Consider the following 227,535-nt stretch of genomic DNA (forward strand, 5'->3'; position numbering starts at 1 on the left):
CACCTCGGCCGCCGCTGCCTCATAATGGATGCCATCAACCGGCGAGACTTCGATCACCCCCTGCAGATCGAGGAAGGCAGCGCCGGTCCGCGCCGCCATCGCGCCGATCTCAGCCCCGAGCTGCTGCGATTTCGCCGCGCCCCCGGCAAAAACCGGGGCCAGAACCCCGGTCTCCCGGATCGGCGGCGGCGCCACGACCAGCACCTCCGGCGCGCCGCCCATCGGCCCGCAGCCCGAGGCGCGGATCATCCGCACCAGCCGCTCAAGCCCAGAGGCGATATCGCTGGCGGTCACGCCAAAGCGGTGTTTCAGATCATTGGTGCCCAGCATCAGCAGCACGAGGTTAACCGGCCGGTGACTTTCCAGGATCGCCGCCAGCGCCTTGCGGCCATTGCGATGCTCACCCTCGACCGGGTCATCATGCACCGTGGTCCGGCCAGGATGGCCTTCGGCAATCACCTCCCAACCCGGCAACAGCTCCGCCAGCAGCCTGGGCCAGCGGTGGCGATGGGCGAAGCGGCCCAGCGCGCCCAGGCTCTCCATCGGCATGGTGCCATGGGTATTACTGTCGCCATAGCAAAGCAGAGTGCGGCTCATTGCAGGTTTCCCTCAGTTTTCAGACGCAGAAGGATCGTAAATCACCTTGCCCGCCGCATCGGTGACGATGGCCTCCGGCAGACGCGCCAGCAGCGGCAAAAGGCTGAGCGAAGGACGGCAGAGCGCCGTGCCTTTCGCGGTCGCCACAAAGGGCCGCTCGACCAGCACCGGATCCTCCAGCATGGCAGCGATGATCTGATCCTCACCGGCCTCAGGCGCGGTCAGCCCGCGCGCTTCGGCGCTGGTGCCTTTCACCCGCAGCGCCTGACGCGGGCTCAGCCCCGCCGCCTGCAAGAGCTGGCGCAGCCCGGCCTCCTGCCAGCCGGTTTCAAGATACAGGATCACCTCCGGTGCCTCGCCCGCCGCCTGCAGGAGCGCCAGCACATTGCGCGAGGTGCCGCAGCGCGGATTGTGCCAGATGCGGCTGTTCATGGGATCACCTCAAAGCGGTCAACATCCACCAGACCATGATCGGTGATTTTCAGATGCGGGATCACCGGCAAAGCGAGGAAGGCGAGTTGCAGGAAGGGCTCTTCCAGCTCCACCCCGAGGCCCTTTGCGGCGGCGCGCAGCAGCACCAGATCCTCACGCACCTGCTCATAGGAATTCAGGCTCATCAGCCCTGCCACCGGCAAGGGCAGCTCGGCCAGCACCCTCCCGCCCTCGACCACGACAAAACCGCCCTCAATCTCTGAGAGCCGGTTCGCCGCCAGCGCCATATCCTGGTAATCTGCCCCGACCACCGCGATATTATGGTGATCATGACAGACGGTTGAGGCGATGGCACCGCGCTTCAGGCCAAAACCTTTCACAAAGCCCCGCGCCTTATTGCCGTTTTTGCCATGCCGCTCGATCACCGCGATGCGGATCAGATCGCGGGACAGATCCGGGCGCTTATCGCCATCCTCGGGGGTGATGTCATAGCGCAGATATTCGGTGATGATCTTGCCCGGCAGAATGCCGATCACCGGGGTTTCCACCTTATTGCCGGGGCTGCGGAAATCAGCCGCCACCAGCTCTGGCGCTTTGACCGACCGCCGCGCCACCGGCTCCAGGATCTCACGCGCGGCAAAAGCGGCTTCGGTCAGCTCGGTCCCGCCTGCGAAGGTGCGGCTGGCATGGCAGCCCTCGAGACTGTCGATCACCACGATATCGGCGCGCTTTCCGGGGGCGATCAGACCGCGGTCTTTCAGCCCGAAGGCCTCGGCCGCCGACAAAGACGCGGCGCGGTAGACCGCCAGCGGGCTGCAGCCCAGTTCAATCGCCCGACGGATCATGTGATCGAGATGGCCATGTTCGGCAATGTCGAGCGGATTGCGGTCATCGGTGCAAAGGCACAGATAGGGCGAATGCCGCTCGGTCAGGATCGGGGCCAACGCCTCAAGATCTTTCGAGACCGAACCCTCGCGGATCAGCACCCGCATACCCTTGCGCAGCTTCTCCAGCGCCTCCTCAGCGCTGGTCGCCTCATGCTCGGTACGGATCCCGGCGGCGATATAGCCATTCAGATCCTTGCCGCGCAGCAAGGGCGCATGGCCGTCAATATGACGGCCGCGGAAGGCCCCGAGCTTGGCCATGCAGCCCGGATCCTTATGCAGAACCCCGGGGAAATTCATAAATTCGGCCAGACCGATCACCTTCGGATGATCCATCAGCGGCAGCAGATCCGCCGCCTCCAGCACCGCGCCCGCGGTCTCCATATGGGTGGAGGGCACGCAGGAGGACAGCTGCACCCGCAGGTCAATCAGCAGCCGCTCAGCACAGTCGAGAAACCAGCTGATCCCGGTCAGACCGCAGACATTGGCAATTTCATGCGGATCACAGATCGCGGTGGTGACACCGCGCGGGCCGACGCAGCGGTCAAATTCAAAGGGGGTGACCAGCGAGCTTTCGACATGCAGATGGGTGTCGATAAAACCCGGCACCAGGATCTGGCCCGAGACATCAATCTCGCGCCGGCCCTCGTAGCGACCAAAGGTGCCGACCACGGTATCACCGCAGATCGCCACATCGCTTTCAACCAGTTCGCCGGTGATCAGGTCGAAAAAGCGCCCGCCTTTCAGCACCAGATCAGCTCTTGCGACGCCCCGTCCCTGATCAATCAGATCGGCCAGATCCCTGTACATATCATATCCCTCTGCAGAGCCACAGCAAAGCCTGGATGGGCAGGCGCGTCCAGCCTGAACAGATCAGCCCCCGCCCCCGGCGGCGAGAGGCCGCACCGCGCCGGGCGAGACACCCTTGCAAGGCGGCCAGGCTCATGATCTGACTGGGTTATGCAGAAGGATCTGTGATATGCGCCCGCTGCGCGGCATAGCCTATAAAATTTGCTCGGTTCTGGTTTTCATCGTGATGTCGGCGCTGGTGAAGGCCACTTCTGAGCGTGTGCCCGGTGGTGAGGCGGTTTTCTTCCGCTCATTCTTTGCCATTCCGGTGATCGTGATCTGGCTGGCTGTTACCGGCGATCTGCGTACCGGGTTTTATACCAGAAATCCCTTTGGCCATGTCTGGCGCGGTTTTGCCGGCACTATGGCCATGGGGCTGGGCTTTGCCGGTCTGGCCTATCTGCCCTTCCCGGAAGTCACCGCGATTGGCTATGCCGCGCCCTTGCTGACGGTGATCTTCGCAGCGATGTTTCTGGGTGAGAATGTCCGGCTGTTCCGCATCGCCACCGTTATCCTCGGGCTGATCGGGGTGCTGATCGTGATCTCGCCGCGGCTGACCGTTTTACAGGATGGCGCAGGCAATCCGGCCGAAGCTTTCGGAGCGGCGCTGGTGCTCGGCGGCGCGGTCTTTGCCGCCCTCGCCCAGGTTTTTGTGCGCAAGCTGGTGATGGTCGAGCGGACGGCGGCGATTGTGTTCTGGTTCTCGGTCACCTCGACGCTGCTGTCGCTGTTTACCCTGCCCTTCGGCTGGGTCTGGCCGACGCGGTTTGAGCTGTCGCTGCTGATCTGCACCGGCCTTCTTGGCGGGATCGGCCAGATCCTGCTGACCTCGAGCTACCGCGAGGCCGATGCCTCGCTGGTTGCGCCCTTTGACTATGCCTCGATGATCTTCGCGCTGGCGATTGGCTGGTTCGTCTTCTCGGAAGTGCCGAGCGCGACCATGCTCGGCGGCGCGGCGCTGATCATCCTGGCCGGGATCCTGATCATCTGGCGCGAGCGCCGGCTCGGGCTTGAGCGGGCGCGGCAGCGCAAGGCCATGACGCCTCAGGGCTGAGCCCCCGGGCGAAACCAGGGCCGGGGCGGGGCCTCAGCCCTGCCCCATCCGCAGCCCGATATCGAGCATCCGGTTCGAAAAGCCCCATTCATTATCATACCAGCCAAACACCCGCAGCAGCCCCTGCGCCGTCAGCCGGGTCTCGGGCGTTGCCATGACGATCGACTCGGGGCGGGCGCGCAGATCCGACGAGACCAGCGGCCGGTCGGTCGAACCGATGACACCGCCGGCGCTGCGAAACACCTCATTCACCGCCTCGACCGTCACCCGGTCGCGGGTCATCACCGCCAGATCGACGCAGGATACGCTGGCCACCGGCACCCGCACCGCCGAGCCCTGCAGCCGCCCGGCAAGCTGCGGCAGCACCCGGTCAACCAGATGCGAGGCCGAGGTGGTGGTCGGCACCATCGACAGGGCGGCGGCACGCGAGCGCGCGAAATTCGGCCCCGGCGCATCGGTGGTCGGCTGGCTGCCGGTATAGCAATGGACCGTGGTCATCGAGCCGGTGACCAGCCCCCAGGCATCATCAATCAGCCGGGCCAGCGGCGCGAGTGCATTGGTGGTGCAGGAGGCATTGGAGACCACGCGCTGATCCCTCAGCCCCTCATCATTCGCGCCCAGCACAACGGTATAATCCGCAGTATCCGAAGGGCCGGAGAGCAGCACCCGTGCCGCACCGGCCTGCAGCCCGCGCTCGGCCACCGGGCGGTTGCCGCCCATTCCGGTGCATTCCATCACCAGATCAAAGCCACGCAGATCCAGCGAGGACAGATCGGGCGCGCGGAAAAGCGGGATCTGCCGGCCGGCAATGCCCAGCATATCCCCTTCCAGCGTCACACCGCCTGGCCAGGCGCCATAGACCGAGTCATATTCCAGCAGATAGGCACAGATGCCCGGATCAGCGATATCATTGATCGCGGCAATCTCCAGCCCGGGCCAGCGATCAGGATTTTGCGCCCAGGTGCGCAGCACCGAACGTCCGATCCGTCCAAATCCATTGATGAAAACCCGCATCTGTCGCCCCGCCTTCGCTCTGCAGTTACAGCCTGCCATGTTCCGAGAGTGAAACCATTTAGCGCCATAGCTGGCAATGCATCTTTCGGATTGCCAGCTATGCAAAGGCTGCACAGCCGCTTCCCATCTCGGGCCCCGCAGCCCGAAATCCCCTGGCCTCAGCCTGGAAACCGGCTGCAAAGGTTGACATTTGCGCCGCTTCCTGTGCATGGCGGGCGCAACATCATGCCGGGAGAACTGCTCCCGCTCCTCACTCTCCCGGAACACAATGACCACATTCGAAGCCCTTGGCCTTTCGCCCAAGATCCTTAAAGCGCTGGAAAAGACCCAGCTGAAAGTGCCGACGCCGATTCAGGCCCAGGCCATCCCGCATATTATGGCGGGCAAGGATCTGATGGGCCTTGCCCAGACCGGCACCGGCAAAACCGCTGCTTTCGGCCTGCCGCTTCTGCACCGCATCCTCGACCTCGGTCACCCGCCCGGCCCGAAAAACATCCGGGCGCTGATCCTGGTGCCGACCCGCGAACTGGCCACCCAGATCAAGGACAACCTCTTTGCCTATACCCAGGGCACGGCGGTCAAAGTCGTCATGGTGGTCGGCGGAGCCTCGGTGAACAAACAGGCGCAGAGCCTGGTCAAAGGCGCCGATGTGCTGGTCGCCACTCCGGGCCGGCTGATCGATCTGATCGAGCGCGGCGATGTCAGCCTTGAGCGCTGCGGCTATCTCGTGCTCGACGAGGCCGATCACATGCTCGACATGGGCTTTATCCATGCCCTGCGCCGGATCGCAAAACATATCCCGGTGCGGCGTCAGACCCTGATGTTCTCGGCCACTATGCCCAAGGATATCAACGAGATCGCCGAGACTTATCTGCGCGATCCGGTCAAGGTGCAGGTCGCCCCGCCGGGCAAGCCCGCCGAAAAGGTCACCCAGGGCGTGCATTACATCCCCAATGGCGACAAGGCGCGCCTGCTGGAGGAATATCTGAAGAAACATCCGGGCGAGCAGGCCCTGGTGTTCTCGCGCACCAAGCATGGTGCCGATAAACTGGCGAAAGTGCTGAATGGCTGGGGCTTCCGCGTCGGCGCGATTCACGGCAACCGCAGCCAGAACCAGCGCGACCGCATCCTGACCGAGTTCAAACAGGGCGAGGTTGATGTGCTGGTGGCAACCGATGTCGCCGCGCGTGGCATCGACATCCCGACCGTGCGCCATGTCTATAACTATGACATGCCGAATGTGCCGGATAATTATGTGCACCGCATCGGCCGGACCGCACGCGCCGGGGCTTCGGGCTCGTCGATCAGCTTCTGCTCGCCTTCTGAAATGGGCGAGCTGAAAGCGGTTGAGACCCTGCTGAAAAAGCAGCTGCCGGTGATGGGCGGCGCGCCCTGGGCGGCGGATGCAATCGCTGCAGCCCCGTCGAAACCGGGCCAGAATCGCGCCGCGGCGCGGGCTGCTGCAGGTGGTGGCCAGGGTCGCGGCCCGCGCCCGCAGGGCCAGGGCGGCAAGCCCGGCGGTGGCGGCGGTCGCCCCGGTGGCGGTGCTGGTGGTGGTGGCGGTCGCCCGGGTGGCAAACCCCAGGGGGCCCGTCCGGCCCCCCGCCCCGAAGGCGGCACGCAATCGCCCTCGCGTCGTCCGAAACCGCGCGGATAAGGTAAGAAAAGGGGCCAGAACGGCCCCTTTTTTTCTGGCTCAGGGCAATGGCTGCGGCGCAGGCAGCCCGGCTCCGGCCTCTTTCGGGGCAAGCGTGATCAGCCCGCCCGCAATCGCTATCAGCGCGATGCCGACCCAGGCCTGCCAGCCCAGAACCTCCCCCCAGATCGCATAGCCCCAGAAGGCGGCGGCTGGCAGCATCACATATTCCATCACGCTGACCCGGCCGGTATCCGCGATCAGATAGGCCCGGGTACAGAACCAGGTCCCCAAAGCCACCACCCCGGCATGCATGGTCATCCAGGCCAGATAGGTCAGATCCGGCATCACCCAGCCGCGCGCTACAAAGCCTGCCGGGCCAGGCTCCGGCTGTAAGGGCCAGATCTGCAGCACGATAAGACCAATGATGCCAAACAGACCAAGGGCGATGAAGAAAGCCGCGACCAGCGCCCCCGCCTCCTCTTCGGCGCAGAGCCGCCGGGTCGCGATCATCGCGAATGCATAGACCAGCCCTCCGGCCACCGGCAGCAAAGTGGTGACCAGCGACACGCCGGAAAAGGCCGAGGGGCCCAGCACCAGGAGCACGCCCAGAAACCCCATGATCACCGCCAGAATACTGACAGGCCCGATCCGCTCGCCGAAAATCAATGCCGAGATCAGCAGCACGAAAATCGGCGCGGTGAACAGGCCCGCCGCGGCCACCGGCACTGGCAGGACGGCGATGGCCGCAAAATAGATCAGGACGCCAAAGCCCTGCAGACCACCCCGCACCGCCACCGCCCAGAGCCGCTTCGGGCGCAGTTTCATGCCGATCAGCCGCGCCAGAACCAGCATCAGCGCCATTGCAATCAGCCCGCGTGACAGGTGGAACTGCCACAGCCCGCTCTCTGCCGCGACCACGCGCACGTAATTATCGCTGAAACCCAGCATGAAAGCATAGGTGGTCACAAGCCCTGCGGCCGCAAGGGTGCGGTCACGGGCAGCGGGCTGGGGCGCAGGCATAGGCAATCTCCTCTTCCTTCTGGTTGAAGCCTCCTGCTGCCCCCTCGTCTTGCCTGCGAGCGACATCCCAGGCCGCGAATGCTCCAGAGCCGGGGGCCGAGCTCTGCTATGCATTCCTTGCCAGGCGGAAAGCCGGGCGTTGTAGCCCTCGCAGAGGGAGGGTAGAGTTCTGCCATGAAAAGACGGGCAGGCAGGCAGGTGAAATTGGGTTCGGGCACGGTGCTGAGCAAGTATCAGCGCCTCGAAGCCATTGGTTTGTGGCGCGAAACGCCCGAAGAGCAGCGGCGCGAAGTCATCGTCCATCTGGGCGAGGCGACGCTGGTCATGACCGATCCGCGCTCGGAAACCGCGCTGACCCACTGGTCGCTGCCCGCGGTGCAGCGCGTCAATCCGGGCGAGGAACCGGCGGTCTTCTCGCCCGGCTCTGACAGCGGTGAATCGGTCGAGATCGAAGACGAGGCGATGCTGGCTGCTTTGCGCACCGTGCATTCGGCCGTCGCGGCAGCCCGGCCCCATCCCGGCAGATTGCGCGGCGTGCTGATCGGCGGCGGCATTGCCCTGGGTCTGATCCTGACCACCCTGGTGATCCCGGCAGTGCTGTTCTCGCATACCGCCCGCATGGTGCCTTTGCCCAAACGCGCCGATATCGGCATGCGCGCCCTTGATGATGTGATGCGCCTGACTGGTGCGCCCTGTGACAAAGAAATTGCCCTGCCCGCGCTGGCCAGGCTGGCCGAGCGGGTGTTTGGCCCGGAAGACACGCCGATCCTCTATATCCTGCCCGAGGGGCTGACCCGGCCCGCGCATCTGCCCGGCGGGGTTATTTTGCTGCCGAAAAGCCTGATCGAACAGGATTCACCCGATGCCCTTGCCGGGGCAGCGCTGGTCGAGGGCGTTGCGGCCGGCCTGCAGGACCCGCTGCAGCCGATCCTGAAATATGCCGGTGTCTTTGCCAGCTTTGAGCTGCTGACCTCAGGCGATCTGCCGGACAAGGCCCTGTCGGGTTATGGCGAGACCCTCCTCGCCCGGCAGCCTGCGCTGCCGCCGCAGAGTAATCTGATCGCTGCCTTCAGCGAGGCGCAGCTGCCGCTCACGCCATGGGCACGCTGGCTGGACGCGCCGCCAGACGAGACTGAGGCGCTGATCGCGGCCGATCCCTATCGCGAGCTGACGCCCGGCGCGCTGATGCAGGATGAGGACTGGATGGCGCTGCAATCGGTCTGCGCTGGCAGCTGAGGCCGAAAGAGCCCCCCGCAAGGCCGCGCATGCAGTGGCAGCCAAGGCTTTGCTCAGCGCAGGATCGCGTCGCCGAAACCAAGCGCGCGAACCTGGGCCAGGGCCATCCGGGCCTCGTCAGCCGAGGCGAAAGGCCCGGCAAAAACCACCTGCAGCCCCCGCTGGACATTGCGCGCCACGGGCAGACCCGCGCCCCGCAGCCGGCCTTCGGTTCCGGCGGCATTGGCCGGGACCCCGAAAGAGCCCACCTGGATGAAATGGCGCGCGCCGGTCGCCGCAACGGCGGCGGCTTTTGCCGGCGGATGAGCCGCAAGAGCAGCCCCGGCATCGCCCCTGGTCGATTTACGGACATTTTCAGCCGGCAGCAGCCGCACCAGCTTTTTGCCATCCGCGCGGGTCGAGAGGATCACGCCGCTGCGCTCTTCAACACTGCCATCACTGCGGCGGACCACAACCTTCAGCGGCGGGCGCGGCGTGTTCTGATCCTCGCGCAGCTCGGCCGGGGTATGGCGGGTCCAGATCTCATCCTGATCGATCACCCCCTGCGCGGTGCCGCGCGCCCGGTTCGGGTTCAGGCGGTCATCGCTCCAGGCAAGTTTATAGCCAGGCGGAGGCTCGGGGATGAAATCCCCGGCGGCGCGGGCATGCGGGGCGGTGGCGGTTTTCGGGGCGCTGAACGAGCTGGCAGCCCGGCCCGAAGCGAGCGTCAGCGCATCATAGCCGATGGGGCGGCCTGCCAGCGATCCGCCGGCCAGCTGCGGGAAGCTCACCCCTTCCAGACTGCCATCGCCACGGGTGCAGAGCAGGCTGCTGCCGCCGCCCTGCATTTCGATGCGCTGCGGCACCGGGGCAGAAGCCGGGCAGGCAAGCCGCATGCCATCGGCCTGAAGCGGCGCTGAGGCGCTGGCGGTAACAAGCGGCGTGGCGGGCGGCGCTTTCGCAACCTTTGCAGGCGCGGCGGGCTTAACCGCCGGAGCAGCAGCCGCCACGGCGGCAGCGGGAGCCTTCACCGCAGGAGGGACCGGGGGCGGCGCGGCCGGGACAGGGGCGGGCGCCGCCGCTTCGGCGGTTTCAACTGCCTTGCCCGAGGCAGGATAGCCGCAGAGCTGCTTGCGGTCGCGGCTGACCCGGGGCACCCAGGTCTCGCGTCCGCCATAGCCGGCGCGCAGGAAAACGCAGCCCCGGCTGTCAACATATTGCTGACCCTTATAGCTTGCCGGAGGCAGCTCGGCCGGGCCACGCAGATCAGCCCGGGCCGGAGAGACCGCCAGAACAGCGGCAAGAACCGTCGCCGATAAGACTTTGCCAGACATCATCCACCCCCGTGGTCACTGTCCGGACCCTGGCAAACTTCCCCTGTTGAGTAAAGCGAATTGCCCGGATTTTACTCTATCTCGTGCCGAACATCCGGTCGCCCGCATCCCCCAGGCCCGGAACGATATAACCGTGATCATCCAGCCCACGGTCGAGCGCGGCAGTGACCACCGGCACATCGGGATGGGCCGCCTTCATCCGCGCCACGCCCTCGGGGCTGGCCAGCAGGCACAGGAAGCGGATGTTCTTCGCCCCGGCGGCCTTCAGCATATCAATCGCGGCAACCGAGGAATTGCCGGTGGCCAGCATCGGATCGACCACAATTGTATAGCGGTCTTCCATATGTTCGGGCAGCTTCTTGTAATATTCTACCGGCTGCAGGGTCTCGGGGTCGCGGTAGAGACCGATAAAGCCGACCCGCGCCGCCGGGATCAGTTCAAGAATACCATCGAGCAGGCCATTGCCCGCGCGCAGGATCGAAACCAGCGCCAGCTTCCGGCCCTCGATCACCGGGGCCTCCATGGTCTCGATCGGGGTTTCGATGGTTTCGGTGGTCAGCGGCAGTTCGCGGGTGACCTCATAGGCCAGCAGCAGGCTGATCTCGCGCAAGAGCTTGCGGAACCCCGCGGTCGAGGTCTCCTTTTTGCGCATGATCGTAAGCTTATGGCTCACCAGAGGATGGGTGACGATGGTCAGATGTTGCGGCATTCTCAGCCCTCCAGCTTAGCGGTGATCCGCTTTCTGGTATCGGGATCACAGAAAGCGGCGTCAAGCGCCTGCAGTGCAATCCGCCGGAACTGCGGCTCCTCCCAGTCGAAAGCGCGATGCAGAGCGGCGAATTCCTTAGCCAGGCTGGTGCGGAAGAAGGGCGGGTCATCGGTCGAGATGCTGAGCTTCACCCCGCGCCGCTCCAGCTCGGCCACCGGATGGTGGCGGATATCCGGATAGAGGCCGAGGGCGAGATTCGATCCGGGGCAAAGCTCAAGATGAATTTCGCGCTCGGCCAGCAGATCGACAAGCGCCAGATCCTCAATCGCGCGCACCCCATGACCAAGGCGCGACGGCGCCCAGGCGGCAAGGCTGTCGCGGATCCCCTCTGGCCCGCGCCATTCCCCGGCATGGGCGGTCAGGCCCAGCCCGGCCTCGCGGGCACAGTCAAAGCCCCAGCTGAAATCGGCAGGGGAAAGCACCGTCTCATCGCCGCCGATGCCAAAGCCACAGATGAAGTCTCCGGCGGTCTCGGCGGCGCAGAGCGCGGCGCGGCGGGCTTGTTCCGGCCCGAAATGACGCACGGCCGTCACCACGCCGCGCAATGTGATCCCCAGTGTCGCCTCGGCCTCACGCGCCGCCTCGGCCATAGCCCCGAGGTAATCGCGCCAGGCTGCCAGCTCGCCGCCGCCGCAGAAATCGGGCGAGAGGAATATCTCGCCATAGAGGACACCATCGGCGGCGCGCTCTTCGGCCACGGCCAGCAGCAGGCGGCGGTAATCGGCGGGCGTGCGCAGAACCGAGCTTGCCGCCTCATAGACCTTCAGGAAATGCGGGAAATCCTTCCAGGCATAGCCGCCCTCTGCGGCAAAAATACCCGAGATATCCATATGTTTCTCTGCCGCCAGCCCGCGGATGAAAGCGGGCGGCGCCGCCCCTTCCAGATGCAGATGCAGCTCAACCTTGGCGAGACGCCTCATATCCTGCAAAAGTTCTGACGGCCTGTCCTCGCGCTGCACGGCTGATCCTTTCCAAATGGTCTCGCCGGGCGAGCAATAGCCCAGGGTCAGCGCAATTCACAGGAAAGAGCTACCCCTGCCCGGCAGCACCAGCCCGAGATGGCGCGCGACCGAGGCACCGACATCGGCAAAGCCACAAAGGCCGATGCTCTTTGCCCCCGGACCATAGCCCAGCACCGGCACCCGCTCGCGGGTATGTTCGGTGCCATGCCAGGTTGGATCATTGCCATGATCGGCAGTGAAGATCGCCAGATCACCCGGCCGCAACTGCGCAAAGAAACGCGGCAGCGCCGCATCAAAGCGCTCCAGCGCCCGGGCATAGCCCGAAACGTCGCGGGGATGGCCATAGAGCGTGTCGAATTCGACGAAATTCGCGAAGGTCAGCGAGCCCTCCTCAGCCTTCCCCCCGAGCTGCACCAGATGCTCAAACAGATCGGCATCCGAAGCGCCTTTCCATAATCTCCCGATGCCCTGCATCGAGAAAATATCACCGATCTTGCCGATGGCATGGGTGGCACGCCCGGCCTCTGCCACGCAGTCGAGCAGGGTCGGCCCGGGCGGAGCCATGGCAAAATCACGGCGGTTCGGGGTGCGTCTGGTGGCACCGCAGGTGCCGCTGAACGGTCGCGCGATCACCCGCCCGACCCGCTGGCTGTGCAGGATCGGGGCCAGCTCCTCGCAAAGACGGATCAGCCGGTCGAGCCCGAACCATTCCTCATGCGCCGCGATCTGCAGCACCGAATCCGCCGAAGTGTAGCAGATCGGCCAGAGGCTCTGGCGGTGCTCCTCGCAATAGCGGGCGATGACCGGCAGGCCGGCGGCATGGCAATTGCCAAGGATGCCCTCGGTGCCGGCCAGGCGGCAGATCGCTTCGGTCAGCTCTGGCGGGAAAGCCGGTTGCCGGTCGGGAAACAGGGTCCAGTCCCAGGGCACCGGCTGGCCCGCAAGCTCCCAATGGCCCGAGGGCGTGTCTTTGCCCTGTGAGACCTCTGTCGCCGCCCCCCAGAGACCTTCGGGCCGGGCGCCAAGCCCCGGCGCCTGCTCGCCTGAGGCCAGCTCAATCGCCCGCCCCAGCCCCAGCCGGTCGAGATGCGGCAGGAAAAGCGGGCCGGAGCGCCCCTCGCGGGCTTTACCGTCGGCGCAGGCCCTGGCGATATGCAGGAGTGTATTCGCCCCCTCATCGCCAAAGGCCGCCGCATCGGGCGCACCACCGCAGCCGACAGAATCGAGCACGATCAGAAAGGCACGCGCCATGTTCAGCCAATCCTCTGCAGGATAAGAGGGGGTTGCGATGGCATCGCGCTTTGCGGGCCGATGCGACAGGCGCGCTGCACCGCCGCCACCGCCTCGAGCGCCGCCCCGCGGCTGTCAGCATGGACCCGGGCCATCGGCTGGCCCCGGGTCACCGCCTCACCGGGCAGGGCAATATCGCTCAGTCCAACGCCATGATGCAGCCGGTCGCTTTCATGCAGACGGCCACCGCCCAGCCGCACCACGGCATGGCCGAGCTGCTCACCATCGAGGGCAACCAGCCTGCCGGTTTCCGGCGCAGGCACTTCCAGCACCACGGCCGCCGCAGGCAGGCGGTCGCGCCAGTGCTCGACAAAATCACCCGGTCCGCCCTGGGCCCTGACCATACGGCCAAAGATCTCGGCCGCCTGCCCGCCTTCGATCGTCGCGCGCAGGCGCCTTGCACCATCCCCGGCATCGGCAGCCAGACCAGCAAGTGCCAGCACCTCGCCGCCCAGCTGCGCCGTCAGTTCCACCAGCCGTGATCCCGCTGCCGCCCCGGTCAGCGCCAGCATCACCTCTGTCACCTCCAGCGCATTTCCGGCCGAGCGCACCAGCGGCTGCTCCATATCGGTGATCAGCGCCGAGGTCATACAGCCCGCATCCTGGGCGGTGGTCACCAGCGACTGCGCCAGCGCCTCTGCCTCTGCCCGGGTTTTCATGAAAGCCCCCGAGCCGCATTTCACATCGAGCACCAGCGCATCGAGACCAGCCGCCAGTTTCTTTGACAGGATTGAGGCAGTGATCAGATCAAGGCTCTCAACCGTCGCACTGACATCGCGGATTGCGTAGAGACGCCGGTCTGCCGGTGCCAGATCGCGGCTGGCGGCGATGATGGCACAGCCGATCCTGGCCACCTGGGCGCGAAAGCTCGCCTCATCGGGATCGGTATGAAAGCCCGGGATCGATTCAAGCTTGTCGAGCGTGCCGCCGGTATGGCCCAGACCCCGCCCCGAAATCATCGGTACAAAGGCACCGCAGGCCGCCAGGGCCGGAGCCAGCAGCAGAGAGACGCAATCCCCGATCCCGCCGGTCGAATGCTTATCCACCACCGGGCCGGGCAGATCCCAGGCCATGACCCGGCCGCTGTCGCGCATGGCAAGCGTCAGCGCCACCCGGGCGGGTTCTGTCAGGCCTTTCAGCAGCACCGCCATGGCAAAAGCCCCGGCCTGAGCATCGCTGACCCGGCCCGAGGCCAGGCCCTGGGCAAACCAGCTCAGCTCCTCGCGTCGTGGCGATATGCCATTGCGAATTCTGGTGATTATCGCGCGTGCATCCATCTTCGCCCCCTCCTCAGCCCTCATCGCCACCGCGTTGCGGCGGCGCGAAATGCGACCGGCCAAAGGCAGCGGGCAAAAGCGCCTGCAGTGGCAGCTGGCAGATGGCGCCGGATGTGGTCGCCATGGTCACCACCAGATCGGGCGCGGCGAATTCGGCGATTTTCTGGCGGCAGCCACCACAGGGTGCGACCGGCTCGGGCGCATCGGCAATGATGGCAATCGCCCGGATCTGGCGCCCGCCTGCCGCACAAAGCGCCGCAATCGCCCCCGCCTCGGCACAGGTTCCCTCGGGATAGGCGATATTCTCGACATTGACCCCGGTATAGATCTCGCCACTCCCGCCCCGCAGGGCGGCCCCGACCAGAAATCCCGAATAGGGCGCATAGGCCTGCAGGCGGATCTGTGCTGCCCGCGCAATCAACTCGGTATCCGGCACAGATTCGGGCATAAAATCTCTCCGATCAAGGCTGCAATCCTGGCCTGAACCCTGTTTCGCCGCAAGCGCCACCCCGGCGTAAACTGCGGCGAAGGGCCTGAGTGAGGCCGGATTTCATCACAGATTGCAAAGCCTGTGAGAAACTATTCGCCGGCGTCAATGCGGCGGATTGGCATAAATTCCTGGATGATTTAAGGTTAAACAAATTTTTGAGGAGGCACCTATGTCGAGCGGATTCCCCAATGATGCAGCAAAGACTGCGCGTCAGGCGGCGCTGGACTACCACGAGTTTCCAAAACCAGGCAAACTCGAAATCCGCGCCACGAAGCCGCTTGCCAATGGCCGCGACCTGAGCCGGGCCTATAGCCCCGGGGTCGCGGAAGCCTGTCTCGAGATCAAAGCCGATCCCGCCACCGCGCATCGCTATACCTCGCGCGGCAATCTGGTCGCGGTGGTCACCAATGGCACGGCGGTGCTGGGCCTTGGCAATATCGGTGCGCTCGCCTCCAAGCCGGTGATGGAGGGCAAGGCGGTCCTGTTCAAGAAATTCGCCAATATCGACTGTTTCGACATCGAGCTGGATCAGCCCGACCCCGAAAAGCTGGCCGAAATCGTCTGTGCGATGGAACCCTCGTTCGGCGCGATCAATCTTGAGGATATCAAGGCGCCCGATTGCTTTATCGTCGAGAAAATCTGCCGCGAGCGGATGAATATTCCGGTGTTCCACGACGACCAGCACGGCACGGCCATCGTGGTCGGGGCAGCGGCAACCAATGCGCTGATCGTGACCGGCAAAAAGGCCGATGAGATCAAACTGGTCTCGACCGGCGGCGGCGCGGCGGGGATCGCCTGCCTTGAGATGCTGGTGAAACTGGGGGTAAAGCGCGAGAATATCTGGCTTTGCGATATCGACGGCCTCGTCTACCACGGCCGCGAATCCCAGATGACCCCGCAAAAGGCCGCTTTCGCACAAGGCAACAGCCCGGCCAGCCTCGCCGATGTCATCGGCGGTGCGGATATGTTCCTCGGCCTCTCCGGCCCGGGCGTGCTGAGCCCGGAAATGGTGGCGCAGATGGCGCCGCGCCCGATCATTTTCGCTCTGGCCAATCCGACGCCCGAGATCAGCCCCGAAGCGGTGCGCTCGGTCGCCCCGGAGGCAATCATCGCCACCGGCCGCTCAGATTATCCCAATCAGGTCAATAACGTCCTGTGCTTTCCCTTCATCTTCCGCGGTGCGCTGGATGTCGGTGCCACCACGATCAATGACGAGATGAAACTGGCCTGTATCGAGGGGATCGCGGCGCTTGCGCGCCAGACCACCTCGGCCGAAGCCGCCGCCGCCTATCAGGGCGAGAAAATGACCTTTGGCGCCGATTACCTGATCCCAAAACCTTTCGATCCGCGGCTGATGGGGGTTGTCGCCTCGGCAGTGGCGGGTGCCGCCATGGCCTCCGGCGTGGCCAGCCGCCCGCTCGACTGCCTCGAGAGCTATCGCCAGAAGCTCGACAGCTCGGTCTTCAGATCAGCACTGCTGATGCGCCCGGTGTTTGAGGCAGCCCGCACCGCCACCCGCCGCATTGTCTTTGCCGAGGGCGAGGATGAGCGGGTGCTGCGTGCCGCCAATGCCATGCTGGAGGAAACCACCGATGTGCCTATCCTGATCGGTCGCCCTGAAGTGGTCGAGGCACGCTGCGAGCGCGCCGGGCTGAACATCCGCCCCGGCCGTGATTTCCACCTGGTAAACCCCGAAAATGACCCGCGCTACCGCGACTACTGGGGCACCTATCACGAGCTGATGGCGCGCCAGGGCGTCAGCCCCGATCTCGCCCGCGCCATCATGCGCACCAATTCGACCGCCATTGCCGCCGTCATGGTGCATCGCAATGAGGCCGACAGCATGATCTGCGGCATGTTCGGCGAATATCACTGGCATCTGAAATATGTCCGCCAGGTGCTTGCGCGCGGCGGGTTGCATCCGGTCGGCGCGCTGTCTCTGATGATCCTCGAGGATGGCCCGCTGTTCATCGCCGATACCCATGTTCACCCCGAGCCAACCGCGCATCAGATCATGGAAACGGTGATCGGCGCGGCGCGACATGTGCGCCGCTTCGGCCTCGAACCGCAGATTGCGCTCTGCTCGCAAAGCCAGTTCGGCAATATGGATACCCATTCCGGGCGGGTGATGCGCGAGGCCCTGCAGCTGCTCGATGAGCGCGAACCCGATTTTGCCTATGAGGGGGAAATGAACGTCGACAGCGCGCTTGACCTGACGCTGCGCGAGCGCCATCTGCCGGGCGGGCGGCTCAGCGGCCCGGCCAATGTGCTGGTCTTTGCCTCGGCAGATACGGCCTCGGGGGTGCGCAACACCCTGAAAATGAAAGCGGGCGGGCTGGAAGTCGGGCCGATCCTGATGGGGATGGGCAATAAGGCCCATGTCGTCACCCCCTCTATCTCGGCGCGCGGCCTGCTGAATATGTCCGCCATCGCCGGTACACCGGTCTCGGTTTACGGCTGAACAGGGCGGGCGGAGAGAATCAATTTCTCTTCGCCCGCCAGGTTTCCTGCGCCACCCCACAGCAGAGTTTGCAAAGCCTGCTGCAATTTTCGGGCGAGTTTCCTGACGATGTCGATTTGCAAAATTCTACTCTGTGCAATGGCGGAATTATGCAAATCCGCCCGAACTTCGCAGTATTGTTTCCGGTAACAAAGTTGCGACGCCCCGACCTCTCGCGTAACAAATGACGCGAGGAAGAGGAGTTTATGCGATGAGCTACCCTGAGGTCTATGGCAGCTGGAAGTCAGATCCGGAGGCCTTCTGGCTGCGCGAAGCCGGGAAGATAGACTGGGTCCGTCCGCCCACCCGCGCCCTGAATGCCGGAGCAGCCCCCCTCTACGAATGGTTCAGCGATGGCCTGGTGAACACCTGCTGGAATGCCGTCGACCGCCATGTCGAAGCTGGCCGCGGCGCGCAGATCGCCATCATTCATGACAGCCCGGTCACCCGGCTGAAACGCGGCATCACCTATAGCCAGCTGCGCGACCGCGTCGCCTCGCTCGCCGGGGCTCTGCGCGCCCAGGGCGTGCAGAAGGGCGACCGGGTGATCATCTATATGCCGATGATCCCCGAGGCTCTGGAGGCCATGCTGGCCTGCGCCAGGCTGGGCGCGATCCATTCGGTGGTCTTCGGTGGCTTTGCTGCCAGCGAACTTGCGGTCCGGATCGACGACTGCAAGCCCAAAGCGATCATCGCCGCCTCCTGCGGGATCGAGCCCAGCCGGCTGGTGCGCTATAAGCCACTGCTGGACCAGGCCCTGACCCTCTCAGACCATCAGCCCGATTTCTGCGTTATTTTCCAACGCGAGGAAGAGGTCGCCGAACTGATCCCGGGGCGCGATCTCGCCTGGCACACTTTCCAATACGGGGCCGAACCCGCCGAATGCGTGCCGGTCGAGGGCAATCACCCCGCCTATATTCTTTATACCTCGGGCACGACCGGAGCGCCCAAAGGCGTGGTGCGCGCCACCGGCGGCCACCTGGTGGCGCTGAACTGGACCATGAAGGCGATCTACGACATGAACCCCGGCGAGGTGTTCTGGACCGCCTCTGACGTTGGCTGGGTCGTGGGTCACTCCTATATCTGCTATGCGCCGCTGATCGCGGGCTGCACAACGGTTGTCTATGAGGGCAAGCCCGTCGGCACACCCGATGCAGGGGCATTCTGGCGCGTCATCTCTGAAAATAAAGTTAAGGCGTTTTTCACCGCCCCCACGGCCCTGCGTGCCATCAAGCGCGAGGACCCCGAAGGCTTGCTGACCGGGGATTATCCGATGAAGCATCTGAAATATTGCTTCCTCGCCGGCGAGCGCGCCGATCCCGACACCATTGCCTGGGCCGCGAAACATCTGAAAGTGCCGGTGATCGACCATTGGTGGCAGACCGAAACCGGCTGGGCGATTGCCGCCAATCCGATGGGGCTTGGCCCCTTGCCGGTAAAGCCCGGCAGCCCGACCGTGCCGATGCCAGGCTATGATATCGAGGTTCTCGATGAGGCTGGTCAGCCGGTGCCAGCCGGTACGCTGGGCGCGATTGCGGTAAAACTGCCGCTGCCGCCTGGCAATCTGCCCGGGCTGTGGAATGGTGAAGAGCGCTTCCGCAAGAGCTATCTCTCTCATTTCCCTGGATATTATGAGACCGGAGACGCGGGCTATCTCGACGGGGATGGCTATCTCTACATCATGGCCCGCACCGATGATGTGATCAATGTCGCCGGGCACCGGCTCTCGACCGGGGCCATGGAAGAGGTTCTGGCCTCGCATCCCGAAGTGGCCGAATGCGCCGTGATCGGTGTCGCGGATGCGCTGAAAGGCCAGTCGCCGCTGGGGCTTTTGTGCCTGAACAAGGGCTCAGCCCGCCCGCATGACGAGATCCTGCGCGAATGCGTCGCGCTGATGCGCGAGCGGATCGGCCCGGTAGCGGATTTCAAGCGCGCTCTGGTGGTCGAGCGCCTGCCCAAAACCCGCTCGGGAAAAATTCTACGCAGCACTATGGTTAAGATTGCCGACAGCGAGCCGTGGAAAATGCCGGCGACCATCGATGACCCGGCGGTGCTTGGGGAAATCGCGACCGCTCTGCGCACGCTCGGGCTGGCGCTCAGCCCTTCACAGGCCTGAGCGCAGCCGAGATCCTGGCCCCGGAGCTTCCAAGGGCTAGGATCTCGGCCGGATCACCTTTCAGACGAACTGCTCGCGGATCAGCCGTTCTTCCAGCCCGTGGCCCGCGTCAAACAACAGGCGATGGCTGACCGAAGGCTCGGTCCGCACAATAACCGAGGCCACATCCCGGACCGAAGAGCGGCTGTCCGCATCGGCCATGACCGGGCGCTTCTCAGCATCCAGCACATCAAAGCGCACCTCGGCGCTTTTGGGCAATAGCGCCCCGCGCCAGCGCCGTGGCCGGAAGGCGGACATTGCCGTCAGAGCCAGCACTCCGGCCCCGATGGGCAGGATGGGACCATGGGCCGAGTAGTTATAGGCCGTTGATCCGGCAGGGGTTGCAACAAGCGCGCCATCACAGACCAGTTCGGGCAGACGCTCGCGCCCGTCGACCGAGACCCGAAGCCTTGCCGCCTGAGCGCCCTGCCGCAGCAAAGACACTTCATTGATCGCCAGCGCCTCGCTGACCTTGCCACGGGTATTCTCGGCGCGCATCGACAGGGCATTGAGAATTTCTTCCTCAGCCAGCGCGAGTCTTTCAGGAAGCGCCTCTTCCGAAAATTCATTCATCAGAAAGCCGACCGTGCCGCGGTTCATGCCGTAAACCGGCACGCCCCGGCCCGACTGGGCATGCAGCGTCTGCAGCATGAAGCCATCGCCGCCAAGCGCAACGATCACCGTCGCCCGCCGCGCCTCAACCTGGCCATAGCGTGCGATCAGCCGGGCCATCGCCTCCTGCGCAACCTCTGTCCTGGAGGCGGTGAACCTGATCCTGAGCGCCATCGCACCTTTCCTTTGCGCCAGACCCTGTACCCCAAAGGCTGAAAACTCAAGCCCTCACCACCCGTTACCCTGCTGATGCGCCCCGCCGCCCGCATCCCCCCGGCGCCACAAGAAAATGCCGGTCAAAGGGCGGAACAATGGCAAGCGCTTCGCCGGCCAGGTCGAAGCGGTCGCTTTATAACCTTTCCCAATGCCCCCTCCTGCTCTAATGATCGCGGCAACCACAATGACACTGCTGGCCTCACGGAGATCGAGTATGAGTGCTTCAACCCGCGATTCTGGATTTTTCACCGAAAGCCTTTCCTCGCGTGACCCCGAGCTTTTCGGCGCGGTGCGCGCGGAACTTGGCCGTCAGCGTGAAGAGATTGAGCTGATCGCTTCGGAAAACATCGTCTCGCTGGCGGTGCTGGAGGCCCAGGGCTCGGTTCTGACCAATAAATATGCCGAAGGCTATCCGGGCAAACGCTATTACGGCGGCTGCCAGTATGTTGATATTGCCGAGACCCTGGCGATTGAGCGCGCCAAAGAGCTGTTTGGCTGCAAATTCGCCAATGTGCAGCCCAATTCCGGCAGCCAGATGAACCAGGCGGTGTTCCTCGCCCTGCTGCAGCCGGGCGATACTTTCATGGGGCTCGACCTGAATTCGGGCGGCCACCTGACCCATGGCTCGCCGGTGAATATGTCGGGCAAATGGTTCAACGTCATTTCCTATGGCGTGCGCCAGCAGGATCAGATGCTCGATATGGACGAGGTCCGCGCCAAAGCGCTGGAGCATCGCCCGAAGCTGATCCTCGCGGGCGGCACGGCCTATAGCCGTGAATGGGACTGGGCTGCCTTCCGGGCGATTGCTGATGAAATCGGGGCCTACCTCCATGTTGATATGGCGCATATCGCCGGTCTGGTCGCAGGTGGCGTGCATGCCTCGCCGCTGCCGCATGCCCATGTGGTGACCACCACCACCCATAAGAGCCTGCGCGGCCCGCGTGGGGGGATGATCCTCACCAATGATGAAGATATCGCTAAGAAAATGAATTCGGCGGTCTTCCCCGGCCTGCAGGGCGGCCCGCTGATGCATGTGATCGCCGCCAAGGCGGTGGCTTTCGGCGAGGCTCTGCGCCCCGAATTCAAAGCCTATGCGGCTCAGGTGAAGAAAAACGCCGCCGCCATGGCGGATGAGCTGATGAAGGGCGGCATCGATATCGTTTCGGGCGGCACTGATAACCATCTCTGCCTCGCCGATCTGCGCCCCAAGAAGGTGACCGGCAAGGCGGCCGAGGCCGCGCTTGGCCGCGCCCATATCACCTGCAATAAAAACGGCGTGCCGTTTGACCCGGAAAAGCCGTTTGTCACCTCGGGCATCCGTCTCGGCGCCCCGGCCGGCACCACCCGCGGCTTTGGCGAGGAGGAATTCCGCCAGATCGCGCGCTGGATTGTTGAGGTGGTCGATGGCCTTGCCGCCAGTGGCGATGCGGGCAATGCCGCGGTCGAGGCGAAAGTGAAGGCCGAAGTCGAAGCGCTCTGCGCCCGCTTCCCGATGTATCCGACCCTCTGAGACCTTTCAGGATCGAACATCCAGACACCAAAAGCGCCGGGCCCTGCCCCGGCGCTTTTCATTTTGCGACTGCGCGCCACCGCTTTGCCATGAGTAAGGGGCGCCGCAGCAGACGACGCCCCTCCCTGTCTGCCATGTGGGGCCTGGTTCTCCCCGCAAGAGCGCGACCTCTCAGTTTTCGAGATAGCTTTCCATCGTATCGTCCAGCGCATCTTTCCACGGCGTATGATGCCGGGGCGCCATGGTGCCGGTGATCACCGAGCGATAGGAATTGTTACGGAAGCCCATAACGTCTTCCTTCTTGTGATCCTTCCACTGGAAGAAAATCTCACAAGCCCCGTCCACATCGAAGCTGGGATAATCAGTCTCGGCGATCAGCTCCTTGACGTAATCGCCCTGATACTGGATCGCATCATGCGCATCCGCCCCGGCATCCTCGCGCGCAACCCGGTCGGTCACATCCGCAATCATCTCGTCTTTCGACTGCGGCAGAGCGATCCGGCCCAGAATCACATCGCGGGCCCACCAGGCCTGAGCATCGAACATATTGAAGGTGAACCACTGGTCCTGCATGCCGATATAGAACAGCGCCGGATTATGGACGAAAGCCACCCCTTTATAGAGATCGGCCGTTGCCAGACGGTTCGCCGTTTTCAGGCGCAGATCATCGGGCAGGAAGGGGAAATGATGCTTATAGCCGGTGCACAGGATGATCGCGTCGATCTTCTTGGTGCTGCCATCGCCGAAGGTGACGATATTGCCGTCAACCTTTTGCATATTGGGCTTTTCTTCCCAGTTCTCCGGCCATTTAAAGCCCATCGGTGCGCTGCGATAGGTATTGGTCACCGATTTCGCGCCATATTTCCAGCATTGCGAGCCAATGTCCTCGGCGGAATAGCTGGTCCCGACCAGCAGGACATCCTTGCCGGCAAATTCACGCGCATCGCGGAAATCATGGGCATGGACGATACGGCCATTAAAGCGGTCAAAGCCCTGGAATTCCGGCACATTCGGGGTCGAGAAATGGCCCGAGGCGACGATCACATTGTCGAAGACCTCGCTGTAGCAATGATCCTTCGCCAGATCCTGCACGGTGACCGTGAATTTCTGCGTCGCCGCATCCCATTCGACCAGGCGCACGACATTCTCAAAGCGGATCCACGGCCGGACACCGGCTTTCTTCACCCGCCCTTCGATATAATCGAACAGCACCGCGCGCGGCGGATATGAGGCGATCTGCTTGCCGAAATGCTCCTCAAACGAGTAATCGGCAAATTCCAGCCCCTCTTTCGGGCCGTTCGACCAGAGATAGCGATACATCGAACCATGGACCGGCTCGCCATACTGGTCCAGACCAGTTCTCCAGGAGTAGTTCCACAGTCCCCCCCAGTTCGCCTGCTTCTCAAAGCAGACGATTTCGGGAATTTCTGCGCCTTTGGCAGCCGCTGACTGGAAGGCACGCAGCTGTGCGAGGCCCGACGGTCCGGCTCCAATGACGGCTACTCTTTTTTTCATACTTCATCTCCCGTTGGTCTGGACCGCTTTGCGCGACTGGTCCTTAAATTATTGCACCAATTACGCGGCAATACGCACCGGCTGTCAACAAATCTTCATACAGGGAAACCAATCAGATAGAAGATCCCTATGATGTGACGCAAAAGGCATAGGGAAATGGGCGCTTCGGGATTCGCACAAAGACTCGCCGTCACCGGCCAGCTGAAACGCCTCGCTATCGCGGCGCGGCGCAGCGTTCGCATCGGTTTTCTGGCCCCGCTCACCGGCCCGGTCCATTCCTGGGGTCTTCCGGGGCTGAATGGCTGTCAGATCTGGGCCGACTGGCTGAACCAGACCGGTGGTATGCTGATCGGCGGAGAGCGGCACCGGGTCGAGCTGATCGCCGAGGATTGCGGCTTTGATCCCGACCGCGCCTTTGAGGCGGGGCGGCGCCTGGTACAGGAGCGGGAGGTGCGGTTTCTGCTGATGCTGGGCGGTGATTCGATGATCCGCCTCGCCCCCTGGCTGACCGCGCGCAAGCAGCTGACCGCAACCCTGCTGCCCAGCGACCTCTCGCCTGACACGCCCTATCTGATTGCGCCCTCAGAAGTTCATCCGCTGCTCAATGTCACCGGTCCGGCCTGGCTGGCAGAACACCGGCCTGATCTGAAACGGGTGGCGCTCTGCAGTCAGCGCGATCTGCTGGGCCTGCCCTCGCTTGCCTCATACCGGGCCGCTTTCCGGGCGGGTGGCTTCACGCTCTGTCATGAGAGCCTCTATCCTGCCGCAGGGGCGGATGCTGCCGGGATTGTCGCCGCGATGCTGGCCTCTGACCCGCAGATTTTATGCTGGTGTACCAGTCATACGCCCATGGTCCACGCCCTGAGCGAAGCCGCCTGGCGCGCCGGGTTCCGGGGCCAGATCCTGTCCTCGACCCTTGATGATTATCCCCGGCTGATCGCGAAAACCTCGGCCGAATTCATGGAGGGGTTCCTGTTCCAGTTCCCCGATTTCGACGACCCGGCTTTGCAGGATAAATCCTTTTTCTTCAATCGCCCCGCCGCTTTTCACGCCGAATATACCCGGCGTTTCCCGGGCAGCTGGTCCGCGGTCTCCTGGGAATATGCCTCGGCGCTCGACCTCTGGCATGCGGCGGTGCAGAAGGCGGGCACCGTCGCCCCGATGTCGGTGCTGGCGGCGATGAAACAGGGCGGGCGGGGCGAACATGCTTTTGGCCCGGCAGAATGGGGCGGTGGTGCGCTCTACGGCATTGATCATGCGCTGACCGGCGACTGGCCGGTGGTGCAGATCCGCTCGGGCAAAGCACGGATTCAGGGCTTTGGCTCGATCCCCGCCTGGCTCGCCGCACATGGCCCGCTCCTGCTCGAGGAAATGCAGAAACTGGGCCTGACCTGGCAGCAAAGGCGCGGGCCGGTGCAGCCAGGCGGCCCTTTGCCCGCCAGCCTTGGCTGAGGTCTAGTCTTCCTGCATCAGCAGTTTCTGCTCTTCGATCAGCAAAAGCTTCACATGCTCCACGGCCGCCTCGATATCGCGGGCGGCGATGGTGTTGAACAGGGTATTATAGGCGCGCTGGCTGGACTGGATGCGCTGCGGCGTCAGATGGCGGCGCATCATCGCGGCGCGGAAAGACTGGCGCCGGGCCAGTATCACCAGATCATAACAGGCCAGCAGCAGCGGGTTACCGGTCCCGCGCGCCAGCAGACGGTGAAATTCATCCTCCAGCAGCGCGAATTCCACCGCATCGGTTGTCACCGCCTCCATCGCCGAGAGCACTTCGCCAAGTGCCTCAATCGCGCGCGGCGCCATATTGATGATGGCGAGGCGGATCAGATCCGGCTCCAGAATGCCGCGCATCACCTGCAGATCCAGCGGGCTGGTCTCGGCCGCCACATCTGAAACCGGGGTCTCCTCGGGGCGGGTCAGGCCGGTGACAAAACTGCCCGAGCCGGCACGGCGGCGGATCACCCCCTGGCCCTCCAGCACATCGAGCGCCTCGCGGATCGTGTTGCGCGCCACCCCCAGCTCGCCCGCCAGGGTACGCTCTGAGGGCAGCCGCTCATCCACCGCATATTCCTGCGACAGGATGCGGGCGAGCAGGGTTTCGGCCACCACCCGGACCGTGGCGCCCAGAGTGTGATCGGCGAATAAAGCCGCAACCAGATCCTGTCTGCGCATGATCACACTCTCCCTGCCCTGCCCCTGACCTCTGTGCAAATTCACCTGATGCCGGGGACGACGGCAAGGCAACCGCAAAAAAGGCGCGCCTCACAGAGGAGGCACGCCCAGGGGGTGAACGGGCAGAGCAGGCCGCCCGCCAGGGGTCTTCTTGCCTCAGATGTCGAGGGTGTTCTTCATCTCCCAGGCGGTGAAATGCGAGGCATAGTCATTCCATTCCGCCGTTTTCATCCGGATATAGGCATTCGAGAATTCCATCCCGAGGGCCTCTTTCAGCTCGGTCGCCTCATCAAACGCCCGGATCGCATCGAGCAGGTTGAGCGGCAGCTTCGGCGCGCCGGTGATCAGATGACCCTCAGTATAGAAGTTCACATCCGACCGCGGCCCCGGATCGGCATTGGTACGGATGCCGTCCAGACCGGCGGCCAGGATCACCGCCTGCATCAGATAGGGGTTGGTCGCACCATCGGGCAGGCGCAGCTCAAAGCGGCCCGGGCCGGGAACGCGGACCATATGGGTCCGGTTATTGCCGGTCCAGGTCACCGAATTCGGGGCCCAGGTTGCCCCCGATGAGGTGCGCGGCGCATTGATCCGCTTATAGCTGTTGACGGTCGGGCAGCAGATCAGCGCCAGAGCCGAGGCATGTTTCATGATGCCGCCAAGGAAGGCACGCCCCTGATCCGAAAGGCCCAGTTCCTTGCTGTCATCCGAGAAAGCATTCTTCGTGCCGTCGAGCGACCAGACCGAGATATGGGCATGGCAGCCATTGCCGGTTTTGCCCTGCAGCGGCTTTGGCATGAAAGTGGCCCTGAGGCCATATTTCTCGGCCAGGACCCGGGTCATGAACTTGAAGAAGGCGTGTTTATCAGCGGTCGCGAGCACGTCGTCATATTTCCAGTTCATTTCGAACTGGCCATTCGCATCCTCGTGGTCGTTCTGATAGGGTTCCCAGCCCTCTTCCAGCATGCAGTCCGAAATTTCCTTGATCAGATCAAAGCGGCGCAGGATGGCGTTCTGATCATAACAGGGTTTGGTTGAATCGTCGAAACCATCGGCCACGCCGGTGCCATCGGGGTTCAGCAGGAAAAACTCCGGCTCGACGCCGGTTTTGACCCGCAGACCCAGCTCAGCCGCCTCGGCCACCAGCTTGCGCAGCACATTGCGCGGCGCGTGGTTGAGATCTTTATTCTCCATCACACAGTTTGAGGCGAGCCAGGCCACCTCTTTGTTCCAGGGCAGCTGGATCACCGTCGTCGGATCTGGCAGCGCCAGCATATCGGGATGGGCGGGGGTCACATCGAGCCAGGTGGCAAAACCGGCAAAGCCGGCTCCGTCATGGCACATGCCCTCAATTGCCTCTCTGGGGACCAGCTTGGCACGCTGATAGCCGAGCAGATCGGTAAAGGAGATCATGAAAAAACGAACGCCGCGGGCCTCTGCCCAGGCTTTCAGCTCTTTGGCAGTCTGCGGTTTGGCGAGGGCGGCTCCGTTGTCCAAGGCCATTTTTTTTATCCCTGTTGATTGTTTTTGAAAAACCGGCCCCCTGTCAGAGGCCGGTTCCGTTTTATTCAGATCAGAAATTCCCGCGCCCGGGGATCCAGCTGGTGCCAGCGAGCGGTACTCCCGCCATGGCTGCAGCCTCCAGGGTCAGTGCGCAAAGATCCTCCGGTTCAAGGTTATGCACGTGATTTTTACCGCAGGCCCGGGCGATGGTCTGTGCTTCAAGCGTCATAACTTTGAGATAATTCGCCAGTCTGCGCCCTGCCTGAACCGGATCGAGCCGTGCTGCCAGCTCCGGATCCTGGGTGGTGATCCCGGCCGGATCCTTACCCTCATGCCAGTCATCATAGGCGCCGGCCGTGGTGCCGAGCTTCTGATATTCGGCCTCAAGACGCGGATCATTATCCCCGAGCGCGATCAGCGCAGCCGTCCCGATGGCAACCGCATCGGCGCCAAGCGCCAGAGCCTTGGCCACATCGGCGCCGGTGCGGATCCCGCCCGAACAGATCAGCTGCACTTTGCGGTGCATCCCCATATCCTGCAGCGCTTTCACCGCCTGGGGCAGCGCCGCCAGCGTCGGCTGGCCGACATGTTCGATGAAGACGTCCTGGGTTGCGGCAGTGCCGCCCTGCATCCCGTCAATCACCACCACATCGGCCCCGGCTTTCACCGCCAGCGTGGTGTCATAATAGGGACGTGCGCCGCCGATCTTGACATAGATCGGCTTTTCCCAGCCGGTGATCTCACGGATCTCGAGGATCTTGATCTCGAGATCATCCGGGCCGGTCCAGTCAGGGTGACGGCAGGCCGAACGCTGGTCGATCCCCTTGGGCAGGTTGCGCATTTTGGCAACCCGGTCCGAGATTTTCTGGCCCAGCAGCATACCGCCGCCACCCGGTTTTGCGCCCTGCCCCACCACCAGCTCAATCGCATCGGCGCGGCGCAGGTCATCGGGGTTCATGCCGTAGCGCGAGGGCAGATACTGATAGACCAGGGTTTTGGAATGGCCACGCTCTTCGGGCGTCATGCCGCCGTCACCCGTGGTGGTCGAAGTGCCCGAAAGCGTGGCACCGCGGCCCAGAGATTCCTTGGCCGCGCCCGACAGCGCGCCAAAGCTCATCCCGGCGATGGTGATCGGAATATCCAGCGTGATCGGCTTTTTGGCAAAGCGGGTGCCGAGCACGACCTTAGTGTCGCAGCGCTCGCGGTAACCTTCCAGCGGATAGCGCGAGATCGAGGCGCCAAGGAACAGCAGGTCATCGAAATGCGGCAGTTTGCGCTTGGCGCCGCCGCCGCGAATATCATAGATCCCGGTCGCCGCCGCGCGGCGGATCTCGGAGTTGATTTCCTGGCTATAGGTCGCCGACTGACGCGGAACAGTCTGCGGGATCGCCTTCTGGGTCTCGTCTTTCATGGGCGGATCCTCAGTATGCCGACGCATTGTCGATGTTGAAGTTGTAAAGCTGGCGGGCCGAGCCATAGCGTTTGAACTCTTCAGGCTTTGCATCCGAACCGGCGCGGGTCAGCAGATCCTGCAAAATCGCGATATGTTCGGGGCGCATCTCTTTTTGGATGCAATCGGCACCCAGGGATTTCACCGAGCCGCGCACGAAGAGCCGGGCCTCGTAAAGGCTGTCGCCCAGCGCATCGCCGGCATCGCCCATCACCACCAGATTGCCCGATTGTGCCATAAAGGCCGACATATGGCCGATGCTGCCATAGACGACGATATCAATGCCCTTCATCGAAATGCCGCAGCGCGACGAGGCATTGCCCTTGATCACCAGCAAGCCGCCATTGCCGGTGGCCCCGGCATATTGGCTGGCATCACCCTCGATGATCACCGTGCCCGACATCATATTCTCGGCCACGCCCGGACCGGCCGAGCCTTTCACGGTCACCGTCGCCTGCTTGTTCATCCCGGCGGTGTAATAGCCGGTCGAGCCTTTCACGGTGACTTCAATCGGAGCATCCAGGCCGACGGCCAGCGCATGGCTGCCGCGCGGATTGGTGATTTCCCAGGCGGTGGCATTGGTCTGACCATTCTGAGCCTGAAGGGTTGCGTTCAGGTCACGCAGGGTGGTCTGTGCAAGATCAATGGTCTGCATATCAGTGCTTCCAGAAATAAACGGTTGCGGGCTCGGGCTCCCAGACGCGGGCATTCTCGATGCCGGGCAGGTCAACCAGCGCACGATATTCCGAGCCGAAAGCGACATACTGATCGGTCTCGGCCATCACAGCGGGTTTGCAGGCGATCGGGTCGCGCACCACGCCAAAGCCGTCCTTGGTGCCAACGACAAAAGTATAGAAACCGTCGAGCACATCGAGACCGGCGCGCAAAGCATCGCCCAGCTCAACCCCCTGGGCGAGCTTGTGGCTCAGCCAGGCCGCAGCAACCTCGGTGTCGTTCTCCGTGGCGAAGGTCATGCCCTCGCGCTTCAGCTCGCGGCGCAGGGTGTTATGGTTCGACATCGAGCCATTATGCACCAGGCACTGATCCATCCCGGTCGAGAACGGATGCGCACCCATGGTGGTGATCGCCGATTCCGTCGCCATCCGGGTATGGCCGATGCCATGACGCCCCGACATTGCCGAAACCTCAAACCGGGCCGCCACATCCTTCGGCAGACCGACTTCCTTGTAGATTTCGATGCTCTCGCCGGCGCTCATCACCCGGACGCCCGGCCGGACCCTCGCCAAAGCGGCGCGTGCCGCCTCGATCTGATCGGCCTTAACCGTCAAAATCGCATGCGTATCCTTGCGCGACAGCGTGACCGAACTGCCGATAGCGGCACCCAGATCCGCCGCCAGAGTGGCAAAATCCTGATCCGCCTGATCCGATTGCACGGTCAGCTTACCCGAACCCTCCGCATCTGATCCGTAAATCGCGATCCCGGCTGAATCCGGACCGCGATCAGTCATCGTAATAAGCATTGAGGTCAGCATTTCGCCGAGCTTGGGCTCGAGCGAGCGATCCTTCAGGAACAAACCCACAATTCCGCACATCGTGCTTTCTCCTTTCCGAGGCCCGGCAGGTCAAAAAGCCGGAATATGAATTCAGAGTAACAAGGCCGCTTCGTCCGTCAAGAAACATTTTTCCCTATGAGGAAAAAAATGACTTCATTCTTCGTCACCCCCGGGCGGTCCTGAAGATTTCGCAGGAATTGCAAGCAGTCAGGCGAAGCCGCGCTCTGAACCTTTCCTGGGTAACAACCGGTGGCCTCTTTGCCTCACAGGAAATATAGTTCACAGATATGTTGATTTTTAACCAAAGCGCCCGCAACCTGCGCGGGTTCCGCTCTGGTGCGTCGCGCAGGTGATCGCAGTGAGTCGCGGATGAATGGTAAGGCAAGGCCCGTCTGGCCGCCGTCGCCTGCCCGCTGACCTGGCAGCGGAGCAGACCCCGGCTCGCCCTCCGGGCAAAGACCCGGGTGCCCCGGGGATCGGAGGCCGTTTCTCACTGCGACGAAACTGCGCCGGCCGGCGCGGAGCAAGCGGCACACAGGCCGCACGCTTCCCATATGGTCTGCGTCTTTAACCGGGCCCGCGCCACAGCAGGGCGCACTGCCCCGGTCCAATTACCGCAAAAAACCGACACCCGGCCGCGGCCGCAGGTGAACGGAGCACGACAGGGAGTGCATATATGGAACAAGCCACCGCTATATTTGCGGATCAGGTGACGCTTAGTCAGCTTTTGCAGAATCTGGTCTATGCATCAGGCACGGTGGGCGCGATTATGGTCGTTGCCGGTCTGCTGATGATCGATGCCGGAACCACGCGAACTGCCAATCTCTACAACTCCACCATCGAGAAAATGGTCGGGTTCTTTATCGGCTTTACCACTTATTACATGATCGGCTTCGGCTTCTGGGCCGGGCAATATTACATCATGGGCGGTGCAACCATGATGGATTCCCTGAAGGACTGGTGGTTCTTCGGCACCCTCGCCAATGCCCATGCGCAAAATGTTGATCCCGCGGTCTGGCCGGGGCTGAACACCTTCCAGATCTTCATCTTCTTCCTCGCGTGTTTCGCCGGCATCGTGAATGTGCTGCTGCATTTTTCGGTCTCAGAGCGCATGAAGGCCTCGGCCTTCTATATCACCTGCGTGGCAGCGACGATCGGCTCGGCAGTGCTCAGCTGGGCGGTCTGGGGCTCGGTCGGGCCGCTGACCAATGCCGGTTTCCATGATTTCTTCGGCATTGGTTTTGTCTATATCTTCCCCACCGGCATCGCCATGGTTCTGGTGCCGCAGCTGGGGCAGCGCCCGGGCGTCTTCTCGCCCCATCCCAAAGTGCCGGTCTACCAGGCGCCCTCAATCGGGCTCGCCGCCACCGGCGTGATCACCGTTTTTGCGGGTCTGCCAATGGTGATCATGTCCTGTCTGTTCTTCGTGGAACCCGAGGCCTATGCGATTTCAGTCACTATGGCCGATACCTCGGTCGGTATTGCGCTGAACAATTATGCCCTCGCCTGGGCGGGCGGAGCGCTGACCGGGGCCGCGATTTCCTATTACACGAAAAACTATATCTACCTGCTCTTCGGCCCGCTGGCCGGCTATGTCGCCGGGGCCCCCGGCTTTGACATCTGGCTGCCCTGGCAGATGTTCCTGATCGCCCTCGGTGCCCCCTTCGGCTCCTGGCTGGTCTATTCCTGGACCTTCCGGCGCGGGATTGACGAGCATAAACTCTTCCCGCTGTTCATCGGCGCCGGTTTCTACGGCCTTATGATGATCGGCCTGTTCAAATCCGGCACGCCGCGCGGCGGCTACTGGGGCATTACCGAGGGGCCCTATGCCTATCAGCATGGCCAGATCAGCCTGATGATGCAGCTTGCCGGCTTCGCGCTCTGCCTTGGCGCCGGTCTGCTGATGGGCTTCGTGCTCAGCCTCATCCTGAAAGCCACGACCGGCCTGCGGATCCCGACAGAGGATCAGGCCGAAGGTCTCGATAAACTGAAATGGGGCCTCGATAACGAGAGCCGCGGCTGAGCCTGATAGCGCAGGCTTACGACTGAGACAGATCTGTCAGGGCGGGAGCAATCCCGCCCTGTTTTCTTGCAGCCAGAGACAGATCCACTGGGCCGATCCAGGTCTATAAAAATCCTCTCAGGAAACGTTTTTTAATATGGATGTTGATTTTCAAACTGCAGCGCCACAGAGTGCTGGCAACAACACCAGAACTTACGGGAGGAATCATGACCAGTTCCTGGAGATTTTCAGCACTTGCTGACCGCCACCGCGCCCTTGGCTCGGATCTGGAAGACTGGAACGGGATGGGCACGGCCTGGTCCTATACCAAGGGCGATCCGGTTGCTGAATATATGGCGATCCGCACCAAAGCCGGACTGATGGATGTCTCGGGCCTGCGCAAGGTCCATCTGATCGGCGCGGCAGCGGCGCATGTGATCGAGCGCGCCACCACACGTAACGTGGAAAAGCTGATGCCGGGCCGCTCGGTCTATGCCTGCATGCTGAATGACGGCGGCAAATTCGTCGATGACTGCGTGATCTACCGCACCGGCCCGACCGCCTTCCTGGTGGTCCATGGCGCCGGCGCCGGTCATGAGCAGCTGTCCATGTATGCCCAGGGCCGTGACTGCCACATGCATTTTGACGACAATCTGCATGACCTCTCGCTGCAGGGGCCGCTGGCGGTCGATTTCCTTGCCAAACATGTGCCGGGCATCCGCGATCTGGCCTATTTCAGCCATATGCAGACCTCGCTCTTCGGCAAGCCGATCATGATCTCGCGCACCGGCTATACCGGCGAGCGCGGCTATGAGCTTTTCGTGCGTGGCCAGGATGCCGGGCTGATCTGGGACCGCATCCTCGCCGAGGGCGGTGATCAGGGCATTATCCCCTGCCGTTTCACCACGCTCGATCTCTTGCGCACCGAGAGCTATCTGCTGTTCTTCCCCTATGACAACAGCGACATGTATCCGTTCGACAATGAGCCGGGCGGCGATACCCTCTGGGAGCTGGGCCTCGATTTCACCGTCTCGCCGGGCAAACAGGGCTTCCGTGGTGCCTCGGAGCATTACCGCCTGAAAGGCAAAGAGCGCTTCAAAATCTGGGGCCTCAAGCTTGGGGGCGAGAATGCCCCGGGCAATGGTGCACCGGTCTTTAAAGACGGCAAGCAGGTCGGCGTGGTCACCCAGGCCATGCATTCGCCGCTGAACAACCACACCGTCGCCATCGCCCGCCTGCCGGTCGACTGCGCCAATAACGACACCCCTCTGGTGGTGAACTGCGAGACCCATGGCGAAATCGCTGCGGTTTCGCATTCGATGCCCTTCTACGACATCGAGAAAAAGCGCCGCACTGCCAAAGGCTGACGCAAAAGCTGTCAACTGATCCGCCCCCTCTCTGCCGGCCTGCCCCGCAGAGAGGTCCATCGCTTCCTGCAGGGAGGAGCGAGGGCCGACCGGCAAAGTAAAAAGCGAAAGAAGCAATGTCGCAGACACCAACAGAAGAGACTATGGCATCCCGCCCGCTCTACGGCAGATTACAGCCGCAGCCGGGCAGCGCGCATTTTATCATCGCTGACGGCGAAGGCGGTGAGGCCGTGGCCGCGCTGTTCACAGCCGCGCCGGAAATCGCCGCGCTCGCCCATCTGATCTATATCCCAGGGGCCAATGGCACCGATCTGACCGCGCGGATGCAGGCTCTGGGCGCCGCCGTTTTCCGCCCGGCCCCGAGCTACGGCTCTGCCCGCCAGCGCATCCAGAAAGTGCTGGCAGATGCGCATATGGGCCTGCAGGTCTATGTCGCGGGCACCGAAGGGCTGATCGGCCAGGTGCGGCGCGATGCAATCGAAGCCGGACTGCCGCATGATGCCCTGATCACCGAACAGCGTGGCTCGCTGGCGCGCCGGGTGCAGTGTGTCCATTGTAAGGGCACCACCGAAAACGTCACCACCGATCCCTTCACCTGCAGCCATTGCGGACTGAACCTCTTTGTGCGCGACCATTACTCGCGCCGCCTCGCCGCCTTTCAGGGTGTCTGCATCGATGCCGAGGATCCGGGCGAAGTCCCCCCAGCCCTGGAGCGGTTCAGATGAGCAGCACCCGTATTCCGGTCATTGTGACCGAGGTGACCGAGGTCAACAGCCTGATCAAACGCTTCCGCTTCGTGCGTGAGGATGGCGCGCCCATGCCCGGCTTTTCCGGCGGCGCGCATAGCGTGATCGAGATGGATGATGCCGGCACCCGCCGCCTCAACCCCTATTCGCTGATGTCCGATCCGGCTGATCTCTCGGGATTTGAAATCTCGGTGCGCCGTGATGATAGCGGGCGCGGCGGCTCGCTTTATATGCATCAGAAGGTGCGGCCGGGGATGAAAATGGTCATCTCGCAGCCGGTCAATCTGTTCGGCCTCGACCTCAGGGCGAAAAAGCATCTGCTGATTGCGGGCGGGATCGGCATTACCCCCTTCATCGCGCAGATGGCGCAGCTGGAGGCGCTGGGGCAGAAGTTTGAGCTGCATTACGCCGCCCGTGACCGCGCTCTTGGCGCCTATATGGACGAGCTTTCGGCCCGCTATGGCAGCCGGGTGCACCGCTATTATGATGTCGAGGAGCAGTCGATCCAGCTCGCGACCCTGCTGAAAGGCCAGCCCCTCGGCACCCATCTCTATGTCTGCGGCCCCAAAGGCATGATCGCCTGGGTGCTGGCCACCGCCGCCAAAGCCGGCTGGCCGAAGGGTGCGGTGCATTCCGAAGAGTTCCTCGCCCCGCCGGTCGGCGAACCCTTCCGGGTGCAGCTGGCGCAATCCGGCATCGAGGTCCAAGTCGGCGCCACCCAGTCGCTGCTGGAGGCGATCGAGGCTGCGGGGGTCGATGCCCCCTATCTGTGCCGTGGCGGCGCCTGTGGTCAGTGCGAATGCCAGGTGATCGAAGCCGATGGCGATTTTCTGCACAATGATCACTGGCTCAGCCAGGAGCAGAAAGATGCCCGCAGCCATATTATGCCCTGCGTCTCGCGCTTCAAAGGCGCGCGGCTGGTACTCGACCTCTGACAGGAGCGGAACAGCATGAGCCTCGACTTCAAAGACGATTTCTTCCGCGACGAGACCTTTTTCCAGGATTTCACCTATAAGAACTCGCCCGCGGCGGTGAAGCGCTTCCCCTTCCCCTTCCCCGAAGACGATTACATGTATTCGGTGAATATGGAGCCGCATACCTCCGGCCGCCCCGGCTCGGTCTTTGAGCATATGTTCGATGTCGACGAACATTATGTCGCCGAGATGCGGGACCGTGCCCGGGTGCTGGCCGATGATCCTCTGCGCTGCCAGTCGCTGCCGCATATGACCCTGGCGGGCTGGGATCTGCTTGAGCTGATCATGGAGAGCTTCGCGCGCGATTACCCGCAATGGTTCTCGCTGAGCAAAGAGGGGGACAGATGGCACTGGATCAACCGCCCGCTGGGCATTGATCAGAGCTTCACCTTCATGGATGAAAGCACCCTCCCCTGCGGCCCGTTTGAATATATCACCCGTCAGGCCCAGGGCGATTTCACCTTGCAGGATCAGCGCGAGGACAACCTCTGGATTGAGGCCGGGATGGTCACCTCCCAGGCGGACTGGAGCCTCGATTTCGACATCGGCATGAGCTTCCACGAATGGCATGCGCCGGTGCCGCTGGCCGGGAAAATGGGGATCTTTGACCGGGCGCTGAAATTCCTGCTCGCTTTGCAGCATGGCGCACCGGTCCGGCGCTTTAACTGGACAATGACGGTCGATCCTTTGCTCGACACCAGCCCCGAGAATTACCACAAATGGGGCCCGTCAAAGACCACGATGACCCCGGAGACCATCGGTAAACGTCAGCATCTGCGGGTCGAGCTGCAGACGCTGATCCGTTTGCCGCGCTCAAATGCCATCGTCTTCCCGATCCGCTGCTACCTGATTTCCTTTGAGGATCTGGTCAGACAGCCGAAATGGGCCCGCCGTCTGCACCGGGTGATCAAAACCCTGCCCGATGAGCTGGCAACCTATAAGGGCTTTATCCGCAACCGCGAGCTGATGATCGACTATCTGTCGAAATTCGATGATGGCGCCCCCACCTCGCCTGGCTGGTGGGCAGATGAATGAAGGCCTGACAGCTTCGGGGCAATAGGCCCCGGCGCTGTCGCGGCCTCTGGCGGGGAGTTCAGAAAGGGGCAGCGCAAAGCTGCCTGCCCCCGGTTCCCCCTGCTGCACATAGCCCCGGGGAAAGCCGCAGAGCGGGGGGCAGCGCCCCCCTTTTTTCTCAGTCAGCCTGCGGGTAAGAGATCACCGACAGGAAACGCGACGGCAGTTTGTTCAGCTTTTCCGGCCCATGCGGCGCATCCGCATCAAAGAACAGGCTGTCCCCGGGCTGCATCAGAAACACCTGATCGCCATGCCGATATTCCACCTCGCCCTCCAGCATATAGAGCATCTCAATCCCGTCATGCTGGAAGGTCGGGAAGACATCCGAGGATTCGGATAAAGTGATCAGATAGGGTTCGACGATCACGCCGCTGGCATTGGCCCCGATATGGCCCAGCAGGTGATACTGATGCCCGGCCCGGGTCCCGGCGCGCTCTTTCACCACCGCCTCGCCCGATTTGACATGCATGACCTCACGCCTTTCCTCGAAGCGACGGAAGAATGAGGTCAGGGGCACCGACAAAGCATGGGCCAGGGTCTGCAAAGTGGTCAGCGAGGGCGAGGTGATGCCATTCTCAATTTTTGACACCATGCCAATCGACAGCCCGGTCTGCGAAGAGAGGTCAGCAACCGTCATGCCCTTCTGGCGGCGAAAATTGCGCACCGCACGGCCAATCGCCACTTCCAGCACTTTCTCGCGTGCCTCAGAGACGCGGTGCGGATCCTGCATCGGCGAGGCCTGTGGTTTCAGTTTCTCAGGCTTCATTGCAGCTGCAGTCATCGGCACCCTCACATAGGCCCGTCTGAAGAACCACGCGGCAGATCCGGGCTGTCCTCTGCCGCGCGTCAGGATATGCTGTATACTACCGGCAAATGTTTCCTGAAAGAATATGAAACATGCACCAGAATGAAAATGCGTTGCATCTTGGTTTTCTGATTTTCCCTGGCTTTCCCATGGCCTGCCTGACCTCGGCGATCGAGCCGCTGCGCGCCGCCAATGAGATCACCGGCAAACGCGCTTTTCGCTGGAGCGTGGTCGGCGAGGCCGGAAGCCGCGTCGTCTCCTCGGCGGAGGTGGGCTTCGATCCCGATCTGACGCTTGCCGGGCTGGAAGCGCCGGATCACCTCTATCTGCTCTCGGGGCCTGGCGGGAAATTTGCCAATGCGCGCAGTTCCAATGCGGCTTTGCGGCGGCTGGTGCGCCATGGCACCTCAATCGGCGCTTTTTCGGGCGGGATCTTTCCGCTGGCGCGCGCCGGGCTGCTCGATAACCATAAGGCCTCGGTGCACTGGTGCTATGAGGCGGCCTTTAAAAGCGAATTTCCCGAGGTGATCCCCTCGGAAAAGGTGATCACCATTGACCGTGACCGGCTGACGGCGGCGGGTGCGACCGCGGTCTTTGATCTGATGCTGCGTCTGATCGAGGACCATCTCGGGGCCGAGGCGATGATTGAGGTGGCCTGCTGGTTCCAGCACCCCTTCGTGCGCGGCGAGGAGGTCGAGCAGCGCATTCCGGCGCAGCGCCTCGACCGCACCGAGGATATGCTGCCCGAGCCGGTGGCCCGCGCCATCCGCCTCTTTGCCGAACATATCGAGGAACCGATCCAGATCGCCGAAGTCGCCGAAGCGGTGGATCTGTCCTCGCGCCAGTTTGACCGGTCCTTCAAACGCTCAACCGGGCAGAGCCCGCTGAAATATTACCGGCTGCTGCGGCTGAAAAAGGCCCGGCAGATGACGCTTTATTCAAATGACACCATTACCGAGATCGCTCTGGCGGTGGGCTATGCCAGCACCACGCCACTGGTGCGCCATTATCAGCAGGCCTTTGGTGTCACCCCTCAGGAAGACCGCAAACAGGCCAATCGCTTCCGGGTAAAAGAAAACGCCCCCCTGCCAGCGGCCTGAGGGCGTTTCCGCGTCCAGATCAGGAATGGGGTCAGAGCGCTGACCTGGCCGCCGTCACCAGCGCATGATGCAGCGAGGCCGCCGAGGAACGGGGACCATAGACCGAATAATGCCGGCCCTGCTCACGGCAGATCACAAGGCAGCCCAGATGTTCGATCATGCTGCGGCTGGTGCCGCCTGAGGGCAGTTTTCCGAGATCGAGATTGCTCAGAAGTTCGAAAACGGAAATCACGCCTTGACCTTCAAGATCAAAACGGCACCAGCCGTCCGTCTGTTCGGTGACCGAGGCGCTGGCGCCAAAGCCCGCTTTGACCAGCGAGGCAATATCCTCATGGCTGGCAAAAGGGGCCTCGATGAACCATTGCTCAGGCCCGGTCCAGAAGGCGGTATACGCCCCGCCGCCCGAGACCCGTGCCGGAGCGGCCAGCTCAAAGCCAAAGAAGGCCTTTGCGCTGGCGGCAAATTCTGCCGCTTTGCTCTGGCGCGCGGCCAGAGCGGCAAGGGCGGTGTCAACGACCTCGGTGATCGTCACGCCGCTGATACGGTCCTGGCGCGGGGTGTCGCTGCCGAGGGGGGTGATCGGTTTCAGACGATGATCAGCCACGCAGACGCTCTCCTTCAGGGTCGACAAAATGGGCAGAGACGACTTTGACCTCGACCTCCTCACCGGCGAGCGGGTTGACCGCGCGCAGGGTATCGCCCTTACGGGCCGCCCCGTTTTTCAGATAGCCAAGGCCGATGGACGAACCCAGATGCGGCGAGTAGCAGCACGAGGTCATATAGCCCTGATCGTTCTTTTTCACCGCCTCGGCCCCGAGATTGATGAAATGCATCCCCGCCAGCAGCTGTTTTGAGGCATCCACCGGCACAAAGCCCACGAGGTTCAGCGCATCGGCCTGGTTCATCCCCTCGCGCTCTGACAGCACCGAGCCGATCGAGTCTTTTTTCTTATTGACCATACCGGCCATGCCGAGGTTCAGCGCCGAGGTGGTGCCGTTCAGCTCATTCCCGGCCGCATGGCCCTTCTCGATCCGCATCACGCCGAGGGCCTCAGTGCCATAGACCACCGCATCGAATTCGCGGCCCGCCTCCATCATCGCGCGCACCAGACCATCGCCATAGCGGGTCGGCACGGCGATCTCATAGGCCAGTTCGCCCGAGAAGGAGATGCGGAACAGACGCGCGCGCAGCCCGCCGCAGACGGTAATCTCGCCGCAGCCCATATAGGGGAAGGCCTCGTTCGAGATGTCGAATTCCGGATCAACGATCTTTTGCAGCAGTTTACGCGCATTCGGTCCGGCAACCGAGAACTGCGCCCAGGCCTCGGTGGTCGAGATCAGCTGCACATCCAGATCAGGCCAGAGGCATTGCCGCGCGAATTCCATATGGCGGTAGACGCCCACGGCATTGGCGGTGGTGGTGGTGGTGACGAAGTGATCCTCGGCCAGACGCGCCGTGGTGCCGTCATCCATCGCCATGCCGTCTTCGCGCAGCATCAGCCCGTAGCGGACCTTGCCCACCTGAAGTTTGGCAAAGGGGTTGCAATAGATCCGGTTCAGGAATTCAGCCGCATCCGGGCCCTGAACGTCTATCTTGCCGAGCGTCGTCACATCGCAGATGCCGACCGATTTACGGGTCTGCAGCACTTCGCGGTCGACCGACTGGCGCCAGGTGGTCTCACCGGCTTTCGGCAGCCATTGCGCGCGGTACCACATGCCGACCTCGACAAAGACCGCGCCCTGTTCGGCGGCCCAGACATGCGAAGGTGTCAGGCGTTTCGGACGGAAATCCGCACCGGCCGAGCGGCCGGCGAAAGCGGCAATCGGCACCGGGGTATAGGGCGGGCGATAGATCGTGGTGCCGGTTTCGGGGATCGACCTGCCGGTCATCTCGGCCATCACCGCCAGACCGCCAATATTCGAGGTTTTCCCCTGATCGGTTGCCATGCCCATCGTGGTATAGCGCTTGAGATGCTCGACCGAGCGGAAGCCCTCCTGATGCGCCAGCTTGACGTCTTTGACGGTGACGTCATTTTGCTGATCCAGCCAGGCGCGGCCCTTATGCGGCACATACCAGAGCGGCGTGACACGGGTCGGCGCATCTTCGGCCTGGGGCAGATCAGCCGCCACGGCACGGATCCCAAGGCCCTCAAGCGCCTGAGCCGCGACCGAAGCCCCCGAAGCCAGCGCCCCTGCGGTCGAGAAGGCACCACTTGCCGCCCCGGCAACCAGCATCCCCGGCGGCAGTGCGGCCCCTGGCACAAAGGCAGAAAGTGCCTCATTCCACACCGGCAGACCGCGCTGATGGCAGGTCAGATGCACATTCGGATTCCAGCCACCCGAGACGCCAAGCGCCTCGCAGGCGATCTGGCGGCTCTCGCCGCTGGCAAGTCTGACCGTGACCGATTTCAGCCCGAGCCGACCGCTGGCATCCGTGACCACCGCACCGCGGAAATGCTCGGCGCCCTGGAAGGAGGGGCCATCCTGACGGCTGTCGATCACGGCGCTGACTTTCACACCTTTCGCCAGCAGATCCTGCGCCGTGCGCAATCCGTCGTCATTATTGGTGAAGACGGCAACGCTCTGGCCCGGGGTCGCGGCCCAGCGATTGACATAGGCGCGCAATGCGCCTGCCATCATAATGCCGGGGCGGTCATTGTTTTTAAAGGCAATCGGACGCTCGGTGGCCCCCGCCGCCAGAACGGCCCGCTGCGAATAGATCCGCCACAGGATCTGACGCGGCTTGCCCGCCGCCGGCACCGCCACATGGTCCGCGACCCGCTCAAGCGCGCCGTAAATGCCGTGATCAAAAGCACCCAGAACCACGGTCCGGCTCAGAACACGCACATTCGGCATCGAGGCCAGTTCGGCAATTGCCGCCTGCGCCCAGGCCGCGCCTGACTGATCACCAAGGCTGAAAGTCTCGGCATTGAGACGCCCGCCCGGGGTGAAGTCCTCATCCGCCAGAATGACCCGCGCCCCCGAGCGTGCCGCCGTCAGTGCCGCTGCCAGCCCCGAAGGCCCGGCCCCGATCACCAGCAGATCGCAATGCAGGAAGCCTTTGTCATAGCAGTCGGGATCGGTTTCCATCGACAGGCTGCCAAGCCCCGCCGCGCGGCGGATCATCGGCTCGTAGAGTTTTTCCCAGAAGGCCTTCGGCCACATGAAGGTCTTATAATAGAACCCTGCAGCAAAGAAATTCGACAGCCGGTCATTGACCGCCAGCCAGTCCCATTTCAGCGAGCCGACATAATTCTGGCTTTTCGCGCTCAGACCGTCAAACAGCTCCGCAATGGTGGCCCGGGTATTGGGCTCCTGACGGGCGCCGCTGCGCAGTTCCACAATCGCATTCGGCTCTTCCGAGCCAGAAGAGATCGGACCGCGCGGGCGGTGATATTTGAACGAACGCCCCATCAGGCGCTGACCATTGGCCAGCAGCGCCGAGGCAAGCGTATCGCCCTCATAGCCCTGGAAGGACCGGCCATCGAAGGTGAAGTTCAGCAGCTTCGAGCGGTTGATCTGCCCGCCCTGCAGACGATTGATCTGGCTCATTTGCTCCTCCCGCGGGCGCGGGCCACATCACGGGCCAGCTCAACGCGCGTAATCTCATGGGTCAGGGTATTGCGGGTCACCACCAGCCAGGAGCGGTCGCCCTGCTCGTGGAACCACAGTTCCTGATGTTCACCGGCGGGGTTTTCGCGCAGGTAGAGATATTCATACAAAGCCTCGGCAGCGCCTTCGGCCAGGCCATCGGGGCGGTTGATCAGGCTGGCATCGCCCAGATAGACGAATTCCTGCGAATCGCGCGGCCCAAGAAGCGGGTGGTTGATGATCATGTCAGGGCCTCAATGCAGATTCGGTTGGGCGCCCATGCCCTTTTCGTCAATCATCAGCCCCTTGCGGAAGCGATCGAAACGATAGGCCGTGGCAACCTGATGCGGCTTGTCGGTGGCCAGCAGATGCGCGAAGCACCAGCCCGAGGCCGGGGTGGCCTTAAAGCCGCCATAGCACCAGCCGCCGTTGAAATAGAGACCGTCGATATCGGTGCGGTCGATGATCGGCGAGCCATCCATCGACATATCCATAATACCGCCCCAGATCCGCAGCAGCCGCGCCCGGCCGATCATCGGCATCAGGGACATGCCGCCTTCGCAGACATCCTCCACCACCGGCAGATTGCCGCGCTGCGCATAGGTATTATAGCCGTCCGGATCGCCGCCAAAGACCAGACCGCCCTTGTCAGACTGGCTGACGTAGAAATGGCCCGCGCCATAGGTGATCACACCCGGCAGAACCGGCTTCAGCCCCTCGGAGACAAAGGCCTGCAGCACCGTGCTCTCGATTGGCAGCCTGCTGATCCCGGCCTGGGCCATGACTTTCGAGGAATTCCCCGCCACGGCGCAGCCGACTTTACCCGCGCCGATAAAGCCCCGTGTGGTCTCGACGCCCAGCACCTTGCCATTCTCGATCTTAAAGCCGGTGACTTCACAGTTCTGAATGATATCAACGCCGCGCTCATCGGCGCCGCGGGCATAGCCCCAGGCCACCGCATCATGGCGCACGGTGCCGCCCCGGCGCTGCAACAGCCCGCCCTTGATCGGGAAGCGCGCCGAGCTGAAGTTCAGGAACGGCGCCATGGCGCGCACGCCCTCGGTATCGAGCAGCTCAGCATCGACACCATTGAGCCGCATCGCATTGCCGCGGCGGCGATAGGCATCGCGCTGCGCATCGGTATGGCACAGGTTCAGCACGCCGCGCTGCGAGACCATGGCGTTATAATTGAAATCCTGCTCGAGATTTTCCCACAGCTGCATGGAAAACTCATAGAAAGGCTCATTGCCGTCGAGCAGATAGTTCGAGCGCACAATCGTGGTATTACGCCCGACATTGCCGCCACCGATCCAGCCTTTTTCCAGCACTGCGACATTGGCCTTGCCATAGACTTTGGCGAGGTAATAGGCCGTTGCCAGACCATGCCCGCCGCCGCCGATGATGACGATGTCATAATGCTTTTTCGGCTCAGGGTCGCGCCAGACGGGCTTCCAGCCTTTATGGCCGGTCAGGGCCTCTTTGATCACTTTGAATCCCGAATACCGCATCAGTTCCTCGCGCCCGGTTTCCCTCTGTTATCAAGGTTTTCGAAAGGCTTTACTCGCTTGTTTCAGACGGCGACCCTTCCGTTTCGGACATCGTTCGTTTTTCCCTTCAAAAGCCGGTCAGACTGCGCTGAGCCTGTTTCCTGCCGGGCTGAAGCATCTGAAAACAAACTCTTTCCCAACAGCCCAATTCAGGGCATCAGATCCGGGTAAGCGGCCAGAGCCCCCCTTTCCCCGCGTAATCAGTGAGGCAGATGATGTATCTCGGTCTGGATCTTGGCACTTCGGGCATTCGCGCGCTGCTGATGGATGAGGATCAGCGCCTGATCGGCTCGGCCAGTGCCGCAACCCCGGTATCACGCCCCCACCCGGGCTGGTCAGAACAGGATCCCGCGCTGTGGAATGAGGCCTGCTCCAGCGCTGTCGCCAGCCTGCGGGCGCAGTTGCCGCGGGAATTTGCCGCGGTGCGGGCCATCGGCCTGTCAGGCCATATGCATGGCGCAACGCTGTTTGACGCGGCGGATCAGCCGCTGCGCCCCTCGATTTTGTGGAATGACAGCCGGGCCGCGGCAGAGGCGAGCGAACTGGACCAGGATCCGCGCTTCAGGGCGCTGACCGGCAATATTGTTTTCCCCGGCTTCACCGCGCCGAAACTGCTCTGGCTGGCACACCATGAGCCGGAGCTTTTTGCCAGAACCGCGAAAGTACTGTTGCCGAAAGACGCGTTACGGCTCTGGCTGACCGGTTCGCATATTTCGGATATGTCGGATGCCTCAGGCACCTCCTGGCTGAACCCGGCGAAACGCGACTGGGAGGACAGCCTGCTGCAGGCAACCGGTCTGACGCGCGAACATATGCCTGATCTGGTCGAGGGCTCGGCCCCCGGGGGGGAACTGCGCGCGGAGCTTCTGGCCGAATGGGGGCTGAAAGGCCCGGTGCTGGTAGCAGGCGGCGCGGGCGACAATGCCGCCTCGGCCATCGGTATGGGGATCGCGCGCGAGGGTGAGGCCTTTGTCTCGCTGGGCACCTCCGGGGTGATTTTTGCCGCGAATGACGCTTTCCGCCCGCGCCCGGAAAGCGCGGTTCATGCTTTCTGCCATGCGCTGCCCGGCCGCTGGCATCAGATGGGGGTGATCCTGTCCGCCACCGATGCGCTGAACTGGTATGCCAGGATCACCGGCAGCAGTGCCGCCGATCTGTCACGCGCGCTTGGCCCAGATCTCCAGGCCCCGGGCGAGGTCACCTTCCTGCCCTATCTCTCGGGCGAACGGACACCGCATAATGACACGCAGATCCGCGGCGCCTTCTCTGGGCTCTCGCATAGTGCGGACCGCGCCGCCCTGACCCGCGCGGTGATGGAGGGGGTGGCCTTTGCCCTGGCCGATAGCCTTCTGGCGCTGCAGGCAGCCGGGGCCAGCCTGTCGCGGCTGGTCGCGGTCGGCGGCGGCTCAAACTCTGGTTACTGGCTGAAGGTAATCGCCACCACCCTGGGCATTCCGGTCGATCTGCCGGTCGGCGGTGATTTCGGCGCGGCTTTCGGGGCCGCCCGTCTGGCCATGCTCGCCGCGAGCGGCGCCGACCCGGATGCGGTCTGCACCCCCCCGGCCATTGCCAGCAGCTTCACCCCAGACCGCGCCCTCGCCCCGGCTTTCGCCGAGGCGCATGAGCGCTACCGCAGGCTCTATCCGGCGCTGGCAGGCTGAGACCGGCTCAGAGCCCGCCGTGCAAAGCGGCATAGGCGAGACCGCAGGCAAAAGCCCCGGCGAGGGTTGCCGCCACGACCGAGCGCCTGGGCAGAAAGACCAGCACCGTCACCACCACGCCCGCCGCCAGCGGCAAAGGGTCTTTCTGCTCGGGCCAGAGCTGCGGCAACAGTGAGGCCACCACCAGGGTGGCAATCGCCGCCGGGCCGGTCGAGGCGAGGAAGGCCGCGAAAATGCCGCCGGGCCTTGCCTCGCCCCGCATCAGCAGGATCGGCAGGGCGCGAAAGCCCCAGTTGGCAAGCCCCGCCATCAGCGCAACCAGCAGGAGATCAGTGTTCATTGCGCCGCCTCCCCGCGGATCCGGGTTGCGACAACGCCCGCCAGCGCGCCGGTGATCATCCCGGCCAGAATGCCGGTGGTGCCGGACCAGAAAACCGTTCCCAGAACGGTCGCCACCCCGGCGGCAAGAATCGCCGGCAGAGCGGCGCGGCTGAGGATCGACATCAGCAGCGCGAGGAACAGCGCGGTCAGCATGAAATCAAGCCCCGCCCCCACCGCCGGCCAGGCGTCAAGCGCGCCGCCTCCGGCTAAGGCCCCGACCGCCGTGCCCGAGACCCAGGCCGCATAGGCGGCAAAGCCAAGCCCAAACATATAGGCTTCCGAGAAGCGCTGGCCACGGGTGAGCGCACCAAGCGCCTGGCCAAAGACCTCATCGGTCAGCCCCCAGGCCCAGGCCCAGGCCTTGCTGCGCCCGGCCTCAGGCCCCGCCTGTTTCATCAGAGCCGGGCCATAAAGCAGATGGCGCAGATTCATCGCGATCAGGGTAAAGGCCGCCACCAGCACCGGCGCGCCGGAGGCAAACAGCGTCAGCGCCAGAAACTGCGAGGCCCCGGCATAGATCAGCAGGGAGAGAGCCACGGCCTCAATCCCGGTCAGCCCGGTCCTTGTGGCGGCAACGCCAAAGGAAAAGGCGATCGGAAAATATCCGAGCACAATGGGCAGAGCGGCGATCAGGCCGCTGCGAAAGGTCACGGGCGATGCATTTTCGGTCATGATGCGGCAAGCGCTAACCTGCCCCTTTGCCGAAGTCAAAGCCCGGCCGCATATGCGACCGGGCCAACAGAAAACGGGGAGAGGGTTTCCCCTCTCCCCGCCGGTGTCAGATCACCGCTTTACGCTCACTCGGCCGCGTCGAGATAGCTTTCCAGCGGCGGGCAGGTGCAAACAAGGTTGCGGTCGCCATAAACGTTGTCGATCCGGCCGACCGGCGGCCAGTATTTATCGACGCGGAAGGCGGCGGGCGGGAAGCAGCCCTGTTCGCGCGAATATTTGCGATCCCAGTCCTGAACCAGATCCTGGACCGTATGGGGTGCAAAGCGCAGCGGGCTTTCCTCGGCTTTGATCTCGCCATTCTCGACCGCCCGGATCTCCTCGCGGATCGCCTGAAGCGCGGTGATAAAGCGGTCAATCTCGGCCTTGGTCTCGGATTCCGTCGGCTCGACCATCAGCGTACCCGAAACCGGCCAGGACATGGTCGGCGCGTGGAAGCCGTTGTCGATCAGACGCTTGGCGATATCATCCACGGTGACGCCCGCTTCTGCGAAGGGACGGGTATCGAGGATGCATTCATGCGCCACCCGGCCGCGGTTGCCCATATAGAGCACCTCATAGGAGCCCTTCAGCCGCGCCGCGATATAATTCGCATTCAGAATCGCCACGCGGGTCGCCTGGGTCAGACCCTCACCGCCCATCATCAGGCAATAGGCCCAGGAGATCAGCAGGATCGAGGCCGAACCGTACGGGGCCGCCGAGACCGGCCCCTCTGCGCCGCCGGTTTCCGGATGGCCCGGCAGATAGGGGGCAAGATGGGCGCCGACGCCGATCGGACCCATGCCCGGACCGCCGCCGCCATGCGGAATGGCAAAGGTCTTATGCAGGTTGAGATGGCTGACATCGCCGCCGATCTCACCCGGTTTCACCAGCCCGACCATGGCATTCATATTGGCGCCGTCGATATAGACCTGGCCGCCATGCTCATGGGTGATTTTGCAGACCTCGCGCACCGTCTCCTCAAACACGCCATGGGTCGAGGGATAGGTGATCATGCAGGCCGCCAGACGGTCACCGGCTTTCGCGGCTTTGTCGCGGAAATCGTCCAGATCGACATCGCCATTGGGCGAGGATCTGACCACGACCACTTCCATACCCGCCATCTGCGCCGAGGCCGGGTTGGTGCCATGCGCCGAGATCGGGATCAGACAGATCTTGCGCTGCTCATCGCCACGCGCCTTGTGATAGGCGAGGATGGTCAGGAGGCCCGCATATTCGCCCTGTGCCCCCGAATTCGGCTGCATCGAGAAGGCGTCATAGCCGGTGATCTCGCAAAGCTTCGCCGTCAGATCGCTGATCGCCTCATGATAGCCCGCCGCCTGATCGGCCGGGGCAAAGGGATGCAGCGAGCCGAATTCCGGCCAGCTGACCGGCATCATCTCGGCTGCCGCATTCAGTTTCATCGTGCAGGAGCCAAGCGGGATCATCGCCCGGTCCAGCGCCAGATCGCGATCTGAGAGACGGCGCATATAACGCATCATCTCGCTCTCGGCGCGGTTCATATGGAAGATCGGATGGGTCAGATATTCCGTCTCGCGCAGCATCTTGTCGGGGAAGCCCAGCTCGGCGCGATGCGGCGGTACGCCCAGAATGCCAAAGGCCCTCAGCACGCGGGTCAGCACTTCTTCCGAGGTGGTCTCATCCAGCGAGATCCCGATCCGGTCATTGCCGATCTTACGGAAGTTCAGCCCCTCATTGCGGGCCGCGGCCAGGATACCGGCCTGACCAACGCCGACCTCAACGGTGATCGTGTCAAAGAAGGCCTTCGGCGCGACTTTGGCACCGGCGGCTTTCAGGGCATGAGCCAGACGCTGGGTCATCGAATGCACGCGCTCGGCAATGGCGCGCAGGCCTTTCGGCCCATGGAACACCGCATACATCGAGGCCATAACCGCCAGCAAAGCCTGGGCGGTACAGACGTTCGACGTGGCTTTCTCGCGGCGGATATGCTGCTCGCGCGTCTGCAGCGACAGCCGGTAGGCGCGGGTGCCATGGCTGTCGACCGAAACGCCGACAATCCGGCCCGGCATATCGCGCTTGAGACCATCGCGGCAGGCCATGAAAGCAGCATGCGGGCCACCATAGCCCATCGGCACGCCAAAGCGCTGCGCCGAGCCAATGGCAATATCCGCGCCCATCGCGCCCGGCTCTTTCAGCAGGCACAGAGCCAGCAGATCGGTGGCGACAATCGCCAGCGCCTTATGCTCATGCAGCAAAGCAATCTTGGCGGTGAAATCGGTCACATGGCCGTAAGAGCCCGGATACTGGAAGATCGCACCGAGGACTTTCTCCGGCTCAAGCAGCGCCACATCCGCCTCGATGATCTCAATCCCGAGCGGCTCGGCCCGGGTGCGGATCACGGCGATGGTCTGTGGATGGCAGAAGCGGTCGACGAAGAAGGCTTTGGCCTTGGATTTCGACGAGCGCTCGGCCATGGCCATGGCTTCCGCTGCCGCCGTCGCCTCATCGAGCAGCGAGGCATTGGCAATATCAAGCCCGGTCAGGTCGCAGACCATGGTCTGATAATTCAGCAGCGCCTCAAGACGGCCCTGGGCGATCTCGGGCTGATAGGGGGTATAGGCGGTATACCAGGCCGGGTTCTCAAAGATATTGCGCTGGATCGCCGGCGGGGTGACGGTGCCGTAATAGCCCTGGCCGATCAGCGAGGTCATGACGCGGTTCTTCGCGCCGACCTCTTTCATCCTGGCCAGCAGCTCATGCTCGGCCAGCGGCGCCCAGCCCAAAGGCTTTTCCTGACGGATCGAGGCGGGCACGGTCTCGGCAATCAGCTGATCGAGCGTCGGGGCCCCCACCGCTTTCAGCATCTCGCCCATTTCAGCGGGCGAGGGGCCGATATGGCGGCGGTTGGCGAAATCATAGGGGTTGTAGTCGGTCGGCGTGAATTCGGTCATCGCGCAGCTCCTGACAGAGGACTGACGCACCGCGCGCCGCCCCGTTCATCTGTCTGAAAATATCCCAGGGGGTCCGGGGGACGCATCCCCCGGCACTTCGTCTTGCCGCAGAGCGGGCGACAGGCGCCCCCTCTGCAACCGGCCTCAGCCGATCATGTCTTTATATTCGTCTTCGGTCATCAGATCATCGAGCACGCTCAGATCATCAACCTTCATCTTGAAGAACCAGGCCTCGCCCAGCGGATCCGAATTCACCAGGCCGGGATTGTCCGAGAGCTTGTCATTAACCTCGACAATCTCGCCATCGACCGGGGCCAGAATATCCGAGGCCGCTTTCACGCTTTCGATCACCGAGACCTCGTCACCGGCGGCCACCTGGGTTTCACGCTCCGGCAGTTCCACGAAGACCACATCGCCAAGTGCTTCCGCAGCATGTTCGGTGATACCGACGACGACCAGATCCCCCTCGACGCGGAGCCATTCATGTTCTTTGGTAAATTTCATCTCTGATCCCTCGGGTTTCAGCGTTTATAGGAATGGGGGTGGAAAGGCGCCGCGGTGACGGTCAGGGGCGCGCGTTTGCCGCGCAGCTCGCCCTCGATCACCGTGCCCAGCGGCGCGAAAGCCGTGGCGACATAGCCAATGGCCAGCGGTGCCTGAACCGAGGGGCCAAAGCCGCCCGAGCTGATTTTGCCGATCGGCGTGCCATCGGTCGAGTAGAGTCCGACACCTTCGCGCATCGGCGCCCGGCCTTCCGGGCGCAAAGCCACGCGCTGACGCTCGGTGCCTTCGCTCAGCTCGCGCAGGATACGCGCCGCGCCCGGGAAACCGCCCTCGCGCGCGCCGCCGCTGCGGCGGGCCTTCTGGATCGCCCAGCCCAGCCCCGCCTCGACCGGCGAAGTGGTCTCGTCCATATCATTGCCATAAAGGCAAAGCCCGGCCTCAAGCCGCAGGCTGTCGCGCGCGCCAAGGCCGATAGGCATCACCCCCTCAATCGCCAGCAGCGCCCGGGCCAGATCCTCGGCCCCGCCGAAGGGCACCGAAATCTCAAACCCGTCCTCGCCGGTATAGCCCGAGCGCGAAAGCCAGAGCTGACCGAAAACACTATCCACCGACAGCACATCCATGAAGCGCATGCCGGCGGCCTCGGGCACCAAGCTGGCAAAAGCCGCCTCTGCCGCGGGGCCCTGCAACGCGAAGAGTGCGCGCTCATGCTGCACTTCAACCCGCGCCACATCGCCGAGATGGGCAGCCAGATGCGCGAAGTCATGCTCTTTGCGCGAGGCATTCACCACCAGCAGATAATCCGTGCCGCGATTGGCAAACATCAGATCATCCAGGATGCCGCCATCAGCGCTGGTGAACAGGCCATAGCGCTGACGGCCCGGCGGCAGCGACAGCACATCGACCGGCATCAGTTTTTCCAGCCCCAGGGCCAGGGCCTCCATGCCCCTGGTGGGATGCAGCACCACCTGGCCCATATGGCTGACATCGAAAAGCCCGGCCTGCGAACGGGTGTGCAGATGTTCGGCCATTACCCCGGCGGGATATTGCACCGGCATCTCATAGCCCGCGAAAGGCACCATTTTGCCGCCAAGACTGACATGCAGCCCGTGCAGCGGAAGACGCAAAAGGTCGGTCAAACCGGCCCTCCCCTGTTTTCAGTTATGGCCGGTACATATGCCGGCACCGATTACAGCAGTACCCCTGCCGCACGGTGCCCCCTCTGTCCTTGCGCCCGTGGCGCGCCTGAGATCGTTATCCCTTCGGCGGGCGCGGTTGCGCCTCTCTCCAGAGTCTTCCTTGCAGAAACGGTCCCTTGCGCCTGAGAGTTTACCGGGGCGGTTGCTCCTTCGGCACCGGACCCGGAAGACCTGCCTCCCTGCCCGGATTCTCCCGATCCTGCGCTCTCTGCATAGCCGATCTGCCAGAGGAGCAGCAAGGGCAATTTGCCAGTCAAATATCTCAATAGATAAAAGCTATGGAACCGATAGGCGCGACCAGTGCAACCCGGTTCAGGCCCGGCGCTCGCCCGGGGCGGCGGGCTCGGCCTCGGGCTGGCTCAGCGCGGCCGGTGCGACGGGCCGGACGCCGATCGGCACATTTGGGCGGCGGATCGCCAGGGCGGCAAAACCCCAGGCCAGCAGCGCAAAGGCAACGCCGCCAACCGCCTGACCGATCAGCACTCCCTGGGCCCCCCAGAGCTGGCCAAACCACCAGGCAAAGGGAATGGTGCCAAGGGTATGGCGGCCCCAGTTGACCACCGTCGACCAGAAAGGACGGCCCAGATTATTGCAGACCGCATTGCCGGCAAAGATGACCCCGTTGAAAAACCATAATAATGCCAGAGGTCCGCAAAAGAGATAGACGATCTCACGGGTCAGGCCTTCGGCGCGGAACAGATCGGCAATCGGGGCCCGCAGCAGCCAGAGCAGGCCCGATACCACCAGGATGATCACCGCGATAAAGATCAGCGCATCGCGGAAAGCCTGGCGCACCCGGTCCATCCGTCCGGCGCCGAGATTCTGGCCGATGATCGGCCCCAGAGCCCCGGCCAGGGCGAAGATCACCCCGAAGGCCACCGGGGTCAGACGCCCGGCAATCGCCATGCCCGCCACCGCCGCCTCGCCAAAGCCCGAGGCCATGCGGGTGACGAAAGCCTGGCCCACCGGGGTGGCAATCTGGGTCAGAATGGCCGGAATACCGATGGCCCAGACTGGCGCCATATCGCGCAGAACGCCGCGCAGCGTCGGCCGGTTAAAGCCGCCATGTTTCCTGATCACCGGCCGGACCGCCATGAACAGGATCAGCGCCCGGCTGATGATGCCGGTCAGCGCCGCCCCGGTCAGGTCAAGCCCGAGGCCAAAGATCAGCAGCGGATCCAGCACCGCCGTCACCACCGCCCCCCAGACCGTGGCCATCATCGCCGCCTGAGCATCGCCATGGCTGCGCAAAATTGCCGTTCCGATCATGCCCAGCATCAGCAGCGGCTGGCCGAGGGTCACGATCTGCAGATAATGCTCGGCCAGATCATGCGCCTCGCCTTCCGCCCCCAGGAGCTGCAGCATCGGCGAGAGCATGAACCAGACCAGGGCGGCGAAAGGCACTCCAAAGATCAGGCCGAGCATCATCCCGGTCGTCGCCTTCTCACGCGCCAGCGCCATGTCGCGCTGCCCGATGGCGCGACTGACGAGCGCCGAGACGGCAATCGACAATCCGATCCCCAGCGAGGTGGTGAAAAACAGCACCGCCCCGGCATAGCCGATCGCCGCCGCCAGCTCGGCCCGGCCCAGCCAGGAGATATAGGCCATATTGATCAGATCGACGACAAACACCGCCATCAGCCCGACCGAGGCGGTCAGCGACATCACCGTGATATGGCGAAACAGATTGCCCTCGACAAAGCGGGCCTGGGATTGGGTGCTGGACAAAAGCGGTCTCCCGGTCGGAAATCAGGCGGATATGCGGGTTTTGGCGCGCATCCCGAAATGCAAAAGGCGCAGCGGCTTAACGCCGCTGCGCCTTGTTTGTTGCACGGATCGCGCGCCTCTGCGCGAAAATCAGACCTGCGGCAGCTTCTTCAGCAGCGGCATGACATCGGCCATTTCCGGGCCATTACCACGGCCGGTCAGCGCCTTGCGCAAAGGCATGAACAGATCTTTGCCCTTACGGCCGGTTGCCGCTTTCACCGCCGCCGTCCATTCGCCCCAGGTGGCTTTGGTGAAGGGGCCTTGCGGCAGCAAAGCGAAAGCCTCGCGGATGAAATCACGGTCCTGATCCTCGATCAGCGGCTCCGCCCCTTCCGAGAACAGCTTCCACCAGCCCTCAAGATCGGCGAGAACGGTGATATTGCCCCGCGCCACGGCCCAGAAATCCTCGGCCTCGGCTGCCGGCACCCCCAGCGCCTCAATGCGCTCCTGGACCTTGCTGAAGGGCATGTTCTGCACCCAGGCGCGGGTCAGCGGGAACAGATCTTCCGGATCGAATTTGGTCGCGCTGCCACCGAAGCTTTCAATATCAAAGCCCTCGGCCAGTTCCTCGAGGTTCGAGACCAGCTCAATCGGTTTCGACGAGCCCAGCCGCGCCATCATCGACAAAAGCGCCATCGGCTCAACACCCTGGGCGCGCAGATCGCGCAAAGACAAAGCGCCAAGACGTTTCGACAGCTCTTCGCCTTTCGGGCCCGAAAGCAGCGAATGATGCGCGAAAGCGGGCGGCGTGCCGCCCAGGGCTTCCATGATCTGGATCTGGGTGGCGGTATTGGTCACATGGTCAGCGCCGCGCACGATATGGGTCACGCCCATTTCCACGTCATCGACCGAGGAGGCGAAGGTGTAAAGCACCTGGCCATCGGCGCGGATCAGCACCGGATCCGAGACGCTGGCCGCATCGATCGAAATATCGCCGATGATACCGTCTTTCCATTCGATGCGGCTCTGGTTCAGGCGGAAACGCCAGTAACCGGCCCGGCCCTCGGCGCGGAAAGCCGCCTTCTGCTCTTCGGTCAGGCTCAGCGAGGCGCGGTCATAGACCGGCGGGCGGCCCATATTCAGCTGCTTCTTGCGCTTCAGATCCAGCTCGGCCGGGGTTTCAAAGCTTTCATAGAAACGGCCATTGGCGCGCAGCTGCGCCGCCGCCTCTTCATAGCGGTCATAGCGGGCCGACTGGCGCTCGATCCGGTCCCAGGTCAGGCCCAGCCATTCGAGATCCTGCTGCAGCGCGTCGATATATTCCTGTTTCGAGCGCTCCTGGTCGGTATCGTCCAGACGCAGGATGAAGGTCCCGCCGGCCTTGCGGGCGATCAGGTAGTTCATCAGCGCGGTGCGCAGATTGCCGACATGGATATAACCGGTCGGCGAAGGGGCGAAGCGGGTAACGACGGGCTTGGACATCAGCAGATCCTCGGGCAGGCAGACAGTCCTGCAAAGCCCTCCCTCTGTCACAGCTCTGGCGGATTGTCCAGAATTGCGAGGAAAAGACGGGGGCGCTGCCCCCTTGCCCCTGCGGGGCTCAGCCCCCGGGATATTTTCCGACAGATGAGGTTCGAGGCGCGTGGCGCCCCCCTCACCTGTCCTGAAATATCCCCGCCGGAGGCTCTGTATTACTCGACGAAGGACAGCTGATAGCTGTGGGGCACATAGCGGAAGCCCTCTCCCTTCGGCTCGACATAGCCCAGGCCGGGGAAGGGCATGTGATAGCCGATGAAAGGCAGCCGGTCGGCGGCAATCATGCCAAAGATGCGTTTGCGCGTCGCAGCCGCTGCGGCTTTATCGACATCGAAACGCACCTCCCAGTCGGGATGTTCCAGCGACCAGACGAAGTGATTGGCGCAATCCGCGGTCAGCACCATCAGCTTGCCATCGCTCTCGAGCATCCAGGCCATATGGCCGGGGGTATGGCCAAAGGCCTCAAGCGCGGTGATGCCCGGGGCCGCCTCATCGCCATCGGCGACAAAGCGGGTCTGGGCCGCCAGCGGGCGGACCTTTTTGTCAAAACCCTCATTCTCCTGACCCGACCAGTAGTCGAACTCGGCCCGTCCGGTGACATAGCGCGCACGCGGAAAGACCGGCGTTGCGCCATCGGGCATGGTCAGCCCGCCGATGTGATCGCCATGCATATGGGTCAGCACCACCACATCCACCGCCTGGGGCGAGACCCCGGCCTGGGTCAGGGCGGCGAGGATGCCTTCCGGCGCGAGGCCGGTGTCAAACAGCACCAGCTCGCTGCCGGTATTGACCAGAACCGGGCAGAAATTGCTGCCGGCGCGGTCGGTGGGCAGGAAGGCGGCCTGCGACACGGCTGCAAATTCCGCATCGCTGACATTCAGGCCAAAGCTGCGCCTGGGTTCGGCATTCTCGCCCGATCCGGCCAGCAAAGTGGTGATCTCAAACCCGCCGAGGCGAAAACGGCGATAGAGCCCCTCGCCCGGCCCCTGACGCTCGATCTTTGCCGCCGCCGGTGTCACCAGCCCGCCGGTTAACCCAGCCGCAAGCGGCAAAGCAGCTGCGGCGAAAAGGGCGTGACGGCGGGACAGACCGGGCATGATATTCTCCAGAATTCTTAAGGCGGATCGCAGCGGGCCCGGCATTGCTGAGCCGGGCTTTCTGATCAGAACACCCCGGCTACACAGGCAGGCCTGACAGCTCCTTAGCCCTGCCAGATCACATCAGCACATCACACTCGCGTCAGAGTTTCGCCATCGGCGGCATCATTCCCACCAGCGGTCCACCCCGGCGATCTCTTCATCGGACCAGCCGAAATGATGCGCCAGTTCGTGAATGGTGACATGGCTGACCAGCTCGCCGATGCTGACATTGCCGCGCTCAACCCATTCATCCAGGATCGGGCGGCGGAACAGCCAGACCATATCCGGCTGCAGCACCTGCTCACTCACCGATTTTTCGGTCAGCGGGATGCCCTCATAGAGCCCGGTCAGCTCAAAGGGATCATTCAGATCCATCGCCTCCAGCATCGCTTCTGACGGAAAATCCTCGACCCGCAGCACCACCTGGCTGGCGGGGTCGCGCCAGGGGGCAGGCAGGCTGGCCATGGCCTCGCGCGCGAGGCTTTCGATCAGTTCGAGAGAGGGGGCGAGGGCATCGGCGGCTGGGTCTGACATAGGCCCAAGCCTGGCATAACCCTGCCCGGCAGGAAAGGGGGGGCATCCCCTGCCCCCGCCATCAGATCATCCGGCGCTTTGCGCCAGCGGATAGCGGTTTTTATGCCAGACCAGCAGAGCCAGCATCGCAATACCCGCCAGAGCAAAGCCGATCGCCACAATCCCCGAGGAGCGATAGCCCCAGCCCGCCGCCAGCGCCGCACCGGCGACCAGCGGGCCGATGCCATTGGCGGCATTAAAGGCGGCATGATTCATCGCGGCCGCCATGCTCTGGGCATTGCCTGCCACATCCATCAGCCGGGTCTGCAGCGGCACGAAAACCCCCGAGGCCAGGCCCAGCAGCAAAGCCGAAAGCCCCATCAGCCAGGCATTGCCAACCGCATAAGAGCAGAAAGCCTGGGCAAAGATCGAGAAGATCAGCAGATAGAGGCAGGAACGGATCACGCCAAAGCGGATGGTCATGCGTGCGGCGAGGATGGATCCAAGGGTGATCCCGACACCAAAGACCGAGGCCAGCACCGGCACCACCCATTCCGGCGCATCCGTGGTGGCGCGCAAAGCCGCCGAAAGGAAGGCATAGACCGCGAAAAGGCCGCCGCAGCCGATCAGCCCGACACCAAGCGTCAGCAGCACATGCGGATTGCGCAGAGCGCGCAGCTCCTGCATCGGCCTGGCATCGGGATCGACCCCAACCCGCGGCACCAGCCTCAGGATCAGCAGGGCCGAGAGCAGCGCCAGCACGCCCGGCAGCGCGAAACCGGCGCGCCAGCCCAGCTCCTGGCCCAGCCAGCCGGCAAAGGGCACACCGATGATATTGGCAATGGTCAGGCCCAGCATGATCTGGGTCACCCCTTTGGCGCGCTGATCATGCGGCAGCGCATCCGCCGCAACCAGCATCGCCACTCCGAGAAAGCCGCCATGCGGCAGCCCGGCAAGAAAACGCATCCCGACCAGGGTGCTGTAGCCTGGCAGGGCTGCGGCCAGCAGGTTGAGCAGACCATAGGCGGCGATCAGCGCCGCAAGATAGCGGCGGCGCGGCAGCCTTGCGCCGAGAATGGTGGTGATCGGCGCGCCGACCACCACGCCAAAAGCATAGGCGCTGACCACATGCCCGGCCTGGGATTCACTGACCGCCAGGTCTTCAGCATACCAGGGCAAGAGCCCCATCGCCGCGAATTCCGATGTGCCGATGGCAAAAGATCCAAGCGCAAGGGCCAGAATCGCCAGTCCCAGATTTGGGCGCGGCTCGGGATGAGAGAACATAGGGCACCTGTCACGACAAAATTTCAGCAATGGGGGTCAGATCCGCGCCTTCCTCCCCGGATCCGGAGGGAGACGCGCTTTGCGCCTGTTTGCGATAACAAGACCGGCCTGTCCATGCCCCTCACCCGCCCTGTCACAGAGTTGCAACATTGCCCCTGCCCCTCTTTGCCAGGCTCCGTGGCGGTGACGTGGCGTTGAGCGTGACTTGACGCGCGCGTCAGGTCACCTTCCTTCTGCACCCGCCCGCACGCCCCGCCTCGGGCAGCGGCGCGGCCGAGGGAGGTAAGCCATGTCAGAGTACAGCCACCTGTTGCAGCCGATCCGGCTGGGATCCCTGCAGCTGCGCAACCGCAGCCTGATGGGCTCGATGCATACCGGGCTGGAGGAATACGGGGATGTAAGCCGCGTGGCGGCGTTTTATGCCGCCCGGGCGCGCGGCGGGGCCGGGCTGATCGTCACCGGCGGCATGGCGCCGAACCGCGAGGGCGGGGTGCTGCCCGGGGCCTCGGGCCTGTTCAGCGTCCAGGATATTGCCGCGCACCGACAGGTGACCGATGCGGTCCATGCCGAGGGCGGCCATATCGCCATGCAGATCCTGCATGCGGGCCGCTATGCCTATAGCCCGGACTGCGTCGCCCCCTCGGCGATCAAATCGCCGATCTCGCCCTTTGCCCCGCGCGAACTGGATGAGGCGGGGATCGAAAAACAGATCGCCGATATCGCCACCGCCGCCGCCCGCGCCGCCGAGGCGGGGTATGATGGCGTCGAGATCATGGGATCCGAGGGCTATCTGCTCAACCAGTTCCTCGTTACCCATACCAACCGGCGCGAGGATCGCTGGGGCGGATCATATGAAAACCGCATGCGTCTGCCGCTTGAGGTGGTCAGGCGGGTCCGCGCCGCACTCGGCCCGGACAGGCTGCTGATCTTCCGCCTGTCGCTGATCGACCTGATCCCCGGGGGCTCAGCCTGGGAAGAGGTGGTGCAGCTGGCAAAAGCGGTAGAGGCCGCAGGGGCGGATGTGCTCAACACCGGCATCGGCTGGCATGAGGCGCGGGTGCCGACCATTGCCACTTCGGTGCCGCGCGCCGCCTTTGCCGATCTGACCGCGAAACTGCGCCCCGAGACCGGCCTGCCGGTCATCGCCTCAAACCGCATCAACAGCCCTGACCTGGCCGAGGCTCTGCTGGCTTCCGGTGCGGCGGATATGGTGTCGATGGCGCGGCCCTGGCTGGCGGATGCCGATTTCATCGTGAAGGCCGCCTCAGGCCGGGCGGCCGAAATCGCGCCCTGCATCGCCTGCAATCAGGCCTGTCTGGACCACACTTTCTCGGGAAAGCTGACCAGCTGCCTCGTCAATCCGCGGGCCTGCCATGAGACCGAACTGGTGCTCAACCCCGCCGCCACGCCTAAGCATATCGCGGTGATCGGGGCCGGACCTGCCGGGATGACCGCCGCGCGCGGCCTCGCGGAGCGCGGGCATCAGGTCACGCTTTTCGACAAATCAGACAGCCTCGGCGGACAACTGAACCTGGCGAAACAGGTGCCCGGCAAGGAAGAGTTCCACGGGCTGCTGCGCTGGTTCGCCCGGCAGATGCAGCATCCGAATATCACCCTGCGTCTCGGCGCTGAGCCACGGCCCGATGATCTGGCGCGGTTTGAGGAGCGCATCATCGCCACCGGCGTCACGCCGCGCGATCCGGGCATTGCCACCGAGGCGGGGGCGCCGGTCCTGAGCTATATCGAGGTGCTGCAAGGCGCGCCGGTCGGCAAACGGGTTGTCGTGATCGGCGCGGGCGGGATCGGCTTTGATGTGGCGGGCTATCTGGCCGAAAGCGGCCCGAGCCCGACCGAAGATATCAGTATCTGGCGGCGGGAATGGGGGGTGGCCCCGCCCTGGCAGGCCCAGGGCGGGCTGGTGCCCCCGGCGCCGCAGCCCGCTGAGCGGCAGATCTGGCTCTTGCAGCGCAGCCCCGGCAAACCGGGCCGCAGACTGGGCAAGACCACCGGCTGGATCCACCGCGCCAGCCTCGCCGCCAAAGGCGTGCAGATGTCCGGCGGGGTGAATTATGAGGCGATCCGGCGCGAGGGGCTGGAGATCAGCCGGGGCGAGACCCGCACCGAACCGCAGCTGCTTGAGGCGGACACGGTGGTGCTCTGCACCGGGCAGGAGCCCGAGCGCAGCCTTGCCCGCCAGCTTGAGGCCCGGGGTCTGTCGTTCCATCTGATCGGCGGGGCTGATGTCGCCGCCGAGCTGGATGCAAAACGGGCGATAGATCAGGCCATGCGCCTCGCCGCGCAGCTCTGAGCGACACGCCATCGCGATGGAGCGGGGCCGATGGCCCCGCTTCCGGTGCTTCAGTAAACCAGTATTTCATCAGACCGGTGTGTCCTCCCACCGGTGCTGCATCACAAAGGCAGGACCGCCCCGCTCAGGGCGCAGCCGTGCCGCTGGCCGGAGCTGCAGGCATCTGTACCAGATTATTGTCAACGGCGGTCTGCAGCTCTTCTGCGGTCACCGCCCCATTACCATCACTGTCGATCGCGGCAAAACCTTCGGCTGTCATCTCCGGCCAGCCTGCCTGCAATTCCCCGAGCGACCAGTCGCCGCTGCCATCGCTATCTGCGATCTGCGGCGGGCTGGTCTGCGCCAGGGCTGCCCCGGTGATCAGCAGGGCGGGAAGGGTGAGAAGGGCTTTAAAGCGCATCAGTCAGTCCTTTCGGATTTCTGTTTCGTCTCGCTCCGGCCAGGGTTCTGCCCGTTTCAGAATCAGCCTGACACCATACAGCCTGTTCGGGCAGCCTGACCGGCAGGGTCACGATTGTGGCAACCCTGTCGTCAGTCTGAGGCATTTCACGCCCCGATCCAGCCCCGGGGAAGAACCGGCTGATATCCCCCGCCGGTTACGCTGATTTCAGCGGGAAAACCCCGCCTGGCGGGTCGGATCGGGGTTTTCCCGCCGGTTTATTTGCCGCAGACCGGCAGGGCAGCGCCCGGGGCCGGTGTTTCCCTGCCTTGAACGATCCCCGGGAATTCCCCGGATCGGTCGCGCCTCTGCCCCGATCCCGCCTGAATTCACCGCCAGAACAGTCGTCAGAGCGCCACGTCTGGCGCAGCATCTGGTGTGTGGCTGTTTTACCTGAGGATTTCCGATGGATCGTCTGACCGAAATGGAAGCTTTTGCCACCGTTGTGGATCAGGGTGGATTCACCGATGCGGCCAAGAAGATGGGCATCTCAAAATCTGCAGTCTCCAAACATGTCTCCTCGCTTGAGGCCCGTTTGGGTGCGCGGCTCCTGAACCGCACCACCCGCCGGGTCAGCCCCACCGAGATTGGCCTCGCCTATTACGACCGGGCGCGGCGCGTGCTCAATGATGCGGGCGAGGCGGATGCGCTGGTCACCTCGATGCAATCCGCACCCTCGGGTCTGCTGCGGATCTCGGTTGCCACTGATTTCGGGGTCAATCTGCTCTCGCCAATCCTTGGTGATTTCCTGCTCGAATATCCCGATATCACCGTCAATATGGTGCTGAACAACCGCTATGTTGAGCTGATCTCAGAAGGTTTTGACATGGCGATCCGGGTGGGCGAGCTTGAGGACAGCTCGCTGCGCGCCCGCAAACTGACCGAAACCACGCGGCGGATGATCGGTGCGCCCTCTTACTTCCAGCGCTATGGCCGCCCGCTGAAGATCGACGATCTGAACGAGCATAAGCTGCTGCATTACTCGAACCAGGCCAATGGCAATGTCTGGAAGATCACCGCGCCTTCGGGCGAGAAACGCCAGGTGCGCTCGAACGGCTGGCTGACGGTGAATGACGGGCAAAGCCTGCTGAACGCCGCCCTGGCCGGGCTGGGCATCGCCTATCTGCCCTCATTTCTCTATGCCGATGCCATGCGCGACGGCCAGATCGAAGAGGCGATTCAGGGCCTGCCGACCGAGGTTCTGGGCATTTACGCCGTCTATCCCCCGGGCCGTTTCACCCAGCCGAAAGTGCGCGCTTTCATCGATTTCCTCGCGCGTCGCTTCCTTGATAAAGGCCCGGACAACTGGTGAGAGAAGGCCGGGCCAGATCCCCGGCCCGCTTCGCCCCCCGCTTCGCGAAGCCGGCCGGCAGCTGCACCTTCCGCCTCAGCCCGGGGCGGGAATAGCCTCGACCCTGCGGTTTTTCTGCCGCCCCGCCTCGCTGTAATTTTCGCTGCGCGGCGCCAGCGGGCCCGCCCCCTCGGCCTCCAGCCGGGCCGGAGCGATCTTATAGCCTCTGATCAGCGCTTCGCGCACCGCCTCGGCCCGGCGCTTCGACAAAGTGATATTGGCCTGAAGCGAGCCGGAAAGATCGGTATGACCCACCAGGATCAGCCGCCGCTCTGCCCCATCCCCCAGCCAGTCCGCCAGCAGCTGCAGCGAGGCATAATCGCCGTCGCGCAGCCGCGCCGAACCGGATTCGAAGACCAGATCCTCCATCACCAGCGGCAGGCCAGCCGCCAGCCTCGCATCGCCCTCGCCCTGCGGCACCGGTTCAGGAAGGGGAGCAGGCCTGGCCTCACTCTGTGGCGGCGTGTCCGATCCGCCCGGGCGCAGCGGGGCCAGCGCCTCGGGGCCGACCGCCACCTGCTGCACGAAGGCCGCATCGCCCGAGCGGCTGATCAGCAGGCTGAGCGCCTCCTCGCCGCGCCTGGCGGAGAGAAACCGGAACTGGTTCAGATCGACATGCATATCCGGCTCGGGCAGCACCTCGGTGCTGAAGCGAAAGTCGAAACCACCGCAATCGCGGGTTTCGCATTCAAACAGGATCTGCCAGCCTGCCGCCTGCAATTGCTCGCGCAGCGGCAGCAGAACCGCAAAAAGCGTGGCCCCGGGCGCATTCAGCCGCCAGGCCCGCCGGCTGACCTGGCCCTCGACCCTCTGAACCGGCAGACCGGTGGCCTTTTGCCAGGGGCCGACGGGCATGGCATAGCTGTCAAGCCCCGCCGCAAGCTCGGTCACGCTGCTGATCTGCTGGGTGAAAGAGGGCTCAAAGGCCGCCGCCGGAGCACTCAGGGCCAGCAGCAGGGCAGGAATTTTCAGCCCGAACCAGGCGCTGCGCCCGGCGCTCAGGATCAGGCCGTTTCGCGGCTTTGTCACATTTCGCGGCAAACCATCGCCTCTTTTCCATGCCCCATCGCCGATCTGTCGACCTGGCAGAACCCGCGTTCACCGGCCCGGATCGGCCCCGGGATCGTGCTTTTTCAGGCGGTAATGATATTTTCCGGCCATCACCATGCCCGCCCGCTCGTAAAGCGCTCGGGCGGCAAGGTTCCGCTCTGTCACCACGAGGGACAGGGTCTCAGCCCCCTGAGCCGCGGCCCAGTCGGCAGCAGCGGCCAGAAGATTGCCTGCCGCCCCGCGCCGACGCTGCGCCGGAGTGACTTCCAGCGCATGCAGCATTGCCTCGCCCCCGTGACAGGCCACGAAAACCGCCCCCGCGCTGCGGATGCCCAGCCGGGCCAGGATAGCAGTATGCGGCCCGGCCACGCGCTCCATCACCCGCACCCGCGCCGGACCGATGCCGCCCTCGGCCCAGAGATCGCGGACCATTTCCAGCGGCGGCCAGTGGGCAAAGGTGGCGAGTGGCGCAAGATCACGGCGCAGCACAGCGACCGGGGCGCGATAGGCGACCACCGGATCGATCATGTCATAGCCCCGGGATGCGAGCAGGGCGTCAAAGGCCTCACCCCCCGGGAAAACGACAAAAAGCGGCTCTTCCATCGCCGTTTCCGCGGCGCGCAGATCCGCGGCATCGGGCAGATCCGCCCCCTCCAGCGAAGCGGCTGAGACCCGCTTACCGCCGCCCGCCCCGTCGCGCAGCAAAAACCGCCCCAGCCGCCGAGTCGCAGCCGGGGGCCAGGTCGCCTCCATCAGCCCGGCCAGCGCAGCAGGGGTCATCCGAACAGGCTGACCAGACGCAGCATCGCCGCATCAAGCTGCGCGGGATCAGTGCCACGGATCACCAGATTGGTGCCGAAAGCCCCATTTTGCTGGAAGGGGTAAGAGCCCATGCTCAGATCAGGGAATTCCGCCGCAAGCCTGCCAAAGTCATCGGCAATCTCACCCTCGCCCCGCATCACCCGCAGGCTCTGCGACAAGAGCGGTGCGCCGCCGGTCAGACGTGGCAGCACCGAAGACAGCATGGCCTCAAAAATCGTCGGTACCCCGGCCATGACATGGACGTTTTTCAGAATGAACCCGGGCGCGACCGAGATCGGATTGTCGATCAGCTCGGCCCCGTCGGGAATGCGCGCCATGCGCTGGCGCGCCTCATTAAACGGCAGGCCCTGGCGCTGATAATGGGTGCCGAGCAGGTCCATCGCATCCGCGCGCAGCGAGATCCCGACGCCGAGCGCCTCGGCCACGGCATCAGCGGTAATATCATCATGGGTCGGCCCGATGCCGCCCGAGGTAAAGACGTAATCACAGGCCGCCGAAAGCGCCCGCACCGCCGCGACAATAGCGGCGGTGTCATCGCCTACCACCCGCGCCTCGGTCAGGCTGATCCCGGCCCGGGTCAGCTCTCCCGCCAGATACCAGAGATTGGAATCGCGGGTGCGGCCTGAGAGAATTTCATCGCCGATCACCAGCATGGCTGCGGTGGGATTGCGCATCGGGGGCCGCTCCTGATCTGCCAAAGGCTGGCCGGACTATAGCGCTGATGCGCGGAGTTTCTACCCCACCCCGCCAGAGGATATCTGCCGAAGCCCGGGGCCAGGCCCTGGCTCTGGCATTTTCTCTGCCCCGGGCCTATGTAATCGCGCAGAAAGCGAGGGGCTATGGATACGAGCGGCAGGATCACCAAAGATGGCATCCGCATCTACCAGGATGCAGATTTCGCAGGAATGCGGGTGGCGGGACGCCAGGTGGCCGAGATCCTCGATCTCTGTGGCCCTCTCGTCAAACCCGGCGTCTCTACCGCAGAAATCGATGATTTCATTCGGGAAGAGGTTGAGCGTCGCGGCCTGAAATCGGCCACGATCGGCTATAAAGGCTATCAGCACGCTTCCTGCATCTCGATTAACCATGTGGTGTGCCACGGCATTCCCGGCCCGAAAGTGCTGACCGAAGGCGATATTGCCAATATCGACGTCACCATTATCGCCGATGGCTGGTATGGCGATTCGAGCCGGATGTTTGTTGCAGGCAAACCGCCGCGCAAAGCCGAGCGGCTGATGGAAGTGACCCATGAGGCACTGATGCGCGGTATTGCGGCGGTCAGGCCAGGCAATACCTTCGGCGATATCGGCTTTGCCATTCAGAGCTATGTCGAGGCACAGCGCATGTCGGTGGTGCGCGATTTTTGTGGCCATGGTCTGGGCCTTGTCTTCCATGCGCCGCCGAATGTGCTGCATTACGGCCGTGCCGGCAAAGGCCCGGTGCTCGAAGAGGGCATGTTCTTCACCATCGAGCCGATGGTGAACCTCGGCCGCCCGGAAACCAAGGTTCTGGCCGATGACTGGACCGCCGTGACCCGCGATAAATCGCTCTCTGCCCAGTATGAACATACGCTCGGCGTGACCGCCGATGGCTGCGAGATCTTCACCCTCTCGCCAGGCGAGAAGTTCTTCAAAACCTGGGAATAAAATGGCTGCGACCCGGGGCACCCAGGCACTGACGAAGGCGGGTATCGCTTTTACCCTCCATCCCTATGCCTATGATCCCGGGGCCGAGAAGATCGGATTGCAGGCCTCGCAGGCGCTTGGCCTTGATCCGGATCTGACACTGAAATCCCTGATGGTTGAGGTGGAGGGGAAACCCTGTTTCTGCCTCATCCCCGCCGGGGCCAGCCTGTCGATGAAACGGGTGGCACAGGCCTTTGGTGGCAAGGCAGCCGCGATGATGCTGCCGGCAAAAGCCGAAAAGCTGACCGGCTATCATGTCGGCGGCATCTCGCCCTTCGGATCGATGAAACGCTGCCCGGTGGCGCTGGAAGAGGCGCCCTGCCGCGCGGAGAAGATCTGGATCAATGCCGGACAGCGCGGCCTCTTGCTGGGCATCGCCCCGGGCGATGCTTTGCACTTTCTGGGCGCGAAGGCGGTTTTGCTCAGCAGTTAAGCTATGCAAATTATGACGCAGGGTTGCACTTCCGTCATGGCAAATTGTCGCATATCCTGATTTCGAAGGCCGCAAGACCCGATTTGCGGCGAGGGAGAGCAGAATGAACGACCGCATCCGCTGTGAAAGCCTGAAATCCAGGGTAACAAGCGCCGAGCAGGCCGCGCGCCTGATTGCCGATGGCATGGTGGTGGGCATGTCGGGCTTCACCCGCGCGGGTGAGGCCATGGCAGTGCCGCTGGCGCTGGCTGAGCGGGCAAAGACCGAACCGCTGAAAATCACCCTGCTGACCGGGGCAAGCCTTGGCCATGACCTCGACAAGATCCTGGCCGAGGCGAAAGTCACGGCGCGGCGTATGCCCTTCCAGTCCGATCCGGGCCTGCGCCGGGCGATCAATCAGGGCGAGGTGATGTTCATTGATCAGCATCTCTCGGAAACGGTCGAGCAGCTGCGCCGTGGCCAGATTCCGGGCGTGGATGTGGCGGTGATTGAGGCGGCGGCGATCACCGCTGATGGCGGCATCATTCCCACCACTTCGGTCGGCAATTCCGCCAGCTTCGCCATTCTTGCCAAAAAGGTCATTATCGAGATCAACCTCTCGCAGCCGCTGAGTTTTGAGGGGCTGCATGATATTTTTATCCCGAGCTATTACCCCAACCGGATGCCGATCCCGGTGGTGACGCCGGACAGCCGGATCGGCACCCCCTCGATCCCGATTGATCCCGACAAAATCGCCGCGATTGTCATCACCGAAAAGCACGACAGCGCGGCCACCGTGGCCGAACCCGATGACGAGACCCGCGCGATTGCCGGCCATCTGGTCCGGTTCTTTGAGGGAGAGGTGGCGGCAGGCCGGATGACCAGCCGCCTCGCGCCGCTCCAGGCCGGGATCGGCTCGATTGCCAATGCGGTGATGCATGGGCTGATCGACAGCCCGTTTGAGGGGCTGCAGATGTATTCCGAAGTGCTGCAGGACAGCACGTTCGATCTGATCGATGCCGGCAAGCTGAGCTTTGCCTCGGGCTCGTCCATCACTTTGTCGGAAAAACGAAATGCCGAGGTGATGGCACATTTCGGGCGCTATAAATCAAAGCTGATCCTGCGCCCCCAGGAGATTTCAAACCATCCCGAAGTGGTGCGGCGCCTGGGGCTGATTGCCATCAATACCGCGCTGGAATTCGACATTTATGGCAATGTGAATTCGACCCATGTCATGGGCACGCATATGATGAACGGTATCGGCGGCTCGGGTGATTTTGCCCGCAATGCCATGCTCTCGGTCTTTGTCACCAAATCCGTCGCCAAAGGCGGGGCGATCTCTTCGGTGGTGCCCATGGTCAGCCATGTCGATCATACCGAGCATGATGTCGATATTCTGGTGACCGAACAGGGGCTGGCCGATCTGCGCGGGCTTGCGCCCCGCGAACGCGCGGTGCGCATCATCGCCCAATGCGCCCATCCCGAGCGCCGCGCCGCGCTTGCCGATTACTATGAGCGCGCGCTCAGCCGGGGCGGCCAGACACCGCATCTGCTGGAAGAGGCCTTCTCCTGGCATAATCGCCTGCGCGAAACCGGCCGGATGTAAGATCCGCAGCCCGGCCCTGCGGGGCCGGGCCTGGCCTCAGCCGGTTGCGCCGGTCTCCAGACAATGGCGGCGGAAGGCGCGTTTGAGCAGATCCAGTTCGGCCCGCAGCAGATCCAGCTCGGCGCGCAGATCCGCCGCGCTGTCAATGCCAGTGAGGATGGTGAAATGCGCCAGCGCAGTGCCAGGCTCAGCGCCGCTGCCGCCTTGCAGGATCAGAAAGGTCTGCGCCCCCTCTGACAAAGCCGTCGCCGGTATAGCAAAGCGCAAAGCGTAACTGCCCGGCTGGCCCGGCAGCGCTGTGACCTCTGGTGCCCCGATCGCCTGCCCGGCGAGGCTGACCTCGAGCCCGGGCGGCTGCGGCCCAGAGCCGCTCAGCACCCCCTCCCAGATCCCGGCCCGGATCCGGCTTTGCGTCACCTGCAGCTGTTCAGACATGCCCCGCCCCTCTCTACCGGTTCTCGCCGCTTATAATGCGGCGCGCGGCCGACGGCTGACCGTCAGGTCGCGCAGAGTGATCTGCGACATGGCCGGATCATCAAAGATCAGGTCGATCCACAGTTTTTCGATCCGTTTTTCGTTCACACCGCTATAGGCCATGTCGAAATCGACGCTCATCAGCCCGTCTTGCAGCTCCAGCTGGCGCGAGATCTGTTCGACATTCGGCCCGTGTTTAATGTTCAGCCTGACATAGACCGGGCGCGGCTTATCGCTGTCGATCTGCGCCTCAAGCCGGATCAGATGCCGCAGTTTCAGCCCTTCGGCCGCGCTTGCCGGCAGGTCCAGCACCAGCGACAGGAAGCTGCCGTCAAAGCGAAACACCTCGAGCCGCAATGCACAGGGCGCGGCATCGCCGGCCCCGCTATTGCTGAGCTGACGCAGGCAGATTTCGGGCTGACGACAATCGTGAAACAGCGTCGTCCCCTCTGACAGATCACTGCGCCCCGCGCTGACCGTGAGACCCGGCCGCGGCAGGGGACCACGCCAGGGATCGGGTCGCCAGTGCCAGTCGGTCCCGGCCTGATGGCGGCGCATCGCCTCGCCCTGCAGCGGCTGGGCGAGACGGAAGCCTGCCTCCAGCGCCATCTGGTCGAGCGCCTGCCGCGTCTGCTGCGCCATGGCCCTCAGCCCGCGCAATTCCCGCAGGCTCATTTCCGGCACCCGCGCGGCATTGCCCCGCCAGCGTGCCAGGGCGCGTTCGAGGATTATCCGGTTCAGCCAGAGCTGCAGCCGTGAGGCCATATTCCCGCCCTTGTTCCTGTCCGGCCCCAAGGCCGCCAGAGTAAATCACTGCATTAAAATCGCCACGATATCACAACAAAATCATCTAAATGCCAACCGCCCCGGGGCTGCAGCCCTGCGATTTTACCCGGCCTGGGCCGCAGCAGCCGTGCCGCCCTGATTGGCCCTTTGCATCGCGGCAATCGTGGCATCAAGGATCCGGCGTCCCGCAGCCTCGCTCAGCACCGCGCCCTCGGGCGCCATCACCGAGACCGAAACCAGCCGCCCTTTCAGCCCGAGCACCGCCCGCCAATAGGCCCCGGCATTGCGATCCTCGACCCGCAGCACCAGCGCCCCCTCTGAGAGCAGCGTTTTCGCCACCCGGACCGAGCCCGGCCGCCCGTCGCGCGCCAGCGCCGCCCGTCCCGGCGGGGACAGGAAATAATCCGACAAAGCCTTCGCGCCTGATTTCAGCACCGCCGACGAGCCCGGCGCCCCGACCGCAACAGAGATCAGGGCCGGATCAGCCGCAGATCCCGGACAGCGGCCCATCAGGATCACCGCGCTGTTGCCATTGTCATGGCTCGAGGCCTTATCCGCACAATAACCGCGCGGTGCGGTGGCGAGAATTTCCCCCTTCAGCAGGCTGAGTGTGGTCGGCTTCCCGCTGACACCCGGGCCCGAAGGGGCCACGCAGGCCGCCAGCAGCCACAGAAGCGGCAGCACCAGAAGACCACGACCCCACCCCCTGCCCGAGGCACGCGCCATCGCTGCAAAAGTCTCTGGATTTGCGGATTTCTGAACCATGCACCCTCTCGACCGGCATTAAAGAAGGCTTAAAGCCGCCAGGATCACAGGGCAAGCCCTGGCGGCGCACCCGGCCTGCAAGGCGAAGAGCCCACGACGAGGGCAGGGCTTCGGGCCACAGGCGCTTTCCCTTTGCCCCCCTTTGCGTTAATCCGGGCGCAACACGCCTTTCGCAAGCGGATAAAGCCGATGAAATTCACCCTGTCCTGGCTCAAAGATCACCTCGAGACCGAGGCTTCGGTCGAAGAGATCGCAGATACGCTGACTGACCTCGGCCTTGAGGTTGAGGGGATCGAGGATCCCGCTGCCACTCTCGGCGCCTTCCGCATCTGTAAGGTGATCGAGGCCAGCCAGCATCCGAATGCCGACCGTCTGCGGGTCTGCCGTGTTGCCACCTGGCCCGATGGCCCGGAAGGCGTGATGGAAGAGGTTCAGGTGGTCTGCGGCGCGCCGAATGCCCGCACCGGCCTGATCGGGGTTTTCGCTCCTGTCGGAACCTACGTGCCCGGCACCGGCGTTGATCTGAAGCCCGGCAATCTGCGCGGCGTCGATTCCAACGGCATGCTCTGCTCAGAGCGCGAGCTGGAACTGTCGGAAGATCACGACGGCATTATCGAACTGCCCGAAGATGCGCCGCTCGGCATGCGCTTCATTGATTACAAGGGGCTGAATGACCCGGTGATCGAGATCAAGATCACCCCGAACCGCCCCGATGCGCTTGGGGTGCGCGGCGTTGCACGCGACCTGGCCGCGCGCGGTTTGGGCCGGCTGAAGCCGCTGGACATCACCCCGGTCAAAGGCAGCTTCCCCTGCCCGATCAGCGTCGAAATCGACCCGGGCCTGAAGGTCAAAGGCGCACCGCATTTCGCCGGCCGCATGATCCGTGGCGTGAAAAACGGCCCCTCGCCGGCATGGATGCAGGCCCGCCTCAAAGCCATTGGCCTGCGCCCGATCTCGACCCTTGTCGATATCACCAACTATTTCACCTTCGCGCTGAACCGCCCGCTGCATGTGTTTGACACCGACCGGCTGGAGGGCAGCACGCTCAGGATCCGCCCGGCAGAAGAGGGTGAGACTCTGCTGGCGCTCGATGGCAAGACCTATGCCCTGCGCGCCGGCGATATGGTAATCGCCGATGCCCGCGGCCCGGAAAGCCTGGCCGGTATTATGGGCGGCGAGGAAACCGGCTGCACCGAAGAGACCGTCAATGTCTTCATCGAAAGCGCTTACTGGGATGCGATCACCGTCGCGGCCACCGGCCGTGCGCTGAAGGTCAATTCTGATGCGCGCTACCGCTTTGAGCGCGGTGCCGATCCGGCCTTCACCCTGCCGGGGCTGGAACTGGCGACGCAGATGATTCTCGATCTCTGCGGTGGCGAGGCCTCCGAAGTCGTTGCCGATGGTGCCGCGCCTGACACCAGCCGGGCCTATAAACTGAACCCGGCGCGGCTGATCAGCCTTGTTGGCATGGATATTCCCGAGGCCGAGCAGATCCGCAGCCTTGAGGCGCTTGGTTTCACCATGACCGGCCTGATGGCCGCGCCGCCCTCCTGGCGCCCGGATGTGCTGGGTGAGGCGGATCTGGTTGAGGAAGTCGCCCGGATCGCCTCGCTGACCCGGCTGAAAGGCGCGCCGCTGCCGCGCGTTGACGCCGGTGTGGCCCGCCCGATCCTGACCCCATTGCAGCAGCGCGAGAAGATCGCCCGCCGCCAGATCGCCGCGCTCGGTTATAATGAATGCGTCAGCTACAGCTTCATCGACCAGGCCTCGGCGGCTTTGTTCGGCGGGGGCAGTGATGCGGTGAAGGTCGAAAACCCGATTTCGTCGGAGATGAGCCACCTGCGCCCCGATCTGCTGCCGGGCCTGCTGGCAGCCGCGGCCCGCAACCAGGCGCGCGGCTTCATGGATCTGGCTTTGTTCGAGGTCGGCCCGGCCTTCCAGGGCGGTGAGCCGGGCGAGCAGCATGTTCAGGCCGCAGGCCTGCTGATCGGCCAGTCAGCACCGCGCGATCCTTTCGCCTCGCGCCGTCCGGTCGATGTGTTTGACGCCAAGGCCGATGCTGAGGCGGTGCTCGCCGCACTCGGCGCGCCTGCGCGGGTGCAGATCACCCGCAAGACCGCCTCCTGGTGGCATCCGGGCCGTTCCGGCCTGATCGGTCTCGGGCCGAATATGCTGGCCAGCTTTGGCGAAGTGCATCCGCGTGTGCTGAATGCGTTTGGCCTCAAGGGGCCAGCGGTGGCCTTCACCATTCTGCTGGCCAATATCCCGGCTCCCAAGGTGAAAACTCCGACCCGCCCAGCGCTGGTGAACAGCGATCTCCAGCCGGTTGAGCGCGATTTTGCCTTCGTGGTGGATGCCAGAACCGAGGCCCTGACGGCGGTGAATGCTGCCCAGGGCGCGGATAAAATGCTGATCGCGGGCGTGCGGGTCTTTGACCAGTTCACCGGCGAAAAGGCCGAGGCGCAGATGGGTGAGGGGAAAAAATCGATCGGCCTGACCGTGCGTCTGCAGCCGAGCGACAAGACCCTGACCGAGGCTGATATTGAGGCGGTCTCGAAAAAGATCATCGAGAAAGTCACCAAGGCAACCGGCGGCACGCTGCGCAGCTGAATGGCGTAAAAAGGGGGGCGTTGCCCCCTGCCCCCCGTCAGCGAGGGGCAACAAAAAAGGGCAGACAGGCCAGCCGCCTGTCTGCCCTTTTTTACATATCGCCCTCAGGGACCGGCGCGGCTCAGGCTTTCGGCTTGCCGCCGAACCAGCCCCGGACCCTTGCCCCAAAGCCGCGCGCGCCGGAGCGCATATCCTCGACGCTTTCGCTCACGCCATTTCTGGCACGCCCGGCCCGCACCATAGCCGGATCGACGATCCGCTCGCGGAAGCGGATAAACATGCGCCGGATCATCAGGATCAGCACGACCAGCAGCACCAGGACAATGATCGGCACCCAGGGGATGATGGTGACATCCGGCCCCTCGACCCGCTTCACCCCGACCGCATTGGGGAAGATGGTAAAGAAGGCATTGCGCCAGCCGTAATGCGTCACCGAGACCCAGACCGGGGCCTCAGAGGTTGAGGAGAGATCCTTTGCCTTTGTCTGCAGGCCAAAACTGTCGATCTTGAAATAGGGCGGCCAGCCCCAGCCGGTATCCTCATTGCGATATTCATGCGGACGGCCGCGTGCATCGACCGCATTGATGAAGAACACATCGCGCGAGGTGGAATTGACCATGCCCGCCTCAGAACGGGCCCAGAAGATCGAATTGCCGCCGATATCAACCCGGCGGTTTTCGGTGCCGACAATCCTGACGATGTCATGCTGCGGCAGGGTGTAATGCAGGAAACCACCAACGAGCAGCACCAGCATCAGCCAGAATGTCCATTTTACATAGCGCATCAGATCAGGACCAGTTCACTGTGAAGAAGATAAGGTTAAAGACGATCATCGGAACAATATAGATAAGCCAGAGCAGGCGGCGCTTCAGCCCCCGTTCATAGGCCTGCATCCCACGGTCTATAAAAGCCGCGCGGTCGCCCGTCAGTTCCCCGCTGCGCCAGTCTTTCTCAAGCTTTTCGCGGTGCAGCGCGCGCGCATAGACCGAGGCCAGCAGATAGCAGAGCGAAAGCCCGACCAGGGTGAAAAAGGCCAGCCGGATCCAGCCAATGATCATATCCCGCCCCCTTCAGCTGCTGCGCCGGGGATCTGCGATCCCGCGCCCTGCCCCCTTAGCCGCAGCGGTTTTGCCCTTCCCCGCGCGCCGAGGGGCAAAATCGTGCCGCCTGGCTGCATGATACCAGTTATACCCCGGCTTTGGGAAAATCCGCGACGAAATTGTCAGGTTGCACTTTCACGCCCTGTGCCAGCCCCCTCAGACTGCTCAGACCGGAATATTATCGATCAGCCGCACGCCGTCGAGCCAGGCCGCCGCCAGCATCCGGCGCGGGCGGCGCGGATCATCCGAGGGCATCAGCGTCGCGGCATCGCGCAGCTCGATATATTCGACTCGCTCAAAGCCAACCTCACGCAGCTTTTCTGCCGCCTCGCGGATTGCCATCCGGTCGGACTGTCCGGCGCGAATTTCCTCGGCCGCATGGGTCAGCGCCGCATAGAGCACCGGTGCCCTGGCCCGCCCCTCTGGCGTCAGCTGCAGATTGCGCGATGACATGGCAAGGCCATCTGCCTCGCGCACGGTTTCACAGCCCACCACTTCCACCGGCAGGTTAAGATCGGCCACCAGGCGCAGCACCACCTGCAGCTGCTGCCAGTCTTTCTGGCCGAAATAGCCCCGGCTGGCTTCGGTCATGCCGAAAAGCTTGGTCACCACCGTCGCCACGCCATCAAAATGGCCCGGCCGCATCCGCCCCTCAAGCGGCTCGGAGACCCCGCCCACCGAGACCGAAGTGATGAAGCCCTCAGGATAGACTTCCTCAACCGGCGGCGAAAAGACCAGATCCACCGGCACCGTCGCCAGCAAAGACGCGTCATTCTCCAGCGTGCGCGGGTATTTTTTCAGATCGTCAGGATTGTTGAACTGCTTGGGGTTCACGAAAATCGTGGTGATTACCCTGCTGCATTCGGCCCGGGCGCGGCGTGCCAATGACAGATGGCCCTCATGCAGCGCACCCATGGTCGGCACCACACCGATCACCTCGCCCGCAGCCCGCCAGGCCCTGACCTGGCTGCGCAGCCCGGCCACGCTCCGGATGATCGTCGTCATTACTTCTGGCCTTTTGCCGGCAGTTCATCGGGAAAGGAATGCTCAGGCCCCGGGAAGCTGCGGGCCCGCACTTCGGCGGCATAATCTGCAATCGCCGCATCAGCGGCCTTACCCAGTTCGGCATAGCGTTTGACGAATTTCGGGCGGAAATCAGTAAACAGGCCCAGCATATCATCGATCACCAGCACCTGGCCGTCGCAATGCACGCCCGCCCCGATGCCAACGGTCGGGATCGACAGCGCGGCCGTGATCCGGCCCGCCAGACCTTCGGGCACCTTTTCCAGCACCACCGAGAAGGCCCCCGCCGCCTTAACCGCACGGGCATCGGCCATCAGCCGGTCTGCCTCGCCGCCGCGCCCCACCACTTTATAGCCGCCCAGCGTATTCACCGATTGCGGCGTCAGGCCGATATGCGCCATCACCGGCACCGCACGCGCGGTCAGAAAAGCGATAGTTTCGGCCATATGCTGGCCGCCTTCCAGCTTTACCGCAACCGCGCCGGTCTCAACCATCAGCCGCGAGGCATTGCGGAACGCCTGTTCGGGCCCCTCCTCATAAGAGCCAAAGGGCATATCGACCACCACCATGGCCTTCTGCGCGCCACGCACGACGGCCCGGCCATGCAAAATCATCATCTCCATCGTCACGCCGATGGTCGAAGGCAGGCCATGCAGCACCATGCCGAGACTGTCGCCGACCAGCAGCATATCGCAATGCGGATCCGCCAGCCGCGCCACCGGCGTGGTATAGGCGGTGACCATAACCAGAGGGGCTTTGCCCTTCATCGCACGGATGTCGGGCGGCAGGACCGGTTTGAGAAAGGAGGTGGTGCTCATGGCTGGCAGTCCCGGTTAAGTCGCAACTCGGAGGCGAGGTGGCAGACAGGTCATCGGCACAGGCCGAGATCCGGGATTCATCACCGGACTGCCCGGCATATGGACATAGTGATCCGGCATGTGCAAGAAACTTGCGCCGCAATGCAGCACAAGCGGCCGGGGCAGAGCGCGACATTTTCGCCACTTCCCGCCCTGCCCGCCCCTTGACGCAGCCCTCTCGCCTGCGCCCAATGGGTCAACCACTTCTGGTTGCAGATAAAGGCTGAAGATGACCCAACCGCTCACCCTGCGCGTCTCGCGCGATGGCGTAACCCCCGATGTTGAACGCCCCGATCCCGCTATCGTTCTGGAAGGCGATCCCGTCCATACCACCTGGAGCCTGGAAGAGCTCGACGGGCTTTATGCCGGGATGTGGCAGGCCACCAAAGGCAAATGGAAGGTCTCCTATGCCGAATGGGAATATGTCTATATTCACGAAGGCCATTCGATCCTGACCGATAAAGACGGCAAAGAGACCCATCTGAAAGCCGGGGACAGCTGGCTGATCCGCCCGGGCTTTGAAGGCACCTGGGAAGTGGTCGAGACCACGCTGAAGGATTATGTCATCCGCGGCTGAGCCAGGCCGCCGCCCCGGGGCAGGCGCCCGATGAATAAGGGCCATCCCCCGGGATGGCCCTTTGATGTTTCAGCGCTAACCCAGGACCGGCTCAGGAGCGCTTTGCCACCTCAACAACCTCAGCGGCTGCGCATTGCTCCGGGTTCAGGCCCTGACGTTTGCACTGGCGCTGCCGCTTGGCCTCGGCCTTTACGGCCGCCTTGCGGGCAGCCTCCTCATCTTTCAGCTTTTTCTCGGCCGCATCGCGTTCTGCTGCGGCGATACGTTCCTGATCTTTGGCCTTTTTCGCGATATTCTCGGGGGTTTCCGGCACGGCACGGCCCCAGGCATCATCCATATAGGGGCCCTCGGCCGCGAGGCTTTCCTCAAGCGTGCGCACCTTCACTTTCGTGCCATTGGCAACCTCGTCATAGAGGCCGATCACATCCTGATTAAACATGCGGATACAGCCGGCGCTGGTGGCCAGACCGATGGCACGGTTGTCGATCGAGCCATGGATGCGGAACATCGTGTCGCGGCCACCGCGATAGAGATACAGCGCGCGCGAGCTGAGCGGATTGTCGAGCCCGCCCGGCAGACCACCGGCGAAGGCGGCATACATCTCAGGCTGGCGGCGGATCATATTGGCGGTCGGCGTCCATGAGGGCCAGTGCGCCTTGCGGCCGATATAGCCCTTGCCGCGGAAGGAAGTGCCCTCACGCCCGACGGCAATCGCATAGCGGGTGGCGCGGCCATCCGGCTTCACCCAATAGAGTTTGCGCGCGAAGACATCGACAACGATGGTGCCGGGCGCATCGGCATGGGGATAATCAACCTCGGTCTTGCGATGCGCTTCGGTCAGATATTGCGGCTCGACGGCAGGGATTTCATAGCCCCCGTCCACAAGCGCTTCATAACCGGCAACAGCTGCCGGCGCCTCTTCGATCTTTTCTCGGCTGCTGCAGGCAGCAAGAACGGCAAGCGCGGCAATGGCGAACAGGCGGGAAAGACTAAAATGCACAGGATATATCTCGTCTGAGGGTGGGCGCGAGTCGGAGCAGCCCGGGCGCCCGGGCAGAATTCAGCTTGCGCCATGCGCGGCAGGATCCGTCAAGCCCCCGGGCCGGAGCGCCCTGCAGTTTCCTGAAGATTCAGAAAATTCGCGGTAAAGTGTTGCGCCGCAATCACCCCTCGCCCCCGGATGGGATCTGGCACGACCAGAAGGAAGATTGCGGGTCTGGCTGGTGCTTCCGGATCCGGACCGGCATGTGCTGCGGGTTCTGCCCGGGCTGTGCCGGATGTGCCGGGTCGGAAAGCGTGGATGAGCTTAAGCAGCGGATCACCAGAAAATCCCCGGCTCGGGGCAAAGGCTGAAACCTGTATGGCTGCTGCATCACGAACGCAGCCGGTCAGGTTGCTCCGCTCAGACCGGCCGCGTCCGGCGGGCCAGGGGCTGCGCGCTCAGCTCCAGCGCTGCAGCGCCGCCTCATCGCTGTCCTTCGCCGCCACCCAGGAACTGCCTGCGGCGCTGATTTCTTTCTTCCAGAAAGGAGCGCGGGATTTCAGATAATCCATCAGGAAGTCTGCCGCCGCAAAGGCCGCGGCACGGTGCCGCGCCGCCGTCGCCACCATCATGATCGGCTCTCCCGGCTGCAGCCGGCCATAGCGATGGATCACCAGCCCCTGGCTCAGCTGCCAGCGCCTATGGGCCTCAGCCAGGATATTGCCGATCGCGCGCTCGGTCATGGCCGGGTAGTGTTCGATTTCAAGGGCACTCAGCCGGCCCTCCTCATCGCGGACCAGCCCGGTGAAGCTGACCACTGCTCCGGCGCCCGCGCTGCTGGCAGTGAACTGGTTCAGCATCGCCCCCGGATCGAAAGCCGCTTGCTGGATCACGATCTGCATGGCCGCCTCCCTGCTGTGCCGGATCAGCCGCCGGTCATCGGCGGGAAGAAGGCCACTTCCCGCACCCCGGCGAGAGGGCTGTCGAAACCGGCCAGCTCCTGATCCAGCGCGACGCGCAGCGCTGATATGTCTGAAAATGCCAGGGCATAACGCTCTTCCCGGGCCGCGAGTTCCTCGATCAGCGCCTGAACCGTGAGCGCTGAGGTCTCAACTTTTTCGCGCGGCAGGCCGATCCGCTCGCGCAGCCAGGCAAAATACAGAACCTCAATCATGGCTCATCCCGCAGATAAGGCTTTGCCTTGACGAAATATTCCCAGCCGGTGAGGGCAGTCAGGATCGCCGCCACCCAAATCAGGACCAGGCCGATGATATTCACAAAAGAGGCGCAGTCGCGCGTGCCACAGGCACGGACAGGATCTGCCAGCCCGCTGCGAACCGCTTCGGCATATTGCTCGACCGTCATGCCCTTCATAGCCAGAACATTCTGGGCCTCCAGCCCGGTGCCGAGGAAGAGGCAGGCAATCGCCACCATCTGCGCGGTGGTCTTCCATTTCGCCAGTTTCGTCACCTTCAGCGTACCGGCTTTGCCGCCGATGAATTCACGCAGACCCGAGACGAAGACCTCGCGGAACAGGATCACCGTGGCTGGCAGGATCAGCCAGGGATTCATGCCATTATAGCCGGTCAGCACCATGATCGCGATCAGCACCATCGCCTTATCGGCAATCGGATCAAGCATGGCACCGAATTTTGATTCCTGTTTCCACAGCCGGGCGAGATAGCCGTCAAAATAGTCGGTGATTGCCGCACCTACGAACAGCGACAAAGCCAGCCAGTCGGCCCAGGGCCGGTGGAAGTAGAGAAACATCACCGCAACACCCGGCGCTGCAAGCAGGCGCAGGAAGGTCAGCGTATTGGGAAGCGTCCATTTCATGGCGGCATTGGTAGCCCAAGCCAGGCGCGGGGGGAAGTCCCAGCCCGCCCGGCAAAGCAGGCGCGACCTTAATACATCAGATCTGTCCCCTCCGGGGCCAGACCACTCACGCAGTCGACGCGATGCGCGGCCCGCCAGCTTCCTGCCGGACCGTTCCCGGGAACCTGCCCCCGCGCTATTCTGCCGCCAGCACCTGGCGCTCGGGGCCGCGCAGCATGGTCAGCGCGTGATCAATCGCGGTCGCGCGGTCCATCAGCGCCTTCAGGCTTTCCGAGACCGAGGCCTGGACCTCATCGATCCGGTCAATGGTCGCGGTGAGGGCGGCCTGGCTTTCCTGGGTCTTGCGGCTTTCCACCCGGGCCAGAATGCGGATCGTATCAAGGCCAAGGATCATCCGGCGCAGATCCATACTGGCCTCGGTCAGGACCGAGGCGAGCCGGGCCGCCTCTTTCAGCGAGACCCGGGCCGAGACCTGACTGTCGCGGATCACCCCTTCCAGCACCTGGCCTTCGACCCGGCGCTCATCGCCGTCAAAATCGGGCTCATCACGCTCGGACTGATAAAGCGCCACCAGCTCGCCCTGGAGCCGCGAGGTTCCGGCCAGAATCAGGCTGCGCCGCACCGCAATGGCCATCTGGCCACAGAGATTGCCCTTACCCGAGACAAATTCTGACAATCGGCGGGAAATCTCTTCCGAGGAGCTTTTGTAATTCACCGAGATCTGGCTGATCGGCCCGCCCTGGGGCTCAAGCCTTGCCGCCACGAGGCGCATATTGACCGGCAGCAGCACCAGATCAGAAAACTGCGCCACCAGCCGCGCCTGTTCGGACAGGGTCTCGGTCAGCAGCGACAGCAGTGAGGCGAGAGCCTCGGTCGCGCGGTCAACCGGGCGTTTGAGCTGCAGATCGCGCGAGCGGATCTCGACCGCCAGAGCCTGGGCCGCGAAAGCATCATAGCTGGCAAAACCAAGCGCATTCAGCCGCGACAGCAGGATCTGCGAAGAAGCCTCGGCCGTAAGCCCCTCAGTTTTTTCGCGCTCGCGCAAAGCGGCATATTCGCTGCGGATCTGGGCAAACAGCGGGCCCGAGGGGCGCAGCCGCACCGAAAAATACCCGCCCTCGCAGGGCATGGCCGCAGCCAGAACCCAGTAATAGCCGCCATCCGCCTTTTTATTCTTTACATAGCCGACCGCCGGTTCGCCCGCTTTCAGCATCTGCCAGAACAGATGAAAAAAGCCTTTTGGCATATCGGGATGGCGGATCACCCGATGCGGGGCGCCGATCAGTTCGGCCCAGGGTATGCCCGCCATCCGGCGAAACACCGAATTGCCGGAGCGGATCAGCCCCCGCGTGCAGGTGCGGGAATAGATCAGTTCAGAGAAAGCGAACTCGGCCTCCCCCCCCTCTGCCAGATCGGAAAAAGCGCTCACCTCTGCCCCCTTGCTCTGTGCCGGGGATCATCTTCGCAGCCAGAGGTTAAGAACCCCTTAGCCGCCACCGGGCGGCTCATCACCCCGCCGCCCGAGGCCGGGCCCCATGCCCATCCCCATGCCACCCCCCGCCGCGAGGCCAGCGCCACCCGCTCCGCCACCGCCACCGCTACCACCGGCGCGCTCGCCACTGCGGCCGGACCGGCCACCGGATGCGGCGGGCCGCGTCGGGCCCTGCGAGGGGATCCCGACCCCCTCCGGCACCGGCTCCAGATCAAGAGCCTTGCGGATATAATCGCGCAGCGAGACCACCAGCTCTGCGGTCGGCACCGGGCGGCCTTCGGCCATATCCCGGGCGGCGCTGGCCGCCAGCCGGACCTGATCTTCGGTGCCGAGCAGGATGATATCTGAAAGCGCCGCCTCAACCGCATCCCTTATGGCACGGCTGCGCTCCTGGCGCGCGGCCGCACTGGCCACCACCGAGGTCTCGGCCCCCTCGGCCTCCAGCCGTGCTTTCAGATCGCGCAGATGGGTCGGATCCACCGTCAGGCTGCCGGTGAACGAGCCGCCGAGGGTCTTATAAGCGGCGATCAGCACCCGCAGCCGCTCATTGATCTGGCGGTTCATCCTTTGCTGGCGCTGCTGGATCGTCAGCATCATCAGAATGCGGATCCCCATGCCGATCAGTGTGACCAGCAGCAGGCCACCAAGGGTGCTGAGCACACCCTGCCAGGAGGAAAAGTCCAGAAACCGCATACCACCTGCTCCCGCTTTAGCGTTTCGGACATCCCGCCGGCTCAGACCTGACGCCGGCCCGGATGCCGATTTCAGTCGTGATGGAAGAAATTGTAAACTGTCTCAGCCATTGCGGCCGAAATTCCCTCGACCACCATCAGATCCGGTAAAGCCGCGCGGCTGACCGCCTTGGCCGAGCCGAAATGCGCCAGCAGGGCCCGCTTACGCGCCGCCCCAACCCCTGGCACCTCGTCCAGCGGGGTGGCACCCACGGTTTTCGCCCGTTTCGCCCGATGCGCGCCATTGGCCCAGCGGTGCGCCTCATCGCGCAGGCGCTGGATGAAATAGAGCACCGGATCATTGCGCTGCAAAGCAAAGGGGCGCTGTCCGGGGCGATAAAACTCTTCTTTGCCATGGTCGCGGTCAATGCCCTTGGCCACGCCAATCACCGCCAGATCCTGCACCCCCAGATCGCCAAGAATCTCCATCACCGCCGAAACCTGGCCTGCGCCGCCATCGATCAGCAGCAGATCGGGCCAGGTCTCGGTCTGGCGCTCGGGGTCTTCCTTCATCAGCCGCTCAAAGCGCCGGGTCATCACTTCGCGCATCATGCCAAAATCATCGCCGGCCGCGCCCGCCTCGCCCTTGATGTTGAATTTGCGATATTGCGACTTCATAAAGCCTTCCGGCCCGGCCACCACCATGCCGCCGACCGGATGCGCACCCTGGATATGCGCGTTATCATAGATCTCAATCCGCTCCGGCATCGCCTCAAGGCCAAAGGCCTCGGTCATCCCCTCCAGCAACCGCCGCTGCGTCGCCGATTCCGACATCCGCCGCGCCAGGCTTTCGCGGGCATTGCGCGCCGCATTCTCGACCAGCGCGGCCTTTTCACCACGCTGCGGCACCGCCAGCTCGATCCGGTGCCCGGCGCGCTCAGACAAAGCTGCGCTGACCAGATCGGCATTCTCCAGCTCATGTGACAGCAGGATCAGCCGCGCCGGGTCTTTATTGTCGTAAAACTGGGTCAGGAAGGCCTCGAGGATCTCGGCCTCTTCCGCGCCTGAGCCGGTGCGCGGGTAGAAATCCTGATTGCCCCAGCTCTGATTGGCGCGGATGAAGAAGACCTGCACACAGGCCTGACCATGTTCGAGATGGACCGCCACCACATCCGCCTCGGGCACCGAACGCGGGTTGATGCCCTGGGCGGTCTGTACCGCCGTCAGGGCCTGAATCCGGTCACGCAGGGCGGCGGCGCGCTCAAATTCCATCTCATCCGAGGCCTGCTGCATCTGCCCCGCCAGCTCGGCCTGCAGGTTTGAGCTTTTGCCCGAAAGAAAGCGCTCGGCATCCCCGACCAGCGCGTCATATTCGGCTGACGAGACTTTCCCCACGCAGGGCGCGGCGCAGCGTTTGATCTGATATTGCAGACAGGGCCGGGTACGGCTGGCAAATATACTGTCCGTACAGTTGCGCAGCAAAAACACCTTCTGCAGCTGGTTCAGGGTACGGTTGACCGCCCCCGCGCTGGCAAAGGGGCCAAAGTAACTGCCCTTTTCCTTACGCGCGCCACGGTGCTTTTTCAGCTGCGGAAAGTCATGTCCCTTGCCGATCAGGATATAGGGGAAGGACTTATCATCCCGCATCAGCACATTGTAGCGCGGCTTCAGCTGCTTGATCAGGTTTTGCTCCAGCAGCAGCGCCTCGACCTCGGTCCGGGTCGAAAGAAACATCATCGACGCGGTTTCCGAGATCATCCGCTGAATCCGGCCCGAATTCCCGGTGGGTCGCGCGTAATTCGACACCCTCGCCTTCAGATTGCGCGCTTTGCCGACATACAGCACTTCAGAGGCGGCATTGAGCATGCGGTAGACCCCGGGGCTGCTGTCGAGCAGCCGCAGATAGTCCTGGATGACGTCATATCCGCTGCGGTCAGGTCTGGTCATGGCACGGGTCCGGAAAAGCAAAACAACGAGAGCGGGGCCTCAGAGCGATTCTGCCCCCCGGCTGCAATGAAGCCAGGCCCCGGGCAAGAGGGAAGAAGTCCACGGTTTCTGTGGATAACCGCGAGGAAAAACTTTCGTGAGCGTCAATATTCCCTTGTTTTAAAGCGTGATCCAACGATTGCCTGTTTTTTAGGCAGTTTATTAAATCACTGAAATAAAAAGAAATTATTTTACAACCTGAGCAAAGCATTGAGATACATAGGGATTTCGTCACAGCGCTGTTACCTGAAGGGCTACGGTGTACAACTTACGCAGCTTCCCTGTCTGAGCCGGGTCCGGAGCCGCAATGCGCCGCCTCAGGCGACGAATCCACCCCCTGCATCTGGCCTGAAAAACCGCAAGCCCTGGCGGTGGATCAGAGTGTCGCATCAAGGCTCTGGCGGGGTACCGGTCTTTTGCCTTATTCGATCCCGAGGATGTCGGGGGTCTTCCAGCCGAGGTGCTGGCCACCATCGACCGCGATCATCTGCCCGGTGACGCCGGGACTGTCGAGGAAGAAGCCAAGGGCAGCCGTAATGTCTTCGGGATCGGAGCCTCGTCCCAGGATTGTATTGGCGCGCTGCGCCGCGAAATGCGCTGGCGGCTGATGCGCGCCGATCAGCGTCGGCCCCGGGCCGATGGCATTCACCCGGATCTGCGGCGCCAGCCCCTGGGCTGCGGTCCGGGTCAGCGCCCAGAGCCCCATCTTGGCAATCGTATAGGTCGAGAATTCCGGCGTCGGCTTCCAGATCCGCTGATCGAGCATATTCACCACCAGCCCCGAAGCCAGCGGCTCGCCGCGCGCGTCGCGTCCCGGTGGCGGGCATTGCCGGGCAAAGCCCTGGATCAGCACATAGGGTGCGCGCAGGTTAGAGCCGATATGACGGTCCCAGCTTTCGCGGGTCGCGGTGTCGATCCGGTCATATTCAAAGATCGAGGCATTGTTCACCAGCACCGTCAGCGGCCCGAGGGCGGCAACCGCCCGCCCCACCAGGGCCTCGCAGGCCTCTTCCTGCAGCAGATCCGCCTGTAATGTCACCGCCCGGCGGCCCATGGCGCGGATTTCCCCGGCCACTTCCCCGGCCTCCGCGGCAGAGCCCGCATAATGCACTGCCAGATCATAGCCGCGCCCGGCCAGATAAAGCGCCATGGCCCGGCCCAGCCGGCGTCCGGCCCCGGTGACGAGGGCCACGCTCATGATTTTCGCCGCCGGCAGTCACAGGCGGCCTTGCCCAGCTGCGGCCGGCCACAATCGTTGCAGATCACCACCCCTGCCCCACCCCGCTTCTGCAGGGGCTTTGCCCCGGCGCGCCGCCCCATCAGCCGGGCATCCGGGAACAGCAGCTTGCCGATCATGCCGACCAGCGCCATGGCACAGAGGAATACCAGGATTATTTTCCAGATCATGTTACAGCCCGTAGCGCGACATCATCACGCGCTCCTCAATACTCGCCATGCTTTCCTCTGCCAGCGCGAGACCAAAGCGGTTCAGCAGACCCTTTTTCCGGCCGAGCGGCTGCAGGCGCAGTTTTGCACCATAGCGCGCCTCAAGGAAGGGCTGCAGATGCGCCAGGCCATCGGCAAGGCCCAGCTCAACCGCCCGGGCCCCCAGCCAGATATCGGCATTGAACAGATCCGCGCCTTCAGCCAGTTTTGCGCCACGCCGCGCCTTGACCCAGGCGATGAAATTCTCATGCAGCGGGCCAAGCAGGGCCTCGATCCGCGCGACATCCGCCTCGGTCTCGGGGCGGAAGGGATCGCCAAATCCTTTGGAGCGCCCGGCGGTATGCACCCGGCGTTCGATACCGTGCCGGGCAATCAGCTCGTGAAAGCCAAAGCCCGAGGAAATCACCCCGATCGAACCGAGGATCGAGCTGGCATCGACCTGAATGTCATCCGCCGCACAGGCCAGCCAGTAGCCCCCGGAGGCAGCCACATCCTCGACAAAGGCATGGACCGGAATTTTCTTCTGATCGGCCAGCCGGCGGATCCGCGCGGCAATCAGCGCGCTCTGGGCCGGAGAGCCGCCGGGCGAATTGATCACCAGCGCCACCGCAGCGGGTCTGCCCCGGGTAAAGGCGCGCTCAATCAGCGGCGCAAGGCCCGCATCATTCAGCGCTCGCGCCCCGGCACCGATCTGGCCCTGCAGCCGGATGACCGGCACGAAAGGCGGCTTTTTCACGAAGGGAAGGAATTTACGCATGATCCAGAGCTAAGGGCTCAGCGGGCTGCGGGCAAGGGTCTCGCACCGCTGCCTTTCGCCCAGGATTTCCGGTGCATTACCCGATAGCGGTGACGGCAATCACTGTTCCATATGCAACACCCCCTGCCTGCTGCGCAGATAAGGGTGGTGGCGGCCGTAAAGCCCCGGCAGAATAGGGCGGATACAGGTTTATGTGTGAATGTGCCAGGAGTGCGCGAGATGACGATGATCGTCGATTTTCTGAATACCGTTTTCTGGGGTTATGTCCTGATCTACGGACTGATTGCAGTGGGGGTGTATTTCACCATCCGTCTGCGCTTCCAGCAGGTGCTGAATTTCGGCGAGATGGTCCGCTCGGTCACTGCGGCCCGCTCTGAGGACCGTCAGGGGATTTCGCCCTTCCAGGCGCTTTGCACCAGCCTCGCCTCGCGCGTCGGCACCGGCAATATCGCCGGGGTGGCAGTGGCGCTGGTACTGGGGGGGCCGGGCGCTATTTTCTGGATGTGGGTGGTGGCCTTTGTCGGCATGGCGACCGCCTATGCTGAATCCACCCTCGCCCAGCTCTATAAAGTAAAGGACAAGGGCGATGCCGATGCGATCTATCGCGGCGGCCCCGCTTTCTATATTGCCCGCGGCCTCGGTATGCCCTGGCTCGGCGCGGTATTCTCGGTCTGCCTGATCATCTCCTTTGGCCTCGTGTTCAATGCCGTTCAGGCCAATTCTGTCGCAGATGCCATGGAAGGCGCCTTTGGCCTGCCCAAACTCACCACCGGTCTGATCCTCGCCGCTTTGACCGCTGTCGTGATCTTTGGCGGCATCCGCCAGATCGCGCGGGTCGCGGAATATATCGTGCCGGTCATGGCCGGGCTCTATCTGCTGGTCGCGCTGATCGTGGTGGTGATGAATATCTCAGAAGTCCCGGCCATGCTCTGGCAGATTATCGGCAATGCCTTTGGCCTGATCGAAGTCGCGGGCGGCGTGACCGGCGGGGTTGCGGCAGCCATGCTGAACGGCGTCAAACGCGGCCTGTTCTCGAATGAGGCCGGTATGGGCTCGGCTCCGAATATCGCGGCGGCCGCCACGCCCACCCCGCACCACCCCTCCAGCCAGGGCTTCGTCCAGGCTTTTGGCGTCTTTATCGACACTATCCTCGTCTGCACCGCCACCGCACTGATGATCCTGCTCTCGGGCGTCTATACGCCGGGCGGCGAGCTGACCGGGGCGCAGCTGACCCAGTCGGCGCTCGCAGACCATATCGGCGGCGCCGGACCGGTCTTCGTGGCGGTTGCCATCTTCTTCTTCGCTTTCACCTCGATCATCGGCAATTACGCCTATTCTGAAATGGCGCTGACTTTCCTTGGCATCGGCAATCGTACCGGCATGATTGCCCTGCGCTGCCTTGTGCTGGTCATGGTGATCTGGGGCGCGCTGCAGGCGGTGGCAACGGTATTCAATATCGCCGATGCCTCGATGGGGCTGATGGCGACAATCAACCTGGTCGCCATTGTCGCCCTGTCCGGATCTGTCGTTGTGCTGACGCGCAATTATTTTGAGCAGCGCCGCGCCGGGCAGGTGCCGGTGTTCCGCGTCGCTGAGCATCCGGAGATCTCCCGGGGTGTGGACCGCGATATCTGGAGCTGATCGCAGATCAGATCAGGCCGCGCCAGCACCCCCGGGCCCTGGCGCGGCCTCTTGCTTTCCCGTCCTGGGCGCGCAACTCTGCCCGGGGCGGGGCCAGCTGGCACCGCGCTTTTGTCCCATCCCGGGCAGGCTGCTCTGCCCGCAATTCAGATTCCGCAAGCACTTGTAAAAGAGCGCAATACCGGGATCAGAGAGCCTGACCTTCTATGATCGACAAGCTGCAGATGTTCATCGCCCTCGCCAAAGAGCGCCATTTTGGCCGCGCGGCCGAGAGTTGCGGTGTCACCCAACCCTCACTCTCTTCGGCGATCCGTCATCTGGAAGAGCAGCTTGGCGTGCAGCTGGTCCATCGCGGCTCGCGATTTCAGGGCCTGACGCCGGAAGGCAACCGGGTGCTGGAGCGGGCGCTGAAAATCGTCGGCGATGTGCGGGCTTTGCGCGATGAGATGCGGCTGGTGCGCTCGGGCCTGTCCGGCCATCTGCGCATGGGGGTGATCCCGACCGCGCTGCCGATGGTGGCGCAGCTGACCCGTCCCTTCCTCAACCGCCATCCGAATGTCACCCTGTCGATCCTCTCGCGCACCTCGGCCGAGATCCTGACCGGGATTGAAAGCCTCGATCTTGATGCCGGTATCACCTATCTCGACAATGAACCTTTGGGCCGGGTGACCCAGGCACCGCTTTACAGCGAGTTCTACCGCTTCATCTGCACCCCCGGCTCGCCCCTCGCCAGCCGCAGTGAGGTCACCTGGGCCGAAAGCGCGGCCGAGCCTTTATGCCTGCTGACCTCGGATATGCAGAACCGCCGGATCATCGATCAGAACCTTGCCGAGGCCGGTGCGCTGACCAAGGCGCGGGTGGAATCGAATTCCTCAATCGTGCTGGTCAGCCATGTGCTCTCGGGGGAATGGTGTTCGATCGTGTCGAAACGGCTGGCCGATATGTTCACCTCGGATGGCCGCCTGGTCTCGGTGCCGCTGGTCGGGCCGGAGGTTGAGCATGTGGTCGGGCTGATTTCGGCCCGGCGCGATCCGCAGACGCCGGTGATCGCCGCGCTGATGGATGAGGCGCAGCGCTACCGTACTCTCGGCATACGATAGGATACACCTATCAAGCGACGGGGCTTTTGAATTGATCGGCCTATAGCGCGGCGTATCCTGGAACCATGCCAGCGAGAGGCCCGCAGATGCTTGATTCCGTAGATATTGCCACCAGGGTTGCCGAAATCCTTGACCGACACCGTGGAACGGAAGGCGCTTTACTGCCGATTCTGCATGAGGTGCAGGCTCAGTTTGGCTATGTTCCGGAAGAGGTTCTGCCGCAGATTGCCCAGGATCAGAACATCTCAAAGGCCGAAGCCTATGGGGTGATGACCTTCTATCATGATTTCCGCTCCAAGCCCGCCGGGCAGCATGTGCTGAAGCTCTGTCGGGCCGAAAGCTGCAAAACCATGGGAGCCGATCAGCTGGCGGCCGCAGCCCGCGAAAAGCTGGGCATCGACTGGCATGAGACCACGCCCGACGGAAAAATCACCCTTGAGCCGATCTTCTGCCTTGGCCTTTGTGCCTGCGGCCCCGCCGCGCTGGTCGATGGCAAGGTGGTTGGCCGGGTGGATGAGGCAAAACTTGAGCAAATCGTAAAGGGGATGCGCTGATGAAAATCCGGATTCCCCGCGACGCCAGCGCCCGCGCCCTTGGAGCTGAGGAAGTTGTCACCGCGCTGCAGGCCGAAGCCGCACGGCGCGGAATTGATCTGACCATCACCCGCACCGGCTCGCGCGGTATGGTCTGGCTCGAGCCGCTGGTCGAGGTTGAGACCCCCGAGGGGCGTCAGGCCTTTGGTCCGATGACGCCGGAAGCGGTGGCCCAGGTGTTTGACGGTGGCCCGCTGGCGCTTGGCCTGACCGAAGAACTGCCCTGGATGAAAGCCCAGACCCGTCTGACCTTTGCCCGGGTGGGGGTGATCGACCCGCTGTCGCTGGCCGAATACCGGGCCCATGGCGGGCTGGAGGGGCTGAGCCGCGCCCTGACCATGAGCGGAGCCGATATCTGCGCCGAAGTGCTGGCCTCGGGCCTGCGCGGTCGCGGCGGCGCGGGCTTCCCGACCGGCATCAAATGGAAGACCGTCCATGATGCCGAAGGCGCGCAGAAATATATCGTCACCAATGCCGATGAGGGCGACAGCGCCACTTTCGCTGACCGCATGCTGATGGAAGGTGACCCCTTCACCCTGATCGAAGGCATGGCCATCGCTGGCCTGGCGGTCGGCGCGACGAAGGGCTTCATCTATTCCCGCTCGGAATATCCCGATGCCAATGAGGTGCTGGATGCGGCGATCCGCATTGGCCGCGCCGAAGGGCTCCTGGGCGAGAATATTCTGGGTTCAGGCCGCGCCTTCGATATCGAGCTGCGCGTGGGCGCCGGCGCCTATGTCTGCGGAGAGGAAACCGCGCTGCTGAACTCGCTCGAAGGCAAGCGCGGCACGGTGCGGGCCAAGCCGCCGCTGCCCGCGCTGAAGGGCTTTATGGGCCGCCCGACCGTGGTCAATAACGTGATTTCGCTGGCTTCGGTGCCGGTGATCCTCGCCCGGGGTGCTGAACATTACGCCGCCTTCGGCATTGGCCGCTCGAAAGGCACGATCCCGCTGCAGATTGCGGGAAATGTGAAATATGGCGGGCTTTATGAGATCGCTTTCGGCCTTACCCTGGATGAAATCGTCAACCAGATCGGCGGCGGCACCCTGTCCGGCCGCCCGGTCAAAGCGGTTCAGGTCGGCGGTCCGCTCGGCGCCTGGATGCCGGTCAGCCAGTTCGACACGCCTTTCGGCTATGAGGAATATGCCGGGAAAAACGCGCTGATCGGCCATGCCGGTCTGACGGTCGCCGATGATACGGTCGATATGCTGGAAATGGCGCGTTTCGCCATGGAATTCTGTGCCATCGAATCCTGCGGCAAATGCACGCCCTGCCGGATCGGCGCGGTGCGCGGTGTCGAGACGATTGAACGGATCGGGCGCGGCGACAGCGCGGCGATCCCGCTGCTGACCGATCTTTGCGAAACCATGAAAGCAGGCTCGCTCTGCGCCCTTGGCGGCTTCACCCCCTATCCGGTGCTGTCGGCCCTCACCCATTTCCCTGACGACTTCACAGCCAACGCCAAAGAGGCCGCAGAATGAAAGACTTCATCATTCCCGCTCCCATGTTCTCGGACCGGGACATGGGCACCCCCGCCTCAAAGTCGAAAACCCAGATCACGCTCGAAATCGACGGCTTTGAAGTGACCGTGCCGGAAGGCACCTCGATCATGCGCGCCGCCGCCGAGCTGGGGATCACCGTTCCCAAGCTCTGCGCCACCGATTCGATTGAGGCATTCGGTTCCTGCCGTCTGTGCCTTGTCGAGATTGAGGGCCGCAATGGCACCCCCGCCTCCTGCACCACGCCGGTCGCGCCCGGGATCAAGGTCAAAACCCAGACCGGGCGGCTGAAACAGCTGCGCAAAGGGGTGATGGAGCTTTATATCTCGGACCACCCGCTCGACTGCCTGACCTGCGGCGCCAATGGCGATTGCGAGCTGCAGGATATGGCGGGCGCGGTTGGCCTGCGCGATGTGCGCTATGAGGCCGAGGCCACCCATTTCCGGGCGAAAAACACCTCTGGCGAGACCAATATCGACTGGCTGCCGAAAGACGACAGCAATCCCTATTTCAGCTACGACCCGTCGAAATGCATCGTCTGCAACCGCTGCGTCCGCGCCTGTGAGGAAGTCCAGGGCACTTTCGCACTGACGATTGAGGGCCGTGGTTTCGACAGCCGCATCAAAGCCGGTGTGCGCGAGGATAATTTCCTCGCCTCGGACTGCGTTTCCTGTGGTGCCTGCGTTCAGGCCTGCCCGACCGCCACGCTGATCGAGAAATCGGTGCTCGACATCGGCACGCCTGAGCGTTCGGTCGTCACCACCTGCGCCTATTGCGGCGTCGGCTGCCAGTTCAAGGCCGAAATGCGCGGCGATGAGCTGGTGCGCATGGTGCCCTATAAGCATGGCAAGGCCAATCGTGGCCACAGCTGCGTCAAGGGCCGCTTCGCCTATGGCTATGCCAGCCATAAAGACCGGATCCTGTCGCCGATGATCCGCGATTCGATCAATGATCCCTGGCAGGAAGTCTCCTGGTCAGAGGCGATGGCCTTCGCCGCCAATCGCATGAAGGCGGTTCAGGAAAAATACGGCCGCCAGTCGGTCGGCGTCATCACCTCCTCGCGCTGCACCAATGAGGAAACCTATCTGGTGCAGAAGCTGACCCGGGCGGTGTTCCAGAACAACAATACCGATACCTGCGCCCGCGTCTGCCACTCGCCGACCGGCTATGGCCTCGGCCAGACCTATGGCACCTCGGCCGGCACCCAGGATTTCGACTCGGTGGAAGAGGCCGATGTGATCATGGTGATCGGGGCCAACCCGCATTCGGGCCACCCGGTCTTTGCCAGCCGGATGAAAAAGCGCCTGCGTCAGGGGGCGAAACTGATCGTCATCGACCCGCGCCGCACCGAATCGGTCGAGGGGCCGCATTACCGCGCCCAGCATCACCTGGCGCTGAAGCCCGGCACCAACGTCGCCATCGTCACCGCGCTGGCACATGTGATCGTCACCGAAGGTCTCTATGATGAGGCCTTCATCCGCGCCCGCTGCGACTGGGATGAATTCCAGGATTATATGGAATTCGCCGCCGATCCGCGCCATTCGCCCGAAGCGATTGAACTGCTGACCGGCGTTCCGGCAGCCGAGGTGCGCGGCGCGGCGCGTCTTTACGCCAAAGGCGGCAATGCCGCGATCTATTACGGGCTGGGCGTGACCGAGCACAGCCAGGGCTCGACCACGGTAATCGGTATCGCCAACCTCGCCATGCTGACCGGCAATATCGGCCGCCGCGGCGTCGGGGTGAACCCGCTGCGCGGCCAGAATAACGTGCAGGGCTCCTGTGATATGGGCAGCTTCCCGCATGAGCTGCCGGGCTATCGCCATGTGAAAAACCCGGAAGCCCGGGCGATTTACGAAAACATCTGGGGCGTGAAAATCGACCCCGAGCCCGGCCTGCGTATCCCCAATATGCTCGATGCTGCGGTTGAGGGTACCTTCAAAGGGCTTTACTGCCAGGGTGAGGATATCCTGCAGTCGGATCCCGACACCCATCACGTTGCGGCCGGTCTGGCAGCGATGGAATGTGTGATCGTTCACGACCTCTTCCTGAACGAGACCGCAAATTACGCCCATGTCTTCTTCCCGGGGTCGAGCTTCCTCGAGAAAGACGGCACGTTCACCAATGCCGAACGCCGCATCAATATGGTGCGCAAGGTGATGGCGCCGAAACAGGGCTATGCCGACTGGGAAGTCACCCAGATGTTTGCCAATGCCATGCTGGAAGGCTCGGGCCGCGCCCCCTGGGGCTATACCCATCCGACCCAGATCATGGATGAAATCGCCACCACCACCCCCTCTTTCGCCGGGGTGAGCTATGAGAAGATTGAGACCCTCGGCTCGGTGCAATGGCCGGTCAATGACAAGGCGCCGGAAGGCACGCCTCTGGTCCATGTCGATGGCTTCGTGCGCGGTAAGGGGAAGTTCATCCGCACCGAATATGTTGCCACCGATGAGAAGACCGGGCCGAAATTCCCGCTTCTGCTGACCACCGGCCGGATCCTGTCGCAATATAACGTCGGCGCGCAGACCAGGCGCACCGGCAACGTGGCCTGGCATGCCGAGGATCTGCTCGAGATCCATCCGCATGACGCCGAAAACCGTGGCATCCGTCAGGGTGACTGGGTGCGGCTGGCCTCGCGCGCCGGACAAACCAGCCTGCGCGCCGATATCACCGATAAAGTCTCGCCCGGCGTGGTCTATACCACCTTCCACCACCCCGATACCCAGGCCAATGTGATCACCACCGATTTCTCGGACTGGGCGACCAATTGCCCCGAGTATAAGGTGACGGCGGTGCAGGTCAGCCCGTCGAACGGGCCTTCGGAATGGCAGGAAGAATATTCGGCCCAGGCCACGCTTTCGCGCCGCATTCTGCCTGCTGCCGAATGAGCAGCTGACGGAGATCTCGATGCAAAGGGGCGCAATGCCCGTTCCCCGCCGGAAATTTGGCGGGGAAAGCGGGGGAGAGAGCGGCGAGAGGCTGCTGCCGCAGGAACATGCGGTGGCCCTGTCTTTCAATGGCTCGACCCAGGCGGTGATGATGGCGACACCGGATGATCTGGTCGATTTCGCCTATGGCTTTGCCCTGACCGAAGGTCTGGCCCGGCCCGATGAAATCGAAGAGATCACCGTGGTCGCCGGCGAACGCGGTACCGATGTTCAGACCTGGCTGGTGCCCGAGGCCGAGGCCCGGCTGAAAGAGCGCCGCCGCACCATGGCGGGGCCGGTCGGCTGCGGGCTCTGCGGCATTGATTCCATCGAACAGGCTCTGCGCGAGATGCCCAGGGTGGCCGAAACCGGTTTTCGTATGCGCGCGGCCGAGGTGATGGCGGCGATTGATGCTTTGCCCGCCCATCAGCCTTTGCATGATGTGACCCGCGCCGCCCATTGCGCCGCCTATTGGGTGCCGGGCGGGATCTATGCCGCGCGGGAGGATGTCGGGCGCCATAATGCGCTGGATAAACTCGCGGGCCATCTGATCCGCCATCCCCATGCCGAGGGCGCGGTGGTCCTGACCAGCCGGGTCTCGACCGATATGGTGCAGAAGGTCGCGGCGATCGGTGCTGCGATGCTGATCGCCGTCTCAGCCCCGACCGCCGATGCGGTCGCCCTTGCCGATCAGCTGGGCATCACTTTGATCGCTCTGGCCCGGCCCGACAGATTTGAGCTTTTTACCCATCCCCATCGTCTGATCCCGGAGGATCCCCATGTCCGTTGAGAAAATCACCCGCATGGCCAATCAGATCGCGCTTTTCATGGAAAGCAAGCCTGAGGCCGAAGGGATCGAAGGTCTGTCCAGCCATATCAATGATTTCTGGGAGCCGCGGATGCGGCGTCAGTTCTTTGAGCTGCTCGATGCCGGTGGCGAGGGCTTTCGCCCGCTGGTGATCCGCGCCGCCGAAAAGATCCGCCGCCCGGTTGCGGCCTGATCCGTTACAGCCAGACGGCCGAGAGCACATGGCCCTCGGCCAGGGTGATCCTGCCGGTCAGCTGCTCCCCGGCCGCGAAGGGCGCAATCCCTTCGCGAAAGCGCGCGACCAGGCGCGTGCCTTCAATCCTGACCGCCATTTTCTCAAAGCCAAAGACCCGCTGTGACAGCGGATATTGTGCCTTATAGGCCGCCTCTTTGGCGCTGAAGATCATCACCCCATGGCGCTCTTCCGGCCAGCCGGTGACCTGATCATCCGCATGAGCGATCCGGCTGATCAGGCCAGGATCGAAGTCGCGGGCCAGTTCCAGATCAAGTCCCAGCCCCCGGCCCTCGCGGGTCACGGCAGCGAGGCAGGCCTCACGGGAATGGGTGATGCTGCCCCGGATCCCCTCCGGCCAGCAGGGCGCGCGATCGGGAGCGCGCGGGATCGCCTGTTCTGCCTCGCCCAGCCGAGCCAGCGCCAGGCGCGCCGCATAGCGCCCGGCCGAGAATTCAGCCGCGCGTTTTGCGATCATCGCCCCCGCCTCCTCGCCCGGCAGCAGCGGATAGCTCTGTTTCGGATCGGCACTGGCCAGCGCTGAACCCGGTGGCAAAAGCCCGGCCAGCGTGCTTTCCAGCCGCAGCAGTCTGTCAGGCATCCAACCCCCGTCTGGCGAGGCGCATCGCCCGCCGCCGCGCCATAGCCGCATCAAGCCCCGAAGGCAAAGGCTGGGCTGCAACCTGCAGCAGCGGCTGAGCCGGATCCGCAGCGGCGGCAAAGCTCTGCACCGCAACCGGGGCGAGCTGCGCCGGGGCCGCAGAACCAGTGATATGGCTGATCAGCGCCTCCAGCACCGGGAAGCGGAAGATATCGGTGATCGAGACCCGGGCCCCTGGCACGGCCTCGCGGATCTCACGATGCAGCTGCACCGCCAGCAAAGAATGGCCGCCGAGCGCGAAGAAATTATCCTTCGGCGCCACTTTCGCCAGCCCCAGCACCCGCGCCCAGATCTTCGTCACCTCTGCCCCGAGCGCCGGATCAGCGCCCGCTGACGGCACCGCTGGCACCACAGCCGGGCTCGCCACTTCCGGCTCTGGCGCGGCGGCGGCAGCCATCAGGCGCTGATGCGGCGCCGGCAGGGCCTTGCGGTCCACTTTGCGGTTCGGGGTCAGCGGAAAAGCAGCCAGGTGCATATAATGGGCGGGCAGCATATGCGCGGGCAGCGCCCCGGCCAGAGCCGCCCGCAGCGCCGCCTCATCGGCATTGCCGCTGAAATAGGCCACCAGCCGCAGATCGCCGGGCTGGTCCTCGCGCGCCATGACCACCGCCTGGCTGACCCCTGCCTCCGCCTCCAGTGCCGCCTCGATCTCGCCCAGCTCGATACGGTAGCCACGCAGTTTCACCTGATGATCGGCGCGGCCGATGTAATCGACCCGGCCATCGGCGCGCCAGCGTACCAGATCGCCGGTCCGGTACATCCGGCCCGGATGCCAGGGGTTGGGCAGGAAGCGCTCGGCGGTCAGATCCGGGCGCTGCCAATAGCCGCGCGTCACTCCCTCACCGCCAATCCACAGCTCGCCCTCTGCGCCCGGCGGCACCGGCTGGCCCGCCTCATCCAGCACATAGTACTGCTGGTTCGCCAGTGGCCGCCCGATATTGACCACCGGCTCTGCCTTGCTGACCTCCTCAACCGAGGACCAGATCGTGGTTTCGGTCGGGCCGTACATATTCAGCAGCCGCCCGATACCCGCGCTTTGCAGCTCATCGACCAGCGCGCCCGGCAGCGCCTCACCGCCGATCATCATGGTCTGAACCCGGGCCAGAGCCGCCCGGCTTTCATCATTCATCACAATCATCCGCGCCATCGAGGGCGTGCATTGCAGATGGGTCACATTATGGCGGCGGATCTGTCCGGCGATGGAGAAATCATCCGCCCCGACCGCCGCAGGCGCGCTGCGCCGCACCACTTCGGCCAGCGGCTTCAGCCCCTCCAGCACCCGCTCTGGCGCAATGCCGTAATCAATCAGGCAGGCCACCTCACCCACGCCGATCGCTTTCAGCTCGCGCACCCGAGCCAGCGCATCCTCAATGGTGCCAAACAGGCCCGAATCCTCAAAATAGCGCTGGAAGGCGAAATCGAGGATCGCCTCATTCTCCTCCTCCGACAAAGCCGCGAGGTCGATCTGCATCGCATTGACCGCACCTTCAGGCTTTTTGAACGCCGGGAAGGCCCAGGCATATTGCTTCACCAGCGCCGCCGCCGAGGCGAGATAGGCCTTCATCGGCGCCTCGGCGATGCGCCGCGCCTCCTCACGCGTCTCCGCGATCAGCGTATGCAGCATAAGGGTTACGCTGAAACCGGCCGGATCATGGCCGGCGCCCTGCAAAGCCGCGTGATACAGCCTGATCTTGCCGGCCAGTTCGGCAATCGACTGGCCCAGAAGATGGGTCAGCACATTGGCCCCGGCCCTTCCGGCCTCCTCCCAGGTTTCAGGATTGCCGGCGGTGGTGACCCAGACCGGCAATTCACGTGAAACCGGGCGCGGCTGGGTTTTCACCGCAAAGGGCGTGCCATCGCCTTTCGGGAAAGACACTGCCTCGCCCCGCCAGAGCGCGCGCACCTGATCCATCGCGGCAAACATCGCCGCCTTATTGCCGGGCGGGGTGTTTTCAGGGCGCAGCACGAAATCATCGGGATGCCAGCCCGAGGCAAAGGCAAGGCCGGTGCGCCCATTGGTCAGATTGTCGATCACCGCCCATTCCTCGGCGATCCGCGCCGGATGGTGCAAAGGCGCCACCACCGATCCGGCCCGGACGGCAAGATTGCGCGTCACTGCCGCCACCGCCGCCCCGGTCACCGAAGGATTGGGATAGGGGCCACCAAAGGCATGGAAATGCCGCTCGGGCGTCCAGACCGCCTTAAAGCCATGCTGATCGGCGAATTTCGCCCCCTCCAGCAGAAGATGGTATTTCTGCGGCCCCTGACCATCGTCATTGCCCCAGTAATAGATCGAAAAATCCATGCCCTCGCCCGGCGCAGCCTCGCCCCGGAAATCCCCGCTCGAGGCAACCAGCGCCCGGTTTTCATCGGATGAGATCACCAGCTTAAAGCCGCGCGCCAGGGTCCAGAACAGTTCGAGCACCGAAATATCGAAGGAAAGCGAGGTGACCGCCAGCCAGCAGCCGGGATCAGTACCGATGCACTGATCCATGCCCGCAAAGAAATTCGCCACATTCCGATGTTCGACCAGCACGCCCTTCGGCCGTCCGGTCGAGCCCGAGGTATAGATCATATAGGCAATATCTTCCGGCCCGGCGCCGCCGCTCAGATCACCCGTCGGCGCGCTGGCAAGGCGGGCATCCTGATCCATGATCAGAAGCTGCGGCCCCTCGGGCAGCGAAGCTGCGGTGGCGCGATCGGTCACGATCACCGGCGCGCCACTGTCTTCGGCAAAAAGCGCAATTCGTTCAGCGGGATAGGCCGGATCCATCGGCACATAGGCCCCGCCCGCTTTCAGGATCGCCAGCGCCCCCGCCACCAGATCCGGGCCGCGCCGGGTCGAAAGCCCGACCAGCACCCCCGGCCCCACCCCCATCCGGCGCAGCACATGCGCGGCGCGGTTGGCCCGGGCATTCAGCCCGGCATAGCTGAGCATTTCGCCCTCAAAAGCCAGGGCCGGTGCCTCGGGATGCAAAGCGACACGGGCCTCAAAGGCCTGATGCATCAGGATAGTCCGGTCATATGCGGCCGCAGTCTGATTATGGCCGAGAGTTACAAGCGCCAGTTCAGAGGGTGTCAGACCCGGCACCTCTGCCAGTGGCTGATCCGCCGCCCCGGCAAGAAACCGGGCGACAGAGCCGATCCTGGCGACCAGATCCGCAGCGGCCTGCGGCTCCAGCCGGGAGGCATCAAACCAGGCCCGCCCTGGCGCGAGCGTCAGCACCGCACCGGGCAAAGCCGCACCCTCTGACAGCGCCAGCGCCGGAACCTGCAAGCCTTCAAGCCGGGCATCGCGGCTCAGCAGATCCAGCGGCCATCCCGTGGCATCGCGGGCCAGCGCGGCCGCCAATGCGGCCCGGGCCCCGGCCAGCCCCTGCCCCGCTGCCACCGACAGCGGCTGCCAGTCGGCAATATAGCCTGGCAGACCAGGGGCGGCCCGGGCCAGATCCCCGGCTTGCGCCCCGCAGGCACGCAGCGCGGCCAGCACCAGCAGCTCAGGGGCGGTCCGTTCCATCTCTATCGCCTGCAGCCTGGGCGCGACGGGCGCCTGAGCCAGCGCCCCCGGCACCGCAACCGGCTGCAGCGCGGTCAGGCTTTTCAGCAGATCCCTCTCCTGCGGGGCGAGGCTGGCCAGCCTCGCCGTCAGCTCATGCGCCTCCTCTGGCTGCATGAGCGGCAGCTGCCGCTCATGCAGGGCAGAGGCGCAGACCGGCAGGCCTTTTTCCTGACATGTCAGCCGGCTCAGCCGCAAAGCCCCGTCAGAACAGGCCACCACCAGCCCCTCCTGATCCGCCGACAACACCTCCCCCGGCGCGCCCCGCCCCCCGGCCAGCGCGGCAGTACCGACATTGAGGATCCGGCTTCCGGTATCGATTTTCGCGGTGCAGACCGGGTTAGGATAGCCCCCATGATCAAGCGCCCGGATCAGCCGCAACAGCCCGGCCCGCGGTCTGGTCCAGTCGAGCCGCCCCATGGCCGCGGGCCGGTCGGCGCGCCGATGCATCTGATGCGGCGCGCTTTTATCCTGAAGATGCCCCGCCGCCCCGTCTTCCAGCGCCGCGATCACCTCGGGGAAACTGTCGAGCCCGGCCTCAAAGCAGCGGCTGTTCAGCGTCAGCGCGGTCTCATCCGGCGCCAGATCAAAGCGCCGCTCCACAAGGATGCGCCCCTGATCCACGCCACCCTCGATCCGGTGCCAGGTGATGCCATGGCGGGGCTCGCCCGCGAGCAGCGCCCAGACCGGCGCATTCAGCCCGGCAAGTTCGGGCAGCGGCCCGTCATGGAAATTCACCGCCCCCTGCCCGGCCCGCGCCAGCACCCCAGGCGACAGCAGCCGCAGGCTGGCAACCGACAGGATCCAGTCCACCCGCGGCAAAGCCTCCGGCTCTGCTGCCGCGCCAGTGCTGATGCCCTGAGCCAGAGCCCAGGCCTGAATGGCAGCGGAATCGGACAGCAGATGCGCAATCCTGTGCCCGCGCGCCAGCCAGAGTGCGGCGCATTCGCGGGTAAGGGTTTCATTGCCAATCACAACAGCGGTAAGGCTCATGCTTTTTCCCTCCGGACCGGCGCGTTTTTCGCCTCTGGCAGCGGCCGGAATCTCCGGCGGAAATGATGTTTTAACATATCGCGCAGATAATAAGGCGGATCGCCCCGCTCTTTGGTCTGCACCAGCAACCGCGCCCGCCACAAACCCCCGCCAAGCGCGGCGGCCAAGGTCGCGGCAATCGCACCGCTGCGGCCATGGTTTTTGGTGAAATAATGCAACCGGCTGTCGAGCCAGAAACCCGGCAGCCGCTGCCACTGCCTCATCCCGGTCGAGACCGACCCGATATGCATGACCCTGCTTTCGGGCAGGTAAACCGCCTGCCACCCGGCACGCGCGCCGCGCAGCATCAGATCCGTCTCCTCAAAATAAAGGAAAAACCGCTCATCAAACAAACCGATCTGATCGAGCATATCCTGGCGCAGCATCAGACTGGCCCCGGCCATCCAACCGGCCCGGGCCGTGACCTGCGGCACCGGCATGGCGACGATTTTATGCCGCAACAGGCGCGAAACCAGGCCAAGACGCAGATGGCTTTCAAATTCGCCCGCCACCGAAGGGAAGCGGAAGGCGGTCTGATGCGCCGCGCCATCCTCGCCATAAATATACGAACCGGCAAAACCTGCTTCGGGATGCGCCTCAAGATAGCCAAGCAGGGTCCGGATCGCGCCCGGCTCGGGAAAGGCGTCCGAATTGAGGACATAGACATAATCCGGGCGCTGCCCCGCCGGGAAATCCCCTTGCAGGCCTGCGCGGATGCCATGGTTATTGCCCGCGCCAAAGCCGCCATTCTGCCCGGATTGCAGCACCCGGACCGGGGTTTCGCCTTTGTCCCAGCCGCGGGCCTGGACCGCGCGGCTCATCCTGTCGAACGAACCATCACCCGAGGCATTATCCACAATGGTGATCGCGCCGCTGATCCCCTGCATGGCAGCCCGCGCGGCCTCGGCGGCACGCAGGGTCATATCGGCGGTACGCCAGTTGAGAATGACGGTCAGAACGCTGGCCAAACTGTTACCCCGCATTGCCGGGGGGCTGCGCGCCCTCACCGGCTTCCAGCGCCTGCAACAGCGCTTTCAGTCGCGATGCCAGCACCCGGACATTGGGCTCAAGCACCATTGAATCGTGATCGCCCGGCACTTCCACCACCTGCAGCGCCGGGGCAAAACGGGTCAGGTCATTGTCCGGCGTCACATATTCGCGCGCCACCGAGACATATTTGCCGCCCGATACCTTCCAGTGCCGGTCGAGCGGCGGGCGGAGCAATACGGTCGCCCCCTGACGCTGCGACATTTCATAGCGCGGCAGCGCCGCCCGGAAGGCGCGCTCAATGGCGGCATTATGAAAGCCGGTCTCCGGCGCAGCCCCGGCCGCATGGCGCTGCGCTTCAGCCCAGGCACGCCGGTTCTCGCGCCATTCGCTGATGTAAGACAGGCCCTTGCGCCGGAATTCGCTCAGCTTGATCAGGGCCTTATCCTGTCGTGTCAGGACAGGGCGCATCGGCAAAGGCGTATCGAGCAGGGTCAGCAGCGCCACTTCCTCGCCCCCGGCTTCCAGCTGGCGCGCCATTTCCCAGGCGATCAGCCCACCGCCCGAGAAGCCGCCCAGCAGATAGGGGCCAGAGGGCTGAACCTGGCGCAGCTCGGCCAGATAGTCGCGCGCGGCTTCGGTAAAGCTGTCATGCGGCTGATCCTCGCCGTAAAGGCCGCGGGCCTGGAGGCCGTAAAACGGCCGCTCCCGCCCGAGCAGCCCGGCCAGATGGCGCAGGTTCAGCACATTGCCGAACATGCCTGCCACCAGGAAGAAAGGCGTCTTTGTTCCGCCCTCACCCTGATGCATCGGCACCAGATGGATATAGCGCCGCGCGGGTTTCGCCGCCGGACGCGGAGTTGTCGCCTCGCCCTCGCCGCTGCTGCCAGGTGCGATCCCCGCCGCCTCGCGGATCAGCGCAGCACAGGCGGCAACCGTCGGCGCCTCAAACAGCACCGAAATCGGAAAATCGACCGACCAGGTCTTTTTCACCATCGAGAACAGCCGCACCGCGATCAGGCTATGGCCGCCAAGCGCGAAGAAATCATCCTCGACCCCCACCTGCGCCACCCCCAGCAGCTCTTGCCAGAACCCGGCCAGGCTGCGCTCGATATCATCGCGCGGCGCCAGATAATCCGTCCCGAGATCCGGGCGCTCAAAGGCCTGGGCGGCACTGCGCGAGGGTTCGGCTGCCGCCCCGGTCTGGCGGATCAGCGCCGGCATATCCAGCGACGAAACGACGATCTGCGACAGGCCCGTATTCAGCGCCCGGCCAAAGACCGCCACCCCCTCCTCGGGGCGGATGCCCTGGCGGAAGGCCGCGACCAGCCGCTCTTCGGCCGGCGACAGCGGTTTCGCACTGCCCTCATCGCTTTCGAGGCTGCGCGGATCGGGCGTCGGGAAGCTGAGCGCGGCATCGAGGCGGCGAATGGTAAAGCCGGTGATCTCGGCCAACACCTTGCCCTCGGGCGTGGCCAGCGTCACATCAAATACCGCCACCGGCCGGTCGGCGCGGTTCTCAGCCGCATTCCTGACATGGCTGACCAGCCGGGGCGTCAGCGGCGCATAAAGCCGCAGGCCTCCATAGCTGACCGGCACCCAGAGCCGGTCGGGCCGGTAGCCCGCAATCAGCTCCATCGCCCAGCCGGTTGCCAGATCAGCCAGCGCCGGATGGACCAGCCAGCCCTCGCCCGGCTCGGCCTGATAGGGGGCGGGCAAAGCAAGATGTGCCAGCCCCTCACCCTCGCCCCAGGCCCGGCTCTGCAGCACCCGCCAGCGCGGGCCAAAATCCAGGAATTCCTCCTGGGGGCTGACCAGCCCCTCGCCGGTCTCTGCCGGGCCCAGACGCGCGGCGATGGCGGCAGGATCGATCTGTGGCGCGCGGTCGCCGAGCGGCAGCAGCCGGGCCGTGGCATGGGTCAGCCAGCCCTCGCGTCCCCCGATTTTGAGGAAGGACTGCAGTTCATAGCTATAGCCCTCTTCGCTGCGCCCGAGCCGCAGCCGCAGCTGACGCTGCTCGCCCCCGGCCAGATCGAGCGCGCGGAAGAAGGTCAGATCGCAAAGCTCAAAGCCACCGCTCTCGCCCTGCGCGGCCCAGGCCTCGGCCGCCAGTTCCAGATAGGCGGTGCCCGGGATCAGCGCCGCGCCCGCTTTGGTGCGGTGGCCGTCAAACAGCCAGTGATCGGTGCTGAACCGGCCAAAGAACAGCCGGTTGCCTTTGGCATCGAACCCGGCCTCGCTGAGCATCTGCTGCCGGATCGGCAGGCGTGGCGCCTCGGGGCGGCCCATCCGGTCTGACAAAGCCTCGGCGGCCATGCCAACCCCCTGCCAGATACCCCAGTTCAGCGCCACCACCCGGGTTTTGCCCCCGGCGCGGCTCTGGGCAAAGGCGTTCAGATATTCATTGGCGGCGATGTAATCGACCTGTCCTGCCGGCCCGGTCCAGGTCGAGCTGGAGGAGAAGAGTACCATAGTGGCAATGCTGCCATCCGGAAACAGCCGGTCCAGCACGCCGGTGCCATGCAGTTTTGGCGCGAAGACCTCTTCCGCCTCCTGCGGAGCCTTGGCCAGCAGCGGTCCATCGGCCACCACCCCCGCCGCATGGATCAGCATTTCCACCGGGCCAAAGGCCTGAATGGCGGCATCCCGCGCCGCCTGCATCTCATAGAGATCGGCCACATCGGCCTGCAAAACCCGCACCGCACCCCCGGCCCCGGCCGCAATCGCCTCCAGCCGCGCCAGCGCCATCAGCCGGCGCGAGATTGCATCCCCGGCGCCGTGCCGCGCCAGCCAGGCCTCGCGGGCCGCCCCTTCGGGCAGAGCGGCCCGGGCGATCAGGCTGATCTTCGCGCCATGGCGGCGGGTCATCTCTTCGGCCAGCGCGAGACCAATGCCGCCAAAGCCGCCGGTGATCATCACATGCGCGCCCTGCGGCAGGGCCAGCGCTTCCTCAGGAAGGGCAGCCGGGCGCAGGCCGCGCTGCCAGCGACGTCCGCCGCGCAGGGCGGCAACCGCCCCGCCATCGGCCATGGCCTCCTCGATTAACGTATCGGCCAGCGCCGCAGCGCCCTCCGGTGCCCCCAGCTCAAGATCGATCTGCGTGAGGCTGACACCCGGCAGCTCACGCGCCCCCGCCAGCACCGGCCCCAGCACCATGGCCTTGCCGGGCCAGGGCAGAGCCTCGCCCTTCAGCCGCGCCGCGCCATTGGTCGCCACCACCAGCTTCAGATCCCGGGCCAGGTTTTCATCGGCCAGCGCCTGCAGCAGGAACAGAAGCGACCAGAAGCCCTGCTCCTGGATCTTCTGGGCAAAGCTCGATCCGGGGCGGAAGCTCTCGCCCCTGGCCAGCAGCCAGCCATGCAGGATGCGGGTCGGGGTCAGGCCGCGTCCGGTCAGATGCTGGATCAGCTGATCATAGCCCTCGCGCCCGCGCTCAGACGGCAGGGTGTAATGCCCGCCCGCCGTCTCGGCAAAAGTGTCGCCCGCTGTCACCAGAACCGCACGGTGGCCTGCGGCCTGGAGCCGGGCGGCGGCGGCAGCGGCAATGCCCTCGGCATCGGCAAAGATCAGCCAGGTCCCGGGTGACAGATCGGCCAGATCGCCGATCTCGGCCCCGGCTTCCTTCGGTCGCCAATGCGCCTTCCAGCCCCAGTCGCGCAGATTTTCAGCCCGGGCCGGGGCGGCTGCCTCAGCCGCCTCGCGCTGCTGGCCGGGGGGAATGAAATAGGATTTGCGCTGAAAGGCATAGCCGGGCAGCGGCAGGCGCAGCCGCGCCTTGCCGCCCCAGATCTGGGCCCAGTCGGTCTGTAGCCCGCAGGCCCAGAGCCGCGCAATCGAGCCGATCAGCCAGGCGTCATCGCTGATCTTCTGCGCCGGATGGCGCAAAGCCGGAACCAGCGCCCCCTGAGCAATGCCATTCGCGCCGGCAAGCGAGGACAGCGCCCTGCCCGGCCCCATCTCCATGAAGATCCGCCCCGGCACCGCGCCGAGCGTGGCGAGGCAATCGCGAAAACGCACGGTATTGCGCAGATGCGCCACCCAATATTCGGGATCGCAGGCCTCGGCGGCGCTGAGTTCGCGCCCGCTGCGGTTTGAGATGATCGGGATCTGCGGCGCGCTGAGGCTCAGCCCCTGCAAAAACGCCCGGAAGTCCTGCAGGATCGGCTCAAGCATCCGGCTGTGGGCGGCGATATTGATCGCCACCCTCTGCGCCTCAATCTCATCCGCGGCAAGGCGTTCGCTGAGCGCCTGCAATGCCGCATCCGGACCCGAGACCACGCAAAGCCCCGGCCCGTTGACCGAGGCCATATCAAGATCGTCACGCAGATAGGGGGCGAGATCGGCCTCGGATAAAGGCACCGACAGCATTCCCCCGGCAGGCACGGTGTCAAACAGCCTGCCGCGCAGGGTGACCAGCGCGATGCAATCCTCAAAAGACATCACCCCGGCAAGAGCGGCAGCGGTGTTCTCGCCCATGGAATGGCCGACCAGCGCCACCGGATGCACCCCCCAGGAGGCATAGAGTTTTGCCAGCGCATATTCGGTGATCATGATCAGCGGCAGCTGCAGCGAGGGGCGTTTCAGCGCCTCATCCGCCGCAGCTTCCTCCCCGGGCGCGGGCAGCCAGAGCGCGCGGATATCCTGATCGGTCAGGGTGGCGAGATGGGCCAGCCCCGCATCCATCACATCGGCAAAGACCGGCTCGGTCTCGTAAAGATCGCGTGCCATACCGGCATATTGCGCCCCGCCGCCGGGGAACATGAAGATCACCTCCGGAGCCTCGCCCAGAGGCTCATGGTCAAAAACCAGACGCGGATCGCTGCCCGCGAGCAGATCTGCCGCCTGGTCATGGCTTTCGGCCACCAGCACCCGGCGCTTTTCAAAGGCGCGGCGGCCCTCTTTCAGGGTAAAGGCCACATCGGCCAGATCCTGTTCCGGATGGGCCCGCAGATGCGCCGCCAGCCGCGCCGCCTGGTCGTTCAGCGCCGCTTTCGAGCGCGCCGAAAGCACCAGCGGCTGCACTGGCCAGTCGCTTTCTTCGGCCTTTGCGCGGCGCGGCGCCTCTTCCAGCACCGCATGGGCATTGGTGCCGCCCACGCCAAGGCTGTTGACGCCCGCGCGCAGAACCGGCGCCACCCAGGGGCTCAGCGCATGATTGACCCGGAAGGGTGAGGTTTCAAAATCAATCGCCGGATTGGGCGCCTCATAGCCAAGGCTCGGCGGCAGCTCGCGGTGATGCAGCGACAAAGCCACTTTGATCAGACTGGCCACCCCGGCGGCGGTATCGGTGTGGCCGATATTGGTTTTGACCGAGCCGATCCGGCAATGCCCGGTGGCAGAACCGCTTTCGCGGAAGGCATCGGTCAGCGCCGCCACCTCAATCGGATCGCCGAGATAGGTGCCGGTGCCATGGCATTCGACATAGGTCACACTGTCAGAGCTGACCCCGGCCAGGGCCTGGGCCTCGGCGATACAGGCCGACTGACCATCGACGCTGGGGGCCAGATAGCCCGCCTTAGCCGCGCCGTCATTATTGATCGCCGTGGCCTTCAGGATCGCCCAGATATGATCGCCGTCCCGGATCGCATCTGTGGCGCGGCGCAGCACCACGCAGCCCGCTCCCGAGCCGAAAACCGTGCCCTGGGCGCGGTGGTCAAAGGCATGGCAATGGCCATCGGGCGAGAGGATCTCACCCTCCCGGAAGAGATAGCCGCGCGCATGGGGCAGCTCGATGGTGACACCGCCCGCCAGTGCCATATCGCATTCGCCGTTCAGAAGCGCCTGGGCCGCGTAATGCACCGCCACCAACGAGGTCGAGCAGGCGGTCTGCACATTGACCGAAGGGCCTTTGAGATCAAGGATATGGCTGACCCGGGTCGAGAGGAAATCCTTGTCATTGCCGGTATGGCGCAACAGGAACATCCCGGTCTCTTCGACCAGATCGCGGTTTGAGCACAGGTTGAAATAGAAATAGCTGCCCATACCGCAGCCGGCCCAGACCCCGATCGAGCCGTTGAATTTTTCCGGCGGATGGCCCGCGTTTTCCAGCGCCTCCCAGGCCACTTCGAGGAACTGGCGGTGCTGCGGATCGAGGATTGCCGCTTCTTTCGGCGAGAAGCCGAAGAATTCGGCATCAAAGGTCTCAAAGCCCTCGAGAACGGCGGCGGCAGGCACGTAATTCGGCCGCGCCAGCTTTGCCGGGCTTTCGCCACTCGCGAGCAGCTCTTCGCGCGAAAGGCTGCGGATCGCCTCGATCCCTTCGCGAAGGATGTGCCAGTAGCCCTCAAGATCCGAGCATCCCGGCAGATGCGCGCTCATCCCGACGATTGCAATGTCGGTCTCGCTCAGTCCGGGCCGATTGTTCCGCTCGTCCTTCATATCACCCCTTCACACCAGCCCCGGCAAACCGGGATGCGCCCCGGCCGCCCTGAAAGCCCGCCTGCTGCCCCGGCAGATTAGCTTAAAGATCTGAACCGGCATACCCTGGACACCGGTATGGCCTTTTCCGGGCGCCGCGGGCGCAGGCGTCAGGATTTTGCCACAGCCGGCCCGGATTTCCCCCCTATCCCTCGATAACCAGCCGCCGCGGCCGCGCCGGCCCGGCTCCCTGCCCGGGCGATGCTCCGGCCCTGTCCCCGGTCGCCTCGGGCGCCGTGCCTCCGGCGATACGGGCGCGCCGCTGCGCCTCGGCATAACCAAGCAGGGCCCCGGCGGTCAGCCAGGTGACCGGGGTCAGTGTCGCATTGGGCAAGAGATCAGCCAGGTTCAGCGCATGGATCAGCGCCAGCGAGGCTGCGGCACGCGAAACCACCCCGCCCCTGGCCATGCCCTCGCGCAGCAGCAGCCAGACCGGCATACATAACAGCCCGAACTGGGCGAGAAAGCCCAGCCAGCCAAAAGAGCCGATATGGATGATCCATGCCCCGTCCGCGATGCTGATATTCTCGCCCGTCGCCATGTCATGCACGAAGCCACGCCCATAGCCGCCCCAGCCAAACCAGGGGCGCACGGCGGCACGGTCAAGCAGGGCTTCTTCGTTCATCACGCGAAACCCAAAGGACTGGGCCCGCTCGGCATTCAGCGATGCAGCAAAATCCAGCACGCTGTTGACCGGCACCAGCTGCGCCCCCCGCAACATAGGATAGAGCACAACAATCAGCGCCAGCACCGCACTGATCATCAGCAGGCCGCGCAGCCGGGCCATCAAGAGGAGCGGCACCGCACAGATCGCATAGAACACCGGGCCGAAAGATTTGCACAGGATCAGCAGCCCGGCCATGACCGGAAACAGCAGGATATTGCGCAGCCGTTCCCTCCCGGCGCTGTCGCGGATCAGCGCTGCACAGGCCAGCAAAGCGGAAAGCATGAAAAACGCCACCCACAGGCCATGCGGCATGAAGACAAAGGGGCGAAAGCCGCCAAAGCGCATCGCCTGAATGAAATCATGCTGGAAATAGCCATAGATCCAGCTGTGCAGCTGCGGCGACAGCCGGGCCTCGATCAGGATCGGCACCAGATAGAGCAGCCCCCCCGCCAGCAGCGCGCCGAGCAGATCACGGATCGCCTCGGGCCGGGCCAGATCCCGCCGGGCCAGAAACAGCGGCAGGATCAGCAGCCCCTGCATCGCAATGACCGCCAGGCTGTCGTAGATCCGCAGCGCGGGCAGGAATGTGCCATTGGCAAAGGCAATGACATCGCGGTTCGACAGCACTGTCATCAGCGGCGAGATCACAAAGCACAGGATCAGCAGCGTTGTAACCCGGCCGCCGGTGAAAACCGGCAGTCGCTGGCGCAGCCGCAGATATGAGATCACCGCGGCCGAGAGCGCCGGGAGCGTATGCTTATCAAGATCGGGCAAAACCGGCAGATCGATGCGCAGCAATTCGGGCAGAAACAGATAGGCTCCGAGCACCGACCAGATCAGCGCCCGCCCCGGCCCCAGACGGCTGTAGAGCAGCCAGACCACCAGCGGCCAGCTCAGCAAAGCAATCCAGGCAAGCGGAGTCGGGGTAAGATACAAGATAGAGTCAGATCCGCTGAGTGAAATTCCGCACTGCAGGCCCTGCGCCCCGGCTTTCAACGGCCCGGGTTCCGGCGCAGCTCAGTTACAATAGCTGCAGTCTATACCATCTGACCCGGCTTCCGGCTATCTTTCTGACAGCGGCCGGATCGCTGAAAACAGTTTGTTTACCCGATTTCACTGTCGCTTTCGCGCCGCTCCGGCCCTAGTCTCCCCTCGCCCGGCCCGACAGCCCGGCAGTGGCAGTCCCAAATTCCGGCGGTTCAGGTGAAGTTTTCCTACGGCGCAACCACGATCCGCATCACCCATGCCACGCGGCCGCAGCTGCTGCAGCAGGTGTCGCAGCATTTCGCTGACGGGCGCGGCTTTGCCCTGGCCACGATCAATCTGGACCATCTGGTAAAACTTCGCCGCGATCGCGATTTTCGCAAGGCCTATGCGGCGCAGGATATGGTGGTGGCCGATGGCAATCCCATCGTCTGGCTCTCGGCGCTGGCCGGGGACAGGGTCGGGCTGATGCCCGGATCGGATCTGGTCCGCCCGCTGGTCACAGCCGCCGCCGCCGCCGGGCGCAAAGTGTCGATGCTGGGGGCCACGGCCGAGGCGCTGGCCGCCGCGAGCACGCGTTTTGCCGCCGAAATCCCGGGCTACCTTCCCGGCGTGCTGATCGCGCCGCCGATGGGTTTTGACCCCGAAGGGCCAGCCGCCCGCGAGGCACTGGCACAGATCCGCGATCAGGGGCCGGGCCTGTGCCTGATTGCCCTTGGGGCGCCAAAACAGGAAAAATTTGCCGCCCTTGGCCGCAGCCTTGCGCCGGAAACCGGCTTTGCCTCTGTCGGCGCCGGGGTGGAATTCATCTCGGGCCATCAGAGCCGGGCCCCGGCCTTCGTGCGGGCAATGGCGATGGAATGGGCCTGGCGCGCGCTCAGCGCGCCGCGGCGACTGATGCCGCGCTATGCTGCCTGCGCCGCGATCCTGCCGGGCGAGGCGCTCAGGGCATGGCGGCAGCGGCGCTGAGCCGGGCGGGCCTATTTATACTCGATCAGGCCGCGCCGCCTGCCGCTGAGCCGCCCGAGATAATAGCCGATCGCCCCGATCGCCTCGGGAATTTTGCCGATCGTGGTAAAGAGGGCAGCCTCGGCCCCCGCCCGCCCCTCGGCCCGCCAGCGCCAGGCCAGCCGCGCCACCTGCAGCGGCCAGGCCAGCAACAGCAGCAGAAAGCCAGGCCAGAACAGCAGGCTCAGCCCCAGCGCCGCCAGCGGCAAAGCCGCCCCCCAGAGCAGCGCCCGGCGGGTTTCGGCGCGCCAGTGCCGGTCCGGGCCAGCTCCATGCAGCGCCGCGCCTTCGGCAAAAGCATGGCCCGCGCGTCTGGAACGGCGCCAGAACTGCCCGAACCGGGTCATCGCGGCATCATGCCAGGTCATCTCGGCATCGATACGTCGGATCCGACCGCCCTGACGGCGCAGCCGCTGGCACAGTTCGGGCTCTTCACCGGCGATCAGATCCTCGCGGTAGCCGCCAAGCGCCAGCACCGGCTGCAGCCGCATCAGCGCGTCGCCGCCACAGGCCAGAGCCTCGCCCACCGGCGTGTTCCATTCGCGGTCGCAAAGCCGGTTATAGACCGAGGCCTGCGGTGCACGCTCGCGGCGCCGGCCACAGACCACCACCAGATCGGCCTCACGCGCGAAGGCCTGCAGCGCTGCCGGCACAAAGCCCTCGCGCAGGCTACAGTCGCCATCGAGGAACAGCACGAAACCGGCCTGCAGCTCGCCCCCGGCCAGCCGCTTCAGCCCGGCATTTCTTGCCCGGGCGGCGGTGAAGGGACGGTCGCTCTCCAGCCTCACCAGCCCGGCCCCGGCGGCAAGCGCCGCCTCGGGCGAGCCATCGTCCGAACCGCTGTCGACATAGATGATCTGCCGCACCACGCCCTGCAGCGAGGCGAGGCTGGCCAGCAGCCGCGCCCCCTCATTGCGGCCGATGACCACCGCATCCACCACCGGCACCGCATCCGGATCTGAAGATAGAGCATTCTGTCTCATGACCCGGGATCAGACAGCAGTGCGGCGCTTCTGTCAAAGCACGGCCGGGGCGATAACCGCCGTTCTCATCGCCGCAAGATCACGCGGTTGCGCTGCCTGCGGTCTTTGTTTTGCGGGCTTTCTCTGCTATGCAGAGGCTGCTGGGCGGGGGCCCGGATCCGTGGAGCCAGCCGGTCTTTTTGCTGTTCCGGCAGAAAGACAGAATGCGGTTACGGCCCCATGTGAGGCGGGCTGATCAGTTTTGCGGCGCGGTTTGCGCCAGGTGAGGCCCCTGGGTGATGACGCGTGACGAGAGCCTGTACCTTTTTGAAAAAAATGATCATTCTGAAGGGCATAAACTGATGTCAGCCGGGTCTGACGAGCCTGAGCCCGCCCCCCGTTCGTCCGCGAGACGCGGCTCGGTCTCGGTCTTTGCACCGGGCCGTCCGCGCAGCGATCTGCCGGTGGTGCTGGAGCAGAGCACCGGGCGCGAACTGATGATCGATGCGCGCAGCTTTGCCGCCCCCAACCCCTCACGGGTCTGGGAATCGCTGACCCGTTTCCGCCCCGATCCCGATTTTCTGGCCGGAAACGGATTGTTCCTTGATGCAGAACAGCATGAGGGGACACGTTATTTCGACATGCTGCGCACCCGGATTGCCCAGGCCATGGCAAAAGAGGGCTGGCGCAGCCTCGCCGTCACCTCGCCCTCGCAGGGCTGTGGCAAAAGTTTTCTGGCCGCCAATCTCGCACTGGCCCTGGCGCGCCTGCCCTCCTGCCGCACCGTGCTGATGGATCTTTCGCTGCGCGAGCCGCAGCTGGCCGGGCTGTTCGGACTGCGCGATGCCGGGCCGCTGGCCGATTATATGCATGGCGAACAGCCCCTCGAGGCGCATTTCCGCCGCCTCGGCAACAACCTCGCGCTGGCGCTGAACGGCGCGCCGGTGGCCCGCGCCGCCGAGAGCCTGCAGGATCCGGAATTCGCCACGGCTTTTGAGGAAATGTTCAGCAGGCTACAGCCCGATATGGTGATCTGCGACACCGGGCCAAGCCTGACCTCGGACGACCTCGTCTCCCTGGCCGGGCGGGTCGATGCCGTGCTGCTCGTCGTCGATGGCACCCGCAGCACTGCCGAAGAAATCGCCGCCTGTGAACGCCTGTTTGAAGGGCGGTTGCCGCTGCTCGCCGTGGTGCTGAACCGCAGCCAGGATCGCCGCTCATGGCTGCGGTTCTCCGGTCGTAAATCCCTGCACAACTGAAGGCAGATCATGGGCCCCATCCAGAGTTTTGAGGATCTGATCGGTTTTCTGCTGCGCCGGCGCTGGATCATTCTCACCGCGATACTGATCTGCGCGGTGATCGGCACCCTTTATGCGCTGCAGCGCCCGCATCGCTACACTGCTTTCACCTCGATTGAGGTACAGACCGCCCAGGTCACCGGCACCAGCCCGGCCGGCGAGCGCAGCGAGCCCGGCCGCGAAGCAGCCCAGATGCTGCAGACCGTGCGCCACCGGCTGACCACCCGCGACAATCTGCTGGCGCTGGCAGAGAGCTATGGGCTTTTCAGCGACAGCCCGGGCCTGTCGCCGGATGAAAAAGTCTCGCAGCTGCGCCTCGCCATAGCTTTCGACACCATCCTGGGCAATGATACCGGCTGGAATGGCGTGGCCCCGATCACCGCCATCGTGCTCAGTGTCACCTGGGATAATGCCGATCTGGCGGCGCGGCTTGCCAATGATCTGGCAGGCCAGCTGATGGAAATGTCTTCGAGTGGCCAGATCCGTCAGGCGCGCGATACCTATGAGTTTTTCAACGAAAAGCGCAGGGCTGCCGAGACCGAGATCACCGGCCAGGAAGAACAGATATCGCTGTATCGCAGCACCAATGCCGCCTCACTGCCCCCCGCTACAGCGGCACTCCGCGATGAGCTGGTCGGCATTGGCACCGAGCTGCGCGCGCTCGACAGCCAGCTTCTGACCGCCAATGATGAATCCCGCCGCCTCACTGGCCGCGAGATCATCCGCCCCACCGACCGACAGCGCCTGCTTGAGCTTGAGGATCAGATCCTGTTGCTGAGCGGCCAGAAAGACGCGCTTGAGCTAAGCCGCACGGCGCTGGAAAGCCGGCTGGCCGGGGTGCCGGATATCGAGCGCGGTCTGGCCGATCTGGAACGCCGTCTGGAACAGAGCCGCCGTGATTTTGACAGTGCCACCATGGCCCTCTCCAATGCGGAATCGGCGCTGCAGCTGGCCGAAACCCGGCAGCGGGAACGCTTTGCGGTGCTGGACCGGGCGATGACGCCAGAGCATCCCTCTGGTCCCTCGCGCCGGATGTATGTGATGGCGGCAGCCCTGGCCGGGGCAGCCCTTGGCTTTGCCCTCGGCTTTGCCATGGAGCTGATGCGCCCGGTGATCCGCACCTCGGCGCAACTGCAGCGCGAGCTGGGCATCCGCCCGCTGATCGCCATCCCGCAGCTTGAGCTGGCACCCGGAACCCGGCGCCGGCGCTGGTGGCGCCGGATGGGCTGAAAGCCCCCCGCTCCGGAACAGCACTGGAGCAGCTCTGGCCCCTCCCCTTTCCCATCCCGGATCCTGCAGGATCCCGGAGCAAGGCCCCAGGATCCGCATTATAAAAAGCCCGCCCGGAACCGGACGGGCTTTGCATTTCAGCCTCAGCTTTCGCCGCTCATCAGGCCCTAGAAAGGCAGCGGGGGCGCGGCTGGCAGCGCCAGGGCTCAGCAGCCGGTGCCTTTCAGCACCACGCTGATGGTCCGGGCCAGAATGCTGACATCGGTGGGCAGCGAAAGCTGTTCCTCATAGGCATCATCAAACTCTGCCCGCGCCTCAAAGGTGGTGCGGTTGCGGCCGGCGGTCTGCCAGAAACCGGTCAGCCCCGGGCGCAGCAGAAAATAGCCCGTGCCCGGATAGAGATCGCGCTGGCAGATCATCATCGGCCTCGGGCCGACCAGGCTCATATCGCCGCGCAGCACGTTCCAGAGCTGTGGCAGCTCATCGAGCGAGGAGCGGCGGATGAAAGCACCGACCGCGGTGATCCGGGGATCATGGCGCAGTTTCTGCGTGCTGTCCCATTCGGCCCGCGCCTCCGGATTGGCAGCGAGATATTCCTCCATCCGCAGATCAGCGTCACAGACCATTGAGCGCAGCTTCCACATGCGGAAGACCTTGCCGCCCTTACCGATCCGCATCTGCGAATAAAACGGTCTGCCGCCATCGCGCGCAATGAGCAGCGCCAGGCCCAGCACAATCGGCAGCACCACCGGGATGGCGGCGAGGATGACAAACATATCGAGCAGGCGTTTAAAGCCATTGCGATACAACCCGCTGCGCCGCGGAGTGCCACCGCGGATGGCAAAGGCCTGCAAATCTGCTTCCGACGGCTTTCCTGAGCCGCTGGACCCCGGGGCGAATTCCCTGGAAAGGCCAGTCACAAGCCCCGATGAGGTGGATCTGGCTATGCCGGATCCATCCTCGGTTAACACCGAATAATGTACAGCCATTGTCAGCAGCCGATCAACAAATGTAGTGCTTCGGGAGAGAATACATACCGGAAGCCCTGAACAGGCTCCGCATTCGCCACCGGCAGCATGCAAAAACTAACTATCATCCTCAGCACTCATAAAGAATGCCCCCAGCTCCGATAATAGCGGACTGGCCCCCGTCAGGCTACGGAAGAGATAGCGGCATTGATCACAATTTGGCCACGTTTACACTTGAATTTCGCCACATGGGCGAATTTTTCCGGATGAATGGCCGCTCTTTCGCGCGCTGATTGAATGATGTATTTCACCCGCCGAATTCTTTCATGGCTGATTCGAACAGCCGTTTCCGGATCTGACCCCGCCTTTCCAGGTGGCAAATTGTCCCTCCCCCATATCAGATGCGAAGCCGGGTTTCCGGCTCAGGGACAATCGTTTTTTCTGACCAGCCCTCTCAGCCCTCGCCCTGGCGCAAAAAACCGGACCTGGCCCGGTCACAGGGTCCGAATCGTCGTTTTTTGTAAAAGGCCAGGATCAGCAGCAGGCTGGCCCCGCTCAGACTATAGCTCAGCACAATGACCAGCAGGGACTGCCCCGTCAGCGCCGCAAAGGCCATGCCCATGCCCGCTGCTGCGATCGACAAAAGGATCAGTCCTGCAGTCATCGGTCCTCCCCCCGAAACGGTCGGATCTTTTCCGCCACTCCTGAACAATCACATTTTTAGGGGGAGTTTGGAGCGAAACAGTTAACAAAGTACTATCGTCAGCGAATTCAGGCCTGCCGCTACGTCAGATTCCAGCGGCTTCAGGCCGGATTACTCCTCGGCCAGGGCGCTCAGATAGCTGCCATAGTCATTTTTACCGTAGAGCCGCGCCTGGCTGAGCAAAAGCGCGCGACTGATCCAGCCCTGACGCCAGGCGATTTCATCCGGAGAGCCGACCTGCAGCCCCTGCCTCTGGGTCAGAGTGCGGACAAAATTGCCGGCATCCAGCAGGCTGGCATGGGTGCCGGTATCAAGCCAGGCAAAGCCGCGCCCCAGCTTTTCAACCTTCAGCTCGCCCCCGGCACGGTAGATTTCCAAAAGATCGGCAATCTCCAGCTCGCCCCGGGGCGAAGGCTTCACCTGCGCCGCCAGCTCCGGGGCACGGCCATCGAGGAAATACAGCCCGGTCACCGCGAAATTCGACGGCGGCTTAACCGGCTTTTCAATGATCGCGCGCACATTGCCCGCCGCGTCGAAATCGACCACGCCATAGCGTTCCGGGTCTGCGACATGATAGCCAAACACCGTGCCACCGGTTTCACGCGCCCCGGCTGCCGCCAGCGCCTCCGGCAGGCCATGGCCAAAGAAGATATTATCGCCGAGCACCATGGCCGAGGGCGCCCCTGCGAGGAAATCCGCCGCCAGCAGATAGGCCTGGGCCAGCCCCTCCGGACGTGGCTGGCTGATCCAGGTCAGCGTCAGCCCCCACTGGCTGCCATCGCCCATCAGCCGCTGGAACTGGCTCTGATCCTCAGGGGTGGTGATCACCGCGATGTCGCGGATCCCGGCCAGCATCAGCACTGAAAGCGGATAATAGATCATCGGCTTGTCATAAAGCGGCAGGAGCTGTTTTGAGACGCCCATGGTGATCGGATAAAGCCGGGTACCCGAACCACCGGCGAGGATAATGCCCTTGCGTGTCGTCATGGCTGAAGCTCCTTCAGAACCGCGTCGAGACCCTGCCGCCAGTCGGGCCGGGCCATGCCAAATGCTGTTTCAAATGCCGAACAGTCGAGGCGCGAATTCAGCGGCCGCTGTGCGGGGGTCGGATAATCTGTGGTGGGAATGCCCTCAATGCGGCAGTCCAGCCCGGCGCGGGCCATGATTGCGCGGGCGAAATCCGCCCAGCTCACATCCGGAGCGCCCGAAAAGTGATGCGTGCCGCCCGGGGCGCCTTCGCGCATCGCCCCGGCAGCCCGGACCAGAGCCGCCGCAATCGCCGCAGCCGGGGTAGGACCGCCATGCTGATCATCGACCACTTTCAGCAAGGGACGTTCCGCACCCAGCCGCAGCATGGTTTTCACGAAATTCGCGCCATGGGCCGAAAAGACCCAGGAGCAGCGCAGGATCAGCCAGGCGCCCCCCGCTGCACGCACTCCTTCCTCGCCCTGCAGCTTGCTGCGGCCATAGGCGCCGAGCGGGCCGGTCGGATCCCCGGGCTGAAACGGCTGATCGCCGCTGCCGTCAAAGACGTAATCACTTGAGACATGCAGGAAGGGGATGCCCAGAACCGCGCATTGCGCCGCCATCGCCGCCGGAGCAGCGCCGTTTACAAGGGTTGCAGCGGCCTCATCACCCTCAGCTTTGTCGACAGCCGTCCAGGCCGCAGCATTGATCACCGCCTCGGGCGCATATGCCCGGATCTGCGCCGCACAGGCGGAGGGGTCGAGCAGATCAGCCTGATCGCGACCAAGGAAGCTTGCCTCAGGGAGCAGCCGCGCCAGCTCGCGCGCCAGCTGGCCGGTCTTGCCAAAGACAAGGAAACGCGACGGCGCGAGGCTCACGCCTTCACCCCCAGCCGCTGCCCCACGCCCTGGCGCGCCAGCAGCGGCTGCCACCAGGCAGCATTGTTCAGATACCAGTCAACGGTGCGTTCCAGCCCTTCCTCCACCGTGACCGAGGGGCGCCAGCCCAGCTCGTCGCGGATCCGCGAAGGGTCGATAGCATAGCGCGCATCATGGCCGGGGCGGTCGATGACAAAACTGATCTGATCGGCATAGGAGCCCTCAGCCTTCGGACGTTTACGGTCGAGAATGGCGCAAAGGCTCTGCACCAGTTCCAGATTGCTGCGCTCATTCTCGCCGCCGATATTATAGCTGCGCCCGGTCAGCCCTTTTTCGGCCACCAGCAGCAAAGCATCGGCGTGATCCTCGACATAGAGCCAGTCGCGGATATTAGAGCCATCGCCATAGATCGGCAGCGGCTTTCCGGCGAGAGCGTTCAGGATGATCACCGGGATCAGCTTTTCCGGGAAGTGATAGGGGCCGTAATTGTTCGAGCAATTGGTCAGCACCACCGGCAGGCCATAGGTCTCGCCCCAGGCGCGCACCAGATGGTCCGAAGCTGCTTTTGAGGCCGAATAGGGCGAGCGCGGATCATAGGCGGTCGCTTCGGTGAAGAGCACCTCAGGATCGGCGGGCAGTGAGCCAAAGACCTCATCCGTGGAAATATGGTGGAAGCGGAAGCCCTCCGGCCGCCCGGCCCGGCTCCAGTAAGCACGCGCCGCTTCCAGCATGTTAAACGTGCCGGTGATATTGGTCTCGATGAAATCACCGGGGCCATCAATCGAGCGGTCAACATGGCTCTCCGCCGCCAGATGCATCACCAGATCGGGCTGATGCGCGCTGAAGATCCGGTCCAGCGCGGCGCGGTCGCGAATATCGGCCTGTTCAAACTGATAGAGCGGGCTGCCCTCGACAGTGGCGAGGCTGTCAAGGCAGGCGGCATAGGTCAGCGCGTCAAGGTTAACCACCTCATGCCCGCGCGCCACGGCGAGACGCACAACGGCCGAGCCAATAAACCCCGCCCCTCCGGTGACCAGCAGCTTCATTTCATCCCCTCATAGCGAAACGGGCGCGGCGCATCTTTCAGCAGCGGCGCCCCCTTGTCTTTATCCGAGAGCACCGGGCCGCCCTCGGGCAGATCCCCCCAGTCGATGCCGATCCCGGGATCATCCCAGCGCACCGCGCCATCACAGTCCGGGGCGTAGAAATCCGAGCATTTATACTGCACCTCAACATCCGGGCTCAGGGTGACAAAGCCATGCAGGAAACCTTTCGGGACCAAGAGCTGCTGCCCGTTCTCAGCCGAGAGACGCTGTGACACCCATTGGCCAAAACGCGGACTTCCCGCACGAAAATCCACCGCAACATCGAGGATCGCCCCCCTGGTGCAGCGCACCAGCTTATCCTGGGCATGGGGATGCGACTGATAATGCAGCCCGCGCAAAGTGCCCTGCACCGCCGAGAAAGAATGGTTATCCTGCACCCAGTCAATCCCGATCCCGGCCCCGGCCATGACGCGCGCGCTGAAGGTTTCGCTGAACCAGCCCCTGGCATCGCCAAAGCGGCGCGGCGTCAGGATCAGAACCTCGGGCAAAGTGCTTGCTTCAATCAACATCAGCCTCAGTCTCACCTTCTTAACTCAGGGCCATACGCTCCGCTCGTCAGCGCCACAGACTTACCAGGCCCGGCCAGCGCAGGAAAACAAGTGTGAGCATCAGCACAGCGGCCAGTCCACCAGCCGTCAGATCATGCCGCCGGTCCCAGGCGCGATGCCGCTTTGCCAGCAGAATGACGCAAAAATGCGCCAGTATCAGGGCGCAGCAAAGGCCGGCCAGCGCCCCGCCAAGGCCACCGGCCCAGGTGCCGATCAGCAGCGCGGTTGTCTGCAGCCCCGCCCGCGCCGCCTGCAGCAGGAAAAATCCGCGTCCGTCGCCTGCTGCCAGCGCCGCCTGATCATAGGTCATACCCAGCACCAGCGGCATCTGCGCCAGCGCCACCCCGGTCATGATCACGCCGACATCCGCATAGCGCGCATCATAGAGCAGTTTCGCCAAAGGATCGCCGAACAAAGCCAGCACCGTCAGCATCGACAATGTGACCAGCGACAAAAGCAGCCGCAGCTTCTGCATTTTCAGATCCCCCGCAGCGCTGCTGCCTGGCGGGTGGTCGCGGTAGAGCGGCATCATGATCCGCCCCACCACCACCCCCGCCATCAGTGCCGGGAATGAGGCGAGAAACCAGCCGATATTATAATGGCCAAGCTCGGTCATGCTCAGCCAGACGCCGAGGATGATTTTATCGCCCTGGGTCAGCAGGAAGCCGCAGGCGGTCGAGATCATGATCCATTTGCCGAAATGCACCAGTTCGCGCGCGGCCTCGCTGTCCCATTCAAAGCGGTTGCCGCGCCCGGGCAGAAACAGAAGACTGAACAGGAGATTGATCAGGGCGGTGGCAAGGCTTCCCGCCACCAGCGCCCAGATTGAGCCGGTGGCCAGCGCCACGGCAATCATGATCCCAATGCCAAGCACCTGGCCCGCCAGCTCGAGCAGCGTCACCCGCACCAGCAGCAGATGGCGGTGCGCCGTATCGATCTTGGTGGGCCAGAAACCGCCGATCAGCAGCGACAGCGCCCCGACCGGCACCAGCCAGGCCAGCTCCGGCACGGCGTAGAACCGCGAAACCGGCCAGGCCAGCGCACAGGCCAGCAGCCACAGGATGGCTCCACGTAAGACATTGATCGTCCAGGCGGTGTTCAGGAAGCGCGGATCATCGCCCCGGGGCGAGCGCATGATCGCCGGGCCGATGCCCACATCGGAAAACAGCTGCAGCCCCTGCAAAACGACGAAGACCAGCGCCATGATGCCAAAGGCTTCGGGGTAAAGCAGCCGGGTCAGGATCAGGTTCGAGGCCAGCCGGACGAATTGCGAGGCGGCATAGCAGCCCGCCACCACCACCCCGCCCCCGAGGGCGCGCCGGAATAATCCCTGGCTCCGCTCAGCCGACATGCTACTCTCCCTCTCCGGGCCACGCTTACCACAGTGCAACCTGAAGATGCAGTCCGGCATCTCCTGCGGCACCGGAATGTCACGAAGCGGAACCGAACCTGTGATTTTCAGGCTTTGCGCTTGCATCACAGCCCAGCCGCGCGGATCCTCTGCCGGCTGCCACCGGAGCACCAGCTTTCGTTTCATGAAAATCGCCTATCTGGTCAACACCTATCCTCTGCCATCGCAGACTTTCATCCGGCGTGAGATCCTCGCGCTGGAGCGGTCTGGCTGGACTGTGCAGCGCTTTGCCATGCGCTCCGGCCGCGAACGCCTGAGTGATCCGGCCGATCTGGCCGAAGACGGGCGGACCGAGCATCTGCTCAAACGCGGCCTTCCGGGCCTGGCAAAGACCGCCCTGCCCTTTGCCCTGCGCCGCCCGCGAGCGGCTTTGGCGGCTTTACGCCTGGCCCTGGCCTGCGGCGGGCGCGGCGCGGGCGGGGCGCCGGGCACCGGCGGGCGGCTGCGCCATCTGGTCTACTGGCTGGAAGCGGCCGAGGTGGCGCGGCGCTGCCATGAGCTGCGGATGCCGCATATCCATGCCCATTTCGGCACCAATTCCACCACCGTCGCCATGCTGGCGGCCGTCATTGGCGGCTTGGGCTATTCCTTCACCACCCATGGCCCCGAGGAATTCGACGCGGTCAGGGCGCATTCGCTGGCGGAAAAGCTGCAGGGCGCCGATTTTGCCGTGGCGATTTCCGCTTTTGGCCGCTCGCAGCTGTGCCGCCAGGCCCGGCTTGAGGACTGGCCACGCCTGCATGTGATCCATTGCGGCATCGAGCCCTGGCGCTTTGCCGAACCGGGGCCAATGCCCGCCGGGCCGCGCCGGCTGGTAGCGATTGGCAGGCTGTCCGAGCAGAAGGGCTTTCCCCTGCTGATCGATGCCATGGCGATGGTTGCCACGGCTTTGCCCGGCCTGCATCTGACCCTGATCGGTGAGGGCGAGCTGCGCCCGGCCATTGAGGCACGGATTGCCGCTCTCGGGCTGGGGGAGCGGGTGACGCTGACCGGCTGGCTGGATGAGGCAGGGGTCCGCAGCGAGCTGGCGCGCAGCCATGCGCTGGTCCTGCCCTCTTTCGCCGAGGGCCTGCCCATGGTGATCATGGAGGCTTTCGCCTCCGGGCGGCCCGCCATTGCCAGCGCCATCGCCGGGGTGCCCGAACTGGTGACCCCTGGCACCGGCTGGCTGGTGCCGGCAGGGGATGCGGCGGCGCTGGCCGAAGCTATCCGCAATTTCGCCGCCGTACCGACCGAAGTGCTGGAACGGATGGGCCGGGACGCGCGGCAGGCGGTGCTGCGCGAGCATGATATCGACACCGAGGCCAGCAAGCTTGCCACCCTGTTCCGGCTCTCGATGGCCATGCCCGCCCCTGGTGAAGATGCACACTAGCGGCCGCGGGTAAAGCCCTGCGGGCCGCGCCCCAGCCGCACCGCCAGCGCCACCGCAGCATAGGCCAGAAAGCCATGCGGCGCGCGCAGGATCAGGGCCAGAAGTCCGGCCTTGCCGAGCGGCGGCTTGTCCTCGCGCGCCAGAATCCCCGGATACAAAGCCTCCAGCTCGCGCACGCCGCGATCCTGACGCCTGCGCACCCTGACCAGCGCCCGGAAGCCCTCGGCCATCGGCCAGTCATAGGGCGCGGCAATCTGCACCCGCTCCTGCGGGGTGAACTGCAGCCGCACGAAAGTATCGTCTGAAATCAGATCCGGAAAATCCCCCCAGCGGGCCCGGCCTGCCCTATTGACCGCGTAAAGCCCGTAGCCCGGCGCGACGGAGCGGGCGAAGGGCAGGCTTTGCCAGAATGTCGCATAGGCCCTTGTCACCGCCGAAGCCGGGCGCGGCACCACGGGCCTGGCCCCGGCATAAAGCGCGCGCGCCGGGGAAAGTGCCGTGCAAAGCCCCGCCATCACCCCGGCTGAGACCACGCAATCCGCGTCGAGACAGGCCCGTATCGCCCCCCGGGCCATACTGTCTCCGGCATTAAGCGCCCCAGGTTTTGAGCCTTCGGCCCGCTCGGTCACCCGCAGATCCCAGCCCGGCGGTGGCCGCATCGCCCTGGCCCTGTCAGCCGTGCGGTCCTGGCAGCCATTGGCCACCAGGATCACCTCGCCCCGCGCCGCCCCTGGCAGCGGGTCCGAGGCAAAGACCGCGCTGAGGCAGGCCTCAATCCAGGCCTCCTCATTCGAGGCCGGAATGATCACGCTCAGCAGCGGCGGCTGGCTCAGCATGGGCTGCAACCGATCAGCGCCTGCCAGCGCGGGTTATCATCCGAGAGATGGCGCAAAGCCCCCCAGCTGCCATATTTCCCAGGGGTAAAGACGCTGCCGTAATGCAGGAAAGGCGCATCGGAGACCGCTTTCCAGCCCTCGAGCAATTCGGTGTAAAGCCTGCCCATCCCGGGCGAATAGTTCAGCTCGGTGAAGAACTGAACCATTTCAGCATCCTCCATCACCGGACCGATCGGCGTGACATGGGTGCCGCCCTCATACATCACCAGCGCGAGGTCATGCCCGGCTGCCACCCGGGCATGATAGGGGAATAAAGTGCCGGTCACAAAGCCGAGGCTTTCCTCAAATTCACCGGAAAGCGCGCCGTCGCGCAGCTCGCTCTCCGCCAGTTCACCCGCCAGAGCAAAGCCATGCCGGCTCACCCAGGCCTCGAGCGGGGCGCCGGTCAGGCCCAGCGCCCCGGCCTGATCCCTTGCTTCTGCCCGTGACTGCGCCAGCCAGGACCGGATCAGCGCATCACGATCCTCATAGCCCAGCTTGCCCTGAAAATAGCCGGTGATGGCATAGGCATCAAAGCTCTCATAGGGCGGCGCCCCCCCCTCCTTGCGGATCGGTTCTGGGTCGAGGATCTGCTCCTCCAGCCCGCGCCAGCCGGTCTGGGTGGCAATCACCCGCACCAGCCGCTCCGGGGGCAAAGCCTCAGACCAGAGCGCCATCACTTCGGCGGCGCGCAAAGCGTAATAACTGACCCAGGCCCCGCCCTCGCCCCAGCGCGCCTTTGCCTGTTCATCGGCCCAGCGCGCCTGGTCAAACTGCCAGTTCCAGACCTCATTCGAGAATTCCGCCCAGAGTTTCAGCTCCGGATCCAGATCGCGTGCCACCACCGCCGCCATCTCGCGCACCAGCGCATCCGAGGCCAGATGCGGCACCGTGATCCAGGGATCGGCCTGCAGCCGGTTGGCAAGGCTGATCGCCACTTCCAGCGGCACTCCGGCCTCGCCCGCCCAGGTATAGTCCGAGGCCAGGGGCCGGTCCTGCGGCGCGCTGAGGCGCGCATTATTGGTCGCCATCCAGTCCATGAAGCGCAGCAGTTTCGTACCTTCCATCCGGGCAAGGAAATCAGGATTAAAGATCTCGCCCTGGGCCAGCAAATCGGCGCGAGCGGCCTTTACCACCCGGATACGGCGGATCGGATCCTGCGCATCAATCGCGGTGATGCGGAAATCAACCATGCCCTCACCCGGACTGTAGCTGAAGCCAAGCCCACCGGCTTCGGGGGCAATATCACGGGCCGCGCCATGCATCTCAATCTGGCCCTGCCCCTCCCAGAGCACCAGATAGCGCCCCGCCATATCCACCGCCCCCCCGGGCAGATCGGTCAGGAACAAAGTACCGATCGAGCCAAGCCCTTCCGGGATGCGCCGGGGCCAGCCCTCGTCATCGAGCACCCCTGCGGCGCGCAGCCCCGCCTCATCCATACCGCCCCATTCGCCGGGGCGATGGCCGATCCAGGGCCGGGCGGTTTTCATCACATCAAGGAAGGGCTGTTCGGGCGACCAGTCATGCACCCCCATCAGACCAAAGCCGAGGTCTGGATTGCTGATCTTTGCAAAACCCGCTGCCGCTGCCGGTGTCCCGCTTTCCTGCCCCGGTGCCGCAACCGGCAGGATGAGGCCCAGCGCCAGGATGAGTGTTTTCAGGGCTGTGCTGAACCGCATCCCGCTCTCCCTCAGCCTGGCCCGGCGCTGACACCGGTCAGCGGCAGCGAGGTCACCACCTGCCAGACCAGCCGCTGCATGGCGAGGGCGGCGGCGGCCTCAGGCGCTTTCGCCGGGCTGCCATCGGCGCGGTTCAGCGCGAAGGGCAGACCTTCGGGCGAGCGACCCCGGATCACCGCATAATGGGTCAGCGCCATCAGATAGGCGCCGCTGTCATTGAAATGGATCTGATCGCTGAACAGATCCGCGGCGCTGCCATAGCCCGGGATCTCCCCCCTGGCGGCGGCAGCCTCAAAGGCCAGCATCACCTGTCCGCCCGGGATCAGCCGCACCGGCCCGGCACCCTCCTGCAAAGTGGCGCGCAAGAGCACCCCCTCCCACAGCGCCGGAAGATCCGCGCGGATCCGCCCGCTCCAGCCGCCAGCCAGCTGAGCCGATAGCGCGCGGTCATGCCAGGTCTCATAGAGATAGATCCTGGCATCGGGCCGGGCCGCACGGATGCGGGTCACCCAGGCCTGAAACACCGCCGCACTGTCGTGGTAGCGGATCGCATCGCCCAGATCGACCATCTCGGTCAGCACCACCACCGGATAATCCGCACTGTCGATCGCCTCTCCCGCCGGGCGGAAGGCCGGGCTGGTATTTTCTTCAGCAAAACCGGGCACCTCGCCCTGCAGATGCTGGTTCAGGCTCGCGCCCCAGCCCAGCTGGCTGTTCCAGCCATGGCCCGACAGCTGGGCCAGCATGGCGGGCATATCGCGCCCGACCAGCGAATGACCAAGGTGGTAGACCTGCAGCGCCCCCTCCGAAGGCATGGCGGGCGGATAATAGCGGGCGATCTCAGCCGCGCTGAGCGCCTCTCCTGTCACCGGGGCCGCCCCACGCCAGGAGCGCAGCACCAGCGCCGCTGCCACCACAACCAGCCCCAAGACCAGTCCTGCCCAGATCCCTGGTCTCACCCTGCCCCCTCCCCGTAAAGCCGGTGTCACGCTTTGCGCTTCCGCCCTTAGCACAGCCTTTTGAAAATTTCGCCCCTTTCAGCGCCAGGTCGCGCCGGATTGCGGTGCCGCTTGCGACGATTGTTACCGCCGGGTCTGATGACAGTCGCTGCGACTGGCGCTATTCTGTCAGCCGACTTCGGGGCAACAATCCGGAGTGTGACGAAGCCGGGCACAGCCGGGCCAGACGGAAAGGGCAGTCGAGCGTGTTACGCGTCTTCGGATCAGGTCGCTTTGAGCGGCTGGCGAATCGCTATGCCGCCCGCGCCGCGCGCCGGGTGCCCGGGGCGACGGCCTTTATCGCACCGCCCGAGCCGCGCTCGATCGGCCTCTATGCCCGGGGCAAACAGATCCTTGCCGGCAATCTGCTGCTGGCCGGTCATCTGGCCGAGGCCCCCGGGGTTGAGATCTGGGATATTCCCTCTGCCGATCCCGCTTTCATCGCCGAGGCCCAGGGCTATGCCTGGCTTGAGGATCTGGCCGCGCTTGGCACCGCCCCGGCCCGCAGGCTGGCCCAGGACTGGACCCGTTCCTGGATCCGCCGCTACAGCTCCGGCGAGGGGCCGGGCTGGACCCCGGACCTGACCGGGCGGCGGCTGATCCGCTGGATCCATCATGGCCTCTTCCTGCTTTCGGGCGAGGATAAGCCAGCTCAGGATGCTTTCTTCCTCGCCCTTGCCCGGCAGACCGGATTTCTCGCCCGGCGCGCCCATGCCGCGCGGCCCGGCCTGCCCCGGTTTGAGGCGCTGATCGGCCTGCTTTATGCTGCTTTGTCGCTCAGGGGGATGGAGCACCACAGCCAGGCCGCCATCACCGGCCTTGCCGCTGAATGCGAACATCAGATCAGCGACAGCGGCGCGATTGCCAACCGCAACCCCGAAGAGCTGCTCGAAATCCTGACCCTGCTCACCTGGGCAAAGTCTGGCCTCCAGGATGCGGACCTGCCCTGTCCCCCCGAACTCAGCGAGGCGATTGACCGGATCGCCCCCTGCCTGCGGGCCCTGCGCCATGCCGATGGCGGGCTGGCCCGGTTTCATGGTGGTGGCACCGGGGCCGAAGGGCGGCTTGACCAGGCGCTGGCCGCCTCGCAGGTGCAGCCGCCGCCCGGCCATATCACCCTTGCCATGGGCTTTGCCCGGCTTTCGGCCGGTCGCAGCTCGCTGATCCTTGATGCCGCCGATCCGCCCTCACAAAGCGCGCCGCGCCAGGCCCATGCCTCAACGGCCGCCTTTGAGCTGACCTCGGGGCGGCGGCCTCTGGTGGTGAACTGCGGCTCGGGCCTGCCCTTTGGCCCGGACTGGGGCCTGGCGGGGCGGGCCAGCCAGTCGCATTCCACCCTCGCGCTCAGCGGCATGTCCTCCTCGCGCTTCAGCCTTGCCGGATCAGGGCTGCTGGATGATTACGCCCGCGTCTCGGATCTGCATCTCGAAAGCGAGAATGGCGCGCTGGTGCGGCTGTCGCATGACGGCTGGCAGGCGAGCCATGGCCTGATCTGCAGCCGCGAGTTGCAGCTTTCCGCCGATGGGCGGCGTCTGAGCGGCACCGATGACCTCTATGCCAGCACCAAGGAGGGCCAGGCCCGGATGCAGAGCCAGCTGGAACGGGCTGGCACAGCCGGAATCGCTTTTGCCATCCGCTTTCATCTGCATCCCGATGTCGATGCGACCCTCGACATGGGCGGTTCTGCGGTTTCGATAGAGCTGCGCTCGGGTGAGATCTGGGTTTTCCGCCATGATGGCTACGCCTCGCTGGCGCTGGAACCCTCGGTCTATCTCGAAAAGGGCCGGCTGAAGCCACGACCGGCGCGGCAAATTGTGCTTTCCTGCCAGGCACGGGGCTTTGCGACCAGGATCGGCTGGACCTTGGCAAAAGCACAGGATACTCCGCTGGCAATCCGCGACCTGGACCGCGATGAGCCGGTCCCTATCTGACAAGCCAGCCGGAGGCCTAATGTCTATCGCCGCCCCTTCATCCTCTGCCCCAACATCGCCGCTTGCGATCCGCCGCGCGCTGATCTCGGTCTCGGATAAAACCGGACTGCTGGATTTTGCCCGTGCGCTGCATGAAAAGGGCACGGAGCTGCTGTCGACCGGCGGCACCGCAAAGGCCCTGCGCGAGGCAGGCCTGCCGGTGCGCGATGTGGCCGAACTGACCGGCTTCCCGGAAATGATGGATGGCCGCGTCAAGACGCTGCATCCGATGGTGCATGGCGGCCTGCTGGCTCTGCGCGACAATACCGATCACCAGGCGGCGGTGCGCGAGCATAATATTGCCGAGATCGATCTGCTGGTGGTGAACCTCTACCCGTTTGAGGAAACCGTGGCCAAAGGCGCCGATTACGCCACCTCGGTCGAGAATATCGACATCGGCGGACCGGCGATGATCCGCGCCGCGGCCAAGAACCACGCTTTCGTCGCCGTCGTGACGGATACCGAGGATTACGCCGCAGTTCTGGCCGAAGTTGAGGCCAATGGCGGCACGACCTATGCCTTCCGCCAGCGCCTTGCCCTGACCGCCTATTCCCGCACCGCCGCCTATGACACGGCGGTCTCGGCCTGGATGGCGAAAGCGCTGGAGGTTGAGGCGCCGCGCTACCGCTCCTTCGCCGGGAAACTGGCCCAGGGCCTGCGCTATGGCGAGAACCCGCATCAGAAAGCCGCTTTCTATACCGATGGCTCGGCGCGTCCCGGCGTTGCCACTGCGCAGCAATGGCAGGGCAAAGAGCTGTCCTATAACAATATCAATGATACCGATGCCGCCTTTGAGCTGGTCTCGGAATTTGCCGGCAAAGGCCCGGCCTGCGCCATTATCAAACATGCCAATCCCTGCGGCGTCGGCGAAGGTGCTACCCTGCTTGAGGCCTATCAGCGCGCCTATCGCTGCGACACCACCTCGGCTTTCGGCGGTATTGTGGCCCTGAACCAGCCGCTCGACAAAGCCACGGCGGAAGAGATCGTCAAAATTTTCACCGAGGTGGTGATTGCCCCGGGCGCGTCAGAGGAGGCCAAAGCGGTCTTTGCGGCGAAAAAGAACCTGCGTCTGCTGACCACCGATTCCCTCGCCGATCCGGCAAAGGGCACCACCTCCTTCCGGCAGGTTGCGGGCGGCTTCCTCGTCCAGGACAGTGATATCGACAGCGTGAGCCGCGAAAGCCTGAAAGTGGTGACGAAGCGCGCCCCTTCCGAGGCCGAGCTGAATGACCTGCTCTTCGCCTGGAAAGTCGCGAAACATGTCAAATCCAACGCCATTGTCTATGTCAGAGACGGCGCTACCGTCGGCATTGGTGCCGGGCAGATGAGCCGCGTTGACAGCACCATGATCGGCGCGCGCAAAGCTGCTGAGATTGCCACGAATGAAGGCCTCTCTGAAAGCCCGGCCATTGGCTCGGTGGCGGCATCGGACGCTTTCTTCCCCTTCGCTGACGGGATCGAGGTCCTGGCGGCGAATGGCGTCAAGGCCATCATCCAGCCCGGCGGCTCGATGAAAGACCAGGATGTGATCGATGCGGCAGACCGCCTCGGCCTTGCCATGGTCTTCACCGGCCAGCGTCACTTCCGGCACTGATATGCGGATCGCAGCCCTTACCGCTCTGACCACTTTCGGCCTCGACCAGGCGTCTAAAATCGCAGTGGTGCAGGGGCTAGACCTGATCAATCGCGGCCAGATGGATATCTGGCCGCCCTTCCTGACCTTCCGCATGGCCTGGAATCAGGGCATCAACTTTGGCCTCTTTGCCGGCCAGACCGAAGCCATCCGCTGGGGGATCATTGTCGTCTCGCTGGTGATCTCGGCCTGGGTCTGGCTCTGGGTGCGCAAAACCGCGCCGGGACGCTGGGCCCAGATCTCGGCCGGATTGCTGGTCGGCGGTGCCCTCGGCAATGTGATCGACCGGCTCTGGTACGGAGCCGTGGCCGATTTCCTGAACATGTCCTGCTGCGGCTTTGAAAACCCCTATGCTTTCAATGTTGCGGATATTGCGATTTTTGCCGGTGCCGCCGGGCTGGTGCTGTTCACCGGCAAGGGCGCGGGGCCGCAGAAAGCCTGAACCCGGGCGCCGGATTCCCGCCCGGGCCACCTCCGGTCGGGAATTCCTGCGCCAAACACCCGTGACGTGAGCAATCTCATAGGCTAATACAGATGTCAGAGCAGACGCGAAGCAAAAGGCCGGGGACGAGAATGCAGGCAAAAACAGGCCGGAGTGCTGTTGCGCTGGCGTTGACCCTTGTTGTCGCCGCCTGCAGTCCGCCCCTCGAGGGCGACCGCACGGATCTGATGCGGCTGCGCTCAAAAGACGGCCCCGATGAATTCGCCATTCTGCCGCCCAAAGCGCTGGAAATGCCGGGCGCGCTGAATGATCTGCCCCCGCCCACGCCTGGCGGCTCAAACCGCACCGATCAGCGCCCGCTCGATGATGCGGTGATCGCGCTTGGTGGCAAGCCGGGCGCCGGCGGCGGCATTCCGGCGGCCGATGCTGCCATTGCCGGCCATACCGGGCGCTTTGGCACCGAAAGCGGCATCCGTGGTCAGCTGGCCGCAGATGATCTGACCTATCGTCAGAAACGTCCGGGCCGGGTGTTTGACCGTCTGTTTGGCAATAATTCCTATTATTCGGCCTATGAGAAACAGTCGCTCGATCAGCAGTCCGAGATCGAATACTGGCGGGCTCGCGGTCTTTTGACCCCCTCTGCGCCGCCACGCGGCTATGACAAAGAGGCCGAGGCTAAAGCCGCCCGGAAAAAAGCCAGAAAAACCGCTCCCTGATCAGAAAGACCGGGGAGCGCCGGGTGCTGCCGCCTCAGGCGGGGCCCCTCTGGCGCTGCAAGCGCCCGAACAGCCTGTCGGAGGATCTATGTCCCTGCTGAACCCCGTTGCCTGGCCTGTCCCTAAGGTGACACGCGGCCTTGCGGCGCGGCTTACCGCTGCGCTGCTGCTGATCACCCCGCTTGCTCAGGCCCTCGGGGCCTTTGCCGCCCATGCCGAAGCGGTCAGCAATTTCACCCTTGAGAACGGGCTGGAGGTGGTGGTGATTGAGGATCACCGCGCGCCGGTCGTGGTGCAGATGATCTGGTACCGCGCCGGGGCGGCAGATGAGCCTGCCGGAAAATCCGGCATCGCGCATTTCCTCGAACATCTGATGTTTAAGGGCACCGACAAGGTTCCGGCAGGCCGGTTCTCGGCCACGGTTGAGGATCATGGCGGTGATGACAATGCCTTCACCTCCTGGGATTACACCGCCTATTTCCAGCGCATCGCCGCCGACCGGCTGGAGCTGGTGATGGAGATGGAGGCCGACCGGATGCGCGGCCTGAAGATCGATGAGCCGGTGGTGCTGACCGAACGTCAGGTGATCCTGGAAGAGCGCGCCCAGCGCACCGACAGCGATCCCGGCGCGCTGCTGGGCGAGCAGATGCGGGCGGCGCAGTTTATGAACCATCGCTACGGCGTGCCGATCATCGGCTGGCGCCATGAGATCGCCGGGCTGACGCGCGCCGATGCCCTCGCCTGGTATGAGAAATATTATGCGCCGAATAATGCGATCCTGGTGATCGCCGGCGATGTGACCCCGGATCAGGTCCGCGTGCTGGCCGAAAAATATTACGGCCCGATCCGCCCCTCGGAAGGGATCACCCCGCGGCTGCGCCCCCAGGAACCGCCGCATCTGAGCGAGCGGCGCCTGACCTATGCCGATGAGCGGGTCTCGGATCCCTATGTCTACCGCAGCTATATCGCGCCTGAACGCAATCCCGGCGATCAGCGCAAGGCAGCGGCGCTGGCGATCCTGGCGCAGCTGCTTGGCGGCAGCGGCCAGACCTCGGTTCTGGCCCGCGCTTTGCAGTTTGACAGCCAGATCGCGATCTGGTCCTCGGCCTTTTATGATGGCGAGACGATTGATGACGGCACCTTCGGCCTCTATGTCGTGCCGGCCCCTGGCGTAAGCCTGGGCGAGGCCGAGGCCGCCATGGACGAGGTGATCGCGAAATTCCTGATCGATGGCCCGGATCCGGCAGCATTCGAGCGGATCCGCACCCGGATCCGGGCTGCCGAAATCTATGCCCGCGATGATGCCCATGGCCTGGCGCGCCGCTACGGCGCCGAATTGTCGATCGGCCTTGGCATCGAGGATATCCGCGGCTTTACCGCCGTGCTCGACAGCATCACCATCGAAGAGGTGATGGCCGTCGCCCATGAGGTGCTCGACCGGCGCAATGCCGTGACCGGCTGGCTGGAGCGGCCAGCCCAAGCCGCAGAGGCCGCGCCCGCCGGGCAGTCCCTTCCGGATCAGACTGGAGCCGAGCCATGATTTTCCGTGCTTTTCTGACCGCCGCCGCGCTGCTTCTGCCCGGTCTGGCCAGGGCCGATATCCCGATCCGCGCAATCACCAGCCCGGGCGGGCTGACCGCCTGGCTGGTTGAGGATCACAATATCCCCTTCACCGCGCTGGAAATCCGCTTTCGCGGCGGCACCTCGCTGGATGCGAATGGCAAGCGTGGCGCGATCTATCTGATGTCGGGGCTGATCGAGGAAGGCGCTGGCGATCTCGACAGCCAGGGCTTTGCCGAGGCCCGCGATGATCTGGCCGCCTCCTATAGTTTCAATGCCTCGGCCGATGCGGTTGCGGTCTCGGCGCGTTTTCTCAGCGAGAACCGCGATCAGGCGGTGGATCTGCTGGCGCTGGCGCTGACGCAGCCGCGCTTTGACGAAGATGCCGTGGCACGGGTGCGCGAACAGGTGCTGGTCGGGCTGCGCGGCGATCAGAAAGACCCTTCCGCCATTGCCGGCGACCGCTTTGATGCGCTGGCCTATGGCGATCACCCCTATGCCAGCAGCTCAAAAGGCACGATTGCATCGGTCTCGGCCCTGACGCGCGAGGATATGATCGCCGCGCATCGGGTCAGCATGGCGCGCGATCAGGTCTATATTGCCGCCGCCGGGGATATTACCGGCGAGGAGCTGGGGCTTATCATCGACCGTCTGCTCGGCGATCTGCCTGAAAAGGGTGCGCCCCAGCCCGGGCCTGCGCCCTGGACCCTGCCGCCAGGGGTGACACTGGTCGATTTCCCCTCGCCGCAATCGGTGGTGACCTTTGGCCAGAAAGGCATCTCCCAGGAGGATCCCGATTTCTTCGCCGCCTATATCCTCAACGAGGTTCTGGGCGGCGGCCGGTTCTCGGCCCGGCTGATGACCGAAGTGCGTGACAAGCGCGGCCTGACCTATGGCATCGGTTCCTGGCTGATCGGCATGGATCATGCCGAGGCGCTGATGGGGCAGTTCTCGGCCTCGAATGACAAGGTGGCCGAGGCGGTGGCGGTGGTGCGCCATGAATGGGCGAGGATCGCCGATGAGGGCATTACCGAACGCGAGCTGACCGATGCGAAGACCTATCTGACCGGGGCCTATCCGCTGCGCTTTGAGGGCAATGCGCCCATCGCCTCGCTGCTGGTGGGCATGCAGATGCAGGGCCTGCCGATTGATTACCCCAATACCCGCAATGCCAGGGTCGAGGCGGTGACTATGGCGGATGTGAAGCGGGTAGCGCGTGAGCTGTTTCGTGCCGGGGATCTGCAGTTCGTCATCGTTGGCCGCCCCGAAGGCATCACGGCCAGCCCCTGATGGGCGGAGAGCCGCCCGGGCCGCCCTCTGCCCTGCAGGCGCGGCCCGGCGGTTTGCCACGGCAGGAACAAGTGCAGAACAGCCTTCCCCGACTCGGGGGGCTCTGCTAAATCTGGCGGCATGAGCCAATATGTACCCAGGATCACGGGGGCCGAGGGCCGCCCGCTTATCCGGCAGCTGGATGAGGCTGCCATCAATCGCATCGCCGCCGGTGAGGTGGTTGAACGCCCGGCCTCGGCGGTCAAAGAGCTGGTCGAGAATGCCATTGATGCCGGGGCCTCGCGGATCCGGGTTGACTATCAGGATGGCGGCAAGACCCTGATCCGCGTCACAGACGACGGCTGCGGCATGAGCCCGGAAGAGCTGCCGCTGGCGCTGGCCCGCCATGCCACATCAAAGATCGATGGTTCCGATCTGCTCAATATCCGCTCCTTCGGCTTCCGGGGCGAGGCCCTGCCCTCGCTCGGCGCGGTGGGGCGGCTGAGCATCACCTCGCGCGCGCCGGGGCATGAGGCGGCGCAGATCAGCTGTTCAGGCGGCCAGATTGAGGCGCCGCGACCCGCCGCGCTGACAAAGGGCACGGTGGTTGAGCTGCGCGATCTGTTCCATGCCACCCCGGCGCGGCTGAAATTCATGCGCACCGACCGGGCCGAGGCCCAGGCCATTCATGAGGTGATCCGGCGCCTCGCCATGGCCGAGCCGCAGATCGGTTTCACTTTGACCGAGGTCAGCGAGGACAGCAGCCGGAATCTGTTGCGGCTGGATCCGGAAAACGGTGATTTCTTCGATGCTTTGCACGGCAGGCTGACCAGGCTGCTGGGCGCGGAATTTACCGGCAATGCGATGCAGATCGACGCCGCCCGCGACGGGCTGGGCCTGATCGGCTATGCGGCGCTGCCGACCTATTCGCGCGGCTCCTCGACCCAGCAATATCTGTTCGTGAATGGCCGCCCGGTCCAGGACCGGCTGCTGCTTGGCGCTTTACGCGCTGCCTATTTCGACGTTCTGTCGCGCGACCGCCATCCGGCGGCGGTGCTGAACCTGCAGGTCGATCCCGAGCGGGTCGATGTGAACGTGCATCCGGCCAAATCCGAAGTGCGCTTCCGCGAGCCCGATGCGGCGCGGTCGCTGATCATCACCGCGCTGCGCTCGGCGCTGTCCGGGGCAGGCCACCGCGCCTCGACCACGGTCGGGGCCGAGACCCTGCGCGCCTTCCGCCCCGGTTTCGATCTGCCGCACCGCCCCTCGCAGGCCAGCCTGGCCGAAGCCATGGCCCTACAGGCCCCCGCCGCATCTGAGGCCCAAACCTCTTTCCAGACCCCGGCCCCTTTCCATGCCCCGACCTCCCCCCCGGCCCCGGGCTTTGCCGAGGCCCCGGCAGCGCGCTTTGCCATGCCGGGTGAGCCTGCGCCTTTCGCCCCCGCCCCCACTGCGCCGGAAACGCCCGCTGCCCTGGCTGATTTCCCGCTCGGCGCTGCGCGCGCGCAGCTGCATGAAAACTGGATCGTCGCCCAGACGAAGGATGGCCTCGTCATTGTCGATCAGCATGCCGCGCATGAGCGGCTGGTCTATGAGCGGCTGAAGACGCAGATGGCCGGGCGCGGCATCGCCCGCCAGGCCTTGCTGATCCCCGAAATCGTCAGCCTTTCGCCCTCGGATGCCAGCCTGGTGCTTTCAGCCGCCGATAGCCTCGCCGAGGCCGGGCTGGTGATTGAGGCCTTTGGCGGCGGCGCGGTCGCCATTACCGAGACCCCGGCCATCCTCGGCACCGTGGATGGCGCGGGCCTGTTGCGCGATATTCTCGATGAGCTGGCCGATCAGGGTGCCAGCGCCCTGACCAGGGCGCGGATCGATGCGGTTCTGTCGCGCATGGCCTGTCATGGCTCGGTGCGCTCGGGGCGGCAGATGCGGCCCGAGGAAATGAATGCGCTGCTGCGCGAAATGGAGGTCACGCCGAATTCGGGCCAGTGCAACCATGGCCGCCCGACCTGGGTCGAGCTGAAACTGCACGATATTGAACGGCTGTTCGGGCGCAGATGATCAGCCTCTTCGGTCAGAGCTATGCCTGGACTGCGCCCGAGGTGCTGCTGAGCGGCACTGTGCTTTTCGCACTGCTGCTGATGCTGATACTGACATTGCGCGCCGCCAGAAGCTCGGCCCGGGCCAGCCAGCCGCTGCTTCGCGAACTCAGCTGGATGAGCCACCGGGTGCAGAGCCTGTCCGAGGGCCAGGAAAGGCTGGCAGGCGGGCTGAGCCATGTCTCTGAGCTGCAGGCCGCCTCTCAGGCCGCGATGCTGCAGCTGATGGAAAACCGGCTGGCCGATGTGCAGCGCCAGATGCATGAGACGCTGCATGGCTCGGCCAGCCGTACCGCCCGCAGCCTCGGCGCTTTGCATGAGCGGCTGGAAACCATCGACCGCGCCCAGGAAAAGATCGAGAAACTCTCGGGCAATGTGCTGTCATTGCAGGATATTCTTTCCAACAAACAGACCCGCGGTGCCTTTGGTGAGATCCAGCTGCATGACATCGTGCAAAAGGCTTTGCCGCGCGACAGCTATACGATGCAGGCGACGCTCTCAAACGGGCGGCGCGCGGATTGCCTGGTGCATCTGCCAAAACCGCCCGGGCCGATCGCCATCGACGCCAAATTCCCGCTCGAGGCCTATGAGGCTTTGCGCCGCGCCACCACGCCACGCGAAACCCAGGAAGCGGCGCAGCTACTGCGCACAGCACTGCGCGGCCATATCCGCGCCATTGCCGAGCGCTATATCCTTGAGGGCGAAACTGCCGAAGGGGCGCTGATGTTCCTGCCCTCGGAAGCCGTCTATGCCGAATTGCACGCAAACTTCCCCGAAGTGGTGCGCGAGGGCTTTGCCGCCAGGGTCTGGATCGTCTCGCCCACCACCTGCATGGCAACGCTGAACACCATGCGCGCCGTGCTGAAAGACGCCAGAATGCGCGAACAGGCGGGCGCAATCCGCAAAGAGCTGTCGATGCTCTATGCCGATATCGACCGGCTGGGTACGAGGGTCGAAAATCTCGACCGTCATTTCCACCAGGCGGCGAAAGATATCGAAGAGATCCGCATTTCCTCGGATAAGGCCCGCAAACGCGCCGGACGGCTGGATAATTTCGATTTTGAGGAGCTGGCACCAGAGGCTGCAGCGGCGGGCCCGGCCCCTGCGGGCGTGCTGGGCAATCCGGCGCCGCTGTAACTCCCGCGCCGCAGCGAGGGTGCGTCCCTTTGCACCCCTGTTGCAATGTCCCCCTCCATGCTAGCGCAATCACATTATGAGCACGCCCCAGAACACCAGATTCGGTATTTTCCTGATGATCGCCGCCTGTGCGATCTTCTCGGTCCAGGATGCCATCTCGCGCCATCTCGGCGCCGCCGTGAACAGCTATATGGTGACCATGATCCGCTACTGGGTCTTTGCCGCCTTTGTGATCGCCCTCGCTGCCCGCGCGCCCGGCGGTCTGAAAGCCGCGACCCGCAGCCGCCATCCCTGGCTGCAGATCCTGCGCGGGCTGCTGCTGGTCGGCGAAATCTGGGTGATGATCTATGCCTATGTCAAACTCGGCCTGATCGAGACCCATGCGGTCTTCATCGTCTACCCGCTGCTGGTCACCATTCTCTCCGGCCCGGTGCTGGGCGAGAAGGTCGGCTGGCGGCGCTGGCTCGCGGTGCTGACCGGCTTTATCGGCGTGATGGTGATCCTGCAGCCCGGCAGCGGCGTCTTCAGCCTCTGGGCCATGTTCCCCTTCCTCGCGGCCGCGATGTTCGCGCTCTACAGTCTGCTGACACGCTATGTCTCACGCGATGACAGTGCCGAGGTCAGCTTCTTCTGGACCGGCACCGTCGGTGCGCTGGCCATTACCCCCTTCGGGCTGGCCAACTGGCAGAGCATGGTGCCGATGGATATGGCGCTGATGGCCGCGCTTTGCGGCACCTCGATCCTCAGCCACTGGATGCTGATCCGCGCCTATGATCTGGCCGAAGCCTCGGAAATTCAGCCCTTCGCCTATTTCCAGCTGCCGATGGTGGCGATCCTCGGGCTGGTGCTGTTTGGCGAGGCCTTGCGGATCAATGTGCTGATCGGTGCAGTGATCGTGGTCGGGGCGGGTCTGTTCACCCTCTGGCGGCAGCGGATCCGCGCACAGCAGGCAAAGCTATCCTGATCGCGCCCGGTGACACCGGCCAGCAGCCATTGGCCATTGCCGCCACAGGCGCGCTTCAGTAAACCCGGGGCCATGGTGCCTGCGCCCCTGCCCTGCCCGCCTCAGGGCCGGAGAGCGCTCGGATTTGCTGAGGAGACCCGGAATGCCTGCGCCCAAACCCGTTGTTCTGTGCATTCTGGACGGCTGGGGCATCGGCCCGGATCCGGCAACCTCGGCCCCGGCCCAGGCACAGATCCCGACCTATCGGCGGCTGATGCGTGACTGCCCCAATGCCACGCTGGTGACCTTTGGCCCGGATGCGGGCCTGCCCTCGGGCCAGATGGGCAATTCCGAGGTCGGCCATACCAATATCGGCGCCGGCCGGGTGGTGGCGATGGATCTGGGCCAGATCGACCTCGCGGTCGAGACCGGCTCTTTTGGCACCAATGCCGCGCTGCGCAGTTTCATTTCGGCAGTCGAAACCGCCGGCGGCACGGCACATCTGGCCGGGCTCTGCTCGCCCGGCGGCGTCCATGCCCATCAGGCCCATATGATTGAGGCGGCGAAGGTGATTGCCGCCGAGGGCATCCCGGTGGTGATCCATGCCATTACCGATGGCCGCGATGTTGCCCCCGCTTCGGCGGCCAGCCAGATTGCCGGGATGCAGGCCGCCCTGCCCGCTTCGGTGAAGATCGTCACTGTGACCGGGCGCTATTTCGCTATGGACCGTGACAACCGCTGGGAAAGGGTCGAGCAGGCCTACCGCGTCATGGTCGGAGCCGAAGGCCAGGCCGAGCCCGCCGCCAGCGCCGCCGAAGCTATTGCCCGGGCCTATGCCAGGGGCGAGACGGATGAGTTTATCCCCGCCACGGTGATCGGCGATTATCAGGGTATGAAACCGGGTGACGGGCTGTTCTTCCTGAACTTCCGCGCCGACCGCGCCCGCGAGATCCTCGCCGCCATCGGCGATGAGGCTTTCGCGGGCTTTGCCCGCGGCCCGCGGCCGCAGCTTTCGGCCCGGCTGGGCATGGTCGATTATTCCGAGGCGCATAATGCCTGGATGACCACGATGTTCCCCAAACAGGATATCGCCAATACGCTGGGCGAATGGGTGTCGAAACAGGGCAAAACCCAGTTCCGCCTCGCCGAGACCGAGAAATATCCGCATGTGACCTTCTTCCTGAACGGTGGCCGCGAGGCCCCCTTCCCGGGAGAGGATCGCTATATGCCGAAATCGCCCAAAGTCGCGACCTATGATCTGCAGCCGGAAATGTCTGCCCCGGAAGTGACTGAACATTTTGTGCGTGCCATTGAGGCGGGCTATGATCTGATCGTGGTCAATTACGCCAATCCGGATATGGTCGGCCATACCGGCAAGCTTGAGGCAGCAATGAAAGCCTGTGAGGCAGTGGATCAGGGCCTGAGTGCAGCAATTGCGGCACTGGAGCAGGCCGGGGGCGCGATGGTGATCTGCGCCGATCACGGCAATTGCGATGTGATGACCGATCCTGAGACCGGCCAGCCCCATACTGCCCATACGCTGAACCCGGTGCCGGTGATCCTGGTCGGCGGGCCGGAAGGGGCAGGGCTCGAAAACGGGCGCCTCGCCGATCTTGCACCAACGCTGCTCGATCTGATGGGGATCACACCGCCCGAAGAGATGACCGGCAAAAGCCTGATCCGCCGCGCCGGCGGCTCTGCTGCATGAGGCTGATCCGCGCGGCTTTGCTCTGCGCGGTCCTGCTGCCCTGCGGGGCAGGCAGGCCAGCTCTGGCGCAGGAGCCGGAGCCCGCCGGTGCGGGCCTGACCGTGGCCGAACAGGCGGCACAGGCCTCAGAGCAGCTGCGCGCTGCAGTAGCGGCTCTGGATCAGGCCAGCAGCGGGCGCGCCCAGGTCGCGGCCCTGACCGAAACCGTACGCGCCTATGAAGAGGGGCTCGCCGCCCTGCGAGAGGCTTTGCGCCAGGCCGAGCTGCGCGAAATGGCTTTGCGGCTGCAGTTCAATGCCCGGCGCGATCAGGTCGGGCAGCTGGTGTCGATCCTTGCGAAAATGGAGCAGAGCCAGGGCCCGCTTCTGCTGCTGCACCCGACCGGGCCGGTGGGCACGGCGCGCTCAGGCATGATCCTCGCCGATGTCGCCCCGGCGGTTCAGGCCGAGGCCAATGCGCTGAAAGCCCAGCTCCAGGAGATGGCGGATCTGCGCGCGCTGCAGGAAAGCGCGGGCGAGAATCTCACGCTCGGCCTTGCAACCGCACAAACCGCCCGGACCGCGCTTTCAAAAGCCATCTCGGACCGCACCGAACTGCCAAAGCGCTTTACTGAGGATCCGGCCACGCTGGCGGCGCTGCTTGCAAGCGCCGATACGCTGGACAGTTTTGCCGCCGGACTGATCGAACATTCCGCCGATACGACGGCGCCGCAGCCCTTCGGCTCGACCATGGGCAATCTGCCGCTGCCGGTGATCGGCACCCTGCTGCGCGCCCCGGATGAGGCCGATGCCGCCGGGGTCCGCCGCCCGGGCATGACACTTTCCACCCGGCCGCGCGCGCTGGTTTCAGCGCCCTGGCCCGGTACCATCCGCTACCTCGGCCCGCTGCTCGACTACGGAAATGTGATCATCCTCGAGCCCGGAGATGGCTATCTGATGGTGTTTGGCGGGCTTGGCACGGTTTATGGCGAAGTCGGAGAAGTGGTTGCAGCCGGGGCCGCGCTCGGCCTGATGGGGGGAGAAGAGGAGCAGAATACCTCTTCGGCTTCCGGCAGGGCTGGCGCATCGGCGACGGAATCGCTTTATTTGGAACTGAGACTGGGCGCATCCCCGGTAGACCCGACTCTGTGGTTTGCCGAAACCGCCGCGACAGGAGAGTAAGGGGCTAATGAAAAAGCTGATGTTTGCCGCCGCTGGCGGTGCTTTTGCCGGGGTCGTGCTTACCGCTCAGGTCGGTCCACTGATTGCAGAACAGGCCAGCCGCGACAGCTCGGTCTATGAGCAGCTCGATCTGTTCGGCAATATTTTTGAGCGCATTCGCGGCCAGTATGTCGAGCCGGTCGACACCACCAAACTGGTGGAGGCCGCGATCAATGGCATGCTGACCTCGCTCGATCCGCATTCCTCCTATCTTTCGGCCAATGATTTTGAGGATATGCGCGAGCAGACCAAGGGCGAATTCGGCGGCCTTGGCATTGAGGTCACCCAGGAAGAGGGCTTTGTCAAAGTCATCTCGCCGATGGATGACACGCCCGCAGATAAAGCCGGCATCCTGGCCGGCGATTACATCACCCATGTGAATGGCGAGGCAATCCTTGGCCTGACGCTGAACCAGGCGGTCGAGATGATGCGAGGGCCTATCGGCTCGGAGATCATCATCACCGTGGTGCGCGAAGGCACGGACCAGCCTTTCGATGTGTCGATCATCCGCGATACGATCAAGGTTGAGGCGGTCAAGAGCCGTATCGTCGGCAAGGCGATTGTGCTGCGTATCACGACTTTCAATGATCAGACCACGGCCGGGATCAAAGCCCAGCTGGCCAAAGCGCTGGAAGAAGTTGGCGGTATCGGGAAGCTCGAAGGCGTGGTCATTGATATGCGCAACAACCCGGGCGGGCTGCTGAATGAGGCGATCACCGTCTCGGACGCCTTCCTTGAGACCGGCGAGATCGTCTCAACCCGGGGCCGCAACCCCGAGGATGGCGAGCGCCACAATGCCACCCCGGGCGATCTGGCCGAAGGCAAACCGATTGTGGTGCTGATCAACGGCGGCTCGGCCTCGGCCTCGGAAATCGTTGCGGGCGCCCTGCAGGATCACCGCCGCGCCGTGATCGTCGGTACCAAGAGCTTTGGCAAAGGCTCGGTCCAGTCGCTGATCCCGCTGAAAGGCGATGGCGCGATGCGCCTGACCACCGCGCGCTATTACACGCCCTCGGGCCGCTCGATCCAGGCCCTCGGCATTTCGCCCGATATCGTGGTCAAACAACCGCAAAAACCCAATCTCGCCACCGAGACCCCGGAAGACACGAAATCGGCGGTGAAGCCGCGGACCGAGGCCGATCTGCGCGGCGCGATCACCAATGATTCGATGACCGAGGACGAGAAGACGCTTTACCTCGAAGAGCAGGCGGCGGCGGAAGAAACCGCAAAGCTGCGCGACGAGGATTATCAGCTGGCCTATGCGGTTGATATTCTGAAAGGGCTGAACACGCTCAGCCCGGAAGCGCGCTGAGGTCTGAACAGATGAGCGATACCGGCAAAGCGGCAGAAGATCTGCCCTACCGCCCCTGCGTCGGCATTATGCTGATCAATGGCGAGGGGAAGATCTTCGCCGGACAGCGGCTCGACAATCCCGCCCCGGCCTGGCAGATGCCCCAGGGCGGGATTGATCCGGGGGAAAAGCCGAAAGAGGCCGCGCTGCGCGAGCTTTGGGAAGAGACCGGCCTGACCCCCGATCTGGTTGAGACACTGGACAGGACCGAGGACTGGGTCACCTATGATCTGCCGCCTGAACTCCTGGGCAAAGTCTGGGGCGGCAAATACCGCGGGCAGAAGCAGAAATGGTTCCTGTTCCGCTTCCTCGGCCGGGATGATCAGGTGCAGATTGCCACCGGGCATCCCGAATTCTCGCAATGGTGCTGGATCGGCGCGGATGCACTGCTGGAGGGGATCGTGCCCTTCAAACGCCAGGTCTATGCAGAAGTCATCGCGGCCTTCCGCCCCCATCTGTCCTGAACCACCGCGAGGGGGCGCTGCCCCCTCACCCCCGGGATATTTTCAGACAGATGAAAGGCCAGCTGCAGGTTTCAGCTGACCCCGCGCTTCCCGCCAGAGGCTTCACGGTCTGCCGCGTATTCAGGCCCGCCGCGTAATCCGGTGCCCCGCAAAATAGCCTCTGTGAGAGCAGCCCGGACAGCCTCTCCGCCATTCAGGGCAGGCGCAGTCCAGAACCAGGCCTCGCCTCGGTAATCTGTCTCGTAAACTCTCATGGCACGGCTGTTGCGGATGCAGTCACAGCCCCCCCGGGAGAGCTGATTCTGACGCCAGGCTGCCCTCAGCCGGTCCAGGACAGACGCTCTGTCAGAGTTCAGGATAGGCCCCCGGCCATGGCCGCAATTAAGCCGGGCAGGCCAGCAGCGCCATCATCGTTGCCACAATGGAAACCGCGAAAAGCGGGGCAAAAGCCGGACCTGCTGTCGCCGGGGGGATTATTTACGCCGACGAGCGGTAACGCGGACCGGCTCCGGACGACGCAGCATTGCGACGGCAGCACCCGCCAGGAAAAGGGTCATTGCGCCAAGCATCACAGCTGCAGACATAGAAGCACCTCATTCCAGCCGGCGAAACATGCCGGACAAGACCAGCTTTTCTCCGGATCGCGGCAGATGCAAGAGGCTCTTTGCAGATCAGCCATCCCCCGCCTTCTTGTATGCATCACAATTCAGCATTTGACCTCTCAGAAGCTGCGGCGCAGGGTCCGGCCAATTGCAAAAGGCCCCATATTCCATGTCCAGCCCCCAGAGCACGCCGTCAGCGGCCCCGCTATTCACCCCGGTTCTGATCGCGGCTTCGCTGATTCTGATGATCGGTTTTGCCGTGCGCGCCTCATTCGGGGTGTTTCAGATCCCGGTTGCAGAAGAGTTTCTCTGGGCCCGAAGCGAGTTTTCGCTGGCGATTGCGATCCAGAATCTGGCCTGGGGGATTGGCCAGCCCCTGTTCGGAGCGGTGGCGGAAAAATTCGGCGACCGCAAAGCGATTGTTGCCGGAGCGCTGCTCTATGCGCTTGGCCTCGTGCTCACCGCGCTTTCAACCCAGCCCTGGCAGCATCAGACCGTGGCCATCATCGTCGGCTTTGGCATTGCCGGCACCGGCTTTGGGGTGATTCTGGCAATCGTCGGCCGCGCCGCCGCGCCCGAGAACCGCTCGATGGCGCTTGGCATCGGCACGGCAGCAGGCTCGGCAGGCCAGGTGTTTGGCGCCCCGACCGCAGAATTCCTGCTGCAATATTACTCATGGCAATGGGTTTTCGTGATCTTTGCCTGTGTGGTGCTGCTGTCGCTTTTCGCCTTGCCCTTCATCCGCTCAGAGAAAGTCGCCAGCCGCTCGGAGCTGGAGGAGAGCCTCGGCGAGGTGCTGAAGCGCGCCTTCAAAGATCCTTCCTATACGCTGATCTTCCTTGGCTTCTTTTCCTGCGGCTATCAGCTTGGCTTCATCACCGCGCATTTCCCCGCTTTCGTCACCGAACTCTGCGGCCCGATTGATCCCAACAGCCTGCTGGCGGGTATCGGCATTACCACCACCTCGGCGCTTGGCGCGGTGTCGATTGCGGTGATCGGGCTGTTCAATATCCTCGGCACCATTCTCGCCGGCTGGCTGGGCAAGAGCTATACGCGGAAATATCTGCTGGCGATCATCTACAGCCTGCGCACCGTGACCGCCGCCTGGTTCATCATGATGCCGATCACCCCGGCGACGGTGCTGATCTTCTCGGCGGTGATGGGCGCGCTCTGGCTGGCGACAGTGCCGCTGACCTCGGGGCTGGTCGCCCATATCTGGGGGCTGCGCTACATGGGCACGCTTTACGGGTTTGTCTTCCTCTCGCATCAGATCGGCGGCTTCCTCGGCGTCTGGCTCGGCGGCAAGCTCTATGATCTGAACGGCAATTACACCCTGGTCTGGTGGATCGGCGTGGGGGTCGGCGCCTTCTCGGCCCTCGTCCATCTTGGCGTGCGCGAGAGCCGCAGCCCCGTGGCCCGCCCGGCCTGAGATCGGCTCAATGCCCGGGGGCGCGGCACTGGCCCGCGCCCCCGGCGTTCCGATCACTGTGCCGGGCTGATCGTGACCATTTCGATATCGCGATCAGGGCTGTAATCCTCTGCCTCAAAAAGATATTTCCCCGGCCCGATTTGTTTCAGCCCGTCGATACAGCTGGCGAGCAGATTTCCGGCATCGCCTTTATCCACCGTCAGGCGGAAATGGCCGATCGGACCGGCCCAGCTATTGGCAGTGCGCAGCACATAGCTGGTATAGACCGCCGATCCGACCGCGCCATATTCATCGCCCTCCGGCGAGGCCAGGGCCTGGCTGATCGCCTTCGACTGCGCCGGGTTGATGCAGTAGCGGGCGGCGAGCAGATCCTGATACTCATCCCCGGCCTCATGCCAGACGAAAATGCCGCCCGGCGGATGATTGGCATAGTCATGGCGGATGGTCATCCGGCGGCCGGCCGGGAAGGTCTGGCTCCAGTGATAGCGGATCAGGATAGACCAGGCCGGCCAGACCTCGCTTTCCCCTGCGAGGCCCGAGTCAAAGAATTCCGCCAGCCCCTCGGCTGATAATGTCGCCCGGTCCCGGGCCGAAAGTGCCATCAGCGCCGCCTTCACCGCCACAGGATCGGTGCTGAGCGGAATACCCAGCTCTGTCAGCCGCGCCGTCACATCCTCGCCCGGGCTTTCATAGAAGCTGGCCGGAGAGGGCTCTTCCTCCCATTGCGGCTCCAGCACGGCGATCCGGTCGATGGCAACCGCCACCTTCTGGCCATCCACCAGCGCGGTGAAACCGACAAGGTTCTCGGGCCAGGGATCTTCGGGCAGGTTAAACATCCCCTCCCAGACACCGGCGAGGCTGATCGGGGGCAGCGGGAAGATCACCTCTCCCGAGACATCCGCATCGCTCTGGTTCTCGAAGACATATTCCACGCTGATGCGCTCGGGGCCGATCTGCAGATCCTCGCTCAGCATCGCCACTTTATCGGTCTGGCCGAACTGCAGCCCGGTGGCGCTGAGCCCGCCGAAACCGTCATTGGCCAGAGCCGGTGCACTGAGCGCGAGCAGGGCCAGGGCAGCCCCGGCCAGAGCCGGCCCGGCAGGATAGGGATGGTCAGTTCTGCGCTTCACAATGCACCCCCGATCGCAAGACTGCCCTCACCCTGAGATTGGCTGAGGCGGGATGGCAAGCTGAAAATGACCGCATGGCTCGCCTCTTGCGGCCACCGTCCGGCCCTGTCAGGATCGCGGAGGCGCGCCCCTGGCAGGCGACCTTTCCTTCAAAGCTGCGCAGAAGACCTGCAGGACGTTAAAATGCATGCAGGATTCATCTGCCTGATCACCGCCTATCTGTTTTCACAATTCTACCGCAGCTTCCTCGCCGTTCTGACACCTTTGCTTGAGATCGGGCTGCTGGCCACGAAACAGGATCTGGCCTCGGCCTCGGGCTGGTGGTTCCTGGCCTTTGGCGCGATGCAGCTGCCGGTCGGCGTGGCGCTGGACCGGATCGGCCCCCGCCGCACCACCGCGGTGCTGCTGGCACTCGCCGCCGCCGGAGCCCTGGTCTTTGCCGCCGCCCAGACGCCTTTACAGCTGAAAATCGCCATGGCCCTGATCGGCGCAGGCTGCGCGCCGGTGCTGGTGGCCACCTATTTCATCCTCGCCCGCGAATTCGCCGCGGCGCAGTTCGGGGTGCTGGCCAGCCTGACCATCGGCCTCGGATCGCTCGGCGATATCGGGGCCTCGCTGCCCTTCTCGCTGCTGGTCAGCCTGGCTGGCTGGCGCGCGAGCCTGATCGGCATGGCGGCCCTGACGCTGATGATGGCGCTGGTGGTCTATCTGGTGGTGCGGGATCCGCCCAGGGTGCAGAGCGGCAGGCATGGCTCGCTGCTCTCGGTGCTGGCCATCGCACCGCTCTGGCCGATCCTGGCGCTGATGCTGATCTGCTATGCGCCCCCGGCGGCGCTGCGCGGCCTCTGGCTTGGCCCCTATTTTCACGACATCCATGGCCTTTCCCAGACCGGGATCGGCGCGGTCGGCCTGGGCATGGGGCTGGCGCTGGTGCTGGGCAGCCTGATCATCGGCCCTTTGTCGCGCCGCCTTGGCAGCCTGAAGCGCACCGCCTTTTTCGCCAATAGCGCAATGATGTGCTGCCTCACCGCGCTCTGGGCCCTGCCCGGGCAGAGCTGGTGGGCGGCAGCGGCGCTTTTTGCCGGTGTCGGCCTGTTCGGTACCAGTTTCCCCATCATCACCGCCCATGCCCGCGGCTTCATCCCGGCGCATCTGATCGGGCGCGGCATCACATTCGTGAATTTTGTCGGCATTGCCGCGGTCGGCCTTTCGCAGGAAGTCACCGGCCGGCTGTTTGAGGCGGGTCAGCGCGCCGGACAGCCCGCCGTGACCGGCTTTTCGCATGTCTTCGGCTTTTTTGCCCTGATCAGCCTTGCCGGTCTGGCGATCTATCTGTTCTCACGCGAGGGCCCTGAGCCGGGCTGAGGACGATTCCCACGCTTTACCGCTTCCCCCTGCGCAACCTTTCAGCTAAGGGCCATCTGCCCCGGATAACCCGGGGTGAGCTTACCCTGCGCAATCAGCAGGGATGGGTACAGGAGATCCCCGATGGGCTATAAGGTCGTCGTCGTGGGTGCCACGGGCAACGTGGGCCGCGAAATGCTGAACATCCTCGCTGAACGCGAGTTCCCGATTGACGAGATTGCCGTGCTGGCATCGCGTAAATCGCTGGGCACTGAAGTCAGCTTTGGCGACAAGACTCTGAAGACTAAGGATCTCGACACTTTCGATTTCACTGGCTGGGACATGGCTTTGTTCGCAGTCGGCTCGGAGGCGACGAAAACCTATGCCCCGAAAGCGGCGGCAGCGGGCTGCGTCGTGATCGATAACTCGTCGCTCTACCGCTATGACCCCCAGGTGCCGCTGATCGTTCCGGAAGTGAATGCCGATGCGATCATGGGCTATAGCCAGAAGAACATCATCGCCAATCCGAACTGCTCGACCGCACAGATGGTTGTGGCGCTGAAGCCGCTGCATGACCGGGCGAAAATCAAGCGTGTTGTCGTCTCGACCTATCAGTCGGTTTCGGGCGCGGGCAAAGAGGGTATGGACGAGCTCTGGGAGCAGACCAAAGCGGTCTATAACCCGGTGAAAAACGTGCCGCCGAGCAAATTCTCGAAGCAGATCGCCTTCAACGTGATCCCGCATATCGATGTCTTCCTCGACGATGGTTACACCAAAGAAGAATGGAAGATGGTCGCCGAGACCAAGAAGATCATCGATCCCGCGATCAAGGTCACCGCGACCTGCGTGCGTGTGCCGGTCTTCGTCGGCCATTCGGAATCGATCAATATCGAATTCGAAGAGCCGCTGGACTGGCAGGAAGCCCAGGACATTCTGCGCGAAGCCCCGGGCATCATGCTGATCGATAAGCGCGAGCCGGGCGGCTATACCACCCCGATCGAAGCCGTGGGCGAATATGCCACCTATATCAGCCGCGTGCGTCAGGACCCGACGGTTGAGAATGGCATCGCTCTGTGGTGCGTTTCGGACAATCTGCGCAAAGGCGCGGCGCTGAACGCAGTGCAGATCGCCGAGACCCTTGGCAATCGCGTGCTGAAAAAGGGGTGATCCCTTTCAGCGATGACAGAGCAAAGGCGCGACGGTTTCCCGTCGCGCCTTTTTCATATCCGCAGGCCCGGCCCCTCAACCTCCCGCCCTCTCAGCCTCTCAGCCTATCAGCCGCCGAGGCTGCGGTTGTGATGCTCCATCAGAAACTGCCGCTCGCCTTTCGTGGAGAGCAGGACCGCAAGCATCAGCCCCGAGGCGCAGCCGACCAGGGTATCAAGCATCCGCTCCGGCGCGATTGCCGCCCCCGCCGTGCCCTGCAGCGCAAGATAGGTCATCAGCAGAGCCATCGGTGTAACAAGGATCTGGCCAAGGCCATAATTCGCACCAATCAGCAATTCATTCAGGATCATACAGAGGATCAGCAGCGCGATGACAATATAGGGCGAGGGGTCCAGCACCAGCACCCCCCAGGCCAGGCTGGCGCCAATCACATTCCCCCCGACACGCTGCAGCATCCGCGCCAGGCTCTGATGCAGCTGCGCGCTTTGCATCACCGCAACCGCCCCCATGGCCGCCCAGGCCGGATGGCTCAGCCCGAGAGCATAGCCAAGCAGGGCAGTCAGGCCGGCACAAAATCCCAGACGCAGCGCCAGCCAGGCCTGAAGGCGCAGCGGCGGCGGCTCTGGCAGCAGCACGGTATAGATACGCAGCCCCTCGGTTGCGAGACACAGAAGCCAGGCAAAGGCCCCTACCGCCGCCACGGCGGCGATGCGTTCGAACACCAGGCTCAGCTCAGCCACCGGACCAAGCGAGGCCGCCCCGGCAAAGAGGAAGATCAGCGCGCCTGGCGGGCCAAAGCTCAGCGCACTGGCCACCAAAGCGATCAGCGCCGTCAGCGGTGCCATCAGGGCCAGCTGCCAGCCCAGCGTCGCCCCGGCCCAGCCCGCGAGCGAGACAAAGAACACCATGGCGACCTGACACAGGAGGCACCAGAGCAGCACCCCGGCGCGCTTGCCTCGCGGCGCAAAGCGGCCAAACAGGGCGATCAATGCGCCAAGCGCAGCATAGCCCAGCAGATCGGGGCGCGATGAGTTCAGCATCAGCGGCAGCACAATGGCCGAGGTTATGGCAACCTGCAGCCCCGACAGGAAAGAATTGCGATGGAAGAAGGGGCCGCTCAGGCTGAGGCTCTCGCGCAGACGCTGCGGATGGCTCAGATGGCGGATCGTATCACGGCGATTGGGGTGGGACATTGCACTTCAGTCAGGCGCGGCCAGAGCCGGTTTCATCAATATTCTTGCGGATAATCCCGAGCACATTCAGCATATTGCTGAGCTGCTCGTCACTGACGCCTGCCAGCAGGCGTTCTTCGATCGTGTAGAGCGAGGCACGGACCTCTGCGAGCCGGGTCTCGCCTTCCGGGGTCAGATCGACCAGCCGGGCGCGGCCATCCTGTGGGCAGGCCCGGCGCGAGACCAGCCCCTCGCGTTCCAGGATCTCCAGCAGCCGCACGAGGCTGGGCGCTTCGATCCCGGTCAGCCGCGCCAGTTCCTTCTGGGTGATGCCGCCCCCCGAAGCGGCCAGATGCAGCATCGGCACCCAGGTCGCCCCGCTCAGGCCCTGATCGCTCAGATTGCGGTCAATCTCATGACGCCAGGCACGGGCGAGAAGGGCGAAAGAAATGCCAAAGCGTTGCCGCGCCGAAGCGGCATCGGGGGGGAATGTCATGCCGGATCCTGAATTAGTTTGATTAGCTAATCAAATATTGCGGCACTGCAGCATTGGCAAGAGCACAGCGCTCACATCGCCGTGCACCTGATTTTTTCTGCTGTGAAACCGCCGCAGGCTGCGGCCTTTTGCGGTCCCATCTGTCTCTGACGCAGCGCGGTGGCATTTCCCTGGGAGGGGTTTTCCTGGCTTGTCCGGGCCGCCGCTCTGCCTCAGTCTGCCCTGGCAAACCGAAGACCGGAGCCCCTGTCATGCGTATCCTGCTTGCCGCCCTGCTCGCCACCACCGCCCTGCCGGCCTGGGCCGATACCATCAGCGCCACCAGCCGTATTACCGATGTCACCGTCTATCCCGATGGGGCGAAAATCACCCGCGAGGTCCGTTTCACCGCTCCCGCTGCCGGCAGCCATGAGCTGCTGGTGACCGATCTGCCGGCCCGGACCGAGGCCGGGATGATGCAGCTCGCGGGCGGCGAAGGCATGGCTTACGGCGCTTTCAGCCTGCGGGCGGACCGCTTGCCTCCCCGGGGCGAGGCGCTGAGCCCGGAGCAGCAGGCGGCAAAGTCAGAACTCGCGGCTGCCAGAGCCGATACGGCCGCCGCCCTTGCCGCCGTTGAAAAGACCGATGCGCGGATCCGGGCCGCCGAGGCGCAGATCACCTTTCTGACCTCGTTCAGCGGCGGACTGCCGGAAAATGCCGGGCCAGAGCAGATCCGCGACCTGGCCGGAATGATCGGCAGCGAGACCCTGCGCGCCGCCGAAGAGGTGGCCAGCGCCAGACAGGCCAGGCTGCCTGCGGTCGAGGCGCTGGAAGAGGCACAGCGGGCCGAGGCCGAGGCCGAAGCAGCCTTTGACAGCCTGCCTGGCCTCGATCGTGACTATACCGCGCTGGTGGTCGCCCTGGAGGCGGCAGCGGCGGGCGACAGCACCATGACCATCACCCATTATATTTCCGAAGCACAATGGCAGCCCTTCTATGATATTTCGCTCAGCCGCGGCGCGGCGGGCAAGGTGACAATCGATCGCTCGGTTCTGGTTACGCAAAACAGCGGCGAGGACTGGACCGGGGTTAATCTGACACTTTCCTCTTCGCGCCCCTCCTCGCAATCTGCCCCCTCCACCCTCTGGCCGATGGCGCGCCGGATCGAGAAAGAAACCCCGCCAGAGGCCCTGCTCAAACGCGAGCGGCTGGGCGCTGAAGCCGCGGCAGATATGGTCGCCATGGCACCGGCGCCGATCATGGCTCTGGCCGGGATGGAGGGGGAAACCGTGGTCTACAGCTACCCGCGCGCGGTGAATATCGCGGATGGCGTCGAGGATCTGCGCCTCGCGCTGGGGCAGATTGAAACCGCGGCCGAAGTGATCGCCGTGGCGGTGCCGTCGCGCGATAAAACCGCCTTCGCTCAGGCCAGCTTCACCAATACCAGCGCCGAACCTTTGCTGCCCGGCGCGGCGCTGCTCTATCGTGAGGGGGTTCTGGTCGGCTCGGCCCGGCTGGAGATGACCGCAGCCGGGGCCGAAACAGAGCTGGCCTTTGGCGCGCTGGAAAGCCTGCGGCTGACACGCGATATGCCTTTGCGCGACCAGGGGCAGAAGGGGGTGTTCTCGACCTCAAACCAGCTGAGCGAGACCGCCATTCTGAAAATCGAAAACCTCGGCAGCGAGGCCTGGCCTGTGCGGCTGCTCGACCAGGTGCCCTATTCCGAACAGCAGGATCTGAAGATCACCCATAGCGCCAGCCCGGCCGCCAGCGAGGTCGATCTCAAGGGCCAGCGCGGGCTGATGGCCTGGGAGTTCACCCTTGATGCCGGGGCCAGCCAGGAGATCAGCCTCAGCTATGAGCTGAGCTGGCCCGAGGGCATGGTGCTGCGTTAAGCCTCCATCCGTCCCGCCGACATATGCCGCTTGCCCGCGAAACCGGGCTGGCGGCGCACCGCAAAGCCCGCCCCGGCCAGGGCACGCCGCACATGGCCTGCCGCCGTATAGGTGGCAAATGAGCCGCCCGGCGCGGTGTGAAGCCCGACCTCTGCCATCAGATCCTCGCCCCACATTTCGGGGTTTTTGGCCGGAGAGAAGCCGTCGAGGAACCAGGCATCCGCCTTGCCAGCCCAGGCGGGCAGCGTTTCGCGCACATCACCATGTAAGATCTCAACCGCGATATTTCCCAGGCTGAACCGGGTCTCGCCCGCCGCAATCGCCGCGATCAGCGGGGCCGAGACCGCATCCGCCTCGGGGAAATGCTGCAGCGCCCGGGCCATATCCTGCGGCGCCATCGGGAAGGCCTCAAAGGTGGTAAAGCGGATTTCCGGCCCGCCGCGTGCCGCCAGCAACAGCGTCAGCAGGTTCAGCCCGGTGCCAAAGCCCAGCTCGGCAATCTGAAACCCCGGGCGCAGCCGCGCCGGCAGATCATTGCCGGCGATAAAGACATGCCGGGTCTCTTCCAGCCCGCCTTTCAGGCTGAAATAGGGGTCGTCAAAGCGGGTTGCGACAGGTATCGCATCCTCAAGCCAGGACAATTGCGCCGCTTCGGGCAGGGTTTTATCGGCCATGGGGCGGCTCCTTTTCGGGCTCAGAACTGAGGGAAAGGCGCCAGGATGGCAAGCGCAGATGTCACAATCCGGGGGGCCGGGATCTTTGGCCTCGCCACGGCCTGGGCCTGTGTGAAACGCGGGCTGAAGGTGCGGGTGAGCGATCCGGGCGGGATCGGGGCCGGGGCTTCGGGCGGGGTGGTCGGCGCGCTGGCGCCGCATGCCCCCGAGAGCTGGAACCCGATGAAGCAGTTTCAGTTTGAAAGCCTGATCATGGCCGAAGCCTGGTGGCGTGAGGTACATGCGGCGGGCGGGGCCGATCCGCTTTATGCCCGTACCGGAAGGCTGCAGCCGGTGCTGAGCGACAGCGGCCTTGCCGCCGCAGGCGAGCGTGAGACCGCCGCCGCCAGCCTCTGGCAGGGCAAAGCCGAATGGCGGGTCATCACCTGCGGCACCTCGGACTGGGAACCACAAAGCCCGACCGGCCTGCTGATCCGTGACACGCTGACGGCGCGGATCAGCCCCCGCGCGGCGGTTCATGCCCTCGCCTGCGCTATACGGGCCCGGGGCGGCGAGATCGTGACTGGCGAGGCACCGGAGGAAGGGAAGATCCTCCATGCCAGCGGCGTCGCCGGGCTGGCAGATCTCTCCTCGGCCTTCGGGCGGAAGCTTGGTGGCGGCGTGAAAGGCCAGGCCGCGCTGCTCGCCCATGACGCCCGCCACTGCCCGCAGATCTATACCGACGGGCTCTATATCATCCCGCATGGCGACGGGCTGACGGCAATCGGCTCGACCAGCGAGAATTCCTGGGAGGCGGAGGGCACCGATCATCAGGCGCCTGAGCTGGTGGAAAAAGCCCGCAGGCTGCTGCCACTGCTGCTGCAGGCAGAAGTGAGGGAATACTGGGCCGGGATCCGGCCCCGCGCGAAAAGCCGCGCTCCGGTGATCGGGGCCTGGCCCGGGCGTGAGGGACATTTCATTGCCAATGGCGGCTTTAAGACCGGCTTTGGCATGGCGCCGAAATGCGCCGAACTGCTGGCCGATCTGCTGGCGGGCCGGGGTGATGATATCCCGCAGCCCTTCCGCCCCGAAAGCCTGCTGTAAAGCGAGGGGGCGCTGCCCCCTCAAACCCCCGGGATATTTTCAGACAGATGAAAAGGGTCCGGGCCCCGCTGATTTCATCTGTCTGAAAATATCCCCGCCAGAGGCATCGGGCCGGGACCAGAGGCGCGACGGGGCAAGAATGAAAAAGGCCGCATCCAAAGATGCGGCCCTTCCCATAAACAATCTGCGAAAGATCAGTTCTTCGCGTAATATTCGACGACCAGGTTCGGCTCCATGACGACCGGGTAGGGCACGTCCGAAAGGCTCGGGGTACGAACGAATTTCGCGGTCAGCTTCTGATTGTCGACTTCGACATAATCCGGAACGTCACGCTCGGTCAGCGAGATTGCTTCAGCGATGATGGCCAGCTGACGCGATTTCTCACGCACCGACACCACATCGCCTTCGCGCAGACGGTAGGAACCGATATTCACCGGCTTGCCGTTCACCAGGACGTGGCCGTGGTTCACGAACTGACGGGCTGCGAAGATGGTCGGCACGAATTTCGCGCGGTAGACCAGAGCGTCAAGGCGGCGCTCGAGCAGGCCGATCAGATTCTCGCCGGTATCACCGGTGACGCGCTCGGCTTCACCATAGATGCGACGGAACTGCTTTTCGGTCAGATCGCCGTAATAGCCTTTCAGCTTCTGCTTGGCGCGCAGCTGGGTACCGAAGTCCGACAGCTTGCCCTTGCGGCGCTGACCGTGCTGGCCCGGGCCGTATTCGCGCTTGTTCAGCGGCGACTTGGCGCGGCCCCAGATGTTTTCGCCCATGCGGCGGTCAATTTTATACTTGGCAGCGGTCCGTTTGGTCACGCTGATCTCCTTCGTTATGTGGCCCGAAGGCCGGAAGGGCGTTGTCCTTTCCCGAGGCGGGAGGCCGAAGCCCATGGCCCGGGGCGACAGGGTCTTTCTTGCGAAAGCCACCAACACCAATGAAAAGCCCCGGACGAGAGCCCGGGACCATGGCGCGGCTTATAATGAAGCGGGAGGGGGAGTCAACAGCGCGAGGCGATCTGGCCGGTGAAGAAAGCCCCCCTGCAGGCTCAGGCACGGCCTGCGGTCGGGGAAAGCACCAGCGGATCAATGCCCAGAGCCTTCAGCGCCAGCATCCATTTCGCCTCATCCTCGGCCTGGAACACCAGATCGGCGCTGACATCGGCAATCAGCCAGTCATTGCGCAGGATCTCACCCTCGAGCTGGCCAGGCCCCCAGCCAGCATAGCCCAGCGCCAGCAGGGCCTGTTCCGGCCCCTCACCCCGGGCAATTGCCTCAAGAATATCAAGGGTCGCGGTCAGGTGATAGCCGCCGGGCACGGTCATCATGGTGGAATCACCCTTGCCGGCCCCGCCCAGCCAGTCGGCACTGTGCAGTACAAAGCCCCGGCCGCGCTCGACCGGGCCGCCGTAATGCACCTGGATTTCGCGGCAATCCTCTCCGGCTGAAATGCCGAGATGGCGCAGCAGACCGTCGAAATTCAGCTCCTGCGAGGGTTTGTTAAGAATCAGCCCCATCGCGCTGTCAGGGCCATGGGCGCAGATCAGCACCACCGAGCGGATAAACCGCGGATCCTCCATGGCGGGCATAGCCACCAAGACTTTACCTGCAAGTTCCATCACCGGGGCACCTCCGCGGTCAGGATGACCGCGCAAGGCCCCGGGCTCAAGAGCAAGCGTGAAAAAACCGCGTGATCCAGGTCTTCTGCGGCCAGAGAGGCTGTTTCACTGCCTGCGCGCACCACTGGCTGCGTCTTCACGGACACAGGCCAGGTTCGTCGCTGCCTTGTGATTTCCCCTTACCCCGACAGGATCTATGCTGCCCCCATGAGATATATGCCCCGCCTGCCCCGCGTTCTTGCGCTTTCGATATCCCTGATCCCGGCGATTGCCGGGCTGGCCCCGGCTGCGGCAATGGCCGGGCCGGCCACGCAGGATGAGGTCTTGCAGGCGGTGGTGCTGACCGGCTGGCAGCAGCCCGATGGCAGGCGGATGGCTGCGCTGCGGCTGGACCTGGCGCCGGGCTGGAAAACCTACTGGCGCAGCCCGGGCGAGGCAGGGATCCCACCGCAGTTCGACTGGTCGGCTTCGGTCAATGTCAGATCCGTCCGGCTGCACTGGCCCGCGCCGGTAGTTTTTGAAACCAATGGCATGCGCTCGATCGGCTACCGCGATCAGCTGGTACTGCCGGTGGAGGTAACACCGCTGGACCCGGCACGCCCGGTCCGGCTGGTGGCCGGGGTTGAGCTGGGCATCTGCCACGACATCTGCCTGCCCGCCTCGCTGCGGCTCGATGCCGGGATCGAGGGCAAAGGGGCACCTGACCGGCTGATTGAGGCCGCGCTCCAGGCCCGGCCGCGCTCGGCAAAAGAAGCCGGCCTGGCCGGGATCCGCTGCAGGGTTGAACCGATTGACGATGGCCTGCGGCTCAGCGCCGATATGGGCCTGCCGCCGCAGGGCCAAAGCGAGACCGTTGCCTTTGAGACCAGCGACCGCACAATCTGGGTTTCAGAATCGGTTGCCGCCCGTCAGGGCGCCACGCTGAGCGCCAGCGCAGAGCTGGTCGCCCCTTCCGCCCGGCCCTTTGCCCTCGACCGTTCGGGCATCACCCTGACCGTGATCTCGGAACGCGGCGCGGTTGAGGTCCGGGGCTGTCCGGCCGGCTGAGGGCATGATGCGCTGGCTGCTGCCGCTGACCCTGCCTCTCGGCCTCGCCACACCGCTGGCGGCCGGGCCGGCCACCCCCTGGCATTCGCCTTCGGTGCTCAGCATGGAATGGGGGGTGTTCTGCGCGCTTTACGCGATGGATCAGCTGCCCGCCCCCGGCACCATCGCCGGATTCATGCATGTGCCGCGCGATGAGATCACCCTGCACTGGCCAGAGGAACAGATTGTCCCGGCCCAGCCTGGCATTGCATTTGGCGTACGGGCGCTTGGTCAGCCCGGCCTCTTCCTGCCCGAGGCCGAGGTAAGGGTGTTCCGGCCCGGCGCCAAGCAGCCCGAGACCTGGAGCACCACCCTGTCCGGCGATGGCGCCTCACTGGCCTTTTTCCGCTTTGACAGCGAAGAAGAGCTGCTGCCCGGCCTGTGGCGCTTTGAATTGCATGATGCAGGCGTGATGTTTTTCAGCGTGGAATTCGAAGTCGTCCCCCCTGCTGCGCAACGCGATATTGCCGATGCCTGCGGCGCGACCTCCTGAGCGCGCAGAAGCCACAGGGACATATTAAACCTTATTGCGACCCATCAGAGAAAGTATATTGCTCTGCGGCTACAAACATCCTAGGCATTTTGCACCTGCAGAATCTGACGGAGCCCGCAATGCCGCATGATGGTCAGCCTCTCACCGCGCCCAGGGGCGCTGCCCCCCTCATCAGCGATCTGCGCCGCCTGACCGGCGAGGTTCTGCCCGAGCTCGAGGCCATTTTCACCACCGCCCGCGAGACCCTGCGCGGCATGGTCAGCCAGGGCGGCAAGATCAGTGCCGCCGCGCTGGAGCAGCATCAGCATGAGGCGCATGGCCTCTCCTGGCTGGCGACCTATGTCGAGGCCCTGCGCCAGCTTGATGCCTGGGCCGGACGGCTGGAGGCCGGGGGCCGCTTTGGCGAGATTGAGGCGCTGATCCTGCAGATCGGCTTTGGCGAATATCTGTCCCAGCTCTCGGGCGGCATTCCGATGAGCCAGCAGGAAACCGCGCGCCTTGCCGATCTCGGCGTCGGGGCACCCGGCTCAGAGGCGGCACAGATCCTGATCCGCAGCGGCAATAATCCTGCCGCCCGCGCCCGCCTGGTGGCGCTGATGCGCGAGGATAAGGCCCGCGCCACCTTTGGCGCTTCGGGTCTTGATGAAGAGCTGGAGATGATCCGCGATCAGTTTCGCCGCTATTCCGATGAAAAGGTCATCCCCTTTGCCCATGACTGGCATCTGAAGGATGAGCTGATCCCGATGGAGATCATCCGCGAACTGGCGGAAATGGGCGTGTTTGGCCTGACCATCCCGGAAGAATTTGGCGGCTTTGGCCTCTCCAAAGCCTCGATGGTGGTGGTCTCGGAAGAGCTGTCGCGCGGCTATATCGGCGTCGGCTCGCTCGGCACCCGCTCGGAAATCGCCGCCGAGCTGATCCTCTGCGGCGGCACGCCCGAGCAAAAGGCGCAATGGTTGCCGAAACTCGCCTCGGGTGAGATCCTGCCGACCGCGGTGTTTACCGAACCCAATACCGGCTCGGATCTTGGCGCCTTGCGCACAAGGGCCACCCGCACCGAAGAAGGCTGGGAGATCACCGGCAATAAGACCTGGATTACCCATGCCGCGCGCACCCATGTGATGACGCTGCTGGCACGCACCGATCCCGACAGCACCGACTGGCGCGGATTGTCGATGTTCCTTGCGGAAAAGACACCCGGCACCGATGAGGCCCCCTTCCCCACCCCGGGCATGAGCGGCGGTGAGATTGAGGTGCTCGGCTACCGCGGCATGAAGGAATATGAGCTGGGCTTTGACGGTTTTAAGGTCAAGGCTGAGAACCTGCTGGGCGGGCAGCCCGGCCAGGGGTTCAAACAGCTGATGCAGACCTTTGAGAGCGCGCGGATCCAGACCGGGGCGCGGGCCATCGGCGTGGCCCAGGCGGCGCTGGAAACCGGGATGCAATATGCCGAGGACCGCAGGCAGTTCGGCAAAGCCCTGATCGAATTCCCCCGCGTCGCCAATAAACTGGCGATGATGGCGGTCGAGGTGATGATCGCCCGGCAGCTGACCTATTTCGCCGCCTGGCAGAAAGACCATGACAAGCGCTGCGATCTGGAAGCGGGTATGGCCAAGCTTCTGGGCGCGCGGGTCGCCTGGGCCTCGGCGGATAATGCTTTGCAGATCCATGGCGGCAATGGCTTTGCGCTGGAATACCGCATCTCGCGCATTCTCTGCGATGCCCGGATCCTGAATATCTTCGAGGGCGCGGCCGAGATCCAGGCCCAGGTCATCGCCCGCCGCCTGCTCGACTGAGGCGGCAGATCAGACCCGATCCCGGATCAGGGCGTCCCTCCGCGTGAGGGGCGCTCGGCCCCCAGACGCGGATGCAGATGCCCGGCCATCTGCCAGCAGGCCAGCATAGCCAGCCCCATCGCGGCAAAAAGACCCGAGACCGGGGTGAAAAACAGCACGCCCCAGGCCACCGCCGGGGTGAGAATGCCCGAAACATCGCGGAATGTGGTATAGACAGCGGCCATTTCGGTGCGCTGCGAGGGTTTGACCGCCATCAGGAAGGGCAGCCCGCCCACCACATCCAGGGTCAGGAAACAGAGACTGGCCCCAAAAGCGATGAAGACCACCAGCCAGGGCAGCGCCGCGAAGGCCCAGGCCGCCAGCATCAGCCCGCCCCCCCAGAGGAAGGCCAACCGGACCGAGCGGCGCACCGACATCCGCCGCGCTATGCGGTTGATCACCGGCGCCAGGAACAGAAAGCCGTTCGAGAGCGACAGCGCAAAGCCGCCGACCTTGTCACTCAGCCCGGCTTCCACACAGTAAATCGGCAGATAGACAATATAGACCCACCAGCCGGCCGAGCGGGTCACGGCGAAAAGCCAGCCGGCAATCAGCCTCGGCTGGCGAAAGAACTGCGCCAGAAACCCCAGCGGATTGACCGCAGGCTTCCGCGCCCGGGCGATCTGACGGCCATTGCCCAGCCGCAGCCACCAGAACACCGCAAGCAGGACGAGGGCAAAGCCGCCGGCGACGAGGAAAGGCGCGGCAGGCCAGCGGTCATAAAGCCAGACCCCCAGCACCGGCCCGAGGGTCCAGGGCACGGCGGCATAGGCCATCTGCATGCCCTGGCTATGCCCGAGCCGCGAGCGGTCGACATAGTCGAGCACATAGGCATTGAGGCAGATAAACACCGTCGCCGTAGCAAAAGCATTGCAGCACAAAGCCAGAATCATCGCGAACGGCGTGCCATAGAGCGCCAGCGTCATGCCCAGCAGGTAAAGCACTACCCCCAGCGTATAGGTCCAGCGGCGCGGCAGATGCCGCGTCACCACCGGCACCATCAGCCCGCAGAACAGCCCGGCAAATCCCGCGACCAGATAGGCCAGCGAGGTGGATTGGGCATCGCCAAGCGTGCGGTAGATCGCCAGCGGCATGGCCGAGACCAGGACGCCGCGCACGCAGGCCTCAAGCCCGGTCAGCAAAGCGAAATGCTCGGTCTGCGGCACCGGATTATATTTCAGAGCGAGGGGGATATATCGAAGCGCCATAGTGCCCAGAGAGCCCGGGCAGCCTTTGTGGTCTGATCCGTTCGCGACAGAGGAGGTCGCCTTTGTCAGCTTCCCCCGGCCGCCCGTGCAAAATAACCGGCGAGGCGCTGACGGGCCTCGGGCAAGGGGCGGCTCTGTCCGCTTTCCGCCAGCGCCCGGGCGAGGAAATGCCCGGTCAGCTGCAGCGCCAGGGGCAGATCAGCCGCCGGAATGCCTGTCCCCCCGGCCAAAGCGGGCGGTAAAATAAGCAATCGCCCGGCCCAGTCTCCGGCCCCCGCCCTGCTGACCGCGCGTCCCGTGCGGGGCGAGACATAGGCCAGATCATCGCTGCTGCCGGTGACCGCGCAACTGGTCAGATCCAGCCCATAGCCCGACTGTTCCAGCAGCTGGCATTCCCAGCGGAGATAGGCGCTTTGCCAGCCAGGCCGGCCGAGCTGATCCAGCAGGCTGAGGCTTTGCTGCCAAAGCTGCGGATGGGGCGCACGTTCGGGCAGCAGCAGCTGCAGCAGCGCGGCTGAGCTGCTCAGCGCCGCCAGCGCCGGAGCATCGCTGTAAAGCGCGGCGCGGGAACGGATCGGCTCGATGGTGAAACTGCCGATATGGCTGCCGAGCCGCGCCTTCCAGACCGCCGCCACCTGGCCACCGGGCTGCAGATGCGGGCTCATCCGCTGCGAGGTGCCACCGCGCACAATGCCCGAAAACCGCCCCTCGCGCGCAGCGAAAAGCGTGAGGAGCGCGGCGCTTTCCCCATGCGGTTTTGCCGCCAGCACAATGCCTTCGTCGCGCCATTCCATCATCAGCCGAATATCGCGCGCGAGGCTCAGCCCGGCAAGAGGGGGCGCTGCCCCCCCGGCCGCCTCTGGCGCCCACCCCCCGGGATATTTTCAGACAGATGAAAAGCGGCGGCGAAATCAGTCGCCCGTGAGGCCAGGCTCATCCAGCAGGGTGCGGCCCTGGCGGTCCTCAATTTCAATGATCCAGAGATCGGGATCGCGGGCGCGGGCGCGGGACAAAGCCTCATCGACGCTGCGCTCCTCGCCCTCGGCATAGGAAATCCAGACCCGGCCGCCGCTCATCAGATCCGTGCGGCGCTCAAAGGCCTGCGCCATGCCATCCAGCGTGGCGAGCTTCACCATCACCGCCCCGGCGGTGACATCGCCCTTTTGCGTGACATAGGCAGGAATATCAGCAAGGCTCAGCCGGCGGAGATAGGCCTGGACCCAGAATTCTGCGGTTAATCTCGGCATCCTGCCTCGCCTTTGCTGCGGAGAAACCCGATGGCCAGACCCCCGACCGGCGCGCTGATCGCCCTTGCCGCTGCCGCGCTCCCGGCGCTGGTGATGAAAGCCGATCCGAAGGGGGCGGGCCAGGACCCTGCTGTCAGGGGCCCGGCAAAAATCATCGGCGCGGGAGGGTTACTCTGGCTGGCCCTCGCCACGCTGAAACGCCTGATCAGGCGTTCCCGTCTTTGAACTCAAGCCCCATTTCCGAATAGCGCTCGGATTCTTCCATCCAGTTCGGGCGCACCTTCACCTGCAGGAAGAGATGGACCTCGCGGTCAAGGAATTCCTTAATCTCGGCGCGGGCGGCCTGGCCGATGGCCTTGATCGTCTCGCCACGATTGCCCAGCACGATGCCTTTATGACCATCGCGGGCCACATAGACCACCTGGTCGATCCGGGCCGAGCCGTCTTTACGCTCCTCCCATTTCTCGGTCTCGACGGTGAGCTGATAGGGCAGCTCCTCATGCAGACGCAGGGTCAGTTTTTCGCGGGTCATCTCGGCCGCGATCATGCGCAAGGGCAGATCGGCCAGCTGATCTTCCGGGTAGAACCACTCGCCTTGCGGCAGTTCAGCCGCCAGCCAGGCGCGCAGATCCTGCACCCCATAGCCACGCTCGGCCGAAATCATGAAGGTCTTCACGAAGGGGAAAACCTCATTGGCCTTCTGAGCCAGCGCCAGCAGCTTTTCCGCTGCCAGTTTATCGATCTTGTTGATCGCCAGCGCCACGGGGCGGTCTTTGGGCAGTTCAGCCGCCATCCGCTCAATGATCGCCTCGACGCCTTCGGTGATGCCGCGATGCGCCTCAATCAGAAGCACCACGATATCGGCATCGGCAGCCCCGCCCCAGGCAGCCTTGACCATCGCCCGGTCGAGACGGCGGCGCGGGCGGAACAGGCCCGGGGTGTCGACGAAGACGATCTGGCTGTGGCCCTCCATCGCCACACCACGGATCCGGGTGCGGGTGGTCTGGACCTTATGGGTGACAATCGAGACCTTGGCCCCGACCATGCGGTTCAGCAGCGTTGATTTGCCGGCATTCGGCTCGCCGATCAGCGCGACAAAGCCGGCGCGGGTCACAGCCTCTGACGGGGTTTCGGCATCGGCCCCGAGGGGGGGAATTTCGTTACTCATGACCGGCCTCCAGCCGTTTCAGAAGGGCCGCGGCGGCCTGTTGCTCGGCGAGGCGTTTTGACCCCGCCCGGGCGCTTTCATGCGCTCCGTTCCCGAGCGTCACTTCGACCGTGAACTGCGGCTGATGATCCGGCCCGTCGCGGCCGGTCTCGGTATATTTCGGCGGCGCCATGCCCCGGGCCTGGGCCCATTCCTGCAAAGCGGATTTTGCATCCCGGGCATCCGGCTCGACCGCGCTGATGCGTTTGCCCCAGAGGCGCAGCACCAGGGCACGGGCGGTCTCGAACCCGGCATCAAGATAGACAGCGGCAATCACCGCCTCAATCGCATCGCCGATCAGCGCTTCTTTACGCCGCCCGCCGGAGAGCATTTCCGAGCGTCCCAGCCTGAGCACTTCGCCCAGCCCGATATCGCGGGCCACTTCAGCACAGGTCTCTTTGCGCACCAGCGCATTGAGCCGGGGGGCAAGCTGTCCCTCGGTCGCCGCTTTATCGGCCGAGAACAGAGCCTCGGCCATCACCAGACCCAGAACCCGGTCGCCGAGAAACTCCAGCCGCTGGTTGTCGGGCCGGGTCGTCGAGGCGATCGAGGAATGGGTGACTGCGCGCACCAGAAGCTCAGTCCGCGCGAACTCATGTCCGATACGGGTCTGAAACGCTTTAAGATCGGCCGAGAGCCTCACGTGTTACTCGATTCCATGGAAAAACCGGTCCATACGCCAGGTCCAGAAATACCACAAGCGGCTGCCCGCCGCCGAGAAAATCACCCGGTCGGCGCGACCGATCAGCAGATCAGCCGAAACCATGCCCACGCCACCCTGCGCCCCCTGACGGAAACGCGAATCCATGGAATTGTCGCGGTTGTCGCCCATGAAGAAGAAATGCCCCTCCGGAACCGTGAAAATCTCGGAATTATCCGGCAATCCGGTGGAATCAGCAATATTGAGCACCGGATAGGAGCGGGTCTTATCGCCCTCGCCGGTGGGGATGGTCTCAATCGAGCGCGAGCGCTCGCAGCTGGCCCCAAGCCCGACCACACCATTGCCACAGCGCGGCAGGCTCTTCATCGGCCCCTGGGGTTCATAGGTCTCGGCAAAAATCCCGTCAGGCTGCTGCACCAGTTCCTGACCATTAAGGATCACCCGACCCTCTTTCATCTGGACCGTGTCGCCCGGCAGGCCGATCACCCGCTTGATGTAATCATCGCCGCTGGTCGGGTGGCGGAATACCACCACATCGCCACGCTCAGGGTCAGAGCCGAAGATCCGGCCCTCAATCGGGCAGACCGCAAAGGGGCAGGAATAGCGCGAATAGCCATAGGCCATCTTATTCACAAACAGGAAATCGCCGATCAGCAGCGAGCTTTTCATCGATTCCGAAGGGATCCAGAACGGCTGGAAAAACAGGGTGCGAAAGCCGAGCGCAATGACCAGCGCCCAGACCACCGTGCTGATGGTTTCATGCAGCGCAGATTTCGGTTTTGCTCTTGCCATCCGCCTCAGCCTTCCTCGATTGATCGGGCCGCTTCTTGCGCCCCGGGACAGAGGCTGTCAAGCCGCCGCCCTGAAACTGCCCCCTGCTTTGGCAACGGGCGATGACACGCCTCCCGCCAGATCACCCGGCGGGGTCTTTCTCACCAGAGCCTGCCCGATCCGCCGCCCCGCCTTCCGGCCCGAGCGGCCGCGCCTCGATCACCACAAAGGCCTGAGCCCAGGGGTGATCATCGGTCAGGGTGACATGGATCAGCGCCCTATGGCCGGGCGGCGTCATCTGCGCCAGCCGCTCGGCCGCCCAGCCGGTCACCGCCATCACCGGCTGCCCGGTCTGCAGGTTTGACACCGCCATATCCTTCCAGGAAATCCCCATCCGCAACCCGGTGCCAAGCGCTTTGGAACAGGCCTCCTTGGCGGCCCAGCGTTTGGCATAGGTGGCCGCGACCTCACGCCTGGTCTCAGCTTTATGCTGTTCCAGGGGCGTGAAGACGCGGTTGCGGAAGCGGTCGCCAAACCGGGCCAGCGTGGCCTCGATCCGCTCGATACTGGCCAGATCGGCTCCGATCCCGAGGATCATCGCAGCGCCGGGGCCCGGCCCGGGTCTGTCACCAGAGCCTCGCCGCATCCATACGGCGGCGCATTTCCTCGATCGCCGGGCCGAGGCCCAGATAGATCGCCTCGCCGATCAGGAAGTGACCAATGTTAAGCTCAACCACCTCCGGGATCGCTGCGACCGGCTCGACATTATCATAGGTCAGCCCATGGCCGGCATGGACCTCAAGCCCCAGCGCAGCCGCATGGCGCGCAGCCTGGCGCAAAGCGGAAAGCTCGGCCTCGGCCTCAGCATGTCGCCCCTCGGCATGAAGTTCAGAATAGAGACCGGTATGCAGCTCAACCACCGCCGCACCGATCCTGGCCGAGGCCTCAATCTGCGCGGTCTCATGGCCGATGAACATCGAGACCCGGATGCCTGCCTCGCGCAGCGGCGCCACGAAGGCCTTCAGCCGGGCCTCATCGCCTGCGACATCAAGTCCGCCCTCAGTGGTGCGCTCTTCGCGCTTTTCCGGCACGAGGCAGGCAGCATGGGGTTTCAGGCGCAGAATAATTGCCTGCATCTCATCGGTCGCGGCGCATTCGAAATTCAGCGGGATACCGATCCCGGCCGCGAGAGCATCCATATCGGCATCACGGATATGGCGGCGATCCTCGCGCAGATGGGCGGTGATGCCATCAGCTCCCGAAGCCTCGGCCAGCAAAGCCGCGCGCAGAGGGTCAGGCCAGGCAGATCCACGGGCGTTACGGACGGTGGCCACATGGTCAATATTCACCCCGAGCCTCAGCTTACCGCGATCCGACATGTCGTCTCCTTTATCAGCGCAGAACGCGCGGGCGCAGTGCTGCCCGCCACGAGTCGGCGCAGTCTAGGGCGAAGCCGGGCCGTCGTCACCTGCCACTTCAGGGCTGTTTCGCTCAGCCTCCTGGCGCTGTGCGATCCGCTCACGGGCATCTGCCAGCATCTCTCTCAGGCGGCGGCGTTTCTCGCTGTGCTCGCGCGCCCGTGAGGCGCGGGCCTTCTGATAGGCGCTGACCAGAACCAGGGTGATGTAATAGGCCACAGCAGAGAGCACGATGGCCGGGCCAAGCGCGCCGATGAAATAGGGCAGATAGATCTCATTCCAGAACTGCAGCAACCCGCCCCAGCGGGTGGTGTCAGAGGTGAAGATCGCGAGAAAGTTATGCCACAGATCCGATCCGGCGCTGGCGAAGGCATGGCCGATATATTCGGCCGAGAGGGGCTTTTCGATGCCAAGGATCCAGTGGCCCAGCGACATAGAGGCCACGGCAAAGAAAGGCGTGGTGATCGGATTGGTGTTCAGCGTCGCCAGCAAGGCCGCGAGCAGATTGCCATTCACCAGCCGCGCGCCGATCCAGGCCACAATGAACTGCAGCCCCGGAAAGGGCAGAAAGCCAATGACCGAGCCGATAAAAATGCCACGCGCCACCCGCTGCGGGCTGTCCGGCAGACGGCGCATACGGTGCACAACATATTGGGTCGCGCGCTTTAGCCCGCCGCGCGGCCAGACCATTTCCCGCGCCCGGGCACCCCAGGTCTGCGGATCTCGGCGCTTGAAAACCACAATGCTGCCTTTTCATCTTATGCCCCCGGCCAGAGCCCGGGCGCGGATCCTCAGGATCAGGGTTGCCGGTTCTTATCCCGGTGCCGTGAGATCTGCGCAACATCATTGTCAGCTTCAAGAGCGTTCAGCACGACGTGAAGATGCTCGACATCGCGCAGATCGACATCGACCAGCAGACGGTAGAAATCCGGTTTGCGGTCGGTGAAGCGCAGGTCCGAGATATTGGCACGATGTTCGCCCACCAGCGTACAGATCCGCCCCAGCACCCCGGCATCATTCGAAATGGTCATTTCGAGTGAGACAGTATGGATCGCCGCGTGCCGGCCAGGCAGCCATTGCAGATCGATCCAGCGCTCGGTCTGGCTCTCAAACTCGGCCAGAGCCGGGCAGTCAATCGCATGGGCGACAACGCCCTTGCCGCGCCAGGTGATGCCAACGATACGCTCGCCCGGCAAGGGCTGACAGCAGGGCGCACGGCGGAAAGCCTCATCCTCGCCCAGCCCGACGACGGGGCGGTTCGAATCGATTTCGGGGCCTTCATGGGTGGCAAGATCGGGATAGAGCGTGCTGACGACACGGCGCGCGGTCATCTCGGCACTGCCAACCTTGGCCAGCAGATCCATCTCATCGCTGCAGCCCAGCAGTTTGGCGGCAGTGCGCAGGGCTTTCTCGCCGGATTTCTTGCCCACATGCTCAAAGGCGGCACGCAGCAATTCCTGGCCCAGACGGATGAAACGACCGCGATCCTCCTCGCGCAGCGAGCGCCGGATCGCCGCCTTGGCGCGGCCGGTGGTGACAATATCCACCCAGGTCGCCTGGGGACGCTGCCCCTCGGCAGTGATCACCTCAACCGACTGACCATTTTTCAGCCGGGTCCAGAGCGGCACCCGAATGCCATCGACCTTGGCCGAGACCGTCATATTGCCGATCCGGGTATGGATCGCATAGGCGAAATCAAGCGGGGTCGCGCCGCGCGGCAGCTGCACCACATCGCCTTTCGGCGTGAAGCAGAACACCTGGTCAAGATACATCTCGAGTTTGACATTCTCGAGGAATTCGTCGTGATCCTCTTCGTCGAGCCGCTCGGTCAGCTGGCTGATCCAGTCGGCCGGATCGACGGCAAAGGGGTTCGGCGCGCGCACGCCTTCTTTATAGGACCAGTGCGCGGCAACCCCGGCCTCGGCCACCTCATGCATCTCGCGGGTACGGATCTGCACCTCAACCTTGCTGGCATCGCGACCCGAGACCGTGGTGTGGATCGAGCGGTAGCCGTTCGATTTCGGCTGCGAGATATAATCCTTGAACCGGCCCGGCACCGCATGCCAGCGCTGATGAATCGCCCCGAGGATACGGTAGCAGTCATCCACCGAGCCACAGATCACCCGGAAGCCGTAGATATCCGAGAGCTGCGAGAAGGACAGATCCTTCTCCTGCATTTTACGCCAGATCGAATAGGGCTTTTTGGCCCGGCCATAGACCATGGCCTCGATGCCCTCGCGGTCGAGCTCACTGCGCAGATCGCCGCTGATCTTATGGACCACATCGCCGGTCTTCTTCTGCAGCACGACATAGCGGCGGATGATCGACTGGCGCGCCTCGGGATTGAGCACGCGGAAGGACAGATCCTCCAGCTCCTCGCGCATCCACTGCATCCCCATGCGACCGGCCAGCGGCGCATAGATCTCCATGGTCTCACGCGCTTTCTGCGCCTGCTTTTCTGCCCGCATCGATTTGATCGTGCGCATATTATGCAGACGGTCGGCCAGCTTGACGAGAATGACCCGCAGATCTTTCGACATCGCCATGAACAGCTTGCGGAAGTTCTCGGCCTGTTTGCTCTCGGCCGAGGAGAGCTGCAGATTGGTCAGCTTGGTAACGCCATCGACCAGCTCGGCCACTTCCGGGCCAAACTGTTCCGAGATTTCGGAATAGGTCGAGCGGGTATCCTCGATCGTGTCATGCAGCAAAGCGGTGACGATCGTATCATCATCAAGCCGCATCTCGGTGAGAATGGCGGCGACGGCGATCGGATGGGTGAAATAGGGCTCGCCCGACTTGCGGACCTGCCCGTCATGCATCCTGAGGCCATAGGCATAGGCCTTGCGGATCAGGTCAGCATCGGAGCGCGGATTATAATTCCGGACGAGGGCGACAAGGTCTTCAACGTCGATCATCGCCCGCGCCCGGGGCGATTTTGCGCCCCGCCTCCTTCTGTCAGTTCTCGCCCTGGGCTTCCATCAGAGCGCGCAGCAGCTTTTCCTCAGACATGTCATCCTGCTGCGGGCGGTCAACTTCGCCCGTCATCAGCAGAGCCATCTGATCCTCTTCCGGCTCATCGACCTCGATCTGGGTCTGATGGCTTTCGATCATCCGCTCCCGCAGCGCATCAGCCGACTGGGTCTCGTCAGCAATCTCGCGCAGCGAGACGACCGGATTCTTGTCGTTGTCGCGATCCACCGTCAGCGGCGCTCCGGTGTTGATCTCGCGCGCCCGGTGAGCCGCAAGCATCACCAGCTCAAAGCGGTTCGGAACTTTATCGACGCAATCTTCGACCGTAACGCGGGCCATGGGACACTCCAGTTTCGGGCCCATTAAGGACCGGCTCTCGGAAAAGCTCTGTTTAGGCGCATTGCCCGGGATTGACAAGACTGCCGCAGGCCCTGGTAACGCGACTTTGCTGCGCCGCAAAAGCAGCCCGCCAACGCCATTCCGGCCTCAGTCCAGCCGCTCAACCCCCTGCCGATCCGCCGCGGAAAGCGCGCCGAGCATCTGCAACACGCTGTATCCGGTCACCGGATGCCGCCAGCCGGGCAAAATCTCGGCCATCGGCACCAGAACGAAGGCCCGGTCCTGCAGACGCGGATGCGGCAGGATCAGCTCGCCGGGGGCCTCGCGCTGCTGCATCTGTGGATCGAGGTCACGCCAGTGCCGCCAGCCCGCCGGATCCGGCATCACCGAATCACCCACGGCAATCAGATCCAGATCAAGCGTGCGGCCCGCCCAGCGCTGAACACGCTCCCGCCCCCAAGAATATTCAATACTATGGAGAATCTGCAACAGTTCATGCGCATTGCGCTGCAGCGAATCCTCGACCGCCACCACGGCATTCACATAGTCAGGACCTGCCCCTGCAGGGAGGCAGGGCGTGCGGTAAAAGGCGCTTTGCAGAGTAATCTTTAATCCCGCCTGCTGCAGCGCAGCCAGAGCAGCCCGCAAAATCTCTGCCGGGGCATGGCTCCCGAATGGCAAATTTGCGCCAAGTGCGACAACGACAGTGCTTGAGGGTTTGTCTTTAATCACTTTCATACCGTATAGTTCATTAGTTGCATCACAACTGCAGTTCCCGGCCGCAAAGGGCCAGAAGTTTTCTCCGGAACCACGACCACTTATAAGGCGTTCCTGGATGGAAAGGCATTGCTGAAGCAATTTCTTGAGGGGAATTACGAATGTTTTATAAAGACGAACGGCTCGCGCTGTTCATCGACGGATCGAATCTTTACGCAGCGGCCAAATCGCTGGGATTCGATATCGACTACAAACTCCTGCGGATGGAGTTTATGCGTCGCGGCAAGCTGCTGCGGGCGTTCTATTATACCGCATTGCTTGAGAGCGAAGAGTACTCACCGATTCGCCCGCTGGTGGACTGGCTGCATTATAACGGCTTCACCATGCGCACCAAACCCGCCAAAGAATATACCGACAGCCAGGGGCGCCGTAAGGTCAAAGGCAATATGGATATCGAGCTGACGGTCGATGCCATGGAGCTGGCCTCGCGTCTGGACCATGTCGTACTGTTCTCGGGCGATGGTGACTTCCGGCCCATGATCGAAAGCCTGCAGCGCCAGGGCGTTCGGGTCTCTGTCGTCTCGACCATTCGCAGCCAGCCGCCGATGATTTCGGATGAGCTGCGGCGTCAGGCAGACAACTTCATCGAGCTGGACGAGCTGCGTGATGTCATCGGCCGCCCGCCGCGCGAAACCCGCCCGGCCGGCAGCGAAGAAGAAAACACCAGCGCGGGCTGAGCCTGCAGGACTGGGTGATCTGTGGCACATCTGCCGGGTTGCGCTTGCCGCGCATCACCCGGCCAGGTGCCCGCTCTGAACGAGCCTCTGCCGGATCTGTCCGGACCTGTCCGAACAACCTCCAGTCAGAAAAGTCTTCCAGTCAGAACAGCCTCACTGAGGGCTTCCGCCGGGCGTTTTCCCCCGTCCGGCGCGCAGAGCCTGGAATTTTGTAAAACTGTCAGGCGCCTGCTATGTCCTGTCGCGCCGCCCCCGCCAGAGCGGGGACCAGAAAAAGAAAACTCCAGTGAGCCTGCCCCTCCTTGCCAGCCTCTTCGGTCTTGCCCTCGCCGCCTTTCTGGCGGCGACGCCCTTGCCGATGAATTCAGAACTGCCCTTCATCGCTTTGCAATCTGCCGGCACCAGCCCCTGGCTGCTGATCCTGGTCGCCGCCCCCGCCAATATTGCCGGATCCTGCATCACCTGGCTCTGTGGCCGTGAGGCAGACCGGCTCAAGGGCAGCCGCTGGTTTCCCTTCACCCCCGAAGGCCTTACGAAATCACGGGCCTGGTTTTCCCGCTGGGGGCGCTGGTCACTGCTGCTGTCCTGGGCTCCGGGCGGTGATTTTCTGGTGGCGCTGGCCGGGCTGATGCGCCTGCCGTTCCTGCCGTTTCTGCTGCTGGTCTCGCTTGCCAAAACCGCGCGCTATGGGGTGGTCGCCCTTGCCACCGCCGGGGTGATCACAGGGGTTTTCACCCCCGATCCGGCCCCGGCCACTGGACCCGGGGCGGAATTGACACTACCTCTGACCCAGCCCTCCGCTGCAAGTGAGCCATGAGCCGACCATGACTGCGAAACCGCCGCTGACCCTCTATCTTGCTGCTCCGCGCGGGTTCTGCGCCGGGGTGGATCGCGCGATCCGCATCGTTGAGATGGCGCTCGAGAAATGGGGTGCGCCGGTCTATGTCCGCCATGAGATCGTCCACAATCGCTACGTCGTGGACGGTCTGCGGGCCAAAGGCGCGATCTTCGTCGAGGAACTGGACGAATGCCCCGATGACCGGCCCGTGGTCTTCTCGGCGCATGGTGTGCCGAAATCGGTGCCGGCCGAGGCCAGAAACCGGCAGATGATCGCGGTGGATGCCACCTGCCCGCTGGTCACCAAGGTTCACAATGAGGCAGCACGCCATCATGCCAACGGGTTGCAGCTGATCTTCATCGGTCATGAGGGCCATCCCGAAACCGTCGGCACCATGGGCCAGCTGCCCGAGGGCGAGGTCATCCTGGTCGAAACCCCCGAGGATGTGGCGGGGATCACGGTCCGCGACCCGGACCGGCTGGCCTTCTCGACCCAGACCACGCTCTCGGTCGATGATACGGCGGCGATTGTTGCGGCGCTGAAAGCCCGCTTCCCCGCCATTACCGGCCCCGGCCATGAAGATATCTGCTATGCCACCACCAACCGCCAGGCGGCGGTAAAGGCGATTGCGCCGAAGATTGAGGCGCTGCTGGTGGTCGGGGCGCCGAATTCCTCAAACTCGCGCCGTCTGGTAGAGGTCGGCTCAGCCGCGGGCTGCGGCTATTCCCAGCTGGTGCAGCGCGCTGCTGACATCGACTGGCGCGCCCTGCAGGGGATCTCGGCTCTTGGCATCACCGCCGGGGCCTCGGCGCCGGAAGTGCTGATCCAGGAGGTGATCGACGCCGTGCGCCAGCGCTTTGAGGTCCGGGTCGAGCTGGTTGAAACCGCCGTTGAGAATATCGAATTCAAAGTTCCGCGCATCCTGCGCGAGCCGGTCTGACGTCGTGCCTGAGCTTTTCGCCTATACCGACGGGGCCTGTTCGGGCAATCCTGGCCCCGGCGGCTGGGGCGCGCTGCTGATCGCCCGTGACGGCGCCACCCTGCTCAAAGAGCGTGAGCTGGCCGGGGGCGAGCCCGATACCACCAACAACCGGATGGAGCTGATGGCGGCGATCCAGGCGCTGGAAAGCCTGACCCGCCCCAGCAGCATCATCGTCGTCACTGACAGCGCCTATGTCAAAAACGGCGTCACCAGCTGGATCCATGGCTGGAAGCGCAATGGCTGGAAGACTGCCGATAAAAAACCGGTCAAGAATGTCGAGCTCTGGCAAAGGCTGGAACAGGCCCAGGCCCGCCATCAGGTCGAATGGCGCTGGATCAAAGGCCATGCCGGACATGAAGAGAATGAGCGTGCCGATGCCCTTGCCCGCAGCGGCATGGCGCCTTTCAAGAAATCGGCAAAGGCCTGATCAGCGGGAATAGCGCCGCCAGATCCAGATCAGCGCAAGCGCGCCGAGAAAGGCCCCGCCAAAGCCCGCCGCCGCGCCAAGCGCCCAGATCAGCAGCCGCAGCAATCCGCCTCCGATCAGCGCGCCAAAGACGCCGATCGCCACCGTGGTCAGAAGATCGGTCTCGAGCCGCATCAGCCGCGTTGCCAGAAACCCGGCCGCAGCCCCGATGATCATCAGCCAGACAATCGGCATGCTCTCCCTCCCCTGCTCGCTCTTTAAGAAAGATATGGGAAGCCGCCTGGCTTAAGGAAAGGCTTCAGCGCCTCTGGCTGCGGCAGAAGCCTCTCGCGGGGATATTTTCAGAGAGATGAAAGCTGCTCTCTGCTTCATCTGTCTGAAAATATCCCCGGGGTCCGGGGGGCAGCGCCCCCTCGCCTGGTTAAAGCCGGGCGGGAAGGATCAGGCCCTTCAGCACCTCCGCTGCCGCCATCGGCTTTTTACCCTCGCGCTGCGCTTCCAGCACCTCAACCGCGCCCGAGCCACAGGCGATGGTAAAGCCCGACAGCACCTCTCCCGGCGCGCCCCCGCCCGGCGCAAGGCGCGAGCGCAACAGCTTTACCCGCTCGCCCCCCAGCTGGGTCCAGGCGCCCGGGAAAGGCGAGAGACCGCGGATCTGGCGGTCAATCTCCGCTGCCGGGCGGCTCCAGTCGATTCTCGCCTCGGCTTTGTCGATCTTGGCGGCATAGGTCACACCCGCCTCCGGCTGCGCTTCCGGCTGCAGCTGATCCAGATCCTCCAGCGCTTTCAGGATCAGCGCCGCCCCCATCTGTGACAGCCGGTCATGCAGGCCCGCAGTAACCTCCTCCGCGCCGATTGCGGTTGCCTCGCGCAGCAGCACCGGCCCGGTATCGAGCCCCGCCTCCATCTGCATGATGCAAATCCCGGTCTCGGCATCTCCGGCCATGATGGCGCGGTGGATCGGCGCCGCCCCGCGCCAGCGCGGCAGCAGCGAGGCATGAATGTTCAGGCAGCCCTTTGCCGGCATATCCAGCACGCTCTGGGGCAGGATCAGGCCGTAAGCCACCACCACCGCCACATCGGCCCCCAGCGCCGCAATCGCCGCCTGATCCTCGGGGGATTTCAGCCGCTCAGGCGTATAAACCGTCAGCCCCAGCGCTTCGGCCCGGGCATGAACCGGGGTCTTACGCAGCTCTTTGCCGCGCCCGGCCGGACGCGGTGGCTGCGACCAGACGCCAACCACCTCATGGGCCTGATGCAAAGCCTCGAGCACCGGAACCGAGAAATCCGGCGTGCCCATGAAGATAACTTTCATCCGCGCTTCCTCAGCTTATGCGCTTTGGCCAGCAGCATTTTTTTCTTCAGCGGCGAGAGATGGTCGAAATACATCTTCCCCGCCAGATGATCGATCTGATGCTGCACTGAAGTAGCCCAGAGATGCACGAAATCGCGCTCCTCCATCTCGCCCTTTTCATTGAGGAAGCGCACCGTGACCGCGCGCGGCCGCGAGATCACCGCCGAAACGCCGGGCAGATTGGGCGAGGCCTCTTCATGCTCACGCGGCTGGACCGAGGCATGCAGCACTTCGGGATTGGCCATCAGCACCGCCTGACCGCGCGCTTCCGAACAGTCAACCACTGCCAGACGCAGCGGCACACCGATCTGCACCGCCGCCAGGCCATAGCCCGGCATCTCCTCCATCGTATCAACCATATCGCGCCAGATGGCCCGCACCTCATCGGTGATTTCAGGCACATCGGCCGCCGGGGCTTTCAGCACCGGATGCGGATAGGGGATACAGAGGCGAGGCGCCATGGCAAAACTCCGTCAGCTTAAGCGCGGAGCCTTAAAGCGAAGGGGGCGCAAAGTCACGCCCCCCTTCCGAAAGTTCAGCCCTGACGCGCGCGCTCGCGCTTCAGCTTTTCCATCTTGCGGGTGATCATCTGCCGCTTCAGCGGGCCAAGATAATCAATGAACAGCTTGCCGTTCAGATGGTCGATTTCATGCTGCACGCAGGTGGCCCAGAGCCCCTCGAACATCCGCTCCCCGACCTTGCCGTCAATTCCGGTCCAGCGCACGCTCACGCTGGCGGGGCGCCTCACCTCGGCATATTGATCCGGGATCGAGAGGCAGCCCTCTTCATAGACATTCAGATCCTCTGAGGACCAGATCACCTCGGGATTGATCAGCACCATCGGTTCCGGCGTGCCCTCTTTGACGCAATCCATCACCAGCACGCGCTGCATCACCCCGATCTGCGGCGCCGCCAGCCCGACGCCGGGCGCATCATACATGGTTTCAAGCATGTCATCTGCCAGCCTGCGGATCTGATCCGAGACCTCGGTCACGGGATCGCAGAGCTTTTTCAGACGGGGATCGGGATGGATGAGAATGGGGCGCAGCATGCAGTGGATTTAGGCGAAGCCCTCGGTTTTGCCAAGAGGACAGATCTCTGCCGCCCCCTGCAGCCCATGCCGCGAACCACCCGGGATTGATGCGCGGTGCAAAGCCGGTTAGCGCTTGGAGATATGCTACGAAAGGCAGGTCATGGATTTCGACAGCACCATCAACCGGCTCGGCAGCCATTGTGTCAAATGGGATATGATGGAAGCGCTTTACGGCATCCCGGCCGATCGCGGCCTTGCGATGTGGGTCGCCGATATGGAGTTCCGCCCACCGGCAGCGGTGCAGCGCGCCCTGCAGGATATGCTCGATCACGGCATCTATGGCTATTTCGGCGATGAGAGCAAATATCTCGCCGCCATTCAGTGGTGGATGAAAACCCGCCATGGCTGGGAGATCGACCCGGCCCATATCTTCACCACCCATGGCCTCGTCAATGCAGTCGGGATCTGTATCGATACCTGGACCGCGCCGGGCGACGGGGTGGTGGTGATGAGCCCGGTCTATCATGCCTTTGCCCGGGTGATCCGCGCCTCTGGCCGCGCGCTGGTCGAATGCGAGCTGCGCCATGAGGCGGGCCGCTATGCGCTGGATATTGAGGCCTGGGATCAGCAGCTGAGCGGGCGCGAGAAGATGCTGATCCTCTGCTCGCCGCATAATCCCGGCGGCCGGGTCTGGTCAGAGGATGAGTTGCAGGCCATTGCGGATTTCGCCGCCCGCCATGATCTGATCCTGATCTCGGATGAGATCCATGCCGATCTGGTCTTCCCCGGCCAGCAGCATCACGTTCTGGCAAAGCAGGCGCCGCAGATCCGCGAGCGGCTGGTCACGCTGACCTCCACCACCAAAACCTTCAATATCGCCGGGGCCCATACCGGCAATGTGATCATCGGGGATGCGAAACTGCGCGGGGAATTTGCCGCGCGGATGAACGCCCTGGGTATTTCGCCCAACAGCTTTGGCCTGCATATGGCCACCGCCGCCGCCAGCCCCGAGGGGGCTGAATGGCTGGACCGGCTGATCGCCTATCTCGATGAGAACCGCCGGCTGTTTGATGCGGCGATGAATGCCCTGCCCGGCGTGCGCTCGATGCCGCTGGAGGCGACCTATCTCTCCTGGGTCGATTTCTCGGGCACCGGCCTCAGCCGTGCCGAGCTGCTGGAGCGGATCGAGGGCCAGGCCGCGATTGCCAGCAATCACGGTGACAGTTTCGGCAAAGGCGGCGAAAGCTTCCTGCGCTTTAACATCGCCGCGCCCCGCGCCCATATCACCGAAGCGATTGCCCGGCTGCAGCAGGCCTTTGCCGATCTTCAGTGAAGACCAGCGCCGCTGGCCGGGGCCTCTGGCAGGGCTTTTCAGGCACAGATGCAGGCCCGCTGTTTTCATCTATCTGAAAATATCCCGGGGTCCGAGGGGGCAGCGCCCCCTCGCCTGCCCTCTACATTTTCGGCAGATAGCCCACCGGCGCATTCTCATCGCGCCAGTAATCCAGCGCTGGCTGGCTGGCGACCGGCGTGGCACGTTTAAACAGGCAGATCAGCTCGCCCTCTTCGGTTTCCGAGGCGACGATCAGGCATTGAAAAATATGCCGGCTGCCATCGTAAACATCCACCAGACCGCGCATCCGGGCGGGCGCGAGCCGCGCCTCCAGAGCAAAGCCGTCCTGCCAGAACCGGGTCAGCGGGAAGACCGCATCGCCCAGTTCAACCCGAAGCCTGGATTTGCGGCGGGTGCGGCGGCGATGCGCCGCCTCGAGATGGTCACGCAGATGTTGTGGCAGATATTCCAGCATGGTCTTCCTCCCCTCATTTCAGAGTGCTCCAGGCTTCACCTGATGCGGAGTCGTTTGTTCCATCTCTCTGTTTTCGCAAAACTCTGTTGCAGATTAATGACTCCGGCCCGGCGGAAGTTCCCCGTATTTTCCCTTGCCCGGCACCGTAACAGAAGCCAGGCCTTAGACGCGTGCCACAAAGCACGATTCGCCCCGGGAAAGGCTCTCTATGTCGCTGGTCATTGCCCTGATCCTTGATGCGCTTTTTGGCGAGCCACGCTGGCTCTGGAACAGGATCCCGCATCCGGCCGTGCTGATGGGGCGGCTGATCGGCGCCGCCGACCGGCGGTTTAACCGGGGCGAAGCACGGCGGCTGAAGGGGCTGATCCTGCTGATCGCCCTCGTTGCGGGCGCGGGCGGGCTCGGCTGGCTGATCGGCCAGCTGCCCTGGGCGCCGGTGGTTGAGGTGCTGCTGGCGGCGATCCTGCTGGCGCAGCGGTCCCTGGCCGATCACGTCAGCGCCGTGGCCTCGGCCCTGCGCCGCTCCCTGCCCGAGGGCCGCAGCGCCGTGGCGATGATCGTCGGGCGGGATACGGCAGAAATGCGCGAGGCCGATGTCACCCGGGCAGCGGTGGAATCTGCTGCCGAGAACCTGTCAGACGGGGTGATCGCCCCGGCCTTCTGGTTCGCGATCGGCGGGCTGCCCGGCATACTGATCTATAAAATCGTCAATACAGCGGATTCGATGATCGGCCATATGACGCCACGCCATCAGGCCTTTGGCGAGGCCTCGGCGCGGTTTGATGATCTGCTCAATCTGATCCCGGCCCGGCTGACTGCGCTCTTGCTCTGCCTCAGCTCGGGCTGGACCGATCCGCGGCCGGTGCTGCGCGATGCGCCAAAACACCGCAGCCCGAATGCGGGCTGGCCCGAGGCGGCGCTCGCGCCGGTGCTCAATCTCGCGCTCGCAGGGCCGCGCAGTTACAATGGGATCATGCGCAGCTTTCCCTGGGTCTGGCCCGAAGGGCGGCGCGAGGGGGGGCCCGAGGATATTGACGCTGCGGTCCGGGCTTTATGGCGCGCCTGGGGCCTGATGCTGATGATTGCTCTCGGGCTTTTGCTGCTCTAGCCTCGCGCTATGCAATTATTCCCCCTTCTGCTGGCCCTGCCTGCTCTGCTCGCCCCGACGGTCTCAGCCCGGGCCGAGACCGCTCTGTCCGATCCGCCTGTGGCCCTCGCCCCCTCTGCTGTCTCCTGCGGTGGCGATTTCCGGGCCTTTCTCGATGGCATAGCTGCCGAAGCGAAAGAACAGGGGCAGCCCGCCAGCGCGACCGACAGCTGGCTGACCGGGGCGTGGCCTGATCCGGCCGTGCTGAAAGCCGACCGCCGCCAGGGGATCTTTCGCAAACCCTTCCTTGAATTTGCCCAGGACCTGATCGGCGATACCCGCCTGCCCAAAGCGCAGGCGGCGGGCGAAGCCCATGCCGCCACCCTCGCCCGGGTCGAGGCGCAATATGGCGTCCCGCGCGAGCTGATGCTGGCAATCTGGGGCTTTGAGACCGATTTCGGCAGCTTCCAGGGCGATTATAACACCCGCGATGCCTTGCTGACCCTCGCCCATGACTGTCGCCGTCCGGAGATGTTCCGGCCCCAGGTGATGGCGGCGATTGAACTCCATGCACGCGGTGATCTGCCGGTCTCCACAACGGGGGCCTGGGCCGGTGAAATCGGCATGGTGCAGATGCTGCCCGAGGATATTCTGGCACGCGGAGTTGACGGCGACAGCGATGGCCATGTCCGGCTGAAAACCTCGGCCGAGGATGCGCTGATGTCGGGCGGCAATATGCTGAAACATCACGGCTGGCAGGCCGGTCAGCCCTGGCTGGTCGAAGTGGTGCTGCCCGAAACCTTCGACTGGTCGCTGAGCGGGCTGGAAAATGACATGCCGGTGACTCAATGGGCGGCGCTTGGGGTCGCGCCCCGGCGTGGCACCACCCTGCCGGATTCCCTCACGGCGGCGCTGTTGCTGCCCCAGGGGCGCAAGGGCCCGGCCTTCCTCGCCTTCCAGAACTTCCGGGTGCTGCTCGAATGGAACCAGAGCCTGACCTATGTGACCACCGCCGCCTATTTCGCCACCCTGGTTGGCGGGGCCGAGCCGGTACTGGCAGGCGCGCCGGAACCGCTGCTGACGCTGGAGGAGATGCAGTCGCTGCAGCGCAAGCTGCAGGCCCTCGGCCATGAGGTCGGCAGGATCGACGGGGTGCTGGGCGCCGGCACCCGCCGCGCGGTGCGCGAGGAGCAGCTTCGCCTTGGCTTGCCCGCCGATTCATGGCCGGGCCGGGATCTGCTGGAGCTGCTGTGACCAGGAGCGCCGCGCCAGCCTCTCTATCGCGCGGCGCGGCTGCCTTCGGCCTGGTGGCCACGGTGAAAGCCCCGGCCGAGCAGCTGCTGGCCTTTCTGACCTGGCATTTTGATCAGGGGGCGGCCCATATATCGCTGTATTTTGATGAGCCAGAGGATCCCGCCCGTGAGATCTGCCGCAGGCTGGCCGGGCCGCGGGAGCTGAGCCTGATCGCTTGCGACGGCGCGCATTGGGCGCGGCTGAAAGGGCGGCCCGACCGCCATCAGAACCGCCAGTCGAAAAACGCCGCCCATGCCTATCGCGCCTCGCGCCTGGACTGGCTGGGCCATATTGACGGCGATGAACTCCTGCTGGCCTCGCCTGCGCCAGGGCAGATCCTCGGCCAGCTGCCACAGGACCAGATCCTGTGCCGCGCCGAGCCCTTTGAGGCGCTGCATGATCCGGGCCTCGCCGATGACATTTTTACCGCCCGGCAGTTTCGCGGCGCGCTGAAGGCCCGGCATGCGGCTTTGCGCAGCCTGGTGATGGGGCCCTATGCCGCTTACCTGCCCGAGGCGATGCTGTCGCATTCGGTCGGCAAGGCTTTCTTCCGCTGTGGCATCCCCGGCCTGTCGCCGAGACTGCATGGCGCCTTCATGGCCGGCGAACGCCTGCCCGGCCCGCCGTTTCAGCCCGGCCTGCAGCTGCTGCATTTCCACGCCCAGGACCGCGCGGCCTGGCTGCGCGCCCTGCCCTTCCGGCTGACGCGCGGCGCCTATCAGTACCACCCGCAGCTGCAGCTGTTTCTTAGCAGCGCCAGCCCCGAAGAGATTGCTGCCTTTTACGACGAAACCCAGATACTGACGCCGCAGAAAGCCCGCGCCCTGCGCGAGGCCGGACGGCTGGTCGAAACTGACCTGCGCCTGACCGCGCGGATTGCCACCTGGAAGAGAGGAGAGGGTCAATGATCGCGATGGAGGATTTATGCGCCGCTTTACCGCATGTGGCCGCCGCGCCGAAGGATGTGACCCGGGCGGAAATCCTGATGTTCCGTCCCGGCCGCAATCTGCGCGAGGAGCGCGAGGAGCTGGTGCTGACCCGCGCTGCAGGCATTCCCGGCGAGCGCTGGCTGAGCGAACCCTGGATGAAGCTGGCCGATGGCTCGCCCCATCCCGGCATCCAGGTCTCGCTTCTGCCCTCACGGGTGCATGATCTGGTGCGGCCCGACCGCGCCGCCATGCTGCATCCCGGCGATCCGGTGATTGCCGATCTCGATACTTCTGAGGCCAATCTGCCGGTCGGCTCGGTCCTACAGATCGGCAGCGCCCGCATTCAGGTCTCGGATGTGTTCAATGATGCCTGCGTGAAATGGAAGGCGCGCTATGGTGAGGATGCCTATGCCTGGGTGAATATCGCTGACCATCTGCCGCTGCGGCTGCGCGGTATCCTCTGCGCGGTGATCGCGGATGGCGTGGTGCGGCGCGGCGATGAGATCAGGGTGCTATCGCGCTGAAAGCCCGCAGGCCGGGGGCGCTGCCCCCGGACCCCGGGGATATTTTCAGACAGATGAAACCAGAAAAGGCGGCATTCAGAAGCCCTCGCCGCGGGCGCGCTGGTCGCGGCGAAACGCCAGACAGGTGGCAATCATCGCCTCGGCAAGGGCCGGCCATTCTGCCAGATCAGCCGCGGTCTCAACGCCAAGGCGCAGCCGGGCCTCACCGCCTGCCAGATCAAGGATCGCCCCGGGATGGGCTGCATTCCAGGCCGCAACCACCGCCGCATCCAGCCGCACCGGCCAGAGCAGGGTCAGGATAGCCGCCTGCCCCGCCGGATCGGCGCGAAACTCCGGTCCGGCGGGCGAGAGCCTGGCCCAGGTCACCCCGGCCTCGCTTTCGACACCGGGAAAGCCGGCGTTTTGCAGCAGATCGGCAATCATCCTCAGGCCACCAGTTCCTCGGCCTTGCGCAGATCAACCGAAACCAGCTGGCTGACGCCCTGCTCCTGCATCGTCACGCCAAAGAGCCGGTCCATCCGCGCCATGGTCACCGCATGATGGGTGATGACGAGGAAGCGCGTATCGGTGCGCCGGGTCATCTCATCCATCAGGTCGCAGAAGCGGGTCACATTCGCATCATCAAGCGGCGCGTCGACCTCATCGAGCACGCAGATCGGGGCCGGATTGGCGAGGAAGACGCCGAAGATCAGCGCCAGCGCGGTCAGCGTCTGCTCCCCGCCCGAAAGCAGCGACAGCGTCGCCAGGCGTTTGCCCGGCGGCTGGCACATGATCTCGAGCCCCGCTTCCAGCGGATCATCGGATTCCACCAGCACGAGGCGCGCCTCGCCGCCGCCGAAGAGATGGGTGAACAGCGTCGAGAAATTGGCATTCACCTGCTCGAAAGCGGTGAGCAGCCTTTCACGGCCCTCTTTGTTCAGCCCCTGGATCCCGGCGCGCAGCCGTTTGACCGCCTCTTCCAGATCGCCCTTTTCGGTGGCGAGCTGGGTATATTCAGTGTCAACGGCCTTCGCATCTTCCTCGGCGCGCAGATTGACCGCGCCCAGCGCGTCGCGCTGGCGTTTCAGCCGCTGCACATCCTGATCGAGCAGCTCAACCCCGGGGATCTTCTCCGGCTCGCTGCGCAGCGAGATCAGCAGCTCCTGGGGGGTGCGGTCGGCCTCCTCCGAAATCCGGTTCGCCGCCAGAGACACCGCCTCTCGCGCCGCCTCGAGCCGGGCCTCGGCCCGGGCCCGGGCCTCGCGGGCCTCCCCCGCCAGCCGCTCGCTGTCGCGCTCGAGCATCTGCGCCTCACGCAGCGCGGCTTCGGCCGCCTGGAGAGCAGTCATCGCCTTTGCCCGCCGCTCCTCGGCCTCAAAGATCGCCTCGCCCAGCTCTTCGCGCCGGGCCGCAATCTCCTCGGGGGCCTCGCAGGCCTCGGCCAGCTCTTCCTCGGTCTCGCCCTGGCGCTCGGCCAGTTCTTCGGCGCGGCGCCCGGCGGTCTCGAGCCGGTGCCGCCAGCCCGAAAGCTCTTTGGTTGCTTCCTGGCGACGGCGCACCCGCGCCTCGCCCTCGCGGCGCAATTCATCATGATGCGAGCGGCGCGACATCATCGCAATACGCGCGCCCTCAACCGCCATGCGCGCGTTTTCCACCGCAATGCGGGCCAGATCGAGATTGGGCAGCTCTGCCGCCCCGGCCTCGGCCCCGGCCAGACGCTCCTGCGCGGCAAGGGCCTCGGCCTCATAGCGCGCCACCGCAATCCGCGAGGCCTCCAGACGGCCGGCGGCAAGGGTCTTTTCCGCCTCGGATTTCGACAAAGCCCGGTCGGATTCGGCGAGGCGCTGATCGGCCGCGCGCCGCGCATCGCGGGCCTGCTGATCGGCCCGGGCCAATTGCTGCAGCCGCGCCAGCAGCGCCTCATGCGCCCCGGTCGCGGCTTCGGCCCGGGTGCTGGCCTCCTCCAGGTCCTGGCTCAGCTTTTGCAGCCGGTTCAGCTGCTGCAGCCGCAGCGCTGCTGCCGAAGGCGCATCCTCGGCCCCGGCGCGGAAGCCGTCCCAGCGCCAGAGATCGCCCTCGCGGCTGACCAGACGCTGGCCGGGCTGCAGCCCGGGCTGCAGACGGAACCCCTCTTCGCGGCTGACAAGGCCGATCTGGCCCAGACGCCGCGCCAGCACCTCGGGCGCGCCAACATGGTCAGACAGGACCGCGACCCCGGCAGGCAGGGGCTGCGGATCGTCATATCCGGGCAGCAATGCCCAGCCGGTCGCCGCATCTGCCGCCACTTCCGGGGCGCGCAGATCCTCGCTCAGCGCCGCGCCCAGTGCCTTTTCATAGCCCGGCTCAACCTCAAGCCGGTCGAGAATCTGATGCCCGGCCAGGGTCTCGCGCTCAACCAGACGGGCCAGCGCGGCCTTTTCGGCCCGCAAAGCACTCGCCTCGCCCTCGGCTTCCGAGCGCGCAGCCCGGGCCGCAGCCTCACGGCTCTGCGCCTCGGCACGGGCCTCCTCGGCCAGAGACAGCGCCTCTTCGGTCTGCTCCACCAGCTCCGAGGCAGCCTCGCGCGCCTCGCCCGCCGCGACAAAGCTTTCCTCGGCGCTGAGCAGTGCCTCTCCGGCCTGATCCACCGCCGCATGCGCCCGGCCCGCTTCGCTCGCGGTCCGTTCCAGCGCCGCGCGGCTTTCCTGCACCATCCGCGCCGCCGACTGATGCCGCGCCGCCAGACGGGCCGCGTCTTCGGTCGCCTCGCTCAGCAGGGTCTCGCGATCGGTCAGCACCGAGGAGGCCTCACGCGAGGCCTCGAGAGCCTCTTCCAGCCGCTCGTCATAGCCGTCATGGGCCGCCTGGAGCTGGTCAATTTCCCAGTGCAGCCGCTCGATCACCTCGCCGGCATCGCGGTTCAGCCCGGCTTCGCGCTCGATATCATTGCCAAGCTGCGCGATCCGGCCGCGCAGCGTCTCGATCTTGGCCAGGGCCTGCTTTTCCTGATCGCCGAGCTGGTCGCGCTGCAGGATCAGCCTTTGCAGGATCGCCGAGGCGATGGTCTCTTCCTCGCGCTGTGCCGGCAGACCGGCCTCCTGGCTTTCGCGCGCCTTCGCTGCCTCGCGCGACAGGGTTTCTGCCTTGCCCTGCTGCACCAGCCGCGCGCGCAGCCCCTCCTCGGCCTCAATCCGGGTCTGATCCGCCTCATGCCAGCGCCGCCACAACAGCATGCCCTCGGCCCGGCCCAGCTCCTCGGAAATCTCGCGGTAGCGCCCGGCCTGCCGCGCCTGGCGGGTCAGCACCGAAAGCTGCTGCGCCAGCTGCTCGAGCACGTCATCGACGCGGTTGAGATTGGTCTCGGTGGCCGAGAGCTTCAGCTCGGCCTCATGGCGGCGGGCATAAAGGCCCGAGATGCCGGCCGCCTCTTCCAGCACCCGGCGCCGCGCCTTGGGCCTGGCATTGATCAGCTCAGAGATCTGGCCCTGACGCACCAGCGCCGGGCTGTGCGAGCCGGTCGAGGCATCGGCAAACAGCATCTGCACATCACGGGCACGTACATCTTTAGAATTGGCTTTATAGGCCGATCCGGCATCGCGGGTGATGCGGCGCACGATCTCGATCTGATCCTGATCGTTGAACCCCGAAGGGGCCAGCCGGTCCGAATTATCGAGCACCAGCGCCACTTCGGCAAAATTCCGGGCGCCGCGGGTGGCCGCGCCATTGAAGATCACATCCTCCATCCCCGCACCGCGCATCGCGGTGGGGCGGTTTTCGCCCATCACCCAGCGCAGAGCCTCGAGGAGATTAGATTTACCGCAACCATTTGGGCCGACCACGCCTGTCAGCCCCTCATGGATCACCAGATCCGTGGGGTCGACAAAGCTTTTAAAGCCGTTGAGCCTGAGCTTTGTGAAACGCAATCGCCCTCTCGCGTCTGAATCGTTAAACCGGGGCCTATGGTCGCCCCACAGCCAGGCCGAGTCAATGCAAGCCGCCGGGCTCTCTACCCGTATCTGGCCGTTATCCTTGTCTTATCCCCAGGATATTGTTGGACTTGCGCCCGGCTGCTGCAGAGCAGAGACTATGCCTGCGCTGCTCTGACGCAGCAGAACTGCTGCCCCCGCCAGAGGAGATCCGCAATGATCCCGCCGATGATTGTCGCAATAATCGCGCTGCTGTGCTGTCAGCTCGCGGGCGAGATTGTCAGCCGAAGTCTCGGCCTGCCGCTGCCTGGTCCTGTGGCCGGGATGGGGCTGCTGCTGGCCGGGCTGATGGTCTCGGAAAGGCTGCGAAACGCCGTGCGCCCGGTGGCTGAGACCATCCTCGGCAATATGATGCTGCTCTTCGTACCCGCGGGGGTCGGCGCGGCGCTGCAGCTGCCAAAGCTGGGGGCGGCGACCTGGCCGCTGGTTCTGGCGGTGCTGGTCTCCACCCTTGCGGCAATTGCCGTCGGCGCGCTGAGCTTCACCCTGGTTGCGAGACTCACCGGCAATCACGATGAGGCGCCATGACTGAGGTCTGGTCCTATCTCTCACGCGATCCGCTGCTCTGGCTCTGCGCCACGCTGGTGGCCTATGGCTTTGGTCTTGCGCTGTTTCAGGCGCTGCGGCGCTCGCCGCTGGTCAATCCCGGCCTGACGGCAATGATCATGCTGGCTCTGCTGCTCAGCGCTACCGCGACTCCGTTCGAGACCTATTTCGAAGGGGCGCAATTCGTGCATTTCCTGCTCGGCCCGGCCACGGTCTGCCTCGCCCTGCCGCTTTATGATAATCTGCAGCGGGTGCGGGCGGTGGCGCTGCCGCTGCTTGCCGCGCTGATCACCGGATCGGTGACCGCGATGCTCAGCGCCCTGCTGATCGCCAGCGCCTTTTTGCCCGATGCCGCCATTCTGGCCTCACTGGCACCAAAATCGGCCACGGCGGCGGTGGCGATTGGCATTTCCGAGCAGAATGGCGGCTCGCCTTTGCTGACCACGCTGATGGTGATGATGACCGGCCTTGTCGGCGCGGCCTTTACCACGCCTTTGCTGAACGCGCTCGGCATCCGAGACTGGCGCGCGCGCGGCTTTGCCACCGGCGTTGCTGCGCATGGTTTTGGCACCGCGCGCGCCTTTCAGGTCAATCCCACCGCCGGGGCCTTCGCCGGGCTGGGCATGGGTCTTAACGCTATGCTGACCGCGATCCTCGTGCCAATCCTGTTGCATCTGGTTCTATGAAGGAGTGTTCTCTTGTCTGATCTGACCCTGCTTGGCTTCTCGGGCGCCCTGCGCGCGGGCTCAACCAACCGGCTGTTGCTGGCCCAGGCCCGCGCGGCTTTTGGCCCGGCCCGACAGCTCGAGGCCGATCTGCGCCTGCCGCTTTACGATGGTGATCTCGAAAGCTCTGAGGGTATCCCGATTGCGGTTCAGGCGCTTTATGACCAGATCCGGGCAGCGGATGCGGTGGTGATCTCGACCCCGGAATATAACAAGGCCCCGCCCGGGGTGCTGAAGAACGCACTCGACTGGGTCAGCCGGATCAAGGGCAACCCCTGGGCCGATAAGCCGGTGGCGATCATCTCGGCCGCCGGGGGGCGCGCGGGCGGGGATCGCTCGCAATTCGCTTTGCGGCTGATGATGACGCCGTTTGAGCCGCATCTGCTGAGCGGCCCCGAGGTCTGCGTCGCTGACAGCAGCAATGCTTTTGACGAGGCGGGTAAACTGAAAGACGCGCGCTATCAGAAGGCCCTCGACACGCTGATGGGCAAGCTGCGCGAGGCGGCCTCGGCCTGATTTCCGCTTCTGCAAATATGCTCGGGGCGGCGGCGGCCAAAGCCCCCGCCCTTCGCCTCAGAACGGCGGCTCGGCGCGGAACTCGATCGCCGCACCGCTTTCAGGATGCGCCAGCGCCAGCCATTCCGCATGCAGCATCAGCCTTGGCGCCGCACGCGCCGGGCCGCTGGCATAAATCGGATCGCCCATGATCGGATGGCCCAGTTCCAGCATATGAACCCGCAGCTGATGGCTGCGCCCGGTCTTCGGGAACAGCCGGACCCGGGTCTCGCCCGGAGCACGGCCGATCACCTCCCAGTCGGTCTGGGCCGGGCGGCCAAGATCGGGATGCACCATCTGGCGCGGCCGGTTCGGCCAGTCGGCACAGAGCGGCAGATCGATATGGCCGCTCTCGCCCTCGATCTCACCATAGACCCGCGCCACATAGGATTTGCGCGCCCGGCGTTTCTCGAACTCCTGGCCGAGGAAGCCCTGGGCTTTTTTGTTGCGGGCAAAGATCATCACCCCCGAAGTATCGCAATCGAGCCGGTGCACCAGCTGCGAGCCCCAGTATTCCGCCTGCAGCCGCGTGAGCAGGCAATCCTGCCGCCCCTCGAGCTTGCCCGGCACCGAGAGCAGCCCCGATGGCTTATCCAGCACCAGGATCTGCGCGTCCTCATAGAGAACGGCAAGCGGGGTATCAGGCGGATTATAGACGAAATCAGGTATCACAGAACTTCAGATCTCCGGGGAGGCAGGCCGCAGCTTCATGCCGGTTGATATGGTCATGAGCATGGCCTCAGCAAGCCCTGTTCATGGCCGCGGGCTTGCCGCGCCGGAAAGGGTCAGCCCGCGTCTTCCTCCCAGCCAGGCCAGGCAGGCAATCCGTCATCCGGGCGGTCATAAGCCGCGGCATCCGCCATGAAAATATGCGCGACCAGCTGCCCGCCGGTCGGCGCGTCGAAAGCACCGGCCTCCATCGAGAAACTGCCGTCCGCCGCGCGGAACCACAAAGAGGAGCCGCAATCCTCACAAAAGCCGCGCCGCCCGCCGCCGCAGGCCAGATGGCTGCGGTCTTTCTGCGCCTGCCACTGCACCGCGCTTTCCGCCACCGCGAAAGAGGCCGCGTAATGGCCCGAGGTCTTGCGGCACTGGCCGCAATGGCAGGCCCAGATTTCCCCCAGAGGGGCGGGCACCGAAAAGCGGTTTGCGCCGCAAAGGCAGGATCCCTGCACCCGTCCGGCCCCGGGCAGCACCGGCTCAGGCGGCGGGCCTTCGGGGCGGTAATAATCCCCGGCATCGCTTTTGAAGATATGGGCCTGCAGCTTCAGCCCGGCCTCCCCCTCCAGCGCGCCGGGGGCGAAATGCATCGCCGGCCCCTCGGGGGACCAGGAGGGATCAGCCCCGGGCAGAGGCTGCCAGAACAAAGCCGCACCACAATCGCCACAAAAGCCGCGCCGGGCAAATTCAGAAGAGCGAAACCATTTCAGGCCCCGCTCCTCAATCAGACGAAAGCGCCCCATCACCACGGCAGAGGCGGCCCAGTAGTGGCCGGAGACCTTGCGGCACTGGCTGCAATGGCAGGCCACCACATCGCGCAGCGGCGGATCTGCCTCAAAAACCACATGGCCGCAAAGACAGGATCCGCGCATGCATTTTACTCCGTCTGATCAAACACCTGGGCCAGAAGCGGCACCAGCCAGTCCTCATCGGCCTTTGTGAAAGCCGCAGGCGTATCGCTGTCGAGATCGAGCACGCCCAGCAGGCGCCCGGCGCCGTTGCGCACCGGGATCACCAGTTCGGACCGGGTCGAGGAAGCGCAGGCAATATGCCCCGGGAAAGCGTCAACATCCGGCACATTCTGGATCTCACCCGTGCGCGCCGCCGCGCCGCAGACGCCGCGCGAGAAGGGGATCACCAGGCAGCCATGCCCGCCCTGATAGGGGCCGATTTTCAGCAGCTCCGGCGCCGTCACCCGGTAAAAGCCGGTCCAGTCCGACAGCGGATGGCGATTGTGAATCTCGCAGGCGAGCGTCGCCATCAGCGCCACGGCATCGGTCTCGCCATGGGTCAGTGCCAGGATATCCCGGCTTGCCGTTTCGTAATCCATTCTTTCCTCACCAGCCAAGAGCACAGCCGTCCTTGCGCGGATCTGAGGCCCCCGTCAGCACGCCGTCGCTGCCAATCCACACCGCCTGCGCCCCGCCGAGCGGCTGTTCAGGCCGGATCACCCGATGGCCCTTCGCCGCCAGCTCCGCTTTCACTGCCTCGCTATAGCCCCGCTCCACCTCCAGCCCTTCCGGCCCGGCAAAGAGACGTGGCGCATCAATCGCCTGCTGCAGCTCCATCCCGTAATCACTGAGGTTGGAGATCAGCCTTGCATGGCCGGTCGGCTGATAGGCCCCGCCCATAACGCCAAAGGGCATGGTGATCCGCCCGCCCCCGGCCAGCATGCCCGGAATGATCGTATGCATCGGGCGCTTGCCCGGCCCCATCTCATTCGGATGGCCCGCCGTGAGGGTAAAGCCTGCGCCGCGGTTCTGGAAATTCAGCCCGAATTTCTGCGAGGCCAGACCCGAGCCAAAGCCCCAGAAGATCGAATAAATCAGCGAGACCGCCATGCGGTCGCGATCCACCACCGAGAGGCAGATCGTATCGCGGTGCACGGCTTCCGAGAGTGCCACCGGATCTGCCATGGCGCGCTTTGGATCGATCAGCGCCGCCAGACGCGCCGCCGTCTCATCGCCGAGGAAGCTCTGCAGCCGCGCCGGATCCATATGGCCGGGATCGGCAATAAAGCGGTTGCGGGCATCATAGGCCAGTTTTGCTGCCTCGGCCTCCAGATGCGCCCGCTCAGCTCCCGCCGGATCCAGCGCCGCCAGATCGAAATGCGACAGAATCTTCAGCAGCAGAATCGCCGTCGCCCCCTGGCCGTTCGGCGGGTGCTCAATGAGATCACGGCCCTGATAGCTGCCGCTGACCGGCTGGTGCCAGTCGGCACAGGTCGCCGCCAGATCAGCCTGCGAATGGCTGCCGCCAAGCGCCTGCAGCGAGGCGATCATATCCTCAGCCACCTCGCCCTCATAGAAACCGGCCCGACCCTCACGCGCGATGCGGCGCATCACTTCGGCAAGGCCCGGGGCGCGGAAAATCTGGCCCGCGCGCGGCGCCTGGCCATTGAGCGCATAAAATTTCAGCGCATCACCCTGCAGCACCTTTATATCCTCAGCCCAGTCAAAGGCGGTGCGCGGCCCGACCGGAATCCCTTCTTCAGCAAGGCGGATCGCCGGGGCGAGAATCTGGTCCAGCGGCAGGCGGCCGTGATCCTCATGCAGGCGGCAGAGGGCATCGACCCCGCCCGGCATGGTCACCGCATGGATGCCGTGTACCGGCACTTTCACATGGCCCGCCGCCCGCAACGCTGCGGCATCAGCCCCGGCAGGTGCCCGGCCCGAACCGTTCAGCGCCAGCACCTCTTCGCTCCCGGCGGGTTTCAGCAGGATGAAAGCATCGCCCCCCAGACCGCACATCTGCGGCTCGGCGATATTCTGCACCATGGCCGCGCCAATCGCGGCATCCACCGCATTGCCCCCGGCCTGCAGCAAAGCCACCGCCACCTGTGAGGCCAGCGGATGCGAGGTTGCCGTCATCCCGTTCAGCGCCATGACCGGTGAGCGGCCCGGAGCCTCAAAATCACGCATAGATACTTCCCTTGATTCTCGCGCCGGTCTCGCGCCAGCGGCTGGCCTTAGCCTAGGCCAGGGTCAGCAGAATGCCAATCACCGGGCCTGCCAGGGCCCGGTTGTCACGAAGAGTGAGGAAAAAGAAGGGGGCACTGCGGGGCGTGCAGTACCCTCGACGCCGGAACTGGGTGGGGGCTGTTAATCCCGGCGCCGAGGTGAAGCCTTATGCAGCTACAGCTTCTTTATCGCGATACGGGGGGGCATATTTGGGGGCAAAATCGGGCCTTATCGAGACACTTTGTGATTGCGGAACACAATCGCAGTGAGCCACCTTGATTGTTTTTGCAGAGAGGCCAATCTCTGCCCGGATTGCCCGGCTGATGCCAGAAAACCCTTGCCGCAATCCGGTCGGGCAAAGACGTTCCGCCGGCGGGAATCACAGCCGGCTTTCCTTAACTTAAGGATATGTCTGGGAAATTTAATTCAGACTGAATTGCAAAGGGTATCTTCCACCCTCAAAATCGCCAAAAAGATCACATAAGTCTGGGTGATCCACCGGCTCGCCGGTATCGTCGGGCAGCAGGTTCTGTTCCGAGACATAGGCGACATAGAAGCTTTCCTCATTCTGCGCCAGCAGATGATAGAAAGGCTGGTCCCGGGCCGGGCGGCTGGCCTCGGGAATATTCTGATACCATTCCTCGGTATTTGAAAACATCGCATCCACATCAAAAACCACCCCACGAAAGGTGTGCTTGCGGTGGCGGAGAACCTGCCCGAGATGATATTTCGCTTCGGCTGTGAACATAACACTATCCCCCGCCTTCTTCCCTAAACCTGCAGGTTCTGCCTGTCCATCACGCAGAGCGGTTGCGGTATCAGTCATTCGGAAACAGTCTGTGGCCCTTGATTTCACAGTGTTCTGCCGCAACACCACCCCAGATTGTTCCGGGCAGAGCTGAGACCGGCAAAGCGGCGAGATCCGGCGTAATCGCGCAGATCTGACCGGTCTTTCCAGAAGGGAGATTTTCCCCTGCCGCGCTATGCGCTATAGCTTGGGCAAAACAAAAGGCATGAGGGGCTGATGAGCAGGTTTCTCCGTGCGGCGCTGGTTCTGGTCTTCCTCGCCTCCTGTGGCGGTGGCGGCAATTTCTCGGCTCCCCGCGAATTAGACAATGCATGCGCGATCACGCGTGAGCGGCCGCAATATCTGCGGGCGATGCGCGCGACCGAGCGCAAATGGGGGGTGCCGGTCCATGTTCAGATGGCGGTCATCCACCAGGAATCCAAATTCATCGGCAATGCCCAGACCCCGCACCGCTGGGCGCTTGGCGTGATCCCGATGGGGCGGCAGAGCACGGCCTATGGCTATAGCCAGGCGCTGAACGGCACCTGGGAGGAATATCAGAAATCCTCGGGCGGTCGCCGCTCGAAACGCGACCGGATCGCGGATGCCACCGATTTCATGGGCTGGTATATGGACGAATCCTCGCGCAAGCTGGGGATCTCGAAAAGCGACGCTCAGGCCCAGTATCTGGCCTATCATGAGGGCCGCACCGGCTATGCCAAGCAAAGCTATCTCGCCAAGCCCTGGCTGGTTGAGGTTGCGGCCAAAGTGGGTTCGCGCTCGCAGATGTATCAGGCCCAGCTGATGGGCTGCGGCAGGTAAGCGCCGGGACGCTGACGCGCGCGCGCATACCGCACTGACAAAACCATAAGGGCGACGGATTTCCGTCGCCCTTTTTTGATTTCCGCTCAGACATATCCAGTCGGAGTACAGCTCAGACCGGGTGGTTCAGCCCCGGAATGGCGCAGCTCAGTTGCCGCCGCGCTTGCTCATCTCAACCGGGATCGAGAACAGGCTGTCGCCCATTTTGCCACCCTTCTTCATCTCGCCCAGAATCACCGTGGTTTTCTGGCCCAGATCATCGGTGATGATCCACTGGCGCAGCTCGGTGGGGCCTGCGGTAAAGACCAGCTCAATCGTGCCATATTCGGGATGTTCTGGATCCTGCGCCACCACCCGGGTCGAAGTGCCGTCTTCTTTATGACCGATCACCATCCGCGCCTGCGACAGGTTCACATTGGCAGCGAGGATCAGGTTCAGCGGCGTGCGGCGCAGCGGATATTGCTCGGGACCCATATTCGATTTGCCATCGAAAATCGCCACATTGCCGCCGCTGGCCAGAACCAGGGAACGGTCCGGGGCCGCATATTGAAAACGCACGCGGCCGGGACGGCGGATATAGATCACCCCGGTTGAAACCGATCCATCCCCGTTGATCTGGGTGAAATCGGCCTGAACCGTGGTCAGACCATTCAGATACTGTGACAGAGCATTCAGCGAAAGCTTGTCAGCCAGCGCGGGGCCACTGGCAAGACCAAGGGCCGGCAGAGCAAGGGCGAGCGGGGCGAGGAGCGCGGTGCGACGGTTCATAGGCGCAATATAGGCTGCGGCTGAGGCCTCGGGAATGGGGTTGCAACAATGCTCGCAGCTTTGTGCCGGTTGCGTGAGCCAGGCAGATCTTCGCCGCATCGCAGCACATGGAAAATCCCGCATTGACCGCTGCGGCGGATGGCTGACAAAAATTTCAGGCCGCCACCCCTGTCGCATTGCCCTGCTCAGACAAACCGCTCTGCTCAGGCAAACGAGAGATCCTGCCAGAAAATGACCCGGCCCGGCCGGGCTGACCGGGCGGGACAGAACAAGGCGGCACCATAAGGGAGAGACAGATGAAAGCGGCCGCCGTGACCTCATCTTACAAAAGATGGGCCCCTGTTTATGATACTGTTTTTGGCAAGCTGCTGAATGAGGGCCGCAGCCGGGCCGCAGCCCGGGCCACCGCACGCGGCGGCGATGTGCTTGAGGTCGGCATAGGTACCGGCCTTGCCTTACCGCTCTACGGCCCCGGGTTGCGGATCACCGGGATCGATTACTCGGCCGAGATGCTGGAACGCGCCGAGGAAAAGCGGCGGGCGCATGGGCTGGACAATGTGACCCTGCGCCAGATGGATGCCGGGCAGCTCGATTTCCCCGATGCCAGCTTTGACACGGTCTCTGTCATGCATGTCCTCTCGGTGGTGCCCGATCCCGAGCGCGCCCTTTCCGAGATTGCCCGGGTCTGCCGCCCCGGGGCCCAGGTGCTGATCACCAATCACTTCGCTGCCGAAAAAGGCGTTTTGCGCCTGGCCGAGCGGATGATCCAGCCGCTGCAGCATCAGCTGGGCTGGCAGGCCGATTTTCCATTCGAGCGTATTCTCGGCGACAACAGGCTGAAACTGCTGGAACGCCGCCCGCTTCCGCCTCTGGGGGTCATGACCTGGGCCGTGCTCGAGCGGGTATAGGCGCGCTTTGCCAACGCCGCCTGCCCGCCCTCTCAGGGCGCGGGCGACATCTGCTGCAGCTGCAACAGCTGTTGCTGCGCACATTCCCCGGTCAGCGCCGCGATAAAGGCATATTCATAGGCAAGCATGCCCCAGCCGCAGCGGCTGTAACTATAGATGAAAGTGCCTGCGACCAGGGCGAGGAACAGCAGGACCGCCAGCGGCTGAATATATCGGCTCATATCTTAATCTCTGGCTGTTTTATGCTGGCAGGCCTCCGGCGCACCTGGCCCGGGTTCCTTGGCTGTGACGGCACCATGCCCCGGCCCTATTCCCCGCGCCCGGCCAGAAGGCTGATACCACGGTAAAACGGGATCGGGGCCAGGGCCAGGGCCAGGCCCAGCGGCCAGGGCAGGCCCGCCTGCGCATAGCCAAAGGGCGCAAGCAGCGCATTCCCCAGGTAAAGCCCCATCCCGGCCCGGTTGCTCATCAGCGAATTAACCCATGACAAGATCAGCGCCGCCGCTGCCAGAAGCGCCAGAGGTGTCAGCAGAAGCCCCGGCAGCTCCAGCCCGGTCAGGCTGACAAGCGCCGGGCGCAGGCCGAAGGCCCCGGCGATGATATTCGCAAGGCTCAGGATCAGGCTGCCAGCGAGGGCCAGAGCGGGAAGTCTCGAATGCACAGGCTGCACAGGTCTCGTCCGGTATCCGGGGGAGGGGGGGCGGCCCGCACCTCCTTTAAGGAAGCGCGGGCCTGAGGTCTTATGCCTCGGGGATCAGAATTTCACGTTTGCCAACATGGTTGGCCGAGGTGACCACATGGTTCTCTTCCATCTGCTCGACGAGGCGCGCGGCTTTGTTATAGCCAATGCCCAGTTTGCGCTGGATATACGAGGTCGAGCATTTGCGATCCTTGGCAACAATCGCCACCGCCTGATCGTAAAGCGCATCCTCGCCATCGGTATTGCCGCCCAGACCCAGCACCTGATCAATATCCGATGCGCTGTCTTCATCCGGGCCCTCTACCACGCCCGACATATAGCTGGGCGGACCGAAGCTCTTGAGATGGTTCACAATCTCCTCAACCTCTTCATCCGAGACGAAGGGGCCATGGATCCGGGTGATGCGCTGACCATTGCCCATATAGAGCATATCGCCCTGGCCCAGCAGCTGCTCGGCGCCCATCTCACCCAGAATAGTACGGCTGTCGATTTTCGAGGTGACCTGGAAGGAAATCCGGGTCGGGAAGTTCGCCTTGATCGTGCCGGTGATGACATCGACCGAAGGCCGCTGCGTCGCCATGATCAGGTGAATACCGGAAGCCCGCGCCATCTGCGCCAGGCGCTGGATACAGGCCTCGATCTCTTTGCCCGCCACCATCATCAGATCGGCCATCTCATCAACGATGACGACGATATAGGGGAAGGGCTGCGGCGCAAATTCCTCGGTCTCGAACACCGGATCGCCGGTCTCGTCATCAAAACCGGTCTGGATGGTGCGCTTGAACATCTCGCCGCGCGCCATGGCCTCGCGCACCCGGCCATTATAACCCTCGATATTGCGCACGCCCATTTTGGACATTTTGCGGTAGCGCTCTTCCATCTCGCCGACGACCCATTTCAGGGCGACGACCGCCTTTTTCGGGTCGGTCACCACCGGCGACAGCAGATGCGGGATGCCGTCATAGACCGACAGTTCCAGCATCTTCGGGTCGATCATGATCAGACGGCATTCTTCCGGCGTCAGCTTATAGAGCAGCGACAGGATCATAGTGTTGATCGCCACCGATTTACCCGAACCCGTGGTCCCCGCGATCAGCAGGTGAGGCATTTTCGCCAGATTGGCGACCACCGGCGTGCCGCCGATGTCTTTGCCAAGCGCCAGCGGCAGGCGTTGCTGGCCATCGCCGAATTCGCGGCTGGCGATGATCTCGCGCAGCGCCACTTTCTCGCGGTAATTATTCGGCAGCTCGATACCGATCACCGAACGCCCGGGCACGGTCGAGACCCGCGCCGAAAGCGCCGACATCGAACGCGCGATATCATCGGAAAGACCGATCACCCGGCTGGCCTTGAGACCCGGGGCCGGTTCCAGCTCATACATGGTGACGACCGGGCCGGGGCGGACCGAGACGATCTCGCCCTTCACCCCATAATCATCGAGCACCGATTCCAGCATCCGGGCGTTTTCTTCCAGCGCCTCATCCGAAAGCTGATGCGCCCCGCTTTCCGAAGGCTGCGCCAGCAAGGCGAGCGGCGGCAGCTCGTAATCATTCACCACCTCTTCAAAACGCAGATCAGGCTGGGCCTCGGCCACGGCACGGCTGGATTGCGCGATCGGCTTTTTCACCTGGTTCTGCACGATCGGGCGGCGATCGAGCACCGGAGCCGGACGCGGCGCGGCCATCGGCGAAGGATCATATTCGGCATCGAAATCATCTTCCTCGCGCCAGTCATCCCCGGCGGCGGCAAAAGCCGTGGCGGGAGAGGCGACCGGGGGCGTGACTTTCGGCAGCGTCGGCGTCACCGGAGCGGCGAAGGAGGCCGGGGCGGCGACAGACGCGTCCTCGTGAGTGGCCCGCGATGCCATCATGGGCGGCTCTTCGCGGCGCAGCGGCATCTGATTTTGCCCCGGGCGTGCTGCGGGCGCGGCCAGTACCGGCGCGCTCAGACCAGCCGGGCCCGGCCCCTGGCTGAAACCGGCATGCAGGCCCGGGCCAAGATCAAAGCGCTCGGCCCAGGCCTGCTCATCCTCGGGCGAGGCATAGCGGTATTCGGGCGGGGCAAAATGATCGGCGGCATCTTCATCCACCATCGGGAATTCCGGCTCTTCCCAGCGGGCAACCGGATCATAATGCAGCTCTTCCGCCTGGGCGAAGGAGGCCGGGCGTGCCGGGGCACGCAGCGCGGCCGATGGCGCGGATGCCAACGGCACCTGGCGGGCCTGCATCGGCGGGGCCTGCATCATCTGTGCCTGCAGCTGCGCCGCTTCAGCCTGGATTGCGGCGGCCTGGGCGGCATGAACCGGCGGCTCGGGCGGGCGGGTGAAGGGACGGGTATCGGCGATCAGCGTCGCGGGCCTGCGCGGGCGCAGCACCGGCGGCTCGGCGCGGCGCGCAGCCACCGCCGCCTGCAGCGGCGTCATGGCAGAAGTGCTGGCAGCGGCAGCGCCATAGCCAGCCGAAGGCCCACGGGCACGGGCGCGGATGGCATCGGAAATCCTGGCCCGGATCCGCTCTTCCCCCGGGGCCTGATGCCCCTCTTCGGCTGCCATCAGCGGCTCGGGCTCGATCAGCTCGGGCTCAGGCTCAACCGCGCGGCGCATCCGGGCCAGAAAACCGACTTTCTCTTTCGGCAGATCCGGCACCGGCTCGAACTGGCGCGGTTCGGCACGCAGCGTCGCCGGGGCGTTCCAGCCCTGGGCGACCTGCAGGGGCTGCGGTGCCAGCCCGGCATTCAGCGCCGGTTCAGCACGGCGCACGACGCTGGCGCTGCGCGCCACCATCGGCTGCGGCGCGCCATAGGCCGAAGCCGGGGGGGCAGCCAGGGGCGGCGCGACAGTGACGGGCGGCACATAGCTGCGGGCCTCTTCCCGGGCAGAGCGGCGGCGCTCGGCCAGATCGCGGGCCCGGTCCATCGCCACGGCACTGCCCTTGCCCATCTGCTGCATCAGCATGGAATAGACCATCACCGAGCCATAGATCAGCCGGTGGCGGATCAGTTTCAGCTCATGGCGGTCAAAGCCGGTGACATAGAGCAGCATGGCAATCAAAGCGAAGAAGGTCACAAAGGACAAAAGCCGCAGCGAAAAGCCGCTCGATCCGGGCACGATGCCGATCAGCGCCCCGACCACGGTATCGCCGAACAGGCCCCCGAGGCCAAAAGTATGGGGCCAGCCCTCGCCCACGGCGAGGGTCGAGGCATAGGCCGAGGCCAGAGCCACGCCCAGCACGGCAAAGACCACCCGGCCCAGCGCCCGGTCGGCGCCGCGGTGCAAAAGGAAGCGCGCCCCCCAGACCGAGAGGATCAGCGGCACCGCCCAGGCGCCGCGCCCGATCAGGATCACGAGGGTCGAGGAGACGCCCGAGCCAAACCGGCCAAGGTAATTGCGCGCCGGTTCCTGGGTGGCGACCATCCAGCCCGGATCTTCGGGCGAATAGCTGGCCAGCATCAGCGTGAACAGAAAAGCAGTGACGACCAGACCAAGGCCGATCAGCTCGCGGCCACGGCGCTCAAGCATTGCCTGGGTTCCCTGATCCAGAAGCGGATCTCGCTGCCTCATCTGAAAGCTCGCCATGCGTTACTATCCTTTAACCGTACAAACAGTCGCGCAGCCGGATCAGGCCGCGCTGTGTTTCTTCCTGCGGGGCGACCAGAGCCACCCTGATATATCCCTTGCCCGGATTATCCCCTGCCACATCGCGCGAGAGATAGGCCCCGGGCAGCACCCGGACCCCGGTCTGCTGCCAGAGTTTCAGCGTCGCGTCCTCGCCATCCTGGACCGGCAGCCAGAGGAACATGCCACCATCGGGCAGTCGAAAACCCTGATGCCCGGCAAAAATCGCCGCGGCATCGCGGTATTTCTGCTGATAGAGCGCGCGGCTGGCCTCGACATGCGCCTCATCGCGCCAGCAGGCCTCGGCCACTTTCTGCAAAGGCAGCGGCAGAGGGGCACCGGCGAAAGAGCGCAGCTTGCGGATCCGGGCTGAGGCCTCTGCTCCGGCCGCGACAAAGCCCGAGCGCAGCCCGGGCATATTTGAGCGTTTGGACAGCGAGTGGAAAATCGCCACCCTTTCGGGATCAGCCCCCTGCTGCGCCGCAACCTCAATCAGCCCGGGCGGCGGCGCATCGCGCCAGATCTCGGAATAGCATTCATCAGCAAAGACGCGGAAATCATATTTCCCGGCCAGGGCCAGCAGATCGGCCAGATAATCGCGTGAGGCGACCGCGCCCTGCGGATTGGCGGGCGAGCAGATCCAGGCCAGCGCGGCCCGCTCCAGCTGATCCCGGGGCAGGCTGGCGTAATCGGGCAGGAAGCCGGTGGCGGCAGTGGCGGGCACGAAAACCGGCTCGGCCCCGACAGCCGCAGCCGCCACGGCATAGACCTGATAGAAGGGATTGGGCAGCAGAATGGTCGGGCGTTTGCCGTTTTTCAGCTCGGGCACCAGCGCCAGCACCGCATTAAACAGCCCCTCACGGGTGCCGTTCAGCGCCATCAGCCGCTCTTCACCGACCTCAACGCCATAGCGGCGCAGAATCCAGGCCGAAATCGCCTGCAGCAGGCCCGGCGTTCCATCATTCGGCGGGTAAACGCCAAAACCCCCGAGGTTTTCCTGGAGGATCTGCCCGACAAAATCGGGCATGGCATGTCTGGGCTCGCCAATCGACATGGCAAGGGGTTCGCCGCCCGGAGCATGCGCATCCAGAAGCTTCCGCAAACGCGGAAACGCATAATCCGGCAGGTTCGAAAACCGCTCAGGGAAAGTCATATCTGCCTCAGGTCCGGGGTCGTGGAGCGCCCCGTTTGAGAGGGAGCATAGCCGCCCCATCCCGGTCGGTCCAGAATTTATCACCTGGCACCAGGGGCTTACCTGCGGCGATTGTGGCTTTTGTGTTTAGTTTGCCGCAGTGGCGGAAAACCGCCTTTGCCCAGGATCAGCCAAGGCCCCTCTCCGCCGCCGCCCCGATACGCAGCAGGCGCTCCTCGTGAAACGCCGGGGCCAGCAGCTGAATGCCGCAGGAGGGCTGCGAGCTGGGCAGGCTCAGAGCACAAAGCCCCATCAGATTGCCGATCCGGGTATTGCGCAGCGCCAGCAGGTTCTCGGTGGCATAGTAATCGCCATCCGTCATCAGCCGCTCGGCATCCGGCGGCAGGATCGGCGCGGTCGGGGTCAGGATGGCATCAAATCCGGCGGTGCGGTCGCGCCAGATCGCGCGGATCTCCTGCAGCCGCCGCCAGGCCCGGACATAATCCGCCGCCGCAATCCCCTGGCCCGACCGGAAGCGCTCATAGATCGGCCCGAACATTTTGCCCGGCGCCGCTTCGATCTCGTCGCGCCAGATCCCCCAGGCCTCGGCGGTGAACAAAATGCCCGCAAGCGCCATTGCCTCGGCCAGTTCCGGCAATTCCAGCCGCTCAATACGGGCGCGCGACCGGCCGAAACCGGCACAGGCAGCCTCAAAGGCCTTCGCCGGTGCCTCCCGCATTCCGTCAAGCGCCACGGTCTCCAGCACTGCGAAGCGCTGGCCTGCCAGGGTCGCGCCGGTCAGATCCGGGGCTGGCCTGCCTTCGAGCGCCGCCAGCAAAAGCGCGCAATCCTCGACCGAATGCGCCAGCGGGCCGATCGTGTCGAACCGCTCGCAAAGCGGCACCACCCCGCGCGAGGGCAGCCTGCCCTCGGTGGTTTTCAGGCCCACAAGGTCATTCCAGGCCGCCGGTATCCGCACCGAACCGCCGGTATCCGAGCCAATCGCCGCCGGGGCGAGGCCGAAAGCCACCGAAGCCGCAGCACCCGAGGACGAGCCGCCCGGCACCGCGCGCTCATCATTCAGACAGGGCGGGGTGGCGGTGACCGGATTCAGCCCCAGCCCGGAAAAGGCCAGTTCAGACATATGGGTCTTCCCAAGGCAGGTCAGCCCGGCAAGCGTCGCATTCTCCAGCACTTCGGCATCGCGCGCCGGCACCCGACCTTTCAGCAAAGCCGAGCCGGCCTCGGTCGCCGTCCCTGCCGTGTCGAAATTATCTTTCCAGCTGACCGGCACCCCGTCGAGCGGGCCGCGCCGGTTGCCGGTGCGGGCCCGGTCGGCCGCCCCGGTGGCCTCGGCCCTGGCCCGGGTCGGGCTCAGCCTGGCGTAGATCCGTCCGGCCTGGGGATGCTTGTTGATCTGTTCCAGAAAGGCCTCGGTCAGATCGACCGGGTTAATTTTGCCCGCGCTGATCGCACGCCCCAGATCGGCCGCCGTCATATTGAACCAGATCCCGCTCATCCTGCCTGCCTGTTTGCTGCCCTGTTCGCCGGAACGCTAACCAGAAGCGGACACATGGACAATCCCGGGAGGCGGGGCTAGCAAAGATCTATGAGCCGATCGAATGCATATGCTGATGTTCTTATCGCCGGGGGCGGGCTGAACGGCCCGGCGCTGGCGCTGGCGCTGGCCCAGGCCGGGCTCAGCGTGACGGTAATCGACCAGCGCCCTGCCCCGGCCCGGGCAGAGACCGGCTTTGATGGCCGGGCCTATGCCTTGTCGATTGCCTCACGCAACCTGCTCTCGGCGATCGGGATCTGGCCGGGCCTTGCCGGTCAGGCGCAGCCGATCCTGAAGATCAAAGCCAGCGACGGCCGCGTCGGTGAGGGCCCCGCGCCTTTCTTCCTGACCTTCGATTCCGATGAGATCGAAGAGGGGCCGATGGGCTATCTGCTCGAGGACCGCTATCTTTATGCCGCCTTCCTTGAGGCAATGCACGCCTCGCCCCGGATCACCCTGCTCTCGGGCGAAACCGTGGTCGAGCAGCACCCGGGCGCCGATGGTGTCGAGATCGGACTCGCCTCGGGGGCCAGACTTTCGGGCAGGGTACTGGCCGGATGCGATGGCCGCGCCTCGGGCGTGGCAGCCCGTGCCGGGATCCGCCGCCAGGGCCATACCTATGGCCAGACCGCGCTGGTCACCGCCGTGCATCACCCGCGCCATCATGAAGGCGTGGCGCAGCAGTTTTTCATGCCCGGCGGGCCGCTGGCCATTCTGCCGCTGGCGGGGGGCTATCATTCCTCGATCGTCTGGAGCGAGGAGGCCGGGCTGGCCGAGCAGATCCAGGCCCTGTCCGATGCAGATTACCTGACCGCGCTGCGGCCACGCTTTGGCGATTTCCTTGGTGACATCACCCTGGCCGGAACGCGTTTCACCTATCCGCTGAGCCTGTCGCTGGCCGAGCGCTTTGTCGCCGGGCGGATCGCCCTTGTCGGGGATGCCGCGCATGGGGTGCATCCGGTGGCTGGCCAGGGGCTGAACCTCGGGCTGCGCGATGTCGCAGCACTTGCCGAGGTGCTGGTCACGGCGCACAGGCGCGGCGATGATATCGGCTCGCTGGTGACTCTGGAGGAATACCAGGTCTGGCGGCGCTTTGATTCCACCCTGCTGGCGCTTGGCATGGATGCGGTGACGCGGATTTTCTCAAACGACAATCCTTTGCTGCGGCTGGGGCGCGATCTGGGCCTTGGCCTCGTCAATGCCGTGCCCGGCCTGCGCCGTGGCTTTATCCGTCAGGCCGCAGGGCTGACCGGCGAGCGCCCGAAACTGCTGACCGGCCGCCCGCTCTGAACCGCTTCGCTCCCCGGGCATGAAATAAGGCGCAGTCTCCTGCGCCTTATTCTGATCCGGATCCTGCGGCTCAGATAATCACAAAGCTGTCGCGCTCGGGATCATATTGCTCGAGCTCACCCTCGCCGGTGTTATTCCACAGCCCGTGCAGGGTCAGCATGTCATTCTCGACCGCTTCCTTGACGAAGGGGAAGGTCATCAGGTTTTCAAGGCTGGTCAGCACGGCCTGCTTTTCCAGCGCCGGCAGGATTTCACCCTCGGGCAGATGCGCCACCCGCTCATAGCCCGGACGCAGAATATCCATCCAGCGGCCAACGAAAGAGGTCTTTTCCTCCAGCTGCGGCGCATGGCCGGTGCACATATCATGGCAGCCCTTCACGCCGCCACAATTCGAATGCCCGACCACAATCACATGCGCCACGCCGAGCGCAGTCACGGCATATTCCACCGCCGCCGAGGTGCCATGGGTTTTACCATCCGAGGTAAAGGGCGGCACCAGACCGGCAATATTGCGATGGATGAAGAACTCACCCTCATCTGCGCCAAAAATTGCGGTCACATGCACGCGCGAGTCACAGCAGGAAATCACCATGGCGCGCGGATGCTGACCGGATTCGGCCAGACGCCGGTACCAGGCGCGGTTGTTCTGATAGCTGGTCGCCCGCCAGCCGTGAAAACGCTGGACGAGATAAGAGGGAAGTGTACGGGCCTTCATCATTGGGCGTGCTCCTTAACGCCTTCGGGTTACGCCGCATTTGTCGAAAATGCGAGGGGCAAATTCCGTAAACAGCCGCCCTCCCCCGTCAGGATTAGTGAATCCTAAAGCTTTTTTCTGCCAGAATGATGGCGGGAAAGTACGGTGCAGGCCCCTGCCGCCAGCAGGGGTTCCCCCCACGGGGGGCTGATCACCGCCATGCAGAATGCGCCTTTCCGTTATCGCAGCCAGATCTGCGGGGCCAGGGAACGGAAAATGGGTGAGCTGATCAGACTGCAACCAGCAGAGCATATCCTGCACGACCGCAAGGTTATCGAGGCGCTTTATAACAGCCTCGGCCAGCCCGCTGCCGATCAGCTGATCATGCGGGCTTTGCAGGAACTGTCACAGAACATGGCTGCACTGCGCCGCCAGATCCGCCGCCAGGAGCTGCGCGATCTGGCCACGGGGCTGCGTAAGCTGCGGCTGATGGCCGAGAACCTTGGCATGGTCAGCCTTGCCCAGGTCGCACTGGACGCAAAACTCTGCCTCGAGCGGGGCGATGGCACCGGCTTTGCCGCCACCTGGTCAAGGCTGATGCGCCTCTCGGCCAGATCGCTCTCTCCCGATCCCGGCAGTGCAGGCCTGTCACGCTGAGGCCGGGCATGCGGCTTGCAGCCGCGCGGGAAGGCGCTAGGCTCTGGTCCCGGGCGCTGTGCCGGCAGGTGGCAGCCCCCTGCCCTTTTCCTGCCCCCAGCAATCCGGATTTCTCAATGCCCGCGCCCTCGCTTCCGCTGCAGCTGCCCGCCTTTGCCGCCCCTGATGCCCCCTCTTTGCCGCTCTGGCTGGTCGAGCCCGCGGAGCTTGAGGCGTTTCTCGCGGCAGCGGGCGCAGAATTTGCCCCCTGGCTCCGCGCGACTGGCTTCGACGCCAGCCTTGGGGCGCTCTGCCTGCTGCCCGGCGCGGATGGTCAGCTGGCGGGTGCCATCGCCGGCCTTGGCGATGCCCGGGCCCGGCAGCGTCAGCGCTTTGGCATTGCCCGCGCTGTTACCGCCCTGCCCGGCGGCTGCTGGCATCTCGCCTTTGCTGCGCCTGCCCCGGCGGAACTTCTGTCCGGGATCAGCCTCGCCTGGCTGCTCGCCTCCTACCGCTTTGAGCGCTACCGCCCCGGGCGCAAAGCCACCGAACCGGCCCGGCTGCGGGTCCCCGAAGGGGTGGATAAGGCCCGGCTGCTCGCCATGGCGACGGGCGAGTTCCTGACCCGCGATCTGATCAACACCCCCGCACATGACCTCGGGCCTGAAGAGCTGGAACAGGCCTTCACTGCTCTGGCACAGGAATTTGGCGCCACGAGCAAGGTCATCCGCGGCGATGATCTGCTCGCGCAGAATTTCCCGCTGATCCACGCGGTGGGCCGCGCCAGCCCGCGCGCGCCGCGGCTGCTCGAACTGAACTGGGGCAGCGAAGGGCCGCATCTGACCCTGGTCGGCAAGGGCGTCTGTTTCGACACCGGCGGGCTCGACCTCAAACCGGCCTCCGGCATGCTGCTGATGAAAAAGGATATGGGCGGCGCGGCCACCACGATGGGCCTTGCCCGGATGATCATGGCGCTGAACCTGCCGCTGCGCCTGCGCCTGCTGGTGCCGGCGGTTGAGAATGTCATTTCCGGCAATGCCCTGAAACCCAAAGACATTATCACCAGCCGCAAAGGGCTGACGGTTGAGGTGAATGACACTGATGCCGAGGGCCGCCTGATCCTCGCCGATACGCTCGCCTATGCCAGCGAGCAGAAAACCGATGCGATCATCTCAATGGCGACGCTGACCGGCGCGGCCCGGGTCGCGGTCGGGCCGGATCTCGCCCCCTACTGGGCGATGGATGAGGCCATGGCGGCCGCGCTGGAACAGGGCGCGCGCGCTGGCTTTGACCCGGTCTGGCGCCTGCCCTTCCATGAGGCCTATGAGCCGGTGATCGAGCCGGGCATTGCCGATCTCGACAATGCGCCCGGTTTTGGTTTTGCCGGGGCGATCACCGCCGCTTTGTTCCTGCGCCGCTTTGCCGATCACCCGCGCTATATGCATTTTGACATCTATGGCCACAGCCCCAGCGATGCCCCGGCCCGGCCAAAAGGTGGCACCGGCCAGGGCGCGCGTGCGCTGCTGAACGCCCTGCCGGGGATGCTGGGGCTGTGAGCGACCCTCGTCTCACGCCCTTTTCGGGCCGGATGGCCCATGTCTCGCTGCGCGGCCTGATCAGCGCCACGGCCTATACCGAGGGCGAGGCGGCGCGGGTTGCGGTGGCTCTCGCCCCTTTGCTGAACTGCCCCGGCGGCGCGGTTGATCGCCAGCTGCTCTGGGGCGACGGGGTGACGGTGATTGATCAGCGCGAGGGCCATGCCTTCGTCATGGCGGCCAAAGACGGCTATTGCGGCTGGCTTGCCGAGGCGGCGCTGGCCGATCCGCGACAAGCGACCCACCGCGTGATCAGCCCCGCGACCCATCTTTATCCCGATGCACGGGTCCAGGCCCCACCGCTGACACCGCTCTATCTCAATGCCCTCGTCACGGTGAGCGGGGCAGAGGGTGCCTGGGCCCGAACCCCCGAGGGGCTGATCCCGGCCGGCCACCTGGCCCCGCTTGATCAGACCGGCGCGGATCCGGTCGCTCTCGCGGAAAGCCTGCTGCATTCTCCCTATCTCTGGGGCGGAAATTCAGCCGCCGGAATTGACTGTTCGGGGCTGGTGCAGATGGCCTTTCATGCCGCAGGACGGGCCTGTCCGGCCGACAGCGACCTGCAGCGCAGCTTTGGCAGCCCCCTGCCCGAGACCGCGGATCTGCGGCGCGGCGATCTGCTGTTCTGGAAAGGCCATGTCGCGATTGTCAGCGGCTCCGACCAGATCATTCACGCCAATGGTTACACAATGTCAGTGGCTTACGAAAAGCTGAGCGAGGCGGTCAGCCGGATTGAGCGCCATTACGGCGGCAAAATCCTCGCCCGCCGCAGACCCTGAAGGACCAGCTGGCCGGGATTTCCCCCGGCCAGCTGCCTCATCCCACCGGGCGGATCAGCTTTTTGTCGAATATGCGCATGAGCTGATCCAGCTCATGCCCACGGCGCAGAACCTGACCATTCTCGCCCAGCACCGCATAGAGCCCCTGTTTCAGCCGCAGCTTCGGGCGCTTTTCAATCCGGTAGAGCGGCGTCTCGGCGCTGCGCCGGAAAATGGCGAAAACCGCGACCTCACGCCCATGCGATATCGCGTAATCGCGCCATTCGCCCGCGGCGACCATCCGGCCATAGACCGACAGGATCACCGACAGCTCTGCGCGCTGAAACGCGGTCACCTCGGCTATGGCCGGGCCGGTCTGGCCGGTCGGGAAAGGAACGGGGGCTTCGATACTCATGCCAGCAGTCTGCGCGGAGCCCGCAGTCAGATCAAGCTTTGCCTGCCCCCTGGTTCAGCGGCCGGTGCAGGGCCGGATCGGCCCGCAGCACCCCGGCCTCGATCCCGCGCCAGCTGCGCTGCACCGGGTCCTGCCATTTCTGCGCCAGAGGATGCCCGGCCGCGATCACCCCCAGCCGCACCAGCACCGCGCTCAGCGCCACTTCGGCGGCGCGGGCATTGCCGTCCACACATTTGAGCGCAATGCCAAGGCCCTGTTCGGGGAGGATGGCGACAAAGACCCCTTCGGCCCCGACCTTGATCGCCGCCCGCCCCTCGGCTGCCCGCATCAGGCCGGTACAGGCCCGCCCCTCGCCCGCCACCAGATCGGGATGGGCGATCATCGCCTGAACCAGGCGCGCCATCGCATCGCCCCGGGCCCCGGCCTGGCCTTCGCGCGCCACGGCAAACCGCGCCATCGCCCGGGCCAGCCCCTGCAGGCTGAAGGCAAAATTCGGCGCCGAACATCCGTCGACGCCCCAGCCTGCCAGCTCCTCGCCCGCAACCTCGGCCGTCGTCTGGCGGATCGCCTGCTGCAAGGGGTGATCATATTCGCCATAGTCCGGACCGGCGCCGAGATGGCGGTTAACGGTCAGAAAACCGGCATGTTTGCCCGAACAGTTATTATGCAGCTGGCAGGGCGGCTCTGCGGCGCGGATCAGCCGGTTGCGCTCGGCCTTATCGCGCGGCTCATGCGCGCCGCAGCGCAGATCCGCTTCACCCAGGCCAAGATCCTGCAGCCAGCGGCTGACCGCGCCCACATGCAGCGCCGCCCCCTCATGGCTGGCACAGGCCAGGGCAAGATGCCGCGGCTGCAATCCGGCCGCTGCCGCCGCCCCGCTCTCCAGCAGCGGCAGCGCCTGGATCATTTTGCACGACGAGCGCGGGAAAATAATCGCCCCGGGATTGCCCCAGTGCTCGCGGATTCCACCGGCATCGGCGATCACCAGATGGCCAAGATGCGCACTTTCCGGCAGCCCGCCGCGCCAGAGTTCCGCCAGCGGCATCGCGCCCTGATCGACGCGCGCAAAATCCGTGGATTGCCTCATCGCCTGCCCTCCCCCTCACAGATGTGCGATTTTATGCCCATGGGACTTTCACCCGATGGATTTTTTAAGTAATTCTGACTTATCGGGTTCAGGAATACCCCGCCAGAACAGATTGGCACTGCCCGCGGGGCTGCCGGATCGCGCGGGGAACAGAGGCAGAAGACAGCTTGGAGGCTGCGTCAGATATGGCTACCGTCCTTCGCCGCGCCCTTGGCGCTTGTGCAATCACTTTGGCCGCTCCGCTGGCCGCCCTGGTGCTTTCGGGCGCAGTCAATGCGCAGGAATCGACCAACCGCGTCGGCACGATGACGGACTGGAATGTCTTCGTCGAAAACAGCCCGAAAGAATGCTGGGGCGTTTCAAAGCCCAAGGAAACCGTCAATTCGAAAGACGGCAAGCCGGCAACGGTGCGCCGCGGCGATATCCTGCTGTTCGTCACCTATCGTCCGGGCGTGGCCCCGCAGGTCTCGTTCACCGGCGGCTATCCTTTCGCCAGCGGCTCGACCGTCAATGTGAATATCGGTGGCACCCAGTTTGAACTGTTCACCGATGGCGAATGGGCCTGGTCGGGCTCGGCTGCCGATGATGCGGCCCTGGTCAAGGCGCTGCGCGGCGGGGCCAATGCCGTGGTCAGCGCCCGCTCGGGCAAAGGCACCCAGACCAAAGACACTTTCAGCCTGCGCGGCTTTACCGCCGCAATGGATGACGCCGCCGCGCGCTGCAAATAAGCCGCAACGCCGGTTCTGATCCTGTACACGCCCCGCCGATCCGGCGGGGCGCTTTCTTTTTCCCGCGGAATCGCCTATAGCCCGGGAAAATCCCGCCAGATCGCCTGTGACAAGGCTGCATGACCCTAAGGATCTGCTATGAACGACCTTACCCCCGCCGCAGCGGTTGCTGCCCCGATCACCCAGGATGTGATGACGATTCCGCGCAAACTGCCGGTCTCGGATAAAGTGAATATTATCGGCCTGACGCGCGAGCAGCTGAAAGCCGCGCTGATCGAAGCCGGCACCCCGGAAAAGCAGGCGAAGATGCGCCTCGGCCAGATCTGGCAATGGGTCTATTACTGGGGCGCGCGTGATTTCGCGCTGATGACCAATCTCGCCAAGGATTATCGCGCTTTGCTCGAACAGAGGTTCGAGATTGCTCTGCCCGAAATTGTCACCCGTCAGGTCTCGGCCGACGGCACGCGCAAATATCTGCTGCGCATCGCCGGCGGCCATGAGATTGAAACGGTCTATATCCCGGAAGAGGGCCGCGGCACGCTGTGCATCTCCTCGCAGGTGGGCTGCACCCTGACCTGTTCCTTCTGCCATACCGGCACGCAAAAGCTGGTGCGCAATCTGACCGCGGGCGAGATCGTCGGCCAGGTGATGCTGGCCCGCGATGATCTGGGCGAATGGCCCGAGCCGGGCCAGGGCTCGACCGGAGAGCGCCTGTTGTCCAATATCGTCCTGATGGGTATGGGCGAGCCGCTCTATAATTTCGATGCGGTGCGCGACGCGATGCTGATCGTGCGCGATGATGAGGGCATTGCCCTTGGCCGCCGCCGCATCACCCTCTCGACCTCGGGCGTGGTGCCGGAAATCGCGCGCTGTGCAGAAGAGATCGGCTGCCAGCTGGCAATTTCCTTCCACGCCACCACCGATGCGGTGCGCGACAAGCTGGTGCCGATCAATAAGAAATGGAACATCGCCGAGCTGCTGCAGGCGCTGCGCGATTATCCGCGGCTGTCGAATTCCGAGCGCATCACCTTTGAATATGTGATGCTGAAGGATGTGAATGACAGCGATGCTGATGCGCGGCGTCTGGTGAAGCTGATCCAGGGCATTCCGGCCAAGATCAACCTGATCCCCTTTAATGAATGGCCCGGCTCGCCCTATCAGCGCTCCGACTGGGAGCGGATCGAGGCCTTTGCCGATATCATCTACAAAGCCGGCTATGCCTCGCCGATCCGCACGCCGCGTGGTGAGGATATTATGGCGGCCTGTGGCCAGCTGAAATCGGCAACCGAGCGGGCCCGCAAATCACGCGCCGCAATCGCGGCCGAGGCTGGTCTCGACAGCTGAGTCCCCGGACACGCAAATTCAAAAGACAAACGGGGCGGCGCTGCAAAGCGACCGCCCCGTTTTTTTCACCGGCCAGGGCTCAGAAATCCTCCCATTGCCCCGCGCCATCATCGGTTCCGGTCCGCTGCATTGGCACCGGCTTCCAGGCATCGGCCACCACCGGCACCCGGACGGCCACAGGGGCCAGGGCACGTGCCGCCTGATCCGCGCCCGCCGGCACGGTAAAACGCGCCAGGGTTTCGCTGAGCCGCGTCGGGTCATTATGCAAAGCATCGCTTGAGGTTGTGCTTTGCACCACCACCGCAGCATTGCGCTGGGTCACCTCATCGAGCTGCTTCACCCCGGTATTGATTTCAGACAGCCCCAGCGACTGTTCGCGCGCCGATGCCGCGATATCGGCGATCAGCGTGGTGACAGAATGGATCCGCTCAATCATCCGGTTAAGCGCGGTGCCGGTCTCATGCACCAGCGCCGATCCGGCCTCGACCTGTTCGGTGGACTGGCTGATCAGCCGCTTGATCTCGCGCGCCGATTCTGAGGCCCTTTGCGCCAGCGAGCGCACTTCCGAGGCCACGACGGCAAAGCCCTTGCCGGCCTCGCCCGCCCGCGCCGCCTCGACCCCGGCATTGAGCGCCAGCAGATTGGTCTGGAAAGCGATATCATCGATCACATCGGTGATCCGGGTAATCTGGCGCGAGCTTTGTTCGATCTGCTCCATCGCGGTGATCGCCCGGTGCACCACCTGACCGCTTTCCTCCGCCTGGCGCCCGTTCTCGGCCATCTGGCTATCGGCGCTGGCGGCATTCTCGGCGGTCGACTGCACACTGGCCGTCAGCTCATTCAGCGCCGCTGCGGTTTCCTCAAGCGTTGCCGCCTGGGTCTCGGTCCGGTTCGACATATCCTGGGCAATTGCATTGAATTCGGCGGCGCCGGTATCAATCGAACTGCCAATCTGGCGGATCATCACCATGGTCTCGGCCAGAATATCGACCACACCATTAAAATTGCTGCGCAATGCCTCATATCGGGAGGGGAAGGGATCCTGGGAGGGATTGGCGATCGAGGCGGTCAGATCCAGGGTATTCAGCTTTGCCAGCGATTCAGAGAGATCGCGCACCACCCGGCTCTGCTCAGCCTCGCGCCGGGTTGCCTCGGCGCTCATCGCCTCGGCCTCCTCAACAGAGCGCCGCCAGTCCTCAAATCCGCGGGCGAAAGTGCCGATCTCATCATGTCGCGACAGGGCGGGCACTTCCAGTTTCGTATCGCCCGAGCGGATCCGCTCGAGTACGACAGACAAAGCACCAAGCGGGCGCAGCAAAGCGCGGTTGGCAAAGAACAGCACCAGCGCCCCGACCAGCGAGGCAATGGTGACGGCGGCCAGCCCCTGCATTTTGGCCTGAATCAGCCCGCCGCGCAGCACCGCCTCGGGCACGAAATTGCATAAAATCCCACGCACCTTGCCATCGCTGCCAAGGATCGGAATCAGATAGACCGAATAGGTTTTGCCAAACAGCCCGGCCGGGCCGGCATAGGGTTTGCCACTCAGTAAAGCCTGCCGCGCCGGATGGTCAGGCCCAAGCGGCGACTGAACCCAGCGCTGGCCCTGGTCATTGATCAGGCTGGTGGTCAGGCGAAAGAAATCCCCGCGCGCCTCATCCCAGCGCAGAATCGAGAATTGCGTGCCGGCAACGCGGCTGGCCTGATCCACCAGGCTGTGCTCGGTGAAATTCGGTATCTGATCCCAGGTCGCCTTGCTGATATTGCCAGTGTCATCAATCTCATATTGCAGATCCGGATAGGCACTATGGGCCATTTCGGCGGTGATGCGCGAGGCCATGCGGATCAGGGCGCTCAGCCGTTCCTCCACCACTTCCTCGACCTTAATGCTCGAAAGCATCGCCCCGGCCCCGCCGACGAGCAGGAACATCAGCAGCGAGATACCTGTCAGTTTCGACACGAGGCCGAGGGAAGCGAGGCGTTTCATCGGGAACCCCTGGAGTGTGAACAATCCCCGGCAGAATCGCGGCCAGGCCTTTAAATTCGGTTAGCATTCAGAGGGTGTCTCAACTTGTCGCTATTTTGACGGCGGTACCGCCCTGCAGCCCGGGGAAAACGCGGCCACGCCCGGCGGGATCTTCCCCCCCTGCCCTGGCGCTGCTAGAGGAGGGCATGCGACAAAGCCTGACCGAGATTTATGAGGCCCGCGTGGCCGATGGCAGCCTGCGCCCGGATCCGGCGCAACGCGCTGTCCTGCCGCTGCTGGAGGAGCTGCGCCTCTGGCTCGAGACCCAGAAGCCGCGCCGGGGGGGCCTGCTGTCCGGCCTGTTTGGCAAGGCGCCGCCCATGCCGCCACCGGGGATCTATCTCTGGGGCGGGGTCGGGCGCGGCAAATCCATGCTGATGGATCTGTTCGTCGAGGCCACCGCGATCACCGAAAAGCGCCGGGTGCATTTCCATGCTTTCATGCAGGAAATCCACCACGCCATGCATGCGGCCCGGCAGCGCGGCACCGAGGATCCGCTGGCCCCGGTGGCGGCAGAGATCATTAAAACTGTCCGCGTTTTCGCCTTTGATGAAATGCAGATCACCGATATCACCGATGCGATGATCGTCGGACGGCTGTTTGAGAAACTGTTCGCCGGCGGGGTGGTGATCGTGACCACCTCAAACCGCCCGCCTGAGGATCTCTATAAGAACGGGCTGAACCGGCAGCTGTTCCTGCCGTTCATCGCCATGCTGCGCGACAGGCTGACCGTGCATGAAATCGTCAGCGCCAATGATTACCGCCAGCACCGGCTGACCGGGGCGCAGGTCTGGTTCCAGCCCGCTGGCGCCAGCCGTGGCCGGATCGATGCAATCTGGAGCGACCTGACCGGGGCCGCACAGGGAGAGGTGCTGCGCCTGCCGGTCAACGGGCGCGAGGTTGAACTGCCGCGCTTTGCCAGCGGCGTTGGCCGGGCCAGCTTCTTTGACCTGTGCTCGCGGCCGCTGGGGGCGGGGGATTTCCTCGCGATTGCCGGGGCCTGCCGGGTGCTGATCCTTGAGGATATTCCCCAGCTCTCAGCCTCAAACTATAATGAGGCCAAGCGTTTCGTTACCCTGGTCGACGCCCTCTATGAGGCGAAGGTCAAACTGATCGCCTCGGCGGCGGATGAGCCGGAACGGCTGTATCTCGAAGGCACCGGCTCTTTTGAATTTGAGCGTACCGCCAGCCGCTTGCGCGAGATGCAGGATGCGGCCTGGGGGCAGGATCAGGCCTGAGGGCCCCAGCGCGGTCTGTCGCATTGCACCGCGCTTCTGGATAGGGCAGATTGCGCCGCGATGACCGGGATATTGCGCCATCGTCTGACGACCCTGCTGGTCAGCCTTGTGCTTGGCCTGTCGATGACCGCTGTCGCCTTTGGCCATCGCGCGCCGTCAGAGCAGGAAGAGGCGCTGCGCGGCTATCTGCTTTCGGGCGGCGATCTTGGCGATCTTTGTGGCGGCGCGGGCCATCCTGGCGGTGACAGCTGCCCGCTCTGCCCGCTGGCGCAGGGCGCAGCGCCCCTGCCGCGGGCACTCGCCTTGGCAGCACCGGTCGGTTTCCGGCTGCTGGGCCGGATTATCCCGGGCAAACCCGATAGCCCACGCCCGCATGAGCGCGATCCCGCGCTCGGTGCCCGCGCGCCGCCGATGCTCTGAACTGATCCACCCGGGCGGAGCCCTTCCCCCGGAACATCTCTTCAGACATCACAGGTAAATCATATGAAAACCCGTATCCTCGCCCTTTGCGCGGCGCTTGCGCTCACCCCTTTTGCGGCGCTTGCCCATAGCTTCAGCGCTGGCGATATCGCGATTGGCCACCCTTTCATCCCCACCCCGGCCAAAGGCGCAAAATCAGCGGGCGGCTATCTCTCGCTCGAAAATAACGGCACGACCGCCGACCGGCTGATCGCGGTCGAGACCGATGCGGCAGCGAAAGCCGAGCTGCATACGGTTGAGACCGATGCCGCCGGCGTGACGAAAATGATCCATCTTGAGGGGCTCGATATCCCGGCTGGTGAGACCGTGACGCTGGAGCGTGGCGGCTATCACATCATGCTGATGGGTCTGACCCAGCCGCTGGAAGAGGGCGCACGCATCCCGGCGACGCTGATCTTCGAGAAAGCCGGCAAGGTTGCGGTGGAATTCTCGGTCGATGCGCCGAAAGCCGCCGAAGATCACAGCGGCCATTAAGCCTAGCCTAGCCTAGCCGGTGCCTGGCATGGCCCGGCACCGGCAGCAAAAGCGGCCGGGTAGCGCGCAGATTAAAAGGGGCGGATCCTGCGATCCGCCCCTTCTTTTTACCAATAAACCCGAAAGCGGATCAGGCGTGGATCGCGCCGAGACCGCAGGCCAGGGCCGCTTCGCGCACCGCTTCCGAATAGGTCGGATGGGCATGGCAAGTCAGCGCCAGATCCTGAGCCGAGGCGCCGAATTCCATCGCCACGCAGACCTCATGGATCAGATCGCCCGCCGAAGGGCCGATGATATGGCAGCCGAGGATCCGGTCGGTTTCCTGATCCACGATCAGCTTCACAAAGCCATCGGCCTGGAAGATCGCCTTGGCGCGGGCATTGCCCATGAAGGGGAATTTACCGACCTTATAGGCCCGGCCCTCGGCCTTGAGCTGCTCTTCGGTCTTGCCGACAGAAGCCACTTCCGGGGTGGTATAGATCACGCCCGGGATCACATCGTAATTTACATGACCATGCTTGCCGGCGAGCACCTCAGCCACCGCCATGCCCTCATCCTCGGCCTTATGCGCCAGCATCGGGCCCGGCACCGCATCGCCAATGGCATAAATGCCCGGCACATTGGTCTGCCAGTGCGCATCCACTTTAATCTGGCCGCGCGGCAGCATCTCAACGCCAAGCGCCTCAAGGCCCAGACCCTCGGTATAGGGTTTGCGGCCGGTGGCGACCAGGACCACATCGGCCTCGATCTCGCCTGGGGCGTCGTTTTTCTTCAGCTTCCAGGCCACTTTCGCACCATTGGCGGTGCGCTCGACCACTTCCACCGCCGCGCCGAGCACGAAGGTGAAGCCCTGCTTCTTCAGCAGACGCTGGAAGCTCTTGGCCACTTCGCCATCCATGCCGGGGGTGATCTCGTCGAGATATTCAACCACGGTGACTTTGGCGCCCAGACGCGCATAGACCGAGCCCATTTCCAGCCCGATCACACCGGCGCCGATCACCACGACCGATTTCGGGATTTTCGGCAGGCTCAGCGCGCCGGTCGAGGTGATGATCACCTCTTCATCCACGGTGATGCCGGGCAGAACGCTCGCGGCCGAGCCGGTGGCGATGATGATGTTTTTGGCGTTATGGAGCTCATCGCCCACTTTCACCTGGCCTGCCGCCGGGATCGAGCCCCAGCCCTTCAGCCAGGTCACCTTGTTCTTTTTGAACAGGAATTCGATGCCCTTGGTATTGCCCGAGACCACATCATCCTTGTAGCGCAGCATCCGCTCCCAATCGACGGTCGGATTGGCCCCCATCAGGCCCATTTTCTCGAAATTCTCCTGCACCTCATGCAGGTGATGCGTGGCATTCAGCAGCGCTTTCGAGGGGATACAGCCGATATTGAGGCAGGTGCCGCCAAGGGTCTCGCGGCCCTCAACGCATGCGGTTTTAAGGCCGAGCTGTGCCGCATGGATCGCCGCGACATAGCCGCCAGGGCCGCCGCCGATCACGATGACGTCAAAATCTGCCATGGATGGTCTCCTTGTGGTGACGAAGATCCGGGCGGTCGCGCAGTCGGATCTCCGGGGATAGTTTTAAATCGGAATTTCAGAACAGCATCTGCAGAAGAAGCAGGAACAGCGACAGCGGATCTGCAAATCCCAGGATGGGGGTGAAGGGGCTGACCACGGCCTGCATAATCAGATCCCCTGCACTGCAGGGCCGGCAAACAGTGCCACAAAGCCGATCAGCAGCGTCGCCGCCAGGCCGAGGCCCCAGATCAGCGAACGCCAGGGGGCCAGCCCCATAGCATAGGCCGGTATATAGGCCAGACGCGCAGCCAGATAGATCCAGGCTGCCCAGAGGGTCAGATCCGAGGCCTTGCCGGTGATCACAACAATCAGCACCAGCGGCGCAAAGAGCGCCAGCCCCTCAAAGCCATTGTTCACCGCGCGGCGCAGACGGCCAAGCAGGGGTGAGCCCTCAGGCATGTGATCACGCGGGCCCGCATTGGTCTTCGCCCCCAGTTCACGATTCATCTGCGCCCCGGCGATGAAAATGGCCAGAACCTGCAGCAGAACAACAAGGGTGAGAGCCGTCAGTTCTCCGCGCATCACAAAGTCCTGACGAATTCGGCGGAAGTCACATGGCCAAGCGCCTGCTGGTTTTTCAGCCAGTCCTTTGCAGCTGCCGCATCCTGGACCTCACAGAGGAACAGATATCCGCCGCTTTCCACGCTCCAGGCCTGAAGCAGGCTGATCCCGGTATCGCCAAAAGCCGGATCTGAGACATTCAGGCTGGTTGCCACGGCGCGAATAAGAACTTGTTCCATCATCTTCTCCAGTATCCCGAGGGGCCACAGCAGCCCCTGCCCGGGGGAGAAAGGCGGGCGGAGCCTGAAAGGTTCCGCCCTGCCCTGTCGCGATCAGAGATCCATCAGCAGGCGGCGGGGATCTTCCAGCGCCTCTTTGACGCGCACGAGGAAGGTCACCGCGCCTTTGCCGTCAACGATGCGGTGGTCATAGGACAAAGCCAGATACATCATCGGGCGGATGACGATCTGACCGCCCACGACGACCGGACGGTCCTGGATCTTATGCATGCCGAGGATACCCGATTGCGGCGGGTTCAGGATCGGCGAGGACATCAGCGAGCCATAGACGCCGCCATTCGAGATGGTGAAAGAGCCGCCCTGCATTTCTGCCATGGTCAGCTTGCCGTCACGGGCGCGCAGGCCCAGCTCGGCAATCTTCTTCTCGATCGCGGCAAAGCCCATCTGATCGGCATCGCGCACCACCGGCACGACCAGGCCCGAGGGCGTGCCCACGGCCACGCCCATATGGACGTAGTTCTTATAGACCACATCGGTGCCGTCGATCTCGGCATTGACCTCAGGCACTTCTTTCAGCGCATGGGTGCAGGCTTTGACGAAGAAGGACATAAAGCCCAGCTTGGTGCCGTGCTTCTTCTCGAACTGGTCTTTGTACTGATTGCGCAAAGCCATGATGCCCGACATATCGACCTCATTATAGGTCGTCAGCATCGCGGCGGTGTTCTGCGCGTCTTTCAGACGGCGGGCGATGGTCTGGCGCAGACGGGTCATCTTCACCCGCTCTTCGCGCGCCGCATCATCGGCCGGGACCGGGGCGCGCGGGATCGCCGCTGCAGCCGGGGCCGGAGCTGCTGCCGCCGCTGCCGCACCCGAGGCACCGGCAACCGCGCGGGCCACGTCTTCTTTCATCACCCGGCCATCGCGGCCGGTAGCCTGAACCGCGTCACGCGCCAGGCCCGCCTCGGCCATGGCTTTTTTCGCCGCCGGAGCATCTTCGACATCGGCACGCGCGCCCGGCTGCCCCGCTTCGGCAGCCTGTGCCGCTTTCGGTTCTGCTTTGGCAGCCGCAGGCGCCGGGGCTGCGCCCGCCGCGCCTTCGGTCACAATGGCCAGACGGGCGCTTGCACCAACGGTCTCGCCTTCCTGGGCGATGATCTCGGCCAGAACACCGGCCACCGGCGAGGGCACTTCGACCGAAACCTTATCGGTCTCCAGCTCGCAGAGCATCTCATCCTGCTTCACATAATCACCGACCTTTTTGAACCAGGTCGACACCGTTGCTTCGGAAACGGATTCGCCAAGCGCGGGAACCATTACGTCAGTCATTTTCTCTTCTCCATAGCCGCCTGCTGTTCAGGGGCATTCGTCCGGATTTCGAAATCCCCCGCGCGCAGGATACGGCGCGGGGGCAAAACTCACTCTGCCAGGGCTGCCGCAACCAGCGCCGTCTGTTCGGCCTTATGGCGCGAGGCCAGGCCGGTCGCCGGCGAGGCCGAAGCCACCCGGCCAGCATAGGAAGCGCGGGTGGTGGTGCCACGGATCCGGGTCAGCAGCTCTTCCAGCGAGGGCTCGATGAAGGACCAGGCGCCCTGGTTCTTCGGCTCTTCCTGACACCAGACGAAATCAGCCTTGCTGAAGCGCGACAGCTCGGCCGTCAGCGCCACCGTCGGCACCGGGTAAAGCTGTTCAACACGCAACAGATAGACATCGTCCAGACCACGGGCATCACGCTCGGCCAGCAGATCGTAATAGACCTTGCCCGAGCACAGAACCACGCGGCGGATCTGGTCATCGGCCTTCAGCACCAGCTCGGAATTGCCCTTCTGCGCATCATCCCAGAGCACGCGGTGGAAGGTCGAGCCATTGGTGAAATCATCGACCGACGAAATCGCCATCGGATGGCGCAGCAGCGATTTCGGCGTCATCAGGATCAGCGGCTTGCGGAAGTCGCGATGCAACTGGCGGCGCAGAATATGGAAGTAGTTCGCCGGAGTGGTGCAGTTTGCCACGATCCAGTTCTCTTCCGCCGAATTCTGCAGGAAGCGTTCCATCCGGGCTGAGCTGTGCTCGGGGCCCTGGCCCTCAAAGCCATGCGGCAGCAGGACCACAAGGCCCGACATCCGCAGCCATTTGCTCTCGCCCGAATTGATGAACTGATCGAACATGATCTGCGCGCCATTGGCGAAATCGCCAAACTGCGCTTCCCAGATCGTCAGCGCATTCGGCTCGGACAGCGAATAGCCATATTCAAAGCCCAGAACCGCATATTCCGACAGCATCGAATCGATAACCTCATACCGCGCCTGGCCGGGGCGGATGTGGTTCAGCGGATAGTAGCGCTCTTCGGTATTCTGATCGACCACGCCGGAATGGCGCTGCGAGAAGGTGCCACGGGTACAGTCCTGCCCCGAGAGACGCACCGGGAAGCCCTCAACCTGCAGCGAGCCAAAGGCCAGCGCCTCTGCCGTTGCCCAGTCAAAGCCATTGCCGGTCTCGAACATCTTCTTCTTGGCCTCGAACAACCGGCCAACGGTCTTATGCAGCTCAAAATCAGCCGGAACCCGGGTCAGCGCCGCGCCCACTTCGGCGAAGGTCTCGGGTGAGATCCAGGTCTCACCGCGCTGGTAATTGTTGAGATCCTTGCGGCCCACCGATTTCCAGCGCCCGTCCAGCCAGTCCGCCTTATTCGGCTTAAAGTCCTTACCGGCCTCAAACTCCTCATTCAGACGCGCCTGGAAGGCGGCCTTCATATCCTCGATCTCGCCTTCCGGGATCAGCCCGTCCGCCACCAGCCGCTCGGTATAAAGCTGCAGCGTGGTTTTCTGCTTGCGGATGTTTTTATACATCGCCGGGTTGGTGAACATCGGCTCATCGCCTTCGTTGTGACCAAAGCGACGGTAGCAGAAGATGTCGAGCACCACATCCTTGTGGAACTTCTGGCGGAATTCGGTGGCGATACGCGCCGCATGCACCACCGCTTCGGGATCATCGCCGTTCACATGGAAGATCGGCGCCTCCACCATCAGGGCAATATCGGTCGGATAGGGCGAGGTCCGCGAGAAATGCGGCGCCGTGGTGAAACCGATCTGGTTATTGACGATGATATGCAGACAGCCGCCGGTGCGGTGGCCCTTGATGCCCGAGAGCTGAAGGCATTCCGCCACCACGCCCTGACCGGCAAAAGCCGCATCGCCATGCAGAAGGATCGGCAGAACCGCGATCCGCTCAGCCTGGTCGCTGAACTGGTCCTGCTTGGCGCGCACCTTGCCCAGCACCACCGGGTTCACGGCTTCGAGGTGCGAGGGGTTGGCGGTCAGCGACAGGTGCACGGTGTTATCATCAAAGGTGCGGTCGGAGGAGGCACCGAGGTGATATTTCACATCGCCCGAACCATCCACATCCTCGGGCTTATAGGAACCGCCCTGGAATTCGTTGAAGATGGCGCGGTAGGGCTTGCCCATCACATTGGCCAGAACGTTCAGGCGGCCACGGTGCGGCATGCCGATCACGATCTCTTTGACGCCGAGCTGACCACCGCGCTTGATGATCTGCTCCATCGCCGGGATCAGCGCCTCGCCGCCGTCCAGACCAAAGCGCTTGGTGCCCATGTATTTCACATGGAGGAATTTCTCATAGCCCTCGGCCTCAACCAGTTTGTTGAGGATGGCGCGGCGGCCCTCACGGGTGAAGGCGATCTCTTTGCCATAGCCCTCGATCCGCTCTTTCAGCCAGGCCGATTGTTCGGGATCCGAGATATGCATGTATTGCAGCGCGAAAGTGCCGCAATAGGTACGCTTCAGAATGTCGAGGATCTGGCGCATCGAGGCATGGGTCAGGCCCAGCACATTATCGATGAAGATCGGGCGGTCCATATCGGCTTCGCTGAAACCATAGGAGGCCGGGTCCAGCTCCGGGTGATTGCTCTCATCGCGCATATTCAGCGGGTCAAGATCGGCGGCCAGATGGCCCCGGATCCGGAAGGCGCGGATGATCATCAGCGCGCGGATCGAATCGATCACCGCCCGCTGCAGCTGCGCCTCGGTCAGGTTCACCCCCTGGTCGGCGGCTTTGGCGGCGATCTTTGCCCCGGCAGCCTTGCTTTCCTTCGGGCTGGCCACCGGCCATTCGCCGGTCAGCGCCGCGGTCAGATCGTCATTCGCCTGGGGCGGCCAGTCGCTGCGCGCCCAGGAGGGGCCGGCGGCGGCGCGGCGCGCATCCTGTTCACTGTCCCCGAGGGCACGGAAGAACTCAGCCCAGGCGGCATCCACCGAATTCGGATCGGCAGCATAGCGGGCCTGAAGCTGGTCGATATAATCGGCATTGGCCCCGTCCATGAAGGAAGAAGCCTGATAGGCGGCATTAGGCGATTGGTCGGTCATGACAGGATCCTCGATCCCAGGGAGATTGCAGTGTTAATGCCGCGCAGCCGCGACATGGTCCGGGCCGGGGCCGCAAACGCCTGAACGGCAGTGCCGCAAAGCACTGCCGGACAGAAAGTTTCACGATTCCGTTGCCGGAGGAGCATCAGCTCAGCCTTTGATTGCTTTCAGCACAGCCTGGCCCAGGGTTGCCGGGCTGTCGGCGACGACGATGCCGGCGCTCAGCATCGCTTCGATCTTCGATTCCGCATCGCCTTTGCCACCGGCAACGATCGCACCGGCATGGCCCATGCGGCGGCCCGGAGGCGCGGTACGGCCAGCGATGAAACCAGCAGTCGGCTTCCAGCGGCCGCGCTTTTTCTCATCAGCCAGGAACTGTGCCGCTTCTTCCTCGGCCGAGCCACCGATCTCACCGATCATGATGATCGAGGTGGTTTCCGGATCAGCCAGGAACATTTCCAGCACGTCGAGATGCTCGGTGCCCTTGATCGGGTCGCCACCGATGCCAACCGCCGAGGACTGGCCGAGGCCCACATCGGTGGTCTGCTTCACGGCTTCATAGGTCAGCGTGCCCGAACGCGAGACCACGCCCACCGAACCCGGGGTGAAGATCGAGCCCGGCATGATGCCGATTTTGCACTGGTTCGGGGTCATGACGCCCGGGCAGTTCGGCCCGATCAGGCGCGACTTCGAATTGATGAGGGCGCGCTTGACGCGCATCATGTCGAGAACCGGAATGCCTTCGGTGATGCAGACGATCAGCGGGATCTCGGCATCGATCGCCTCGAGGATCGAATCGGCGGCGAAGGGCGGCGGCACATAGATCGCGGTTGCATCCGCGCCGGTGCGCGCCACGGCCTCATGCACCGAGTCAAAGACCGGCAGGCCCAGATGCTCAGAGCCGCCCTTGCCCGGGGTCACGCCGCCCACCATCTGCGTGCCATAAGCAATGGCCTGCTCGGTGTGGAAGGTGCCCTGCGAGCCGGTGATGCCCTGGCAGATGACTTTGGTAGCCTTGTTAACGAGAACGGCCATGCTGGCCTCCTTGTAAAGCGTTGTTTCGCAGCAGGTCCGGCGTTTCCGTCTGCCGCAATATTCCCGGGTCAGATCTGAGACGAGGGGGCGGTCGCCCGCCCCCGGTCAGTCTCAGCCCTTGACGGCCTTGACGATTTTCTGCGCGGCATCCGACAGATCATCGGCGGCGATCACATTCAGACCGCTTTCATTGATGATCTTCTTGCCCAGCTCGACATTGGTGCCTTCCAGACGGACCACCAGCGGCACTTCCAGACCAACTTCCTTCACCGCAGCAATCACGCCTTCGGCGATGATATCGCAGCGCATGATGCCGCCGAAGATATTCACCAGGATGCCTTTGACATTGGGATCCGAGGTGATGATCTTGAAGGCTTCGGTGACTTTCTCTTTGGTGGCGCCGCCACCAACGTCGAGGAAGTTTGCCGGCTCAGCACCATAGAGCTTGATGATATCCATGGTTGCCATGGCGAGGCCTGCGCCATTCACCATGCAGCCGATCTCACCATCGAGCGCGATATAGTTCAGATCGAATTTCGAGGCGGCGAGTTCCTTCGGATCCTCCTCGGTCTCGTCGCGCAAAGCTGCGATATCGGGGTGACGGTAGATCGCATTGCCGTCAAAGCCCATTTTCGCATCAAGCAGCTTGAGGCCGCCCTCGGTGGTCACCACCAGCGGGTTGATCTCGAGCATGTCCATGTCTTTGTCGATGAACAGCCTGTAGAGATTGCGCACGATGCCGACGCATTGCTTGATCTGCGCGCCCTTCAGGCCCAGCGAGAAGGCCACGCGGCGGCCGTGATAATCCTGGAAGCCAGCCGCCGGATCGACCGAGAAGGAAACGATCTTCTCGGGGGTCGAATGCGCCACTTCCTCAATATCCATACCGCCTTCGGTCGAGGCGACAATCGACACCCGCGAGGTCTGGCGGTCAATCAGCAGCGCCAGATAGAGCTCACGCTCAATATCGGTGCCTTCTTCGATATAGACACGGTTCACCTGCTTACCAGCCGGACCGGTCTGAATGGTCACGAGGGTGCGGCCCAGCATCTGGCGCGCGAATTCAGCGGCTTCCTCAACCGATTTCGCCAGGCGCACACCGCCCTTTTCGCCGGCTTCCGCCTCAACGAATTTACCCTTGCCGCGACCGCCTGCATGGATCTGCGATTTCACAACCCAGAGCGGGCCGTCCATCTCGCCGGCTGCAGTCTTGGCTTCCTCAGCTTTCAGGACGATCCGGCCGTCAGATACCGGAATGCCATAAGAGCGGAGAAGCGCCTTGGCCTGATATTCGTGGATATTCATGGGGCGGTTTCCCGTGTTCGAAGCTAAACTCTGCGACCTTCTGCCACGATTGCCCCGATATAGCCAAAGCTTTCATGGCCTGCCGCAAGGAAAGCAGCGGATTTTCGCACTTTGTGATCACGAATTTTAAAACTGTGATCACAAGTCTCAGACCTGTGATCACTCCCCCCTTCGTCAGGCTGGCCCGAAAGCCTCGGGGCCCTTGATTCGAACCGGGTGTTTTCAGTTGAAAAACACTGCAATCATCAGGGCATCGCCCTGCATCATCCGCTCAAATTCCGACCAGGCCTGCCCCGACATCAGCGGGCCTTTTTCTGCATAGGGCAGCAGCGCCTCGCCCTGGATCATACCGATCAGATCAATCGCCGGAGCGTCATCGAACAGCTTCTTCAGATTGATCCCGGCCTCGGCCCCATAGCGCCAGTGCGGGATCAGCAGCGCGCCGTTCAGAACCTGCTCGGCCTCGGTCAGAACCGCCTGCCAATGCGCGACCGTGCCCTCAGGCAATGCGATCCCCAGCGCCGAGACCTGGGCCTCATTCGGCACCCATTCGCGGTCATTATCGCTTTCAGCCAGCACCAGCGGCCAGAAGCGGCGATTGGCGCTGATCATCTTCAGGAAATGATCATGCGCCGCTTTCGCCAGCGCGGGATCAGGCTTTTGCTCCATCGCCCTGAGCAGGATGGTCAGCCGGTCGACCTGTTTGCCAAACAGCATATCCCAGGCATTATCGGGCTGGCTCTCACCCCAGAGCGCATAGATCTCTTTGCTGGCGTTAACGATACGATCGGTCGCCGGGCCGGGGTCATAGGCCTGGATCGTGGTGGCAAGCCCGGCCAGCAGATGGGTATAGGCCTCAAGCCAGGCGGCATCGGCACTGTCAAAGCGGATCACCAGTTCACCGGGCTTTGGCTGCCAGCTGCCGCCAAAGCCAAGCGCCAGACCGGCCACTGTCACCAGATCCTCTCCGGCATCGCGGCCGCCGCTGGCATTGATGTCAAACCACAGATCGGCCAGATCGATTTCAAGAGCGAAATCAGCGCCCTCTGCGGGCAGGGCCTGACGCGCGCCCTCCATATCCGCGATGATCCCGCCCAGCAGCGCGGTGATATCCGCGCCCCTGATCTCGCGGGCCTCAGGATTGGCCGGGATCGGCAGGCGCAACACCGGCAGCTCGGTCCAGTCGGCCTCGAGCCCGACCTGCCAGCGCAGCTGCAGCGCCCGCTCAACCGCACCGAGGAAACGGATCCCGGCGAGGGCAAACTGCTGATCCGCCGCAGGGCTGGCCACGGCGGCCAGCCCGGCCCCGGTCGTGGCCAGTCCCTGCGCCCCGATCTGGCGTGACAGATCCAGCGGATCGGCCAGGGCGAGGCCGGGCAGCAGAGCAAGAGCGGTGGCAAGCAGAATACGGCGCATCAGGAAATCCCCTGCATATCATCAGCTGCGGGCGAGGATGCGGGCCTGGGGAAGAGGCGTCAAGTCAGGTAAGCCCGGGGAGGGCTGCCCCCTCAGACCCCCGGGATATTTATGGACAGATGAAAAGGCGCGACAGCTTTGCCCTTTATCTGTCTGAGAATATCCCCGCCGGAGGCAAAAAGATCTCAGCCGGGGCGCGGCGTCAGAACCGCAAGCGCCTGGCCGCGCGGCAGGAGATCCTCACGCCAGCGCAGCGCGAAACCCGCCGCATCCGCATCGGCCTCAACCGCCGCCGCGCTGCGGTGATAGGGCGGGCGCGCCGCATGAGTGACCACGCCATCACGCTGGCGAAAGCCGCCCTCATGATCATCGGGGGCGAGAAACACCGTCATCAAGAACCGGCGCAGCTTTGGGCAGGCGGCACGCAGCGAGACCAGCGCCGGGCGCAGCCCGGCGGCCGGGAGATGGGTAAAGACGCCCCAGCATAAAGCAAATGTGGTGTCAGCCCGGACCCCGGGAAAGGCGAAGGCGCTGTCCTCAATCAGGTCATCAGGCGAGAGCCTGGCCCGCGCCTGCGGGCTCAGCTCCTGCTCATAGCCGCGCAGCATCAGCGGGCGGGAGGCATCGGTGCCCTGATAGCGCCCCGGCTCCAGCCAGGGGATCAGCCGGTGGCCAAGGCGCAGACAGCCCGCGCCGATATCGAGAAAATGATCCTGCCGCTCCAGCCCCTCATCGAGGATCACCTGCATCTGATGCAGCGCGGTTTCCTCCCAGCGGCCACCAACGATATCGCGGTGCTTACCGCGCGCCAGGGCATCCTCATAGAAGCCGGGCTTAAGATAGGGCGAGGCGAGGCTCATTTTGCCGCGCGGCTCACGATGCCCTGCATCAGCGCCACCCCCTGGGCCATATCCTGCAGGCTGACCCATTCGAGCGGGCCATGGATATTCTGCATACCGGTGAAGAGATTGGGACAAGGCAGGCCCAGCTCGGTCAGGCGCGAGCCATCAGTGCCGCCCCGGATCGGCACCGAGACCGGCTCAAGCCCGATATCTTTGGCCGCCCTGTGCGCCAGTTCGACCGGGGTCATATCCTGCTCGAGCCAATAGCGCATATTGCGGTATTGCGGGGTGATCTCGCAGCTGATCTCAGCGCGCGGCTCGGTCGCGGCAATCGCCTCGCAGATTTTGCGCAGCATCGCGCCCTTAGCAGCCAGTCCCTCGCGCTCAAAATCGCGCAGGATCAGCTGGATCTCGATCTCGGAGGAGCCGCCGGTCATCTCGACCGGATGGATAAAGCCCTCGCGGCCATCGGTGACCTCGGGCTGCATCGTCGCCTGGGGCAGAGCCGCGATCAGCTTTGCCGCGAGATTGATGGCATTGACCATCTTTCCCTTTGCCCAGCCGGGATGGATCGAAACGCCTTTGATCCGGATCACCGCGCCATCGGCCGAGAAGCTTTCATATTCGATCTCGCCGGGATTGGCGCCGTCGAATGTATAGGCGAAATCGGCGCCGATATCAGCGGGCAGGCGCGGATCGACGCCGCGGCCAATCTCTTCATCGGGGGTAAAGGCGAGGCGGATTTTGCCGTGCCGGGGCTGTTCCGCGATCAGACGGCGCGCCGCCGCCATGATGATCGCAATCCCCGCCTTATCATCAGCGCCGAGCAGAGTGGTGCCCGAGGCGGTGACGAGGTCATGGCCGATGCGCGCGCTCAGAGCGGGGGAATGTTCCGGCGTCAGGCTGAGCGCGGGATTATCGGGGAAAGAGATGGCATCGCCATTATAGCCCCGGATCACCCGCGGCTTCACCCCGGTCGCATTGAACTGCGGCGTGGTATCCATATGGGCGAGGAAGGCAATGACCGGCCCCGGGGCAGTGGCCGGGATCGTCGCCAGCACCACGCCGTAATCGGTCAGCCGGATATCGCTGGCGCCGATCTCTTCCAGCTCGGCCAGCAAGAGCCGCGCCATATCCAGCTGAACAGCGGTCGAGGGCTGGCTGTGGCTTGCGGCATCGCTCTGGCTGTCGATGGCACAATAGCGGGTGAGGCGGGCCTCAAGCTCGGAGATCAGATCAGACATCGCGCATATCCGTTTGGCAGAGATGAGAGGGGGCGCTGCCCCCTCACCCCCGGGATATTTCAGGACAGATGAGCAGGATCAGTCCTTTTTGCGCGCCGCTGCTGCGGCTTTCATCCGCTCGAGCAGGGCATTTTTCTTATCGGCCTCGGCCGCTTTACCCTTAGGCGCGCCACGGCGCGTCAGGTCCAGGGCGTGATGGCTGTCTTTGGCCGGTTTCTGGGCGCCGGATTTGGAATAGTCCATTGCGGATTTCCTTTCAGTATCTGGGATCTGGATTGCCCGAAACGGGCGGCGGGGGCAAGGGTCTGGCCAGAGGCGGCAGGCAGGGGTCAGCGGGCCCGGGGAATGCGCAGCCCATAGCGCATGGCAATCAGCCGGATGGCAATAGTCAGCCCGGCCCCGGCGCAGGCAGTCAGCACGATCGGCCAGTTCAGCGCATGACCAAGCACCACCAGCCCGCCTCCGGCAGCGGCGGCCACAGCATAGACCTCTTCGCGCAGCACGCGCGGGATTTCGGTGACCAGCAGATCGCGCAGCATCCCGCCACCGCAGGCCGTCAGCACGCCGATCAGACAGGCCGCCGCCGGAGAAAGGCCAAAGGCCAGTGCCTTGGAAGTGCCGGCCACGGTAAAAACCCCGAGGCCAATCGCATCCATCAGCATCACCGGGCGATTGGCGCGCTCGATCAGGCGGTGGAAGAAGAAGACCGTCACCCCGGAGGCAAAGGCCGAGGCCAGATAAGAGGGTTCGCGCAGCATGGCAGCGGGCTGATCGCCGATCATCATATCGCGGATCGCGCCCCCGGCGGTGGCCGCCGCCGTGGCCAGCACGATGATGCCGAACAGGTCGAGATCGCGGCGCACCGCCAGCATCGCGCCGGAGAGGCCGAAAATATAGATCCCCACAATATCGAGCCACCAGACCAGATGGCTGTAATCCGCGGCGAGCCAGTTCATCCCATTCCCCACCAAAGCTGCAGCCTATCCTGTCCTGTCAGCAAGGAAATGAGAAGCGCGCGCCTTCCCCAGAGGGAAGACGCGCGCCATGTTCATCAGATCCTAAGATCTGTGCCGCTTATGCCAGCGAGGAATCGATGCCTTTGCAGGCCGCGACCAGGCCTTTGACAGCGTCGATCGACTTGTCGAGCATGGCTTTTTCTTCATCATTGAGCTTGATCTCAACCACGCGCTCGATGCCGCCCGCGCCGATCACGGTCGGAACGCCGACATACATGCCGTCGAGGCCGTAAGCGCCTTTGACATAGGCAGCGGCCGGAAGCACGCGCTTCTGGTCTTTCAGATAGGCTTCCGCCATCTCAATCGCCGAAGCCGCCGGAGCGTAGAAGGCCGAGCCGGTTTTCAGCAGGCCAACGATCTCGGCGCCGCCGTCACGGGTGCGCTGCACGATGGCGTCGAGCTTTTCCTGGGTGGTCCAGCCCATGGCGACGAGGTCGGGCAGGTTGATGCCGCCGACGGTCGAGTAACGGGTCAGCGGCACCATGGTATCGCCATGGCCGCCAAGGACGAAGGCCGAAACATCGCGCATCGAAACGCCGAATTCCAGCGACAGGAAGTGACGGAAGCGCGCCGAATCAAGCACACCAGCCATGCCGACGACTTTCTCATGCGGCAGACCCGAGAATTCGCGCAAAGCCCAGACCATGGCGTCGAGCGGGTTGGTGATGCAGATCACGAAAGCGTTCGGCGCGTATTTCGCAATGCCTTCGCCGACCGATTTCATCACTTTGAGGTTGATGCCGAGGAGGTCATCACGCGACATGCCCGGCTTGCGCGGCACGCCTGCGGTGACGATGCAGACATCAGCGCCGGCGATATCTTCATAGGAATTGGCGCCTTTCAGCGCGACGTCAAAGCCTTCGACCGGGCCGCATTGTGCGAGGTCGAGGGCTTTGCCCTGCGGCACGCCTTCAGCGATGTCGAACAGGATAACGTCGCCCAGCTCTTTCTGAGCTGCGATATGGGCGAGGGTGCCGCCGATCTGACCTGCGCCGATAAGGGCAATCTTGGGACGTGCCATGGGAGTCTCTCCGATGATGGGTCGCGGAAGGGTTTCGAGCGTGGCCTAATCCCATAAAGCCGCTGTGTCCAGCGGCCCGGGCCCCTTGTATGCCGTTGTATGCAGGAATTATCCTGCTTCCGTCCGGCGCGAGTGCAGTTTAGCGGTAACACCATCCCTGGCAGAAAAGGCTTAAAAATGGAGACGCCTGAATTCTGGGCCGTGGCAGTGATCGCAGCCCTGCTGGTTGGCCTCTCCAAGGGCGGATTGCCGATGCTCGGCTCGCTGGCGGTGCCGGTGATGGCGCTGAGCATTTCACCGGTTGTCGCCGCCGGATTGCTGCTGCCGGTCTTCGTGGTCTCGGATATGTTCGGCCTCTGGGCCTGGCGCGGTTCGTTTAACGCCCGGGTGCTGCGGATCGTGATCCCCGGCGCAGTGGCCGGCATTGCCATTGGCTGGGCCACGGCAAGCTATGTGCCCGAGGCGGCGGTGCGGCTGCTGATCGGGGTGATCGGCCTGGTCTTTGCCGCCAATGCCCTGCTGCGCCCCGGCAGTGAGGGGTCGCCGCGCGAGGCGAAGGTGGCCCCTGGTCTGTTCTGGGGCACGCTGACCGGCTTCACCAGCTTTGTCAGCCATTCCGGCGCGCCGCCCTGGCAGGTCTATACCCTGCCGCTGCGGATGGAAAAGACCATCTTTGCCGGCACATCGACCATTGCCTTTGCCATTATCAATGCGGTGAAACTGCTGCCTTATTATGCGCTTGGCCAGCTGGGCACCGGCAATCTGAAACTGGCGGCGCTGCTGACGCTTCCTGCGCTGGCCGGGGTCGCGCTCGGGGTCAGGCTGACCCGCCTGCTGCCGCCGAAGCTGTTCTTTCGCCTCGTGATCTGGGCGCTGCTCATCATTTCGCTGAAGCTGGCGTTTGACGCCTCGGGCGAACTGTTCTGGTGAAAGGGGCTGAGATTGCCCCGGTCACCCCTTCGCTGATGCCTCACAGAATTAACGGGGGAGAGGCATCGGCTGATGCCTCTCCCCACCAGACCTGCGCCGGTTTGACGGAGGGAGAACCGCCCGGTCTGCGACGAGGCACGCAGACCATTCCGGAACGTGAAGTTCAGGCCTGGAATCTCTGGCCCTGGGATCTTCTGCCGGTCAGCCTGTCCGGGTCAGCCTCTCCTGACCGGGCAGCGCTGCGGCTCTGAGGGCAGATCCGGACCTCCCGGCCTTCCGCCCCTCAGACCTGGCAGGTCGTCAGACCTTATCAATCGTCTTTTTTACGCCATCCTTGGCCTTGCCAAGCGCCTGCTGCGCTTCACCTTTCAGCTCCTGGCGGGCGCCTTCGGCCTGCAGCTTTTCATTGCCAGTGGCCTTGCCAACCGCCTGTTTCACATTGCCGGTAACTTCGTTGGCGAGACCTTTGATCTTGTCACTGGTGCTGCTCATGGCAAACTCCTTCTGAAAGATGTGATCACCGAAGCGGGTGACTGATTGCCCGGGGAAACGCCGCCGCTGCGCCAGAGGTTCCCCGCCGCCCGAGGCCAGGCAGCGCCAGGCAGTAAATCCGGCGATATCCGGCCGATGACGCAGCGTCAGCCGGGCCAGCAGGTCAGGCCAGGCCGCCACGATGCGAGATTTTTCTGCATTGCGGCAACTGAAGCCTTGCCGGAAGCGTCAATTTCGTGCTTTGAGACGCAAGATTATTTCAAAGGAATCCGCCATGACCCGCCCCTGCCGTTCGGTCCTGTATATTCCCGGCTCGCGGCAGCGCGCGCTTGAGAAGGCACGCGAGCTGGCCTGCGATGCAATCATCTTCGATCTCGAGGATGCGGTGGCGCCCGAGGAAAAACAGGCCGCCCGCCTGTTGCTGACCGGGGTTCTGGCCGGAACCGATTACGGCAACCGGCTGAAAGTGGTGCGGATCAATGGCTTTGACAGCCCCTGGGGCCGCGAGGATGCGGCAGCCCTGGCGAAGGCCGTCAGGGCCGGCACGCAGATCGATGCCATCCTCGTGCCCAAGGTAAACAGCCCTGCCGATCTCAATGCTGTGGCCGAGCTGGCGCCCGGAGTTCCGCTCTGGGCGATGATGGAAACCTGCCAGGGCATGCTGAATGCCGCCCCGATCGCTGCCCATCCGGCGCTGCAGGGCATGGTGATGGGCACCAATGATCTGGCGAAAGAGCTGGGCGCGCGGTTCCGCGCCGACCGGTTGCCGATGCAGGCCGGGCTGGGGCTGTGCCTGCTGGCAGGCCGGGCGCATGGTCTGATGATGATTGATGGCGTCTATAACGCCTTTAAGGATGAAGCCGGACTGCGCGCCGAATGCGAACAGGGCCGCGATATGGGCTTTGATGGCAAGACCCTGATCCATCCGGCGCAGCTGGCGATTGCCAATGCGGCCTTTGCCCCCTCGCCCGAAGAGCTGGATCTGGCCCGCCGCCAGATCGCGGCTTTTGAGGCGGTTGCGGCAGAGGGCGGCGGCGTGGCGGTGGTCGATGGCCGGATTGTCGAGAATCTGCATATCGTTACCGCCCGCGCCCTGATCCGTAAGGCTGAGGCAATCGGCGCTCTGGAAAAGTGAGGCAGAAGCGGGCAGGAAGAGCCCTGACCCCCTCGTAAATCACCGGAGCCTGTCGCCATGGTCCTTTTGCTTCTCGGCCTGATCCTCTGGATCGCCTCTCATCTGATGATCCGCCTTGCCCCGGATCTGCGCCAGCGCATCGGCGGCAAGGCCGGTACGGCGCTGCTGAACCTGGCGGCGCTTGCGCTGATGATCTTTGGTTATCGCGCCTATGAGGGCAGCTTCTACTGGGGCCGGGATCCGATGCTGACCGGCATCAATAATCTGCTGGTGCTGATCGCGGTCTATTTCGCCGCCGCCCATGGCATGAAAACCGCCCTCGCCCGGCATATCCGCCATCCTCTGCTCTGGGGCGTGGTGCTCTGGGCGGTGGCGCATCTTCTGGTCAATGGCGACACGCCCTCGTTCCTGCTGTTTGGCGGCCTGCTGATCTGGGCCCTGCTGCAGATGGTGGTGATCAGCCGCGATGAGGGCCCCTGGATCCGCCCCGCGGCTAAACCGGCAAAATTCGAGATTTTCGCCCTGCTCGGCACGGTTCTGGTTTTCGGCGGCGCAGCCCTCGTGCATAAAGCCCTTGGCTATCCGGTCTTTGGGTGAACTGCATGAAACTCTATCGTTTTCTTACCGAGGATGACACTGCCGCCTTCTGCCACAAGGTCTCGGCCGCGCTGGCAAAAGGCTGGGAGCTTTACGGCCCGCCAACCTATGCTTTTGACGCCTCTAACGGCGTGATGCGCTGCGGTCAGGCGGTGGTGAAAGAGGTCGAGGGTGACTATTCGCCCGATGTGAAACTCGGCCAGCACTAAGGGGCAGAGGGGGCCAGCCCCCCGGCCCCTGACAGGGCCTCCCCCGGTTGTTTTCCACCAGGCAGAAGCTGCTCTGGCATATAAGGGGGGAGGCCGCGATGAAAACCAATCCGGGCCGTTATTTCGAAGATTATCAGCTCGGCGAGGTGCTGCGTCATGCGGTACCG

The 227,535-nt window shown here is 64.1% G+C and carries 206 protein-coding genes, 1 pseudogene and 2 riboswitches (2 of these 209 running past the window's edge); of the genes and pseudogenes, 82 read left to right on the forward strand and 125 right to left on the reverse strand.

Annotated features, from left to right (window positions below):
• The 3 genes in view from H0485_RS00530 to ade are tightly spaced (at most 12 nt apart) and all read right to left on the reverse strand, a layout consistent with a single transcriptional unit that may run on beyond the window.
• Positions 1 to 597, reverse strand: the 5' portion of a protein-coding gene (locus H0485_RS00530) for an SGNH/GDSL hydrolase family protein (protein ID WP_226933364.1). The gene continues 42 nt to the left of window position 1, outside the view; the window shows 597 of its 639 coding nt (coding positions 1–597); its start codon is at positions 595 to 597; the stop codon falls past the left edge of the window.
• 12 nt (positions 598 to 609) lie between these two features.
• Entirely contained in the window at positions 610 to 1,029 is a 420-nt protein-coding gene (arsC, locus tag H0485_RS00535) for an arsenate reductase (glutaredoxin) (RefSeq protein WP_226933365.1), read from the reverse strand.
• Positions 1,026 to 2,723 (reverse strand): adenine deaminase, encoded by a 1,698-nt coding sequence (gene ade, locus H0485_RS00540; protein ID WP_226933366.1) that lies wholly within the window; start codon positions 2,721 to 2,723, stop codon positions 1,026 to 1,028. The genes arsC and ade overlap by 4 nt, the downstream gene beginning before the upstream one ends.
• Before the next feature lie 169 nt (positions 2,724 to 2,892).
• On the opposite strand from ade, the gene H0485_RS00545 reads away from it, so the two are divergent.
• Positions 2,893 to 3,816: a DMT family transporter gene (locus tag H0485_RS00545; RefSeq protein ID WP_226933367.1), complete on the forward strand. Its 924-nt coding sequence runs from the start codon at positions 2,893 to 2,895 to the stop codon at positions 3,814 to 3,816.
• A gap of 33 nt (positions 3,817 to 3,849) precedes the next feature.
• On the opposite strand, the gene H0485_RS00550 is transcribed toward H0485_RS00545, so the two are convergent.
• The gene (locus tag H0485_RS00550; RefSeq protein ID WP_226933368.1) at positions 3,850 to 4,830 is read right to left on the reverse strand and encodes a type I glyceraldehyde-3-phosphate dehydrogenase; all 981 of its coding nucleotides are present in this window, start codon (positions 4,828 to 4,830) and stop codon (positions 3,850 to 3,852) included.
• Positions 4,831 to 5,098: 268 nt separating this feature from the next.
• Here H0485_RS00550 and H0485_RS00555 point away from each other — a divergent pair, with 268 nt between their 5' ends.
• The gene (locus H0485_RS00555) at positions 5,099 to 6,487 is read left to right on the forward strand and encodes a DEAD/DEAH box helicase (RefSeq protein WP_226933369.1); all 1,389 of its coding nucleotides are present in this window, start codon (positions 5,099 to 5,101) and stop codon (positions 6,485 to 6,487) included.
• 39 nt (positions 6,488 to 6,526) lie between these two features.
• Here H0485_RS00555 and H0485_RS00560 read toward each other — a convergent pair whose 3' ends face one another.
• Positions 6,527 to 7,489, reverse strand: a complete 963-nt coding sequence (locus H0485_RS00560) for a DMT family transporter (RefSeq protein WP_226933370.1) — start codon at positions 7,487 to 7,489, stop codon at positions 6,527 to 6,529.
• A gap of 198 nt (positions 7,490 to 7,687) precedes the next feature.
• On the opposite strand from H0485_RS00560, the gene H0485_RS00565 reads away from it, so the two are divergent.
• Positions 7,688 to 8,725, forward strand: a complete 1,038-nt coding sequence (locus tag H0485_RS00565) for a hypothetical protein (protein ID WP_226933371.1) — start codon at positions 7,688 to 7,690, stop codon at positions 8,723 to 8,725.
• 53 nt (positions 8,726 to 8,778) lie between these two features.
• Here the strand turns inward: H0485_RS00565 and H0485_RS00570 are convergent, their stop codons facing one another.
• The 6 genes from H0485_RS00570 to H0485_RS00595 all read right to left on the reverse strand — a co-directional run bounded on the left by H0485_RS00570 (position 8,779) and on the right by H0485_RS00595 (position 14,784).
• A complete protein-coding gene (locus H0485_RS00570; RefSeq protein ID WP_226933372.1) occupies positions 8,779 to 10,038 on the reverse strand; it encodes an SPOR domain-containing protein in 1,260 nt (419 codons plus the stop codon).
• Positions 10,039 to 10,114: 76 nt separating this feature from the next.
• Positions 10,115 to 10,747, reverse strand: coding sequence for a uracil phosphoribosyltransferase (gene upp, locus H0485_RS00575; protein ID WP_226933373.1), 633 nt, complete (start codon positions 10,745 to 10,747; stop codon positions 10,115 to 10,117).
• A 2-nt stretch (positions 10,748 to 10,749) separates the two neighbouring features.
• Entirely contained in the window at positions 10,750 to 11,727 is a 978-nt protein-coding gene (locus H0485_RS00580; RefSeq protein ID WP_226933374.1) for an adenosine deaminase, read from the reverse strand.
• A 96-nt stretch (positions 11,728 to 11,823) separates the two neighbouring features.
• Positions 11,824 to 13,020 (reverse strand): phosphopentomutase, encoded by a 1,197-nt coding sequence (locus tag H0485_RS00585; RefSeq protein WP_226933375.1) that lies wholly within the window; start codon positions 13,018 to 13,020, stop codon positions 11,824 to 11,826.
• 2 nt (positions 13,021 to 13,022) lie between these two features.
• Positions 13,023 to 14,336 (reverse strand): thymidine phosphorylase, encoded by a 1,314-nt coding sequence (locus H0485_RS00590; RefSeq protein ID WP_226933376.1) that lies wholly within the window; start codon positions 14,334 to 14,336, stop codon positions 13,023 to 13,025.
• A 13-nt stretch (positions 14,337 to 14,349) separates the two neighbouring features.
• The gene (locus H0485_RS00595; protein ID WP_226933377.1) at positions 14,350 to 14,784 is read right to left on the reverse strand and encodes a cytidine deaminase; all 435 of its coding nucleotides are present in this window, start codon (positions 14,782 to 14,784) and stop codon (positions 14,350 to 14,352) included.
• 211 nt (positions 14,785 to 14,995) lie between these two features.
• Here H0485_RS00595 and H0485_RS00600 point away from each other — a divergent pair, with 211 nt between their 5' ends.
• On the forward strand, positions 14,996 to 17,287 hold the full coding sequence (locus H0485_RS00600) for an NADP-dependent malic enzyme (RefSeq protein ID WP_226933378.1): 2,292 nt from the start codon (positions 14,996 to 14,998) through the stop codon (positions 17,285 to 17,287).
• Here H0485_RS00600 and H0485_RS21610 read toward each other — a convergent pair.
• Positions 17,278 to 17,409, reverse strand: a complete 132-nt coding sequence (locus H0485_RS21610; protein WP_255613238.1) for a hypothetical protein — start codon at positions 17,407 to 17,409, stop codon at positions 17,278 to 17,280. The two genes, H0485_RS00600 and H0485_RS21610, sit on opposite strands and share 10 nt — an antisense overlap.
• A 128-nt stretch (positions 17,410 to 17,537) precedes the next feature.
• Here H0485_RS21610 and H0485_RS00605 point away from each other — a divergent pair, with 128 nt between their 5' ends.
• On the forward strand, positions 17,538 to 19,442 hold the full coding sequence (locus tag H0485_RS00605) for a propionyl-CoA synthetase (RefSeq protein WP_226933379.1): 1,905 nt from the start codon (positions 17,538 to 17,540) through the stop codon (positions 19,440 to 19,442).
• A gap of 60 nt (positions 19,443 to 19,502) precedes the next feature.
• Here H0485_RS00605 and H0485_RS00610 read toward each other — a convergent pair whose 3' ends face one another.
• Positions 19,503 to 20,267 (reverse strand): NAD kinase, encoded by a 765-nt coding sequence (locus H0485_RS00610; protein ID WP_226933380.1) that lies wholly within the window; start codon positions 20,265 to 20,267, stop codon positions 19,503 to 19,505.
• Between the two features lie 256 nt (positions 20,268 to 20,523).
• On the opposite strand from H0485_RS00610, the gene glyA reads away from it, so the two are divergent.
• A complete protein-coding gene (gene glyA / locus H0485_RS00615; RefSeq protein ID WP_226933381.1) occupies positions 20,524 to 21,819 on the forward strand; it encodes a serine hydroxymethyltransferase in 1,296 nt (431 codons plus the stop codon).
• Positions 21,820 to 21,990: 171 nt separating this feature from the next.
• Here the strand turns inward: glyA and H0485_RS00620 are convergent, their stop codons facing one another.
• The gene (locus tag H0485_RS00620; protein WP_226933382.1) at positions 21,991 to 23,334 is read right to left on the reverse strand and encodes a trimethylamine monooxygenase; all 1,344 of its coding nucleotides are present in this window, start codon (positions 23,332 to 23,334) and stop codon (positions 21,991 to 21,993) included.
• Between the two features lie 156 nt (positions 23,335 to 23,490).
• On the opposite strand from H0485_RS00620, the gene H0485_RS00625 reads away from it, so the two are divergent.
• Complete coding sequence (locus H0485_RS00625) at positions 23,491 to 24,786, forward strand: ABC transporter substrate-binding protein (protein ID WP_226933383.1); 1,296 nt, start codon at positions 23,491 to 23,493, stop codon at positions 24,784 to 24,786.
• Between the two features lie 3 nt (positions 24,787 to 24,789).
• Here H0485_RS00625 and H0485_RS00630 read toward each other — a convergent pair whose 3' ends face one another.
• From H0485_RS00630 to H0485_RS00650, 5 genes are all read right to left on the reverse strand, one after another.
• Positions 24,790 to 25,509 (reverse strand): FadR/GntR family transcriptional regulator, encoded by a 720-nt coding sequence (locus H0485_RS00630; RefSeq protein WP_226933384.1) that lies wholly within the window; start codon positions 25,507 to 25,509, stop codon positions 24,790 to 24,792.
• A gap of 156 nt (positions 25,510 to 25,665) precedes the next feature.
• Positions 25,666 to 27,012, reverse strand: coding sequence for a type III glutamate--ammonia ligase (gene glnT / locus H0485_RS00635; protein WP_226933385.1), 1,347 nt, complete (start codon positions 27,010 to 27,012; stop codon positions 25,666 to 25,668).
• A 70-nt stretch (positions 27,013 to 27,082) separates the two neighbouring features.
• Complete coding sequence (locus tag H0485_RS00640; RefSeq protein ID WP_226933386.1) at positions 27,083 to 28,423, reverse strand: FMN-binding glutamate synthase family protein; 1,341 nt, start codon at positions 28,421 to 28,423, stop codon at positions 27,083 to 27,085.
• A 10-nt stretch (positions 28,424 to 28,433) separates the two neighbouring features.
• Complete coding sequence (locus H0485_RS00645) at positions 28,434 to 29,117, reverse strand: GXGXG domain-containing protein (protein ID WP_226933387.1); 684 nt, start codon at positions 29,115 to 29,117, stop codon at positions 28,434 to 28,436.
• Between the two features lies 1 nt (position 29,118).
• Entirely contained in the window at positions 29,119 to 30,015 is an 897-nt protein-coding gene (locus H0485_RS00650) for a class II glutamine amidotransferase (RefSeq protein WP_226933388.1), read from the reverse strand.
• 637 nt (positions 30,016 to 30,652) lie between these two features.
• Between H0485_RS00650 and H0485_RS00655 the strand changes: the two genes are divergently transcribed.
• From H0485_RS00655 to H0485_RS00675, 5 genes are all read left to right on the forward strand, one after another.
• A complete protein-coding gene (locus H0485_RS00655) occupies positions 30,653 to 31,999 on the forward strand; it encodes an ammonium transporter family protein (protein ID WP_226933389.1) in 1,347 nt (448 codons plus the stop codon).
• Positions 32,000 to 32,205: 206 nt separating this feature from the next.
• Positions 32,206 to 33,345, forward strand: coding sequence for an aminomethyl transferase family protein (locus H0485_RS00660; protein WP_226933390.1), 1,140 nt, complete (start codon positions 32,206 to 32,208; stop codon positions 33,343 to 33,345).
• Between the two features lie 116 nt (positions 33,346 to 33,461).
• Positions 33,462 to 34,070, forward strand: coding sequence for a dimethylamine monooxygenase subunit DmmA family protein (locus tag H0485_RS00665; protein WP_226933391.1), 609 nt, complete (start codon positions 33,462 to 33,464; stop codon positions 34,068 to 34,070).
• A complete protein-coding gene (locus H0485_RS00670) occupies positions 34,067 to 35,026 on the forward strand; it encodes a PDR/VanB family oxidoreductase (RefSeq protein ID WP_226933392.1) in 960 nt (319 codons plus the stop codon). Before H0485_RS00665 ends, H0485_RS00670 begins: the two co-directional genes overlap by 4 nt.
• A gap of 15 nt (positions 35,027 to 35,041) precedes the next feature.
• On the forward strand, positions 35,042 to 36,100 hold the full coding sequence (locus H0485_RS00675) for a heme-dependent oxidative N-demethylase family protein (protein WP_226933393.1): 1,059 nt from the start codon (positions 35,042 to 35,044) through the stop codon (positions 36,098 to 36,100).
• 157 nt (positions 36,101 to 36,257) lie between these two features.
• Here H0485_RS00675 and H0485_RS00680 read toward each other — a convergent pair whose 3' ends face one another.
• On the reverse strand, positions 36,258 to 36,920 hold the full coding sequence (locus H0485_RS00680; protein WP_226933394.1) for a helix-turn-helix domain-containing protein: 663 nt from the start codon (positions 36,918 to 36,920) through the stop codon (positions 36,258 to 36,260).
• A 116-nt stretch (positions 36,921 to 37,036) separates the two neighbouring features.
• Between H0485_RS00680 and H0485_RS00685 the strand changes: the two genes are divergently transcribed.
• On the forward strand, positions 37,037 to 38,044 hold the full coding sequence (locus tag H0485_RS00685) for a GlxA family transcriptional regulator (RefSeq protein ID WP_226933395.1): 1,008 nt from the start codon (positions 37,037 to 37,039) through the stop codon (positions 38,042 to 38,044).
• 31 nt (positions 38,045 to 38,075) lie between these two features.
• Here H0485_RS00685 and H0485_RS00690 read toward each other — a convergent pair whose 3' ends face one another.
• The 4 genes from H0485_RS00690 to H0485_RS00705 are packed head-to-tail and all read right to left on the reverse strand — an operon-like array spanning position 38,076 to position 43,142.
• Positions 38,076 to 38,648 carry a sarcosine oxidase subunit gamma gene (locus H0485_RS00690; RefSeq protein ID WP_226933396.1) on the reverse strand — a complete coding sequence of 191 codons (573 nt, stop codon included), beginning with the start codon at positions 38,646 to 38,648 and terminating at the stop codon, positions 38,076 to 38,078.
• Complete coding sequence (locus H0485_RS00695; protein WP_226933397.1) at positions 38,641 to 41,595, reverse strand: sarcosine oxidase subunit alpha family protein; 2,955 nt, start codon at positions 41,593 to 41,595, stop codon at positions 38,641 to 38,643. Before H0485_RS00695 ends, H0485_RS00690 begins: the two co-directional genes overlap by 8 nt.
• Complete coding sequence (locus tag H0485_RS00700) at positions 41,592 to 41,879, reverse strand: sarcosine oxidase subunit delta (RefSeq protein WP_226933398.1); 288 nt, start codon at positions 41,877 to 41,879, stop codon at positions 41,592 to 41,594. Before H0485_RS00700 ends, H0485_RS00695 begins: the two co-directional genes overlap by 4 nt.
• A 9-nt stretch (positions 41,880 to 41,888) precedes the next feature.
• Positions 41,889 to 43,142 carry a sarcosine oxidase subunit beta family protein gene (locus tag H0485_RS00705; RefSeq protein WP_226933399.1) on the reverse strand — a complete coding sequence of 418 codons (1,254 nt, stop codon included), beginning with the start codon at positions 43,140 to 43,142 and terminating at the stop codon, positions 41,889 to 41,891.
• Positions 43,143 to 43,396: 254 nt separating this feature from the next.
• Here H0485_RS00705 and xylB point away from each other — a divergent pair, with 254 nt between their 5' ends.
• Positions 43,397 to 44,842 carry a xylulokinase gene (gene xylB / locus H0485_RS00710; RefSeq protein ID WP_226933649.1) on the forward strand — a complete coding sequence of 482 codons (1,446 nt, stop codon included), beginning with the start codon at positions 43,397 to 43,399 and terminating at the stop codon, positions 44,840 to 44,842.
• 7 nt (positions 44,843 to 44,849) lie between these two features.
• Here xylB and H0485_RS00715 read toward each other — a convergent pair whose 3' ends face one another.
• From H0485_RS00715 to H0485_RS00760, 10 genes are all read right to left on the reverse strand, one after another.
• Complete coding sequence (locus H0485_RS00715) at positions 44,850 to 45,182, reverse strand: AzlD domain-containing protein (protein ID WP_226933400.1); 333 nt, start codon at positions 45,180 to 45,182, stop codon at positions 44,850 to 44,852.
• Positions 45,179 to 45,874: an AzlC family ABC transporter permease gene (locus H0485_RS00720; RefSeq protein ID WP_226933401.1), complete on the reverse strand. Its 696-nt coding sequence runs from the start codon at positions 45,872 to 45,874 to the stop codon at positions 45,179 to 45,181. Before H0485_RS00720 ends, H0485_RS00715 begins: the two co-directional genes overlap by 4 nt.
• A 146-nt stretch (positions 45,875 to 46,020) precedes the next feature.
• Positions 46,021 to 48,864, reverse strand: a complete 2,844-nt coding sequence (gcvP, locus tag H0485_RS00725) for an aminomethyl-transferring glycine dehydrogenase (protein ID WP_226933402.1) — start codon at positions 48,862 to 48,864, stop codon at positions 46,021 to 46,023.
• Positions 48,865 to 49,008: 144 nt separating this feature from the next.
• A complete protein-coding gene (gene gcvH / locus H0485_RS00730; protein ID WP_226933403.1) occupies positions 49,009 to 49,368 on the reverse strand; it encodes a glycine cleavage system protein GcvH in 360 nt (119 codons plus the stop codon).
• A 17-nt stretch (positions 49,369 to 49,385) separates the two neighbouring features.
• Entirely contained in the window at positions 49,386 to 50,507 is a 1,122-nt protein-coding gene (gene gcvT / locus H0485_RS00735; protein WP_226933404.1) for a glycine cleavage system aminomethyltransferase GcvT, read from the reverse strand.
• A gap of 81 nt (positions 50,508 to 50,588) precedes the next feature.
• Positions 50,589 to 50,661, reverse strand: a riboswitch (glycine riboswitch).
• Positions 50,662 to 50,666: 5 nt separating this feature from the next.
• A riboswitch (glycine riboswitch) is annotated at positions 50,667 to 50,773 on the reverse strand.
• Positions 50,774 to 50,879: 106 nt separating this feature from the next.
• Positions 50,880 to 52,232: an MATE family efflux transporter gene (locus tag H0485_RS00740; RefSeq protein WP_435531461.1), complete on the reverse strand. Its 1,353-nt coding sequence runs from the start codon at positions 52,230 to 52,232 to the stop codon at positions 50,880 to 50,882.
• Between the two features lie 192 nt (positions 52,233 to 52,424).
• Complete coding sequence (gene gltX / locus H0485_RS00745) at positions 52,425 to 53,756, reverse strand: glutamate--tRNA ligase (protein ID WP_226933406.1); 1,332 nt, start codon at positions 53,754 to 53,756, stop codon at positions 52,425 to 52,427.
• A 209-nt stretch (positions 53,757 to 53,965) separates the two neighbouring features.
• Positions 53,966 to 54,907 carry an MBL fold metallo-hydrolase gene (locus H0485_RS00750; protein WP_226933407.1) on the reverse strand — a complete coding sequence of 314 codons (942 nt, stop codon included), beginning with the start codon at positions 54,905 to 54,907 and terminating at the stop codon, positions 53,966 to 53,968.
• Between the two features lie 165 nt (positions 54,908 to 55,072).
• The gene (locus H0485_RS00755) at positions 55,073 to 55,483 is read right to left on the reverse strand and encodes a metallopeptidase family protein (protein ID WP_226933408.1); all 411 of its coding nucleotides are present in this window, start codon (positions 55,481 to 55,483) and stop codon (positions 55,073 to 55,075) included.
• 66 nt (positions 55,484 to 55,549) lie between these two features.
• Positions 55,550 to 56,746: an MFS transporter gene (locus H0485_RS00760; RefSeq protein ID WP_226933409.1), complete on the reverse strand. Its 1,197-nt coding sequence runs from the start codon at positions 56,744 to 56,746 to the stop codon at positions 55,550 to 55,552.
• A gap of 289 nt (positions 56,747 to 57,035) precedes the next feature.
• Here H0485_RS00760 and H0485_RS00765 point away from each other — a divergent pair, with 289 nt between their 5' ends.
• Positions 57,036 to 59,054 carry an FAD-dependent oxidoreductase gene (locus H0485_RS00765; RefSeq protein WP_226933410.1) on the forward strand — a complete coding sequence of 673 codons (2,019 nt, stop codon included), beginning with the start codon at positions 57,036 to 57,038 and terminating at the stop codon, positions 59,052 to 59,054.
• 124 nt (positions 59,055 to 59,178) lie between these two features.
• Here H0485_RS00765 and H0485_RS00770 read toward each other — a convergent pair whose 3' ends face one another.
• Positions 59,179 to 59,454, reverse strand: a complete 276-nt coding sequence (locus tag H0485_RS00770) for an EF-hand domain-containing protein (RefSeq protein ID WP_226933411.1) — start codon at positions 59,452 to 59,454, stop codon at positions 59,179 to 59,181.
• Between the two features lie 445 nt (positions 59,455 to 59,899).
• Between H0485_RS00770 and H0485_RS00775 the strand changes: the two genes are divergently transcribed.
• Positions 59,900 to 60,805, forward strand: a complete 906-nt coding sequence (locus H0485_RS00775) for a LysR family transcriptional regulator (protein WP_226933412.1) — start codon at positions 59,900 to 59,902, stop codon at positions 60,803 to 60,805.
• A 75-nt stretch (positions 60,806 to 60,880) separates the two neighbouring features.
• Here the strand turns inward: H0485_RS00775 and H0485_RS00780 are convergent, their stop codons facing one another.
• From H0485_RS00780 to H0485_RS00790, 3 genes are read right to left on the reverse strand one after another with little or no spacing between them, the layout of a single operon-like run.
• Positions 60,881 to 61,885, reverse strand: a complete 1,005-nt coding sequence (locus H0485_RS00780) for an OmpA family protein (RefSeq protein WP_226933414.1) — start codon at positions 61,883 to 61,885, stop codon at positions 60,881 to 60,883.
• A gap of 57 nt (positions 61,886 to 61,942) precedes the next feature.
• Positions 61,943 to 62,674 (reverse strand): GNAT family N-acetyltransferase, encoded by a 732-nt coding sequence (locus tag H0485_RS00785; RefSeq protein WP_226933416.1) that lies wholly within the window; start codon positions 62,672 to 62,674, stop codon positions 61,943 to 61,945.
• The gene (locus tag H0485_RS00790; RefSeq protein ID WP_226933417.1) at positions 62,671 to 63,390 is read right to left on the reverse strand and encodes a competence/damage-inducible protein A; all 720 of its coding nucleotides are present in this window, start codon (positions 63,388 to 63,390) and stop codon (positions 62,671 to 62,673) included. Before H0485_RS00790 ends, H0485_RS00785 begins: the two co-directional genes overlap by 4 nt.
• A 165-nt stretch (positions 63,391 to 63,555) precedes the next feature.
• Between H0485_RS00790 and map the strand changes: the two genes are divergently transcribed.
• From map to scpC, 3 genes are all read left to right on the forward strand, one after another.
• A complete protein-coding gene (map, locus tag H0485_RS00795; protein WP_226933418.1) occupies positions 63,556 to 64,362 on the forward strand; it encodes a type I methionyl aminopeptidase in 807 nt (268 codons plus the stop codon).
• 1 nt (position 64,363) lies between these two features.
• Positions 64,364 to 64,834 carry an aminoacyl-tRNA deacylase gene (locus tag H0485_RS00800; protein WP_226933419.1) on the forward strand — a complete coding sequence of 157 codons (471 nt, stop codon included), beginning with the start codon at positions 64,364 to 64,366 and terminating at the stop codon, positions 64,832 to 64,834.
• Between the two features lie 103 nt (positions 64,835 to 64,937).
• Positions 64,938 to 66,419 carry a succinyl-CoA:acetate CoA-transferase ScpC gene (scpC, locus tag H0485_RS00805; protein WP_226933420.1) on the forward strand — a complete coding sequence of 494 codons (1,482 nt, stop codon included), beginning with the start codon at positions 64,938 to 64,940 and terminating at the stop codon, positions 66,417 to 66,419.
• A gap of 36 nt (positions 66,420 to 66,455) precedes the next feature.
• On the opposite strand, the gene H0485_RS00810 is transcribed toward scpC, so the two are convergent.
• The 3 genes from H0485_RS00810 to H0485_RS00820 form a co-directional block, all read right to left on the reverse strand.
• Positions 66,456 to 66,854: a hypothetical protein gene (locus H0485_RS00810; RefSeq protein WP_226933421.1), complete on the reverse strand. Its 399-nt coding sequence runs from the start codon at positions 66,852 to 66,854 to the stop codon at positions 66,456 to 66,458.
• A 30-nt stretch (positions 66,855 to 66,884) separates the two neighbouring features.
• Positions 66,885 to 67,658, reverse strand: a complete 774-nt coding sequence (locus H0485_RS00815) for a DUF6478 family protein (RefSeq protein ID WP_226933422.1) — start codon at positions 67,656 to 67,658, stop codon at positions 66,885 to 66,887.
• 123 nt (positions 67,659 to 67,781) lie between these two features.
• Positions 67,782 to 68,444 (reverse strand): hypothetical protein, encoded by a 663-nt coding sequence (locus H0485_RS00820; protein ID WP_226933423.1) that lies wholly within the window; start codon positions 68,442 to 68,444, stop codon positions 67,782 to 67,784.
• Positions 68,445 to 68,633: 189 nt separating this feature from the next.
• Between H0485_RS00820 and pheT the strand changes: the two genes are divergently transcribed.
• Positions 68,634 to 71,054, forward strand: coding sequence for a phenylalanine--tRNA ligase subunit beta (pheT, locus tag H0485_RS00825; protein ID WP_226933424.1), 2,421 nt, complete (start codon positions 68,634 to 68,636; stop codon positions 71,052 to 71,054).
• Positions 71,055 to 71,175: 121 nt separating this feature from the next.
• Here pheT and H0485_RS00830 read toward each other — a convergent pair whose 3' ends face one another.
• The 4 genes from H0485_RS00830 to panB form a co-directional block, all read right to left on the reverse strand.
• The gene (locus H0485_RS00830; RefSeq protein WP_226933425.1) at positions 71,176 to 71,838 is read right to left on the reverse strand and encodes a DUF1523 family protein; all 663 of its coding nucleotides are present in this window, start codon (positions 71,836 to 71,838) and stop codon (positions 71,176 to 71,178) included.
• A gap of 4 nt (positions 71,839 to 71,842) precedes the next feature.
• Positions 71,843 to 72,112, reverse strand: coding sequence for a hypothetical protein (locus H0485_RS00835; protein WP_226933426.1), 270 nt, complete (start codon positions 72,110 to 72,112; stop codon positions 71,843 to 71,845).
• A gap of 207 nt (positions 72,113 to 72,319) precedes the next feature.
• Positions 72,320 to 73,159 carry a pantoate--beta-alanine ligase gene (gene panC / locus H0485_RS00840; RefSeq protein WP_226933427.1) on the reverse strand — a complete coding sequence of 280 codons (840 nt, stop codon included), beginning with the start codon at positions 73,157 to 73,159 and terminating at the stop codon, positions 72,320 to 72,322.
• The gene (gene panB, locus H0485_RS00845; RefSeq protein ID WP_226933428.1) at positions 73,159 to 73,995 is read right to left on the reverse strand and encodes a 3-methyl-2-oxobutanoate hydroxymethyltransferase; all 837 of its coding nucleotides are present in this window, start codon (positions 73,993 to 73,995) and stop codon (positions 73,159 to 73,161) included. The genes panC and panB overlap by 1 nt, the downstream gene beginning before the upstream one ends.
• Positions 73,996 to 74,263: 268 nt before the next feature.
• On the opposite strand from panB, the gene H0485_RS00850 reads away from it, so the two are divergent.
• Positions 74,264 to 74,611 carry a cupin domain-containing protein gene (locus tag H0485_RS00850; RefSeq protein WP_226933429.1) on the forward strand — a complete coding sequence of 116 codons (348 nt, stop codon included), beginning with the start codon at positions 74,264 to 74,266 and terminating at the stop codon, positions 74,609 to 74,611.
• Positions 74,612 to 74,702: 91 nt separating this feature from the next.
• On the opposite strand, the gene H0485_RS00855 is transcribed toward H0485_RS00850, so the two are convergent.
• The 10 genes from H0485_RS00855 to H0485_RS00900 all read right to left on the reverse strand — a co-directional run bounded on the left by H0485_RS00855 (position 74,703) and on the right by H0485_RS00900 (position 83,781).
• The gene (locus H0485_RS00855) at positions 74,703 to 75,611 is read right to left on the reverse strand and encodes a L,D-transpeptidase family protein (protein ID WP_226933430.1); all 909 of its coding nucleotides are present in this window, start codon (positions 75,609 to 75,611) and stop codon (positions 74,703 to 74,705) included.
• Positions 75,612 to 76,051: 440 nt separating this feature from the next.
• Complete coding sequence (locus H0485_RS00860; RefSeq protein ID WP_226933431.1) at positions 76,052 to 76,495, reverse strand: molybdenum cofactor biosynthesis protein MoaE; 444 nt, start codon at positions 76,493 to 76,495, stop codon at positions 76,052 to 76,054.
• A 23-nt stretch (positions 76,496 to 76,518) separates the two neighbouring features.
• On the reverse strand, positions 76,519 to 76,767 hold the full coding sequence (moaD, locus tag H0485_RS00865; protein ID WP_226933432.1) for a molybdopterin converting factor subunit 1: 249 nt from the start codon (positions 76,765 to 76,767) through the stop codon (positions 76,519 to 76,521).
• The gene (pgsA, locus tag H0485_RS00870) at positions 76,764 to 77,429 is read right to left on the reverse strand and encodes a CDP-diacylglycerol--glycerol-3-phosphate 3-phosphatidyltransferase (RefSeq protein ID WP_226933433.1); all 666 of its coding nucleotides are present in this window, start codon (positions 77,427 to 77,429) and stop codon (positions 76,764 to 76,766) included. The genes moaD and pgsA overlap by 4 nt, the downstream gene beginning before the upstream one ends.
• A gap of 175 nt (positions 77,430 to 77,604) precedes the next feature.
• Positions 77,605 to 78,858, reverse strand: a complete 1,254-nt coding sequence (locus H0485_RS00875; protein WP_226933434.1) for a PAS domain-containing protein — start codon at positions 78,856 to 78,858, stop codon at positions 77,605 to 77,607.
• A 57-nt stretch (positions 78,859 to 78,915) separates the two neighbouring features.
• Positions 78,916 to 79,614: a hypothetical protein gene (locus H0485_RS00880; RefSeq protein ID WP_226933435.1), complete on the reverse strand. Its 699-nt coding sequence runs from the start codon at positions 79,612 to 79,614 to the stop codon at positions 78,916 to 78,918.
• Between the two features lie 71 nt (positions 79,615 to 79,685).
• Complete coding sequence (uvrC, locus tag H0485_RS00885) at positions 79,686 to 81,539, reverse strand: excinuclease ABC subunit UvrC (protein WP_226933436.1); 1,854 nt, start codon at positions 81,537 to 81,539, stop codon at positions 79,686 to 79,688.
• A 460-nt stretch (positions 81,540 to 81,999) separates the two neighbouring features.
• Positions 82,000 to 82,776 carry an SDR family oxidoreductase gene (locus H0485_RS00890; protein WP_226933437.1) on the reverse strand — a complete coding sequence of 259 codons (777 nt, stop codon included), beginning with the start codon at positions 82,774 to 82,776 and terminating at the stop codon, positions 82,000 to 82,002.
• On the reverse strand, positions 82,773 to 82,985 hold the full coding sequence (locus tag H0485_RS00895; RefSeq protein ID WP_226933438.1) for a hypothetical protein: 213 nt from the start codon (positions 82,983 to 82,985) through the stop codon (positions 82,773 to 82,775). Before H0485_RS00895 ends, H0485_RS00890 begins: the two co-directional genes overlap by 4 nt.
• Before the next feature lies 1 nt (position 82,986).
• Positions 82,987 to 83,781, reverse strand: coding sequence for a S49 family peptidase (locus tag H0485_RS00900; RefSeq protein WP_226933439.1), 795 nt, complete (start codon positions 83,779 to 83,781; stop codon positions 82,987 to 82,989).
• 219 nt (positions 83,782 to 84,000) lie between these two features.
• Between H0485_RS00900 and H0485_RS00905 the strand changes: the two genes are divergently transcribed.
• The 7 genes from H0485_RS00905 (at position 84,001) to H0485_RS00935 (ending at position 92,542) form a co-directional block, all read left to right on the forward strand.
• Entirely contained in the window at positions 84,001 to 85,422 is a 1,422-nt protein-coding gene (locus H0485_RS00905) for an alanine/glycine:cation symporter family protein (RefSeq protein ID WP_226933440.1), read from the forward strand.
• 206 nt (positions 85,423 to 85,628) lie between these two features.
• On the forward strand, positions 85,629 to 86,522 hold the full coding sequence (locus tag H0485_RS00910) for a LysR family transcriptional regulator (protein ID WP_226933441.1): 894 nt from the start codon (positions 85,629 to 85,631) through the stop codon (positions 86,520 to 86,522).
• Between the two features lie 86 nt (positions 86,523 to 86,608).
• Entirely contained in the window at positions 86,609 to 87,076 is a 468-nt protein-coding gene (locus H0485_RS00915; protein ID WP_226933442.1) for a formate dehydrogenase subunit gamma, read from the forward strand.
• Positions 87,076 to 88,596 carry a formate dehydrogenase beta subunit gene (locus tag H0485_RS00920; RefSeq protein WP_226933443.1) on the forward strand — a complete coding sequence of 507 codons (1,521 nt, stop codon included), beginning with the start codon at positions 87,076 to 87,078 and terminating at the stop codon, positions 88,594 to 88,596. The genes H0485_RS00915 and H0485_RS00920 overlap by 1 nt, the downstream gene beginning before the upstream one ends.
• Positions 88,593 to 91,502: a formate dehydrogenase subunit alpha gene (gene fdhF, locus H0485_RS00925; protein ID WP_226933444.1), complete on the forward strand. Its 2,910-nt coding sequence runs from the start codon at positions 88,593 to 88,595 to the stop codon at positions 91,500 to 91,502. Before H0485_RS00920 ends, fdhF begins: the two co-directional genes overlap by 4 nt.
• A 34-nt stretch (positions 91,503 to 91,536) precedes the next feature.
• Entirely contained in the window at positions 91,537 to 92,331 is a 795-nt protein-coding gene (fdhD, locus tag H0485_RS00930) for a formate dehydrogenase accessory sulfurtransferase FdhD (protein ID WP_226933445.1), read from the forward strand.
• Complete coding sequence (locus H0485_RS00935; protein ID WP_226933446.1) at positions 92,321 to 92,542, forward strand: formate dehydrogenase subunit delta; 222 nt, start codon at positions 92,321 to 92,323, stop codon at positions 92,540 to 92,542. Before fdhD ends, H0485_RS00935 begins: the two co-directional genes overlap by 11 nt.
• Positions 92,543 to 92,546: 4 nt before the next feature.
• Here H0485_RS00935 and H0485_RS00940 read toward each other — a convergent pair whose 3' ends face one another.
• From H0485_RS00940 to H0485_RS00960, 5 genes are all read right to left on the reverse strand, one after another.
• Positions 92,547 to 93,182, reverse strand: a complete 636-nt coding sequence (locus H0485_RS00940) for a 4'-phosphopantetheinyl transferase family protein (protein WP_226933447.1) — start codon at positions 93,180 to 93,182, stop codon at positions 92,547 to 92,549.
• Positions 93,175 to 97,791, reverse strand: a complete 4,617-nt coding sequence (locus tag H0485_RS00945) for a MupA/Atu3671 family FMN-dependent luciferase-like monooxygenase (protein WP_226933448.1) — start codon at positions 97,789 to 97,791, stop codon at positions 93,175 to 93,177. Before H0485_RS00945 ends, H0485_RS00940 begins: the two co-directional genes overlap by 8 nt.
• Entirely contained in the window at positions 97,788 to 98,798 is a 1,011-nt protein-coding gene (locus H0485_RS00950) for a glycosyltransferase family 2 protein (RefSeq protein WP_226933449.1), read from the reverse strand. Before H0485_RS00950 ends, H0485_RS00945 begins: the two co-directional genes overlap by 4 nt.
• A 4-nt stretch (positions 98,799 to 98,802) precedes the next feature.
• Positions 98,803 to 105,195: a type I polyketide synthase gene (locus H0485_RS00955; protein ID WP_226933450.1), complete on the reverse strand. Its 6,393-nt coding sequence runs from the start codon at positions 105,193 to 105,195 to the stop codon at positions 98,803 to 98,805.
• A gap of 184 nt (positions 105,196 to 105,379) precedes the next feature.
• The gene (locus H0485_RS00960; protein ID WP_226933451.1) at positions 105,380 to 106,837 is read right to left on the reverse strand and encodes a hypothetical protein; all 1,458 of its coding nucleotides are present in this window, start codon (positions 106,835 to 106,837) and stop codon (positions 105,380 to 105,382) included.
• Positions 106,838 to 107,104: 267 nt separating this feature from the next.
• Here H0485_RS00960 and H0485_RS00965 point away from each other — a divergent pair, with 267 nt between their 5' ends.
• Positions 107,105 to 107,854, forward strand: a complete 750-nt coding sequence (locus H0485_RS00965) for a WecB/TagA/CpsF family glycosyltransferase (protein ID WP_226933452.1) — start codon at positions 107,105 to 107,107, stop codon at positions 107,852 to 107,854.
• Between the two features lie 11 nt (positions 107,855 to 107,865).
• Here the strand turns inward: H0485_RS00965 and H0485_RS00970 are convergent, their stop codons facing one another.
• On the reverse strand, positions 107,866 to 108,876 hold the full coding sequence (locus tag H0485_RS00970; RefSeq protein WP_226933453.1) for a glycosyltransferase family 2 protein: 1,011 nt from the start codon (positions 108,874 to 108,876) through the stop codon (positions 107,866 to 107,868).
• A 341-nt stretch (positions 108,877 to 109,217) separates the two neighbouring features.
• Between H0485_RS00970 and H0485_RS00975 the strand changes: the two genes are divergently transcribed.
• Entirely contained in the window at positions 109,218 to 110,114 is an 897-nt protein-coding gene (locus tag H0485_RS00975) for a CpsD/CapB family tyrosine-protein kinase (RefSeq protein ID WP_226933454.1), read from the forward strand.
• 9 nt (positions 110,115 to 110,123) lie between these two features.
• Entirely contained in the window at positions 110,124 to 111,383 is a 1,260-nt protein-coding gene (locus H0485_RS00980) for a Wzz/FepE/Etk N-terminal domain-containing protein (RefSeq protein ID WP_226933455.1), read from the forward strand.
• Between the two features lie 206 nt (positions 111,384 to 111,589).
• Here H0485_RS00980 and H0485_RS00985 read toward each other — a convergent pair whose 3' ends face one another.
• The 7 genes from H0485_RS00985 to H0485_RS01015 form a co-directional block, all read right to left on the reverse strand.
• A complete protein-coding gene (locus H0485_RS00985) occupies positions 111,590 to 112,159 on the reverse strand; it encodes a sugar transferase (protein ID WP_435531462.1) in 570 nt (189 codons plus the stop codon).
• Between the two features lie 646 nt (positions 112,160 to 112,805).
• Positions 112,806 to 113,015 carry a hypothetical protein gene (locus tag H0485_RS00990; protein ID WP_226933457.1) on the reverse strand — a complete coding sequence of 70 codons (210 nt, stop codon included), beginning with the start codon at positions 113,013 to 113,015 and terminating at the stop codon, positions 112,806 to 112,808.
• Positions 113,016 to 113,165: 150 nt separating this feature from the next.
• A complete protein-coding gene (rfbA, locus tag H0485_RS00995) occupies positions 113,166 to 114,041 on the reverse strand; it encodes a glucose-1-phosphate thymidylyltransferase RfbA (RefSeq protein WP_226933458.1) in 876 nt (291 codons plus the stop codon).
• Positions 114,038 to 114,898, reverse strand: a complete 861-nt coding sequence (gene rfbD, locus H0485_RS01000) for a dTDP-4-dehydrorhamnose reductase (protein ID WP_226933459.1) — start codon at positions 114,896 to 114,898, stop codon at positions 114,038 to 114,040. The genes rfbA and rfbD overlap by 4 nt, the downstream gene beginning before the upstream one ends.
• Positions 114,895 to 115,944, reverse strand: a complete 1,050-nt coding sequence (gene rfbB / locus H0485_RS01005; RefSeq protein ID WP_226933460.1) for a dTDP-glucose 4,6-dehydratase — start codon at positions 115,942 to 115,944, stop codon at positions 114,895 to 114,897. Before rfbB ends, rfbD begins: the two co-directional genes overlap by 4 nt.
• Positions 115,941 to 116,513, reverse strand: a complete 573-nt coding sequence (gene rfbC / locus H0485_RS01010; RefSeq protein WP_226933461.1) for a dTDP-4-dehydrorhamnose 3,5-epimerase — start codon at positions 116,511 to 116,513, stop codon at positions 115,941 to 115,943. Before rfbC ends, rfbB begins: the two co-directional genes overlap by 4 nt.
• Before the next feature lie 46 nt (positions 116,514 to 116,559).
• Positions 116,560 to 117,903, reverse strand: coding sequence for an oligosaccharide flippase family protein (locus H0485_RS01015; protein WP_226933462.1), 1,344 nt, complete (start codon positions 117,901 to 117,903; stop codon positions 116,560 to 116,562).
• 184 nt (positions 117,904 to 118,087) lie between these two features.
• On the opposite strand from H0485_RS01015, the gene H0485_RS01020 reads away from it, so the two are divergent.
• Entirely contained in the window at positions 118,088 to 119,335 is a 1,248-nt protein-coding gene (locus tag H0485_RS01020; protein WP_226933463.1) for a glycosyltransferase, read from the forward strand.
• Here the strand turns inward: H0485_RS01020 and H0485_RS01025 are convergent.
• Genes H0485_RS01025 through H0485_RS01035 form a run of 3 tightly spaced genes read right to left on the reverse strand, consistent with a single transcriptional unit; the run spans position 119,332 to position 122,848 of the window.
• A complete protein-coding gene (locus H0485_RS01025) occupies positions 119,332 to 120,171 on the reverse strand; it encodes a glycosyltransferase (RefSeq protein WP_226933650.1) in 840 nt (279 codons plus the stop codon). The genes H0485_RS01020 and H0485_RS01025 overlap by 4 nt on opposite strands.
• A complete protein-coding gene (locus H0485_RS01030; RefSeq protein WP_226933464.1) occupies positions 120,165 to 121,889 on the reverse strand; it encodes a hypothetical protein in 1,725 nt (574 codons plus the stop codon). Before H0485_RS01030 ends, H0485_RS01025 begins: the two co-directional genes overlap by 7 nt.
• A gap of 11 nt (positions 121,890 to 121,900) precedes the next feature.
• Positions 121,901 to 122,848: a hypothetical protein gene (locus H0485_RS01035; RefSeq protein WP_226933465.1), complete on the reverse strand. Its 948-nt coding sequence runs from the start codon at positions 122,846 to 122,848 to the stop codon at positions 121,901 to 121,903.
• Positions 122,849 to 123,093: 245 nt separating this feature from the next.
• Here H0485_RS01035 and H0485_RS01040 point away from each other — a divergent pair, with 245 nt between their 5' ends.
• The 14 genes from H0485_RS01040 to H0485_RS01105 all read left to right on the forward strand — a co-directional run bounded on the left by H0485_RS01040 (position 123,094) and on the right by H0485_RS01105 (position 141,409).
• Positions 123,094 to 124,818, forward strand: a complete 1,725-nt coding sequence (locus tag H0485_RS01040) for a heparinase II/III family protein (RefSeq protein ID WP_226933466.1) — start codon at positions 123,094 to 123,096, stop codon at positions 124,816 to 124,818.
• A 19-nt stretch (positions 124,819 to 124,837) separates the two neighbouring features.
• Positions 124,838 to 126,451 carry a bifunctional phosphoribosylaminoimidazolecarboxamide formyltransferase/IMP cyclohydrolase gene (gene purH, locus H0485_RS01045; protein ID WP_226933467.1) on the forward strand — a complete coding sequence of 538 codons (1,614 nt, stop codon included), beginning with the start codon at positions 124,838 to 124,840 and terminating at the stop codon, positions 126,449 to 126,451.
• 1 nt (position 126,452) lies between these two features.
• Positions 126,453 to 126,932 (forward strand): signal peptidase II, encoded by a 480-nt coding sequence (gene lspA / locus H0485_RS01050; RefSeq protein ID WP_226933651.1) that lies wholly within the window; start codon positions 126,453 to 126,455, stop codon positions 126,930 to 126,932.
• A 131-nt stretch (positions 126,933 to 127,063) separates the two neighbouring features.
• The gene (locus H0485_RS01055) at positions 127,064 to 127,648 is read left to right on the forward strand and encodes a DUF3035 domain-containing protein (protein ID WP_226933468.1); all 585 of its coding nucleotides are present in this window, start codon (positions 127,064 to 127,066) and stop codon (positions 127,646 to 127,648) included.
• Positions 127,649 to 127,736: 88 nt separating this feature from the next.
• Positions 127,737 to 129,188, forward strand: coding sequence for a M16 family metallopeptidase (locus tag H0485_RS01060; RefSeq protein ID WP_226933469.1), 1,452 nt, complete (start codon positions 127,737 to 127,739; stop codon positions 129,186 to 129,188).
• On the forward strand, positions 129,185 to 130,498 hold the full coding sequence (locus H0485_RS01065; RefSeq protein ID WP_226933470.1) for a M16 family metallopeptidase: 1,314 nt from the start codon (positions 129,185 to 129,187) through the stop codon (positions 130,496 to 130,498). The genes H0485_RS01060 and H0485_RS01065 overlap by 4 nt, the downstream gene beginning before the upstream one ends.
• 120 nt (positions 130,499 to 130,618) lie before the next feature.
• Positions 130,619 to 132,538 (forward strand): DNA mismatch repair endonuclease MutL, encoded by a 1,920-nt coding sequence (gene mutL / locus H0485_RS01070; protein ID WP_226933471.1) that lies wholly within the window; start codon positions 130,619 to 130,621, stop codon positions 132,536 to 132,538.
• Positions 132,535 to 133,713 (forward strand): DNA recombination protein RmuC, encoded by a 1,179-nt coding sequence (locus H0485_RS01075; RefSeq protein WP_226933472.1) that lies wholly within the window; start codon positions 132,535 to 132,537, stop codon positions 133,711 to 133,713. The genes mutL and H0485_RS01075 overlap by 4 nt, the downstream gene beginning before the upstream one ends.
• 76 nt (positions 133,714 to 133,789) lie before the next feature.
• Complete coding sequence (locus H0485_RS01080; RefSeq protein WP_226933473.1) at positions 133,790 to 134,677, forward strand: DMT family transporter; 888 nt, start codon at positions 133,790 to 133,792, stop codon at positions 134,675 to 134,677.
• Positions 134,678 to 134,819: 142 nt separating this feature from the next.
• Positions 134,820 to 136,364: a 2,3-bisphosphoglycerate-independent phosphoglycerate mutase gene (gene gpmI / locus H0485_RS01085; RefSeq protein WP_226933474.1), complete on the forward strand. Its 1,545-nt coding sequence runs from the start codon at positions 134,820 to 134,822 to the stop codon at positions 136,362 to 136,364.
• A gap of 2 nt (positions 136,365 to 136,366) precedes the next feature.
• Complete coding sequence (locus H0485_RS01090; RefSeq protein WP_435531463.1) at positions 136,367 to 137,524, forward strand: murein hydrolase activator EnvC family protein; 1,158 nt, start codon at positions 136,367 to 136,369, stop codon at positions 137,522 to 137,524.
• Between the two features lie 7 nt (positions 137,525 to 137,531).
• Complete coding sequence (locus tag H0485_RS01095; RefSeq protein ID WP_226933476.1) at positions 137,532 to 138,875, forward strand: S41 family peptidase; 1,344 nt, start codon at positions 137,532 to 137,534, stop codon at positions 138,873 to 138,875.
• An 11-nt stretch (positions 138,876 to 138,886) separates the two neighbouring features.
• Positions 138,887 to 139,378, forward strand: a complete 492-nt coding sequence (locus tag H0485_RS01100) for an RNA pyrophosphohydrolase (protein ID WP_226933477.1) — start codon at positions 138,887 to 138,889, stop codon at positions 139,376 to 139,378.
• Positions 139,379 to 140,149: 771 nt separating this feature from the next.
• On the forward strand, positions 140,150 to 141,409 hold the full coding sequence (locus H0485_RS01105; RefSeq protein WP_226933478.1) for an MFS transporter: 1,260 nt from the start codon (positions 140,150 to 140,152) through the stop codon (positions 141,407 to 141,409).
• A gap of 53 nt (positions 141,410 to 141,462) precedes the next feature.
• On the opposite strand, the gene H0485_RS01110 is transcribed toward H0485_RS01105, so the two are convergent.
• Positions 141,463 to 142,539 (reverse strand): DUF4424 family protein, encoded by a 1,077-nt coding sequence (locus H0485_RS01110; protein WP_226933479.1) that lies wholly within the window; start codon positions 142,537 to 142,539, stop codon positions 141,463 to 141,465.
• A gap of 183 nt (positions 142,540 to 142,722) precedes the next feature.
• Between H0485_RS01110 and H0485_RS01115 the strand changes: the two genes are divergently transcribed.
• On the forward strand, positions 142,723 to 143,904 hold the full coding sequence (locus H0485_RS01115; RefSeq protein WP_226933480.1) for an MFS transporter: 1,182 nt from the start codon (positions 142,723 to 142,725) through the stop codon (positions 143,902 to 143,904).
• A gap of 123 nt (positions 143,905 to 144,027) precedes the next feature.
• Positions 144,028 to 145,050 (forward strand): aspartate-semialdehyde dehydrogenase, encoded by a 1,023-nt coding sequence (locus H0485_RS01120; RefSeq protein WP_226933481.1) that lies wholly within the window; start codon positions 144,028 to 144,030, stop codon positions 145,048 to 145,050.
• 107 nt (positions 145,051 to 145,157) lie between these two features.
• On the opposite strand, the gene H0485_RS01125 is transcribed toward H0485_RS01120, so the two are convergent.
• Together H0485_RS01125 and H0485_RS01130 are read right to left on the reverse strand one after the other, a co-directional pair.
• Positions 145,158 to 146,243, reverse strand: coding sequence for an FUSC family protein (locus H0485_RS01125; protein WP_226933482.1), 1,086 nt, complete (start codon positions 146,241 to 146,243; stop codon positions 145,158 to 145,160).
• A 10-nt stretch (positions 146,244 to 146,253) separates the two neighbouring features.
• Positions 146,254 to 146,718, reverse strand: a complete 465-nt coding sequence (locus H0485_RS01130; protein WP_226933483.1) for a MarR family winged helix-turn-helix transcriptional regulator — start codon at positions 146,716 to 146,718, stop codon at positions 146,254 to 146,256.
• 251 nt (positions 146,719 to 146,969) lie between these two features.
• Here H0485_RS01130 and H0485_RS01135 point away from each other — a divergent pair, with 251 nt between their 5' ends.
• Positions 146,970 to 148,592 (forward strand): DUF4139 domain-containing protein, encoded by a 1,623-nt coding sequence (locus H0485_RS01135; RefSeq protein ID WP_226933484.1) that lies wholly within the window; start codon positions 146,970 to 146,972, stop codon positions 148,590 to 148,592.
• Here the strand turns inward: H0485_RS01135 and mnmC2 are convergent.
• Positions 148,589 to 149,266: a tRNA (5-methylaminomethyl-2-thiouridine)(34)-methyltransferase MnmC2 gene (gene mnmC2, locus H0485_RS01140; protein ID WP_226933485.1), complete on the reverse strand. Its 678-nt coding sequence runs from the start codon at positions 149,264 to 149,266 to the stop codon at positions 148,589 to 148,591. The genes H0485_RS01135 and mnmC2 overlap by 4 nt on opposite strands.
• Before the next feature lie 45 nt (positions 149,267 to 149,311).
• Here mnmC2 and H0485_RS01145 point away from each other — a divergent pair, with 45 nt between their 5' ends.
• Positions 149,312 to 150,349, forward strand: coding sequence for an NAD(P)/FAD-dependent oxidoreductase (locus H0485_RS01145; protein ID WP_226933486.1), 1,038 nt, complete (start codon positions 149,312 to 149,314; stop codon positions 150,347 to 150,349).
• Positions 150,350 to 150,543: 194 nt separating this feature from the next.
• On the opposite strand, the gene rpsD is transcribed toward H0485_RS01145, so the two are convergent.
• Together rpsD and H0485_RS01155 are read right to left on the reverse strand one after the other, a co-directional pair.
• The gene (rpsD, locus tag H0485_RS01150) at positions 150,544 to 151,164 is read right to left on the reverse strand and encodes a 30S ribosomal protein S4 (RefSeq protein WP_226933487.1); all 621 of its coding nucleotides are present in this window, start codon (positions 151,162 to 151,164) and stop codon (positions 150,544 to 150,546) included.
• A gap of 230 nt (positions 151,165 to 151,394) precedes the next feature.
• Complete coding sequence (locus H0485_RS01155; protein WP_226933488.1) at positions 151,395 to 151,964, reverse strand: YqgE/AlgH family protein; 570 nt, start codon at positions 151,962 to 151,964, stop codon at positions 151,395 to 151,397.
• A gap of 216 nt (positions 151,965 to 152,180) precedes the next feature.
• On the opposite strand from H0485_RS01155, the gene H0485_RS01160 reads away from it, so the two are divergent.
• From H0485_RS01160 to H0485_RS01170, 3 genes are all read left to right on the forward strand, one after another.
• Positions 152,181 to 153,011 (forward strand): protein-disulfide reductase DsbD domain-containing protein, encoded by an 831-nt coding sequence (locus tag H0485_RS01160; protein WP_226933489.1) that lies wholly within the window; start codon positions 152,181 to 152,183, stop codon positions 153,009 to 153,011.
• A 4-nt stretch (positions 153,012 to 153,015) separates the two neighbouring features.
• Positions 153,016 to 153,543 carry a hypothetical protein gene (locus tag H0485_RS01165; protein ID WP_226933490.1) on the forward strand — a complete coding sequence of 176 codons (528 nt, stop codon included), beginning with the start codon at positions 153,016 to 153,018 and terminating at the stop codon, positions 153,541 to 153,543.
• A gap of 119 nt (positions 153,544 to 153,662) precedes the next feature.
• The gene (locus H0485_RS01170) at positions 153,663 to 155,339 is read left to right on the forward strand and encodes an acyl-CoA dehydrogenase family protein (protein WP_226933491.1); all 1,677 of its coding nucleotides are present in this window, start codon (positions 153,663 to 153,665) and stop codon (positions 155,337 to 155,339) included.
• A 26-nt stretch (positions 155,340 to 155,365) separates the two neighbouring features.
• Here H0485_RS01170 and H0485_RS01175 read toward each other — a convergent pair whose 3' ends face one another.
• The 3 genes from H0485_RS01175 to H0485_RS01185 form a co-directional block, all read right to left on the reverse strand.
• Positions 155,366 to 156,586 (reverse strand): MFS transporter, encoded by a 1,221-nt coding sequence (locus tag H0485_RS01175; RefSeq protein WP_226933492.1) that lies wholly within the window; start codon positions 156,584 to 156,586, stop codon positions 155,366 to 155,368.
• A 65-nt stretch (positions 156,587 to 156,651) separates the two neighbouring features.
• Entirely contained in the window at positions 156,652 to 157,383 is a 732-nt protein-coding gene (gene recO / locus H0485_RS01180; protein WP_226933493.1) for a DNA repair protein RecO, read from the reverse strand.
• A gap of 114 nt (positions 157,384 to 157,497) precedes the next feature.
• Positions 157,498 to 157,833 (reverse strand): DUF1491 family protein, encoded by a 336-nt coding sequence (locus H0485_RS01185; protein ID WP_226933494.1) that lies wholly within the window; start codon positions 157,831 to 157,833, stop codon positions 157,498 to 157,500.
• A gap of 30 nt (positions 157,834 to 157,863) precedes the next feature.
• Between H0485_RS01185 and H0485_RS01190 the strand changes: the two genes are divergently transcribed.
• Positions 157,864 to 158,058, forward strand: a complete 195-nt coding sequence (locus H0485_RS01190) for a hypothetical protein (protein WP_226933495.1) — start codon at positions 157,864 to 157,866, stop codon at positions 158,056 to 158,058.
• On the opposite strand, the gene era is transcribed toward H0485_RS01190, so the two are convergent.
• The 9 genes from era to folK form a co-directional block, all read right to left on the reverse strand.
• Positions 158,039 to 159,001 (reverse strand): GTPase Era, encoded by a 963-nt coding sequence (gene era, locus H0485_RS01195; RefSeq protein WP_226933496.1) that lies wholly within the window; start codon positions 158,999 to 159,001, stop codon positions 158,039 to 158,041. The two genes, H0485_RS01190 and era, sit on opposite strands and share 20 nt — an antisense overlap.
• Entirely contained in the window at positions 158,994 to 159,683 is a 690-nt protein-coding gene (gene rnc / locus H0485_RS01200; RefSeq protein ID WP_226933497.1) for a ribonuclease III, read from the reverse strand. The genes era and rnc overlap by 8 nt, the downstream gene beginning before the upstream one ends.
• A gap of 3 nt (positions 159,684 to 159,686) precedes the next feature.
• Positions 159,687 to 160,493, reverse strand: a complete 807-nt coding sequence (gene lepB / locus H0485_RS01205; protein WP_226933498.1) for a signal peptidase I — start codon at positions 160,491 to 160,493, stop codon at positions 159,687 to 159,689.
• A gap of 121 nt (positions 160,494 to 160,614) precedes the next feature.
• On the reverse strand, positions 160,615 to 161,070 hold the full coding sequence (acpS, locus tag H0485_RS01210; protein ID WP_226933499.1) for a holo-ACP synthase: 456 nt from the start codon (positions 161,068 to 161,070) through the stop codon (positions 160,615 to 160,617).
• Between the two features lie 28 nt (positions 161,071 to 161,098).
• Complete coding sequence (locus H0485_RS01215) at positions 161,099 to 161,851, reverse strand: pyridoxine 5'-phosphate synthase (RefSeq protein WP_226933500.1); 753 nt, start codon at positions 161,849 to 161,851, stop codon at positions 161,099 to 161,101.
• Between the two features lie 63 nt (positions 161,852 to 161,914).
• Positions 161,915 to 162,631, reverse strand: a complete 717-nt coding sequence (locus H0485_RS01220) for a DUF2062 domain-containing protein (RefSeq protein WP_226933501.1) — start codon at positions 162,629 to 162,631, stop codon at positions 161,915 to 161,917.
• 56 nt (positions 162,632 to 162,687) lie between these two features.
• The gene (locus H0485_RS01225; RefSeq protein WP_226933502.1) at positions 162,688 to 164,805 is read right to left on the reverse strand and encodes a RelA/SpoT family protein; all 2,118 of its coding nucleotides are present in this window, start codon (positions 164,803 to 164,805) and stop codon (positions 162,688 to 162,690) included.
• A gap of 40 nt (positions 164,806 to 164,845) precedes the next feature.
• Entirely contained in the window at positions 164,846 to 165,199 is a 354-nt protein-coding gene (gene rpoZ / locus H0485_RS01230; RefSeq protein ID WP_226933503.1) for a DNA-directed RNA polymerase subunit omega, read from the reverse strand.
• Between the two features lie 147 nt (positions 165,200 to 165,346).
• Positions 165,347 to 165,937 carry a 2-amino-4-hydroxy-6-hydroxymethyldihydropteridine diphosphokinase gene (folK, locus tag H0485_RS01235; protein ID WP_226933504.1) on the reverse strand — a complete coding sequence of 197 codons (591 nt, stop codon included), beginning with the start codon at positions 165,935 to 165,937 and terminating at the stop codon, positions 165,347 to 165,349.
• A 140-nt stretch (positions 165,938 to 166,077) separates the two neighbouring features.
• On the opposite strand from folK, the gene H0485_RS01240 reads away from it, so the two are divergent.
• The 4 genes from H0485_RS01240 to rnhA all read left to right on the forward strand — a co-directional run bounded on the left by H0485_RS01240 (position 166,078) and on the right by rnhA (position 168,900).
• A complete protein-coding gene (locus tag H0485_RS01240; protein ID WP_226933505.1) occupies positions 166,078 to 166,653 on the forward strand; it encodes a LabA-like NYN domain-containing protein in 576 nt (191 codons plus the stop codon).
• Between the two features lie 286 nt (positions 166,654 to 166,939).
• A complete protein-coding gene (locus H0485_RS01245; protein WP_226933506.1) occupies positions 166,940 to 167,470 on the forward strand; it encodes a YqaA family protein in 531 nt (176 codons plus the stop codon).
• A 7-nt stretch (positions 167,471 to 167,477) separates the two neighbouring features.
• Complete coding sequence (ispH, locus tag H0485_RS01250; RefSeq protein ID WP_226933507.1) at positions 167,478 to 168,431, forward strand: 4-hydroxy-3-methylbut-2-enyl diphosphate reductase; 954 nt, start codon at positions 167,478 to 167,480, stop codon at positions 168,429 to 168,431.
• Between the two features lie 4 nt (positions 168,432 to 168,435).
• Positions 168,436 to 168,900 (forward strand): ribonuclease HI, encoded by a 465-nt coding sequence (rnhA, locus tag H0485_RS01255; RefSeq protein WP_226933508.1) that lies wholly within the window; start codon positions 168,436 to 168,438, stop codon positions 168,898 to 168,900.
• Here the strand turns inward: rnhA and H0485_RS01260 are convergent, their stop codons facing one another.
• From H0485_RS01260 to def (H0485_RS01275), 4 genes are all read right to left on the reverse strand, one after another.
• Entirely contained in the window at positions 168,901 to 169,134 is a 234-nt protein-coding gene (locus H0485_RS01260; RefSeq protein ID WP_226933509.1) for a GlsB/YeaQ/YmgE family stress response membrane protein, read from the reverse strand.
• A 187-nt stretch (positions 169,135 to 169,321) separates the two neighbouring features.
• Positions 169,322 to 170,215 (reverse strand): methionyl-tRNA formyltransferase, encoded by an 894-nt coding sequence (gene fmt / locus H0485_RS01265; RefSeq protein ID WP_226933510.1) that lies wholly within the window; start codon positions 170,213 to 170,215, stop codon positions 169,322 to 169,324.
• The gene (def, locus tag H0485_RS01270) at positions 170,212 to 170,715 is read right to left on the reverse strand and encodes a peptide deformylase (RefSeq protein ID WP_226933511.1); all 504 of its coding nucleotides are present in this window, start codon (positions 170,713 to 170,715) and stop codon (positions 170,212 to 170,214) included. Before def (H0485_RS01270) ends, fmt begins: the two co-directional genes overlap by 4 nt.
• A 74-nt stretch (positions 170,716 to 170,789) precedes the next feature.
• Entirely contained in the window at positions 170,790 to 171,305 is a 516-nt protein-coding gene (def, locus tag H0485_RS01275) for a peptide deformylase (protein ID WP_226933512.1), read from the reverse strand.
• A gap of 142 nt (positions 171,306 to 171,447) precedes the next feature.
• On the opposite strand from def (H0485_RS01275), the gene H0485_RS01280 reads away from it, so the two are divergent.
• Positions 171,448 to 172,620 carry a MalY/PatB family protein gene (locus H0485_RS01280; protein WP_226933513.1) on the forward strand — a complete coding sequence of 391 codons (1,173 nt, stop codon included), beginning with the start codon at positions 171,448 to 171,450 and terminating at the stop codon, positions 172,618 to 172,620.
• A 121-nt stretch (positions 172,621 to 172,741) separates the two neighbouring features.
• On the opposite strand, the gene H0485_RS01285 is transcribed toward H0485_RS01280, so the two are convergent.
• A complete protein-coding gene (locus H0485_RS01285; RefSeq protein ID WP_226933514.1) occupies positions 172,742 to 173,095 on the reverse strand; it encodes a hypothetical protein in 354 nt (117 codons plus the stop codon).
• A 208-nt stretch (positions 173,096 to 173,303) separates the two neighbouring features.
• Here H0485_RS01285 and cbiB point away from each other — a divergent pair, with 208 nt between their 5' ends.
• Genes cbiB through H0485_RS01305 form a run of 4 tightly spaced genes read left to right on the forward strand, consistent with a single transcriptional unit; the run spans position 173,304 to position 176,928 of the window.
• Complete coding sequence (gene cbiB, locus H0485_RS01290) at positions 173,304 to 174,203, forward strand: adenosylcobinamide-phosphate synthase CbiB (RefSeq protein ID WP_226933515.1); 900 nt, start codon at positions 173,304 to 173,306, stop codon at positions 174,201 to 174,203.
• Between the two features lie 9 nt (positions 174,204 to 174,212).
• Positions 174,213 to 175,436 carry a lytic murein transglycosylase gene (locus tag H0485_RS01295; protein WP_226933516.1) on the forward strand — a complete coding sequence of 408 codons (1,224 nt, stop codon included), beginning with the start codon at positions 174,213 to 174,215 and terminating at the stop codon, positions 175,434 to 175,436.
• On the forward strand, positions 175,433 to 176,383 hold the full coding sequence (locus H0485_RS01300; protein WP_226933517.1) for a glycosyltransferase family 2 protein: 951 nt from the start codon (positions 175,433 to 175,435) through the stop codon (positions 176,381 to 176,383). The genes H0485_RS01295 and H0485_RS01300 overlap by 4 nt, the downstream gene beginning before the upstream one ends.
• Positions 176,380 to 176,928, forward strand: a complete 549-nt coding sequence (locus tag H0485_RS01305) for an MOSC domain-containing protein (protein ID WP_226933518.1) — start codon at positions 176,380 to 176,382, stop codon at positions 176,926 to 176,928. Before H0485_RS01300 ends, H0485_RS01305 begins: the two co-directional genes overlap by 4 nt.
• Before the next feature lie 75 nt (positions 176,929 to 177,003).
• Here the strand turns inward: H0485_RS01305 and H0485_RS01310 are convergent, their stop codons facing one another.
• The gene (locus tag H0485_RS01310) at positions 177,004 to 177,351 is read right to left on the reverse strand and encodes a hypothetical protein (RefSeq protein ID WP_226933519.1); all 348 of its coding nucleotides are present in this window, start codon (positions 177,349 to 177,351) and stop codon (positions 177,004 to 177,006) included.
• A gap of 2 nt (positions 177,352 to 177,353) precedes the next feature.
• Entirely contained in the window at positions 177,354 to 180,809 is a 3,456-nt protein-coding gene (gene smc / locus H0485_RS01315; protein WP_226933520.1) for a chromosome segregation protein SMC, read from the reverse strand.
• A gap of 219 nt (positions 180,810 to 181,028) precedes the next feature.
• On the opposite strand from smc, the gene H0485_RS01320 reads away from it, so the two are divergent.
• From H0485_RS01320 to H0485_RS01330, 3 genes are read left to right on the forward strand one after another with little or no spacing between them, the layout of a single operon-like run.
• Positions 181,029 to 181,400, forward strand: a complete 372-nt coding sequence (locus H0485_RS01320; RefSeq protein WP_226933521.1) for a CidA/LrgA family protein — start codon at positions 181,029 to 181,031, stop codon at positions 181,398 to 181,400.
• Complete coding sequence (locus H0485_RS01325; protein ID WP_226933522.1) at positions 181,397 to 182,104, forward strand: LrgB family protein; 708 nt, start codon at positions 181,397 to 181,399, stop codon at positions 182,102 to 182,104. Before H0485_RS01320 ends, H0485_RS01325 begins: the two co-directional genes overlap by 4 nt.
• Before the next feature lie 12 nt (positions 182,105 to 182,116).
• A complete protein-coding gene (locus H0485_RS01330; protein WP_226933523.1) occupies positions 182,117 to 182,659 on the forward strand; it encodes an NADPH-dependent FMN reductase in 543 nt (180 codons plus the stop codon).
• A gap of 57 nt (positions 182,660 to 182,716) precedes the next feature.
• On the opposite strand, the gene H0485_RS01335 is transcribed toward H0485_RS01330, so the two are convergent.
• The 5 genes from H0485_RS01335 to hspQ all read right to left on the reverse strand — a co-directional run bounded on the left by H0485_RS01335 (position 182,717) and on the right by hspQ (position 187,126).
• Complete coding sequence (locus H0485_RS01335) at positions 182,717 to 183,370, reverse strand: pseudouridine synthase (RefSeq protein WP_435531459.1); 654 nt, start codon at positions 183,368 to 183,370, stop codon at positions 182,717 to 182,719.
• Positions 183,371 to 183,483: 113 nt separating this feature from the next.
• Positions 183,484 to 184,290, reverse strand: a complete 807-nt coding sequence (locus tag H0485_RS01340) for a GFA family protein (protein ID WP_226933524.1) — start codon at positions 184,288 to 184,290, stop codon at positions 183,484 to 183,486.
• Between the two features lie 5 nt (positions 184,291 to 184,295).
• Positions 184,296 to 184,748, reverse strand: coding sequence for a GAF domain-containing protein (locus H0485_RS01345; RefSeq protein WP_226933525.1), 453 nt, complete (start codon positions 184,746 to 184,748; stop codon positions 184,296 to 184,298).
• Between the two features lie 7 nt (positions 184,749 to 184,755).
• Positions 184,756 to 186,339 carry a gamma-glutamyltransferase family protein gene (locus tag H0485_RS01350; protein WP_226933526.1) on the reverse strand — a complete coding sequence of 528 codons (1,584 nt, stop codon included), beginning with the start codon at positions 186,337 to 186,339 and terminating at the stop codon, positions 184,756 to 184,758.
• A gap of 460 nt (positions 186,340 to 186,799) precedes the next feature.
• Positions 186,800 to 187,126 (reverse strand): heat shock protein HspQ, encoded by a 327-nt coding sequence (gene hspQ, locus H0485_RS01355; protein WP_226933653.1) that lies wholly within the window; start codon positions 187,124 to 187,126, stop codon positions 186,800 to 186,802.
• 276 nt (positions 187,127 to 187,402) lie between these two features.
• On the opposite strand from hspQ, the gene H0485_RS01360 reads away from it, so the two are divergent.
• The gene (locus H0485_RS01360) at positions 187,403 to 187,987 is read left to right on the forward strand and encodes a transglycosylase SLT domain-containing protein (protein ID WP_226933527.1); all 585 of its coding nucleotides are present in this window, start codon (positions 187,403 to 187,405) and stop codon (positions 187,985 to 187,987) included.
• A gap of 147 nt (positions 187,988 to 188,134) precedes the next feature.
• On the opposite strand, the gene H0485_RS01365 is transcribed toward H0485_RS01360, so the two are convergent.
• A complete protein-coding gene (locus H0485_RS01365) occupies positions 188,135 to 188,755 on the reverse strand; it encodes a LolA family protein (RefSeq protein ID WP_226933528.1) in 621 nt (206 codons plus the stop codon).
• A gap of 296 nt (positions 188,756 to 189,051) precedes the next feature.
• On the opposite strand from H0485_RS01365, the gene H0485_RS01370 reads away from it, so the two are divergent.
• Positions 189,052 to 189,663, forward strand: a complete 612-nt coding sequence (locus H0485_RS01370; protein WP_226933529.1) for a class I SAM-dependent methyltransferase — start codon at positions 189,052 to 189,054, stop codon at positions 189,661 to 189,663.
• Positions 189,664 to 189,695: 32 nt separating this feature from the next.
• On the opposite strand, the gene H0485_RS01375 is transcribed toward H0485_RS01370, so the two are convergent.
• The 5 genes from H0485_RS01375 to H0485_RS01395 all read right to left on the reverse strand — a co-directional run bounded on the left by H0485_RS01375 (position 189,696) and on the right by H0485_RS01395 (position 196,627).
• Positions 189,696 to 189,884 (reverse strand): hypothetical protein, encoded by a 189-nt coding sequence (locus tag H0485_RS01375; protein ID WP_226933530.1) that lies wholly within the window; start codon positions 189,882 to 189,884, stop codon positions 189,696 to 189,698.
• Positions 189,885 to 189,970: 86 nt separating this feature from the next.
• The gene (locus tag H0485_RS01380) at positions 189,971 to 190,324 is read right to left on the reverse strand and encodes a hypothetical protein (protein ID WP_226933531.1); all 354 of its coding nucleotides are present in this window, start codon (positions 190,322 to 190,324) and stop codon (positions 189,971 to 189,973) included.
• A 79-nt stretch (positions 190,325 to 190,403) separates the two neighbouring features.
• On the reverse strand, positions 190,404 to 193,880 hold the full coding sequence (locus tag H0485_RS01385) for a DNA translocase FtsK (protein ID WP_226933532.1): 3,477 nt from the start codon (positions 193,878 to 193,880) through the stop codon (positions 190,404 to 190,406).
• 70 nt (positions 193,881 to 193,950) lie between these two features.
• Positions 193,951 to 195,129, reverse strand: a complete 1,179-nt coding sequence (locus H0485_RS01390; protein ID WP_226933533.1) for an aminotransferase class I/II-fold pyridoxal phosphate-dependent enzyme — start codon at positions 195,127 to 195,129, stop codon at positions 193,951 to 193,953.
• A 166-nt stretch (positions 195,130 to 195,295) separates the two neighbouring features.
• Entirely contained in the window at positions 195,296 to 196,627 is a 1,332-nt protein-coding gene (locus H0485_RS01395) for an amidase (RefSeq protein ID WP_226933534.1), read from the reverse strand.
• A gap of 90 nt (positions 196,628 to 196,717) precedes the next feature.
• On the opposite strand from H0485_RS01395, the gene H0485_RS01400 reads away from it, so the two are divergent.
• A complete protein-coding gene (locus tag H0485_RS01400; protein WP_226933535.1) occupies positions 196,718 to 197,956 on the forward strand; it encodes an FAD-dependent oxidoreductase in 1,239 nt (412 codons plus the stop codon).
• Positions 197,957 to 198,026: 70 nt separating this feature from the next.
• Here the strand turns inward: H0485_RS01400 and H0485_RS01405 are convergent, their stop codons facing one another.
• The gene (locus H0485_RS01405; protein ID WP_226933536.1) at positions 198,027 to 198,674 is read right to left on the reverse strand and encodes a carbonic anhydrase; all 648 of its coding nucleotides are present in this window, start codon (positions 198,672 to 198,674) and stop codon (positions 198,027 to 198,029) included.
• 252 nt (positions 198,675 to 198,926) lie between these two features.
• On the opposite strand from H0485_RS01405, the gene H0485_RS01410 reads away from it, so the two are divergent.
• The 3 genes from H0485_RS01410 to H0485_RS01420 all read left to right on the forward strand — a co-directional run bounded on the left by H0485_RS01410 (position 198,927) and on the right by H0485_RS01420 (position 201,660).
• Positions 198,927 to 199,307, forward strand: a complete 381-nt coding sequence (locus tag H0485_RS01410) for a hypothetical protein (RefSeq protein WP_226933537.1) — start codon at positions 198,927 to 198,929, stop codon at positions 199,305 to 199,307.
• 116 nt (positions 199,308 to 199,423) lie between these two features.
• Positions 199,424 to 200,842 carry a leucyl aminopeptidase family protein gene (locus H0485_RS01415; protein ID WP_226933538.1) on the forward strand — a complete coding sequence of 473 codons (1,419 nt, stop codon included), beginning with the start codon at positions 199,424 to 199,426 and terminating at the stop codon, positions 200,840 to 200,842.
• Positions 200,839 to 201,660, forward strand: coding sequence for a C40 family peptidase (locus H0485_RS01420; RefSeq protein ID WP_226933539.1), 822 nt, complete (start codon positions 200,839 to 200,841; stop codon positions 201,658 to 201,660). The genes H0485_RS01415 and H0485_RS01420 overlap by 4 nt, the downstream gene beginning before the upstream one ends.
• Positions 201,661 to 201,697: 37 nt before the next feature.
• Here H0485_RS01420 and H0485_RS01425 read toward each other — a convergent pair whose 3' ends face one another.
• Positions 201,698 to 202,054, reverse strand: a complete 357-nt coding sequence (locus H0485_RS01425) for a DUF2794 domain-containing protein (protein WP_226933540.1) — start codon at positions 202,052 to 202,054, stop codon at positions 201,698 to 201,700.
• 31 nt (positions 202,055 to 202,085) lie between these two features.
• Complete coding sequence (locus tag H0485_RS01430) at positions 202,086 to 203,141, reverse strand: asparaginase (protein ID WP_226933541.1); 1,056 nt, start codon at positions 203,139 to 203,141, stop codon at positions 202,086 to 202,088.
• A gap of 185 nt (positions 203,142 to 203,326) precedes the next feature.
• On the opposite strand from H0485_RS01430, the gene H0485_RS01435 reads away from it, so the two are divergent.
• Together H0485_RS01435 and rlmN are read left to right on the forward strand one after the other, a co-directional pair.
• Entirely contained in the window at positions 203,327 to 203,869 is a 543-nt protein-coding gene (locus tag H0485_RS01435) for an invasion associated locus B family protein (RefSeq protein ID WP_226933542.1), read from the forward strand.
• Between the two features lie 138 nt (positions 203,870 to 204,007).
• Positions 204,008 to 205,213 (forward strand): dual-specificity RNA methyltransferase RlmN, encoded by a 1,206-nt coding sequence (gene rlmN, locus H0485_RS01440; protein ID WP_226933543.1) that lies wholly within the window; start codon positions 204,008 to 204,010, stop codon positions 205,211 to 205,213.
• Positions 205,214 to 205,292: 79 nt separating this feature from the next.
• On the opposite strand, the gene H0485_RS01445 is transcribed toward rlmN, so the two are convergent.
• Positions 205,293 to 207,197, reverse strand: coding sequence for a methyl-accepting chemotaxis protein (locus tag H0485_RS01445; RefSeq protein WP_226933544.1), 1,905 nt, complete (start codon positions 207,195 to 207,197; stop codon positions 205,293 to 205,295).
• A 185-nt stretch (positions 207,198 to 207,382) separates the two neighbouring features.
• Between H0485_RS01445 and zapE the strand changes: the two genes are divergently transcribed.
• From zapE to H0485_RS01460, 3 genes are all read left to right on the forward strand, one after another.
• A complete protein-coding gene (zapE, locus tag H0485_RS01450) occupies positions 207,383 to 208,474 on the forward strand; it encodes a cell division protein ZapE (protein WP_226933545.1) in 1,092 nt (363 codons plus the stop codon).
• A 60-nt stretch (positions 208,475 to 208,534) separates the two neighbouring features.
• Positions 208,535 to 208,894, forward strand: coding sequence for a hypothetical protein (locus H0485_RS01455; RefSeq protein WP_226933546.1), 360 nt, complete (start codon positions 208,535 to 208,537; stop codon positions 208,892 to 208,894).
• Between the two features lie 63 nt (positions 208,895 to 208,957).
• Positions 208,958 to 209,428 (forward strand): copper chaperone PCu(A)C, encoded by a 471-nt coding sequence (locus H0485_RS01460; protein ID WP_226933547.1) that lies wholly within the window; start codon positions 208,958 to 208,960, stop codon positions 209,426 to 209,428.
• Positions 209,429 to 209,558: 130 nt separating this feature from the next.
• Here the strand turns inward: H0485_RS01460 and lpdA are convergent, their stop codons facing one another.
• From lpdA to mdh, 13 genes and pseudogenes are all read right to left on the reverse strand, one after another.
• On the reverse strand, positions 209,559 to 210,947 hold the full coding sequence (lpdA, locus tag H0485_RS01465) for a dihydrolipoyl dehydrogenase (protein ID WP_226933548.1): 1,389 nt from the start codon (positions 210,945 to 210,947) through the stop codon (positions 209,559 to 209,561).
• A 168-nt stretch (positions 210,948 to 211,115) separates the two neighbouring features.
• A complete protein-coding gene (locus H0485_RS01470; protein ID WP_226933549.1) occupies positions 211,116 to 211,529 on the reverse strand; it encodes an MAPEG family protein in 414 nt (137 codons plus the stop codon).
• The gene (locus H0485_RS01475) at positions 211,529 to 211,747 is read right to left on the reverse strand and encodes a hypothetical protein (protein ID WP_226933550.1); all 219 of its coding nucleotides are present in this window, start codon (positions 211,745 to 211,747) and stop codon (positions 211,529 to 211,531) included. Before H0485_RS01475 ends, H0485_RS01470 begins: the two co-directional genes overlap by 1 nt.
• A gap of 93 nt (positions 211,748 to 211,840) precedes the next feature.
• A pseudogene (odhB, locus tag H0485_RS01480) lies at positions 211,841 to 213,091 on the reverse strand (2-oxoglutarate dehydrogenase complex dihydrolipoyllysine-residue succinyltransferase); the annotation flags it as partial.
• A 71-nt stretch (positions 213,092 to 213,162) separates the two neighbouring features.
• Positions 213,163 to 216,126, reverse strand: coding sequence for a 2-oxoglutarate dehydrogenase E1 component (locus tag H0485_RS01485; protein WP_226933551.1), 2,964 nt, complete (start codon positions 216,124 to 216,126; stop codon positions 213,163 to 213,165).
• Between the two features lie 150 nt (positions 216,127 to 216,276).
• Positions 216,277 to 217,161 (reverse strand): succinate--CoA ligase subunit alpha, encoded by an 885-nt coding sequence (gene sucD, locus H0485_RS01490; protein WP_226933552.1) that lies wholly within the window; start codon positions 217,159 to 217,161, stop codon positions 216,277 to 216,279.
• A 111-nt stretch (positions 217,162 to 217,272) separates the two neighbouring features.
• On the reverse strand, positions 217,273 to 218,466 hold the full coding sequence (sucC, locus tag H0485_RS01495; RefSeq protein WP_226933553.1) for an ADP-forming succinate--CoA ligase subunit beta: 1,194 nt from the start codon (positions 218,464 to 218,466) through the stop codon (positions 217,273 to 217,275).
• A 222-nt stretch (positions 218,467 to 218,688) separates the two neighbouring features.
• On the reverse strand, positions 218,689 to 219,882 hold the full coding sequence (locus tag H0485_RS01500; RefSeq protein ID WP_226933554.1) for a hypothetical protein: 1,194 nt from the start codon (positions 219,880 to 219,882) through the stop codon (positions 218,689 to 218,691).
• A gap of 185 nt (positions 219,883 to 220,067) precedes the next feature.
• Positions 220,068 to 220,742: a class I SAM-dependent methyltransferase gene (locus tag H0485_RS01505; protein ID WP_226933555.1), complete on the reverse strand. Its 675-nt coding sequence runs from the start codon at positions 220,740 to 220,742 to the stop codon at positions 220,068 to 220,070.
• Complete coding sequence (gene pepT / locus H0485_RS01510; RefSeq protein WP_226933556.1) at positions 220,739 to 221,968, reverse strand: peptidase T; 1,230 nt, start codon at positions 221,966 to 221,968, stop codon at positions 220,739 to 220,741. The genes H0485_RS01505 and pepT overlap by 4 nt, the downstream gene beginning before the upstream one ends.
• A 78-nt stretch (positions 221,969 to 222,046) precedes the next feature.
• Positions 222,047 to 222,211 (reverse strand): hypothetical protein, encoded by a 165-nt coding sequence (locus H0485_RS01515; protein ID WP_226933557.1) that lies wholly within the window; start codon positions 222,209 to 222,211, stop codon positions 222,047 to 222,049.
• Between the two features lie 86 nt (positions 222,212 to 222,297).
• On the reverse strand, positions 222,298 to 222,924 hold the full coding sequence (locus H0485_RS01520; RefSeq protein ID WP_226933558.1) for a trimeric intracellular cation channel family protein: 627 nt from the start codon (positions 222,922 to 222,924) through the stop codon (positions 222,298 to 222,300).
• Positions 222,925 to 223,042: 118 nt separating this feature from the next.
• Positions 223,043 to 224,005 carry a malate dehydrogenase gene (gene mdh / locus H0485_RS01525; RefSeq protein ID WP_226933559.1) on the reverse strand — a complete coding sequence of 321 codons (963 nt, stop codon included), beginning with the start codon at positions 224,003 to 224,005 and terminating at the stop codon, positions 223,043 to 223,045.
• A 177-nt stretch (positions 224,006 to 224,182) separates the two neighbouring features.
• Between mdh and H0485_RS01530 the strand changes: the two genes are divergently transcribed.
• Complete coding sequence (locus H0485_RS01530) at positions 224,183 to 224,935, forward strand: sulfite exporter TauE/SafE family protein (RefSeq protein WP_226933560.1); 753 nt, start codon at positions 224,183 to 224,185, stop codon at positions 224,933 to 224,935.
• Between the two features lie 300 nt (positions 224,936 to 225,235).
• Here H0485_RS01530 and H0485_RS01535 read toward each other — a convergent pair whose 3' ends face one another.
• The gene (locus H0485_RS01535) at positions 225,236 to 225,427 is read right to left on the reverse strand and encodes a CsbD family protein (protein ID WP_226933561.1); all 192 of its coding nucleotides are present in this window, start codon (positions 225,425 to 225,427) and stop codon (positions 225,236 to 225,238) included.
• Positions 225,428 to 225,701: 274 nt separating this feature from the next.
• Here H0485_RS01535 and H0485_RS01540 point away from each other — a divergent pair, with 274 nt between their 5' ends.
• From H0485_RS01540 to H0485_RS01555, 4 genes are all read left to right on the forward strand, one after another.
• On the forward strand, positions 225,702 to 226,562 hold the full coding sequence (locus H0485_RS01540; RefSeq protein WP_226933562.1) for an HpcH/HpaI aldolase/citrate lyase family protein: 861 nt from the start codon (positions 225,702 to 225,704) through the stop codon (positions 226,560 to 226,562).
• A 57-nt stretch (positions 226,563 to 226,619) separates the two neighbouring features.
• A complete protein-coding gene (locus tag H0485_RS01545; protein ID WP_226933563.1) occupies positions 226,620 to 227,159 on the forward strand; it encodes an NnrU family protein in 540 nt (179 codons plus the stop codon).
• Positions 227,160 to 227,164: 5 nt separating this feature from the next.
• A complete protein-coding gene (locus H0485_RS01550) occupies positions 227,165 to 227,368 on the forward strand; it encodes a DUF1737 domain-containing protein (protein WP_226933564.1) in 204 nt (67 codons plus the stop codon).
• Between the two features lie 98 nt (positions 227,369 to 227,466).
• Positions 227,467 to 227,535, forward strand: partial view of a MaoC family dehydratase gene (locus H0485_RS01555; RefSeq protein WP_226933565.1) — the 5' end (the start) only. The gene runs 960 nt beyond the window's last position; 69 of the gene's 1,029 nt are visible here — the first part of the coding sequence; its start codon is at positions 227,467 to 227,469; the stop codon falls past the right edge of the window.

Origin of the sequence: Pseudogemmobacter faecipullorum (genome assembly GCF_020539525.1) — a bacterium.
Lineage (GTDB): Bacteria > Pseudomonadota > Alphaproteobacteria > Rhodobacterales > Rhodobacteraceae > Pseudogemmobacter > Pseudogemmobacter faecipullorum.

Coding starts and splice junctions, on each gene's coding strand:
- arsC (WP_226933365.1), bottom strand. CDS start 1,029: ATGAACAGCCGCATCTGGCACAATCCGCGCTGCGGCACCTCGCGCAAT.
- ade (WP_226933366.1), bottom strand. CDS start 2,723: ATGTACAGGGATCTGGCCGATCTGATTGATCAGGGACGGGGCGTCGCA.
- H0485_RS00545 (WP_226933367.1), top strand. CDS start 2,893: ATGCGCCCGCTGCGCGGCATAGCCTATAAAATTTGCTCGGTTCTGGTT.
- H0485_RS00550 (WP_226933368.1), bottom strand. CDS start 4,830: ATGCGGGTTTTCATCAATGGATTTGGACGGATCGGACGTTCGGTGCTG.
- H0485_RS00555 (WP_226933369.1), top strand. CDS start 5,099: ATGACCACATTCGAAGCCCTTGGCCTTTCGCCCAAGATCCTTAAAGCG.
- H0485_RS00560 (WP_226933370.1), bottom strand. CDS start 7,489: ATGCCTGCGCCCCAGCCCGCTGCCCGTGACCGCACCCTTGCGGCCGCA.
- H0485_RS00570 (WP_226933372.1), bottom strand. CDS start 10,038: ATGTCTGGCAAAGTCTTATCGGCGACGGTTCTTGCCGCTGTTCTGGCG.
- upp (WP_226933373.1), bottom strand. CDS start 10,747: ATGCCGCAACATCTGACCATCGTCACCCATCCTCTGGTGAGCCATAAG.
- H0485_RS00580 (WP_226933374.1), bottom strand. CDS start 11,727: ATGAGGCGTCTCGCCAAGGTTGAGCTGCATCTGCATCTGGAAGGGGCG.
- H0485_RS00585 (WP_226933375.1), bottom strand. CDS start 13,020: ATGGCGCGTGCCTTTCTGATCGTGCTCGATTCTGTCGGCTGCGGTGGT.
- H0485_RS00590 (WP_226933376.1), bottom strand. CDS start 14,336: ATGGATGCACGCGCGATAATCACCAGAATTCGCAATGGCATATCGCCA.
- H0485_RS00595 (WP_226933377.1), bottom strand. CDS start 14,784: ATGCCCGAATCTGTGCCGGATACCGAGTTGATTGCGCGGGCAGCACAG.
- H0485_RS00600 (WP_226933378.1), top strand. CDS start 14,996: ATGTCGAGCGGATTCCCCAATGATGCAGCAAAGACTGCGCGTCAGGCG.
- H0485_RS00605 (WP_226933379.1), top strand. CDS start 17,538: ATGAGCTACCCTGAGGTCTATGGCAGCTGGAAGTCAGATCCGGAGGCC.
- H0485_RS00610 (WP_226933380.1), bottom strand. CDS start 20,267: ATGGCGCTCAGGATCAGGTTCACCGCCTCCAGGACAGAGGTTGCGCAG.
- glyA (WP_226933381.1), top strand. CDS start 20,524: ATGAGTGCTTCAACCCGCGATTCTGGATTTTTCACCGAAAGCCTTTCC.
- H0485_RS00620 (WP_226933382.1), bottom strand. CDS start 23,334: ATGAAAAAAAGAGTAGCCGTCATTGGAGCCGGACCGTCGGGCCTCGCA.
- H0485_RS00625 (WP_226933383.1), top strand. CDS start 23,491: ATGGGCGCTTCGGGATTCGCACAAAGACTCGCCGTCACCGGCCAGCTG.
- H0485_RS00630 (WP_226933384.1), bottom strand. CDS start 25,509: ATGCGCAGACAGGATCTGGTTGCGGCTTTATTCGCCGATCACACTCTG.
- glnT (WP_226933385.1), bottom strand. CDS start 27,012: ATGGCCTTGGACAACGGAGCCGCCCTCGCCAAACCGCAGACTGCCAAA.
- H0485_RS00640 (WP_226933386.1), bottom strand. CDS start 28,423: ATGAAAGACGAGACCCAGAAGGCGATCCCGCAGACTGTTCCGCGTCAG.
- H0485_RS00645 (WP_226933387.1), bottom strand. CDS start 29,117: ATGCAGACCATTGATCTTGCACAGACCACCCTGCGTGACCTGAACGCA.
- H0485_RS00650 (WP_226933388.1), bottom strand. CDS start 30,015: ATGTGCGGAATTGTGGGTTTGTTCCTGAAGGATCGCTCGCTCGAGCCC.
- H0485_RS00655 (WP_226933389.1), top strand. CDS start 30,653: ATGGAACAAGCCACCGCTATATTTGCGGATCAGGTGACGCTTAGTCAG.
- H0485_RS00660 (WP_226933390.1), top strand. CDS start 32,206: ATGACCAGTTCCTGGAGATTTTCAGCACTTGCTGACCGCCACCGCGCC.
- H0485_RS00665 (WP_226933391.1), top strand. CDS start 33,462: ATGTCGCAGACACCAACAGAAGAGACTATGGCATCCCGCCCGCTCTAC.
- H0485_RS00670 (WP_226933392.1), top strand. CDS start 34,067: ATGAGCAGCACCCGTATTCCGGTCATTGTGACCGAGGTGACCGAGGTC.
- H0485_RS00675 (WP_226933393.1), top strand. CDS start 35,042: ATGAGCCTCGACTTCAAAGACGATTTCTTCCGCGACGAGACCTTTTTC.
- H0485_RS00680 (WP_226933394.1), bottom strand. CDS start 36,920: ATGACTGCAGCTGCAATGAAGCCTGAGAAACTGAAACCACAGGCCTCG.
- H0485_RS00685 (WP_226933395.1), top strand. CDS start 37,037: ATGCACCAGAATGAAAATGCGTTGCATCTTGGTTTTCTGATTTTCCCT.
- H0485_RS00695 (WP_226933397.1), bottom strand. CDS start 41,595: ATGAGCCAGATCAATCGTCTGCAGGGCGGGCAGATCAACCGCTCGAAG.
- H0485_RS00700 (WP_226933398.1), bottom strand. CDS start 41,879: ATGATCATCAACCACCCGCTTCTTGGGCCGCGCGATTCGCAGGAATTC.
- H0485_RS00705 (WP_226933399.1), bottom strand. CDS start 43,142: ATGCGGTATTCGGGATTCAAAGTGATCAAAGAGGCCCTGACCGGCCAT.
- xylB (WP_226933649.1), top strand. CDS start 43,397: ATGTATCTCGGTCTGGATCTTGGCACTTCGGGCATTCGCGCGCTGCTG.
- H0485_RS00715 (WP_226933400.1), bottom strand. CDS start 45,182: ATGAACACTGATCTCCTGCTGGTTGCGCTGATGGCGGGGCTTGCCAAC.
- gcvP (WP_226933402.1), bottom strand. CDS start 48,864: ATGACCGAATTCACGCCGACCGACTACAACCCCTATGATTTCGCCAAC.
- gcvH (WP_226933403.1), bottom strand. CDS start 49,368: ATGAAATTTACCAAAGAACATGAATGGCTCCGCGTCGAGGGGGATCTG.
- H0485_RS00740 (WP_435531461.1), bottom strand. CDS start 52,232: ATGTCGCTGACCGCCTCGGTCGGGCTGATGGCGGTGTTTGTCGTCGAT.
- gltX (WP_226933406.1), bottom strand. CDS start 53,756: ATGTCCAAGCCCGTCGTTACCCGCTTCGCCCCTTCGCCGACCGGTTAT.
- H0485_RS00750 (WP_226933407.1), bottom strand. CDS start 54,907: ATGCCCGGTCTGTCCCGCCGTCACGCCCTTTTCGCCGCAGCTGCTTTG.
- H0485_RS00755 (WP_226933408.1), bottom strand. CDS start 55,483: ATGTCAGACCCAGCCGCCGATGCCCTCGCCCCCTCTCTCGAACTGATC.
- H0485_RS00760 (WP_226933409.1), bottom strand. CDS start 56,746: ATGTTCTCTCATCCCGAGCCGCGCCCAAATCTGGGACTGGCGATTCTG.
- H0485_RS00765 (WP_226933410.1), top strand. CDS start 57,036: ATGTCAGAGTACAGCCACCTGTTGCAGCCGATCCGGCTGGGATCCCTG.
- H0485_RS00770 (WP_226933411.1), bottom strand. CDS start 59,454: ATGCGCTTTAAAGCCCTTCTCACCCTTCCCGCCCTGCTGATCACCGGG.
- H0485_RS00775 (WP_226933412.1), top strand. CDS start 59,900: ATGGATCGTCTGACCGAAATGGAAGCTTTTGCCACCGTTGTGGATCAG.
- H0485_RS00785 (WP_226933416.1), bottom strand. CDS start 62,674: ATGACCCCTGCTGCGCTGGCCGGGCTGATGGAGGCGACCTGGCCCCCG.
- H0485_RS00790 (WP_226933417.1), bottom strand. CDS start 63,390: ATGCGCAATCCCACCGCAGCCATGCTGGTGATCGGCGATGAAATTCTC.
- map (WP_226933418.1), top strand. CDS start 63,556: ATGGATACGAGCGGCAGGATCACCAAAGATGGCATCCGCATCTACCAG.
- H0485_RS00800 (WP_226933419.1), top strand. CDS start 64,364: ATGGCTGCGACCCGGGGCACCCAGGCACTGACGAAGGCGGGTATCGCT.
- scpC (WP_226933420.1), top strand. CDS start 64,938: ATGAACGACCGCATCCGCTGTGAAAGCCTGAAATCCAGGGTAACAAGC.
- H0485_RS00810 (WP_226933421.1), bottom strand. CDS start 66,854: ATGTCTGAACAGCTGCAGGTGACGCAAAGCCGGATCCGGGCCGGGATC.
- H0485_RS00815 (WP_226933422.1), bottom strand. CDS start 67,658: ATGGCCTCACGGCTGCAGCTCTGGCTGAACCGGATAATCCTCGAACGC.
- H0485_RS00820 (WP_226933423.1), bottom strand. CDS start 68,444: ATGGTTCAGAAATCCGCAAATCCAGAGACTTTTGCAGCGATGGCGCGT.
- pheT (WP_226933424.1), top strand. CDS start 68,634: ATGAAATTCACCCTGTCCTGGCTCAAAGATCACCTCGAGACCGAGGCT.
- H0485_RS00830 (WP_226933425.1), bottom strand. CDS start 71,838: ATGCGCTATGTAAAATGGACATTCTGGCTGATGCTGGTGCTGCTCGTT.
- H0485_RS00835 (WP_226933426.1), bottom strand. CDS start 72,112: ATGATCATTGGCTGGATCCGGCTGGCCTTTTTCACCCTGGTCGGGCTT.
- panC (WP_226933427.1), bottom strand. CDS start 73,159: ATGACGACGATCATCCGGAGCGTGGCCGGGCTGCGCAGCCAGGTCAGG.
- panB (WP_226933428.1), bottom strand. CDS start 73,995: ATGAGCACCACCTCCTTTCTCAAACCGGTCCTGCCGCCCGACATCCGT.
- H0485_RS00850 (WP_226933429.1), top strand. CDS start 74,264: ATGACCCAACCGCTCACCCTGCGCGTCTCGCGCGATGGCGTAACCCCC.
- H0485_RS00860 (WP_226933431.1), bottom strand. CDS start 76,495: ATGCAGATCGTGATCCAGCAAGCGGCTTTCGATCCGGGGGCGATGCTG.
- moaD (WP_226933432.1), bottom strand. CDS start 76,767: ATGATTGAGGTTCTGTATTTTGCCTGGCTGCGCGAGCGGATCGGCCTG.
- pgsA (WP_226933433.1), bottom strand. CDS start 77,429: ATGAAATGGACGCTTCCCAATACGCTGACCTTCCTGCGCCTGCTTGCA.
- H0485_RS00880 (WP_226933435.1), bottom strand. CDS start 79,614: ATGCGGTTTCTGGACTTTTCCTCCTGGCAGGGTGTGCTCAGCACCCTT.
- uvrC (WP_226933436.1), bottom strand. CDS start 81,539: ATGACCAGACCTGACCGCAGCGGATATGACGTCATCCAGGACTATCTG.
- H0485_RS00890 (WP_226933437.1), bottom strand. CDS start 82,776: ATGAGCGTGGCCCTCGTCACCGGGGCCGGACGCCGGCTGGGCCGGGCC.
- H0485_RS00895 (WP_226933438.1), bottom strand. CDS start 82,985: ATGATCTGGAAAATAATCCTGGTATTCCTCTGTGCCATGGCGCTGGTC.
- H0485_RS00900 (WP_226933439.1), bottom strand. CDS start 83,781: ATGCGTAAATTCCTTCCCTTCGTGAAAAAGCCGCCTTTCGTGCCGGTC.
- H0485_RS00905 (WP_226933440.1), top strand. CDS start 84,001: ATGACGATGATCGTCGATTTTCTGAATACCGTTTTCTGGGGTTATGTC.
- H0485_RS00910 (WP_226933441.1), top strand. CDS start 85,629: ATGATCGACAAGCTGCAGATGTTCATCGCCCTCGCCAAAGAGCGCCAT.
- H0485_RS00915 (WP_226933442.1), top strand. CDS start 86,609: ATGCTTGATTCCGTAGATATTGCCACCAGGGTTGCCGAAATCCTTGAC.
- H0485_RS00920 (WP_226933443.1), top strand. CDS start 87,076: ATGAAAATCCGGATTCCCCGCGACGCCAGCGCCCGCGCCCTTGGAGCT.
- fdhF (WP_226933444.1), top strand. CDS start 88,593: ATGAAAGACTTCATCATTCCCGCTCCCATGTTCTCGGACCGGGACATG.
- fdhD (WP_226933445.1), top strand. CDS start 91,537: ATGCCCGTTCCCCGCCGGAAATTTGGCGGGGAAAGCGGGGGAGAGAGC.
- H0485_RS00935 (WP_226933446.1), top strand. CDS start 92,321: ATGTCCGTTGAGAAAATCACCCGCATGGCCAATCAGATCGCGCTTTTC.
- H0485_RS00940 (WP_226933447.1), bottom strand. CDS start 93,182: ATGCCTGACAGACTGCTGCGGCTGGAAAGCACGCTGGCCGGGCTTTTG.
- H0485_RS00945 (WP_226933448.1), bottom strand. CDS start 97,791: ATGAGCCTTACCGCTGTTGTGATTGGCAATGAAACCCTTACCCGCGAA.
- H0485_RS00955 (WP_226933450.1), bottom strand. CDS start 105,195: ATGAAGGACGAGCGGAACAATCGGCCCGGACTGAGCGAGACCGACATT.
- H0485_RS00970 (WP_226933453.1), bottom strand. CDS start 108,876: ATGAGACAGAATGCTCTATCTTCAGATCCGGATGCGGTGCCGGTGGTG.
- H0485_RS00975 (WP_226933454.1), top strand. CDS start 109,218: ATGTCAGCCGGGTCTGACGAGCCTGAGCCCGCCCCCCGTTCGTCCGCG.
- H0485_RS00980 (WP_226933455.1), top strand. CDS start 110,124: ATGGGCCCCATCCAGAGTTTTGAGGATCTGATCGGTTTTCTGCTGCGC.
- H0485_RS00985 (WP_435531462.1), bottom strand. CDS start 112,159: ATGTTTGTCATCCTCGCCGCCATCCCGGTGGTGCTGCCGATTGTGCTG.
- H0485_RS00990 (WP_226933457.1), bottom strand. CDS start 113,015: ATGACTGCAGGACTGATCCTTTTGTCGATCGCAGCAGCGGGCATGGGC.
- rfbA (WP_226933458.1), bottom strand. CDS start 114,041: ATGACGACACGCAAGGGCATTATCCTCGCCGGTGGTTCGGGTACCCGG.
- rfbB (WP_226933460.1), bottom strand. CDS start 115,944: ATGAAGCTGCTGGTCACCGGAGGGGCGGGGTTTATTGGCTCGGCCGTT.
- rfbC (WP_226933461.1), bottom strand. CDS start 116,513: ATGTTGATTGAAGCAAGCACTTTGCCCGAGGTTCTGATCCTGACGCCG.
- H0485_RS01015 (WP_226933462.1), bottom strand. CDS start 117,903: ATGTCGGCTGAGCGGAGCCAGGGATTATTCCGGCGCGCCCTCGGGGGC.
- H0485_RS01020 (WP_226933463.1), top strand. CDS start 118,088: ATGAAAATCGCCTATCTGGTCAACACCTATCCTCTGCCATCGCAGACT.
- H0485_RS01025 (WP_226933650.1), bottom strand. CDS start 120,171: ATGCTGAGCCAGCCGCCGCTGCTGAGCGTGATCATTCCGGCCTCGAAT.
- H0485_RS01030 (WP_226933464.1), bottom strand. CDS start 121,889: ATGCGGTTCAGCACAGCCCTGAAAACACTCATCCTGGCGCTGGGCCTC.
- purH (WP_226933467.1), top strand. CDS start 124,838: ATGTCTATCGCCGCCCCTTCATCCTCTGCCCCAACATCGCCGCTTGCG.
- lspA (WP_226933651.1), top strand. CDS start 126,453: ATGCGGATCGCAGCCCTTACCGCTCTGACCACTTTCGGCCTCGACCAG.
- H0485_RS01055 (WP_226933468.1), top strand. CDS start 127,064: ATGCAGGCAAAAACAGGCCGGAGTGCTGTTGCGCTGGCGTTGACCCTT.
- H0485_RS01060 (WP_226933469.1), top strand. CDS start 127,737: ATGTCCCTGCTGAACCCCGTTGCCTGGCCTGTCCCTAAGGTGACACGC.
- H0485_RS01065 (WP_226933470.1), top strand. CDS start 129,185: ATGATTTTCCGTGCTTTTCTGACCGCCGCCGCGCTGCTTCTGCCCGGT.
- mutL (WP_226933471.1), top strand. CDS start 130,619: ATGAGCCAATATGTACCCAGGATCACGGGGGCCGAGGGCCGCCCGCTT.
- H0485_RS01075 (WP_226933472.1), top strand. CDS start 132,535: ATGATCAGCCTCTTCGGTCAGAGCTATGCCTGGACTGCGCCCGAGGTG.
- H0485_RS01080 (WP_226933473.1), top strand. CDS start 133,790: ATGAGCACGCCCCAGAACACCAGATTCGGTATTTTCCTGATGATCGCC.
- gpmI (WP_226933474.1), top strand. CDS start 134,820: ATGCCTGCGCCCAAACCCGTTGTTCTGTGCATTCTGGACGGCTGGGGC.
- H0485_RS01095 (WP_226933476.1), top strand. CDS start 137,532: ATGAAAAAGCTGATGTTTGCCGCCGCTGGCGGTGCTTTTGCCGGGGTC.
- H0485_RS01100 (WP_226933477.1), top strand. CDS start 138,887: ATGAGCGATACCGGCAAAGCGGCAGAAGATCTGCCCTACCGCCCCTGC.
- H0485_RS01105 (WP_226933478.1), top strand. CDS start 140,150: ATGTCCAGCCCCCAGAGCACGCCGTCAGCGGCCCCGCTATTCACCCCG.
- H0485_RS01115 (WP_226933480.1), top strand. CDS start 142,723: ATGCATGCAGGATTCATCTGCCTGATCACCGCCTATCTGTTTTCACAA.
- H0485_RS01120 (WP_226933481.1), top strand. CDS start 144,028: ATGGGCTATAAGGTCGTCGTCGTGGGTGCCACGGGCAACGTGGGCCGC.
- H0485_RS01125 (WP_226933482.1), bottom strand. CDS start 146,243: ATGTCCCACCCCAATCGCCGTGATACGATCCGCCATCTGAGCCATCCG.
- H0485_RS01130 (WP_226933483.1), bottom strand. CDS start 146,718: ATGACATTCCCCCCCGATGCCGCTTCGGCGCGGCAACGCTTTGGCATT.
- H0485_RS01135 (WP_226933484.1), top strand. CDS start 146,970: ATGCGTATCCTGCTTGCCGCCCTGCTCGCCACCACCGCCCTGCCGGCC.
- mnmC2 (WP_226933485.1), bottom strand. CDS start 149,266: ATGGCCGATAAAACCCTGCCCGAAGCGGCGCAATTGTCCTGGCTTGAG.
- H0485_RS01145 (WP_226933486.1), top strand. CDS start 149,312: ATGGCAAGCGCAGATGTCACAATCCGGGGGGCCGGGATCTTTGGCCTC.
- H0485_RS01155 (WP_226933488.1), bottom strand. CDS start 151,964: ATGGAACTTGCAGGTAAAGTCTTGGTGGCTATGCCCGCCATGGAGGAT.
- H0485_RS01160 (WP_226933489.1), top strand. CDS start 152,181: ATGCCCCGCCTGCCCCGCGTTCTTGCGCTTTCGATATCCCTGATCCCG.
- H0485_RS01165 (WP_226933490.1), top strand. CDS start 153,016: ATGATGCGCTGGCTGCTGCCGCTGACCCTGCCTCTCGGCCTCGCCACA.
- H0485_RS01170 (WP_226933491.1), top strand. CDS start 153,663: ATGCCGCATGATGGTCAGCCTCTCACCGCGCCCAGGGGCGCTGCCCCC.
- H0485_RS01175 (WP_226933492.1), bottom strand. CDS start 156,586: ATGGCGCTTCGATATATCCCCCTCGCTCTGAAATATAATCCGGTGCCG.
- recO (WP_226933493.1), bottom strand. CDS start 157,383: ATGATGGAATGGCGCGACGAAGGCATTGTGCTGGCGGCAAAACCGCAT.
- H0485_RS01185 (WP_226933494.1), bottom strand. CDS start 157,833: ATGCCGAGATTAACCGCAGAATTCTGGGTCCAGGCCTATCTCCGCCGG.
- H0485_RS01190 (WP_226933495.1), top strand. CDS start 157,864: ATGGCCAGACCCCCGACCGGCGCGCTGATCGCCCTTGCCGCTGCCGCG.
- era (WP_226933496.1), bottom strand. CDS start 159,001: ATGAGTAACGAAATTCCCCCCCTCGGGGCCGATGCCGAAACCCCGTCA.
- lepB (WP_226933498.1), bottom strand. CDS start 160,493: ATGGCAAGAGCAAAACCGAAATCTGCGCTGCATGAAACCATCAGCACG.
- acpS (WP_226933499.1), bottom strand. CDS start 161,070: ATGATCCTCGGGATCGGAGCCGATCTGGCCAGTATCGAGCGGATCGAG.
- H0485_RS01215 (WP_226933500.1), bottom strand. CDS start 161,851: ATGTCGGATCGCGGTAAGCTGAGGCTCGGGGTGAATATTGACCATGTG.
- H0485_RS01225 (WP_226933502.1), bottom strand. CDS start 164,805: ATGATCGACGTTGAAGACCTTGTCGCCCTCGTCCGGAATTATAATCCG.
- rpoZ (WP_226933503.1), bottom strand. CDS start 165,199: ATGGCCCGCGTTACGGTCGAAGATTGCGTCGATAAAGTTCCGAACCGC.
- folK (WP_226933504.1), bottom strand. CDS start 165,937: ATGAAAGTGATTAAAGACAAACCCTCAAGCACTGTCGTTGTCGCACTT.
- H0485_RS01240 (WP_226933505.1), top strand. CDS start 166,078: ATGTTTTATAAAGACGAACGGCTCGCGCTGTTCATCGACGGATCGAAT.
- ispH (WP_226933507.1), top strand. CDS start 167,478: ATGACTGCGAAACCGCCGCTGACCCTCTATCTTGCTGCTCCGCGCGGG.
- H0485_RS01260 (WP_226933509.1), bottom strand. CDS start 169,134: ATGCCGATTGTCTGGCTGATGATCATCGGGGCTGCGGCCGGGTTTCTG.
- fmt (WP_226933510.1), bottom strand. CDS start 170,215: ATGAAAGTTATCTTCATGGGCACGCCGGATTTCTCGGTTCCGGTGCTC.
- def (WP_226933511.1), bottom strand. CDS start 170,715: ATGGCGCCTCGCCTCTGTATCCCCTATCCGCATCCGGTGCTGAAAGCC.
- def (WP_226933512.1), bottom strand. CDS start 171,305: ATGCTGCGCCCCATTCTCATCCATCCCGATCCCCGTCTGAAAAAGCTC.
- H0485_RS01280 (WP_226933513.1), top strand. CDS start 171,448: ATGGATTTCGACAGCACCATCAACCGGCTCGGCAGCCATTGTGTCAAA.
- H0485_RS01285 (WP_226933514.1), bottom strand. CDS start 173,095: ATGCTGGAATATCTGCCACAACATCTGCGTGACCATCTCGAGGCGGCG.
- cbiB (WP_226933515.1), top strand. CDS start 173,304: ATGTCGCTGGTCATTGCCCTGATCCTTGATGCGCTTTTTGGCGAGCCA.
- H0485_RS01295 (WP_226933516.1), top strand. CDS start 174,213: ATGCAATTATTCCCCCTTCTGCTGGCCCTGCCTGCTCTGCTCGCCCCG.
- H0485_RS01305 (WP_226933518.1), top strand. CDS start 176,380: ATGATCGCGATGGAGGATTTATGCGCCGCTTTACCGCATGTGGCCGCC.
- H0485_RS01310 (WP_226933519.1), bottom strand. CDS start 177,351: ATGATTGCCGATCTGCTGCAAAACGCCGGCTTTCCCGGTGTCGAAAGC.
- H0485_RS01320 (WP_226933521.1), top strand. CDS start 181,029: ATGATCCCGCCGATGATTGTCGCAATAATCGCGCTGCTGTGCTGTCAG.
- H0485_RS01325 (WP_226933522.1), top strand. CDS start 181,397: ATGACTGAGGTCTGGTCCTATCTCTCACGCGATCCGCTGCTCTGGCTC.
- H0485_RS01340 (WP_226933524.1), bottom strand. CDS start 184,290: ATGCGCGGATCCTGTCTTTGCGGCCATGTGGTTTTTGAGGCAGATCCG.
- H0485_RS01345 (WP_226933525.1), bottom strand. CDS start 184,748: ATGGATTACGAAACGGCAAGCCGGGATATCCTGGCACTGACCCATGGC.
- H0485_RS01350 (WP_226933526.1), bottom strand. CDS start 186,339: ATGCGTGATTTTGAGGCTCCGGGCCGCTCACCGGTCATGGCGCTGAAC.
- hspQ (WP_226933653.1), bottom strand. CDS start 187,126: ATGTTCACAGCCGAAGCGAAATATCATCTCGGGCAGGTTCTCCGCCAC.
- H0485_RS01360 (WP_226933527.1), top strand. CDS start 187,403: ATGAGCAGGTTTCTCCGTGCGGCGCTGGTTCTGGTCTTCCTCGCCTCC.
- H0485_RS01365 (WP_226933528.1), bottom strand. CDS start 188,755: ATGAACCGTCGCACCGCGCTCCTCGCCCCGCTCGCCCTTGCTCTGCCG.
- H0485_RS01370 (WP_226933529.1), top strand. CDS start 189,052: ATGAAAGCGGCCGCCGTGACCTCATCTTACAAAAGATGGGCCCCTGTT.
- H0485_RS01375 (WP_226933530.1), bottom strand. CDS start 189,884: ATGAGCCGATATATTCAGCCGCTGGCGGTCCTGCTGTTCCTCGCCCTG.
- H0485_RS01385 (WP_226933532.1), bottom strand. CDS start 193,880: ATGCTTGAGCGCCGTGGCCGCGAGCTGATCGGCCTTGGTCTGGTCGTC.
- H0485_RS01390 (WP_226933533.1), bottom strand. CDS start 195,129: ATGACTTTCCCTGAGCGGTTTTCGAACCTGCCGGATTATGCGTTTCCG.
- H0485_RS01395 (WP_226933534.1), bottom strand. CDS start 196,627: ATGAGCGGGATCTGGTTCAATATGACGGCGGCCGATCTGGGGCGTGCG.
- H0485_RS01400 (WP_226933535.1), top strand. CDS start 196,718: ATGAGCCGATCGAATGCATATGCTGATGTTCTTATCGCCGGGGGCGGG.
- H0485_RS01405 (WP_226933536.1), bottom strand. CDS start 198,674: ATGATGAAGGCCCGTACACTTCCCTCTTATCTCGTCCAGCGTTTTCAC.
- H0485_RS01410 (WP_226933537.1), top strand. CDS start 198,927: ATGGGTGAGCTGATCAGACTGCAACCAGCAGAGCATATCCTGCACGAC.
- H0485_RS01415 (WP_226933538.1), top strand. CDS start 199,424: ATGCCCGCGCCCTCGCTTCCGCTGCAGCTGCCCGCCTTTGCCGCCCCT.
- H0485_RS01425 (WP_226933540.1), bottom strand. CDS start 202,054: ATGAGTATCGAAGCCCCCGTTCCTTTCCCGACCGGCCAGACCGGCCCG.
- H0485_RS01430 (WP_226933541.1), bottom strand. CDS start 203,141: ATGAGGCAATCCACGGATTTTGCGCGCGTCGATCAGGGCGCGATGCCG.
- H0485_RS01435 (WP_226933542.1), top strand. CDS start 203,327: ATGGCTACCGTCCTTCGCCGCGCCCTTGGCGCTTGTGCAATCACTTTG.
- rlmN (WP_226933543.1), top strand. CDS start 204,008: ATGAACGACCTTACCCCCGCCGCAGCGGTTGCTGCCCCGATCACCCAG.
- H0485_RS01445 (WP_226933544.1), bottom strand. CDS start 207,197: ATGAAACGCCTCGCTTCCCTCGGCCTCGTGTCGAAACTGACAGGTATC.
- zapE (WP_226933545.1), top strand. CDS start 207,383: ATGCGACAAAGCCTGACCGAGATTTATGAGGCCCGCGTGGCCGATGGC.
- H0485_RS01455 (WP_226933546.1), top strand. CDS start 208,535: ATGACCGGGATATTGCGCCATCGTCTGACGACCCTGCTGGTCAGCCTT.
- H0485_RS01460 (WP_226933547.1), top strand. CDS start 208,958: ATGAAAACCCGTATCCTCGCCCTTTGCGCGGCGCTTGCGCTCACCCCT.
- lpdA (WP_226933548.1), bottom strand. CDS start 210,947: ATGGCAGATTTTGACGTCATCGTGATCGGCGGCGGCCCTGGCGGCTAT.
- H0485_RS01470 (WP_226933549.1), bottom strand. CDS start 211,529: ATGCGCGGAGAACTGACGGCTCTCACCCTTGTTGTTCTGCTGCAGGTT.
- H0485_RS01475 (WP_226933550.1), bottom strand. CDS start 211,747: ATGGAACAAGTTCTTATTCGCGCCGTGGCAACCAGCCTGAATGTCTCA.
- H0485_RS01485 (WP_226933551.1), bottom strand. CDS start 216,126: ATGACCGACCAATCGCCTAATGCCGCCTATCAGGCTTCTTCCTTCATG.
- sucD (WP_226933552.1), bottom strand. CDS start 217,161: ATGGCCGTTCTCGTTAACAAGGCTACCAAAGTCATCTGCCAGGGCATC.
- sucC (WP_226933553.1), bottom strand. CDS start 218,466: ATGAATATCCACGAATATCAGGCCAAGGCGCTTCTCCGCTCTTATGGC.
- H0485_RS01500 (WP_226933554.1), bottom strand. CDS start 219,882: ATGCGCCGTATTCTGCTTGCCACCGCTCTTGCTCTGCTGCCCGGCCTC.
- H0485_RS01505 (WP_226933555.1), bottom strand. CDS start 220,742: ATGAGCCTCGCCTCGCCCTATCTTAAGCCCGGCTTCTATGAGGATGCC.
- pepT (WP_226933556.1), bottom strand. CDS start 221,968: ATGTCTGATCTGATCTCCGAGCTTGAGGCCCGCCTCACCCGCTATTGT.
- H0485_RS01515 (WP_226933557.1), bottom strand. CDS start 222,211: ATGGACTATTCCAAATCCGGCGCCCAGAAACCGGCCAAAGACAGCCAT.
- H0485_RS01520 (WP_226933558.1), bottom strand. CDS start 222,924: ATGAACTGGCTCGCCGCGGATTACAGCCATCTGGTCTGGTGGCTCGAT.
- mdh (WP_226933559.1), bottom strand. CDS start 224,005: ATGGCACGTCCCAAGATTGCCCTTATCGGCGCAGGTCAGATCGGCGGC.
- H0485_RS01530 (WP_226933560.1), top strand. CDS start 224,183: ATGGAGACGCCTGAATTCTGGGCCGTGGCAGTGATCGCAGCCCTGCTG.
- H0485_RS01535 (WP_226933561.1), bottom strand. CDS start 225,427: ATGAGCAGCACCAGTGACAAGATCAAAGGTCTCGCCAACGAAGTTACC.
- H0485_RS01540 (WP_226933562.1), top strand. CDS start 225,702: ATGACCCGCCCCTGCCGTTCGGTCCTGTATATTCCCGGCTCGCGGCAG.
- H0485_RS01545 (WP_226933563.1), top strand. CDS start 226,620: ATGGTCCTTTTGCTTCTCGGCCTGATCCTCTGGATCGCCTCTCATCTG.
- H0485_RS01550 (WP_226933564.1), top strand. CDS start 227,165: ATGAAACTCTATCGTTTTCTTACCGAGGATGACACTGCCGCCTTCTGC.